Origin of the sequence: Spiribacter aquaticus, assembly GCF_007625215.1 — a bacterium.
In the GTDB taxonomy this organism is placed as follows: domain Bacteria; phylum Pseudomonadota; class Gammaproteobacteria; order Nitrococcales; family Nitrococcaceae; genus Spiribacter; species Spiribacter roseus.
The window spans coordinates 35,001-258,499 of record NZ_VMKP01000001.1; the positions used below are offsets into that span (position 1 = coordinate 35,001).

The 223,499-nt window shown below is 67.5% G+C and carries 223 protein-coding genes and 1 other RNA gene (2 of these 224 cut by a window edge); 77 read left to right on the plus strand and 147 right to left on the minus strand.

The window, feature by feature from the left end:
- Window positions 1-556, minus strand: the start of a protein-coding gene (gene tyrS, locus FPL11_RS00145) for a tyrosine--tRNA ligase (RefSeq protein WP_144346751.1). 650 nt of this gene lie to the left of the window's left edge; the window shows 556 of its 1,206 coding nt (coding positions 1-556); the start codon lies at window positions 554-556; its stop codon lies off the left edge, out of view.
- A gap of 89 nt (window positions 557-645) precedes the next feature.
- Between tyrS and FPL11_RS00150 the strand changes: the two genes are divergently transcribed.
- Window positions 646-2,013, plus strand: coding sequence for an OapA family protein (locus tag FPL11_RS00150; protein ID WP_144346752.1), 1,368 nt, complete (start codon window positions 646-648; stop codon window positions 2,011-2,013).
- Between the two features lie 9 nt (window positions 2,014-2,022).
- Complete coding sequence (locus FPL11_RS00155) at window positions 2,023-3,114, plus strand: anhydro-N-acetylmuramic acid kinase (RefSeq protein WP_144346753.1); 1,092 nt, start codon at window positions 2,023-2,025, stop codon at window positions 3,112-3,114.
- Between the two features lie 6 nt (window positions 3,115-3,120).
- On the opposite strand, the gene erpA is transcribed toward FPL11_RS00155, so the two are convergent.
- Both erpA and argC read right to left on the minus strand, forming a co-directional pair.
- A complete protein-coding gene (gene erpA, locus FPL11_RS00160; protein WP_069134335.1) occupies window positions 3,121-3,471 on the minus strand; it encodes an iron-sulfur cluster insertion protein ErpA in 351 nt (116 codons plus the stop codon).
- A gap of 67 nt (window positions 3,472-3,538) precedes the next feature.
- On the minus strand, window positions 3,539-4,573 hold the full coding sequence (gene argC / locus FPL11_RS00165) for an N-acetyl-gamma-glutamyl-phosphate reductase (protein WP_144346754.1): 1,035 nt from the start codon (window positions 4,571-4,573) through the stop codon (window positions 3,539-3,541).
- 77 nt (window positions 4,574-4,650) lie between these two features.
- On the opposite strand from argC, the gene FPL11_RS00170 reads away from it, so the two are divergent.
- From FPL11_RS00170 to irrA, 4 genes are all read left to right on the plus strand, one after another.
- A complete protein-coding gene (locus FPL11_RS00170) occupies window positions 4,651-6,324 on the plus strand; it encodes a chloride channel protein (protein ID WP_159308512.1) in 1,674 nt (557 codons plus the stop codon).
- Between the two features lie 57 nt (window positions 6,325-6,381).
- On the plus strand, window positions 6,382-6,894 hold the full coding sequence (locus FPL11_RS00175) for a TlpA family protein disulfide reductase (RefSeq protein ID WP_157809129.1): 513 nt from the start codon (window positions 6,382-6,384) through the stop codon (window positions 6,892-6,894).
- Entirely contained in the window at window positions 6,891-7,319 is a 429-nt protein-coding gene (gene hemJ, locus FPL11_RS00180) for a protoporphyrinogen oxidase HemJ (RefSeq protein ID WP_144346756.1), read from the plus strand. The genes FPL11_RS00175 and hemJ overlap by 4 nt, the downstream gene beginning before the upstream one ends.
- Window positions 7,320-7,403: 84 nt before the next feature.
- Window positions 7,404-7,835: an iron response transcriptional regulator IrrA gene (gene irrA, locus FPL11_RS00185; RefSeq protein ID WP_083217713.1), complete on the plus strand. Its 432-nt coding sequence runs from the start codon at window positions 7,404-7,406 to the stop codon at window positions 7,833-7,835.
- A 3-nt stretch (window positions 7,836-7,838) separates the two neighbouring features.
- Here irrA and ptsP read toward each other — a convergent pair whose 3' ends face one another.
- Window positions 7,839-10,103 carry a phosphoenolpyruvate--protein phosphotransferase gene (gene ptsP / locus FPL11_RS00190; protein ID WP_144346757.1) on the minus strand — a complete coding sequence of 755 codons (2,265 nt, stop codon included), beginning with the start codon at window positions 10,101-10,103 and terminating at the stop codon, window positions 7,839-7,841.
- 5 nt (window positions 10,104-10,108) lie between these two features.
- Window positions 10,109-10,657 (minus strand): RNA pyrophosphohydrolase, encoded by a 549-nt coding sequence (locus FPL11_RS00195; RefSeq protein WP_069134341.1) that lies wholly within the window; start codon window positions 10,655-10,657, stop codon window positions 10,109-10,111.
- Between the two features lie 84 nt (window positions 10,658-10,741).
- Between FPL11_RS00195 and FPL11_RS00200 the strand changes: the two genes are divergently transcribed.
- Complete coding sequence (locus FPL11_RS00200) at window positions 10,742-11,422, plus strand: histidinol-phosphatase (protein WP_144346758.1); 681 nt, start codon at window positions 10,742-10,744, stop codon at window positions 11,420-11,422.
- Window positions 11,423-11,435: 13 nt separating this feature from the next.
- Entirely contained in the window at window positions 11,436-11,894 is a 459-nt protein-coding gene (locus FPL11_RS00205; RefSeq protein WP_144346759.1) for a copper chaperone PCu(A)C, read from the plus strand.
- Here FPL11_RS00205 and hemN read toward each other — a convergent pair.
- Entirely contained in the window at window positions 11,891-13,282 is a 1,392-nt protein-coding gene (gene hemN / locus FPL11_RS00210; RefSeq protein WP_144346760.1) for an oxygen-independent coproporphyrinogen III oxidase, read from the minus strand. The genes FPL11_RS00205 and hemN overlap by 4 nt on opposite strands.
- A 103-nt stretch (window positions 13,283-13,385) precedes the next feature.
- Here hemN and FPL11_RS00215 point away from each other — a divergent pair, with 103 nt between their 5' ends.
- Complete coding sequence (locus tag FPL11_RS00215; RefSeq protein ID WP_200833606.1) at window positions 13,386-13,805, plus strand: YbaN family protein; 420 nt, start codon at window positions 13,386-13,388, stop codon at window positions 13,803-13,805.
- On the opposite strand, the gene FPL11_RS00220 is transcribed toward FPL11_RS00215, so the two are convergent.
- The 9 genes from FPL11_RS00220 to FPL11_RS00260 are packed head-to-tail and all read right to left on the minus strand — an operon-like array spanning window position 13,795 to window position 21,924.
- Window positions 13,795-14,178, minus strand: a complete 384-nt coding sequence (locus tag FPL11_RS00220; protein WP_069134344.1) for an MAPEG family protein — start codon at window positions 14,176-14,178, stop codon at window positions 13,795-13,797. The two genes, FPL11_RS00215 and FPL11_RS00220, sit on opposite strands and share 11 nt — an antisense overlap.
- The gene (gene purD, locus FPL11_RS00225) at window positions 14,175-15,473 is read right to left on the minus strand and encodes a phosphoribosylamine--glycine ligase (RefSeq protein WP_144346761.1); all 1,299 of its coding nucleotides are present in this window, start codon (window positions 15,471-15,473) and stop codon (window positions 14,175-14,177) included. The genes FPL11_RS00220 and purD overlap by 4 nt, the downstream gene beginning before the upstream one ends.
- A 21-nt stretch (window positions 15,474-15,494) precedes the next feature.
- Window positions 15,495-17,069 (minus strand): bifunctional phosphoribosylaminoimidazolecarboxamide formyltransferase/IMP cyclohydrolase, encoded by a 1,575-nt coding sequence (gene purH, locus FPL11_RS00230; RefSeq protein ID WP_144346762.1) that lies wholly within the window; start codon window positions 17,067-17,069, stop codon window positions 15,495-15,497.
- 18 nt (window positions 17,070-17,087) lie between these two features.
- Window positions 17,088-17,351: a helix-turn-helix domain-containing protein gene (locus FPL11_RS00235; RefSeq protein ID WP_069134347.1), complete on the minus strand. Its 264-nt coding sequence runs from the start codon at window positions 17,349-17,351 to the stop codon at window positions 17,088-17,090.
- A gap of 52 nt (window positions 17,352-17,403) precedes the next feature.
- Complete coding sequence (prmA, locus tag FPL11_RS00240) at window positions 17,404-18,285, minus strand: 50S ribosomal protein L11 methyltransferase (RefSeq protein ID WP_069134348.1); 882 nt, start codon at window positions 18,283-18,285, stop codon at window positions 17,404-17,406.
- A 2-nt stretch (window positions 18,286-18,287) separates the two neighbouring features.
- A complete protein-coding gene (locus FPL11_RS00245) occupies window positions 18,288-18,851 on the minus strand; it encodes a cob(I)yrinic acid a,c-diamide adenosyltransferase (RefSeq protein ID WP_069134349.1) in 564 nt (187 codons plus the stop codon).
- Window positions 18,852-18,856: 5 nt separating this feature from the next.
- Window positions 18,857-19,384 carry an inorganic diphosphatase gene (ppa, locus tag FPL11_RS00250; RefSeq protein ID WP_069134350.1) on the minus strand — a complete coding sequence of 176 codons (528 nt, stop codon included), beginning with the start codon at window positions 19,382-19,384 and terminating at the stop codon, window positions 18,857-18,859.
- A 60-nt stretch (window positions 19,385-19,444) separates the two neighbouring features.
- Window positions 19,445-20,704: a 6-phosphofructokinase gene (locus FPL11_RS00255; RefSeq protein ID WP_144346763.1), complete on the minus strand. Its 1,260-nt coding sequence runs from the start codon at window positions 20,702-20,704 to the stop codon at window positions 19,445-19,447.
- 35 nt (window positions 20,705-20,739) lie between these two features.
- Window positions 20,740-21,924 (minus strand): SAM-dependent methyltransferase, encoded by a 1,185-nt coding sequence (locus FPL11_RS00260; protein ID WP_144346764.1) that lies wholly within the window; start codon window positions 21,922-21,924, stop codon window positions 20,740-20,742.
- 118 nt (window positions 21,925-22,042) lie between these two features.
- Between FPL11_RS00260 and FPL11_RS00265 the strand changes: the two genes are divergently transcribed.
- Together FPL11_RS00265 and mpl are read left to right on the plus strand one after the other, a co-directional pair.
- The gene (locus FPL11_RS00265; protein ID WP_144346765.1) at window positions 22,043-22,549 is read left to right on the plus strand and encodes a hypothetical protein; all 507 of its coding nucleotides are present in this window, start codon (window positions 22,043-22,045) and stop codon (window positions 22,547-22,549) included.
- Window positions 22,546-23,913 carry a UDP-N-acetylmuramate:L-alanyl-gamma-D-glutamyl-meso-diaminopimelate ligase gene (gene mpl, locus FPL11_RS00270; RefSeq protein WP_144346766.1) on the plus strand — a complete coding sequence of 456 codons (1,368 nt, stop codon included), beginning with the start codon at window positions 22,546-22,548 and terminating at the stop codon, window positions 23,911-23,913. The genes FPL11_RS00265 and mpl overlap by 4 nt, the downstream gene beginning before the upstream one ends.
- On the opposite strand, the gene FPL11_RS00275 is transcribed toward mpl, so the two are convergent.
- The 7 genes from FPL11_RS00275 to FPL11_RS00305 are packed head-to-tail and all read right to left on the minus strand — an operon-like array spanning window position 23,799 to window position 30,319.
- Window positions 23,799-25,718: a VTT domain-containing protein gene (locus FPL11_RS00275; protein WP_144346767.1), complete on the minus strand. Its 1,920-nt coding sequence runs from the start codon at window positions 25,716-25,718 to the stop codon at window positions 23,799-23,801. The two genes, mpl and FPL11_RS00275, sit on opposite strands and share 115 nt — an antisense overlap.
- Window positions 25,715-26,998: a glutamate-1-semialdehyde 2,1-aminomutase gene (hemL, locus tag FPL11_RS00280; protein WP_069134358.1), complete on the minus strand. Its 1,284-nt coding sequence runs from the start codon at window positions 26,996-26,998 to the stop codon at window positions 25,715-25,717. The genes FPL11_RS00275 and hemL overlap by 4 nt, the downstream gene beginning before the upstream one ends.
- A 28-nt stretch (window positions 26,999-27,026) precedes the next feature.
- A complete protein-coding gene (thiE, locus tag FPL11_RS00285; protein WP_144346768.1) occupies window positions 27,027-27,662 on the minus strand; it encodes a thiamine phosphate synthase in 636 nt (211 codons plus the stop codon).
- Between the two features lie 2 nt (window positions 27,663-27,664).
- Window positions 27,665-27,835 (minus strand): rubredoxin, encoded by a 171-nt coding sequence (locus FPL11_RS00290; RefSeq protein ID WP_041381874.1) that lies wholly within the window; start codon window positions 27,833-27,835, stop codon window positions 27,665-27,667.
- Between the two features lie 42 nt (window positions 27,836-27,877).
- Window positions 27,878-28,651, minus strand: coding sequence for a metallophosphoesterase (locus FPL11_RS00295; protein WP_159308513.1), 774 nt, complete (start codon window positions 28,649-28,651; stop codon window positions 27,878-27,880).
- Entirely contained in the window at window positions 28,648-29,775 is a 1,128-nt protein-coding gene (locus FPL11_RS00300) for a polysaccharide deacetylase family protein (protein WP_159308514.1), read from the minus strand. The genes FPL11_RS00295 and FPL11_RS00300 overlap by 4 nt, the downstream gene beginning before the upstream one ends.
- A complete protein-coding gene (locus FPL11_RS00305) occupies window positions 29,750-30,319 on the minus strand; it encodes a YfaZ family outer membrane protein (protein WP_159308515.1) in 570 nt (189 codons plus the stop codon). Before FPL11_RS00305 ends, FPL11_RS00300 begins: the two co-directional genes overlap by 26 nt.
- Window positions 30,320-30,428: 109 nt before the next feature.
- Here FPL11_RS00305 and FPL11_RS00310 point away from each other — a divergent pair, with 109 nt between their 5' ends.
- Window positions 30,429-31,838, plus strand: coding sequence for an FAD-binding oxidoreductase (locus FPL11_RS00310; RefSeq protein ID WP_144346772.1), 1,410 nt, complete (start codon window positions 30,429-30,431; stop codon window positions 31,836-31,838).
- 1 nt (window position 31,839) lies between these two features.
- On the opposite strand, the gene FPL11_RS00315 is transcribed toward FPL11_RS00310, so the two are convergent.
- From FPL11_RS00315 to FPL11_RS00325, 3 genes are read right to left on the minus strand one after another with little or no spacing between them, the layout of a single operon-like run.
- Entirely contained in the window at window positions 31,840-32,076 is a 237-nt protein-coding gene (locus FPL11_RS00315; protein WP_069134362.1) for a hypothetical protein, read from the minus strand.
- Window positions 32,073-32,567 (minus strand): MOSC domain-containing protein, encoded by a 495-nt coding sequence (locus FPL11_RS00320; protein WP_144346773.1) that lies wholly within the window; start codon window positions 32,565-32,567, stop codon window positions 32,073-32,075. Before FPL11_RS00320 ends, FPL11_RS00315 begins: the two co-directional genes overlap by 4 nt.
- 7 nt (window positions 32,568-32,574) lie before the next feature.
- Window positions 32,575-33,477: a mycobacterial-type methylenetetrahydrofolate reductase gene (locus FPL11_RS00325; RefSeq protein ID WP_144346774.1), complete on the minus strand. Its 903-nt coding sequence runs from the start codon at window positions 33,475-33,477 to the stop codon at window positions 32,575-32,577.
- A 135-nt stretch (window positions 33,478-33,612) separates the two neighbouring features.
- Here FPL11_RS00325 and FPL11_RS00330 point away from each other — a divergent pair, with 135 nt between their 5' ends.
- From FPL11_RS00330 to dinB, 5 genes are read left to right on the plus strand one after another with little or no spacing between them, the layout of a single operon-like run.
- Window positions 33,613-34,194 carry a YajG family lipoprotein gene (locus tag FPL11_RS00330; protein WP_144346775.1) on the plus strand — a complete coding sequence of 194 codons (582 nt, stop codon included), beginning with the start codon at window positions 33,613-33,615 and terminating at the stop codon, window positions 34,192-34,194.
- Window positions 34,157-34,975 carry a trehalose-phosphatase gene (otsB, locus tag FPL11_RS00335; protein ID WP_144346776.1) on the plus strand — a complete coding sequence of 273 codons (819 nt, stop codon included), beginning with the start codon at window positions 34,157-34,159 and terminating at the stop codon, window positions 34,973-34,975. The genes FPL11_RS00330 and otsB overlap by 38 nt, the downstream gene beginning before the upstream one ends.
- Window positions 34,976-34,989: 14 nt before the next feature.
- On the plus strand, window positions 34,990-36,744 hold the full coding sequence (locus FPL11_RS00340) for a glycoside hydrolase family 15 protein (RefSeq protein WP_235013484.1): 1,755 nt from the start codon (window positions 34,990-34,992) through the stop codon (window positions 36,742-36,744).
- The gene (locus FPL11_RS00345) at window positions 36,741-38,117 is read left to right on the plus strand and encodes an alpha,alpha-trehalose-phosphate synthase (UDP-forming) (RefSeq protein WP_144346778.1); all 1,377 of its coding nucleotides are present in this window, start codon (window positions 36,741-36,743) and stop codon (window positions 38,115-38,117) included. The genes FPL11_RS00340 and FPL11_RS00345 overlap by 4 nt, the downstream gene beginning before the upstream one ends.
- Window positions 38,092-39,165 carry a DNA polymerase IV gene (gene dinB, locus FPL11_RS00350; RefSeq protein ID WP_235013485.1) on the plus strand — a complete coding sequence of 358 codons (1,074 nt, stop codon included), beginning with the start codon at window positions 38,092-38,094 and terminating at the stop codon, window positions 39,163-39,165. Before FPL11_RS00345 ends, dinB begins: the two co-directional genes overlap by 26 nt.
- Here dinB and choX read toward each other — a convergent pair.
- Window positions 39,162-40,097: a choline ABC transporter substrate-binding protein gene (gene choX / locus FPL11_RS00355; RefSeq protein WP_235013486.1), complete on the minus strand. Its 936-nt coding sequence runs from the start codon at window positions 40,095-40,097 to the stop codon at window positions 39,162-39,164. The genes dinB and choX overlap by 4 nt on opposite strands.
- Window positions 40,098-40,222: 125 nt before the next feature.
- Between choX and betI the strand changes: the two genes are divergently transcribed.
- The 4 genes from betI to FPL11_RS00375 all read left to right on the plus strand — a co-directional run bounded on the left by betI (window position 40,223) and on the right by FPL11_RS00375 (window position 46,719).
- On the plus strand, window positions 40,223-40,831 hold the full coding sequence (gene betI, locus FPL11_RS00360; protein ID WP_159308517.1) for a transcriptional regulator BetI: 609 nt from the start codon (window positions 40,223-40,225) through the stop codon (window positions 40,829-40,831).
- Entirely contained in the window at window positions 40,815-42,278 is a 1,464-nt protein-coding gene (gene betB / locus FPL11_RS00365; protein WP_144346781.1) for a betaine-aldehyde dehydrogenase, read from the plus strand. Before betI ends, betB begins: the two co-directional genes overlap by 17 nt.
- Window positions 42,279-42,288: 10 nt before the next feature.
- Window positions 42,289-43,950: a choline dehydrogenase gene (gene betA / locus FPL11_RS00370; RefSeq protein WP_144346782.1), complete on the plus strand. Its 1,662-nt coding sequence runs from the start codon at window positions 42,289-42,291 to the stop codon at window positions 43,948-43,950.
- 63 nt (window positions 43,951-44,013) lie between these two features.
- Entirely contained in the window at window positions 44,014-46,719 is a 2,706-nt protein-coding gene (locus tag FPL11_RS00375) for a bifunctional acetate--CoA ligase family protein/GNAT family N-acetyltransferase (protein WP_144346783.1), read from the plus strand.
- Here the strand turns inward: FPL11_RS00375 and FPL11_RS00380 are convergent.
- From FPL11_RS00380 to FPL11_RS00425, 11 genes are all read right to left on the minus strand, one after another.
- On the minus strand, window positions 46,714-47,013 hold the full coding sequence (locus tag FPL11_RS00380) for a metal-sensitive transcriptional regulator (protein ID WP_144346784.1): 300 nt from the start codon (window positions 47,011-47,013) through the stop codon (window positions 46,714-46,716). The genes FPL11_RS00375 and FPL11_RS00380 overlap by 6 nt on opposite strands.
- Complete coding sequence (locus tag FPL11_RS00385; protein ID WP_144346785.1) at window positions 47,010-49,490, minus strand: heavy metal translocating P-type ATPase; 2,481 nt, start codon at window positions 49,488-49,490, stop codon at window positions 47,010-47,012. The genes FPL11_RS00380 and FPL11_RS00385 overlap by 4 nt, the downstream gene beginning before the upstream one ends.
- A 146-nt stretch (window positions 49,491-49,636) precedes the next feature.
- Entirely contained in the window at window positions 49,637-50,236 is a 600-nt protein-coding gene (locus FPL11_RS10160) for a type 2 periplasmic-binding domain-containing protein (RefSeq protein WP_246085255.1), read from the minus strand.
- Window positions 50,194-51,384, minus strand: coding sequence for an ABC transporter substrate-binding protein (locus FPL11_RS00390; protein ID WP_246085256.1), 1,191 nt, complete (start codon window positions 51,382-51,384; stop codon window positions 50,194-50,196). Before FPL11_RS00390 ends, FPL11_RS10160 begins: the two co-directional genes overlap by 43 nt.
- 78 nt (window positions 51,385-51,462) lie before the next feature.
- Window positions 51,463-51,759: a DUF2160 domain-containing protein gene (locus FPL11_RS00395; protein WP_110883394.1), complete on the minus strand. Its 297-nt coding sequence runs from the start codon at window positions 51,757-51,759 to the stop codon at window positions 51,463-51,465.
- A 15-nt stretch (window positions 51,760-51,774) separates the two neighbouring features.
- Window positions 51,775-52,578 carry a carbohydrate ABC transporter permease gene (locus FPL11_RS00400; protein ID WP_144346786.1) on the minus strand — a complete coding sequence of 268 codons (804 nt, stop codon included), beginning with the start codon at window positions 52,576-52,578 and terminating at the stop codon, window positions 51,775-51,777.
- Window positions 52,579-52,581: 3 nt separating this feature from the next.
- Window positions 52,582-53,448: a carbohydrate ABC transporter permease gene (locus tag FPL11_RS00405; protein ID WP_200833607.1), complete on the minus strand. Its 867-nt coding sequence runs from the start codon at window positions 53,446-53,448 to the stop codon at window positions 52,582-52,584.
- A gap of 11 nt (window positions 53,449-53,459) precedes the next feature.
- Window positions 53,460-54,530 carry an ABC transporter ATP-binding protein gene (locus tag FPL11_RS00410; protein ID WP_110883397.1) on the minus strand — a complete coding sequence of 357 codons (1,071 nt, stop codon included), beginning with the start codon at window positions 54,528-54,530 and terminating at the stop codon, window positions 53,460-53,462.
- A 13-nt stretch (window positions 54,531-54,543) separates the two neighbouring features.
- The gene (locus FPL11_RS00415; protein ID WP_144346787.1) at window positions 54,544-55,617 is read right to left on the minus strand and encodes an ABC transporter ATP-binding protein; all 1,074 of its coding nucleotides are present in this window, start codon (window positions 55,615-55,617) and stop codon (window positions 54,544-54,546) included.
- On the minus strand, window positions 55,617-57,146 hold the full coding sequence (glpD, locus tag FPL11_RS00420; RefSeq protein WP_144346788.1) for a glycerol-3-phosphate dehydrogenase: 1,530 nt from the start codon (window positions 57,144-57,146) through the stop codon (window positions 55,617-55,619). The genes FPL11_RS00415 and glpD overlap by 1 nt, the downstream gene beginning before the upstream one ends.
- Before the next feature lie 47 nt (window positions 57,147-57,193).
- Window positions 57,194-58,045 (minus strand): DeoR family transcriptional regulator, encoded by an 852-nt coding sequence (locus FPL11_RS00425; protein ID WP_425473424.1) that lies wholly within the window; start codon window positions 58,043-58,045, stop codon window positions 57,194-57,196.
- Between the two features lie 105 nt (window positions 58,046-58,150).
- Here FPL11_RS00425 and glpK point away from each other — a divergent pair, with 105 nt between their 5' ends.
- The 3 genes from glpK (at window position 58,151) to FPL11_RS00440 (ending at window position 60,643) form a co-directional block, all read left to right on the plus strand.
- Window positions 58,151-59,644: a glycerol kinase GlpK gene (gene glpK / locus FPL11_RS00430; RefSeq protein ID WP_144346790.1), complete on the plus strand. Its 1,494-nt coding sequence runs from the start codon at window positions 58,151-58,153 to the stop codon at window positions 59,642-59,644.
- A 61-nt stretch (window positions 59,645-59,705) separates the two neighbouring features.
- Window positions 59,706-60,131 carry a VOC family protein gene (locus FPL11_RS00435; protein WP_235011844.1) on the plus strand — a complete coding sequence of 142 codons (426 nt, stop codon included), beginning with the start codon at window positions 59,706-59,708 and terminating at the stop codon, window positions 60,129-60,131.
- Window positions 60,131-60,643 carry a TspO/MBR family protein gene (locus FPL11_RS00440; RefSeq protein WP_235013487.1) on the plus strand — a complete coding sequence of 171 codons (513 nt, stop codon included), beginning with the start codon at window positions 60,131-60,133 and terminating at the stop codon, window positions 60,641-60,643. Before FPL11_RS00435 ends, FPL11_RS00440 begins: the two co-directional genes overlap by 1 nt.
- On the opposite strand, the gene FPL11_RS00445 is transcribed toward FPL11_RS00440, so the two are convergent.
- The gene (locus FPL11_RS00445; protein WP_110883403.1) at window positions 60,644-61,603 is read right to left on the minus strand and encodes a LysR family transcriptional regulator; all 960 of its coding nucleotides are present in this window, start codon (window positions 61,601-61,603) and stop codon (window positions 60,644-60,646) included. It lies immediately after the preceding gene.
- Window positions 61,604-61,713: 110 nt separating this feature from the next.
- On the opposite strand from FPL11_RS00445, the gene FPL11_RS10045 reads away from it, so the two are divergent.
- Complete coding sequence (locus tag FPL11_RS10045) at window positions 61,714-61,881, plus strand: hypothetical protein (RefSeq protein WP_157809134.1); 168 nt, start codon at window positions 61,714-61,716, stop codon at window positions 61,879-61,881.
- Here the strand turns inward: FPL11_RS10045 and FPL11_RS00450 are convergent.
- From FPL11_RS00450 to FPL11_RS00495, 10 genes are read right to left on the minus strand one after another with little or no spacing between them, the layout of a single operon-like run.
- Window positions 61,878-62,198 (minus strand): AzlD domain-containing protein, encoded by a 321-nt coding sequence (locus FPL11_RS00450; RefSeq protein ID WP_144346792.1) that lies wholly within the window; start codon window positions 62,196-62,198, stop codon window positions 61,878-61,880. The genes FPL11_RS10045 and FPL11_RS00450 overlap by 4 nt on opposite strands.
- Window positions 62,191-62,883, minus strand: coding sequence for an AzlC family ABC transporter permease (locus tag FPL11_RS00455; RefSeq protein WP_110883405.1), 693 nt, complete (start codon window positions 62,881-62,883; stop codon window positions 62,191-62,193). Before FPL11_RS00455 ends, FPL11_RS00450 begins: the two co-directional genes overlap by 8 nt.
- Window positions 62,884-62,893: 10 nt before the next feature.
- Entirely contained in the window at window positions 62,894-63,496 is a 603-nt protein-coding gene (locus FPL11_RS00460) for a glutathione S-transferase family protein (RefSeq protein ID WP_144346793.1), read from the minus strand.
- On the minus strand, window positions 63,493-66,627 hold the full coding sequence (locus FPL11_RS00465; RefSeq protein ID WP_144346794.1) for an efflux RND transporter permease subunit: 3,135 nt from the start codon (window positions 66,625-66,627) through the stop codon (window positions 63,493-63,495). Before FPL11_RS00465 ends, FPL11_RS00460 begins: the two co-directional genes overlap by 4 nt.
- A 4-nt stretch (window positions 66,628-66,631) precedes the next feature.
- Window positions 66,632-67,711, minus strand: coding sequence for an efflux RND transporter periplasmic adaptor subunit (locus FPL11_RS00470; protein ID WP_144346795.1), 1,080 nt, complete (start codon window positions 67,709-67,711; stop codon window positions 66,632-66,634).
- Window positions 67,708-68,310: a GTP cyclohydrolase II gene (gene ribA, locus FPL11_RS00475; protein WP_144346796.1), complete on the minus strand. Its 603-nt coding sequence runs from the start codon at window positions 68,308-68,310 to the stop codon at window positions 67,708-67,710. The genes FPL11_RS00470 and ribA overlap by 4 nt, the downstream gene beginning before the upstream one ends.
- Window positions 68,300-69,253: a glutathione S-transferase family protein gene (locus FPL11_RS00480; RefSeq protein WP_144346797.1), complete on the minus strand. Its 954-nt coding sequence runs from the start codon at window positions 69,251-69,253 to the stop codon at window positions 68,300-68,302. Before FPL11_RS00480 ends, ribA begins: the two co-directional genes overlap by 11 nt.
- Window positions 69,254-69,264: 11 nt before the next feature.
- Window positions 69,265-69,867 carry an NAD(P)H:quinone oxidoreductase gene (gene wrbA / locus FPL11_RS00485; protein WP_069134379.1) on the minus strand — a complete coding sequence of 201 codons (603 nt, stop codon included), beginning with the start codon at window positions 69,865-69,867 and terminating at the stop codon, window positions 69,265-69,267.
- A gap of 21 nt (window positions 69,868-69,888) precedes the next feature.
- Complete coding sequence (locus FPL11_RS00490) at window positions 69,889-71,187, minus strand: glycosyltransferase (RefSeq protein ID WP_144346798.1); 1,299 nt, start codon at window positions 71,185-71,187, stop codon at window positions 69,889-69,891.
- Entirely contained in the window at window positions 71,184-73,499 is a 2,316-nt protein-coding gene (locus tag FPL11_RS00495; RefSeq protein ID WP_235013488.1) for a glycoside hydrolase family 15 protein, read from the minus strand. Before FPL11_RS00495 ends, FPL11_RS00490 begins: the two co-directional genes overlap by 4 nt.
- Before the next feature lie 110 nt (window positions 73,500-73,609).
- On the opposite strand from FPL11_RS00495, the gene folE reads away from it, so the two are divergent.
- From folE to FPL11_RS00510, 3 genes are read left to right on the plus strand one after another with little or no spacing between them, the layout of a single operon-like run.
- Window positions 73,610-74,173 (plus strand): GTP cyclohydrolase I FolE, encoded by a 564-nt coding sequence (gene folE / locus FPL11_RS00500; protein WP_144346800.1) that lies wholly within the window; start codon window positions 73,610-73,612, stop codon window positions 74,171-74,173.
- On the plus strand, window positions 74,170-74,547 hold the full coding sequence (gene folX / locus FPL11_RS00505; RefSeq protein WP_144346801.1) for a dihydroneopterin triphosphate 2'-epimerase: 378 nt from the start codon (window positions 74,170-74,172) through the stop codon (window positions 74,545-74,547). The genes folE and folX overlap by 4 nt, the downstream gene beginning before the upstream one ends.
- A 16-nt stretch (window positions 74,548-74,563) precedes the next feature.
- Window positions 74,564-75,199: a LysE family translocator gene (locus FPL11_RS00510; protein ID WP_144346802.1), complete on the plus strand. Its 636-nt coding sequence runs from the start codon at window positions 74,564-74,566 to the stop codon at window positions 75,197-75,199.
- 19 nt (window positions 75,200-75,218) lie between these two features.
- Here the strand turns inward: FPL11_RS00510 and FPL11_RS00515 are convergent, their stop codons facing one another.
- Entirely contained in the window at window positions 75,219-76,064 is an 846-nt protein-coding gene (locus tag FPL11_RS00515) for a universal stress protein (RefSeq protein ID WP_144346803.1), read from the minus strand.
- A 100-nt stretch (window positions 76,065-76,164) separates the two neighbouring features.
- Between FPL11_RS00515 and FPL11_RS00520 the strand changes: the two genes are divergently transcribed.
- From FPL11_RS00520 to FPL11_RS00535, 4 genes are read left to right on the plus strand one after another with little or no spacing between them, the layout of a single operon-like run.
- Window positions 76,165-77,262 (plus strand): efflux RND transporter periplasmic adaptor subunit, encoded by a 1,098-nt coding sequence (locus FPL11_RS00520; protein WP_144346804.1) that lies wholly within the window; start codon window positions 76,165-76,167, stop codon window positions 77,260-77,262.
- Complete coding sequence (locus tag FPL11_RS00525; protein ID WP_144346805.1) at window positions 77,259-80,312, plus strand: efflux RND transporter permease subunit; 3,054 nt, start codon at window positions 77,259-77,261, stop codon at window positions 80,310-80,312. Before FPL11_RS00520 ends, FPL11_RS00525 begins: the two co-directional genes overlap by 4 nt.
- Entirely contained in the window at window positions 80,312-81,289 is a 978-nt protein-coding gene (locus FPL11_RS00530; RefSeq protein WP_144346806.1) for an ATP-binding cassette domain-containing protein, read from the plus strand. Before FPL11_RS00525 ends, FPL11_RS00530 begins: the two co-directional genes overlap by 1 nt.
- Complete coding sequence (locus FPL11_RS00535; protein ID WP_144346807.1) at window positions 81,289-82,086, plus strand: ABC transporter permease; 798 nt, start codon at window positions 81,289-81,291, stop codon at window positions 82,084-82,086. The genes FPL11_RS00530 and FPL11_RS00535 overlap by 1 nt, the downstream gene beginning before the upstream one ends.
- A 59-nt stretch (window positions 82,087-82,145) precedes the next feature.
- On the opposite strand, the gene FPL11_RS00540 is transcribed toward FPL11_RS00535, so the two are convergent.
- From FPL11_RS00540 to FPL11_RS00565, 6 genes are read right to left on the minus strand one after another with little or no spacing between them, the layout of a single operon-like run.
- Complete coding sequence (locus FPL11_RS00540) at window positions 82,146-82,475, minus strand: helix-turn-helix transcriptional regulator (protein WP_144346808.1); 330 nt, start codon at window positions 82,473-82,475, stop codon at window positions 82,146-82,148.
- 60 nt (window positions 82,476-82,535) lie between these two features.
- A complete protein-coding gene (locus FPL11_RS00545; protein ID WP_144347233.1) occupies window positions 82,536-83,075 on the minus strand; it encodes an adenine phosphoribosyltransferase in 540 nt (179 codons plus the stop codon).
- Between the two features lie 5 nt (window positions 83,076-83,080).
- Complete coding sequence (locus FPL11_RS00550; protein WP_159308519.1) at window positions 83,081-83,323, minus strand: cysteine-rich CWC family protein; 243 nt, start codon at window positions 83,321-83,323, stop codon at window positions 83,081-83,083.
- A complete protein-coding gene (locus FPL11_RS00555; protein ID WP_144346810.1) occupies window positions 83,316-83,564 on the minus strand; it encodes a DUF1289 domain-containing protein in 249 nt (82 codons plus the stop codon). The genes FPL11_RS00550 and FPL11_RS00555 overlap by 8 nt, the downstream gene beginning before the upstream one ends.
- Window positions 83,565-83,622: 58 nt before the next feature.
- Entirely contained in the window at window positions 83,623-83,937 is a 315-nt protein-coding gene (locus FPL11_RS00560; RefSeq protein ID WP_200833609.1) for a HigA family addiction module antitoxin, read from the minus strand.
- The gene (locus FPL11_RS00565) at window positions 83,934-84,296 is read right to left on the minus strand and encodes a hypothetical protein (RefSeq protein WP_144346811.1); all 363 of its coding nucleotides are present in this window, start codon (window positions 84,294-84,296) and stop codon (window positions 83,934-83,936) included. The genes FPL11_RS00560 and FPL11_RS00565 overlap by 4 nt, the downstream gene beginning before the upstream one ends.
- Window positions 84,297-84,728: 432 nt before the next feature.
- Here FPL11_RS00565 and FPL11_RS00570 point away from each other — a divergent pair, with 432 nt between their 5' ends.
- A complete protein-coding gene (locus tag FPL11_RS00570) occupies window positions 84,729-85,067 on the plus strand; it encodes a TraR/DksA family transcriptional regulator (protein ID WP_069134396.1) in 339 nt (112 codons plus the stop codon).
- A 30-nt stretch (window positions 85,068-85,097) separates the two neighbouring features.
- Here the strand turns inward: FPL11_RS00570 and ilvA are convergent, their stop codons facing one another.
- Window positions 85,098-86,609, minus strand: coding sequence for a threonine ammonia-lyase, biosynthetic (gene ilvA, locus FPL11_RS00575; RefSeq protein ID WP_144346812.1), 1,512 nt, complete (start codon window positions 86,607-86,609; stop codon window positions 85,098-85,100).
- A gap of 52 nt (window positions 86,610-86,661) precedes the next feature.
- Here ilvA and rpiA point away from each other — a divergent pair, with 52 nt between their 5' ends.
- Together rpiA and FPL11_RS00585 are read left to right on the plus strand one after the other, a co-directional pair.
- Window positions 86,662-87,324, plus strand: a complete 663-nt coding sequence (rpiA, locus tag FPL11_RS00580) for a ribose-5-phosphate isomerase RpiA (RefSeq protein ID WP_069134398.1) — start codon at window positions 86,662-86,664, stop codon at window positions 87,322-87,324.
- A 5-nt stretch (window positions 87,325-87,329) separates the two neighbouring features.
- Complete coding sequence (locus FPL11_RS00585) at window positions 87,330-87,530, plus strand: DUF2905 domain-containing protein (protein ID WP_069134399.1); 201 nt, start codon at window positions 87,330-87,332, stop codon at window positions 87,528-87,530.
- Between the two features lie 52 nt (window positions 87,531-87,582).
- Here the strand turns inward: FPL11_RS00585 and FPL11_RS00590 are convergent, their stop codons facing one another.
- From FPL11_RS00590 to FPL11_RS00620, 7 genes are all read right to left on the minus strand, one after another.
- Window positions 87,583-87,867 carry a type II toxin-antitoxin system RelE/ParE family toxin gene (locus FPL11_RS00590; protein WP_144346813.1) on the minus strand — a complete coding sequence of 95 codons (285 nt, stop codon included), beginning with the start codon at window positions 87,865-87,867 and terminating at the stop codon, window positions 87,583-87,585.
- A complete protein-coding gene (locus FPL11_RS00595) occupies window positions 87,864-88,121 on the minus strand; it encodes a prevent-host-death protein (protein ID WP_069134400.1) in 258 nt (85 codons plus the stop codon). The genes FPL11_RS00590 and FPL11_RS00595 overlap by 4 nt, the downstream gene beginning before the upstream one ends.
- A 75-nt stretch (window positions 88,122-88,196) precedes the next feature.
- The gene (locus FPL11_RS00600) at window positions 88,197-89,006 is read right to left on the minus strand and encodes an ElyC/SanA/YdcF family protein (protein WP_144346814.1); all 810 of its coding nucleotides are present in this window, start codon (window positions 89,004-89,006) and stop codon (window positions 88,197-88,199) included.
- Between the two features lie 114 nt (window positions 89,007-89,120).
- Window positions 89,121-89,672, minus strand: a complete 552-nt coding sequence (locus FPL11_RS00605; protein ID WP_144346815.1) for a glutathione peroxidase — start codon at window positions 89,670-89,672, stop codon at window positions 89,121-89,123.
- A gap of 31 nt (window positions 89,673-89,703) precedes the next feature.
- Window positions 89,704-89,946, minus strand: a complete 243-nt coding sequence (locus FPL11_RS00610) for a type II toxin-antitoxin system Phd/YefM family antitoxin (protein ID WP_144346816.1) — start codon at window positions 89,944-89,946, stop codon at window positions 89,704-89,706.
- A gap of 32 nt (window positions 89,947-89,978) precedes the next feature.
- Window positions 89,979-91,064 carry a dTDP-glucose 4,6-dehydratase gene (rfbB, locus tag FPL11_RS00615; protein ID WP_144346817.1) on the minus strand — a complete coding sequence of 362 codons (1,086 nt, stop codon included), beginning with the start codon at window positions 91,062-91,064 and terminating at the stop codon, window positions 89,979-89,981.
- A gap of 53 nt (window positions 91,065-91,117) precedes the next feature.
- Window positions 91,118-91,372, minus strand: a complete 255-nt coding sequence (locus FPL11_RS00620) for a type II toxin-antitoxin system Phd/YefM family antitoxin (protein ID WP_200833610.1) — start codon at window positions 91,370-91,372, stop codon at window positions 91,118-91,120.
- A 131-nt stretch (window positions 91,373-91,503) separates the two neighbouring features.
- Between FPL11_RS00620 and FPL11_RS00625 the strand changes: the two genes are divergently transcribed.
- Window positions 91,504-92,388: a fructosamine kinase family protein gene (locus FPL11_RS00625; RefSeq protein WP_144346818.1), complete on the plus strand. Its 885-nt coding sequence runs from the start codon at window positions 91,504-91,506 to the stop codon at window positions 92,386-92,388.
- A gap of 13 nt (window positions 92,389-92,401) precedes the next feature.
- Here FPL11_RS00625 and FPL11_RS00630 read toward each other — a convergent pair whose 3' ends face one another.
- The 3 genes from FPL11_RS00630 to abiEi all read right to left on the minus strand — a co-directional run bounded on the left by FPL11_RS00630 (window position 92,402) and on the right by abiEi (window position 93,765).
- Window positions 92,402-92,791, minus strand: a complete 390-nt coding sequence (locus FPL11_RS00630) for a type II toxin-antitoxin system VapC family toxin (protein WP_235013489.1) — start codon at window positions 92,789-92,791, stop codon at window positions 92,402-92,404.
- Window positions 92,788-93,063, minus strand: a complete 276-nt coding sequence (locus tag FPL11_RS00635) for an AbrB/MazE/SpoVT family DNA-binding domain-containing protein (protein WP_144346819.1) — start codon at window positions 93,061-93,063, stop codon at window positions 92,788-92,790. Before FPL11_RS00635 ends, FPL11_RS00630 begins: the two co-directional genes overlap by 4 nt.
- A gap of 141 nt (window positions 93,064-93,204) precedes the next feature.
- Entirely contained in the window at window positions 93,205-93,765 is a 561-nt protein-coding gene (gene abiEi / locus FPL11_RS00640) for a type IV toxin-antitoxin system AbiEi family antitoxin (RefSeq protein ID WP_144346820.1), read from the minus strand.
- A gap of 112 nt (window positions 93,766-93,877) precedes the next feature.
- Here abiEi and FPL11_RS00645 point away from each other — a divergent pair, with 112 nt between their 5' ends.
- The 5 genes from FPL11_RS00645 (at window position 93,878) to FPL11_RS00665 (ending at window position 102,246) form a co-directional block, all read left to right on the plus strand.
- On the plus strand, window positions 93,878-95,311 hold the full coding sequence (locus FPL11_RS00645; RefSeq protein WP_144347241.1) for a DUF3375 domain-containing protein: 1,434 nt from the start codon (window positions 93,878-93,880) through the stop codon (window positions 95,309-95,311).
- A 5-nt stretch (window positions 95,312-95,316) separates the two neighbouring features.
- Window positions 95,317-95,919 carry a DUF4194 domain-containing protein gene (locus FPL11_RS00650; RefSeq protein WP_144346821.1) on the plus strand — a complete coding sequence of 201 codons (603 nt, stop codon included), beginning with the start codon at window positions 95,317-95,319 and terminating at the stop codon, window positions 95,917-95,919.
- Between the two features lie 73 nt (window positions 95,920-95,992).
- Entirely contained in the window at window positions 95,993-99,367 is a 3,375-nt protein-coding gene (locus FPL11_RS00655) for an ATP-binding protein (protein ID WP_144346822.1), read from the plus strand.
- Window positions 99,364-100,581 (plus strand): DUF3322 domain-containing protein, encoded by a 1,218-nt coding sequence (locus FPL11_RS00660; protein WP_144346823.1) that lies wholly within the window; start codon window positions 99,364-99,366, stop codon window positions 100,579-100,581. The genes FPL11_RS00655 and FPL11_RS00660 overlap by 4 nt, the downstream gene beginning before the upstream one ends.
- A gap of 261 nt (window positions 100,582-100,842) precedes the next feature.
- Window positions 100,843-102,246 carry an O-antigen ligase family protein gene (locus FPL11_RS00665; RefSeq protein WP_159308520.1) on the plus strand — a complete coding sequence of 468 codons (1,404 nt, stop codon included), beginning with the start codon at window positions 100,843-100,845 and terminating at the stop codon, window positions 102,244-102,246.
- On the opposite strand, the gene FPL11_RS00670 is transcribed toward FPL11_RS00665, so the two are convergent.
- The 7 genes from FPL11_RS00670 to rfaH form a co-directional block, all read right to left on the minus strand.
- Window positions 102,180-104,078 (minus strand): polysaccharide biosynthesis protein, encoded by a 1,899-nt coding sequence (locus FPL11_RS00670; protein ID WP_144346825.1) that lies wholly within the window; start codon window positions 104,076-104,078, stop codon window positions 102,180-102,182. The genes FPL11_RS00665 and FPL11_RS00670 overlap by 67 nt on opposite strands.
- A gap of 17 nt (window positions 104,079-104,095) precedes the next feature.
- Window positions 104,096-104,668: a sugar transferase gene (locus FPL11_RS00675; RefSeq protein ID WP_144346826.1), complete on the minus strand. Its 573-nt coding sequence runs from the start codon at window positions 104,666-104,668 to the stop codon at window positions 104,096-104,098.
- Window positions 104,665-105,585 (minus strand): NAD-dependent epimerase/dehydratase family protein, encoded by a 921-nt coding sequence (locus FPL11_RS00680; RefSeq protein WP_144346827.1) that lies wholly within the window; start codon window positions 105,583-105,585, stop codon window positions 104,665-104,667. The genes FPL11_RS00675 and FPL11_RS00680 overlap by 4 nt, the downstream gene beginning before the upstream one ends.
- Window positions 105,586-105,658: 73 nt before the next feature.
- Window positions 105,659-105,808: a hypothetical protein gene (locus FPL11_RS10050; protein ID WP_159308521.1), complete on the minus strand. Its 150-nt coding sequence runs from the start codon at window positions 105,806-105,808 to the stop codon at window positions 105,659-105,661.
- 140 nt (window positions 105,809-105,948) lie between these two features.
- The gene (locus FPL11_RS00685; protein WP_144346828.1) at window positions 105,949-107,241 is read right to left on the minus strand and encodes a nucleotide sugar dehydrogenase; all 1,293 of its coding nucleotides are present in this window, start codon (window positions 107,239-107,241) and stop codon (window positions 105,949-105,951) included.
- Window positions 107,242-107,245: 4 nt separating this feature from the next.
- Window positions 107,246-107,599 (minus strand): MarR family EPS-associated transcriptional regulator, encoded by a 354-nt coding sequence (locus FPL11_RS00690; protein ID WP_235013491.1) that lies wholly within the window; start codon window positions 107,597-107,599, stop codon window positions 107,246-107,248.
- Between the two features lie 246 nt (window positions 107,600-107,845).
- Window positions 107,846-108,343 (minus strand): transcription/translation regulatory transformer protein RfaH, encoded by a 498-nt coding sequence (gene rfaH / locus FPL11_RS00695; RefSeq protein ID WP_144346829.1) that lies wholly within the window; start codon window positions 108,341-108,343, stop codon window positions 107,846-107,848.
- A gap of 138 nt (window positions 108,344-108,481) precedes the next feature.
- Here rfaH and FPL11_RS00700 point away from each other — a divergent pair, with 138 nt between their 5' ends.
- Window positions 108,482-109,504, plus strand: a complete 1,023-nt coding sequence (locus tag FPL11_RS00700; protein WP_144346830.1) for an NAD-dependent epimerase — start codon at window positions 108,482-108,484, stop codon at window positions 109,502-109,504.
- Here the strand turns inward: FPL11_RS00700 and FPL11_RS00705 are convergent.
- Genes FPL11_RS00705 through FPL11_RS00725 form a run of 5 tightly spaced genes read right to left on the minus strand, consistent with a single transcriptional unit; the run spans window position 109,495 to window position 114,793 of the window.
- Entirely contained in the window at window positions 109,495-111,246 is a 1,752-nt protein-coding gene (locus FPL11_RS00705) for a phospho-sugar mutase (protein ID WP_144346831.1), read from the minus strand. The two genes, FPL11_RS00700 and FPL11_RS00705, sit on opposite strands and share 10 nt — an antisense overlap.
- Before the next feature lie 10 nt (window positions 111,247-111,256).
- Entirely contained in the window at window positions 111,257-111,649 is a 393-nt protein-coding gene (gene gcvH / locus FPL11_RS00710) for a glycine cleavage system protein GcvH (protein ID WP_144346832.1), read from the minus strand.
- Between the two features lie 12 nt (window positions 111,650-111,661).
- Entirely contained in the window at window positions 111,662-112,897 is a 1,236-nt protein-coding gene (ubiH, locus tag FPL11_RS00715; protein ID WP_144346833.1) for a 2-octaprenyl-6-methoxyphenyl hydroxylase, read from the minus strand.
- Complete coding sequence (locus FPL11_RS00720) at window positions 112,884-114,188, minus strand: aminopeptidase P N-terminal domain-containing protein (protein ID WP_144346834.1); 1,305 nt, start codon at window positions 114,186-114,188, stop codon at window positions 112,884-112,886. Before FPL11_RS00720 ends, ubiH begins: the two co-directional genes overlap by 14 nt.
- 17 nt (window positions 114,189-114,205) lie before the next feature.
- Complete coding sequence (locus FPL11_RS00725; protein WP_235013492.1) at window positions 114,206-114,793, minus strand: UPF0149 family protein; 588 nt, start codon at window positions 114,791-114,793, stop codon at window positions 114,206-114,208.
- Window positions 114,794-114,849: 56 nt separating this feature from the next.
- Here FPL11_RS00725 and FPL11_RS00730 point away from each other — a divergent pair, with 56 nt between their 5' ends.
- From FPL11_RS00730 to FPL11_RS00755, 6 genes are all read left to right on the plus strand, one after another.
- Entirely contained in the window at window positions 114,850-115,068 is a 219-nt protein-coding gene (locus FPL11_RS00730) for a TIGR02449 family protein (protein ID WP_235013493.1), read from the plus strand.
- Complete coding sequence (locus tag FPL11_RS00735) at window positions 115,065-115,379, plus strand: cell division protein ZapA (protein ID WP_069133735.1); 315 nt, start codon at window positions 115,065-115,067, stop codon at window positions 115,377-115,379. The genes FPL11_RS00730 and FPL11_RS00735 overlap by 4 nt, the downstream gene beginning before the upstream one ends.
- Before the next feature lie 33 nt (window positions 115,380-115,412).
- Window positions 115,413-115,600, plus strand: a non-coding RNA gene (ssrS, locus tag FPL11_RS00740) — 6S RNA.
- Window positions 115,587-116,177, plus strand: coding sequence for a 5-formyltetrahydrofolate cyclo-ligase (locus FPL11_RS00745; protein WP_144346837.1), 591 nt, complete (start codon window positions 115,587-115,589; stop codon window positions 116,175-116,177). The genes ssrS and FPL11_RS00745 overlap by 14 nt, the downstream gene beginning before the upstream one ends.
- Before the next feature lie 41 nt (window positions 116,178-116,218).
- A complete protein-coding gene (locus tag FPL11_RS00750; RefSeq protein WP_069133740.1) occupies window positions 116,219-116,701 on the plus strand; it encodes an EVE domain-containing protein in 483 nt (160 codons plus the stop codon).
- The gene (locus tag FPL11_RS00755) at window positions 116,682-117,623 is read left to right on the plus strand and encodes a glucosaminidase domain-containing protein (RefSeq protein WP_144346838.1); all 942 of its coding nucleotides are present in this window, start codon (window positions 116,682-116,684) and stop codon (window positions 117,621-117,623) included. Before FPL11_RS00750 ends, FPL11_RS00755 begins: the two co-directional genes overlap by 20 nt.
- Here the strand turns inward: FPL11_RS00755 and argA are convergent.
- On the minus strand, window positions 117,620-118,939 hold the full coding sequence (argA, locus tag FPL11_RS00760) for an amino-acid N-acetyltransferase (protein WP_144346839.1): 1,320 nt from the start codon (window positions 118,937-118,939) through the stop codon (window positions 117,620-117,622). The two genes, FPL11_RS00755 and argA, sit on opposite strands and share 4 nt — an antisense overlap.
- A gap of 12 nt (window positions 118,940-118,951) precedes the next feature.
- Window positions 118,952-119,632 (minus strand): TIGR04211 family SH3 domain-containing protein, encoded by a 681-nt coding sequence (locus tag FPL11_RS00765; RefSeq protein WP_144346840.1) that lies wholly within the window; start codon window positions 119,630-119,632, stop codon window positions 118,952-118,954.
- Between the two features lie 109 nt (window positions 119,633-119,741).
- Between FPL11_RS00765 and lgt the strand changes: the two genes are divergently transcribed.
- The 3 genes from lgt to FPL11_RS00780 are packed head-to-tail and all read left to right on the plus strand — an operon-like array spanning window position 119,742 to window position 121,868.
- Window positions 119,742-120,539 carry a prolipoprotein diacylglyceryl transferase gene (gene lgt / locus FPL11_RS00770; protein WP_144346841.1) on the plus strand — a complete coding sequence of 266 codons (798 nt, stop codon included), beginning with the start codon at window positions 119,742-119,744 and terminating at the stop codon, window positions 120,537-120,539.
- 24 nt (window positions 120,540-120,563) lie between these two features.
- Window positions 120,564-121,358, plus strand: a complete 795-nt coding sequence (locus FPL11_RS00775; RefSeq protein WP_144346842.1) for a thymidylate synthase — start codon at window positions 120,564-120,566, stop codon at window positions 121,356-121,358.
- 12 nt (window positions 121,359-121,370) lie between these two features.
- Window positions 121,371-121,868, plus strand: coding sequence for a dihydrofolate reductase (locus FPL11_RS00780; protein ID WP_069133752.1), 498 nt, complete (start codon window positions 121,371-121,373; stop codon window positions 121,866-121,868).
- Window positions 121,869-121,874: 6 nt separating this feature from the next.
- Here the strand turns inward: FPL11_RS00780 and rho are convergent, their stop codons facing one another.
- Window positions 121,875-123,131, minus strand: coding sequence for a transcription termination factor Rho (gene rho, locus FPL11_RS00785; RefSeq protein WP_069133754.1), 1,257 nt, complete (start codon window positions 123,129-123,131; stop codon window positions 121,875-121,877).
- Window positions 123,132-123,205: 74 nt separating this feature from the next.
- The gene (trxA, locus tag FPL11_RS00790; protein WP_069133756.1) at window positions 123,206-123,532 is read right to left on the minus strand and encodes a thioredoxin TrxA; all 327 of its coding nucleotides are present in this window, start codon (window positions 123,530-123,532) and stop codon (window positions 123,206-123,208) included.
- A 169-nt stretch (window positions 123,533-123,701) separates the two neighbouring features.
- Here trxA and cysQ point away from each other — a divergent pair, with 169 nt between their 5' ends.
- On the plus strand, window positions 123,702-124,550 hold the full coding sequence (cysQ, locus tag FPL11_RS00795; RefSeq protein WP_144346843.1) for a 3'(2'),5'-bisphosphate nucleotidase CysQ: 849 nt from the start codon (window positions 123,702-123,704) through the stop codon (window positions 124,548-124,550).
- A 260-nt stretch (window positions 124,551-124,810) separates the two neighbouring features.
- Here the strand turns inward: cysQ and FPL11_RS00800 are convergent, their stop codons facing one another.
- The 3 genes from FPL11_RS00800 to FPL11_RS00810 form a co-directional block, all read right to left on the minus strand.
- Complete coding sequence (locus tag FPL11_RS00800) at window positions 124,811-126,562, minus strand: PHA/PHB synthase family protein (RefSeq protein ID WP_144346844.1); 1,752 nt, start codon at window positions 126,560-126,562, stop codon at window positions 124,811-124,813.
- A gap of 374 nt (window positions 126,563-126,936) precedes the next feature.
- Entirely contained in the window at window positions 126,937-129,414 is a 2,478-nt protein-coding gene (locus FPL11_RS00805; RefSeq protein ID WP_144346845.1) for an ABC transporter permease, read from the minus strand.
- On the minus strand, window positions 129,414-130,109 hold the full coding sequence (locus FPL11_RS00810) for an ABC transporter ATP-binding protein (protein ID WP_235011911.1): 696 nt from the start codon (window positions 130,107-130,109) through the stop codon (window positions 129,414-129,416). The genes FPL11_RS00805 and FPL11_RS00810 overlap by 1 nt, the downstream gene beginning before the upstream one ends.
- On the opposite strand from FPL11_RS00810, the gene FPL11_RS00815 reads away from it, so the two are divergent.
- A complete protein-coding gene (locus tag FPL11_RS00815; RefSeq protein WP_200833611.1) occupies window positions 130,108-130,770 on the plus strand; it encodes an arylesterase in 663 nt (220 codons plus the stop codon). The two genes, FPL11_RS00810 and FPL11_RS00815, sit on opposite strands and share 2 nt — an antisense overlap.
- On the opposite strand, the gene FPL11_RS00820 is transcribed toward FPL11_RS00815, so the two are convergent.
- The 5 genes from FPL11_RS00820 to FPL11_RS00840 all read right to left on the minus strand — a co-directional run bounded on the left by FPL11_RS00820 (window position 130,697) and on the right by FPL11_RS00840 (window position 136,187).
- Window positions 130,697-131,506, minus strand: a complete 810-nt coding sequence (locus FPL11_RS00820) for an endonuclease/exonuclease/phosphatase family protein (RefSeq protein WP_235013301.1) — start codon at window positions 131,504-131,506, stop codon at window positions 130,697-130,699. The genes FPL11_RS00815 and FPL11_RS00820 overlap by 74 nt on opposite strands.
- 20 nt (window positions 131,507-131,526) lie before the next feature.
- Entirely contained in the window at window positions 131,527-132,177 is a 651-nt protein-coding gene (locus FPL11_RS00825; RefSeq protein WP_235013494.1) for a thiol:disulfide interchange protein DsbA/DsbL, read from the minus strand.
- Between the two features lie 36 nt (window positions 132,178-132,213).
- Window positions 132,214-133,356: a c-type cytochrome biogenesis protein CcsB gene (gene ccsB / locus FPL11_RS00830; RefSeq protein WP_235011925.1), complete on the minus strand. Its 1,143-nt coding sequence runs from the start codon at window positions 133,354-133,356 to the stop codon at window positions 132,214-132,216.
- Window positions 133,357-133,384: 28 nt separating this feature from the next.
- Window positions 133,385-135,355 carry a cytochrome c biogenesis protein ResB gene (locus FPL11_RS00835; RefSeq protein ID WP_159308522.1) on the minus strand — a complete coding sequence of 657 codons (1,971 nt, stop codon included), beginning with the start codon at window positions 135,353-135,355 and terminating at the stop codon, window positions 133,385-133,387.
- A gap of 193 nt (window positions 135,356-135,548) precedes the next feature.
- Window positions 135,549-136,187: a c-type cytochrome gene (locus FPL11_RS00840; RefSeq protein WP_069133775.1), complete on the minus strand. Its 639-nt coding sequence runs from the start codon at window positions 136,185-136,187 to the stop codon at window positions 135,549-135,551.
- 80 nt (window positions 136,188-136,267) lie between these two features.
- Between FPL11_RS00840 and yihA the strand changes: the two genes are divergently transcribed.
- Window positions 136,268-136,873 carry a ribosome biogenesis GTP-binding protein YihA/YsxC gene (gene yihA / locus FPL11_RS00845; protein ID WP_144346847.1) on the plus strand — a complete coding sequence of 202 codons (606 nt, stop codon included), beginning with the start codon at window positions 136,268-136,270 and terminating at the stop codon, window positions 136,871-136,873.
- 158 nt (window positions 136,874-137,031) lie between these two features.
- On the opposite strand, the gene polA is transcribed toward yihA, so the two are convergent.
- From polA to FPL11_RS00865, 4 genes are all read right to left on the minus strand, one after another.
- Entirely contained in the window at window positions 137,032-139,755 is a 2,724-nt protein-coding gene (gene polA / locus FPL11_RS00850) for a DNA polymerase I (RefSeq protein WP_144346848.1), read from the minus strand.
- A gap of 6 nt (window positions 139,756-139,761) precedes the next feature.
- Window positions 139,762-141,930: a DNA helicase II gene (gene uvrD, locus FPL11_RS00855; RefSeq protein ID WP_069133781.1), complete on the minus strand. Its 2,169-nt coding sequence runs from the start codon at window positions 141,928-141,930 to the stop codon at window positions 139,762-139,764.
- Between the two features lie 30 nt (window positions 141,931-141,960).
- Window positions 141,961-142,878, minus strand: a complete 918-nt coding sequence (locus tag FPL11_RS00860; protein WP_069133783.1) for a LysR substrate-binding domain-containing protein — start codon at window positions 142,876-142,878, stop codon at window positions 141,961-141,963.
- Window positions 142,879-142,943: 65 nt separating this feature from the next.
- Entirely contained in the window at window positions 142,944-143,975 is a 1,032-nt protein-coding gene (locus FPL11_RS00865) for a zinc ABC transporter substrate-binding protein (protein WP_144346849.1), read from the minus strand.
- 67 nt (window positions 143,976-144,042) lie between these two features.
- Here FPL11_RS00865 and FPL11_RS00870 point away from each other — a divergent pair, with 67 nt between their 5' ends.
- From FPL11_RS00870 to FPL11_RS00880, 3 genes are all read left to right on the plus strand, one after another.
- A complete protein-coding gene (locus FPL11_RS00870) occupies window positions 144,043-144,798 on the plus strand; it encodes a metal ABC transporter ATP-binding protein (protein ID WP_144346850.1) in 756 nt (251 codons plus the stop codon).
- Window positions 144,767-145,594 (plus strand): metal ABC transporter permease, encoded by an 828-nt coding sequence (locus FPL11_RS00875; protein ID WP_235013495.1) that lies wholly within the window; start codon window positions 144,767-144,769, stop codon window positions 145,592-145,594. Before FPL11_RS00870 ends, FPL11_RS00875 begins: the two co-directional genes overlap by 32 nt.
- A 62-nt stretch (window positions 145,595-145,656) precedes the next feature.
- Window positions 145,657-146,055 carry a PAS domain-containing protein gene (locus FPL11_RS00880; RefSeq protein WP_069133791.1) on the plus strand — a complete coding sequence of 133 codons (399 nt, stop codon included), beginning with the start codon at window positions 145,657-145,659 and terminating at the stop codon, window positions 146,053-146,055.
- Here the strand turns inward: FPL11_RS00880 and metC are convergent.
- Entirely contained in the window at window positions 146,052-147,275 is a 1,224-nt protein-coding gene (metC, locus tag FPL11_RS00885) for a cystathionine beta-lyase (protein WP_144346851.1), read from the minus strand. The two genes, FPL11_RS00880 and metC, sit on opposite strands and share 4 nt — an antisense overlap.
- A 116-nt stretch (window positions 147,276-147,391) precedes the next feature.
- Here metC and FPL11_RS00890 point away from each other — a divergent pair, with 116 nt between their 5' ends.
- Complete coding sequence (locus tag FPL11_RS00890) at window positions 147,392-147,814, plus strand: organic hydroperoxide resistance protein (RefSeq protein WP_083217654.1); 423 nt, start codon at window positions 147,392-147,394, stop codon at window positions 147,812-147,814.
- Window positions 147,815-147,820: 6 nt separating this feature from the next.
- Here the strand turns inward: FPL11_RS00890 and FPL11_RS00895 are convergent, their stop codons facing one another.
- Both FPL11_RS00895 and FPL11_RS00900 read right to left on the minus strand, forming a co-directional pair.
- Window positions 147,821-148,510, minus strand: a complete 690-nt coding sequence (locus FPL11_RS00895; protein ID WP_186295077.1) for a fumarylacetoacetate hydrolase family protein — start codon at window positions 148,508-148,510, stop codon at window positions 147,821-147,823.
- Window positions 148,507-148,992, minus strand: coding sequence for a DUF4864 domain-containing protein (locus FPL11_RS00900; RefSeq protein WP_144346852.1), 486 nt, complete (start codon window positions 148,990-148,992; stop codon window positions 148,507-148,509). Before FPL11_RS00900 ends, FPL11_RS00895 begins: the two co-directional genes overlap by 4 nt.
- 112 nt (window positions 148,993-149,104) lie before the next feature.
- Between FPL11_RS00900 and FPL11_RS00905 the strand changes: the two genes are divergently transcribed.
- Both FPL11_RS00905 and FPL11_RS00910 read left to right on the plus strand, forming a co-directional pair.
- The gene (locus FPL11_RS00905; protein WP_144346853.1) at window positions 149,105-149,581 is read left to right on the plus strand and encodes an SRPBCC family protein; all 477 of its coding nucleotides are present in this window, start codon (window positions 149,105-149,107) and stop codon (window positions 149,579-149,581) included.
- Window positions 149,581-150,036, plus strand: coding sequence for a PAS domain-containing protein (locus FPL11_RS00910; protein WP_144346854.1), 456 nt, complete (start codon window positions 149,581-149,583; stop codon window positions 150,034-150,036). Before FPL11_RS00905 ends, FPL11_RS00910 begins: the two co-directional genes overlap by 1 nt.
- On the opposite strand, the gene FPL11_RS00915 is transcribed toward FPL11_RS00910, so the two are convergent.
- From FPL11_RS00915 to rpmH, 22 genes are all read right to left on the minus strand, one after another.
- Window positions 150,014-151,300 carry a hypothetical protein gene (locus FPL11_RS00915; RefSeq protein WP_144346855.1) on the minus strand — a complete coding sequence of 429 codons (1,287 nt, stop codon included), beginning with the start codon at window positions 151,298-151,300 and terminating at the stop codon, window positions 150,014-150,016. The two genes, FPL11_RS00910 and FPL11_RS00915, sit on opposite strands and share 23 nt — an antisense overlap.
- Window positions 151,290-151,736, minus strand: a complete 447-nt coding sequence (locus tag FPL11_RS00920) for an EF-hand domain-containing protein (RefSeq protein ID WP_144347256.1) — start codon at window positions 151,734-151,736, stop codon at window positions 151,290-151,292. Before FPL11_RS00920 ends, FPL11_RS00915 begins: the two co-directional genes overlap by 11 nt.
- A gap of 23 nt (window positions 151,737-151,759) precedes the next feature.
- The gene (gene glmS / locus FPL11_RS00925; RefSeq protein ID WP_144346856.1) at window positions 151,760-153,592 is read right to left on the minus strand and encodes a glutamine--fructose-6-phosphate transaminase (isomerizing); all 1,833 of its coding nucleotides are present in this window, start codon (window positions 153,590-153,592) and stop codon (window positions 151,760-151,762) included.
- Between the two features lie 15 nt (window positions 153,593-153,607).
- On the minus strand, window positions 153,608-154,981 hold the full coding sequence (gene glmU / locus FPL11_RS00930; protein ID WP_144346857.1) for a bifunctional UDP-N-acetylglucosamine diphosphorylase/glucosamine-1-phosphate N-acetyltransferase GlmU: 1,374 nt from the start codon (window positions 154,979-154,981) through the stop codon (window positions 153,608-153,610).
- A gap of 39 nt (window positions 154,982-155,020) precedes the next feature.
- A complete protein-coding gene (locus tag FPL11_RS00935) occupies window positions 155,021-155,449 on the minus strand; it encodes a F0F1 ATP synthase subunit epsilon (protein WP_069133807.1) in 429 nt (142 codons plus the stop codon).
- Window positions 155,450-155,461: 12 nt separating this feature from the next.
- Window positions 155,462-156,838, minus strand: coding sequence for a F0F1 ATP synthase subunit beta (atpD, locus tag FPL11_RS00940; RefSeq protein WP_069133809.1), 1,377 nt, complete (start codon window positions 156,836-156,838; stop codon window positions 155,462-155,464).
- 54 nt (window positions 156,839-156,892) lie between these two features.
- A complete protein-coding gene (gene atpG / locus FPL11_RS00945) occupies window positions 156,893-157,765 on the minus strand; it encodes a F0F1 ATP synthase subunit gamma (RefSeq protein ID WP_069133811.1) in 873 nt (290 codons plus the stop codon).
- Between the two features lie 22 nt (window positions 157,766-157,787).
- Window positions 157,788-159,329 carry a F0F1 ATP synthase subunit alpha gene (gene atpA, locus FPL11_RS00950; protein ID WP_144346858.1) on the minus strand — a complete coding sequence of 514 codons (1,542 nt, stop codon included), beginning with the start codon at window positions 159,327-159,329 and terminating at the stop codon, window positions 157,788-157,790.
- Between the two features lie 13 nt (window positions 159,330-159,342).
- Complete coding sequence (locus FPL11_RS00955; RefSeq protein ID WP_144346859.1) at window positions 159,343-159,879, minus strand: F0F1 ATP synthase subunit delta; 537 nt, start codon at window positions 159,877-159,879, stop codon at window positions 159,343-159,345.
- Window positions 159,880-159,890: 11 nt separating this feature from the next.
- Window positions 159,891-160,361, minus strand: coding sequence for a F0F1 ATP synthase subunit B (locus FPL11_RS00960; RefSeq protein WP_069133816.1), 471 nt, complete (start codon window positions 160,359-160,361; stop codon window positions 159,891-159,893).
- Between the two features lie 56 nt (window positions 160,362-160,417).
- A complete protein-coding gene (gene atpE, locus FPL11_RS00965) occupies window positions 160,418-160,681 on the minus strand; it encodes a F0F1 ATP synthase subunit C (RefSeq protein WP_144346860.1) in 264 nt (87 codons plus the stop codon).
- A gap of 67 nt (window positions 160,682-160,748) precedes the next feature.
- Window positions 160,749-161,513: a F0F1 ATP synthase subunit A gene (gene atpB, locus FPL11_RS00970; protein ID WP_144346861.1), complete on the minus strand. Its 765-nt coding sequence runs from the start codon at window positions 161,511-161,513 to the stop codon at window positions 160,749-160,751.
- Window positions 161,514-161,541: 28 nt separating this feature from the next.
- The gene (locus FPL11_RS00975) at window positions 161,542-161,907 is read right to left on the minus strand and encodes an ATP synthase subunit I (RefSeq protein WP_144346862.1); all 366 of its coding nucleotides are present in this window, start codon (window positions 161,905-161,907) and stop codon (window positions 161,542-161,544) included.
- 58 nt (window positions 161,908-161,965) lie between these two features.
- Window positions 161,966-162,826 (minus strand): ParB/RepB/Spo0J family partition protein, encoded by an 861-nt coding sequence (locus tag FPL11_RS00980; protein WP_069133820.1) that lies wholly within the window; start codon window positions 162,824-162,826, stop codon window positions 161,966-161,968.
- Window positions 162,823-163,620 carry a ParA family protein gene (locus FPL11_RS00985; protein WP_069133821.1) on the minus strand — a complete coding sequence of 266 codons (798 nt, stop codon included), beginning with the start codon at window positions 163,618-163,620 and terminating at the stop codon, window positions 162,823-162,825. Before FPL11_RS00985 ends, FPL11_RS00980 begins: the two co-directional genes overlap by 4 nt.
- Complete coding sequence (gene rsmG / locus FPL11_RS00990; RefSeq protein WP_144346863.1) at window positions 163,617-164,273, minus strand: 16S rRNA (guanine(527)-N(7))-methyltransferase RsmG; 657 nt, start codon at window positions 164,271-164,273, stop codon at window positions 163,617-163,619. Before rsmG ends, FPL11_RS00985 begins: the two co-directional genes overlap by 4 nt.
- A complete protein-coding gene (mnmG, locus tag FPL11_RS00995; protein WP_144346864.1) occupies window positions 164,274-166,160 on the minus strand; it encodes a tRNA uridine-5-carboxymethylaminomethyl(34) synthesis enzyme MnmG in 1,887 nt (628 codons plus the stop codon).
- Window positions 166,161-166,176: 16 nt separating this feature from the next.
- A complete protein-coding gene (gene mnmE / locus FPL11_RS01000; RefSeq protein WP_144346865.1) occupies window positions 166,177-167,502 on the minus strand; it encodes a tRNA uridine-5-carboxymethylaminomethyl(34) synthesis GTPase MnmE in 1,326 nt (441 codons plus the stop codon).
- Window positions 167,495-169,165 (minus strand): membrane protein insertase YidC, encoded by a 1,671-nt coding sequence (gene yidC, locus FPL11_RS01005; protein ID WP_327437328.1) that lies wholly within the window; start codon window positions 169,163-169,165, stop codon window positions 167,495-167,497. The genes mnmE and yidC overlap by 8 nt, the downstream gene beginning before the upstream one ends.
- On the minus strand, window positions 169,162-169,398 hold the full coding sequence (gene yidD, locus FPL11_RS01010; RefSeq protein ID WP_069133826.1) for a membrane protein insertion efficiency factor YidD: 237 nt from the start codon (window positions 169,396-169,398) through the stop codon (window positions 169,162-169,164). The genes yidC and yidD overlap by 4 nt, the downstream gene beginning before the upstream one ends.
- Window positions 169,383-169,757: a ribonuclease P protein component gene (gene rnpA, locus FPL11_RS01015; protein ID WP_144346866.1), complete on the minus strand. Its 375-nt coding sequence runs from the start codon at window positions 169,755-169,757 to the stop codon at window positions 169,383-169,385. The genes yidD and rnpA overlap by 16 nt, the downstream gene beginning before the upstream one ends.
- Window positions 169,758-169,759: 2 nt before the next feature.
- The gene (gene rpmH, locus FPL11_RS01020) at window positions 169,760-169,894 is read right to left on the minus strand and encodes a 50S ribosomal protein L34 (RefSeq protein ID WP_023368428.1); all 135 of its coding nucleotides are present in this window, start codon (window positions 169,892-169,894) and stop codon (window positions 169,760-169,762) included.
- Between the two features lie 173 nt (window positions 169,895-170,067).
- Here rpmH and dnaA point away from each other — a divergent pair, with 173 nt between their 5' ends.
- The 4 genes from dnaA (at window position 170,068) to gyrB (ending at window position 176,301) form a co-directional block, all read left to right on the plus strand.
- Window positions 170,068-171,408, plus strand: a complete 1,341-nt coding sequence (gene dnaA, locus FPL11_RS01025) for a chromosomal replication initiator protein DnaA (RefSeq protein ID WP_144346867.1) — start codon at window positions 170,068-170,070, stop codon at window positions 171,406-171,408.
- 215 nt (window positions 171,409-171,623) lie between these two features.
- Window positions 171,624-172,724, plus strand: coding sequence for a DNA polymerase III subunit beta (gene dnaN / locus FPL11_RS01030; RefSeq protein ID WP_144346868.1), 1,101 nt, complete (start codon window positions 171,624-171,626; stop codon window positions 172,722-172,724).
- A gap of 2 nt (window positions 172,725-172,726) precedes the next feature.
- Window positions 172,727-173,818 carry a DNA replication/repair protein RecF gene (gene recF / locus FPL11_RS01035; protein ID WP_144346869.1) on the plus strand — a complete coding sequence of 364 codons (1,092 nt, stop codon included), beginning with the start codon at window positions 172,727-172,729 and terminating at the stop codon, window positions 173,816-173,818.
- 65 nt (window positions 173,819-173,883) lie between these two features.
- Complete coding sequence (gene gyrB, locus FPL11_RS01040) at window positions 173,884-176,301, plus strand: DNA topoisomerase (ATP-hydrolyzing) subunit B (RefSeq protein ID WP_144346870.1); 2,418 nt, start codon at window positions 173,884-173,886, stop codon at window positions 176,299-176,301.
- Here the strand turns inward: gyrB and FPL11_RS01045 are convergent.
- Genes FPL11_RS01045 through glyQ form a run of 4 tightly spaced genes read right to left on the minus strand, consistent with a single transcriptional unit; the run spans window position 176,282 to window position 180,566 of the window.
- Window positions 176,282-177,040: a lysophospholipid acyltransferase family protein gene (locus FPL11_RS01045; protein ID WP_144346871.1), complete on the minus strand. Its 759-nt coding sequence runs from the start codon at window positions 177,038-177,040 to the stop codon at window positions 176,282-176,284. The genes gyrB and FPL11_RS01045 overlap by 20 nt on opposite strands.
- The gene (gmhB, locus tag FPL11_RS01050) at window positions 177,037-177,570 is read right to left on the minus strand and encodes a D-glycero-beta-D-manno-heptose 1,7-bisphosphate 7-phosphatase (RefSeq protein ID WP_144346872.1); all 534 of its coding nucleotides are present in this window, start codon (window positions 177,568-177,570) and stop codon (window positions 177,037-177,039) included. The genes FPL11_RS01045 and gmhB overlap by 4 nt, the downstream gene beginning before the upstream one ends.
- A gap of 3 nt (window positions 177,571-177,573) precedes the next feature.
- Window positions 177,574-179,664, minus strand: coding sequence for a glycine--tRNA ligase subunit beta (gene glyS, locus FPL11_RS01055; RefSeq protein ID WP_144346873.1), 2,091 nt, complete (start codon window positions 179,662-179,664; stop codon window positions 177,574-177,576).
- Entirely contained in the window at window positions 179,661-180,566 is a 906-nt protein-coding gene (gene glyQ / locus FPL11_RS01060) for a glycine--tRNA ligase subunit alpha (RefSeq protein ID WP_144346874.1), read from the minus strand. The genes glyS and glyQ overlap by 4 nt, the downstream gene beginning before the upstream one ends.
- Window positions 180,567-180,817: 251 nt before the next feature.
- Here glyQ and glnA point away from each other — a divergent pair, with 251 nt between their 5' ends.
- The 4 genes from glnA to FPL11_RS01080 all read left to right on the plus strand — a co-directional run bounded on the left by glnA (window position 180,818) and on the right by FPL11_RS01080 (window position 185,251).
- Window positions 180,818-182,233, plus strand: a complete 1,416-nt coding sequence (glnA, locus tag FPL11_RS01065) for a glutamate--ammonia ligase (protein ID WP_144346875.1) — start codon at window positions 180,818-180,820, stop codon at window positions 182,231-182,233.
- Window positions 182,234-182,304: 71 nt separating this feature from the next.
- Complete coding sequence (glnL, locus tag FPL11_RS01070; RefSeq protein WP_281283373.1) at window positions 182,305-183,363, plus strand: nitrogen regulation protein NR(II); 1,059 nt, start codon at window positions 182,305-182,307, stop codon at window positions 183,361-183,363.
- Window positions 183,363-184,766, plus strand: coding sequence for a nitrogen regulation protein NR(I) (gene ntrC, locus FPL11_RS01075; protein WP_144346876.1), 1,404 nt, complete (start codon window positions 183,363-183,365; stop codon window positions 184,764-184,766). The genes glnL and ntrC overlap by 1 nt, the downstream gene beginning before the upstream one ends.
- 11 nt (window positions 184,767-184,777) lie before the next feature.
- Complete coding sequence (locus tag FPL11_RS01080; protein ID WP_198515290.1) at window positions 184,778-185,251, plus strand: tRNA (cytidine(34)-2'-O)-methyltransferase; 474 nt, start codon at window positions 184,778-184,780, stop codon at window positions 185,249-185,251.
- Between the two features lies 1 nt (window position 185,252).
- On the opposite strand, the gene FPL11_RS01085 is transcribed toward FPL11_RS01080, so the two are convergent.
- From FPL11_RS01085 to FPL11_RS01095, 3 genes are read right to left on the minus strand one after another with little or no spacing between them, the layout of a single operon-like run.
- On the minus strand, window positions 185,253-186,260 hold the full coding sequence (locus tag FPL11_RS01085; RefSeq protein WP_144346878.1) for an NAD(P)H-dependent glycerol-3-phosphate dehydrogenase: 1,008 nt from the start codon (window positions 186,258-186,260) through the stop codon (window positions 185,253-185,255).
- Between the two features lie 4 nt (window positions 186,261-186,264).
- On the minus strand, window positions 186,265-186,786 hold the full coding sequence (gene secB, locus FPL11_RS01090; protein WP_083217660.1) for a protein-export chaperone SecB: 522 nt from the start codon (window positions 186,784-186,786) through the stop codon (window positions 186,265-186,267).
- Between the two features lie 38 nt (window positions 186,787-186,824).
- A complete protein-coding gene (locus FPL11_RS01095) occupies window positions 186,825-187,253 on the minus strand; it encodes a rhodanese-like domain-containing protein (RefSeq protein ID WP_069133839.1) in 429 nt (142 codons plus the stop codon).
- Between the two features lie 61 nt (window positions 187,254-187,314).
- On the opposite strand from FPL11_RS01095, the gene FPL11_RS01100 reads away from it, so the two are divergent.
- Together FPL11_RS01100 and FPL11_RS01105 are read left to right on the plus strand one after the other, a co-directional pair.
- Window positions 187,315-188,463 carry a murein hydrolase activator EnvC family protein gene (locus FPL11_RS01100; RefSeq protein WP_144346879.1) on the plus strand — a complete coding sequence of 383 codons (1,149 nt, stop codon included), beginning with the start codon at window positions 187,315-187,317 and terminating at the stop codon, window positions 188,461-188,463.
- A 10-nt stretch (window positions 188,464-188,473) separates the two neighbouring features.
- Window positions 188,474-189,766 carry a S41 family peptidase gene (locus tag FPL11_RS01105; protein WP_110882549.1) on the plus strand — a complete coding sequence of 431 codons (1,293 nt, stop codon included), beginning with the start codon at window positions 188,474-188,476 and terminating at the stop codon, window positions 189,764-189,766.
- On the opposite strand, the gene ubiB is transcribed toward FPL11_RS01105, so the two are convergent.
- The 11 genes from ubiB to lptM form a co-directional block, all read right to left on the minus strand.
- The gene (ubiB, locus tag FPL11_RS01110; protein ID WP_144346880.1) at window positions 189,763-191,430 is read right to left on the minus strand and encodes a ubiquinone biosynthesis regulatory protein kinase UbiB; all 1,668 of its coding nucleotides are present in this window, start codon (window positions 191,428-191,430) and stop codon (window positions 189,763-189,765) included. The genes FPL11_RS01105 and ubiB overlap by 4 nt on opposite strands.
- Window positions 191,427-192,038 (minus strand): ubiquinone biosynthesis accessory factor UbiJ, encoded by a 612-nt coding sequence (locus FPL11_RS01115; RefSeq protein ID WP_144346881.1) that lies wholly within the window; start codon window positions 192,036-192,038, stop codon window positions 191,427-191,429. The genes ubiB and FPL11_RS01115 overlap by 4 nt, the downstream gene beginning before the upstream one ends.
- Window positions 192,028-192,792 (minus strand): class I SAM-dependent methyltransferase, encoded by a 765-nt coding sequence (locus tag FPL11_RS01120; RefSeq protein ID WP_069133844.1) that lies wholly within the window; start codon window positions 192,790-192,792, stop codon window positions 192,028-192,030. Before FPL11_RS01120 ends, FPL11_RS01115 begins: the two co-directional genes overlap by 11 nt.
- Complete coding sequence (locus FPL11_RS01125; RefSeq protein WP_144346882.1) at window positions 192,789-193,181, minus strand: gamma-butyrobetaine hydroxylase family protein; 393 nt, start codon at window positions 193,179-193,181, stop codon at window positions 192,789-192,791. The genes FPL11_RS01120 and FPL11_RS01125 overlap by 4 nt, the downstream gene beginning before the upstream one ends.
- Window positions 193,182-193,188: 7 nt before the next feature.
- The gene (gene hslU, locus FPL11_RS01130) at window positions 193,189-194,523 is read right to left on the minus strand and encodes an ATP-dependent protease ATPase subunit HslU (RefSeq protein ID WP_069133846.1); all 1,335 of its coding nucleotides are present in this window, start codon (window positions 194,521-194,523) and stop codon (window positions 193,189-193,191) included.
- Entirely contained in the window at window positions 194,523-195,071 is a 549-nt protein-coding gene (gene hslV, locus FPL11_RS01135) for an ATP-dependent protease subunit HslV (protein ID WP_069133847.1), read from the minus strand. The genes hslU and hslV overlap by 1 nt, the downstream gene beginning before the upstream one ends.
- Window positions 195,072-195,142: 71 nt before the next feature.
- The gene (gene xerC, locus FPL11_RS01140; protein WP_144346883.1) at window positions 195,143-196,075 is read right to left on the minus strand and encodes a tyrosine recombinase XerC; all 933 of its coding nucleotides are present in this window, start codon (window positions 196,073-196,075) and stop codon (window positions 195,143-195,145) included.
- A 2-nt stretch (window positions 196,076-196,077) separates the two neighbouring features.
- Window positions 196,078-196,779, minus strand: a complete 702-nt coding sequence (locus FPL11_RS01145; RefSeq protein WP_144346884.1) for a DUF484 family protein — start codon at window positions 196,777-196,779, stop codon at window positions 196,078-196,080.
- Window positions 196,776-197,615 carry a diaminopimelate epimerase gene (gene dapF, locus FPL11_RS01150; RefSeq protein WP_144346885.1) on the minus strand — a complete coding sequence of 280 codons (840 nt, stop codon included), beginning with the start codon at window positions 197,613-197,615 and terminating at the stop codon, window positions 196,776-196,778. Before dapF ends, FPL11_RS01145 begins: the two co-directional genes overlap by 4 nt.
- Window positions 197,612-198,853 carry a diaminopimelate decarboxylase gene (gene lysA / locus FPL11_RS01155; RefSeq protein ID WP_235013496.1) on the minus strand — a complete coding sequence of 414 codons (1,242 nt, stop codon included), beginning with the start codon at window positions 198,851-198,853 and terminating at the stop codon, window positions 197,612-197,614. The genes dapF and lysA overlap by 4 nt, the downstream gene beginning before the upstream one ends.
- Window positions 198,850-198,975: an LPS translocon maturation chaperone LptM gene (lptM, locus tag FPL11_RS01160; RefSeq protein WP_144346886.1), complete on the minus strand. Its 126-nt coding sequence runs from the start codon at window positions 198,973-198,975 to the stop codon at window positions 198,850-198,852. Before lptM ends, lysA begins: the two co-directional genes overlap by 4 nt.
- Before the next feature lie 48 nt (window positions 198,976-199,023).
- Here lptM and FPL11_RS01165 point away from each other — a divergent pair, with 48 nt between their 5' ends.
- Complete coding sequence (locus FPL11_RS01165; RefSeq protein ID WP_144346887.1) at window positions 199,024-199,695, plus strand: alpha/beta hydrolase; 672 nt, start codon at window positions 199,024-199,026, stop codon at window positions 199,693-199,695.
- Here FPL11_RS01165 and argH read toward each other — a convergent pair.
- A complete protein-coding gene (argH, locus tag FPL11_RS01170) occupies window positions 199,692-201,095 on the minus strand; it encodes an argininosuccinate lyase (RefSeq protein WP_144346888.1) in 1,404 nt (467 codons plus the stop codon). The genes FPL11_RS01165 and argH overlap by 4 nt on opposite strands.
- Before the next feature lie 151 nt (window positions 201,096-201,246).
- Here argH and FPL11_RS01175 point away from each other — a divergent pair, with 151 nt between their 5' ends.
- From FPL11_RS01175 to FPL11_RS01195, 5 genes are all read left to right on the plus strand, one after another.
- Complete coding sequence (locus FPL11_RS01175; protein ID WP_159308523.1) at window positions 201,247-201,987, plus strand: LytR/AlgR family response regulator transcription factor; 741 nt, start codon at window positions 201,247-201,249, stop codon at window positions 201,985-201,987.
- 81 nt (window positions 201,988-202,068) lie between these two features.
- Window positions 202,069-202,992, plus strand: a complete 924-nt coding sequence (gene hemC, locus FPL11_RS01180; protein ID WP_144346890.1) for a hydroxymethylbilane synthase — start codon at window positions 202,069-202,071, stop codon at window positions 202,990-202,992.
- Window positions 202,989-203,798, plus strand: a complete 810-nt coding sequence (locus tag FPL11_RS01185) for a uroporphyrinogen-III synthase (protein ID WP_144346891.1) — start codon at window positions 202,989-202,991, stop codon at window positions 203,796-203,798. The genes hemC and FPL11_RS01185 overlap by 4 nt, the downstream gene beginning before the upstream one ends.
- Window positions 203,743-204,888, plus strand: a complete 1,146-nt coding sequence (locus FPL11_RS01190; protein ID WP_159308524.1) for a uroporphyrinogen-III C-methyltransferase — start codon at window positions 203,743-203,745, stop codon at window positions 204,886-204,888. Before FPL11_RS01185 ends, FPL11_RS01190 begins: the two co-directional genes overlap by 56 nt.
- Complete coding sequence (locus FPL11_RS01195) at window positions 204,885-206,102, plus strand: heme biosynthesis HemY N-terminal domain-containing protein (protein WP_144346893.1); 1,218 nt, start codon at window positions 204,885-204,887, stop codon at window positions 206,100-206,102. The genes FPL11_RS01190 and FPL11_RS01195 overlap by 4 nt, the downstream gene beginning before the upstream one ends.
- Here FPL11_RS01195 and FPL11_RS01200 read toward each other — a convergent pair.
- The 9 genes from FPL11_RS01200 to hemF form a co-directional block, all read right to left on the minus strand.
- Window positions 206,099-207,076, minus strand: a complete 978-nt coding sequence (locus FPL11_RS01200; protein ID WP_144346894.1) for a quinone oxidoreductase family protein — start codon at window positions 207,074-207,076, stop codon at window positions 206,099-206,101. The genes FPL11_RS01195 and FPL11_RS01200 overlap by 4 nt on opposite strands.
- Window positions 207,073-209,364, minus strand: coding sequence for an NADP-dependent malic enzyme (locus tag FPL11_RS01205; RefSeq protein ID WP_144346895.1), 2,292 nt, complete (start codon window positions 209,362-209,364; stop codon window positions 207,073-207,075). Before FPL11_RS01205 ends, FPL11_RS01200 begins: the two co-directional genes overlap by 4 nt.
- Before the next feature lie 18 nt (window positions 209,365-209,382).
- On the minus strand, window positions 209,383-210,174 hold the full coding sequence (locus FPL11_RS01210) for an alpha/beta fold hydrolase (protein ID WP_144346896.1): 792 nt from the start codon (window positions 210,172-210,174) through the stop codon (window positions 209,383-209,385).
- The gene (locus FPL11_RS01215; protein WP_144346897.1) at window positions 210,171-215,006 is read right to left on the minus strand and encodes an NAD-glutamate dehydrogenase; all 4,836 of its coding nucleotides are present in this window, start codon (window positions 215,004-215,006) and stop codon (window positions 210,171-210,173) included. The genes FPL11_RS01210 and FPL11_RS01215 overlap by 4 nt, the downstream gene beginning before the upstream one ends.
- Window positions 215,003-216,016 (minus strand): 3-oxoacyl-ACP synthase III family protein, encoded by a 1,014-nt coding sequence (locus tag FPL11_RS01220; protein WP_144346898.1) that lies wholly within the window; start codon window positions 216,014-216,016, stop codon window positions 215,003-215,005. Before FPL11_RS01220 ends, FPL11_RS01215 begins: the two co-directional genes overlap by 4 nt.
- Before the next feature lie 6 nt (window positions 216,017-216,022).
- Window positions 216,023-217,834, minus strand: a complete 1,812-nt coding sequence (gene lpdA, locus FPL11_RS01225; protein ID WP_144346899.1) for a dihydrolipoyl dehydrogenase — start codon at window positions 217,832-217,834, stop codon at window positions 216,023-216,025.
- 20 nt (window positions 217,835-217,854) lie between these two features.
- A complete protein-coding gene (gene aceF, locus FPL11_RS01230; RefSeq protein WP_144346900.1) occupies window positions 217,855-219,225 on the minus strand; it encodes a dihydrolipoyllysine-residue acetyltransferase in 1,371 nt (456 codons plus the stop codon).
- A gap of 29 nt (window positions 219,226-219,254) precedes the next feature.
- Complete coding sequence (gene aceE, locus FPL11_RS01235) at window positions 219,255-221,915, minus strand: pyruvate dehydrogenase (acetyl-transferring), homodimeric type (RefSeq protein WP_370456321.1); 2,661 nt, start codon at window positions 221,913-221,915, stop codon at window positions 219,255-219,257.
- Between the two features lie 225 nt (window positions 221,916-222,140).
- Window positions 222,141-223,046 carry an oxygen-dependent coproporphyrinogen oxidase gene (hemF, locus tag FPL11_RS01240; RefSeq protein WP_144346901.1) on the minus strand — a complete coding sequence of 302 codons (906 nt, stop codon included), beginning with the start codon at window positions 223,044-223,046 and terminating at the stop codon, window positions 222,141-222,143.
- Between the two features lie 41 nt (window positions 223,047-223,087).
- On the opposite strand from hemF, the gene FPL11_RS01245 reads away from it, so the two are divergent.
- On the plus strand, window positions 223,088-223,499 hold the 5' portion of the coding sequence (locus tag FPL11_RS01245) for a molybdenum cofactor biosynthesis protein MoaE (RefSeq protein WP_144346902.1). Its footprint extends 23 nt past the window's final position; 412 of the gene's 435 nt are visible here — the first part of the coding sequence; its start codon is at window positions 223,088-223,090; its stop codon lies off the right edge, out of view.

Below are 223,499 nucleotides of genomic sequence, written 5' to 3' on the forward strand. Positions count from 1 at the left end.
GCTCGACATCCGCGCGTAGCGCCACCGAGTCGTAACCCTGGATCAGCGGATACATGAATTCATGGATGGCGATGGACTGGTTGGCCTGATAGCGCTTGTGAAAGTCATCGCGCTCGAGCATGCGCGCGACGGTGTACCGAGCTGACAGCTCGATCATATCGGTGGCGCTCATCTCGCCCATCCAGGTGGAGTTGAACACGACCTCGGTCCGGTCGGGGTCGAGAATGCGGAAGATCTGCTCGCGGTAAGTCTCGGCATTACGCACGACATCATCGCCGGTAAGCGGCTGGCGGGTAGCGCTGCGGCCGCTGGGATCGCCGATGCGTCCGGTGAAATCGCCGATCAGGAACACCACCTGATGCCCCAGATCCTGAAACTGGCGCAGCTTATTGATGAGCACCGTATGCCCCAGATGCAGATCCGGCGCCGTGGGGTCGAAGCCGGCCTTGATGCGCAGCGGCCGACCGCTCGCCAGTCGCTCGCGCAGCTCGTCCTCACGAATGATCTCATCGGCCCCTCGCCAGAGCGCCTCCAGTGCGGCGTCCACCTCGCCCATGCTGTTCTCCCGTTGTCATTCCCAATGGCCGTGGCGCGCGATTCTATCCTAATTGACCCGGATTCGGGCCGGGGCTATTGTTCCGGCTCATGAACAGACGGCTGAAAACGGGATTGCTGGTAACGGGCTCGGCGCTGATCGCCGCGGCCCTCATCGCCCCGTCCTCCAATCCCCCGGAACAGGCGCAGGCCTCGCGGGCGGTGGCGCTGCCCGACGCGCCCGGCGTGCCGACGACGGCGGCGCCAACCCGCAGCACCGCCTCCCTGCCCGACGCCGATACGCTGATGGACCGGGTGTCCAATACCCGACCGGTGGCGAGTGCCGCGGATGAGTCGGCGGAGACACCCGTCGCCGAGTGGAGTGTCGAGACAGTGCGTAACGGCGATAACCTCGCCGCGCTGTTCAAGCGAGCCGGGCTCAGCGCCCGCGACGTCCATGACGTGGTCAACGCCGGCGATCCCGCCAGTCAACTGACCCGGCTGTTTCCCGGCGACGAGCTGTATCTGCAGGTCAGCGACAACGAGCGCCTTGTGGGCCTTCGTTATGCAATGAGCCCGACGCGGACCCTGCACATGACCCGGGATGCCGCGGGTGACTGGCAACCCCGCGTCGAGACCGTCGAGCTCGAACGACGCACCGCGGAGGCGGAAGGCCGCATCGCCAGTTCGCTGTACAACGCCGGCATCGAAGCCGGGCTGAGCGATCGCCTGATCATGCAGCTCGCCGGCATCTTCGGCTGGGACATCGACTTTGCCCTGGACCTTCGCCGCAATGACTCGTTCGCCGTGGTCTATGAAACCCTGTACCGCGATGGTCAGAAGGTGCGTAACGGCCGGATCCTGGCAGCTGAATTCGTCAATCGCGGCGAGCGCTTCCGCGCCCTGCGCTACGAGACGCCGGAAGGCGAGAGCAACTACTACGCCCCGGACGGGCGCAGCATGCGCAAGGCCTTCCTGCGCACACCCACCGACTTCACGCGCGTGAGTTCGGAGTTCAACCCCGACCGCGTGCACCCGGTCTATGGCACCAAGCGCCCGCATCGGGGCACCGATTACGCCGCTCCGCCCGGGACACCGATCAAGGCGGCCGGCGATGGCAAAGTCATCGAGCGCGGCCGCAAAGGGGGTTACGGCAATACCGTGGTGCTCAAGCACGGAATGCGCTACACCACGCTGTATGCGCACATGCGCCGCTTCGCCAATGGCCACTCGGTGGGCGATCGGGTCAAGCAGGGCGACATCATCGGTTATGTCGGCAGCACCGGCCTGTCCACTGGCCCGCACCTGCACTACGAATTCCGCGTCGACGGGACGCACCGCAATCCCCGCACGGTGGATCTGCCCGAGGCCGAGCCCATCGCTGAGCGCTATCGCGACGACTTCGAGCGCCAGGCCGCCCCGCTGATCGCCAAACTCGACGGGCTGAGCCCCACCCGCGTCGCCCAAGCCGGCGACTGAGCGCAACCCATGCGCATGATCGGCCTGATGTCCGGCACCAGTCTGGACGGTGTCGATGCGGTGATGGCCGACTTTGATGCCCGCGGCCACCCCCGGCCGTGCGGGCATGTCCACTCCCCCTACAGCGCTGAGCTGGCGACGGCCCTGCGCAACATCAATGCCGATAGCCCGCTGGACCATCTGCTGGCGCTCGACGCCCGGCTGGCCGGCGTCTATGCCGCCGCGGTGGAGTCCCTGCTCCATGCCACTGGCAGCACCCGCCGCGAGGTCAGCGCCATCGCCCTGCACGGTCAGACCCTATGGCATGCCCCCCTGTCCGATCCGCCCGTCACCTGTCAGGCCGGCGACCCCAGCCGGCTCGCCGAGGCGACCGGTCTGCCCGTGGTGGCGGACTTTCGCCAGCGCGATCTGGCGGCCGGCGGCGTCGGCGCCCCGTTGGCGCCGGTTTTTCATGCGGCCCTGTTGGGCGGGGAGCAGCGCCGCTGCGTGGTCAATGTCGGGGGCGTGGCGAACCTGTCGGTACTCGCAGCCGGCGGACGCGCCGAGGCGGGATTCGACACCGGTCCCGGCAATGCACTGATGGACGCCGGCGCGCGGCGATACCTGGATTCGGCCTTCGATCGTGACGGCGCGTGGGCCGCATCGGGCCAGGTGGATTCAGCGTTTCTGGCCCGACTGCTGGCCGACCCCTACTTCCAGCGCCCGCCGCCAAAGAGCCTTGACGTCAGCACCTTTGACCCGCGCTGGCTGGACGCCCATGCCGGGCAGCCGGCCCAACCCGTCGACCGGCAGGCGACCCTGCTTGCACTGACCGCCGAGACCATCGCTGCCGCCGTCGAGCGCTGGGGCGGCGGGCCACGGGATGTCGTCATCACCGGGGGCGGGGCGGCCAACACCGCCCTGTGCCGGGCGCTCGACCATCGGCTGGGCGGCGAGCGCCCCCTGAGGACCAGCGATGAGCTGGGTATCCCCGCGCTTCAGGTCGAAGCGCTGGGCTTTGCCTGGCTGGGCCGCGCCACGCTGCTTGGCGAGCCGGTGGACCTGACGGCGATCACCGGCGCGCGGCGACCCACCGTTCTGGGCGGGATCTATCCGGCCTGAGCGTCCTCAGACCCCGAAGGACGACCCGCAGCCGCAGGTGGTGCTGGCATTCGGATTGCGGATCACGAACTGGGCGCCCTCGATGCCCTCGACATAATCGATCTCGGCGCCTTCCAGGTAGGCGCTGCTCATGGGATCGACCAGCAGCTTCACGCCGCCGTTCTCGATCATCGCGTCACCGGCCTCTTCGGATTCATCGAACATGAACCCGTACTGAAAACCCGAGCAACCGCCACCCGTGATGTACACCCGGAGCTTGAGGTCGTCGTTCTGTTCCTCGTCGAGGAGCTGTCGCACCTTCGTCGCGGCGTTATCGGTAAACACCAGCAGTTCTTCCTGCTCCGCCACTTCACTCATGACCCTGACTCCTGTTGATCATCACGTCGATGATTCTCCTGCCTGTCCAATACCCCGTCAATCGTCACTACGGCAGAACACTGATGCCCTGCAGTCCCAGTGTCTCACGCAGCCCCAGCATCAGGTTCATGTTCTGGACGGCCTGCCCCGCGGCGCCCTTGACCAGGTTGTCCTCCACCGCCAGCACCAGCGCCATGTCGCCGCCCTCGGGCCGATGCACGGCGATGCGCACCATGTTGCTGCCCCGCACGCTGCGGGTCTCGGGATGGCTGCCGGGCGGCAGCACGTCCACGAAAGGTTCGTCGGCAAAGCGCCGTTCATAGACGGCCTGCAGATCCACCGCCGGATCGCGCAGGCGGCCATAGAGGGTGGCGTGAATACCGCGGATCATCGGCACCAGATGCGGGACGAAGGTCAGCCCCACCGGCTGCGCGGCGGCCCGCTCCAGCCCCTGGCGGATTTCCGGCAGATGGCGATGCCCCGAGGCGCCGTAGGCATGAAAGTTTTCGCCGGCCTCGCATAGCAGGGTATGCGGCTTGGGCACACGCCCGGCGCCGCTGGCGCCGGACTTGGCATCGGCGATGAGCGTGTCGGTGGCCACCAGCCCCCCCTCGAGCAGAGGCAGGAACCCCAGCTGCACGGCGGTGGGATAGCAGCCGGGGTTGGCCACAAGGCGCGCCTGGCGGATCGCCTCGCGACCATACTCGGGCAGCCCGTAGACCGCCTCTGCGGCCAGCGCCGGGCAGGCGTGGTCCATGCCGTACCAGTGCGACCAGACGCCGAGATCGCGGATCCGGAAATCGGCCCCCAGATCAATCACCCGAACCCCCTGCTCCACCAGCGCCGGGGCCATTTCCATGGCGGTGCCGTTGGGCGTGGCGAAGAACACCACGTCGCAACCCGCCAGCACCGCCGGATCGGGCGGGGAGAATGCCAGGTCCACATGCCCGCGCAGGTTCGGGTAGACGGCGCTGACCGGTTGACCGGCCTGGGCCCGCGAGGTGATCACCTCGAGCGATACCTGCGGATGCCCGGCCAGAAGGCGCAGCAGCTCGAGCCCGGTATAGCCTGTTCCACCCACGATCGCGGCGCTAATGGTCATCATCATCCCCTGAGCTGTTCCCATACAGTCTGTATGATGCCAGACACGCCCGCCGGGCGCCGATGGTGAGCCATTCAGTGCAGACAATCCCGACACAGCGCCAGAAATACCGCCTGTCCATCGGCCGTGCGCCGGTTGTCATGGCCGTTCTGGGGGTCATCACCGGGGCACTGACGGCGGCCGTGGTCATCGCCTTTCGACTGCTCTACGAATCCGCCCAGCACGGGCTGCTGCCCGGCGGCCAGCTTGGCGATTACGAGGGGCTGCCCGCCTGGCAGCGCCTGCTGCTGCCGATTGCCGGCGCGGCCGTGATCGGCCTTTACATGCGCCACATCGCGCATCGCGACCCGCGCACCGGCATCGGCTTTGTCATCGAGCGCACCGCCTACCACGAGGCCCTGCTGCCGCTGCGCAACGCCATTCACCAGTTCGTGACCGCCGCCCTTGCCATCGCCAGCGGCCATTCGGTGGGCCGCGAGGGGCCGAGCGTGCACCTGGGTGCCACCACCGGCAGCCAGATCGGACAACGCCTGGGCCTGCCGCATAACAGTCTGCGCACCCTGGTGGCCTGCGGCACGGCCGCCGCCATCGGCGCCTCGTTCAACACCCCGCTCGCCGGCGTCGCCTTCGCCATGGAGGTGGTGGTCATGGAGTACACCATCGCCGGGTTTCTGCCGGTGATCATTGCCGGGGTCACCGCCACTGCGCTGGCCCACCTGGTGTTCGGCGCCGGGATCGTCTTCACTATCCCTGCACTGAGCATCCAGGGACTCCACGAGCTGCCGCTGGTCATGGGCCTCGGCCTGCTGCTCGGGGGACTGGCGGCCGCGTTCATCCGCACCCTGCGCCACAGCAGCCGCTGGCTCGGTCACTGGCCGGTCGTGCCACGGGCGCTGGTGGGCGGACTGGTCGTCGGTCTCATCGGCCTCGCCTATCCGCAGGTGATGGGCATTGGCTATGACACCATCGCCGCGACATTCGCCGGCGAACTGGGCGTTGCCCTGCTGGTGGGGCTGGCCGGCGCCAAGTTGCTGGCCACCGCCGCCATCATCGGTCTTGGCGTGCCCGGCGGCCTGATCGGCCCCACCCTGGTGATGGGCGCCGCCGCCGGTGGCGCGGTGGGTCTGCTGGCCGAGTCACTGATCCCGCTGCCGCTGGGCGGTCCCGCCCTGTACGCGCTGCTCGGTATGGGCGCGATGATGGGGGCGACACTGCGCGCCCCGCTGGCGGCGCTCACCGCCATGCTCGAGCTGACCGCCAATCCCGGCATCATCATGCCCGGCATGCTCGCCATCGCGGCGGCCACCCTCAGCGCCCGCGAGGTGTTCTGGACCGACTCGGTCTACCACCTCGAACTCGGCGAACGCGGCCTCGACCCCCGTCAGAATCCGCTGCTGCAGGCGGCCAGCCGGCTCGGCATCCTCCAGCTGGTCAACCCGCGCTGTGAGCAACTGCCCGTGCTGGCCGACACCACCGAGTGGGTGTTGGCCGCCCCCGACGAAGGGGCCCTGCCCGACAGGGCCTGTCGCATTGATACACTGCGCGCCCACCAGCAGGCCGGCCAGCCGCCGTTCGCCGACGCCGTCGCGCTGCTGCCCATCGATGAAAAGGCCAGCCTGCGGGATGCCTTCGAGCGGCTGCGCGGGGCGGGTGATGCGGCACTGCTGGTTACCCGGCCGGCGAGCGGGGGTGCCCGCGAGTGGACCGGCATCGTCACCCGCCAGGCCATTCATGACGCCTATCTGGACTGATGTTCCGGGTCGGACAGTTGCTATACTGACGGTCATCAACCTGCAATGAGGTCTGCCGTGCGAAAAGAATGGTTAGTGGGTGTACTGGCCCTGGTCATCGTCGGCCTGGTGGGCTATGTCTGGTTTGCCCCGCCGACGCGCGAGCCGGCCCCCAATGTTCAACTCGAGCGCCTCGACGGCGCGCAGACCGCGCTGGCGGAGCACCGCGGCGAGGCGGTCATGCTGGTGTTCTGGGCCACCACCTGCCCGACCTGCATCCAGGAAATGCCCGAAGTGGTGGAGCTGCACCACGACCTGGGGGATGAGGGCCTGACCATCCTGGGCGTGGCGATGGACTACGATCCGCGCGATCAGGTGCGGGCGCTGGTCGAGCGCCGCGGCCTGCCCTATGACATCGTTCTGGATAACGGCGGCCGCATCGCCAATGCCTTCAACCAGGTCCGCGTGACGCCCACCACGGTACTCATCGACCCCGACGGGGGCGTGGTCTGGCAGCGCATTGGCCCGATCGACTTCGAGGGACTGCGCGAACAACTCGAGCCAATGCTCGCGGAGCGACAGTCGGCATGACCGCGCTGTGGATCAAGTCCTTTCACATCATTGCCGTGGTGACCTGGTTCGCGGCGCTGTTCTATCTGCCGCGGCTGTTCGTCTATCACGCCATGACCGAGGATGAACCCGGCCGCGAGCGCTTTCGGGTCATGGAGCGCAAGCTCTACCGTGGCATCATGAACCCCAGCGCGGTGGTGGCCGTGGGACTCGGCGTGGCACTGATCGTGGTCCAGCCGTTCTGGCTGGAACAGGGCTGGCTGCATGTCAAGATACTGCTGGTGGTGGGGCTGATCGGCTATCATCTGTACTGCGGTCGACTGCTGCGGGCCTTTGCCGAGGATCGCAACACCCGCAGTCACCGCTGGTATCGTGTATTCAACGAATTGCCCGTGCTGGTTCTGATCGCCGTGGTCCTGCTGGTCGAGCTCAAGCCCTGGGCCTGAGCGCCAGCGCCTGATGGCTGTGGCGCGGCCGGCATTCCATGCTACCCTTATAGAGTACTGATCAAGTCCACAATGGTGTCTGTAATGACGTCTGCGCTGTTCTCCCGCCAACATGATGATTACGTGCGCGACCTGCTGCAGGGCGCCGGCCTGCGGGCGACCCGTCAGCGCATGGGGCTGGCCGGGCTCATTTTCGGTCAGGGCGAGCGCCACATCACCGCCGAAGAGCTGTATGCCGAGGCCATTGAGGCCGGCATGCGGCTCTCCCAGACGACGGTGTACAACACCCTGCACCAGTTCACCGAAGCCGGGCTGCTGCGCGAGATCCTCGCCGACCCGCGCCGCATCTACTTTGACACCAAGGTCGACCCGCACCACCACTTCCTCGACGAGGAAACCGGTGAGATGGAAGACATCCCCCACAACCGCGTGGCGGTGGACGGCCTGCCGACGCCGCCCCCTGGCAAGACCATCGAGGGCGTCGACGTCATCGTGCGGGTGCGTCGCCCGGGCTGACGGTTACCAGCCGGCCCGGATCAGTCCCCCCAGACCGTAGCGGTCCATCTCGGCGTTCACCAACCGCCGCACCTCGCCGGGGGTCTCGCAGGCCAGTACCGCTTCAAGCAGGGCCTGCGCGGCCGAATAGGGAATGGTCCGGATCACGCGCTTGACCCGCAGGATGCGGCCACTGCTCATCGACAGGCTCTCCAGCCCCATCGCCATCAGAAGCGGCGCGATCGCGGGCTCGCCGGCCATGCTTCCGCACAGCGACACCGGTTTGCCGAGGCGCTGCCCGACCTCGCCCACCGATGCCACCGCCCGCAACACCGCCGGGTGCAACTCGTCGTAGATCGATGCCACCCGGCTGTTGTTGCGATCGACCGCCAGCAGGTACTGCGCCAGGTCGTTGCTGCCAATGGACAGAAAATCGAGCCGCCGCGCCAGGCTCTCGGCCTGATAGACCGCCGCCGGCACCTCGATCATGGCGCCGATGGCCGGGATCGCGGTCACCACCCCCTCTTCGGCCAGCTCGGCATGGGCGCGGCGCAGCAGTGCCGCGGCCCGCTCGGCCTCCTCGACGCGGCTCACCATCGGGAACATCACCCGCAGGTTGTCGAGGCCCACCGAGGCCCGCAGCATGGCCCGTAACTGGGTCAGGAAGATCTCCGGATGATCCAGGGTCATGCGCACGCCGCGCCAGCCCAGAAACGGGTTTTCATCGTGACTGGGGAAGTAGGGCAACGGCTTGTCCCCGCCGACGTCCAGCGTGCGCAGGGTGACCGGCAACGGGGCGAACGCCTCGAGCACCTCGCGATAGCGCTCGATCTGCTCATCCTCGCCGGGAAACCGCGGGCTGACCATGAACGGAAACTCGGTACGATGCAGGCCGACGCCCGCACAACCCACCTCCAGCGCCCGCTCGATCTCGGCGGCGAGCCCGGTATTCACGGTCAGGCTGATGGAATGGCCATCCGGCGTCACCGCCGGCTCACCGGCAATGTCCGCCAGCCCGGCGGTCATCGCCTCCTCCTCCTCGGCCAGGCGCTGGTACTCATCATGCAGCGCCGGCGCGGGATCCACCTCGACCCGGCCGCGGTAGCCATCGACGATCAGCGCACGGCCGTGCAGGCCGTGCACCGGCAGCTCGCGCACGCCCATCACCGCCGGCACCCCCAGGGCCCGGGCCAGGATCGCGATGTGCGAGTTGGCCGATCCGCCGGCGCTGACCACGCCCGCCAGCCTGTCCCGGGGGATCTCCACCAGCTGCGAGGCGCTCACCTCCTCACCAACCAGGATGACCCGGTCGGGCAGTGGCTGATCCTCTTCGCCAACGCTCAGCAGCCGGCTCAGCAGCCGCTGCCCGACATCGCGCAGATCACTGGCGCGCTCGCGCAGATAGGCATCATCCATGGCCTCAAAGCGGCGTGCATGCTCGGCAATGGTCAGGCGCACGGCGAACGGCGCCCAATGGCCGGCATGGATGTGCGCGACGATGCGCTCACGCAGGCTGTCGCCGTCGAGCATCTGCAGATACACGTCAAAAAGCTGCTGCTCGGCCGCCGGCACCTGTCCCTGCATACGGGCCGCCAGCCCGCGAAGGTCGGCCCGGGCCGCCTCCAGCGCCCGGCCAAAGGCGTTCTCCTCGGCCTCGACATGGCGGATGCGTCGATCCGGAATGCTGTCGAGGCTGGCGGGGACGGTCATGACATGCCCCTCGCCGATCCCCAGGCCGCTCGCCCCGGCAATGCCGTCGAGCCCCAGCGGATGACCGTCATCGGCGTCCCCCGGGTCGGTCAGTTCGCCGCGCACCCGGGCGTGGGCCATGACACCGGCGAGCTGCGCCGCCATGGTGACCAGAAACGCGACTTCGGCATCGCTGAACCGGTCACGGGCCTGGCGCTGGACCACCAGCACGCCCAGCCGTGACTGATAGTGGATGATCGGGACGCCCAGGAAGGAGTGGAAGCGCTCCTCGCCGGTCTCGGGAAAATACCGGAACCGCGGATGCCGATCGGCATCGTTGAGGTTGATGGACTCCTCGCGCTCGGCCACCAGTCCCACCAGCCCCTCGCTCACCGGCAGGCGCACCTGGCCCACGGCATCCACATTCAGGCCGCGGGTGGCCATCAGGCGAAGATGCCCGCCATCGCCCTCGAGCAGATAGACCGAGCAGACGTCGCCACCGGTGGCCTCGGCCACACGCTCGACAATGATCTCCAGCGCCTGACGGAAATCGCCCGCGGCATTGACCGCCTGGACAATGCGGTGGAGCGTTTCCAGCACGCCGGCTAGCGCCCCTGGCCGGGTCGGGGAATGGCCGGCGGCTGCCCGCAACCGGCGTCAGCGGGCCGCGCCGGCGGGCCCTCGGGGAATAACAGGGGGGCGAGCTCGTCGAGCGCCCGGGCATAGACATCGCGCTTGAACGACACGATGGCCTCCAGCGGATACCAGTAGGACACCCAGTCCCAGCGATCAAACTCCGGGTCGGGGCTGGCGTCGAGCCGCACCCGGGTGTCCGCCGAGCGCAGCTGCAGCAGGAACCAGACCTGTTTCTGGCCAATGCAGGTCGGCCGCTGACGGCGACGGATGAGGTGCCGGGGCAAGCGATAGTGCAACCAGCCCCGCGTCGACCCCAGCACGGCGACATCCGCCGGCGTCAGCCCCACCTCTTCGTTGAGTTCGCGGTACAGGGCCGCCTCGGGGCTTTCATTACGCTGGATCCCGCCCTGGGGGAACTGCCAGGCGTTCTGGCCCACGCGGCGCGCCCACAGCAGCTCGCCGGCGCCGTTGGCCAGAATCATCCCGACATTTGGACGAAACCCTTTTGAATCAATCACTTACTTCACCAAATCAAGAATCCTGTTGCGGCTTATTCTTCCACACCGCAGAATCAAGCGGCAATGCGACAACGGGATTAAAGCGTGCAGCTGGCGATTTTCGACCTGGACAACACCCTCCTTGAAGGCGACAGCGATTACCTCTGGGGCCAGCATCTGATTGAACAGGGTGCGGTTCAGCGCGACGAGTTCGACGCCCGCAACCGGCAGTTCATGCGCGACTACGAGGCCGGCGAGCTCGACATCGAGGCCTTTCTGCAGTTCGCCCTGCGGCCGCTCGCTGATCACCCCGAATCCCGCCTGATGGACTGGCGGGACGCGTTCATCGAGCGCCACATCCGCCCCCGGATCCTGCCCGCCGCCTGTGAGCTGGTCGACGACCATCGCCGGCGCGGCCATGCGCTGATGATCATCACCGCCACCAACCGCTTCGTCACCGCCCCGATCGCGGCGCTGTTCGATATTCCGGTGCTGCTGGCCACTGAGCCCGAGCGCGGCCCGGCGGGTTACACCGGCCGGCCTGCCGGCATCCCGACCTTCCAGGCCGGCAAGATCGAGGCGCTTCGGACGTGGCTGGACGCGCAGGAGCAGCGCTTCGACACCCTTCACTTCTACAGCGACTCGCGCAACGACCTGCCGCTGCTCGAAGTGGTGGACCAGCCGGTGGCCATCGATCCCGACCCGGTGCTGGCAGCCGCGGCCCGCGCCAACGGCTGGCCCATGCTGACGCTGCGCGCCGGCGATACCCCGCAACCCCTTGCCTGACAGGAGGCCGAGCATGCACCGCACCGCCCTTCACCGATTCGCCTGGTTGACCACCGCCCTGATCGGCACCGCCCTGGCGGGCGCCGCGCAGGCCGAGCTGATCATTGAAGACGCCTGGGCGCGGGCGACGCCACCGGGTTTTTCCAAGGGCGCCGTCTACCTTGAAATCCGCAATGACAGCCGGCGCAGTGACACCCTGGTCGGCGTGCACACCGGGCGCGCCGGCCGCGCCGAACTGCATCGCACCATCGAGGAAGGCGGCAATAGCCGCATGGTCCACACGCCCCGGGTGCGCGTGCCCGCTGAGGGCAGCGTGACCTTTGAGCCCGGCGGCCGGCACGTGATGATGATGGGCATTGACGAGGCCCTCACCGAGGGCGAGCGCTTCAGCCTTGAACTCGAGGCCGAGACCGCCGGCACCCTCCGGGTCAACGTCGAGGTGCTGGCCCCCACGGCCATGGGCGTCGACTAGATCACGCGGGAGAAGCGCCGTTCGCCGCCGGCCGCTGCCAGGTAGGCGTCGAACGGCATCGCCACGTTGCGCAGGAAAAACCGCCCCCGCGGCGTGACCTCAAGCGCGCCGGGCGCCAGCGTGAGCAGGCCGTCATCCACCAGCGGCGAGAGGCCCACGAGGGCATCGCCGAAGTAGTCGGCAAAATCGATCCCATGACGCGCCTCAATCGCCGCGTAGTCGACCCGCCCCCGGCACATCACCGCCTGGATCACATCGCGGCGCAGGCGGTCGTCGTCGTCCATGGCCACGCCCCGCCAGATCGGCAGCTCGCCGGCGCGGACCGCGGCCGCATGGCCCTCGGGGTCACGATGATTCTGCATGAAGGCATCCCCGATCTGGCCAATGGATGAGGCCCCCAGGCCAATCAGATCCAGATCGGGGCGGGTGGCATAACCCTGGAAGTTGCGGTGCAGGGTGCCGTTATCGGCCGCCTCAGCCAGTTCATCGCCGGGCAGCGCGAAATGATCCATGCCGATGTACTGATAGCCCTCGCCGGCGAGGCGCTGCATGGCCTCGATCAGCAGGGTGAGCTTCATTTCCGCCGCGGGCAGGGTGGCGTCGGGGATCTGGCGCTGGATGCGGAACATCTGCGGCATGTGCGCATAGTTGTACAGGGCGATGCGGTCGGGGCGCATGGTCATCACCGCGTCCAGGGTCCGCGACAGGCGCTCGGGCGTCTGCAGCGGCAGGCCGTACATCAGATCCAGATTGATGGAGCGAAAGCCCTGGGCGCGTGCCTCCTCAACGATGTCGGCCGTGGCCTGAACGCCCTGGATGCGATTGATCGCCTTCTGCACATCGTCATCGAAGTCCTGCACTCCCAGGCTCAGGCGATTGAAACCCAGCGCGGCAAGGTGGTGGATGCGCTGGCGGTCCACCGTGCGCGGGTCCACCTCGATGGAAAACTCGCGCCGCTCCGGCGCCGCCAGGGGAAAGCGCTCGGCGATGGCATCGATCAGTGTCGCCAGATCGTCGTCACTCAGATAGGTCGGGGTACCACCGCCCAGATGCAGCTGCTCCACGGGACGGTCGTCGGCGAACAGCGCCGCCTGCAGGTCCAGCTCCTCGATCAGCCGGGCCAGATAGTCCTGGGCCCGCCGGTAGTTGGCGGTGATCACCTTGTTGCAGGCGCAGTAGAAGCACACCGTGCGGCAGAACGGCACATGCACGTAGAGCGACAGCGGCCGGGGGATGGGATCACCATTGCTCCAGCTGACATGGTCGCGGTAACGCGCGGCGTCAAAGTCCTCGGTGAACTGGGCGGCGGTCGGATAGGAAGTGTACCGGGGCCCGGTCACGTCATAGCGACGCAGCAGGGCCCGGTCGAGAAGAAGATTGTCGGCCATGGACGCGCCGCTCCCGATGCAGTGTTTCATGTCATCATAGGCGTTGTGCGACACGGCCGGGTTGATCTGTGTCAGTCAGGTGCAGGGTCGGCGGAGGATTGATTTGAAGCAGGACGGGAACAACGGCTCGACAGGGCCCGAGACCCTGCGCAGACGGCTGGTACGCCGCGGATGGCTGATGCTGGCGCTGTTTTTCATCGGCCTCGGCAGCGTCGGCGCGGTGCTGCCGCTGCTGCCGACCACGCCGTTTCTGCTCCTCGCGGCCATGTGCGCTTCGCGCAGCTCGCCGGCGCTGCATGCCTGGCTCTACAGCCACCCGCGTTTTGGCCCGCTGCTGCGGGACTGGCGGGATCACCGCGCGATCCGGCCCCGGGCCAAGATCACCGCACTGGTGCTGGTGGCGCTCAGCTGGGGGTGGATGTGGATCAGCGTCGAGCCGCTCTATGCCCGCCTGTCAGCCAGCGCGGTCATGACCGGCGTGGTCATCTTTCTGGCCACGCGCCCCCACGGACCTAGCCGGTAGTCAGCGCCGCCACCGCGAACAGCCCCGGCACGCAGGCGAACGCCCCGGTCCAGAGGAGGCTGCGCAGGGTGGGCCGATCGGCGATATAGGCCGCCCCATAACCCAGCCGCAGCACCACGAATAGTACCGCCAGGGCATCAATCCAGCCCTGCGCACCCCCCAGCTGATGGGCGATGATGACGGCCGCGGCAAACGGCGGGAATGCCTCGAAGGTGTTCAACTGCGCCCAGTGTGCCCGCTGGCGCCAGCCACTCAGGCCCGCCAGCCACTCCCGCGGGCGGGCGTTGTCGAACCGGCCCCGGGACTTTGCCAGACCGGCGAACACGAACGGCATGAAGATCGCGACCAGCACCATCCAGTAGGCCAGCGTCATGACGACTCCGCCTGCAGCTGTGCGTTGACGGCGCGGAAACCGATGTCCGCGCGCATGAAACGGCCCGGCCAGTGCACGGTCTCCGCCAGGTCATAGGCGGCCTGCTGCGCGGCCAGGATGTCGTCCCCCAGCGCACAGGCGCACACCACCCGGCCACCGGCGGTGACCACCTCGTCGCGGGCGTTGGTCGCGGTCCCGGCATGAAACACCTTGCGGCCGTCGCCGTCGGCATCGCCAAGCCCTTCGATGACATCGCCCTTGGCATAGGCGCCGGGATAGCCCGCCGCCGCCAGCACCACCCCCAGACAGGGCCGCGGATCCCACTGCACGGCCCCGGCGTCGAGCCGACCGTTCAGCGCGGCCTCGAACAGCGTCACCGGATCGCTCGCCAGGCGCATGAGAATCGGCTGAGTCTCGGGGTCGCCCAACCTGACGTTGAATTCAAGGACCCGCGGCTCGCCCCGGGCGTCGATCATCAGACCCGCGTAGAGGAATCCCCGGTAGCCACGCCCTTCGGCCACCAGGCCACGCACCGTTGGCCGGATCACCGACTCAAGAATCCGCGCATGGACCGCGTCCGTGACCACCGGCGCCGGTGAGTAAGCGCCCATGCCACCGGTGTTGGGCCCCTGGTCGCCGGCGTCGCGGGCCTTGTGATCCTGGGAGCTCGCCAGCGGCAGAACCGTTTCACCGTCCACCAGGGCGATGAAGCTGGCTTCCTCGCCGGTAAGGAAATCCTCGACCACGATGCGCTCGCTGGCCGCGCCGAATGCCCCGCCCAGCATGGATGTGGCCGCCTCGACCGCGGTGTCGATGTCGTGGGCAATGGTCACGCCCTTGCCGGCTGCCAGGCCATCGGCCTTGATCACCAGCGGCGCGCCGCGCTCGCGGATATAGGCGAGGGCCGGCTCGAGCTGCTCGAAGGTCGCGTACGCCGCGCTGGGAATGCCATGACGGGCAAAGAACGCCTTGGCGAACGCCTTCGAGGCCTCCAGCTCGGCCGCCGCCTGCCCGGGGCCCAGACAGGCCAGCCCCGCCTGCTCGAAGGCATCCACGATGCCGGCGGCAAGCGGTGCCTCGGGCCCGATCACGGTCATCTCCACGGCCCGTTCCCGGGCCTGCTCGACAAGCGCCGGGATATCGTCGGCGCCCACCGCTAGGTTGCTCACCCCCGGCTCACGGGCGGTGCCGGGGTTGCCGGGCGCCACGTAGACGTGGCCGCAGCGCGGTGACTGTGCCAGGCGCCAGGCCAGCGCATGCTCGCGCCCCCCATTGCCCACGACCAGGATGTTCATCGGACTGCTCCCCATGGCCGGTCAGTGGCGGAAATGGCGCATGCCCGTCAGCAGCATGGCGATGCCGTGTTCGTCGGCGGCGGCGATGACCTCGTCATCGCGGCGCGAGCCCCCCGGCTGGATGATCGCGCGGACGCCTGCCGCGGCGGCCTGGTCAATGCCGTCGCGGAATGGAAAGAACGCATCCGAGGCCAGCACCGAGCCGGTCAGGTCCAGGCCCGCCTCGGCGGCTTTGCTGACGCCGATCCGGGCACTGTCGACCCGGCTCATCTGACCGGCCCCGATCCCCAGGGTGCGGCCCTCGCGGCCATAGACGATGGCATTCGACTTGACGAACTTCGCCACCCGCCAGACAAAGTCCAGTTCCTCGGCCAGCGCCTCGCTCACCGGCTCGCGGGTCACGCAGCGCAGGCCCGAATCGGCCGTGAGGGCGCGGTCCTGGGCCTGCACGAGCAACCCGCCGCCCACCGGCTGCAGGCGCCATTCCGATGCCTCCACCGGCCCTCCCGGCACTTCCAGCACGCGCACATTGGTCTTGGCGGCGGTCACCATCAGCGCCTCGTCACTGACCGCCGGCGCCAGGATGACCTCGACGAACTGACGCTCGACGATGGCCCGGGCGGTGGCCGCATCGAGCGGTCGATTGAAGGCGATGATGCCGCCGAAGGCCGAGGTGGGATCGGTGGCGAACGCCGCCTCATAGGCCGCCGTCGGCTCGGCCGCCACCGCCACACCGCAGGGGTTGGCGTGCTTGACGATCACGCAGGCGGGCGCGTCGAACGCCGCCACGCAGGCCCAGGCGGCATCGCCGTCGGCCAGGTTGTTGTACGACAGCGCCTTGCCCTGGCGCTGCTGGTAGTCGGCGAAGCTGCCCGGTCGGGCCAGGGGATCGCGATAGAACGCGGCCGGCTGATGCGGGTTCTCGCCATAGCGCAGCTCCGCGGCCTTCTCCCAATGGCGGTTGAGCTGGCCGGGAAAGGCCGACACCTGACCGTCGGCGTCGCGGGCGGACAGGTAATCGCTGATGGCCGCGTCGTAGCGCGCCACATGATTGAACGCCGCCACCGCCAGCTCGTAACGCTGCGCGGCGTCGAGGCCGCCCTGCGCCGCCACTGCCTCGATGACCGCCGGGTACTGCGCCGGCGCCGTCACCACGCCGACGCCGGCATGATTCTTGGCCGCCGCCCGGAGCATCGCCGGGCCGCCGATATCGATATGCTCGATGGCCGCCTCCAGCGAGCAGTCGGGCCGCGCCACGGCCTGCTCGAAGGCGTAGAGGTTGACCACCAGCAGGTCGATGGGCGGGATGGACTGCTCGGCCATCACGGCCTCGTCTTCGCCCCGTCGGCCCAACAGCCCGCCATGAATGCGCGGGTGCAGGGTCTTCACCCGACCCGCCATGATTTCCGGGAAGCCGGTGTACTCGCCGACCTCCACCACATCGATCCCGGCGTCCTGCAGCAGCGTGGCGGTACCGCCGGTGGACAGGATCTCGACCCCGCTGTCGGCCAGGCAACGCGCCAGCGGCTCAATCCCCGTCTTGTCGGAGACGCTGATCAGGGCACGGCGGATGGGCAGCGGGGTGGCGGCGGACATGGCGGGACTCCGTGGTGGTCAGTCTTCGAGGCCGTAATGGCGGAGCTTTTTGCGCAGCGTTCCGCGGTTGATGCCGAGGGCGTCGGCGGCGCGGGTCTGGTTGCCGCCGCACTCGCGCATGACCACCTCCAGCAGGGGCGCCTCGGCCTGCTCGATCACCATGCGGTGGAGATCGTGACTGGCCTGGCCATCGAGGTCGCGGAAATACGCCGTCACCGTCTCATGCACACAGGCACGGATCGGGCCGACGCTGGCGCCCCCGGGGGCGGATTCGTCTTCCATGGCATGAATCCTTCGCGGAAAACCCGAAATCATAACGGCAACACCCCCACCATTAAACCGCCCGCCGCCGACCATCCAGCCGCGCCCACTCATCGACCCGGATCACCGGCTCGAAGCGACAGGCCGGCTCATACGCGGCGCGCACCGCATCGGCCTGGGTTTCAAGCAGTCCGGCCAGCGTCAGCCGGCCCCCCACCGCCAGCGCATCGATCAGCCGTGGCGCCAGCGACTGCAGAATACCCGCCAGGATATTGGCCAACACGCGGTCCGCCACCGGCAGCGCCGCCGCCGGCCCGAGCACCTCAAGCCGATCCTCCACCCCGTTGCGCCGGGCGTTGTCCCGGGTGGCCGTCAGCGCCTGCGGATCATTATCCACCGCCACCACCCGCCGGGCGCCCAGACGCAGCGCGGCGATGGCCAGCAGTCCCGATCCACAGCCATAGTCGATCACCGTCTCGTCCAACGGCGGATCGGCGGCCAGTGCCTCCAGGCACAGGGCGGTGCTCGGGTGCGTGCCTGTCCCGAACGCCAGCCCCGGATCGAGCCGGATATTGACCGCTTCGGGCACCGGCGGCTCAAGCCCGCCGGGCACCACCCACAGTCTCCCGCCAAAGCACTGCGGCTGGAAGTGCTCAAGCCAGGCGCGCTCCCAGGCCTGATCGGCAATCTCGGCGGTGCGCCAGCCCGACGGATCCCCGCCGAGGGCCTCGGCCAGCGCCGCGCGCACCGCATCGACATCGCTGTCCGCGGGGAACAGTGCCTCCACCCGCAGCCAGTCCCAGAGCCGGGTCTCGCCCGGCGGCGGTTCAAGCACCGCCGCGCTGCCCGGTGCCTCGGCCCAGGTGATCGCCTCGGCCCCGGCCGCCTCGAGCACCGCCTCGAGCGACTCCGCCTGATCGGCGGTCACCTCGAACGCCACCTGGCGGGCGGACATGGTCAGCGGTGTTCGCCGGGCTGCCAGAGCACGTCGCCACCGGCTTCGCGATTGGCGTCGCGGGCCAGCACGAACAGATAGTCCGACAGCCGGTTGAGATAGCGCAGGACGTTCTCGTTGATCGGTGTGGTCACCGCCAGGGCCGCCGTCTCGCGCTCGGCCCGCCGCGCCACGGTGCGGGCATGATGCAGATGCGCGGCGGCGGGACTGCCCGCGGGCAGCACGAACGAGCGCAGGGTCTCAAGATGGGCATTGACCCGGTCGATTTCCCCTTCCAGCCACTCGGTCTGGCCGGTGGCGACCCGCAGCGGCTCGAAGGGCGGATCCTCCTGCTCGGGCGTGCACAGGTCGGCCCCCACGTCGAACAGGTCGTTCTGGATGCGGGTCAGGGCCGCCTCAAGATCGCCGCCGGCGTGCAGCCGGCAGATCCCCAGCAGGGCATTGAGCTCGTCGACCGTGCCATAGGCGGTGACCCGCGGATCGGTCTTGGCGACGCGGCTGCCGTCACCGAGACCGGTCTGGCCGGTATCACCGGTGCGGGTGTAGATGCGCGTGAGCTTGACCATGCGGATCAGCCGCCGAACCGCTGGATGGAATCGTTGATCTCGGCAACCGCGGCGTCCCGGTCCTTCCAGCCGTTCACCCGCACCCACTTGCCGGGCTCCAGGTCCTTGTAGCGCTCAAAGAAGTGGCTGATCTGCTCGAGCAGCAACGGCGGCAGGTCTTCCGGCGCATTCACGGCATCGTAGATCGGCGTGAGCTTGCTGATCGGCACGCACAGCAGCTTGGCATCCTCGCCACCCTCGTCGGTCATCTCGAGTACGCCGACGGGCCGGCAGCGGATCACCGAACCGACGGCCAGCGGAAAGGGAGTGACCACCAGGGCGTCCAGCGGGTCACCGTCGCCACAGAGGGTATCGGGGATATAGCCGTAATTGGCCGGGTAGTGCATCGAGGTGCCCATGAACCGATCCACCATGATGGCCCCGGAGTCCTTGTCCACCTCGTACTTGATGGGATCGGCATTGGCCGGGATCTCGATGATGATGTTGATGTCGTCCGGCAGGTTCTTGCCGGCGCCGATGCCCTCGTAGGCCATGGAAACCTCCTCGTGTGGATGATGCGGATGGCGGCAGTATACGCGGCGGCCGGGCCCGGGTCAGTCCCTGAACGGCGGGCAGCGGGGCGCCACACGCTCCGCGCGCAGGTGGACGTGCTCGGGCAGTCCGTCGCGGTAGGGCGGATAGTCCTCGCCGGCGATCAGCGGGCGCAGGTACCGCAGCGCCGCCTCGGTCACGAACAGGTTATCGGCGTCGATATACTCCGCCGGCATCCGCGCCTCGCGGTTGGCCACATCCGCCAGCGGCACCTGACCGATATGCCAGCGATAGGGTGCGTCGGCGTCGCGGACGATGGTCGGCATGACCGCATTGTGCCCGGCCACGGCGAACTCCACCGCGGCCCGCCCCAGGGCATGGGCCTGCTCGACATCGGTGGCTGAGGCGATGTGCCGGGCGGCGCGCTGCAGATAATCGGCAATGGCGTAGTGATATTTATAGCCGAGGCGCTCGCGCACCATCGCCGCAATGGCCGGGGCCACGCCCCCCAGCTGGGCATGGCCGAAGGCATCCCGGGTGCCCTGGTCGGCGACGAACCGGCCGTCGGCAGTGCGCAGCCCCTCGGAGACCACCACCACGCAATAGCCGATCCGCTCGACACACGCGCGGACCCGCTCCAGGAAGCGCGCCTCATCCAGCGCCACTTCGGGCAGCAGAATGACGTGCGGCGGGGCCTCCTCGTGGTCGCGGGCCAGTGCCGACGCCGCCGCGATCCAGCCGGCATGCCGCCCCATGGTCTCGAGGATGAACACCCGCGTCGATGTCTCGGCCATGGACGCCACATCCAGCCCGGCCTCGCGGGTGGCCACGGCGATGTACTTGGCCACCGAGCCAAAACCCGGGCAGGTATCGGTGCCGGGCAGGTCATTGTCGACGGTCTTGGGCACGCCGATGCAGGTGATCGGATAACCCATGGCCTCTCCGAGCTGCGAGACCTTGTGGGCGGTGTCCTGCGAGTCCCCACCGCCGTTGTAGAAGAAATAGCCGATGTCGTGGGCGCGGAAGACCTCGATGAGCCGCTCGTACTCGGCGCGGTTCTCGTCCAGGCCCTTCAGCTTGTAGCGCGCCGAGCCAAAGGCCCCGCCGGGGGTATAGCGCAGGGCCGCGATGCTCTCGGCCGATTCCCGGCCAGTGTCGATGAGCTGCTCATCCAGCGCCCCCAGGATGCCGTTGACGCCGGCATAAACGGTGTTGATGGCCTCGGGATGGTCCCGGGCGGCCTCGATCACGCCGGCGGCGCTGGTATTGATCACCGCAGTGACGCCGCCCGACTGGGCATAGAAGGCATTTCTGGCAGGCATGTGGACTCCCCTTCCCCGTGTTCTGCGGGAGTCTATCAAGCGCCGGGCGCTGCAGCCTCATGCAGATAGTCACGGCACAGCGGGACCGCGGTCTGATCCATCGCCAGCTGGATCTGGAAGACCACCAGACCGCGATGATGGAAGGCCGCCTCGCTGGCGGCCAGATAGAACTCCCACATGCGACAGAAGCGCTCGCCCTTCTCGGCCGCCACCCGCTCGCGCACCGCCTGGAAGCGCTCGTACCAGGCCGCCAGGGTGTAGGCATAGTGCAGGCGCAGGACCTCGAGATCGGTCACTCCGATGTGCTGGCGCTCGATCGCGGCACTGGTCTCGGACAGCGAGGGGATGTACCCCCCGGGGAAGATATAGCGACGGATCCACGGGTTGGTCACCCCGGGCTGCCCGAGCCGGCCGATGGTGTGCAGCAGCGCCACCCCGTCGGCGGTCAGATGGTCGCGCAGCCCGGCGAAGAAGGTGTCGTAGTAGCGCGCCCCGACGTGCTCGAACATGCCCACGCTGACGATGCGCTCAAAGCGCTCGGGGACGTCGCGATAGTCTTGGATGCGGATTTCCACGCGATCTTCGCAGCCGTGCTCGCGCACCCGATCGCGGGCCACCCGGGCCTGCTCTTCGGACAGCGTCAGTCCGACCACCTCGACACCGGCCTGTTCGGCCAGCTCGATGGCAAGGCCGCCCCAGCCGCAGCCGATGTCCAGCACCCGCTGCCCCGGCCTGAGGCAGAGCTTGCGGCGGATCAGGGCACGCTTCGCCGCCTGCGCCGACTCCAGGTCGGTGACACCCGGCGGCCAGTAGGCGCAGGAGTACTGCATGTCGGTATCGAGAAAGCAGCGGAACAGCCACTCGTCGATGTCGTAGTGATGGGCCACATTGCGCCGGCTTGCCGCGCGCCGGTTCCACTGCTGGAGCGGGCGCAGCACCGAGGTCATCAACCGCCTGCCGCCTCCGGGCTCGGCGCCGTCGAAATTGCCCATCAGCACGGCCAGCAGGGTGCGCAGGTCCGGGGTGCTCCAGCCGCCTTCCATGTAGGTCTGACCCAGCATGAAGTCGGGATCCGCCGGCACCCGCCGCTCGACCTGCGGGTCGTGGATGGTCAGCCGCGCCGCGGGCTCATCGCGGCCGAACTGTCGGGTCTCACCCTTGCGGCGCTCCAGCGTCAGGCTGCCGGTGTGGATGCCTTCCCCGAATAGATGGTCAAGCATGGAGTCCCTCCCTCGCGACGCGGCCCGAATTACCCGTTAACATGCATGCAACCGCAATCGGGTCGCCATGTACAAGCCCACTGCCCTGATCCGCCCGCCACGGACGAGTCAAAACACCATGTCACAGCGCACCACCCTGCAGACCCTGACCGCCCTCGTACTGCTGCGCGCCGGCCCGCAGGACCTGCCGTTTTCAACCGGACTGATGGGCGCCGCCATTGCCGCGACGGCCGTCATCAACGTGCCGATCATCCAGCGCTTTACCCCCGATACCAGCGCCCTGCTGCAGATCAGCCTGCTGGTGGTCTATAACCTCGCGTTTCTGGGGGTCGTCCTGTGGCTCACCGGCAGAGGGCCCCGCTTCATCCAGAGTGCGACGGCCCTGTTCGGCGCCGATGCGGTGATTTCGCTGGTGGGCCTGCCGGTGCTCATGCTGATCGGCCGCCCGGACGAGGCCAGTGCCCTGGGCGCGCTGGCCTTCCTGGGCCTGCTGGTGTGGAACATCGCTGTGGTCAGCCACATCTTTCGGGCAACGCTGGAATGGGCGACGCCCCTCAGTCTGGGGCTGACCCTTGCTTATATCTTTGGCGGCAGTGCCTTCGTGCGCATGGCGGCCGGGCTATGAGCCATGTCCACATCCTGGGCATTGGCGGGACGTTCATGGCCGGCCTCGCCGTGCTCGCCCGCGAGGCCGGCTACCGCGTGACCGGTCAGGATGGTCCACTGTATCCACCCATGAGCGATGTCCTCGCGAGCGCCGGCGTCGAGGTCCATACCGGCTATGACCGGCTCGTGCATGCCGATGACGCCGATCAAGTGATAATCGGCAACGCCCTGTCACGGGGCAACGCGGCGGTGGAGGCGGTGCTCGACCGCGGTCTCGACTACGACTCGGGGCCGGCCTGGCTGGCCCGGCACATCCTCCGCGGGCGCTGGGTCATCGCCGTGGCCGGCACCCACGGCAAGACCACCACCGCCAGCCTGGTCGCCTGGCTGCTGGAAGCGGCCGGCCTCGAGCCGGGCTTCCTGATCGGTGGCGTGCCCGAGAACTTCGCCACACCGGCGCGCCTCGGCCGCTCGCCTTTCTTTGTCGTCGAGGCGGATGAATACGACACCGCCTTCTTCGATAAGCGCTCGAAGTTCGTGCATTTTCGCCCGCGAACCCTGGTCCTGAACAACCTGGAGTTTGATCACGCCGACATCTTCGCCGATCTCGCCGCGATCAAGCGCCAGTTCCATCATCTGCTACGCACGGTACCCGGCACCGGCGGCATCGTGGTGAACGCCGATGATGCCGCCCTGGCGGACGTCCTGGCGGCGGGCTGCTGGAGCGGGACGATCCGCTTTGGCCAGGGCGACGACTGTGACTTCCCCCTGCATGCCGCCGCTGATGGCTGGCAACTGGGGGACTGGCACTGGCAGGCGCCGCTGCCCGGCCGGCACAACGCCATGAACACCGCCGCCGCCCTGCTTGCAGCGCGCCATGCCGGCCTGTCCATGGCCGATGGCATCGCCGCACTGGCCGGCTTCCGGGGTGTCCGCCGGCGTCTGCAACGGCGTGGCGAGGCCGCTGGTGTCGAGGTTCTGGATGATTTCGCCCATCACCCCACGGCCATTGCGGCCACCCTCGAGGCCCTCGCCACCGACACCCGGCCCGGGCGGCTGATCGCCGTGCTCGAGCCCCGCTCCAACACCATGCGCCAGGGGGTCCACCAGCACCGCCTGGGCGATGCCCTTGAGGCGGCGGATCAGGCCTTCGTCCTGGCAGCGCCCGATCTGGACTGGGATGTCGGCGCCGCGCTCGCCCCGCTCGGCGCCCGTGGCCATTGGCGCGCCGACCTGCAGGCCCTGATTGACGCGATCCTTGCCGCCGTTCAGCCCGGCGACCGGGTGGTGGTCATGAGCAATGGCGGCTTCGGTGGCATCCACGAGCGACTGCTCGCCGGACTCGCCAGCAGCGCATCCACCTGCGCGGGATCGGGTCGGTAGCGGCGCAGTCGAGGCAACAGGACACCGGGCTTGATCACGGCCCGTTCCAGATCGATCAGCCAGAGCCGCTCACCGTCATCGGCCCGCGCCTGCCAAGCCCGCAGCACCCAGCGCTGACGGGCATTCTCACCCACGCTTATCCAGACATGGTCCGGGCGATGGCCGGCATGCCAGCGCGGCAGCACCGGCAGTCGGGCGGCATCGGGCCGGGGGCTGATCCAGCGCAGCGCGCTCTGCCAGCGCCACGCCGGCGGCGATGTCCAGCCCGGCCCCGGCGGTTGCCAGTCGTTGGCTTCAATGACCGCGACGAACGGCGCCGCCGGGCCCGCAAGGCCCAGCCGCTGACCGGCGGGCTCAGGCCATGGTGACCCGGGCGGATAGCGGTCCAGCGGATCCGGCCAATCCAGCACGGCCGCACCGGCGGTGGCCAGGACCAGCACGCCCGCCGACACTCCCACCGCTGCCGGAAACCGCGGTGGACGGCGCTTGCCCGTGGCGGCCAGGGCCGGCAGCGCGCCCAGCACCACGCCCAGACTGATCCCCGCCACCAGATCCATCGGCCAATGCACCCCCAGCACCAGCCGCGACCCGGCCACTGCCGCCACCCCCACACCCGCCAGCGCCATCAAGCCGCGGTAGGGCCCACGCGCGGACAGCGGCAGCAGCGTCAGCCAGGCGGTGACAAGCGCCGCGATCGCGGCGGCATGCACACTGGGGTAGGCGCCACTCCAGCCGGCCGTGCCGGTCAGCGCGGCAGGCCGCGGCAACCCCAGCCCATGCTTGAGCGCCAGTCCCAGGGCAACGGCCAGCAACACGCCCAGCAGGGCATGCACCGCACGGCGAGCCTGGCCCTGCCAGGCCAGCAGCGCGGCCAGTGCCAGGGTGGCGAGGGCAATCGGCAGGCTGCCACCGGCCTGGGTCAGCCACCAGGCGAACGCCTGCAGCGATTCGCTGCGCTGGGCATCAAACAGCGCGACCGCCCCGCGCTCCCAGCCTGCCGGCGCGGGGGCGAGGACTGCCCGGGACAGCGTCGCGATCACCCCCAGCAGCGCCAGCCACCACAGCCAGCCCTCGCGGTGGCGCAGCGCCCGGACAGCGGCATGCGGTCCGTGCAACCAACGGCGCCAGTCACCCGGCGGCGGATGACGGCCAATGGCCCGCGCCACCCGGTTGCCCAGCAGGCGCAGCGGCCGATCGATACGCGGGATCAGCCAGCGCAGCAGCAGAAACCCCCCAAACCCCAGGGCCAGCCACGCCACCAACCGCCCCATGACCTCCATGGCCAGGGCCAGCGAGGCGCCAAAAACGATCCCCGGGAGCAGATAGGCGGGTGCCCAGCCGATGGCCGAGCCCACGTTGGCCAGCAGGAACCGCCCTGGCGGCATCCCCAGCATGCCCACCACGGCCGGGATCACCGGGCGCACCGGACCGATGAAGCGACCCAGCACCACGCTCTTGCCGCCGTGGCGCAGGAACAGCTCCTCGGCCCGATCCATGGCCTGGGGATAGCGTCGCACCAGCGGCAGGGTGCGCAGCTGATCACGGTAATGGCGGCCCAGCCAGTAACTGAGTGAATCACCGACGATGGCGCCGGCCATGGCCCATAGCAGCATGGGCAGGATCGCGATATTGCTGCCGCCCACCGCCGCGCCGGCGAGGAACATCAGCACGGCACCGGGGACGATCAGCCCGACCAGCGCCAGCGACTCAGTCAACGCAATCAGGCCAATGATCACCCCGGCCCAGCCGGGGTTGACCGAGAGCCACTCGAACAGTGGCTCAAGCGCTGATTCGAGACTGCTCACAGATCGGCGAACACCTGCTCAGCGGCATCCAGGGTATGCCGAAGCGCCGCCTCGTCATGGGCGGTGGAGACAAAGCCCGCCTCGAAGGCCGACGGGGCCAGATAGACACCCGCCTCGAGCATGCCGTGGAAAAAGCGCACGAAGCGATCGCCATCACAGGCGGCGACATCCTCGAAGCCCACCACCGAATCGCGGTCGGTGAAGAACAGGCCGAACATGGTGCCGGCCTGATGGGTCCTGAGCGCCACGCCGGCACGGGCGGCCCGGTCCCGCAGGCCCTCGAGCAGCCGGGCGGTCCAGGCCTCGGCCTCGGCATGCACACCCGGCCGGGCAAGCTCGGTGAGGGTGGTCAGGCCGCTGGCCATGGCCAGCGGATTGCCGGACAGCGTGCCCGCCTGATAGACCGGCCCGGTGGGCGCCAGCCAGTCCATGATCTCAGCGCGCCCGCCGAGGGCCGCCGTGGGCAGGCCGCCGCCGATGACCTTGCCCAGACAGGTCAGGTCCGGATGGATGCCGTACCAGGCCTGAGCACCCCCCAGCGAGGCGCGGAAGCCGCTCATCACCTCGTCAAAAACCAGCAGCGCGCCGGTGTCATCGCAGACATCCCGCAGCCCCTGCAGGAACTCGGGCAGCGCCGGCACACAGTTCATATTGCCGGACACCGGCTCGACCAGTATCGCGGCGAGGCTGTCGCCGTATTCGGCCACCAGCTGCCGGACGCTGTCGATGTCGTTGTAGGGGGCGGTCAGGGTGGTCTCGGTGACCGCCGCCGGAACCCCGGGCGATCCGGGAATCCCCAGCGTCAGCACCCCCGAACCGGCCTCCACCAGCAGCGCATCGACATGGCCGTGGTAGTTGCCGCGAAACTTCAGTACCCGGTCACGGCCGGTGTAGCCGCGGGCCAGGCGCACCGCGCTCATGCAGGCCTCGGTGCCGGAGTTGACCATGCGCAGGCGCTCCATGCCCGGCATGATCGCCTGGACCTTTCTGGCCAGCTCGGTTTCAAGCTCGGTGGGGGCGCCAAAACTGGTGCCATTGGCGGCGGTCTGCGCAATGGCATCCACCACCGCCGGGTGGGCATGACCAATGGCGAGGGGCCCATAGGAGAGCACGTAATCGACGTACTGCCGGCCATCGACGTCCTCGATCCATGCTCCCTGACCGCGGCGCATGAACACGGGGGTACCACCGACGGCCCGGAACGCGCGCACCGCCGAGTTCACGCCGCCGACCAGATACTGGTTCGCCTCCTCGAAAAGCGCTTCGGATCGATTCGTCATGAATTCTCCGCGTGTTGTTTGGGTGGGCTCAGGCCGCCGGGCCGAAGCCCCGGTCAATCAGGGTGGCGGTGGCGGCCTCGATGTCCGGCGCCGCCGATATCGCTTCGACCACGGCCACGGCGTCGGCCCCGGCCGCCGTCACCTCGGCGATGTTACCGGCGTTGATGCCGCCGATCCCCACCAGCGGGCGGTCCGTGAAGGCCCGCGCCTCGCGGAACACCGACAGCGGCGCCAGTGCCGACTCGGGCTTGGTCGGTGACGGGTAGAGACTGCCAAACGCCAGGTAATCGGCCCCGGCCTCAGCGGCCGCCCGGGCCCGGTCAAGATCGGCATAGCAGGACACGCCGATCAGGCGGTCCAGCCCCAGCGCCGCGCGGGCCGCCGCCACATCGCCATCGTCCCGGCCCAGATGAACGCCGTCCGCCGCCACCGCCCGGGCCAGCGCAATGTCGTCGTTGACGATGAAACAGGCACCGGCGGCCCGGCACTGGGCGACCAGTGCCGCCGCTTCGTGCCGCCGGCGCTCGGTGTCATCGGACTTGTCGCGGTACTGGACAATCCGGACACCGCCGCGCAGCGCGGCAGCCACCGCCGTCTCCACGGGCACGGGCGGCGGCCGACGGGCGTCAGTGACCATGTAGAGCCCGGTGATCGGACGGGTCATGATCAGATCTCGATCATCTCGAAATCGGACTTGCCGGCCCCGCACTCGGGACACACGAAGTCATCGGGGATGTCTTCCCAGCGGGTTCCGGGCTCGATGCCCTCATCCGGCAGACCGTCTTCCTCTTCGTAGATCCAGCCGCACACCACGCACATCCAAGAGCGGTATTCCATCGCACCCATCTCCAGTCATTTCTGAGTAGATCACCCAGCGTATCAAGCCATTGGGACACGGACCACGCCCGTGTCGATCCCGCCATCGGCGCGCAGATCCAGCCAGCGAAAGCCGGGCGCTGCGGGGACCGTCGTAAAGCGCGGCGCGCCCGCCAGGAACTGCGCCGCCGTGGCCGGCGTCGTCAGCATGCGCCGGTCGCGCCAGCGGCCATCGAATGCCGTGTGCACATGCCCGCAGATCACCCCGCGAACCCGCGGATCGGCCGCGATCCGCTCCAGCAGCGCCTCCGGCTCAGCCAGCCCGATGGCATCGAGCCACGGCGTTCCCACTGGCAGGGGCGGGTGGTGCAGCGCGATCAGGCACCACCGCGTGGCCAACCCGGCCAGTGCCGCGTCCAGCGCCGCCAGCTCATCGGCGCCCAGCCGGCCCGGGACCTCGCCCACCTGTAGCGAGTCGAGGCTGATCAGGGTCCAGTCCCCCACCGACAGGGTCCGACCGGCGTTGACGGCATCCCCGGCGAACACCGACTGCAGCGGCCCGCGGGCGTCGTGGTTGCCGGGCATCACCCGGGTGGGTCGGCCAAACGCCTCCAGGATTCCGCGCAGGCGCTCATAGGCCACGACGGCGCCGTCGTGGACCAGATCGCCGGTATGGACAACGGCTTCAGCGGACGCCAGCCACGGCTGCATGGCCGCGGTCACCGCCCGCAGCCGCGCCTCGGGGACCACGCCGGTATGCTCGGCGGCGGGGTCCGCGAACAGGTGGGTGTCGGTGATCTGCAAAAGCCGCGGGCCATTGGCCGGGGCCACCGTCATGTCCCGCCGTCCCCGTGCACCCACAGCTGACTGAACCAGAAGTAGCGCCCCTCGCCATCCGGCGCGGTGCAGTTGTAACGCGTCCGCCCCACCGGGATCGGGGCTTTTCCCTGCACCTCGAAGCGCCGATCGGCCTCGAGCCATTCCGGGGTCAGCCGCTCGCCGCGGTAGTAGCAGGCCAGCTGCCCGGCCCGCAGGTCCGGAGTCGGCGCCAGGGTCAGTGACAGCGCCGGCGCCGGGCGCGACCCGCGCACCGGATCCAGCGGCGCCTGCTCGATCACCGGCAGCGCCCGCGAGCGCACCTTGACCCGAAACCGGTCCATTGCGGCATAGCGCTCGTTGAACGAGTGCCGCGGCAGGGCCAGCGAGTTGGAATGGATACCGATGGCGCCCGACTGCTGGCCGAACGCCACAAACCCCAGTTCGGCCACTTCATCCATCAGCTCGAGACTGTACTCGCCATAGGGATAGGCCAGCAGCGGCGGCGACTGATGGACGGCATCGCCCAGCTCGTCGCGCAGGCTGGCCCGGGCGTCCAACAGATCGGTGCGCACGCGATCGCGCCAGCGTGGCCGGGTCTCGCCGTCACGCCGGTGGAACAGCGCGGCATGCGAGCGCGAGTGATTGGCGAAACGCACTCCCTGCGCCGCGAGTCCGCGCATCCGCTCCCAGCTCATGTGCCCCGCCTGACCGGCATTCACCGGCTCGGTGTTGACGAACACCGTGTACGGAAAGCCCCGGGCCTCGAGCATGGGATGGGCGGTTTCGCCAACACTGCGATAGCCATCATCAAAGGTGATGGCCACCGTGCGCGGCGGCAGCGGCCGATTGGCCTCCAGGGCCTCGACGACCCGGGCCAGCGGCACCACGTTGAACCCCTCGGTCTCGAGGTAGTCCAGATGCGCCCGGAACTGCGCCTCGGTGACGTTGGTGCTGGGGTGATCCGCGTTGCCGACGCGGTGATACATCAGCACCGAGGCCACGGTCTCGGGCGTGGGTGCCGGCGACTGTGCCGCCGCCGACCCCAGGCCACTGACCAGCATCAGCGCCAGCGCAAGGCACCGCAGCCGGCCCACCGGCCAGCGCCGGGCGGCGCGCTCAGAACTGCAGATTGAATCCGGCAAAGACGCCATCATCAAAGTCCCGGTCCGAGCCCCCGTCATCAAAGCTCAGTTCGATTTTGCGGTAGCCGAGATACACCGCCGCATCCTCGAGCACCTTGAACTCGCCCCGCACCGAGTACTCCTGATAGCCATCGATATCACTCACCGTCGTCGCCGAAGGGGCAAAGTAAACGCCGCCGGCCACTGCCGCCCGGTTGTAAATCGGCAGCGTCCAGCGGGCCTTCGCGCCCACCGCCAGCGCCGCGCCGGTGGCGTCGCGCGGGTCATCGCGGGCATAGGCAAGCTTGCCTCCCACGCCGACCAGCAGGGCGTCGCGGCCGGGCTCGGGCTGGTCGACCAGGTGCAGATTGGCCTCGGCAATGTCGCCATCGTCGTCGTGATGCAGCAGGGCGGCGCCGGCCTCGAGCCCCTCCGGCGGCAGCATCCGGGTATAGCCCAGCTGGGCGGCGTCGCTGCTGACATTGAAGTCGAGCGTATCGGCGGCCACCGGCAGGCTCAGGGCCACCCCGATCAGCACGCCCGGAATCCCTTTATGCATCATCATCGATCCTGTCCTTCCGCTTGAGAGCTCTGCCCTGAATGATACACCGAGATCCGCGCCTCGACAGGGGCCTGACATGGTCGCAGCCGCCCGGGAATGGGATAATGAATCCATGACGATGATCGAAACCCTCAGACAGCAGCTCGGCGACGCAGCCGTGATCGCGCCGGGCCCGGCGATGGCCGGCTATCTCGAAGAGCGCCGCGGGCTGTTCGCCCAGCGGCCGGCGCAGGCGGTGGTGCGCCCGGCGGACAGCCGCGGGGTCGCTACGTGCGTGCGCATCGCCGCTGAATACGGTGCCGGCATCGTGCCCCAGGGCGGCAACACCGGGCTCTGCGGCGGCGCCGCCACCACCCATCCCGACGGGCTGATCCTGTCACTCGAGCGGCTCGACCGCATCCGCGCCGTCGACGCCGACAACTTCACCCTGACCGCCGAGGCCGGCTGCACCCTGAGCGCTCTGCAGACCGCCGCCGCCGATGTCGGGCGGCTGTTTCCGCTCAGTTACGCCGCTGAAAACGACTGTCAGATCGGCGGTAATCTGGCCACCAACGCCGGCGGCATGAACGTGCTGCGCTATGGCAACGCCCGCGACCTGGCGCTGGGGCTGGAAGTGGTGCTGGCCGACGGCCGGATCTGGGATGGCCTGCGGACCCTGCGCAAGGACAACAGCGGCTATGACCTGAAGGATCTTTTCATTGGCGCCGAGGGGACGCTGGGGATCATCACCGCCGCCAGCCTCAAGCTGTTTCCCGCCGTGCGCGAGCGGGCCACGGCGATTGTCGGACTGGACAGCGCGACGGCCGCGGTCTCGCTGTTCGCCCGCCTGCGTGCGGCCAGTGGCGATACCATCACCAGCTGCGAGCTGATGGGGCGCGGACCACTGGGCCTCGCCCTCGAGCACGCCGCCGATTGCCACGAGCCACTGCCGGAACGGTTTCCCTGGTATCTGCTGGTGGAACTGACCAGCAGTGCCCCGGCGGCGGGGCTGGACACCCGCCTCGAGCAGGCCCTGCAGGCGGACGATGCCGGCGCGGGGGATTACCGCATCGCCCCGGATGCCGCCACGGCGGCGGATTTCTGGCGGCTGCGCAACAGCATCCCCGGCGCGCAGAAAGGCGCCGGGGCGAGCATCAAGAACGACGTCTCGGTGCCGGTGGCCGACATCCCCGCCTTCATCGAGGCCGCCAGCGCTGCGGTGACCGAGGCCTGCCCGGGGGTGCGCCCCTGCGCCTTCGGCCACATCGGTGACGGCAACATCCACTTCAACCTGACCCGGCCCGTGGCCACCAGCGACGAGGCGTTTCTGGCCCAGTGGGGGGCCCTGACCCGGCGCGTGCACGACATCGCCATGCAGTACCGCGGCTCGTTTGCCGCCGAGCACGGTGTGGGGCAACTCAAGCCCGGCGAGGTAGCGCGGCTGAAATCGCCGGTGGAGCAGGATCTGATGCGCCAGCTCAAGGCCGCCTTCGACCCCGCCGACCGCCTCAATCCCGGCAAGGTAGTGCCGCCGTCAGGGTGATTCAGCGCGAGGCGTCGCGCCGGCGCATCAGCCGCGCGGCATAGAAGCTGCCCACCGCGGGGGCGAAGGTGAGCGCGGTGGTCAGCCAGATCACCGCGTTGCCCGGGTCGAGCAGCAGACCGATGGTTGCCGGGCCGATCTTCATCCACAACGCCCCGATACCGATCACCACGATGTTCAGCGCGAGGGCCAGGAACACCCAGCCCAGGGTTCGCAGCAGGCGCGGCAGATCATTCATGACGGGGCATCCTCGAGTGCCGCGACCACCGGGTCGCCCAGCGTGATCCGCCCCGGCTCCACCACCCGCGCGATGATCCCGCCGTGCCCGCGCATGGCGTTATAGCCCCCGCTACCCAGTGACTGCTCCATGAACGAGCAGGGGTCACAGGTGCCGGTGCCCTCAAGGCACACGTCGCCCACCCGGAAGGACTCGCCGCGCAGGGCGTACAGATTGATGCCGCTGACCACCAGATTGCGGCGGGTGATGGCCGGATCAATGGCGGGGTGGCCGCTGAGCGCGGCGATCACCGGCAGATGCTCGGCCTGGATGAGCGTGACCGCGCGTTTGCCGCTGCGCCCTGCGTAGCGATCGCCCACCAGCCCGGTGGCGTCAACCGCCACCGATTCGGGCTTTTCCATGGGCGCATGCCGGGCCGGCCGCAGACCGATCCACTCGAGCCGTCCGGCACGGGGATACTGGCTCATGAGCGTGCGCAGTGTCGTCGTCATGCGCGGATCATACCCCGATTGGCGGCGCGCGGTGGAGAGCCGCCAGGTCGTTGGCCAGGGCGACGGTGGCCGCCGGCGGAATCGGGCCGATGGGCGCCAGATTGATGTCCAGTGCCGGCGCCGCCCGCCCATGGGCGCGTTGATGGGCGACGATCTGCGCCCAGGCGTGGCGTATCTGCTCGAGCGAGCGGGCCAGCACCTGCGCGTCATCGGCGGTCAGCCAGTCGTACAGGGCATCCGAGACCGTTACTCCCAGCCACAGCAGAAAGCGCAGATTGCGGGCGTTGCGGATGGGACAGAACGCCAGCAGGATCTCGGGCGGCAGCGCCGCGCGTGCGGCCAAGGTATCCAGCAGGGCCGTGAAGGCCTCGGGCTCATAGAGGATCTGGGTGGTGAAAAAGTCCGCGCCGGCCGCGGTCTTCGCAGCGATCCGCTCCGCCTCGTCATGCCGCGATGGAATGCAGATATTGCCGATGCGCAGCGACTCGACCCGGCTGCGCTCGCGCAGCAGGCCATTAGCCCGGGTCACGCCGGGGCCGGGGTAGCGCACCGAATGGCGCCCGCCGCCCACCAGCACGAACCGCCGGATGCCATAGGCCTCCCAAGTCTCATTGACCCAGTCCACCAGCGCCTGCTCGCTGGCATGGTGCACCACCACGTGATTGATCATCGACTCCACACCCAGACGCTCGTGCAGCACCCGCGCCAGATCCCGTGGCGCCATGCGCGGCGCGAACGGCTGCCGACGCTCGCCCTGATCGCTGCGCGACGGCTCCTCATGGATCTCGGGGATGTTCACGACATCGATGGGGCAGGCGGCCTGCACCCGGGCCACCTTCTCGACCACCGCCTCAATCGCGGCTTCACCCCGATGGAGTTCGGGCGGAACGGCCTCCAGCACGGTTTTCACGGATCACTTCCCTGGCTGATGCGATGAATGAACGGCCGAGCAGTCTCGGGCGCCCCCCGTCTGGCGTCAAGTCGCCGGCATTCGTCCGCCGCCCGGGGATGTTAATCTGCCCCCCGAACACACGAGGACACAATCATGAACCGAATCATACGCAGCCTGGTGCTGATCGGACTGGTCAGCCTCCTGGCCGCCTGCAGCCAGGGCACGCAGAACCTGCGCCTGTCGCCGCAACCGCCGGCCACCGAGCCGGTCACCGACAGTGATCGCGGGATCGCCCTGCAGGTGGTCGACAATCGCAGCCAGTCGGATCTGGGTATTCTCGAGAACCCCAACCGCAGCATCATCCGACTGGTGGCCGCCCAGGATCTCGCCTACACCGTGCAGCTGGCCGCCGCCGAGGGCCTGCGCGGCTACGGCTTCCGCCCCACGCTGTGGGATGGTGCGGGTGAGCCGCGTCTGGAGATCGGCATCGAAACGTTGAGCCATGATGTGGCCGTCGGCGTGCCCTATGAGCTGACCACCCGCATCACGCTGGACGCGGTGGCCGTCGCCGGGGGCGAGCGCTTCACCAGTCAGGCGCAGACCACCCGGACCCGGCAGCGCGTCCTGCCGCCCAACGCCAAGGCCAATGCCGAGGCCGTTGATGCCGCCATCACCGAGGCCCTCGACCGGCTGCTGAATGCCGAACTGGCCGCGTTCCTCGCAGACCGTGAATAGCCGGGCGTCAACGGAGCTGTCTGACGAGCGCGCGGCGGGGCTGCCGACACCGCGCGCCGACTGGGCGCTGTTCCTCGACTTTGACGGGACACTGGTGGAGATCGCCGAGCACCCTGAGGCGGTCCATGTCCCGGCGCAGCTCATCGGACTGCTCGATGCCCTGGTGCAGAGCCTCGACGGCGCGGTGGCCATCGTCTCGGGACGGCCCCTGGAAGGACTCGATGCGCTGCTGGGCGGGGCACTGCCGGCGGTGGCCGGGCTGCATGGCCTCGAGCGCCGCAGCCTCGGCGGCCAAATCCATCGCCCCGCCGATCGACGCGCCGAACTGGACGGCCTGCGCCAGGCGCTGGAGGCCTTCGCCGGCGAGCATCCCGGGGCCCACGTCGAGGACAAGGGCAACGCCATCGCCCTGCATTATCGCCGCGATCCCGCCCTCGAGCGCCCCGCCCGGGCGCTGGTCGAGCATCACTGCGAGTCCCTGGGAGAGTCATTCCGGCTGCAATCCGGCAAGCAGGTACTCGAGGTGGGCCCGGCCGGGCATGACAAGGGCACCGTCATCGAGGCCTTCATGGCCGAGCCGCCCTTCCACGGCCGGATACCGGTCTGCCTGGGGGATGACGTGACCGACGAGGACGCCTTTGCCGCCGTCAACCGCCTTGGCGGCCACTCGATCCGCATCGGCACCGACCGACCCACCGCGGCCAGCCATGCGCTGGCATCCGTCAACGAGGCTTATCAATGGCTCAACCGGCTGCCCCGACACCTTCGCCCGATTCAATAGATCTTGAACTGGGCATGATCGGCAACGGCCAGATCAATGGCCTGATCGATCCCCTCGGCCGCCTCGTCTGGGCGTGCCTGCCCCGCTTTGATGCCGAGCCCGCCTTCTCGCGGCTCGTCGACTCACAGGACCGCGGCCACTTCAGCATCGAGCTCTGCGACCAGTGCGCGGTCCGTCAGTCCTACCATCCCAACACCGCGGTCCTGTCCACCGAGCTGACCGACCGTTACGGCGCCATCCTGCGCATCATCGACTTCTGCCCGCGGTTCCGGCAGTACGACCGCACCTATCGGCCGGTCATGATCATCCGCCGCGTCGAAGTCGTGCGCGGTCATCCGGTGATCCGCACCCGGCTGCGCCCGGTGAGCGGCTGGGATGCCAGCGCGCCGTCCACCACGCGCGGCAGCAATCACGTCCGCTTTCTGCGCCACGACCAGGTCCTGCGCGTCACCACCGACGCGCCGCTGACCCATGTCCTCGACGAGACGCCGTTCGTGGTCGACGCCACCATGACCTTCATCCTAGGCCCCGATGAAAGCGTCAAGGAATCGGTGGAGGCCATGGGCCGCCGGTTTCTGGAGCAGACCGAGATGTACTGGCGCGACTGGACGCGCTCGCTGGCCATTCCCTTCGACTGGCAGCAGGCGGTGATCCGCGCCGCCATCACCCTCAAGCTCTCGGCCTACGAGGACACCGGCGCGGTGATCGCCGCCGCCACCACCTCGATCCCCGAGGCGGCGGACAGTGGCCGCAACTGGGACTACCGGTACTGCTGGCTGCGGGATGCCTACTTCACCGTGCATGCGCTCAACCGCCTGGGCGCGACACGCACCATGGAAGGGTTCCTGCGCTACATCATCAACCTGGTGGCCGCCAGCGGCGATCACCGTCTGCAGCCGCTCTATGGCATCGGCGGCGAGCGCCGCATCGAGGAGACCACCGCCGACGCACTGGGCGGCTATCGCGGCATGGGGCCGGTGCGCGTGGGCAACGCCGCCTACTACCAGGTCCAGCATGATGTCTACGGCACGGTCATCCTCGCCGCCACCCAGGCGTTTTTCGACGCCCGCCTCGAGCGGCCCGGCGATCAGGCGCTCTACCAGCGCCTCTGCGCCCTCGGTGAAGAGGCCATCCGCCACCACGACCAGCCCGACGCCGGCATCTGGGAATACCGCGGCCGGGCCCGCGTGCACACCTACTCGGCAATGATGTGCTGGGCGGCCTGTGACCGGCTGCGCCGCATCGCCGAGCAGCTCGGGCTGGATGCCGACGCCGGCTACTGGTCGGGCCAGGCCGCCACCATCCATGCCACCGTCTGCCGCGAGGCGTGGAGCGATACCCACAATGCCTTTGTCGAGAGCTTCGGCGGTGACAGCCTTGATGCCAGCCTGCTGCTCATGCACGAGCTGGGCTTTCTGGCCGCCGATGATCCGCGCTTCATCGGCACCGTCGAGGCCATCGAGGCCCACCTGCGCCGGGGCGACCATCTGTTCCGCTATGCCGCCGCTGATGATTTCGGTCGGCCCGAGAACGCCTTCAACATCTGCACCTTCTGGTTCATTGACGCCCTCCAGGCCATCGGCCGCCATGACGAGGCGCGACGGCTGTTCGAGAACATGCTCGGCCACCGCACCCGGCTGGGCCTGCTCTCCGAGGATCTCGACGCCAACCACGGCGAACTCTGGGGCAATTTCCCGCAGACCTACAGTATGGTGGGGCTGATCAACTCGGCCATGCACCTGAGCCGCAGCTGGGAGGAAAGCCTTTGAGTCGACTGGTCGTTGTCTCCAACCGCGTTCCCCTGCCACAGCCCGGCCAGCCCCAGGCCGGCGGACTGGCCGTGGCCCTGTCCGATGCGCTGTCGCGACGCGGCGGCCTGTGGTTCGGCTGGTCGGGCGAGGTCAGCGAACAGCCCGACTCCCGCCCGTCGATCCGCCATCACGAGGGCATCGATTACGCGACCCTGTCGCTGAGCCGCGAGGACTATGACGACTTCTACCTGGGCTATTCCAATGCGGTGATCTGGCCGGTGTTCCACTTCAACCTGGGGGCCATGGACTATCAGCGGCGCTATTCCCACGCCTACACCCGGGTCAACGCCCGCTTCGCCGACTGCCTGGCCCCGCTCATCGAGCCCGACGACACCCTCTGGATCCACGACTACCACCTCATGCCGCTGGCCCGCGAGCTGCGCGAACGCGGCCTGCGCAACCGCATCGGGTTTTTCCTCCACATCCCCTTCCCCGACTATGACGTGCTGCGGGCCATGCCGGGCCACCGGGCCCTGCTGGAGGATCTGTGCCGGTTCGACCTGCTGGGTTTTCAGACCGCCAACGACCGGCATGCCTTCGAGGAATCCGCCACCCGGGCCATCGGGGCGCTGGTGCGGGCCTCCGGGCAGCTGCGCCACCGCAACCGCGACCTGCGCACCGGCGTCTATCCGGTGGGCGTCGACGTGGCGGCCCTCGCCGACCTGTCCGCGCAGACCCTGACCACACCCGCCGTCCAGCGGCTGCTCGACGGGCTTGGCGAGCGCGACCTGATGATCGGCGTCGACCGCCTCGACTACTCCAAGGGCCTCGAGCAGCGCTTCCGCGCGTTCGAGGCGCTGTTCGATGACTACCCCCACCGCCGCGGGCATACCGTGCTCATGCAGATCGCCAGCCCCTCGCGCGGGGACATCGCCGAGTACGCCGATCTGCGCCAGCGCCTGGAGGGGCTGAGCGGACACATCAACGGCGTCTATGGCGATCTCGACTGGGCGCCGCTGCACTACCTCAACCGCACCTTCGAGCGGGGCGCCATCATGGGGCTCTACCGCGCGGCGCGAGTGGGGGTGGTCACCCCGCTGCGCGACGGCATGAACCTGGTCGCCAAGGAGTTCATCGCCAGTCAGGATCCGGACAACCCCGGGGTGCTGGTGCTCTCGGACCTGGCCGGATCGGCCGCCGAGCTGAGCGACGCGATCCGCGTCAATCCCTACGACACCGATGCCATCGCCGCCGGGCTCAACCGGGCCCTGGCGATGCCGCGACCCGAACGCCGGCGGCGCCACGAACGCATGATGGCGGTGCTCCATCACAACGACATCGGCGCCTGGGAACGGCGCTTTCTCGATGACCTCGGCGGCGGCCACGACTGACCCGGGCGCCCCCGCTGTGGCGCGCATCATCATGCATGTCGACATGGATGCGTTCTTCGCCTCGGTGGAACTCAAGCGCCGCCCCAGCCTCCGGGGCCAGCCGGTCATTGTCGGCGGGCGCGGCGACCCGGCCCGGCGCGGCGTGGTCTCCACCGCCACCTATGAGGCACGGGTGTTCGGCATCCACTCGGGCATGGCGCTGCGCACGGCGGCGCGGCTGTGCCCCGATGCGGTCTTTCTGCCGGTGGACTTTCCCGCCTACCACGAGGCCTCGGCGCGGGTCTTCGAATGCCTGGCCGCAGTCAGTGAACGCCTGCAGCCAGTGGGGCTGGACGAGGCCTACATGGACATCAGCCATCGCAGCGATGACCCGCTCGGCATCGGCCGGAGGCTGAAGGATGACATCCATACCGCCACCGACCTGGTGGCCTCCGTGGGGATCGGCCCCAACCGACTACTCGCAAAGATCGCCTCGGACCTGGAAAAGCCCGACGGACTGACCCGGCTGCGTCGCGCTGACGTGCCCGAGCGGGTCTGGCCACTGCCGGTGCGGACCCTGCATGGTGTCGGCCCGCGCACCGCCGAGCGGTTGGCCGGTCTGGGTGTGGAGACGGTCGGTGATCTGGCCCGGATGGGCCGGGATGGGCTGTCCACCGAGTTCAGTCCGCGGCATGCGCAGTCACTGAGCGACTCGGCCCATGGCATTGACGAGCGCCCCGTGCAGACTGAGCGCGTCCGCAAGTCCATCGGCCGCGAGCGCACCTTCCAGCAGGACTGCCGCAGCAGCGGGCGGCTCGATCATGAAGCGCGGCTGATGCTCGATGAGGTGCGGGGACGGCTGACCGCCCGCCAGCTGGGTGCCCGGACAGTGACGGTCAAGCTGCGTTACCGCGACTTCACCACCCATACCCGGTCCCAGAGCCTGGCCAGCGCCACCGATGATCATGAGGCACTGGCGGCGCTGGTCCGCCAGTGCCTGTTCGCGCACCGGCTGCATCGCGCGGTGCGCCTGCTGGGCGTCCAGCTCTCGGGGCTGACGCCGCTCTAGAGCCCCAGGTCGTCGCGCACGATGGTCACGGCACCGGTGCCATCGACGTTGGTCACGCCCTCAAGCCAGCGGTTGAGCAGGTCCGGATTATCCATGATCAGTTTCTGGCCCGCCTCCATGGGGGACATTTCCTCGTTGATCACATAACCGCCCGCCTGGCTCTGCTCTTCGACCGTGTAGGCGTACTGCTCAAGGAGCCGGCCGACGTTGCTGCAGCGCTCGCTGTAGCCGGCGGTGGCGATGGTGTAGACCGTGGCGCCGCCCTGGTTGGGGCCGAAGTAATCGGCACCGCCGGTCAGGTAGCGCATGTCGATGTTGATGTTCATCGGATGCGGCGCCCAGCCCAGGAACGCCACCCACTCATCGCGGGGCACCGAGCGCTGCACCTGGGTGAGCATGCCCGCCTCGGAGGACTCCATGAGCTCCCAGTCGCCCAGTCCGAAGGCATCGTCGTCGATCATCGCCTGGATGGCGGCATTACCGTCGTTGCCGGCCTCGATGCCGTAGATGCGCCCCTCGAAGCGGTCCTGATAGTCATTCAGATCGGCGAAATCGCGGACGCCGGCCTCCCAGACATAGTCCGGGACCGCCAGGGTGTACTTGGCACCCTCGAGGTTGGCGCTGATCTGCTCGATCTCACCATCGTCGAGATAGGGCCGGATCATGCTCTCCTGGGTGGGCAGCCAGAGGCCCAGAAAGGCATCACGCTGGCCGTCGGCCACCGACTGGAAGGCGATCGGCACCGAGGCCGTGGTCAGCTCCACCTCGTAGCCCAGCGTCTCGAGCAGGTATTCCATGACCTCGGACTTGATGGTCACACCGGTCCAGTTGACGTTGGCAAGGCCCACTGACTGGCAGCTCTCCGGCTCGTTGGCGCTGGCGTTCATGGCGGACAGTGACACCAGAGCGGCACCGGCGACCGTCGCGATCATTCGGGTTTTCATAGGTTCTCCAGATTTACCGACTCGTTTTGAGTGGGCTAAGCACACCACAGTATTGATTGAGTGGTCAATCAATGACGATTAGACTGGCGGGCATTCGATCGGGAGGCGTTGGCATGGCGCGGAAAGGAATGGAAACGGTGCGGCGCCGGCAATTGATCCAGGCGACCCTCCAGGTCATCCATGACCAGGGGCTGCAGGCCACGACACTGGGCCGGGTCGGCCAGCAGGCCGGCATCTCCCCGGGTCTGGTCGCCCACTACTTCGGTGACAAGCGGCATCTGCTGGCGTCGACCTACCTGTCGCTGGTGCGCTCGCTGGAGCAGGAATACCGCGCGGCACGGGCGGGAACGGCGGCCGGGCTGCCGCGGGTGCGGGCCATCATCGACGCCAACTTCGCCGCCAGCCAGTCCGATGCCGTTACCGTCAGCTGCTGGCTGTCGTTCTGGGCGCAGGTCAACCACGTGCCCTCCATCGCCCGCATCCAGCGGGTGGTGACGCGCCGCCTCGAGAGCAATCTCACCCATGCGCTGGCGGCCTTTCTGCCGCGCGTCGAGGCGGTGCGGCTCGCCGAAGGCCTGGGCGTGATGATCGACGGCCTGTGGCTGCGCGCCAGTCTGCGCACCGGCGGCCTGGATGTGGCCGCGGCCCGCGCCCTGGCCCATCGCTACCTCGACTCCGAACTCCATGCACTGACCGGAGGCCCGCATGTCCAGACCGCCTGAGCGCCTGCTGTGGATCGACAACACCTGGGTCGACGCCCGGCAGGGACGACGCTTCACCACCACCAACCCGGCCACCGGCGAGCCCCTCGCCGAGGTGGCCGAAGCCGATGCCAGTGACGTCGACGCCGCCGTGCGCAGCGCCCGGGCCGCCCAGGCCGACTGGGCGGCGAGGCCCGGTGTCGAGCGGGGTCGCATCCTGGCGGCCGCCGCGGCAGCGGTGCGCGCACACCGCGATGAGCTCGCCCGGCTTGAATGCCTGGATGGTGGCAAGCCCATCGCCGAAACCCCCGAGGCCGATGTCGATTCCGCGGCCGACTGCCTGGAATACTTCGCCGGTCAGGCCGGCAGCCTGCAGGGCGAGTACCAGGACGTGGCAGGCGGGTTCTTCTACACCCGCCCCGAGCCCCTCGGGATCTGCGGCGGCATCGGTGCCTGGAACTACCCACTCCAGATCGCCGCCTGGAAAAGCGCACCGGCGCTTGCCGCCGGTAACGCCATGGTTTTCAAGCCCGCCGAGCTGACGCCGCTGTCGGCCCTGCGGTTCGCCGAGATCCTGGCCGAGGCGGGTCTGCCGGCGGGACTTTTCAATGTGGTCCAGGGCGCCGCGGAAACCGGTCAGGCCCTGACCCGCCATCCCGGCATCGACAAGATCTCGCTCACCGGCGAAGTGGCCACCGGCAAGGCGGTGATGCGCGACGCCGCCGACACCCTCAAGGCGGTCACCATGGAGCTCGGTGGCAAGTCGCCGCTCATCGTATTCGACGATGCCTCGCTGGATGATGCCGTCTCGGGCGCGCTGCTCGGCAACTTCTACACCCAGGGCGAGATCTGCACCAACGGCACGCGGGTGTATGTCCACGAGGCGGTGATCGAGGCGTTCATCGACCGGGTCCTGACCCGCACCCGGGGGCTGACCATCGGTGATCCGGCCGATCCGGACACCGACATCGGCGCGCTGATATCACCCGCCCACCGCGATCATGTCCTCGAGTACATCCGGCGCGGCGAGGCGGAGGGCGCACAGCGCCTGATCGGGGGTGAAGCGGTGACGGTCGCCGGCTGCCCAGGGGGCGCCTTCGTCTCGCCGGCGGTGTTCCGGGTGGAGAATGACGACTGCGTCATCGCCCGCGAGGAGATCTTCGGCCCGGTCATGACCATCCTGCCGTTCCGCGACGAGGCCGAGGTCATCCGGCGTGCCAACGACACGCCCTACGGCCTGGCCGGCGGGGTGTTCACCCGCGATCTGTCCCGCGGCCACCGGGTGGCGGCGGCCCTGCAGGCGGGGGTCATCTGGATCAATCACTACAACCTGACCCCCATCGAGATGCCGTTCGGCGGCATGCGCCAGTCAGGGATCGGCCGCGAGAACAGCCGCCGCGCCCTTGACCACTACACCCAGCTGAAAAGCGTGTTCGTCGCCAGCACCGGCGTCGACGCCCCCTACTGACGGATCGCGTATGCACACGGAAACCTTCGACTACGTCATCATCGGCGCCGGATCGGCCGGCGCCGTGCTCGCCCACCGGCTGACCGAGGATCCGGACTGCCGGGTGCTGCTGCTGGAAGCCGGGCCCATGGATTACAGCCTCTGGATCCACATGCCCTCGGCCTTCGACAAGCCCATGGGCAGCCGGCGCTACAACTGGGGCTACGCCACCGAGCCCGAACCGGCCATGGACAACCGGCGCATGGACTGCCCGCGCGGCCACGTGCTGGGCGGGTCCTCCTCGATCAACGGCATGGCCTATGTGCGCGGCAATGCCCTCGATTACGAGGGCTGGGCGGATGACTTCGGCCTCGATCAGTGGCGCTACTCAAAAGTGCTGCCGTACTTCCGCCGCGCCGAGGACTTTGATCAGGGCGCCAATAACTACCACGGCAGCGGCGGCCCCCTGCATGTGACCACCGGGGCGATGCGCAATCCGCTCTATCGGGCCTTCGTCGACGCCGGTGTGGCGGCGGGCTACCCCGAGACCGACGACATGAACGGCTATCAGCAGGAGGGCTTCGGGCCCATGTTCATGACCACGCGCAACGGGGTGCGCTGGTCCACCGCCAATGCCTACCTGCGCCCGATCATGCGCCGGCCCAATCTGACCCTGCGCACCGGGGCACTCACCGAGACCCTGCAGTTCGATGCCGACCAGGTCATTGGCGTGCGCTACCGCTATCGGCGCGAGACCCGTGAGGCACGGGTCGACCGCGAGGTGCTGCTGTGCGCCGGCGCCATCAACTCGCCGCAGATCCTGATGCGCTCGGGCATCGGTCCCGCGGCGACACTGCAGGGCCACGGCATCGACGTCCAGCAGGATCTGCCCGGCGTCGGCGAAAACCTCCAGGACCACCTCGAGGTCTACGTGCAGTACGCCTGCCGCGAGCCGATCACCCTGTTCAGCGCCCTCAAGCCCTGGAACCAGGCGCGCATCGGCATCCAGTGGCTGACCACCCGCGGCGGGCTGGGCGCCACCAACCACTTCGAGTCGGGCGGGTTCATCCGCAGCGAGGCGGGCGTGCCCTATCCCAACCTGCAGTATCACTTCATGCCCATCGCGCTCAGCTACGATGGCAGCGTGTCGGCCGACTGCCACGGCTTTCAGGCCCATGTCGGGCCCATGCGCCCCGAGAGCCGCGGCCGCGTCACCCTGTCGGGGGCGGATCCCGAGGCGGCCCCGCGGATCGTATTCAACTACATGGCCAGCGAACGCGACCGGCGGGAGATGCGCGCCGCCGTGCGCCTGACCCGCGAGGTCATCGAGCAGTCCCCCATGGACCGGTTCCGCGAGCGCCCCCTGTCCCCCGGGCCCGAGGTGCAGAGTGACGCCGAGATCGACGCCTGGGTGCGGGCCAACGGCGAGAGCGCCTATCACCCCAGCGGCACCTGCCGGATGGGGACGGCCGGCGATCCGCAGGCGGTGGTCGATGGCGACGGCCGGGTGCACGGCGTCGCGGGCCTGCGGGTGATCGATGCCTCGATCATGCCGCGCATCGCCAGCGGCAACCTCAATGCCCCCACCATCATGATCGCCGAAAAACTCGCCGACCGGCTGCGTGGCCGGGCAACCCTCGACGAGCCGCAGCCCTGGTATCAGGCGGCCGACTGGCAGACGCGGCAACGCTGATACGGATCGTCTTCTGCGTTACAATGCTGCTATGCAACATAGTTCCAGCAGGAGTTCCGGCCGATGACAGTCCGCAACCTCGATTACCTTTTCAAGCCGCGCTCAATCGCCATCGTCGGCGCCAGTCGGCGGCCCGGATCGGTCGGCGCGGTACTGGCCCGCAACCTGTTCAACGGCGGCTTCGACGGCCCGATCATGCCGGTCAACCCCAAGCACCAGTCCATCGAGGGGGTACTGAGCTACAAGTCCATTGATGAGCTGCCGGTCACCCCGGATCTGGCGGTGGTCTGCACCCCGCCCAAGACCGTGCCCGAAGTGGTCCGCCAGCTGGCCGAACGCGGCACCCGCGGCGTGGTGGTCATCACCGCCGGCTTCGGCGAGGGCGACGATGACGAGGGCATGGAACTGCGGCAGCAGGCGCTGGATGCCGCGCGCCCGCATCTGACCCGCATCATCGGCCCCAACTGCCTGGGCATTCTGGTCCCCGGGTTCGGCCTCAATGCCAGCTTCGCCCATCTGGCGCCCCCCGAGGGCCGCATCGCCTTCGTCACCCAGTCCGGCGCCATCGTCACGTCGGTGCTCGATTGGGCCGAGCGTCGCGGGATCGGGTTTTCGCACATGATCTCGCTGGGCGACATGGCCGACGTCGACTTCGGCGATACCATCGACTATCTCGCCAACGATCCCAACACCAAGGCCATCCTGCTCTATGCCGAGGCGATCACCGACGCCCGCAAGTTCATGTCGGCCGCCCGGGCGGCGGCGCGCATGAAGCCGGTGATCGTGGTCAAGTCGGGGCGGCATGCGGCCAGCGCCCAGGCGGCGGCGTCGCATACCGGCGCCCTCGCCGGCTCGGACAAGGTCTATGACGCGGCCTTCCGGCGCGCCGGCATGCTGCGGGTGGACACCCTCGGCGAGCTGTTCGCCGCCGTCGAGACCCTCGCCACCACCGGCACACCCAACGGCGACCGGCTGGCGATCCTGACCAACGGCGGGGGCATCGGCGTGCTGGCCACCGATGCGCTGATCGGCCACGAAGGCAAGCTCGCCACCCTGCCGGATCACACGGTGCAGGCCCTCAACGAGGTGCTGCCACCCACCTGGTCCCACGGCAACCCGGTGGACATCATCGGTGACGCCCCGGGCAAACGCTACGCCGACTCCCTGGCGGTGCTGGCGGACAGCGACGCCGCCGACGCCATTCTGGTCCTCAACTGCCCCACGGCGGTGTCCGACAGCATGGATGCCGCCGAGGCGGTGATTGCCGAGCAGAGCCGCCAGCAGTCGCAGCCCGGGCGTCGCGACAGACAGCCCAAGCTACTGACCTGCTGGGTCGGCGAGCATACGGCGCAGAACGCGCGCCGGCGTTTTTCCGAGGCCGACATCCCCAGCTACACAACGCCGGAAGGCGCCGTGCGGGCGTTCATGCACATGGTGGCCTACCGCCGCAACCAGGAGCAGCTGCTCGAGACGCCACCGTCGGTGCCGGAGCTGTTCACGCCGGATTACGAGACGGCCAACCGGCTGGTGGAACAGGCCGCCGCCGAGAACCGCGAGATCCTCAGTGAACCCGAGGCCAAGCAGCTGCTGGCCGCGTTTGGCGTCGAGGTGGTCGCCACGGAGGTCGCCGAGTCACCGGAGGCGGCGGCGGATGCCGCTGAGCGGCTGGGTTATCCGGCCGCCATCAAGATCCTCTCGAAGGACATCACCCACAAAAGCGATGTCGGTGGTGTCGCCCTCGATCTTGAGGATCACGACGCGGTCTATCGCGCCGCCGAGGCCATGCGCCGCCGCGTGGCGGAGACCTATCCAGACGCCGACCTGCAGGGTTTCAGCGTCCAGCCCATGGTCAAGCGGGCCGGGGCGTGGGAGCTGATCGCCGGGTTTACCGAGGACGCGCAGTTCGGCCCGGTGGTGCTGTTCGGTCAGGGTGGCACGGCGGTCGAGGTCATCAAGGACCAGTCGCTGGCGCTGCCGCCGCTCAACATGAAACTCGCCAACGACATGATCGAGCGCACTCGGGTCTACGACCAGCTACAGGGCTATCGCGACCGCCGGCCGGCGGATCTCGATGCCATCGCCCTCACCCTGACGCGCATCGCCCAGATCGCCGCCGACATCTCGCGGGTCAAGGAGCTGGACATCAACCCGCTGCTGGCCTCGGCGGACGGGGTGGTGGCCCTGGACGCCCGGGTGCGCATCGGCGAGAACGGCACCGGCACGCGGCGCCTGGCGATCCGGCCCTATCCGCGCCAGCTCGAGAAGACCGTGGTGGCCGACGACGGCGCCGAGTACCTGCTGCGGCCCATCGTCCCCGAGGACGAGCCGGCCCTGCACCGAGCGTTCGCCCATCTGACGCCCGAGCAGATCCGGCTGCGCTTCTTTGCCCCCATGAAGCAGATGAGCCACATGGCCGCGGCGCGGTTCACGCAGATCGACTACAACCGCGAAATGGCGCTCATCATCACCGATGCCGACAAGGTGCCGGGCGAGGCCGAGATGTACGGCGCGGTGCACATCCATGCCGATCCGGACGATGAAAAGGCCGAGTACTCGATCATCGTGCGCCACGACCTGACCCGGCAGGGGCTGGGCCGGCTGCTCATGGAGCATGTCATCGACTACGCCCGGGACCGCGGCATCGGCGAGATCGGGGGTGATGTGCTGCGCGAGAACCAGCCCATGCTGGCGCTCTGCAGCCAGCTCGGCTTTGAGCAGCACACCGATGCCGAAGACCGCGACATCGTCCGGGTCTCGCTGCCGCTATGACCGGTACTTCATGATCTCCATGAGCTCATCCACGATCACGTCGGCATCGCCCCGTTCGCGGGCGCTGGTGACGTGGTGGTGGAGGTGGCTGCGCAGGACCGTGTCACCCACCTTCTCCAGCGCGCCGTCCACCGCCTTCAGCTGGCGCAGGACGTCCACGCAGTAGACATCCTCGCGCTCGAGCATGCGGACGATGCCCTCAATATGCCCGCGGATCGAGGCCAGCCGCTGGCGGGCGGTCTCGCGGACCGCCGGGTCAAGGGCGAGATGACAGTGCTCGACGGAATCACTCATGGGGTAGCCTCCGTGGGTGCCGACGCCGGGCGGAACCGGCGCAGGCGCAGTGAATTGGTGAGCACGAACAGGCTCGACAGGCTCATGGCCGCCGCCGCGGCCATCGGGTTCAACAGCCAGCCGGTGAACGGGAACAACAGTCCCGCCGCCACCGGGATCAACAGGACGTTGTAGCCATAGGCCCAGACAAAGTTGCCCTTCATAGTGCGATGCGTGCGACGGGCCAGCGCCACGGCATTGAGCAGGCCGTTGAGGTCGGCCCGCATCAACACCGCGTCGCCGGCCTCGATGGCCACATCGGTGCCGGTGCCGATGGCGATGCCCACGTCCGCGCGGGCAAGCGCCGGGGCGTCATTGATGCCATCGCCGACGAACGCCACCCGGCGGCCCTCGCCCTGCAGGCGCTGCACCTCGCGGGCCTTGGCGTCGGGCAGCACGCCGGCCATGACCTCATCGATCCCCAGCCGATCGGCCAGGGCATGGGCGGTGGCCGCCTGGTCACCGGTGACCATCGCCACCCGCAGGCCCTGGGCGCGCAGCGCGGCAATGACCGCCGCGCTCTCGGGACGCGGCGGATCGGCGATGGCGACCACCCCCAGCAGCTGACCGTCCACGGCGGCATAGACAGGAGTCTTCGCCGCCTGCATCAGCGCCTCGACCTCGGTCTGCACGGCCGTCGTGTCAACGCCCAGCCATTCCATGTAGTGCGCCGCGCCGATGTGCACATAGCGGTCATCCACCCGGGCATGCACCCCGTAGCCGCTCACCGCCTCGAACCCGGTGGCAGTAGGCCAGGCAAGGCCGCGTTCGCGCGCGGCGGCCACCACCGCGTCGGCCAGCGGATGCTCACTGTGGGATTCCACTGCCGCCATGAGGGTCAGCACATCATCGTCGCTGCCGGTGGCGCCGATCTGATCGGTCACCTGCGGGCGGCCGAGGGTCAGCGTGCCGGTCTTGTCGAGGACCACGGTATCGGTGCGGGCCAGCGATTCCAGCGCGGCCCCGCGCCGCAGCAGCAGACCGTTCTCGGCCCCCTTGCCGGTGGCCACCATGACCGCGGTGGGGGTGGCGAGCCCCATGGCACAGGGACAGGCAATGAGCAGGACGCTGACCGTGGCCACGAAGGCATAGGAGAGCACCGGCTCAGGGCCCACGGTCAGCCAGATGGCGGCGGTCAACAGCGCCACCACCAGCACCACGGGGACGAACACCCCGGCGATCCGGTCGGCCATCTGCTGGATCGGCGGTTTTTCGGCCTGGGCTTTCTCGACCATGCCGATGATCTGCGCCAGCACCGTATCGGCCCCCACCTCGGTGACGGTGGCGGTCAGCGATCCCTGGCCATTGACGGTACCGGCCACCAGGCGATCACCCTCGGCTTTGGCCACCGGCACCGGCTCGCCACTGATCATCGACTCGTCGACACGTGACTGACCCTCGCTGACCCGGGCGTCCACGGGAATGCGCTCGCCGGGCCGGATCATGACCGTTTCGCCACGGGCCACGGCATGGATGTCCACTTCGGTGGGACCCTCATTACGCACCACCCGGGCGGTACGTGCCTGCATGCCCAGCAGGCGCTTGATGGCCATCGAGGTCCGGCCACGGGCGATCTGCTCAAGGTAGCGCCCCACCAGGATCAGGGTGATGATCACGCCGGCCGCCTCGAAATAGCTGCCCGCGGTCCCCGGCGGGAACATCCCCGGCACCAGCAGGGCGAGCAGCGAGTAGCCATAGGCCGCGCCGGCGCCGATCATGACCAGACTGCTCATTGCCGGCGCTCGGTGGCGCATCTCGGTCAGCCCCTTGCGGAAAAAGTCCCGGCCGGCCCAGAAGACGATGGGCGTCGCCAGCAGCCATTCCACCGCAATCCAGGCGCGCTCGGGCAGCCACTGGGCAAACCACTCGGCGCCCCCGGGGATGTGCCGGCCCATGGCGATGGCCACCAGCGGCACGGCGAAGGCGGCGGCGGTCAGTACACGCCGGCGCAGCACGGCCTGCTCGCGTGCCGCCGCATCCTGGCCCGGCGCCTCATCGCCGGCGTCACCACGCCGCTCGGCCCCATAGCCGGCGGCCTCCACCGCCTTGATCAGGTCAGCGCTGTCGAGACTGCCGGCGATCACCTCGACATCCGCTGTGCCCATGCCGAGGTTAACGCTGGCGTTCAACACCCCCGGCAGGGCATTGAGGGCGTTTTCGACCGTGCGCACGCAACCGCCGCAGGTCAGGCCACTCAGTGCGAGTTGAATGGACTCGTGCCGGGCGGGATAGCCGGCGTCATCAAGCTGACTGTCCACCCGGTTCAATCCCTCGGCGGGGTCATGACCGGCGTCAAAGGCCACATGGGCCCGGGCGGTGGACAGATTGACACTGGCTGTCTCAACACCCGGGACACGGCGGATCGCCTGCTCGGCGCGATTGACGCAGCTGCCACAGTTCAGGCCGGTGACCTCAAGGTCGAAGGTGTCTGCGGGCATGAAAGCCTCGATCGTTACGAAGTAATGGCCTTACCTTACCCCTCCCCCCGGGGGGCCGGTCAAACGCAGCGATCACGATGGCACGGCACAAAAAAAAGGGGGCCCGAAGGCCCCCTTTGGTTCATCCAGGCAATGATTGCGCTGGATTACATGCTCTCACGCCAATCGGCAACGAGCTCGTCGTAGGGCACGGTCTCGCCCTGCGGCTTCTCGTTTTCCAGCGGAGGCTTCGGCGCGCCGGGCTGGTCGAACCAGTACTCGGCACTCCGCTCCTCGTTCAGGCGTGGTCCGCAGACTTCCTGCACACCGGCCCGCTCGAGGCGCTCCATGACGCGATCCTGCTCAGCCGCCAGGTTATCCATGGCGCCCTGCGGAGTCTCTTCACCGGTCACGGCAGCGGCCACGTTGGACCACCACAGCTGAGCCAGACGCGGATAGTCAGGCACGTTGGTGCCGGTATCCGTCCACAGCTCACGCGCCGGGCTGCGATAGAACTCAACCAGACCACCAAGCTCCGGTGCCCGCTCCGTCATCGACGCGGACATGATGTCCGACTCGCGGATCGGGGTGAGGCCCTCGTTGAGCTTCTTCAGCGAAACGACCTTCGAGGTCACGAACTGGGCATACAGCCAGGCGGCCTTGCGGGCCTCCGGATCGGCATGCTTGAAGAACGTCCAGGAACCGATGTCCTGATAACCGACCTTCATGCCCTCTTCCCAGTACGGGCCGTGGGGCGAGGGGGCCATGCGCCACACTTCGGCGTGCCATCCTCGTTCACCACCGGCAGGCCCTCTTCGACCATCGAGGCGGTGAAGGCCGTGTACCAGAAGATCTGCTGAGCGATCTGACCCTGGGCCGGGACCGGGCCCGCCTCCGAGAAGGTCATGCCCGAAGCGGACGGCGGTGCATAGTCACCCAGCCAGTCGATGTACTTGGTCAGTGCATAGACGGCGGCGGGGCCATTCACGGCACCACCACGGGTCACATCGGAACCGACTGGATGGCAGTCCTCGACACGGATGCCCCACTCGTCAACGGGCAGACCGTTGGGCAGGCCCTTGTCACCGGCACCGGCCATCGACAGCCAGGCGTCAGTGAAACGCCAGCCGAGGGACGGGTCCTTCTTGCCGTAGTCCATGTGGCCATAGACCTCACGACCATCCAGCTGACCGACGTTCTCGGTAAAGAACTCGGCGATGTCCTCATAGGCGGACCAGTTCACCGGCACACCCAGCTCATAGCCGTAGATGTCCTCGAACTGCGCCTGAAGGTCTTCGCGCTGGAACCAGTCATAGCGGAACCAGTAGACGTTGGCGAACTGCTGGTCCGGCAGCTGGTACATGTTGCCATCCGGCGCGGTCACTGCATCCAGACCGATGAAGTCGTCCAGATCCAGGTACGGCGACGTGACGTCGGCGCCCTCGCCATCCATGTAGTCAGTCAGCGAGACCACCTGGCCATAGCGGTAGTGGGTACCGATCAGGTCAGCATCGTTGATGTAGCCATCGTAAATGCTCTCACCCGACTGCATCTCGGTCTGCAGCGCCTCGATCACGTCACCCTCACCGATCAGGTTGTGGGTGAGGTTGATGCCGGTGATGTCGGAAAAGGCCTCGGCCAGGACACTGGCCTCGTACTCATGGGTGGCGATGGTCTCGGAGACCACGGACACGTCCATGCCGCGGAAGTCCTCAGCCGCGTCGATGAACCACTCGAGCTGCTCGAGCTGCTCTTCGCGGGTCAGTGTCGACGGCTGGAACTCGTCGAGATACTGCTCGGCGACAGCCATCTGCTCATCGGTGGCCGCCTGGGCATTGCCCAGCCCGCCGACACCGAGGGCAGCAGCCACGGCCAGTGCAGTCAAAGGACGCATGGCGTTTTTCTGCTCTGTCATGCTTTTCTCCTCCAGGAAGGGGACATTACCCCATTACTCAAGGACAGAGGCACTGGCCAATCCAGTGCTTGCCCACTTCTAGCCCCATCGAAGCATCACCGCGGCGTAAACCACAGAGATGCCCGAGGCAAACAAAAGGCTCGCGTCCGAAAACGCCAGCCAGATGAGATGGATGAAGGCCGCCCCCAGCAGGCTCATGAACAGACGATCCCCGCGGGTCGTCGGCACTGGCAGGAAGCCCCGCCGCTCGTAGGTCGGCATCACGAACTGCAGGACGCCAAAGACCACCAGCATCACGGCTATGGCGATGAAAAAGATCGCCACCGGCTGGGTCCAGGCCATCCAGGACAGATTGAAGCTGATTCCTTCGTTCATCGTTGCAAACTCCGATTACACGCGGCCGAGGGCGAAGCCCCGGGCGATGTGCTTGCGCACGAACCAGATCACCAGTGCGCCAGGCACAAGCGTGAGAATACCGGCCGTCGCGAGCAGCCCCCAGTCAAGCCCGGAGGCACTGACCGTCCGCGTCATGGTGACCGCGATCGGCTTCGCCTCGACGGAGGTGAGGGTCCGCGCCAGCAGCAGCTCGACCCACGAGAACATGAAGCAGAAGAACGCCGTCACACCCACGCCGGAACGGATCAGCGGCAGGAAGATGGTGATGAAAAAGCGCGGCCAGCTGTAACCATCCAGGTAGGCGGTTTCGTCGATCTCCTTCGGCACCCCGGACATGAACCCCTCAAGGATCCAGACCGCCAGCGGCACCGTGAACAGGGTATGGGCCAGCGCCACCGCAATGTGCGTGTCGTACATGCCGACACTCTGGTAGAGCTCGAAGAACGGCAGCAGGAACACCGCCGGCGGCGCCATGATGTTGGTCAACAGCCAGAAGAACAGGTGCTTGTCACCGAGGAAGTTATAGCGGCTGAACGCATACGCGGCGGGCAGCGCCACGGTGAGCGATATCACCACGTTCATCGCCACATACAGCGTCGAATTGATGTACCCCGGGAACCAGGTGGGATCGGTGAAGATCTTCACATAGTTGGCCACCGTCAGGTTCTCCGGCCACAACGTGAAGGTAGACAGGATTTCCTGGTTGGTCTTGAGCGACATCATCAGCAGCCAGTAGATCGGCAGCATCAGGAAGATCAGCCAGGCGGCCAGGAAGATATAGCGTCGTTTCGAACCCACGGCCTAGCCCTCCCGGTCCATGTTGAGAATGGTCAGATAGAACACATAGCTGAACAGCAGGATGATCAGGAAATAGATCAGCGAGAACGCCGCTGCCGGTCCCAGATCAAACTGGCCGACGGCCATGGTCGTCAGGCTCTGACTGAGGAAGGTGGTCGCGTTGCCCGGACCGCCGCCGGTGAGCACGAACGGTTCGGCATAGATCCGGAAGCTGAAGATGAAGCGCAGCAGGATCGCGATCAGCAGCACACCCTTCAGCTTGGGCAGCTCGATGAACCGGAACACCGCCCAGCGCGACGCGCCATCAATGCGGGCCGCCTGATAGAACGCATCGGGAATCGCCTGCAGGCCGGCATAGCACAGCAGGATGACCAGCGAGGTCCAGTGCCAGACGTCCATGACCAGAACGGTCAGCCAGGCGTCCAGCGAGTCGCCCGTGTAGTTGTAGTCAAAGCCGATGCTGTTGAGGATGACGCCGGCAAAGCCCACGTCCGGGCGGGAGAACACCTGCCAGATCGTGCCCACCACGTTCCACGGCACCAGCAGTGGCAGCGCCAGCAGCACCAGCGACACCGACACCCATGGCCCCTTTTTGGGCAGACACAGCGCAAGGCCCACGCCCAGCGGGATCTGGATGAGCAGCACCGCCGCCGAGAACAGCAGCTGCCGGATGAGTGCCCCATGCAGCGCCGGGTCGCGCAGCACCTCGGTAAACCAGGCGGTACCGACAAAGAACCGGGAATTGGGCCCGAAGATGTCCTGCAGCGAGTAGTTGACCACGGTCATCAGCGGCATGATGGCGCTGAACGCCACCACCAGCACCACTGGCAGGACCATCAGCCACGCCCATTGGTATTCGCGCTTTTCCACTTTTCCTCCCCTTAACCGACGAGCTTGTCGTCGGCATACAGCAGCGCGTTGTCGACGGGGAACACCACCCGCAGACCGTCGCTGTCGATCTTTTCGGATTCATCCAGCCGGACGTGGACCTCGTGCTCACCCAGATGCCCGGTGACGAGCATGTAGTCGCCCAGGTCCTCGACCTTGTCGACCTTGATCAGGTGCCCGGTCTCGTCGCCCTCGGCCGGACGGATCAGCTCGGGGCGGATGCCGAGCTGCAGATTGCCGCCGGCCAGACGGGCGGCCTCGGCCATTGCCGGGTCAACGGCGATCCGCTCGTCCCCGACCACGGCCTCGCTGCCCTCCACCGAGCAGGCCATGAAGTTCATGCCCGGGCTGCCGATGAAATACCCGACAAAGGTGTGCTCCGGCCGCTCGAAGAGCGCCTGCGGCGTGCCCACCTGGAGCACCTGACCGGCGAGCATCACCACGACCTTGTCAGCGAACGTCAGCGCCTCGGTCTGGTCATGGGTCACGTAGACGAGGGTGAGATTGAGCTGCTCGTGGACTTCGCGGAGCTTGCGCCGCAGCTGCCACTTCAGATGCGGGTCGATCACCGTCAGCGGCTCGTCAAAGAGCACCGCCGCCACGTCTTCGCGCACCAGCCCCCGTCCCAGCGAGATCTTCTGCTTGGCATCGGCGGTCAGGTTGTTGGCCCGGCGCTTGAGCACGTCCTCAAGGCCCAGCATGGTGGCGATGTGCGTCACCCGCTGGTTGATGTAGTGCTCGTCCATGGACCGGTTGCGCAGCGGAAACGCCAGATTGTCGAACACCGTCATCGTGTCGTAGATGACCGGGAACTGGAAAACCTGGCCGATGTTCCGACGCTCCGGCGACAGGTTGGTCACATCGCGGTCGCCGAACATGACTTTGCCCTCGGACGGCTGGACCAGCCCCGAGATGATGTTGAGCAGCGTCGTCTTGCCGCAGCCCGACGGCCCCAGCAGCGCATAGGCGCCCCCGTCTTCCCAGACATGCTGCATCGGCTGCAGGGCATAGTCACCGCCCGGCGCGTACTGGTGGGCGAGATTATTGAGTTCTATTCGTGACATTGATCTACCCGCGTTACTGCTGCGGCGCGGCCACGAGCTGGTCCGCGCTGTCGAATACGTAGGCCCGGTTCAGGTCGGCATGCACATCGAAGCGCTCACCGGGGTGGACCACATGAACGCCGCGCTCCTCAACCACCCAGTCATGGCCGTTGACCGCGAGATGGACATAAGTGACCGACCCGGCCACTTCCGCCACTTCGACCTCGCCCTGCATCGTGATGCGGTCGTCATTCGGCGTCGCGTACAGATGATGCGGACGCACGCCCATGGTGTAGCGCCCCGGCACCAGGTCCTTCATCTGCCCGGGCAGCGGCTGATCGAACAGCCCCTCCACCTTGACCCGGCCGTCGTCGACCTGGATGGGCATCAGGTTCATCGGCGGGTCGGCGAACACCTGGGTGACGGTGGTGCTCGCCGGATGGCGATAGCACTCGGCGGTCACGCCATGCTGGATCACGCGCCCTTCGTGCAGCACGGTGGTCTTGCCCCCCAGCACCAGGGCCTCTTCGGGCTCCGTGGTCGCGTAGACCACCACGGTGTCACGGTCGGCGAACAGATTGCGCAGCTCCGAACGCAGGCCCTCACGCAGCTTGTAGTCGAGGTTGACCAGCGGCTCGTCGAGCAGCACCAGCTTGGCGTCGCGCACCAATGCGCGGGCCATGGCGCAGCGCTGCTGCTGGCCACCGGAGAGTTCAGAGGGCAGGCGGTCGATGAGGTGGTCAATGCCCAGGCGCTCGGCCTCGGTGCGTACACGCCGGTCGATCTCGGCGGCGGAAAGGCCGGCCAGCTTGAGCGGCGAGGCGATGTTGTCGTAGACCGACAGTGACGGGTAATTGATGAACTGCTGGTAGACCATCCCCACCGAGCGTTTGCGCACCGGGACCTTGGTGACCTCGTGGCCGTCTTCGAGGACCCGGCCGGTATTGGGATGATCCAGCCCCGCCATGATCCGCATCATTGTCGTTTTGCCGGCCTCGGTCAGGCCCAGCAGCACATTGAACTCGCCCCGCTGGAAGGTGAGGTTCACATCCCTTAGATGCGCCTCACCGCCAACGGTGCGATTAACCCCCTCCAGGACGAGACTCATTACGCAGTTGCCCTCTTTTTCTCGTGCCCCGTAAACCAGGCGTTGACCCGCTCGCGCTGATCGGCATCCAGCATCAGGCCCAGCTTGCTGCGCCGCCAGATGGCGTCCTCGGCGGTCATCGCCCATTCGTGCTCGGCCAGGTAGCGCAGCTCGGCCTCGTAGCAGTCGGACCCGAAATGCTCGCCCAGGTCATCCAGCGACCGGGCCTCCCCCAGCATGGTCTCGACCTGCGTGCCGTAGTTGCGCACCAGCCGCCAGGCCATCGCCTCGGGCAGCCACGGGCGCTCGCGCCGCAGCCGCTCGAGGTAGCGCTCGAAATCGCCGTTCGGAATGTCGCCACCGGGAAGCGCCTCGTCGCCGGTCCAGTCCTTGATCGGCGCGCCCAGCAGCGGCGCCACCTGATCCACCGCCTGGCGCGCCAGCGTGCGGTAGGTGGTGATCTTACCGCCAAAGACCGACAGCAGCGGCGCGCGCCTGTCATCCAGATCCAGGCTGTAGTCGCGACTGACCGCCGAGACGTCTTCCTCGTCCGACTCGTCATATAGCGCCCGCACGCCGGAGTAGGTCCAGACCACATCCTTGGGCGCGATCTGATCCTTGAAATAGCGGTTGACCGCGTCGCAGAGATACTGGATCTCATCGTCGCTGGCGGTGGCCTCGGCCGGGTTGCCCTCGTAGGCGACGTCGGTGGTGCCGATCAGGGTGAAATCCTGCTCGTAGGGAATGGCGAAGATGACCCGGCCATCGGTGTTCTGGAACAGATAGGAGTCATCATGCTCGAAGATCTTGGGCACGACGATGTGGCTGCCCTTGACCAGATGCACGTCCTTGCCGTCGTTCATGTCCATGGCATTGCCAAGGAACTTGGCCACCCAGGGCCCCGCGGCGTTCACAACCGAACGTGAACGAACATTCCGAACATCACCGTTCACGGTGTCGGTGAGCTGCACACTCCACTCATCATCGCCACGTTCGGCGCCGGTGCAACGGGTGCGCGGCAGCACGGTCCCGCCGCGCTGCTCGACATCCATGCAATTGAGCACTACCAGGCGCGAATCCTGCACCCAGCAGTCGGAGTACATGAAGCCCTTGGTGACGCCATCCTTGAGCGGCTCGCCGGCGTAGTGGGTGCGCAGATTGAGCCCTTTCGAACCGGGCAGCTTCTTGCGGCCACCGAGGTGGTCGTAGAGGAACAGGCCCATGCGGATCATCCAGGCCGGGCGCAGCTCCTTGACGTGCGGCATCACGAAGCGCAGCGGCCAGATGATGTGCGGGGCGATGCCCATCAGCACTTCGCGCTCTTTCAGCGCCTTCTGCACCAGCCGGAATTCGTAATACTCAAGATAGCGGAGCCCGCCGTGCACAAGCTTCGTACTGGCGGACGAGGTGTAGTTGGCGAGATCGCCCTGCTCGACAAGCAGTACCCGCAGCCCGCGGCCTGCCGCGTCGCGCGCTATGCCTGCCCCGTTGATGCCGCCGCCGACGACGACGACGTCGTAGCGGTCGGTCTGCTGACCTTCAGAAGCCACAGGTGCCTCTCCTCCGTTTCCCATGTGGACGACTATACTGCCGCCTTTTAATGTTCGGTTTCAAACATACCACTGCGCCGGTCGGAGTCAAGCGAGCCATCAGCGCCCGCGGATGCGTCAGTCACCACCAGACGACCGCCATTCTCTTCCATGACCCGGCGCACGTACGCCGGCGGCTCGGCATCGGTGTACAGCTCATCGATCTCGCCCAGGCTCGCCACCCGCACCATCGCGTTGCGGCCGAACTTGCTGTGATCCGCGCCCAGCAGGGTCGAGCGCGCGTTGCGCAGGATCGCCTGGATGACGCGCACCTCGTGGTAGTCGAAATCCAGCAGCGTGCCGTCGGCCTCGATGCCGGAGATGCCCAGCACCGCATAGTCGACCTTGAACTGATTGACGAAATCGATGGTTGCCTCGCCGGTGATGCCGCGGTCGCGCTGGCGGACCACGCCGCCAGCCACGATCACCTCACAGTCGGGGCTGTCGGCCATGGCGGTGGCCACATTGAGGTTGTTGGTGATGACCCGCAGGCCGTGATGCTGGCGGAGCGCCAGGGCCACCGCCTCGGTGGTGGTGCCCAGGGTGATGAACACCGACGCCTTGTCCGGGATGCGCGCGGCAATGGCGGCGCCGATACGGGCCTTGGCCTCGGGCAGCAGGATGCGGCGCGCCTGGTAGTGGACATTCTCGACGCTCGAGGGCAGCCCGGCCCCGCCGTGGTAGCGGCGCAGCAGGCCGGCCCCGCACAGGGCATTGATGTCGCGCCGGATGGTCTGCGCCGTCACCGCAAAATGCTGCGCCAGCGCCTCCACCGAGACGAACCCCTGCTCCTGGACGAGATCGAGCATGGCCTGTTGCCGGCCATTGAGCCCGATGGGTAGATCCTCCGCCGCGATCAACGCGCGCCTCCTCCGTTCGGTTTCGAGCACCAAACTTGACATTTTTCTTCTGCAATCGATCATACCGCCTAATCAGAAAGGCGCAATCATATCGAGGAGAGCGGCATGGCCGATAATAACGGCATACTGGCCATTGATCAGGGGACAACCAGCTCACGGGCCATCGTTTTCGATCTCGAAGGCCACATCGTGGCGACCGCCCAGGAGGAATTCTCCCAGCACTACCCGCGCAGCGGCTGGGTGGAACACGAGCCCCAGGATCTGATCGACACCACCCTCGATACCAGCCGCCGGGCCCTCAAGGCGGCCAAGGCCGCCGGCGTCCATGCCTGCACCATCGGCATCACCAACCAGCGCGAGACCACCATCGTCTGGGACCGGCGCACCGGCGAGCCGGTGCACAACGCCATTGTCTGGCAGGACCGCCGCACCGCCGAGCGCTGCGCCGCACTGAAGGCCGCCGGCCACGAGGCGATGGTCGCCGAGCGCACCGGGCTGCTGCTCGATCCGTACTTCGCCGCCACCAAGATCGCCTGGATCCTCGATAATGTGCGCGGTGCGCGGGAGCGGGCGCGAAAGGGCGAGCTGGCCTTCGGCACCGTCGACACCTGGCTACTCTGGCGGCTGACCGGCGGCCGCAGCCATGCCACCGATGCCACCAACGCCAGTCGCACACTGCTGTTCAACATCCACCGTCAGGCCTGGGACGACGAGCTGCTCAGCCTGTTCGACATTCCCGCCGCGATCCTCCCCGAGGTGCTCGACAGCGCCGATGACTTCGGCACCACCGACCCTGAGCTGTTCGGCAGTGCCCTGCCCGTCGAGGGCATCGCCGGTGACCAGCACGCCGCGGTGGTCGGCCAGTGCTGTTTCCGGCCGGGGATGATCAAGAGCACCTACGGCACCGGCTGCTTTGCACTGATGAACACCGGCGATACCGCCGTGCCGTCGCAGAACCGCATGCTGACCACCACGGCCTATCGCATCAACGGCCAACCCACCTACGCCCTCGAAGGCGCGATCTTCATCGCCGGGGCCGCCATCCAGTGGCTGCGCGACGAGCTGGGCATCATCGCTCACGCCTCGCAGAGCGAGGGCCTGGCCAATGATGCCGAGGCCGAGGGCCTGTACATGGTGCCGGCCTTCACCGGTCTGGGCGCGCCCTGGTGGGATCCCAACGCCCGGGGCGCGATCTTTGGCCTGACCCGCAACACCGGCGTCGCCGAGTTCGTCCACGCGGCACTGGACTCGGTCTGCCTGCAGACCGGCGACCTGCTCGAGGCCATGGCGAATGACTCGCAGACCAAGCAGGCCACCCTGCGCGTCGATGGTGGCATGGTGGCCAACAACTGGCTGCTGCAGCGGCTCGCGGACCTGACCGGGCTGGATGTCGAGCGCCCGAAGGTGATCGAGACCACCGCGCTGGGTGCCGCCTATCTGGCCGGGCTGCAGCACGGCCTGTACCAGTCGCTGGAGAGCCTCGAGTCGCAGTGGTCGCTGGATGATCGGTTCAAGCCGGCCATTTCCCACCAGGCCCGGGAACACATCGTTGAGGGCTGGCACGACGCGGTCCGTCGGACCCTGACGACCGGGCGCTGAAAACGCTACTATGGCGGTGTTCAATACCGTTGCCGGAGGATGGATGCAGTATCTGCACACAATGGTCCGAATCAGTGACATCGATGCGTCGCTGCGGTTTTACTGCGACCTGCTCGGCCTCGAGGAGATCAGCCGTCAGGACAGCGAAAAGGGGCGTTTCACCCTGATCTTCCTGGCCGCGCCGGCCGACCGTGACCGGGCCCGCTCCAGCGATCGGGCGCCGATGCTCGAGCTGACCTACAACTGGGACCCGGAGACCTACACCGGCGGCCGCAATTTCGGTCATCTGGCCTATCGCGTCGACGACATCTACGCCACCTGCCAACACCTCATGGACAATGGCGTGACCATCAACCGGCCGCCGCGCGACGGGCACATGGCGTTCGTCAAATCCCCCGACGGCATCTCGGTGGAGCTGCTGCAGAGTGGCGACGCGCTGCCCGCGCAGGAACCCTGGGCCTCCATGGCCAACACGGGGAGCTGGTAATGCCGGCGGCCGGCGCACGGCCCATGGATGACCGGCGCCGCGACCGGTGGGGCCTGGCCGGCTGGACACTGCTGGTGCTGGTGACCGCGATGGGCGGCATCCTCAGCCCGCCCGGGGCCTGGTACGCGGCGCTCGACAAGCCGCCGATGACCCCGCCGGACCTGCTCTTCCCGATCGCCTGGACGCTGCTCTATGGGCTGATGATCGCCGCGGCCTGGCAGGTCTGGCGACGGATCGGGCTGCTGGCGGGCCTTGCCGTGCTCATCCCGTTCATCGCCCAACTGGGCGCCAACGGCCTGTGGAGCATCCTGTTCTTTCAGTGGTATCGCCCGGATCTGGCACTCGTGGACCTGGTGGTGCTCTGGGCGCTCATCGCGCTGACCATGCTGCGCTTTCGCCGGGTGCACCCGCCGGCGGCGTGGCTGCTGGCGCCCTATCTGGTGTGGGTGACCTACGCCGGGTATCTCAACATCGGCGTCATCCTGCTGAACGGGCCCGCGCCGCCGGCCTGATCAGCCGCGCTCGATGCGCTCGCGCCATTCCGCCTCGGTAAACTCAATGCCCTCGCGCTCCCACGGCGGGACCGGCGTGAACACCTCGACGAGGAAGTCGACGAACGCCCGGACCTTGCGCGACAGATGCCGGCGGTGGGGGTAGAGCAGAAAATACGCCGAGCGCTCGTGGGGATACTGCGGCAGCACCGGCACCAGGTCGCCGCGCCGGATGGCGGGCATCACCAGCCAGGTGGACAGCCGGGCCAGACCCACCCCGGCCAGCGCCGCCTCGTACAGGGCGTCGGCGGTGTTGGCGCGGAAGTTCCCGCCGACATGCAGGGTCCGGTACCCCTGCACCGGATCCTCAAAGGCCCAGTCGTTGAACTGCGAGACCTCGTAGAGCGTCAGGCAGTTGTGGGAGAGCAACTCCTCCGGCGTCGCCGGCGCCCCGTGCTGCTCGATGTAGTGCGGCGATGCGCAGATGATCCGACGATTGACGCACAGCCGGCGGGCGATCAGTGACGGGTCATCCATCTGCTCACGCCACTGGATGGCCACATCGATGCCTTCCTCGATCAGGTCCACCTGGCGGTCGGTCAGCTCGAACTCGATATTGAGCTCGGGATAGCGCTCGAGAAAGTCCTGGATGCGGGGCAGCACCTCGACCCGGCCGAAGGCCACCGTGGCCGCCACCCTCAACGTCCCCCGGGGGTTCTCGTTCAGCGCCGTGACCGCCTCTTCGGCCTCCTCGATCTCCTGGATGATCCGCGCGCAGCGCTCGTAATAGGCATGCCCCACCTCGGTCAGGCTGACCCGCCGGGTGGTGCGGTTGAAAAGCCGCACGCCCAGCCGGTCCTCGAGACGCCGGATCTGCTTGCTGACCGCCGACGGCGTGAGGTCGAGATCGCGGGCCGCCGACGAAAAGCTGCCCCGATCCACCGCCCGCACGAACATGTGCATTTCCGCCGCCCGATCCATCGCTTACCTATTCCTATCCGTCACTAATGAAATGCTGTTTCGGATTATTACCTCTTACGGGGAACAGCATACAATCCAATACAACGTCACCATAGCCCAGGAGATCAACCATGCCCATTCGCAGCAATCGAGAGATCGACCCCGCAGCGGCCCTTCGCCAGGCCGAGATCATTCACAGCGCCTATCGCAGTGGCGCCTGCCAGTCGATGGTCGCAGGCCTGCGCGAGCAGCTCGCCGAGCGCCAGGCCCGCCGCTACGGACTGCCCCGGGCCCGCTAGGCGGGGAGCAGCGCGCGCAGGCTCCACAGGGCGATCATGCCCAGGATCAGGGTCGGCAGGGTGGCCCGGGTTTTCCAGGCCACTCCCCCGGCCACCAACCCGGCCAGCAGCCGTGGTGCGTCGACACTGCCGTCGCCCTGCCACTGCACCAGCCCCGGCAGGACCAGCGCGGCGAACACCGCCGGCGGCACATAGCTGAGGCCGCGACGCACCAGATCGGGCATCTGCAGCCCGTGACCGAACACCAGAAAGGCGCCGCGCCAGATGAACGTGCCGACGCCGATCGCCGCCACCATCCACCACAGCGGATCAACCACGACGCCACCCCTCGGCCACGACGCCAGCGACGATCCCGGCGAGCGATGCCAGCGTCAGCCCCAGCCCCGCGGGCAGATCACGCCCCAGCACCGACAGGGAGCCGGCCACCAGCGCAGCGATGACGCCGGGGCGGCTGCTGATCGACATCACCAGCAGCGCCAGAAAGATCAGCGGCACGATGAAGCCCAGCTCCCAGGCCGGCGGCATCGCCGTCCCCGCCCAGTAGCCAAAGGCCGTGGCAAGCTGCCAGACCCCCCACAGCGGCAGCGCCACCCCAAAATAGAACCAGTGATTGAAGCGCTCGCCGCCCCGGGTCATGACCCGGGAGATGGTCAGCGCATAGGCCTGATCGGTGAGGATATAGGCCATCAGCGATCGACTGCCCGCCCCCACATGCCGGAAATGCGGCGCCAGATGGGCGCTGTACATCAGCATGCGCAGATTGATGATGAGCGCGGTCAGCACCACCAGCGGCGCCGCGGCACCGGCGTCGATCAACTGAATGCTCGCGAGCTGCGAGGCGCCGGCGAACACGATCAGCGACATCCCCAGGGTCAGCGCCGCGCCCAGCCCGGCGTCCAGACCCGCCACCCCCGCGGTCACCCCGAACGGAACGATCGCGGCGACCATGGGCGCGACGGCCTTCAGGCCATCACTGAACGCCTGCTGACGGGCGGATGCCATCCCGGCGCCTTCAGACCACCGGCGGCGGCGTTGCCGTGAACGAGGGCCGCTCCAGCATGCGCGCCAGCCACTCGCCGGCCGCCGGCTGCGCCGCCCGCCAGGGGATCTCCCCGCCAAAGCGAAAATCCACCCAGGCCAGGGCCACCGCCGTCGCCAGATCCCCAAGATCGGGATCCTCCGCCGGCGCCTGCCCCTCGACGCCCACCGCCAATGCGTTGGCGGCGCGCTCCAGGGCGTCAAAGCGCCGCCGCGCCAGCGGAGTGTGGGGATCGCCATGGCGGCGCTCCGTGATCACCCCGGCCCCATTGTCGATGCAGCCAATCGCCTGACCCAGCCGCGCATGCACCGACTCCACGGCATCGCGCGGCATCAGGCGCGGCTCGGGATAGCGGCGCTCGAGAAACAGCGCGATCACCGCCGCCTCGCACAGCACCTGGCCACTGGGCATGACCAGCGTGGGGACACGCGAGTGGGTGTTGACCGCGACCAGCTCCGCCGGCGACGCCCAGGGATCGACGAAGCGATAGTCCACCCGGTCCTGGAGCTGCTTTTCCAGCAGCGTCACCCGCACCAGGCGGGCGTACGGCGACGTCGGTGATGTGAACAGTTTCATCGGCTGCCTACCCCCCGGTTGGATACGGCCTGATGCACATTATGCCCGAGCATCAGCAGACACGGCGTCAGCACCAGGGTAAGCACCGTGGCAAACGTGAGGCCACCGGCAATGGTGGCCGAGAGCTCCGCCCACCACTGGGTGGACGGCGCGTTGAACTCGATGCGGCGGCCCAGCAGATCGACGTTGAGCTTGAGCACCATGGGCATCAGCGCCAGCACCGTGGTCACCGAGGTGAGCAGCACCGGGCGCAGACGCTGCACGGCGGTCCGCTGAATGGCCTCGCGCACCGGCAGGCCTTCGGCCCGCAGGCCATTGTAAGTGTCGATGAGCACGATGTTGTTGTTCACCACAATGCCGGCCAGGGCGATTGCGCCGACCCCGCCCATGACAATGCCGAACGGCCGCTGGGTGACCATCAGCCCCAGCAGCACCCCGGCGCTGGAGAGCACGATGGCCGAGAGCACCAGCAGCGTCTGGTAGGCGCTATTGAACTGCGTGAGCAGGATGATGCACATCAGCGCAATCGCCACCACAAAGGCCGTCGACAGGAACGACTGCGCCTCGCGCTGGTCCTCGTCCTCGCCCTTGAACGCCACGCTGACGCCGGCCGGCAGCGGATCCTCGGCAATCGATGCGCGCAGCGCCGCGACCCGGTCATCCACCAGCCGGCCCGCCTCGACATCGGCATTGACGGTCAGCACGCGCTGGCGGTCGATCCGCTCCAGCGTGCCGGTCCGGGGGGTGGGCTCAAAGTCGACGAAATGGCTCACCGGGACCTGGCCGTGGCGCGTCGGCACCCGCAGCTCGCCCAGACTGCCGAGGCTGCGATCCTCAAGCGGGTAGCGCACGCGGATGTCCACCTCGTCATCGGCGTCGTCCGGGCGATAGTCGGCGATCAGTATCCCGTTGGTCACCAACTGCACGGCATTGCCCACGCGCTGGACATCGGCGTCGTATCGGGCCGCCCGTTCGCGGTCCACGCGCAGGGCCCACTCGATACCCGGCAGCGGGCGGTTGTCTTCGACATCGGCAAAGCCCCCCAACCGGTGCATGCGCTCGCGCAGCGCCTCGACCCCGGCCGCGAGCCGATCCTTATCGCCCGAGACCTGCAGCTCCACCGGTTTCGCCTGACCCGGTCCCTGGGTCTGCTCGGCGATCTGGATGCGGATGCCGGGGATATCGGCAAGCGCGGCGCGGATGTCCTCAATGATCGCCGTCGCCGGTCGGCGCCGGGTCCAGTCGATGAATTCCAGTTGCACCACGCCGATGGCATCGCGGGCCAGCGACTGCCCGCCGGTGCGGGTGGGATCGGCGAAGGTGCGGGCATAGGCGAAGTCGACTTCGTCGAACCCGGCCAGACGCGCCTCCACCGTCTGCACCAGCGCGTCCTTTTCATGGATCGACAGATCCCCCCGGGCCTGGACCTGCACGCGGGCATAGTCGGGCTCGGTGGCGGGGAAGAACTCCACGCCGACGCCGAAGCGGCCATAGGCGATCCACGTCGAGACCACCACCGCCAGAATCACCAGCAGCACCGTGCCCGGCATGCGCAGTGCCCCGCGCAGCAGCCGATGATAGCCGCCGGCCACCCCGCCCAGGGTGTCAAGATCCCCCGTCTCGGCGATCTCAATGCGGCGATGATGCCCGCCGGGATGCGCCTTACGCCGGCCCAGCCAGCCGCCCAGCACGGGGATGAACACCAGCGCCATCGCCAGCGAGGCGGTCAGCGTCACGATCACCGTAATGGGCAGGTACTTCATGAACTGACCGACCAGCCCGCCCCAGAACAGCAGCGGCACGAACACCGACAGCGTCGTCACCGTCGCGGCGATGATCGGCCAGCTCATGCGCCAGGCGCCGTAGCGATAGGCCTCACGCGGCGACGCCCCCTCGGCCAGGCGGCGCTCGGCAAGCTCCACCACCACGATGGCCGCATCCACCAGCATGCCCACCACCAGGATCAGGCTGAACAGCACGACGATGTTCAGCGTGTAGCCCATGGCATTGATCACGAGAATGCCGGCCAGGAACGAGCCCGGGATGGCCAGGCCCACCAGCAGCGCCGGCCGCCAGCCCATGACCGCTACCACCACGATCATCACCAGCACCACCGCGGTCAGCACGTTGTTCTGCAGATCCCGCAGCATGGTGCGGATATCCTCGGAGCGATCCTGCAGATAGGTCACCTGCATGGCCGCCGGCCAGTTATCGCGCTCGGCCGCGACGATCCCGCGGATGCGGTTGTTGACCTCGATGATGTTGGCGCCGACCCGCTTGGAGACCTCCAGCGTGACCGCCGGCTCGCCGTTGACCCGGGCGAACTCGTCGACGTCCTTGAAGGTGCGCCGCACGCTCGCCACATCACCGAAGGTGACCACCCGATCATCGGTCACCTTGACCGGCAGGCCGAGGACGTCGTCCATGTCCTGGATGACGCCGGGGACCTTCACGGATAACCGCCCGGCGCCAGTGTCCAGTGCGCCCGCGGCGATCAGCCGGTTGTTGCGCTCCACCCGGGCGAACAGATCGGCATAGGAGACGTCATAGGTCTGCATGACCCGGTCGTCCACCGATACCTCGAGCAGCTCTTCGCGATTGCCACCAATGTCGGCCTCGAGCACCCCGGGCAGCGATTCGATGCGGTCCTGCAGGGCCTCGGCGGTATCGATCAGCGCGCGCTCGGGGACCGCGCCGGACAGCGCCACGGTCAGCACCGGAAACAGTGCCACGTTGACCTCGTCGACACGCGGTTCCTCGGCGCCCTGGGGCAGTTCGGAGCGGGCGATATCCACCCCCTCGCGCACGTCATCCAGGGCCCGGTCGGCGTCAAAGCCGGCATCGAATTCCAGCAGCACCGAGGCAAACCCCTCGGTGGCGGTCCCCTTGATCTGATCGAGCCCCTCGATGCCCGCGAGCTCGCGCTCCATGGGGCGCACCAGCAGCCGCTCGGCGTCCTCGGGCGAGATCCCCTCGTAGGCCATCGAGACGTAGACCACCGGGATGTTGACGTCGGGCTCCGCCTCCTTGGGGATGGTCTGGTAGGCCACGGCCCCCATGACCACGATCAGCAGCAGGACCAGCGTGACCGAGCGGCTGCGGCTCAACGCGGCATCAATCAGCGCGCGCATCGGTTCAGCCGCCGTTGGCGGAGGCGTCGGCCGGGACCGGATTCACGGTGTCGCCGGGGCGGACAAAGCCCTGGCCCACGGTGATCAGGCGCACCCGATCCGGCAGCCCGGTCACCCAGACGCCGTCGCGCTCGGTGCGCACGATATCCACCGGGGCAAAGGCCACCTGATCGGCATCGTCGACGGTTTTCACACCGACCTCGCCCGACGCCGCCAGCGCCAGCCAGGCCGGACTCAGGAAATGCGCGCGCACCGTCTCCAGCGGGATGCGCAGCGTGGCGCTGACGCCCGCCGGCAGACCGTCGGGGTTGGCCGCCTCGACTTCGACCCGAAAGGTGCGCGAGCCCGCCTCGGCGGCGTTACCGATGCGCCGCACCGTGCCGGTCAGGGTGTCGCCGGTGGCCAGCTCGATGCGCACCTCGCGCCCGGTTTCGACCTGGCGGATGGACTGCTGGGCGACATGGCCGATGGCGATCAACGGGTCGACATCGATGATCCGCACCACCTGCTCGCCGGCGGCCAGGTAGTCGCCGGTGTCCACACCACGCGATTCCACCTGGCCGGCGATGGGTGCCGTGATGCGGGTGTTGTCGATTTCCTCTTCGATGGCGGCGCGCCGGGCGCGGGCCGATTCCAGCGCCGCGCGCGCCTCGGTGACGGCGATCTGCGACTGAAAGCCATCGCCCGAGAGCTGCCGGGCAGCCTCGAAATCCGCCTCGGCCTGGTCAACCCGGGCCTGTGCCTCGGTACGGCGGGCTTCGCGATCACCCATCGCCAGCTCGACGATGGGATCCCCCGGGGCGACGGTGTCACCGGCTTCGACCTGCACCGCCTCCACCTGGCCACCGGTTTCAGCACGCAACTGGACATCGCGGTCAGCCACGGTATCGCCCTGGCTCTCGAGAAAGCGCTCGACGCGCTCGGCCTCAAGCTCGGTGACCGCCACGTCCATGACCGGCGCCGCCGCCCCGGCATCACGGTCAGCGGACGGCGCATCGGCACGCTCGCCGATCTGGCCGCTCAGCATCCAGGTGCCGACGACCAGCGCCGCCGCCAGGGCAAGGAGATACGACCGGAGGTTCATGGCTCGAAGTGATGCCCGAACTTGGCCGCCTTGGTCTCGAGATAGGCGTGATTGTGGGGATTGCGCCCGGCCAGCAGCGGCAGCCGCTCGATCACCCGCACGCCGGCGGCCTCAAGGCCCTCGACCTTGGCCGGGTTATTGGTCATCAGCCGCACCGCTGTCACGCCCAGCGCGCCGAGCATGGAGGCGGCCACGCCATAATCGCGGGCATCGGCGGCAAAGCCCAGCACCTCGTTGGCCTCGACGGTATCCGCGCCGGCCTCATCCTGAACGCCATAGGCGCGGATCTTGTTGAGCAGGCCAATGCCCCGCCCCTCCTGGCGCAGGTACACCAGCACGCCCTCGCCGGCCTCGCCGATCCGCTGCATGGCCGCCTCAAGCTGGGGGCCACAGTCACAGCGCTGGCTGAACAGGGCATCGCCGGTCAGGCACTCCGAGTGCACGCGCACCAGCGGCGCCTCGGCCGCGGCCGGATCCCCCATCACCAGCGCCACATGCTCGCCGCCGTTGTCGGCCTGAAAGCCGTGGATGCGGAACGTCCCCCAGCGCGTCGGCAGGCGGGCCTGACCGGTCTCGCGGGCGCTGGACTCAACGGCCATGCGGCGCGTCCAGGTCGATCACCGGGCCGGCCGGGATGATGCCGGTGGGATTGATCATCGGGTGGCTGGTGTAATAGTGGCGCTTGATGTGATCGATGCTCACCGTCCCGGCGATGCCCGGCTGCTGGTAGAGATCGCGCAGATAGCCACTGAGGTGCGGATAGTCGTCGATGCGGCGCAGGTTGCACTTGAAGTGACCGACATACACCGGGTCAAAGCGCACCAGCGTGGTGAACAGCCGCCAGTCGGCCTCGGTGATGGCGTTGCCGGCCAGGTAGCGCTGATCGCCCAGCCGGGCCTCGAGCTCGTCGAGGGCGGCAAAAAGCTCGCTCACGGCCTGTTCATAGGCCGTCTGGGCGGTGGCGAAGCCCGCCTTGTACACGCCATTGTTGACGGCGTGATAGATCTGCGCGTTGAGGGCGTCGATGGTCTCGGCCCGATCGGCGGGGTAGAGATCCAGATCGTCGGCCACCCCCGGCAGGTCGTTGAAGGCGTGGTTGAAAATGCGCACCAGATCCGCCGACTCGTTGTTGACCAGCGTTTCACGCTGCCGGTCCCAGAGCGCCGGCACCGTGACCCGGCCGGTGTAGTGCGGATCGGCCTTCTGATAGATCTGATGCAGATACTCGAGGCCGAACAGCGCATCGGCGGTGGCCCCGGGGTAGCTGTCATCGAAATGCCAGCCGCCGCTGCCCATGTAGGGATGCACCACCGAGACCCCGATGTGCGGCTCGAGGCCCTTCAGCCGGCGGACGATCAGCGCGCGGTGCGCCCACGGGCAGGCCAGCGACACATACAGGTGATAGCGGCCCGATTCCGGCGGGTGATCGCCCTGCGGATCGATCGGGTTGCGGAACACCGTCTCGGGCCGCTCGAAGCGCCCGCCGGTGGATTCGGTGTCATACCACTGGTCGTGCCAGACGCCGTCTACGAGCAATCCCATTGTACTGGCTCCTAAGTCGCGAGACGCCCGGCGATTTCCGCCACATGGCGCCCCTGAAAACGGGCGATCTCGAGTTCGTTGTCACTCGGCTGGCGGCTGCCATCGCCATCGGAAAGCGTGGTCGCGCCGTAGGGCGTGCCGCCGGTGATCTCGTCCATGGTGGTCAGCGCCGGGCAGGAGTAGGGCACACCCACCACCACCATGCCCTGGTGGAACAGCGTCGTGTGGAACGAGGTCAGTGTGGTCTCCTGACCGCCATGCTGGCTGCCGGTGCTGGCGAAAACGCTGCCCACCTTGCCGATCAGCTTGCCGCCGGCCCACAGCGACCCGGTCTGATCGAGGAAGTTGCGCATCTGCGCGGCCATGTTGCCAAACCGCGTCGGGGTCCCGAACAGGATGGCATCGTAGTCGGCCAGCTCATCCGGGCTTGCCAGCGGCGCGGCCTGATCGAGCTTGGCGCCGGCCGCCCGGGCCACGTCCTCGGGCATGAGCTCGGGCACCCGCTTGACGACCACCTCGGCGCCCTCCACCGATCGCGCGCCCTCGGCAATGGCACCGGCCATCGTCTCGACATGCCCCCAGGTGCTGTAATAAACCACCAGAATACGGCTCATACCCTTGATCCTCTTGTTATCTCAGAAAAGTTCGTCGGGGTCGTTATCCGGCCCCAGCGCCTTGCCGGCCGCCCGCGCCATGCCGCGGATCACGGTCCATTCCGCGTGCACACGGCGAAGGCTCCGCTGCCAGGCCGCGCGCGCCTCGTCACGGAACGCCACGGGCCGGTCGGGCCGCTCGGCCCGGCAACCCGCGTAGAGCGCCAGCGCCCGGTCGACACAGCTTGACAGCGAATACGCATCCGCCGTTTCCGCCAGCGCCTGACGCATCCGCGCCCGGGCCGCTCCACTCAGTGACAGCATGCCCAGCAGCGCCTCGGCAAACGCCGCCGGCGGGGCATCATCATCCAGTAATCGGCCATTATCCCCCTTCACCACCTCACGTGCACCCGATGCATCCAACGCCACCACCGGCACCCCGGCGGTCATGGCCTCGGCCAGCACCAGGCCCTGGGTTTCGGTGAACGAGGCAAAGCCGAACACATCCATCGCGGCATAGGCATCGGCCAGCGCCGGCAGGGCCAGCGCGCCGGGGCGCACCAGCCGATCGGCCAGGCCGGCGGCGGCAAAGCGGGCATCAATGTCGGCGCCGGCGGGCCCGTCGCCCACCACCAGGCAGATCACCGCCGGGTCCTGCCGGGCGGCCTCGACCAGCGCCCGGGCCAGATAATCCAGGTTCTTCTCCTCGGCCAGCCGGCCGACATGGCCGATGACCCGCGCCTGCGGATCAATGCCCAGACGCTGGCGGCCGGCGTGGGCGTCACCGCCGCTGAACGCCGCCCGGTCGATGCCGGTGGGCACCACCGCCAGCGGTGACTCCACCCCGCGCTCGCGCAGCAGATCCGCCACGCTCTCGCTGGGGGCGAACACCTGATCGGCGCTGTTGGCATAGCTCGTGGACAGCTCGACGACAAACCGCTTGAGCGCCGTGGAATCGCCGGGGACGTAGTGGGTGTAGGCCTCGTAGAGCGTGTGATGGGTGAACACCAGCGGGCAGGCCCGCCGTGCCGCCACGCGCAGGGCGGTGGAGCCGATCAGGAACGGGTGGTGGGCATGAATGATGTCGGGCTCGAAGGCATCCAGGGCCTCATCAAGCTTGCCCGGCACCGGCAGCACCACCGAAAAGTCACTGCCATTGAAGTTCTGGATGGCGGGGATGCGCACCACATCGGGCTCGTCCGCCGGGGTATCGGGGAACACCGGCGCCACCACCAGCACCCGGTGCCCGCGGTCGCGGCAGCCCTCGGTGAGGGCCGAGACGGACCGGGCCACGCCGCCGACATGCGGGGTGTAGGTGTTGGTCATCATGACGATGTTCATGCCGGTGCCTCCGGCATTTCCAGCGACCGGCAGTCGCCGGCGCGGTCGATGGGCGGCTGTCCCGGCACCGCCAGGCGGATCCAGGCCGGCCCGGGGCCATCGATCCGCCAGTCGACACGATGCCCCTCGGGCGTTGGTTCAAAGCGCACCCGGACGCTGCCGAACGCCGTGGGCGTGGGGCCGAAACCGAACCCGGTCCGCGCCGCCAGCCAGCGCGGCTGGACACCGGCGCCAAGTACCAAGCCATCGCCTTCCTCGCGGACGAACGCGTTGCGCATCATCGACACCCATTCGGCCGCCGCCCAGACGTGCTGGCCATCCCCCATGCAGCCGCCATCGGTGCGCGGGTGGATGGCTTCGGGCCACTGCCCGGTGGGGCTCGCCAGTCGGGCCACCGCGTCCATCAATGCGAGGCCATCGGCGTCACCGGCCCGCAGCAGCACCTGCGCCAGGTGCAGGGTCAGATAGGCATTGACGCCGGAGTGGATCATTTCCTGGAAAAAGCCGCCGTTGACGCGATGCGCGTCCAGCAGATACCCGACCGTGCCCAGCAGACGGGCATCGTCCGCGGCCAGGGTCTGCAGCGGAAACCCCGCGGCAATCGAGCCGATCGCCCCGGCATCCATGCGCCGCCGGGGCGAGGCCGGCATCACCGGCCGGCCCAGTCGCCCGCCATCGGCGGCGTAGGCCCGCTCGAGGCTCGCCGCCAGATCAGCCGCCTCGTCGTCCACCCAATCGGCCAGCGCCGGTTCGCCGTCGGCGCGCAGCCGCTCGGCCACCGCCCGCAGACCGCCATGGGCCCACTGATCGTCCCAGTAGTAATAGTCGTTGGGGCCGAGATGCTCGGCGCTGAAGCCCGCCGGCAGCAACCCGGCCTCGGGCCGGTCACTGTCCGCTGGCAGCCGCTTGCGCGCCACCCACTGGACACCGCGCCGGATCACCCGCAGCCACTCATCGCGGTCCGCGCCCGGAGGCCACTCGCCGGTCAGGGCGTGGTGGCGGGCGATGATCCAGAGCGCCTGGCCATTGGAATCCCACTCGCCCTCCTGGCTGTGGAAATAGCCGGTGGCGCGGGTCTGGCGCCCCGGAAAGCGGGCCAGCGAGCGGCGTCCGCGCTCGAGCAGCCCGGCATTGAACAGCCCATGGATGATGAACGCCGCATCCCTGAACCAGAAGCGCTTATAGGTGTAGGGCCCCGGATAGATGTCCTCGACGGAGTGCAGCAGCAGCGTACGCAGCGCCGTGTCGTAAAGCGCCTGATAGTCCGCATCCGGCACATCCAGTTGCGCCGCCGGGGCCAGTGCCTCGGCCCACGAGGCCGGGGCCACTGGATCGGCGGGCTCGGGCAGCGGCACCGACAGGGTCACGCTGCGCGACTCCCCGGGCGCCAGGTCGAACTGCGCCGCGGCGGTCAGCAGCCCGGTGTCGCAGTCGAGACGCCCGGGGGTGACGCCCGCATCACCGCCATCGGCCGACTCGCCGGCAAGTTGCTGGGCGACATCCCCTGATTCGTAATCGGAGGTATCGATGCGCTCGGGATGGGTGTCAAAGTCGAACCGCGCCGGCTGCATTACATGCTGCTCGTCAAACACCCGCCACTGCCACGCGGCCGCCGGCGACTCGCCCAGTGCCTGGTCAAGCCGCTGGATAAAGCTGATGCCCTCGGGGTTATAGGGGCGCAGCGCCAGCGCCAGGCGCCCACCCGCCGCGGCGGTGGCGGTGTAGCGACACTCCAGGCGATGGCCATCGCCAGCGGCCACCACCCGGGCGCGGCTCACCAGTTGCAGGCCGCCGGTCTCGGCGGTGGTGGTCACGCTCAGGTCATCGTCGCCGCGGTCCAGCCGCTGATCGACGGCGGGCAGACGCGAGGGGATCAGCCACTCGCCATCGGCCCCCCGCACCCAGGCATCCACCGAGCCGCCGTCGATGAGCGGTGTCACCAGCCCGCGCGGGTCAATGATGGGCAGCGCGGCGCAGTCCGGCCGGCCCACCGCGGTCCAGTTGCGGTGGGTGAGATTGACGTGGGTGATGCTGAACGCCCGGGGCAGAAACGCCGGGCTGTGCGGGTCGAACTGCTGCTCGATCCAGTACGGCCAGATCCAGTCCAGGTTGTGCTGGATGACCCGCGTGTTGATCAGTCCCCGGGCATGAAAGATCATCCCGGCGCGCAGCAGCTCGATGGGCTCGGCCACCTCCGAGGGCTGGCCGAAGCGCCGCAGCCGCGCCATCACCGCCAGCGGGTCCATGAACCCCTGCGATCGGGCCGCCCGGCGCACCACCCAGCGCCAGGGCAGCCACCTCATTAACGCCATCAATCGCATCTATCGGTGCCCTATCGCTCGAATTTCTGAAACATCTGTGTAAAAGTTCTGTCCGACCTGCCGATACAACCTCAAGACTTTCATTCCAACGGAGATCGTTGATGAATCCGGATCTCGACCACCATTTCGAGCAGATCATCACGGGCCTGGGTGAGGACCCGAGCCGTGGCGGCCTGGAGAAGACGCCCTATCGCGCGGCCCGGGCCATGGAATACCTCACCCAGGGCTATCACCAGTCGCTCGACGAGCTGGTCAACGATGCAATGTTCGAATCCGACAATGACGAAATGGTCATTGTTCGTGACATCGAATTCTACTCGCTCTGCGAGCATCACGTCCTGCCCTTCTTCGGCCACGCCCAGGTCGGTTACATCCCCGACGGCCGGGTCATCGGCCTGTCGAAGATCGCCCGCGTCGTCGACATGTACGCCCGCCGCCTGCAGATCCAGGAAAACCTCGCCCGCGAGGTGGCCGAGGCCATTCAGCAGGTCACCCAGGCGCGCGGCGTGGCCGTGCAGATGGACGCCCAACACATGTGCATGATGATGCGCGGGGTGAGCAAGCAGAACGCGGAGATGAGCTCTTCGGTGATGCTCGGCACATTCCGCGAGTCGGTCTCGGCGCGCAACGAATTCCTCCAGCTCATCCGTCGCCGGCCGGCATGAGCGGCGGTATCCAGCGGCCCCTGTCGCGCATCCGGGTCAAGGACCTGCGGCTGCGCACGTTCATCGGCTTCAACGACGAGGAGCAGCGCAAGCGCCAGGATGTGGTCGTCAACCTGCGCATCGACTACGACGCCCTCGCCGCCGCGCGCGGTGATGTGGTGGACGAGGCACTGGACTATAAGACCATCACCAAGCAGATCATCGCCCATATCGAGGACAACCGGTTTCTGCTGCTCGAAAAGCTGGTCAACGATCTGGTCGAGCTGATCATGGCGCACACGGCGGTGCAGTATGCCGAGGTCGAGGTCGACAAGCCCCACGCCCTGCGCTTCGCCGATTCGGTCTCGCTGACCATGACCGCCCAGCGGGACTGACACCGCCGGCGGCCCCATGACCGTCAGCGCCTGGCTGTCACTGCTTGCCATCTGCGTGCTCGGCGCCCTGTCTCCGGGCCCCAGCCTGGCGCTGGTCATCCGCAACACGGTCAACCGCGGACGCGGCGCGGGGCTGATCACCGCCGTCAGTCACGGCCTGGGCGTCGGCGTCTATGCCCTGGCGACGGCGCTGGGGCTGGCGGCGGTCATCGCCACCCATGAGACCCTGCACAGCGCGATCACCCTGGCGGGCGCCGGCTACCTGCTGTGGCTGGGGGCCAGTGCCATGCGCGCGGGCCACCCGGGCGCCGAAGCGGGTGCCGGGCCCGCCCCCGCCGATGTCATGCCCGGGCGCGGCGCGGCGGCGGCCCGCGATGGCCTGACCATGGCGCTGCTCAACCCCAAGATCGCGGTGTTCTTTCTGGCCCTGTTCAGCCAGTTCGTCACACCCGGCGCCGGTGCGCCGACCATCGCCCTGCTGGCCGGCACCGCCACCGTGGTGGATGCCGGCTGGTATGCGCTGGTGGCGGCGGGCCTGTCCGCCAGCGGCGGTGCCGCCTGGCTGCGGCGCCGGCAGGTCTGGATCGAGCGGCTGACCGGGGCGGTGCTGGTGTTCCTGGCCCTCAGCACCGCCGCCACCGTGCTTGGCTGACGCTGACGTCGCCGCCGCGTCAGTGTGAGAGCAGCACCGGCAGGGTCATTTCGCCCAGGATCCGGCGGGTGGTCCCGCCCATGACCATCTCCCGGAACCGCGAGCGCCCGTACGCCCCCATCACCAGCAGATCGGCATCGGCGTCGGCGGCCGCCGACAGCAGGGCGTCGGCCACGGGGATGTCGACACTGCCCTGGTGGGTCGCGGTCACCCGCACACCGTGCCGGGCCAGGTAGGCGGCGACATCGGCCCCGGGCAGATCGGTCCCCGCTCCGCGCAGGCCCGGCGCCTCGGTGCCGATCACCGCCACCTGCACCTCGTCGGCCCGGCACAGCAGGGGCAGCGCATCACTGACCGCCCGGGCCGATTCGCGACCGCCATCCCAGCCGACGATCACCCGATGCCCCACCGGACGCCGCTGCCAGGCATAGGGCAGCGCCAGCACCGGACGCCCGGCCATGACCGCCGCCTGGCCGGGCAGATCGGCCGGCACCAGGTCGGCGGGCCGATCCGGGTCGACCTGGCCCAGCACCAGCAGATCGGAATAGCGCGCCTGCTGGGCGACGACATCCACAGTGCTGCGGTCAACGCGCAGATCCTCCACCGAGCGCCATTCCGTGCTGAGCGCCTGATGCGCCACCTGGGACTCAAAGATCGCCGCCAGCCCGGCGTTACGGGTCTGCCAGGCCTCGCGGTAGCGATCCAGCGCCTCGGGCGGCAGGTATTCGGCATGGGCGGCCAGCGGCTCGGCCACCGCCAGGCCAGTCAGGTGGGCCTCATGGGCGCCTGCCAGGGCCGCTGCGGCGGCGACGTGATTGGCCTCGTGGCCGTCCTTGTGCAGATAAAGCAGGATCGAGCGAATCATGATCCCCTCTCCCTTGGCCTGTTGTTGTCAGGAACAGGCTAAGTCCGCGGAGAGTCCTGATACAATCACAACTTTTACGCCAACAGCTTGTCGGTCAGTCATGAAAGTTTTTATCCGTCTGCTTATCGCCCTTCTCCTGCTGGGCGGAATCTTTGGTGGCATCTTCGGCTACAAATACTTTGTCCAGATGCAGGGCGGCGGCCCGGGCGGCCCGCGTCCGGCCAACATCACCGCGACCACGGTCGCCAGCGAGCAGTGGCAGGGCGAGCGCAGCAGCGTCGGCAGTCTGACCGCCGTGGATCGCGTCGCCGTGAGCACCGAGGTGGCGGGCACCATCGAGTCGCTCAACTTCGACTCGGGTGAGCGCGTCGACACCAATGATGTGCTGGTCGCCCTGGACACCGATGTTGACGAGGCCGAACTGCAGGGCCTTCAGGCCGAGGCCGAGCTGGCCCGCATCGCGTTCAACCGCGCCGAGGATCTGCTCCCCCAGCAGGCCATCTCCCAGTCCGAGTTCGACGAAGCGCGGGCCCGGCTCGACAGCGCCACCGCGGCCGTGGACACCCAGCAGGCGCGACTGGCGCAGAAGACCATCCGCGCGCCCTTCCCGGGCATTCTCGGTCTGCGCACGGTCAGCGTCGGCCAGTATCTGGCCCCCGGCAGTGACATTGTCGAGATCCAGCGGCTCGACCCGATCTATGCCGACTTCACCCTGCCCGAGCGGTTTCTCACCGACCTCGAGCAGGGCCAGTCCATCGAGGTAAACACCAGCGCCTTCGAGGACACCTTCAACGGCACCATCACCGCCATCGACAGCGCCATCCGCGAGAACACCCGCGCCGTGTCGGTGCGCGCCACGCTGGACAATCCCGACGGTCGACTGCGACCCGGCATGTTCGCCGAGGTGACGGTGCTCGAGCCCATGGAGCGCACGCTGCTCACCATCCCGCGCACGGCGGTGAGCTTTAACACCTATGGCGATTTCGTGCTGCGCATCAATCAGAACGACAATGGTCTGGTAGCCGAGCGCGTGCAGATTGAGACCGGCGAGGTGCGCGACGGCCGGGTCGAGGTCACCAACGGCCTCGACAAGGGCGATCGCGTGGTGGCCGCCGGGCTGGTCAAGGTCCGCCCCGGCCAGCCGGTCACCATTGATGACACCATCGCGCTGAATCCGGACGAGGTGACCGGTCGATGAAATTCACCGACATCTTCATCCATCGCCCGGTGCTGGCGACGGTGATCAGCCTGCTGATCCTGCTGGCCGGTGTGCGCTCGCTGGACCTGCTCGAGGTGCGCCAGTACCCGTCCACCGAGAACACGGTGGTCACCGTCACCACCACCTTCCCCGGCGCCGACAGCGAGCTGGTGCAGGGCTTCATCACCCAGCCGCTGCAGCAGGCCATCGCCGAGGCCGGTGGCATCGACTACATCACCTCGGAAAGCCGTCAGGGCCAGTCCACCATCGAGGTGAACATGGCCCTCAACTACGACGCCAACGCGGCGGTCTCGGAGATACAGGCCAAGGTGGCCAGCCAGCGCAATGTGCTGCCCGCCGACGCCCAGGACCCGGTGATCGAGTCGAGCACCGGCGATCAGACGGCGCTCATGTATCTGGCGATCTACAGCGAGTCGGTGAAGATCCCCGAGATCACCGATTTCGTGAACCGCGTCATCCAGCCCCAGGTCCAGGCGCTGGACGGGGTGGCCAAGGCCCGGGTGTTCGGGCGCTCGCCGGCCATGCGCATCTGGCTCGACCCGCAGCGCATGGCGGCGCTCAACGTCACGGCCAGCGAAGTCCGCGACGTGCTGCGCGCCAACAACTATCAGGCCGGCATCGGTAATACCAAGGGGCCGTATACCCGCATCAACCTGTCGGTGACCACTGATGTGAGCGATCCCGACGCCTTCCAGCGTCTGGTGATCCGCGAAGAGAACGGCACCGTGGTGCGCCTTGATGATGTGGCCGCGACGGACTTCGGCTCCGAGACCTATGCCTCGGCGGCCTGGTACAAGGGCCAGCCCTCGGTGTTCATCGCCGTCGAGCAGGCCCCCGGCGCCAATCCGCTGGATGTGGCCGGCGAAGTCCAGCAGACGATGCCCAACCTGCGCAGCCAGCTACCGCAGGACATGCAGCTCGCACTGCCGTATGACGCGAGCAAGTTCATCGAGGACTCCATCAACGAGGTGTTCAAGACCATCGCCGAGGCGGTGCTGATCGTGCTCGTGGTGATCTTCCTGACCATCGGCTCGATCCGCGCGGCCATCGTGCCGTCGCTGGCGGTGCCGCTGTCGCTGGTGGGCGCGGCCACCATCATGATCGCGCTGGGCTATTCGCTGAACCTGCTCACGCTGCTGTCCATGGTGCTCGCCATCGGGCTGGTGGTGGACGACGCGATCATCGTTGTCGAGAACATCCACCGCCATATCGAGGAAGGCTACTCCAACGTCGATGCGGCTATCATGGGCGCGCGCGAACTGGCCGTGCCCATCATCGCCATGACCACGACCCTGCTCGCGGTCTACGCGCCCATCGGCTTCATGGGCGGGCTGATCGGGACGCTGTTCACCGAGTTCGCCTTCACCCTGGCCGGATCGGTGCTCATCTCGGGCATCATCGCGTTGACCTTCTCGCCCATGGTCTCGGCCGCCGTGCTCAAGCCCGGCGGCAAGGCCGGGCGGTTCGAGCAGTTCGTCGAGCGCATGTTCAACGGCCTGGCCGCCGCCTATCAGCGCAGCCTGCACAGCCTGCTCGACACCAAGAGCGTGCTCATCGTGTTCGGCGTGATCGTGCTGGCCTCGAACTACTTCATGTTCACCACGAGCCAGAGCGAGCTGGCGCCCACCGAGGATCAGAGCATCCTGTTCTTCCAGGGCACCGCACCGCGCACCGCCACCTTCGATTATCTGGCGACGTTCGCCGAGCGCTACCAGACCGAAGCGGAGAGCATCCCCGAGTACAGCGAGACGTTCATGATCCTCGGCGGCCTGTCGCCGGATACGGTGTTCGGCGGCGTCAAGATGGTGCCCACCAGCGAGCGCGAGCGCAGCCAGACCGAGGTGCAGCAGGATGTGACCGCCAAGTTCACGCCCAACCCGGGGCTCGACACCGCGGTGTTCCCGCGGCCCAGTCTGCCGGGCTCGGGCGGCGGGCTGCCCGTGCAGTTCGTGCTGACCACCTCGGCCGGCTACGAGGCGCTGGATAACGTCGCCACCGATTTCATCGGCCAGGCCATGGGCAGCGGCAACTTCCTGTTCCTGCGCAAGTCCGTGGAGTTCGACCGACCGCTGACTACGGTCGAGGTCAACCGCGACAAGGCGGCCGACATGGGCATCAGCATGGAGCAGCTCGGCAGCAGCCTGTCCGGGATGCTCGGTGGCGGCTACGTCAACCGATTCAATCTGGACGGCCGCAGCTACAAGGTCATCCCCCAGGTTGATCGCCCGTTCCGGGCCAATGCGGCGATGCTCGAGGAATACTACATCGAGACCCCTCAGGGCGAATCGGTGCCGCTCTCAAGCCTGGTGACCCTCAAGGAATCGGTGGTGCCGAGCTCACGCAACCAGTTCCAGCAGCTCAACTCGGTGACGCTTGAGGGGATCCCGGCGCCGGGCGTGCCGCTGGGGGATGCACTCAACTACCTCGCGACCACCGCCGATCAGGTCCTGCCGGCAAGCTATAACGTCGACTACACCGGCCAGTCGCGGCAGTTCGCCGATCAGGGCGGCGCGCTGGTGCTGACGTTCTTCCTGTCGATGCTGGTGATCTATCTGGTGCTCGCCGCACAGTTCGAAAGCTGGCGCGATCCGGCGATCATCCTGGTCTCGGTGCCGCTCAGTATTGCCGGGGCGCTGGCGTTCATCACCCTTGGCTTCGCCACGGTGAACATCTACACCCAGGTGGGGCTGATCACGCTGATCGGTGTCGTCGCCAAGAACGGCATCCTGATCGTGGAGTTCGCCAACAACCTGCAGATCAAGCAGGGCCTCGGCAAGCGCGCGGCGGTTGAACAGGCGGCCACCATCCGCCTGCGGCCGATCATCATGACCTCGCTGGCGCTGATCATGGCCATGGTGCCGCTGCTCATCGCCACCGGCGCGGGCGCGGTCAGCCGCTTCCAGATCGGTCTGACCATCGCCACGGGGCTTGGCATCGGCACGCTGTTCACGCTGTTCGTGCTGCCCGCCTTCTACCTGGTGCTGGGGCAGGACCACAACGCCCACAAGTCGGAGGCGACAGCGGCCTGATGGCGGCGGTGACGGCCCGGGGGCTGACCCGGACCTACGGCACGACGACGGTGGTGGATGGCATTGACCTGACCATCGAGGCGGGTGAGTGCTTTGCGCTGCTGGGGCCGAACGGTGCCGGCAAGACCACCACACTGCGCATGCTGCTGGGGCTCACACCCCCCAGCAGCGGCGAGGTGACCGTGCTCGGCGAGCCCATCCCGAAGCGGGCCCGGGCCATGCGCGAGCGCGCCGGCATCGTGCCCCAGTTCGACAACCTCGACCCCGACTTCAGTGTGCGCGAGAACCTCATCACCTACGGCGCCTATTATGGCGCGCGGCGTAAGGCGGTGGAGGCGCGGATGGACTCGCTGCTCGCCTTCGCTGAGCTGACCGAGCGGGCCGATGACCCCATCCAGGGGCTGTCCGGCGGCATGAAGCGCCGCCTGACGCTTGCCCGGGCCCTGGTCAACGACCCGGAGCTGCTCGCCCTGGACGAGCCCAGTACCGGTCTTGACCCCCAGGCCCGCCAGCACATCTGGGAGCGCATGCACACGCTGCGCCGCCAGGGCCGCACCCTGCTGCTGACCACCCATTACATGGAAGAGGCCGAGCGGCTCTGCGACCGCGCCGCGATCATCGATCACGGCCGCATCGTCGCCTGCGACAGCCCGGCGGCGCTGATCGCCGCGCATATCGAGCCGCACGTGGTGGAACTGCGCGGCGATCAGGCCATGCAGTGGATGGGACGGATGAACGCCGCCGGCGACATCGACGCCGAGGTGCGCGGTCATGCCGGCGTCGGCAGCGGCCTCGAGCCGCTGACCGCGGCCGGATTCCGGGTGGAGCCGGTGGGCGAGACGGTGCTGATCTACGGCGCCGACCGTGACGCCCTGATCCAGCGCATTGAGGCCCTGATCGGTCCGGGGTATCTGTATCGACCGGCAAGCCTTGAGGATGTCTTTCTGCGCCTGACCGGACGGGAGCTGCGCGACTGATGAGTGCGAGTGTTGCGGATCATCTGAAGACCGGCCCACAGCTCAGTGGCCGGTTCATTGCCGTGTGGCTGCGCAACCTGCGGGTCTGGCGCAAGCTCATGCTGCCCTCGCTGCTGGGTAACTTCGGCGAGCCGGTGCTGTATCTGCTGGCACTCGGTTATGGGCTGGGGCAGTTCGTCGGCGAGGTCGAATCCATGCCCTATATGGTGTTCCTGGCGAGCGGCATCGTCTGCTCGGCGGCGATGACCGGCGCCACCTTCGAGGCGCTCTACTCCGCCTACACCCGGCTCACCCAGCAGCAGACCTGGGCGGCGATGCTCGCCGCCCCCATGAATGTCGATGATGTGGTGCTGGGCGAGATCGCCTGGGCGGCCACCAAGGCGCTGATCAACGCCAGCGCCATCGTGCTGGTGGCCGCCGTGCTGGGTCTGGTCGCCGGGCCCGAGGCGCTGCTGGTGCTGCCGGTGATCCTGCTCGCGGGGTTTTCGTTTGCCGGCATCGCGATGATCGTCACCGCGATTTCGCCGAGCTACGATTTCTTCCTGTACTACTTCACGCTGGTCATGACGCCGATGCTGCTGCTCTCGGGCGTGTTCTTTCCGCTATCGGGGCTGCCCGATGCGGTGGGCATCGGCGCGCAGTTCCTGCCGCTGGCGCATGTGGTCATGCTGGTCCGCCCGCTGATGACCGGCACGGTCGTCGACGCACCGGTGCTGCATCTGGCGGTGATCCTGGGCTATGCGGTGGGCAGCTACTGGATCAGCGCGGCCCTGGCGCGGCGACGGCTGATCCGCTGACCGGCTCTGTGCGCTCCGGCAGCCAGATCCAGACGTAGGCGCCCAGCGGCTGCTCGGCGCTAGAAATCATCATCCACTCTGGGGGAGTGGGCATGACGTGGCAGGAGCGTCAGTCGATCCACGGCTTCACGATTGGCGCGTCGCAGCTCTGCCGGGCTCGCACTGAAAAGCGGCACACCCACAATGGTAGCGGCCTCGAAATAAAGCCCGATGTCAGTGCCCGGGTCACCGTTTTCAATGCGCCGCAGTGTCACACGCGTAATGCCTGCGCGCTCGGACACATCGGATGCGGTAATGCGCCGCTCGATCCGGCCGGTGCGCACAAGCCGGCCCAGTAGCGCGACCGCCTCACGGGTGTGCGGTGAATAGACTCTTTGCCTGGCGGCCATAGAGTGGATCTCTGAATATCCAAAAGTCTTTTATAAGGATATTCAACTATCCATCTCGCTTCAATACTGGATCAGCGAGTGCACCGGCGCGTCGGTCATGTGTTCGCGGGCGTTGAGAAAACCCAGCTCGATGATGAAGCTGTAGCCGAGCATCTCCGCCCCCAGGCGACGCAGCAGGTCACCGGTGGCCCGGGCCGTTCCCCCGGTGGCCAGCAGATCGTCCACGATCAGCGTGCGGGCGCCCTGACCCAGTGCATCGCGATGCACCTCAAGCGCGTCGGTGCCGTATTCAAGCTGATACTCGCAGGCGTAAACGTCGGACGGCAGCTTGCCGGGCTTGCGCACGGGGATGAAGCCGGCGCCAATACGGTAAGCGAGCGCGGCACCAAAGATGAACCCGCGTGACTCAGTGCCGACGATGTACTCCGGCATCGGACCCTGCAGGTCCTGCGCCAGCAGATCCACGGCCGTTTTAAAGCCCTCGGCATCGCCGAGCAGCGGCGTGATGTCCTTGAAAATGATTCCCGGCTTGGGGAAGTCGGGAATGTCCCGGATCAGCCCCTGCACCTGAGCGACGGCGGCGTCCCGGTCCTCGATCATGGCAGTCACGAATAGCGTCTCCTCAATCCCTGGGAAACTGCATGGTAGCGGGAAACCGCCGGAGTGTCGTCACGCGAGAGCGCCAGCAGGCAGGTGCGACACAGGCAGTCGTCATAGGTGGCAGCCACCGCCTCGCGCATATCATCGCTCAGGGTAATGTCGACACACTGGCAGCGGTGGATCGTGCCCAGCCGGCACTCGAAGTCGTTGCCGCAGCGGGGACAGCGCTTGGGCTCATGATCAGGCATTCGGGGTTGAGCTTCGCGGGGTTGAGCTTCGCGCCGCGCCGGGGCGGGTTGCGGTGCTGAAGGCATCATCGGCGAGCCAGCCGCCATTGGCGGCCTCGCGCTCGAGCCGATCCATGATGGCCAGGCGCTTGTCTTCGGGATAGTCGCGCCATTCAACGATCTCGGTCTCGGTGCGTCCGCAGCCGATGCAGCGGCCATTATCGACTTCGCAGATGCTGATGCAGGGTGACGATGCGCTCATGATTTCTCCACAAGATGTTGGGGTCATGTTCTACCAGAAACCCAACTTGAAGGACAAATCACGGCGCCCGGCTGCTGTTCATCATGGTCTTGAACGCCGAGTGCTGCCGGCGGTTACGCCGGGCCAGACGCAGGTCATAGTCCATCTGGAGCCGCAGCCAGAATTCCGGCGAGGTCTCGAAGTAGTCCGCGAGCAGCAGGGCGGTCGGGGCCGTGATGCGACGTTTGCCGGCGAGGATATCAGTGATGCGGTTAACCGGCACCCGCAGCGCCCGGGCCAGGGACGCGGGCTTCAGGCCGCGCGCGATCATGAATTCATGGCCGAGCACGTCGCCGGGCGGCATCGGGGCTTCCCAGTCATCCTGCGGGTTCATGGGCCCGGCGCCTCGTCGAGGGCGACGCCATGGGCCTCGCCGGCGGTAAAGCGAAAGAGCAGCCACCAGCCATAGCCCACACGCAGGGTATAGCGGTCTTGATGGTCGTTGGGGTCGGGATCGGAGTCGAGGTCGGAGGGTAGATCGGAATCGGTGGCGGGGGCGTCGAACGGGATCGACTCATCAATCATGGGCTGCAGGCGCCTGCCGCAGGCCTGTTGCAGATCCTCCGCGTCAGTGGCGGCGTGGAGGAGCGCCAGATCACGACGCAGCACGGTGGCGAGGTTTGCTGGCGTGGAATGGGGTGGCCGCCCCCACCAGATCATCCGCAGGCGGGGCGAGGCGAAGGTCTTGATCATTGGGCGATTCCTTGCCGGGATGAGGCTTGACGCTCAGTCCACCATACCGCGCGGCGGCGCGGGGCACCGGCCGTCGGGCCGGGTGGCGCTGGCCGATTCGTGGCCTGTGCCGCGCGATGAGCGGGCGACGGATGCGGGCGGCGGATGCCGGTAAGGGAGGAGGGGCGTTGTGGGGTCTTCGGGACACGAAGTGACGCGCGACGGAGATCGTTATTACACTCGACGTCACACGTCACGCCACGGGCAGCGGGAGTGTCTGGAATAACCGCCGCGCATCCGCGTTTGGGGCCGCTGGAGCGCATGGGTCGTTGCGATCGTCTTGACGCGCTCCGTCGTCACTGAGAACGGAGGACGGAGTGCGTCAATTCGTCTCCGGAAGACCCTACAAAACCCAGGCGCCCAGCCCAGGCCCCCGCGTGCTAACGTCCCCCCATGGACGAAGACATCGACATCCCCCACTTCCGGCAGCGGCTGCACGAGATGCGTGCTGAAATCGAAGGACAGGCGCAGGCTCGCGACGACTCGCGGGCGACCGTGGAGCTGGATCAGACCCGCGTGGGACGGCTATCGCGCATGGACGCCCTTCAACAGCAGGCCATGGCCCAGGCCACCAACGAGCGCGCGCAACTCACGCTCACGCGCATCACCTCAGCCCTGCAACGCTGCGATGACGGCACCTACGGCGAGTGCCTGCGCTGCGGCGAGCTCATCAACCCGCGGCGGCTTGAGGTGGATCCCGCCGCGACGCTGTGCATCGACTGCGCCGACTGACAGCGCCCCAGCGGTGACCGGCGCGTCACGCTAGCTCAGGAATAACCCATACGCCGGATTATCCGACTCATTGCGATACGGATAGCCCAGCTTATCGAGGCTTTCCTCAAACTTCTCCCGCTGCTCCGGCGGCACCTGGATTCCCACCAGCACCCGGCCATAGTCCGCGCCATGGTTGCGGTAATGGAACAGCGAGATATTCCAGCGCCGTCCCAGGCGCTTGAGAAAGTTCAGCAGCGCGCCAGGGCGCTCCGGGAAGCGCACCTGATAGAGCACCTCGTGATCGACGTTATGTCCGCGGCCACCGACCATGTGCCGCACATGCACCTTCGACATCTCGTCATCGGTCAGATCCAGCACCGGATAACCCTTCGCCCGCAGCGCCTCGACTACCTCATCGCGCTCAGCGAGGCCATCATTCAGGCCGATCCCGGCGAATACATGCGCCTCATCGGCATGCGCGAAGCGATAGTTGAACTCGGTGATGGCGCGGTTGCCGATGGTCTCGCAGAACTCACGAAAACTCCCCGGCCGCTCCGGGATGGTCACCGCCAGCACCGCCTCGCGATGCTCGCCCAGCTCGGCGCGCTCCGCCACGTGCCCCAGGCGTGAGAAGTTCATGTTGGCGCCACAGTTGATGCCCACCAGCGTCTGGCCGGTCACACCGCGCTGCTCGATGTACTTCTTGATCCCCGCCACCGCCAGCGCACCGGCCGGCTCCATCACCGTGCGGGTATCCTCGAAGATGTCCTTGATGCCGGCGCAGATCTCATCGGTGCTCACCAGCATGCACTCATCCACCAGCTCGCGGGCGATCCGGAACGTCTCCTCACCGATCTGGCGCACGGCCACGCCATCGGCGAAGATGCCCACCTGATCCAGCGTGACCCGCTCGCCCGCGGCCATCGCCCGCTCGAGTGTCGGCGCGTCCTCGGGCTCCACCGCGATGATGCGGATGTCCGGGCGCAACTGCTTGATGTACGCCGCAATCCCCGCGATCAGACCGCCACCGCCCACCGGCACGAACACCGCATCAATGGGTTGGGGATGCTGACTGAGGATCTCCATGCCCACCGTGCCCTGCCCGGCGATCACGTCCGGGTCATCATAGGGCGGGATGAACGTCAGCCCACGCTCCTCGATCAGCTTGGCGGCATGGGCCTTGGCGGCATCGTAGTTATCGCCATGCAGCACCACCCGACCGCCGAAGTTGCGCACCGCGTCCACCTTGATGCTCGGCGTGGTCCGAGGCATGACGATGGTCGCCTTGATGCCAAGCTTCTGCGCCGAGATCGCCACCCCCTGCGCATGGTTGCCGGCGGACGAGCAGATCACACCTTTGTCCCGTTCGGCCTGGCTCAGGCTCGCGATCTTGTTGTACGCCCCGCGGATCTTGAACGAGAACACCGGCTGCATGTCCTCGCGCTTGAGCAGGATATTGTTATCCAGGCGCCGCGACAGGTTGGTGGCAGTGACAAGCGGCGTCTGCTCAGCGACATCGTAGACGCTCGCTGTCAGAATACGTTGAAGATAGGATTGCATGCCCGACCGGGAATTTGCCCCAAAGGGCAACAGTGTACAGGAGAGACAAGCCATGAGCGTCGACACCCAGAAACGCGCCGCCGCCGAAGCCGCCGTCGAGCGCATCGAGCCCGGCAGTGTGATTGGCGTGGGCAGCGGCTCCACCGTCGATCAGTTCATCGACGCCCTCGCCGCCAGCGACACGCGGATCGAGGCCGCCGTCGCCGCTTCCGAGGCCAGCGCCGAGCGCCTGCGCAACCACGGCATCGAAGTCCGCGACGCCAACAGCGTCAGCGAACTGAGCATTTACGTGGACGGCGCCGACGAGATCTCCCGCCACCTGCAGATGATCAAGGGCGGCGGCGGCGCGCTGACCCGCGAGAAAGTCATCGCCGCCATCGCCCGGCGGTTCGTCTGCATTGTCGATGAAAGCAAGTGGGTGCGGGCGCTCGGCGACTTCCCACTGCCCGTGGAAGTGGTCCCCATGGCCCGCTCCTACGTCGGCCGGCAACTGCTCAAGCACGGCGGGCGGCCCACGCTGCGTGAGGGGTTCACCACCGATAACGGCAACGTCATCCTCGATGTGCAGGGTCTGGACTGCGCGGAGCCCATTGCGCTGGAGCGCGCGCTCAATAACATCGCCGGCGTGGTCACCAATGGCCTGTTCGCCGCCCGCCCGGCGGATGAACTGCTGGTCGGCACCGACACCGGCGTCCAGCGTTTCACCGCCGCCTGAGCGGCATGCAAAAGGCCCTGATCACCCTCGGTATCGCGATTCTGATCATCGGTCTGCTCTGGCCGGTGATCAGCAAACTCGGCCTCGGTCGGCTGCCGGGGGATATCGTGATCCGCCGCGAGGGGTTCACCGGCTACTTCCCGATCACCACCTCGATCATCGTCAGCATCGTGGTGTCAGTGGTTATCTGGTGGCTGCGGCGTTAGACGCGTGGCAGACGCTGGTGGCGGCGGTTGGGATCGCCGCTGCGCCCAGCCCTCACCCCGACCGATAAACCGCATCATGGCTACCGATATTGACCAGAACTACTTCCTCATCTGCGATGAACAGCTCCAGCGTTATGCGATAGGAGAGATTAATCGAGACCGCATAGAGTCCATCAAGACGCCCGCGAAGCGCATGAAGACGTAAGGAAGGGTGAAACGGATCAGCCTCCAGTAAACTCAAAGTCCTAGCGTACTGGCGTTTAAGATCCGGATGCCGTTTAAGCCATTTCGCAGCCCGCCGCTCGTAACTCTGCGTGAAGACAAGCTGATAGCTCACCCTTTACTGCTCAACCGCTCCACGTGGGCCTCTGCTGATTCCCGGACAAAGCGCCCAGCCCCAAGATCCGCGCGTGACTCCGCGAGTGCCGCCTCGAGTTCACATTCGCGCAGGTGTGTGTACTGAGTCATGTCCATAACCACATACCGGCGCTCCCCGCGCACTGAGACCATTGCCTCATCGTCACTTTTCAGCGCATCCTCAATAGCGGACACGCCACGAGTTTTCAACTCGTTAGCCGTGAGTTCACTCATCACTCAACTCCAGTTCTATCGTTAGTGCTCACAATAGCACGCTTTACCGATCGGTTTACCTTCCGCTTGAAGGCTCTATTCCCGACCCCGCAGCCACGCCCACACCCGGCCCAGATACTCATGCCAGGCGGCCTCGGTGGTGCGCAGGTCATCGGCGCTCGGCGCGAAGTCACCCGGGCGGGCGAACTGCTGTGGGATGGCCCGATGGGCGGTCGGGGCCGGTCGCGGTTCAATGCCTTCGTGATCAAACGCGGCGATGGCCCGCGGCAGATGACTCGCCGAGCTGACCAGCAGGGGCTGGCGCAAGCCCGCCGTGTTGTCATCGCGGGTGTTCACCCATTCGGCATAAGCCGCCGCCTCCTCCTCGGTATTCCGGGCCGCCGGCAGCATCCGGATCTGCCCCCGCGGCACGCCCAGCGCCACGGCCATATCCGCGGCGATAGCGGCCTGGGACCGGCCGCGTGGCAGGGCGCCGCTGGTCACCAGCAAGGCGTCGGGCCGCATCCGCCACAGCCGAATGCCCTCGATGAGTCGCTGCAGGGATGTCGCCGAGAGCTGCGCGCTCAACGGCAGCGAGGGATCATCCACGGCGCCGCCGCCCAGCACCACGATGGCTGCGACGTCGCTGGGCGGTACCTGGCCCACGGCTCCGTCGGGTGCGCTCACCTCAATGGGCGTATACACGCCTTCCAGCGGCGCCATCAGGCTGTTCGACACCGGCCACCAACTGATCAAGGCGAGCGCCAGCGTTGTCACCCCCATCAGCGCCAGACCGGTACGCCGGAAGCGCGTGAACGCGGCCAGGAGCAGCCCTGCCAGCAGGGCGATCACGACCAGGCTGAGTGGCTTTAGTAGCGCGCCGGCGAGTTTTGTGAAAAAGAACACACGCTATCCCTGCGCCACTCTGCGCGCATCCGCCGTTGATACGCGACGCCGTCGTCGGTTTCAGTCATAAGGTTAAGGGTATCGCGGCCACGGGCGACCGAGCGAACCTCCCATCTACAACAACCGCTCGATCGCGCGCTTGACCTTATCCGAGCCAGGTCGGGTCATCGCCCCGAACACCTCGACCACCTCGCCGTCGGGATTGATCAGGTACTTGTTGAAATTCCAGCGCGGGGCGCGGGACTGACGCGCCAGTTCGGCGAACACCGGATGGGCATCACCACCGCGGACGGGCACGGTCGCCATCATGTCGAAGCTCACCCCAAAGTTCACAAAGCAGGTCTCCGCGGCGGCCGCCTCGTCATCCGCCTCCTGATTGAAGGAATCCGACGAGAACCCGATCACCTTGAGCCCACGATCGGCATAGGTCTGATGCAGCGCCTCCAATCCCTCGAACTGACCGGTGAAGCCGCAGTGACTGGCGGTATTGACCAGCAATACCGCCGGCGCATCCGCGGCAAGATCCTGCACGTTGACGACTTCACTCGAGTGCAGCCGGCGCATGTCGTGATCAAGCCAGTCCGTGCCGGCGGTGGCCGTGGACGCCATGGCGATTCCTCCCAGTAGCAGCGTGAGCAGTACAGCAATCGTTGGAGCGATTCTCATGGGGTGCTCCTTGATCAGAAGGTTCTGATTCTTATGGTTGATGCGTTTCAGTATCCGCTTCCAGCTCAGCGACCGATTCAAGTAGTCGCCGGGCATTGGCCGGCGAGCGAAGGAGCCAGGCCGTTTCCTGCAACGACTCATAGTCCTCAAGCGACATCATGACCACCGATGACGCACGGCTTCGTGTGATTGTGACCGGTGAGTGGTCCTCACACACCTGATCCATTGTGCCGGCTAGATTGGCCCTCACTTTTGTGTAACTGATCGCGTCCATCGCCACCTCCTTATCCCAGGTGCCACATCGATCTAACGGTCCGCATAGTTGGCCTCGATCCACTCGCGATAGGCCCCCGACTGAACGCGGGCGACCCACTCCGGGTGATCCCGATACCACTGGACGGTCTCGCGCAGGCCCTGCTCGAAGCTGTGCGCCGGCCGCCAGCCGAGCTCATGCTGAATGCGCCGGCTGTCGATCGCATAACGCCGGTCATGACCGGGCCGGTCGGTGACCGAGGTGATGAGGGCGCGATAGCCGCTGCCAATGTCCGTGGGCTGGATCATCTCAAGCGTCTCGCATAGGGCCTCCACCACCTGCAGGTTGGTGCGCTCGGCGTCCCCACCAATGTTGTAAGTCCGGCCAATCTCCCCGTGCTGCAGCACCTGCCACAGCGCCTCCGCGTGATCGTCCACATGCAGCCAGTCACGGATCTGGCCGCCGTCGCCGTAGACCGGCAGAGGCTTGCCGGCAAGCGCGTTCAGGATCATCAGCGGGATGAGCTTTTCCGGAAACTGATAGGGCCCGTAGTTGTTCGAGCAGTTGGTGATCACCACCGGCAGGCCATAAGTGCGGTGCCAGGCGCGGACCAGATGATCGCTCGCGGCCTTGCTAGCAGCGTAGGGCGAACTCGGTGCGTAGGGCGTCGCCTCGGTGAACGCCGGCGCGTCGGGCGGCAGGTCACCGAAGACCTCGTCCGTCGATATGTGATGCAGACGGAAGCGCTCGCGCGGGCTCGAGCCACTGGCGTCGGGGCGGTCGTCGAGGCCCTCCCAGTAAGCGCGGGCGACGTCGAGCAGGTTCTGGGTGCCGACCACATTGGTGTCGACAAACACGCCGGGCCCAAGGATCGAGCGGTCGACGTGGCTCTCGGCGGCAAGGTGCATCACGGCATCCGGGCGATGTTCGCGGAAGACCCGTTCGAGGGCCTCGCGATCGCGGATATCCACCCGCTCGAACCGATACCCGGGATCATGCTCGAGCCCGGGGAGTGACTCGGGGTTGCCGGCGTAGGTCAGGGCATCGACGTTGACGATTTCGGCCCGCCGGTAACTGCGAAGTTGGCGGATGAGCGCCGAGCCGATGAACCCGGTGCCACCGGTGATGAGGATTTTCATGCGATAGAGTCTAGCAAAAGGGTGATCGCGCGCTCACGCTGAGCTTATCGACGCTAAAAACGTTCACTCTCCCGCGCCCGACGCATGAACGAACCGAGTTCCTCTACAGCCATCGGCATCTGATCAGTCAGCGTGCGCAGCCTGTCGGCATTAATGGGCTGGCGTTCGACCTCGACGGGGACAAGTCGGACAACTGGCAGTCCGTGCCGAGTGATCGTCACCGACTCACCCCGTTCGGCACGATCCGCCAGCTCATGTAGATGTGCCTTGGCCTTGGAGAGCGTTATGCAACCGGCATCCATCGTCATGTACCGCTTGGTGACCATTGTTCCGTTCAAGGTAGTCGCCGTTGCCGCGCTCAGCAACGCATTGATGCGAATCGCAGTGACAGCGAGGATGGTGCGCGATTTAACACCAGCGACACGTCACGGGGCATGAAATGAACGACGACTGCTGGGCTCGCATTGAGCAGGCCATCGCCGAGGCATCCGGTCATGCACCCGCGCCCATGCGGCGTACACCGGTTGGTGGTGGCGACATCAATGCCGCCTATCGGCTGGAGGGGCCGACGGCACGCTGGTTCGTCAAGCTCAACCGCGCCGATCGGCTGTGGATGTTCGAGGCCGAGGCGGCAGGGCTCGCCGCCATCGCCGAGGCAGCCGAAGGTCCGCGCGTGCCGCGACCACTGACGACCGGCGTCGCAGGCAATCGCAGTTATGCGGTGATGGAATGGATCGATCTGCGTCCGCGCGGGGATGCAGCGGCGCTGGGCCACGCGTTGGCGAACATGCACGCAGTGACGGCGAACCAGTACGGCTGGGATCGCGACAACACCATCGGCGACACCCATCAGGTCAATCCCTGGGAACGCGACTGGGTGGCGTTCTACCGCGAGCATCGACTGCGGTTTCAGCTCGACCTCGCACGTCGCAATGGCTTTGGCGGGCGGTTGCAGGATCGCGGCGAGGCGCTGGCGGAACGGTTAGGGGCGTTTTTCAGCGACTACACCCCGCTTCCCTCACTGCTTCATGGTGATCTCTGGTCGGGGAATGTCGCGTTTGATGGGTCGGGCGCGCCGGTGCTCTATGACCCGGCGGTGTACTTTGGCGATCGCGAGAGTGATCTGGCGATGTCCGAGCTCTTCGGCCGACTGCCGGCGGCTGCGTACTCGGCCTACGAGACGGTGTGGCCGCTGGATGCGGGATATCCCGTCCGCCGCGAGCTCTATCAGCTCTACCACACCCTCAATCACGCGAATCTGTTCGGTGGGCCGTATGCCCGAGAAGCGGAGGGGATGATTGATCGATTGCTGGTGGCAATGTGATCAATCTGTCATTCTATCTTATCGTTTCAATCACCACCGATAAATCAAGTGCTTGCCATGCCCGGTCTGCGGTTAGCACTGGCGCCACTGACTCTATGGCGAGGGCGAGACACGCGCGGTCAGCCAACGATAGTCCACCCGCTCTGGTACTTTCCCATAAGTTGGCTGCAATCCAAGCTTGCTGCGCTGTGAACGGCTCGATACGGATACCCAATTCGGCGAGATCCTCCTCAAGCCCTTTGATATCGACTCCGAACTGCTTCGCCTTCTGAAGAATCTCGCAAAGGTTGACGCTGCACAGCAGCGCCCCGTCCAGACAATCACCGACTCGCGGGCCGCCCGGCTCACCATGTAGATAAGCCAATAACGCGGACGCATCGATCACATACGCCGAATTCTTCAAGCTTTGTCGTCTCCCGGGACCTCTTCCCGAGCGACTTCGGCGCGGCGATCCGCTATCAAGCTGTCCGCCAGGCTGATATGCGGATCGACCGTGCAAAATCGATCCCGCAGCCGACGTTCAACAACCCCGCGCGGCTCCAGGATTAACGCGCCGTCCTTAACGCGAATCAGCAGCCGTTCACCCGTATTGAGGCCAAGTTGGCGGCGTAACGCGGCCGGCACAACCAGGCGCCCTTGAGGCCCGAGCTGGATCTCGTTGTTTGATAGGGCCATCAGACCTCCTTAAACCACGGGGTGCATGATATGCCATTTTCTAAAGATTTGGCACATTTAACACAAAGAGGCACCTGTACGGTGCATTGTGCATTGAGCCTTCAGGGCATATACCTCAGCCGACCACCAGAGCATCGAGCTTCATACCGCGCACCCCTCGTCGATGATCTCCTCAAGCGCTTGCCGGTCGACCATGTCGCAATTGCGTCCCACGCGCTTCAGGTCACGCCACGCCGCCTCCGGTGTAGCCAGTCGAAGCGGCCGGTCCGGCGAACTCACCGTCGCGGCCAGGACTGCCTCGAGCGGTCTTGCCGTGTGCGTGAACTCAATCGTGCCCCATAGCGTTCGAAAGACCCCTTTGCGCCCGGTTGTCATGAGCGTGAGATAACCCATCGGGACCTGCGAGATCGCTCCCCACTCCGAGAGCGCCGATTCAAGACTTACATAGCTATAGTCACCGCGGCGAATGGCCCGGGCGATCCGCTCGAGATCATAGCCATCGTTGCGCTGGCCTGCGGGATAGACATACACGCCGCGGGCGGCGGGTCGCAGCCAGTCGGATTGGACTAAGCGCTTTAGCGTCGCCGCCCTGTTGGACGGGCGGTCGACGCGCATCATCCGCTCAAGGTCACGGCGGGTGAAGACAAACCGCCCATCAGCAGCCTGTTCGCCAAGAAGCTTTAGCGCATTGGTCAGTTTCATGACCTTTATTCCGCTAACGCATTACCCAAACGGGTAACAGGCACTGACGATCCCGCGATCCTGCAACCGGCGTGTACAATCCACGATGCACCGAACACACACAGAGGCTGCCGTGGACTACGCCTATCTCGAGACGTTGCGGCGTCAGCATCCGGCCTGGCGCCTGCTCCTCGCCGATCATGCCCCGCTGGTCATCAGCTTCCTCCACGAGCGCTTCATCGCACCCAACATCCGCAGCCTGCCCGAACAGGATATCGCCACGCAGCTCGATGACACGCTCTATCGCCTGCGCGAGACGGTCGGCGAGTCGGCCTTCCCGAGATCCGCGCTGGACTATCTCTCGGACTGGGCCGGCGATGAGCGCGGCTGGCTGCGCAAGTACTATCCGGCGAACAGCGATGAACCGCACTACGACCTAACACCCGCGACCGAACGGGCCATCCAATGGCTCTCGGGTCTCGAGGAACAGGCATTCGTCGGGGCGGAATCCCGGCTCAAGCTTGTATTCGATCTGCTCGATCAGCTCGTCCGGGGGGCCGAATCCGATCCGGCGGCCCGCATCCGCGACCTCGAGCGGCGGCGCGCGGCAATCGATCAGGAAATCGACGAAATCCGCGCCGGCCGTATGGCCACAATGGACGACACCCAGATCCGCGAGCGATTCCTGCAGATGGCCGCCACCGCACGCGGTCTGCTCAGCGATTTCCGACAGGTCGAGCAGAACTTCCGCGCCCTCGACCGCGAGGTGCGTGAACGCATCACAACCTGGGAGGGCAGTAAGGCCGACGTGCTTGAAGACGTCCTCGGCGAGCGCGACGCCATCACCGATTCCGATCAGGGACGCAGTTTCCGCGCCTTCTGGGACTTTCTCATGTCGCCGTCTCAGCAGGAGGCATTCGTCGATAAGCTCGACCAGGCCCTCGCACTGGAACCGATCAGTGCGCTCGAGCCGGATGAGCGACTGCGGCGCATCCACTACGACTGGCTCGCCGCGGGTGAGGCAACACAACGCACCGTCGCCCGGCTCTCCGAGCAATTGCGGCGCTATCTCGACGACAAGGCCTGGCTGGAGGACAAACGGATCATGACCGTGATCCGCGGGGTCGAGCAGCACGCGCTGGCCGTGCGGCATCAACCGCCTGCGTTATCGCTCAGCATCGACGAGCCGGCACCGCGGGTGGAGCTCGCGATGGAACGACGCCTGTTCACACCGCCCGCCAGGCCGGTCGTGGAATCCGATACGCTCGCGGTCGGCGAGGAGACTGTCGCCACCGATGCCCTGTTCGAACAGGCGTACGTCGACCGGCAGCGGCTCCAGGCCAACATCCGCCACGCGCTGCAGACCCGGGACCAGATCAGTCTCGCCGCACTCCTCGACACCTACCCCCTCGAACAGGGACTCGCGGAGCTCATCACCTACGTCAGTCTCGCAACGGACGACGCCGATGCCGCGATCGACAGCGACCGTGAACAGGCCGTCACCTGGACCGATGCGAGCGGCGTGCCGCGACGCGCGCGCCTCCCCCTCATTCTATTTACCCGGTGAGCGCCATGACTGACTCCCCGACCGGCAACGACTCCGATAACCGCTTCTCAAGCATGCTGATCACGCTCTTCAAGGGCGTGCTCTACCAGGATCAGCACCCGCAGTACTGGCAGACACTGCTCGACCACGTCGCACGGGTACGCGATTACGTCCGGGTGCTTGGTCTGGAGCTGACACTCGACGAGGCGGAGGGCTACGCCTTCCTGCGCCACCGTGAGCCGGATGATCCGGCCGAGGAACGGCCGCGGCTGGTCCCGCGCCGGCAGCTCGCCTATCCGGTCAGCCTGCTACTCGCGCTGCTGCGCAAAAAGCTCGCCGAGCACGACACCGCCGGCGGCGATCCGCGACTGATCGTCTCGCGGGACGACATCGTCGACATGGTTCGCGTGTTCCTGCCGGCATCCGCGAATGAGGCCAAACAGGTCAACCGCATCGATTCGGACCTCAACCGCGTGGTGGAACTGGGATTTCTCCGCCGGCTGCGCGGCCAGCCGAATCAGTTCGAAGTCCGCCGTATCCTCAAATCATTCGTCGACGCCCAGTGGTTGGCCGATCTGGATACCCAGTTGGCCGCCTACCGTGAGCACGTGGCGGATGACGAGGCATAACGGCAGGCCGCAGGCCGGTACGACATCGGCGGTTATTCCCCGCCATGACTGCCAACGGCTAGACTGACACCCCATGGAATCACAGCCCCTCGATTTTGCATCCCACGCCGGGCGCGCCGGCTTCCGGCTACACCGGATGGCCGTCTACAACTGGGGCACCTTCCACGACCGGGTCTGGTGTATTGACCCGAACGGCGATAACAGCCTGCTCACCGGCGACATCGGCTCGGGCAAGTCCACCCTCGTGGACGCGCTCACCACACTGCTCGTACCCGCCCAGCGGATCACCTACAACAAGGCCGCCGGCGCCGAGGCACGGGAGCGCAGCCTGCGCTCGTATGTACTGGGCTACTACAAATCCGAACGCGGCGAGACGGATGGCGGCAACCGACCGGTGTCACTGCGCGATCACAACAGTTATTCGGTGATTCTCGCCCGGTTCCACCACGAGGGCTTCGACCTCAGCGTCACGCTCGCGCAGGTGTTCTATTTCCGCGAACGACAGGGGCAACCGGAGCGCTTCTATGTCGTGGCCGACCGGCCGCTGGCGATCACCGAAGACTTCGCCGGCTTTGGCAGCGACCTGAACGCCCTGCGCAAACGCCTGCGCGAGACGCCCGGCGTTGAGGTTTTCGACACCTTTCCGCCGTACAGCGGCGCATTCCGGCGGCGCTTCGGGATCAGCTCGGAACAGGCCCTGATGCTGTTCAGCCAGACGGTGTCGATGAAGTCCGTCGGCAATCTCACCGACTTTGTGCGTCAGCACATGCTCGAGGCCTTCCCGATTGATGAGCGCATCCGCGCGCTGATCGAGCACTTCGATGATCTCAACCGCGCCTACGAGGCCGTGCGCACGGCGCGTCAACAGATCGAGCAGCTCGCGCCGCTCATGGCGGACGCCGATGATCATGCCAACGTCACTGATGAGGTGGAGGCGCTCAAGGCCTGTCGCGAGGCCCTGCATCCGTGGTTCGCGAGCCTTAAGGGCGGGCTGCTCGATAGCCGCCTGGGACATCTCGCGCAGGCGATCGCCCGCGCTGAACACAGCCTCGAAACACTGGGTACGCAACGGAGCGAGCAGCGCGCCCGGCGTGACGAGCTCCGCCAGGCCATCTCGGATAATGGGGGTGACCGGCTGGAGCGGCTGAAAACCGAAATCGCGGGCAAACGGGCCGAGCGCGACGAGCGCCAGACCTACGCCCGCGAGTATCGCGCCCTCGCCTATCGCCTGGACCTGCCGGATGCCGAGGATAGCGGGACATTCACCGCCAACCGACAGGCCCTGGACTCAGTGCTGAGCGCCGTCGAGTCCGACGCGGCGCAAGTGCAGGAGGCGATCACCGAGGCGAGCGTCAAGCGTCGCCAGCTCGCCGACGAGCATGCGGCCATTGCCAGCGAGCTTGAGTCACTGCGGGCGCGCCGCTCCAACCTACCGGCGGCCATCCTCTCGATCCGCGACCGGCTGTGCGAGGGGCTCGGCCTGGACGCCGATGAGGTGCCGTTCGTCGGTGAGCTCATTCAGGTCCGCGACGCCGAACGCGACTGGGAAGGGGCCATTGAGCGGGTCCTGCATCCCTTCGGCCTCTCGCTGCTGGTACCGGATCAGCGGTATCCAGCGGTTGCCGATTGGGTCGAGCGCACCCATCTGCGCGGGCGGCTGGTCTACTATCGCGTCCGCGATGCGGCGTCGAGCGGCCACGCGGATCTGCGGCCCGACTCGTTGGTCCACAAACTCGCCATTCAGCCTGAGTCGCGATTCTACGCATGGCTTGAGCAGGCACTCGCACGGCGTTTTGACTATGCCTGCTGTACGGAGCTCCAGGCCTTCAGGCGTGAGACCCATGCACTGACGCGCGCCGGTCAGATCAAGGCCGGTGGCGAGCGCCACGAGAAAGACGACCGCCACCGGATCGATGACCGCACCCGCTTCATCCTCGGCTGGAGTAATCAGAACAAGATCGAGGCCCTCGAGCACACCGCGGGCGCGCTCTCGCAGCGCATGCAGTCGCTCGATGAGCAGATCGAAGCGCACCGGCGGGAGGCGCAGGCGCTGCAGGCGCGCCGCGACAGCATTCAGGCACTCGCGCGATTCACCGATTTCGGCCAGATCGACTGGCAGCCACTGGCCACAGCCATCGAGCGGCTCGAGGCCGAATACGAGACCCTGCAGGCGCAATCAGATCGGTTGCGCATCCTGCGCGAACAGTTCGACGCGCTCGAGCAGACGATCACCGAGACCGATGCCGCCATCGATGCGGCCAATCGCGAGCACAGTGCCATCGAGCAGAAGCGCGAGCAGGCCGAAACCCTCAAGGCGGACTGCGAGACGCTGCTGGCCGCGACACCTGAGACGGCGCAGACCACCTACTTCCCTGAACTCGCCGCGATGCGCGATGAGGCGTTGGGCGAGCACACCCTCACGGTCGAGTCCTGCGACAACCGCGAGCGGGACATGCGTGACTGGCTGCAGCAACGGATCGATGCGCGCGAAGCACGCGTGAGGACCCTGCGCGATCGTATCGTCGGCGGGATGCGGGATTTCAACAATGCCTGGCCGCTGGAGACCCGGGAGGTGGATGCGAGCATCGAAGCGGTGGCGGAATACCGGACCATGCTCACCCAGCGTCAGGCCGATGATCTGCCCCGCTTTGAGGCGCGTTTCAAGGCGCTGCTCAATGAGAATACAATCAACGAAATCGCCGCGCTCCAGAGCGAGCTCAACCGCCAGAGCGAAATGATCCGCGAGCGCATCGAGACGATCAACCGATCGCTGCACACGATTGAGTACAACCCCGGCCGCTACATCAAACTCCTCGCCGAACCGGCCATCGACGCCGATATCCGTGAGTTCCGCCAGTCTCTGCGGGCCTGTACCGAAGGGGCGATGACCGGCTCAGAGGATGAACAGTACTCGGAGGCGAAATTCCTTCAGGTCAAGGCCATCATCGAGCGCTTCCGCGGCCGCGAGGGGACGAGCGAGGCCGATCAGCGCTGGACACGCAAGGTCACGGACGTACGCAATGCATTTGTATTCGCGGCATCCGAACGCTGGCGTGAAGACGATTCCGAGGCCGAACACTATGCCGACTCCGGAGGCAAGTCCGGCGGGCAGAAGGAAAAGCTCGCCTACACGGTGCTCGCGGCGAGCCTCGCCTATCAGTTCGGCCTGGAGTGGCATGCCGAGCGCTCGCGCTCATTCCGGTTCGTGGTCATCGACGAGGCCTTCGGCCGCGGCTCGGACGAATCGGCGCGCTATGGGCTGGCATTGTTCCAGCGGCTCAACCTGCAGCTCCTCATCGTCACACCGATGCAAAAGCTCCACATCATCGAACCCTTCGTGGCAAGCGTGAGCTTCGTTCATGCCAACGAGCGTCACGAGTCCGTCCTTCGCAACCTCACCATCGAGGCCTTTCGGGCCGAGCGGGATGCTCGACGATCCAGGTCATGACAGCCAAGTGGACCCAACCCGCCGATCTCCGCGATCAGCTCCAGCGCTTCTGGGACAAGGGGACCTGGCTCGCCGCTCACGTGACCGGCGAGCCACTGTTCCCCCTTGAGCTGCGACTCAGGCGCCCGGCCGCCCGGGACATCGCTGAGCAGTTCGGCGCGGTCAGCGACTGGGTCCGCGCCCTGCGGGCGGGCAGCCGGGAACATCGCGGCTGCGGTTATGCCATCACCTGGCAACGGGTGACCAACCGTGTCCAGGGCGCGAACGATCTGCCGACGGGCATCAGCGTGCCGACGGAGGCCGATGGGCTCGCGCTCATCGGCCGGCGCCGCGACGTCGAGCGCTTCTGTGCGTTGCGGGATGAGATGCTCAATCGCCACCCGCGGCTCTCGGACTGGCTCATGCGCCGCCCGCTCACGGCCCTGGCGCATGCCGACGAGTGGCCCCGACTGCTCGCGATCCTCGATTATTTCGTCGCGAACCCGCGGCCCGGCGTCTATCAACGCCAGCTTGATATCCCTGGTGTCGACACCAAGTTCATCGGCGAGCGGCGCCGGTTGCTCGGCGAGCTACTCGACGCGGTGCTACCGCCGGCCGCCATTGACGCCAGCGCCACCGGTGCGAACGGGTTTACGCAGCGCTATGGCCTGCGCCAGCGCCCGACGCTCATCCGCTTTCGCGTGCTTGACCCATCACTCGCCATCGCTGGTCTGACCGACCTGAGCGTTCCGGTGGATGACTTCGCCGCGCTATCCATCCCGCCGGGGCCTGTGTTCATCACTGAAAATGAGATCAACGGGCTGGCATTCCCGGCCTGCCGTGGCGGTCTGGTCATCTTTGGGCTGGGCTACGGGGTGGAGGCATTGAGCGCCGTTCCCTGGCTGCAGGAGCGGCGCATCGACTACTGGGGGGATATCGATACCCACGGCTTTGCCATTCTCAACCGGCTGCGCCATCATCTCCCGCAGACGCGGTCGCTGCTCATGGACCGGGAGACGCTGGACACCCACTGGGCACTCTGCGGCCAGGAACCGGCCTCGCGGCGCTTCACCGGCTGGCTCGAGCATCTCACCGCGGAGGAGCAGACCCTCTATCAGGCGATTCGGGACAATACGCTGGGCGACTGCCTGCGCCTTGAACAGGAGCGGATCGCGTTTGGCGCGGTGCAACGGGCGGTGGCAGCGATCACTGGCGCGTCAATGGGGACGAACTGAAGGATATGACCTATAAAGCATATCTGCACTTTATGCGCTCCATCACATATTGGCGATATCCATCATCGAGAATGGGGCAAAGGCCTCAAAGCTCTCTTCGATCCTCGCTGTTCTCGCTGCACTCGATCTCGAGCTCAGGGTCGCTGAGCGCTCAAAATGGCAGCCGCAGGATATTGAGGCGCTTTTCTAATCGCCGCTGCGGGCAACAGGCTGGCCAATCCGATGACCGGCCATGTTCCCGAAAGATGTGTCACAGCACTAATGTCGGTACATTACGCGCTGATCACCGACGACCGGACCCATGAATTGACCACCACCAACACATCCAACCCACCCACACCAACGCCGCCGACGGTACCCCTCACCCGCAGCGAGCAGTTCATCACCGCCGCGGTGTTCCTGTTCCCGGCGCTGGCACTCACCGTGCCGGATGGCTACTCCATCGGCGCGGTGGCACTGCTCATCGCGGCGATCACCCACCTCGTCGCCAACCGTCGAACCTGGGCACAACACCCGCCCCTGCCGGGTGCCGTCAGGGCGGTGATCGCGTTCATGATCCTCTACGCGCTCTTCTGGATGGGTGACGCGGCCCTGCGCGGCGAGGGTGTACGCGAGTTTGACCGGCCCAGCCGCTTTCTGCTCGCGGCGTTCTGCCTGAGCGTCTTCGCCCGGGCGCGTATCCAGCAGGGCGCGCTGTGGCTGGGTCTGGCGGTGGGAGGCATCGGTGCCGGAGGGGTTGCGTTATGGCAGCGAATGATCGAGGGCATCCCGCGCCCATCGGGCTTTTCGCAGATCATTCAGTTCAGCAACGCTAGCGTTCTCATCGGTCTGATGTGCATGGCCGGCCTTCTCTGGGCGATGCGCCTGCCCACCGACCACAACCGTCCAAACGTCCAGAGAACGCTGCTCATCGTCACCCTTATAGTCGGGGCTGGCGGCGGTCTGATCGGGGCATTGCTGCCGAGCACCCGCGGCGCCTGGCTCGCTTTCGCCCCTGCACTGCTCATCGGGCTCTGGGTCACCGGGTCACTGGGGCGCGGGCGACGCCTCATGCTGATAACCGCGACGATGATCCTGCTCACCACCGCCGCCACCTATCTCCTGTCCACCGCCAGCACCGACACCCCGCCTCCCGGCAACACGGCGGACACCACAGCCGCCGCGGCACCCGAGCATCCCCTCGCTCCCGCGGTCCGCGCCCGCAGTGTCGAGCTTCGACTGGAGATGTGGAAAGGCGCCTGGCAGCTGATCCAGGCCCGGCCGATGCTGGGCTGGGGCGAGCTTGGCTACGTAAGCAAGACCGGCTCCCTGGGAGCGGCGGGCGTGATCGACCCGGTCGCCGCCGACTTCACCCATGCCCATAACGAATGGCTGAACGTGATGGCGAAAAAGGGCATTGTGGGCGCCACGATCCTGCTTGGGCTCTACCTGTCGCCCCTCATTGTCTTCAGCGGTGTGTATCGGCGAGGTGAACGCGACCGCCGTGAGGGACTCGCCGGCCGAATCGCCCTGCCCACCGCCGGGCTCATCTTCACGCTCGGTCTGATGGCGACCGGCATGACGCAGGTGAACTTCAACCACAATATCGGCGTGATGGTCTATGCGTTTATGACGGCCGTGCTGGTCGGCGCTGTCAGCGATGCGAATGAATCCCGCGCGTCCTGACGCTCAAAACCCACCACGCACTCACCGAGCATCCGCTCAGCCGCCTCCACATCCTGCTCCCGACAAGCCGTCTCCAAGCACTCCAGACACTCGACGATGCGTCCGACGGGCAGACACTCCTCCCGCGCGCGCTGGATCATCGGGTGATCGGTGTGCTCACAGTTTTCACCGAGCAGGAGCTCCTCGAAGAGCTTCTCGCCCGGGCGCAGGCCGATATACTCGATCGGGATATCACCGTGCGGGTTCTCCCGGTCCCGAACCGTGAAGCCGCTCAACTGGATCATCCGTCGCGCCAGCTCATGGATACGGACCGGTTCGCCCATATCCAGCACGAACACCTCGCCACCCTTCGCCAGCGAGCCGGCCTGAATGACCAGGCTCGCCGCCTCGGGGATGGTCATGAAATAGCGTGTGACATCGGGATGGGTAATGGTGACCGGCCCACCCTCGCGGATCTGCTCACGAAACAGCGGGATGACCGAGCCCGAGGAGTCAAGGACATTGCCGAACCGCACCATGCTATAGACCGTTGTCGAGGCCTCTGCGGCCAGCGCCTGAACACCGAGCTCAGCGATGCGTTTGGTCGCGCCCATGATGCTCGTCGGCCGGACGGCCTTGTCCGTGGAGATCAGGACAAACGACCGCACGCCAGCCGCCTCGGCCGCAGCCGCCGTATGCCAGGTCCCGAAGGCGTTGTTGCGGATCCCCTCGAGCGGGTTGGCCTCCACCAGCGGGACATGCTTGTAGGCGGCGGCATGATAGACGGTTTCGATGCCGTGGTTGCGCATGCACTCGGTCATGCGCCGGCGATGCACCACCGATCCAAGCAGCGGGATGATCTCGCAGTCATGGCCATGGGTCTTGGCGAGGGCGCGGAGCTCGCGGTCAATGCGATAGAGCGCCAGCTCCGAGCGCTCGAAGATCGCCAGGCGCCGGGGGCGAAGCTGGATGATCTGGCGGCAGAGCTCACCCCCAATGGAGCCTCCCGCGCCGGTCACCATGACCGAGCGTCCGGTGATCGATCCCTCGAGCAACTGCTGATCCGGGTCGACCGGATCGCGACCGAGCAGGTCCTCGATATCCACCTCGCGCACATCCCGGAGCCGCGCGGAGCCGGTCACTAGATCGGTCATGCTGGGAATCGTGCGGACATGCACCGGATAGCGCTCGAGTGCCTTGATGATGGAGCGGCGGCGTTGGCGAGAAACCGACGGTAACGCCACCAGCACCGAGTGGATGCTCAGGCGCCGGATCAGCCGATCCAGCTCGCTCGACGGGTACACGGGCACGCCGCGCACAAGCGTGCCATGGAGCTGGCGGTTGTCATCGATGAAGGCGACCGGGATATGTTCACCCGTGGCCATCAGCGAGCTCACCAACTGCAGCCCGGCCGCGCCGGCGCCATAGATGGCCACGGGCTCCTGATTGCCGCGCGAGCGCGCATAGTGCTGATGCCACGCCCGCACCAGAAAACGGCTGCCGCCGATGAACAGCAGGCCAATCAGCCAGTAGATCGTGAGGGTGGTCCGCGGAACGGCGACGAGGTCACCGAGCACCACGATCAGGATGAACGCCAGGGTCGAGAGGGTCACCCCGCGCACCACTGACCAGACATCGGAGGGGCCCATGTGCCGAAGGACCGAGTTGTACATCCCAGAGATGTAGAAAAGCGGCAGGCTGATCGCCGGCAGGAGGAGGTGCAGGTACCAGAACTGGTAGAACTTGACCGAGAACCCCTCGCCCATGCGCAGTGCAAACGCCGCCCAGACCACGAATGCCATCATCAGGGCATCCCCGACCAGCATGGTGGCGCGTTTTTTCGGTCGGCCCATTGTTCAATCCCTGCGTATCAATCCCTTGAGTGGATCCGGTCCCCGCGTCCCGCGCCGGTCACCGTCCGCACAATGTAGCGGAAATACGCCGGCAATGAGAACGAGCGGAGCATGCGCGCGTCCCACTCGGCCAGTCGTTCAGGTTCGGTCATATCGATGCCATGGATCTGGGCAAGCCCGGTGATCCCGGGGCGATGGATGAATACGCCCTGCGCCGCGCGCGCCTCGATCAGGGCGCGCTGCTCGGGCAGACAGGGGCGGGGTCCGACCAGGCTCATGTCGCCCTTGATCACGTTCCAGAGCTGCGGCAGTTCATCGAGTTTGGTGCGGCGCAGGAAACCACCCAGTCGGGTCACGGCCGAGGTATCGGCCAGATGGGTAGCGACCGAGGGTGTATCCAGGCGCATGGTGCGGAACTTCACCAGTGTGAAGGGCCGTTGATGTCGACCGACCCGCACCTGACGGAACAGCGGCGACCCGGTTTCTGCGAAGCCAACCAGGAGCACAGCGAGGAAAATCGGTGACAGGACCAGACCGCCGATCATTGACAACGTCAGATCCAACGCGCGGATGGTCCCACGCTGGATCATTTCGACTCGCCTTGGGCGCTGGACCGCAGGACCGCCTCGCGCAGCCCCGCCTCGACGGGGCGCGGCGGCACCCAGCCGAGCCGCTCACGTGCTCGTGCCGTGTCGACAGTCAGTGATCCGAGCAACCGCTCGGCGAGGTCGCGACGTCGAATCAGCCGGGCGCTCGCCCACAGCAGCCTCGGCGGGACATTGAAGAGCCTCGGCGAACGACCCGCGCCTGCGGCGAGCACCGTCAGTAGCTCGCGGGTCGAGACAGCTCGATCATCAGCAACGTGGAAGACCCCCTCGGCGGCTTGGCGATGCATGAGGGCATGCTCGATGAAATCAACGAGGTTGTCACGGCCAAGCAGGTGACGACGGTTGGTCGTCGCCGCGGCCAGCGGCAATGGCCGCCCAGAACAGGCCCAATGCAGGAGCCGGCCGATATTGCCCGGCGCACCGGGTCCGTAAACGAGGGGCGACCTAATGATCGTAACGCGCATGTCACTGCCCGTGGCGACCTGGTACAACGCGGTCTCCGCCTCATGCTTGCTCTGCGCGTAAGGGCTCGCCGGCGCGGGTGGATCGGCCTCGGTGAGCGGTATTCTGCTCGCCGAGCCAAGCACGCCGATGGAGCTCAAAAAGATAAAATGCCGGATCCCGGCGGCCTGGGACTGACGGGCCAGATTGACGGTAGCCGCGACATTCGCTGGACGAAGCCCATCAAGCCCCGTCCCAGCCGCCTGCTCATGGGCCTTCGCGGCGAGGTGGACCACCGCGCCGCCGGGCACCAGCCAATCGGTCCAGTCCGTGTCGGCTGCCGGTCGGGGCAGGCGCGTGGTGAGCGGATAACCCGCCGTGGCAAGGGCGGGCATAAGCGCGCGGCCGATGAACCCGCTGGCCCCGGTGACGAGGATCGGTGTTGACGCATCCGTCATAGCCTGTCGCGGTCATCGCGCCCGGTCGCGGGGGTCTGCAGATTGTAAACGGCAATGCTGAGGGACATGACTCTTAGGATACTCCGGCTCGTGTGGTTGGGTCGGCCTCATCATCGCCATCCAGATAAACATGCATCTCGGCGTTGAGCATGCGCTCGGCCAGCGCCTTTTTGAGTTCGCCAGCTGGTGACTCGAAGTCCGTCCGCCGCGCCGCCAGCGTCACACTCGCGGATCAGCTCGTCGAGAATATCCCGCTTAATGCCGTGGGTGTGCTTCTTATGTGGCGTGGGTTTATCTCCCTGGCGGGTCTATCGTACGGCTAACATACAGAACTCGCTCCACTCCCACGGTGCCTGCGTCACCCTACAACCGCCCGTCCACATCACCCGCCGCCAACGCGTACTTAACATCAAAAAGGTACCCACCAGGCTTCAGCCACTCCCGGATCCCCGCGGCACCCCGCTCAACCAACGCACGGTGCGCCACCGTCAGGATCGCCGCGTCATAACCGTCGTCGCGCGCCAGTGCCTCTTCATCCACCAGCGTCACCCCGAACTCGGCCTTCGCATCCGCTGCATCCACCACCGGGTCATGCACGACCACGCTCGCCCCGTAGTCCTCCAGCTCCCGAATAATGTCGATCACGCGGGTGTTGCGCAGGTCCGGAGTGTCTTCTTTGAACGCCAGGCCCAGCACGAGGATGCGCGCCTCGGGGATGCAGACACCGCGCTGGATCAGGCCCTTGACCACCTCGTGGGCGACATGGGCGCCCATCCCATCGTTCAGCCGCCGGCCGGCCAGGATCATCTCCGGATGATGACCCACGGCCTGGGCCTTGTGCGTAAGGTAGTAAGGGTCCACGCCAATGCAGTGGCCACCCACCAGGCCCGGACGGAAGGGCAGGAAGTTCCACTTGGTGCCGGCAGCCTCCAGCACGGCCTGGGTATCCAGCCCCAGGCGGTTGAACAGGATCGCCAGCTCATTCACAAGCGCGATGTTTACGTCCCGCTGGGTGTTTTCGATGACCTTGGCGGCCTCGGCCACGGCAATGCTCGGGGCCTTGTGGGTGCCGGCGGTGATGACCCGGGCATACAGCCCGTCGACGAAGTCAGCGACGGCCGGCGAGGAGCCACTGGTCACCTTGACGATATCCGCCACTCGATGGGCCTTGTCGCCGGGGTTGATGCGCTCGGGGCTGTAGCCGGCATGGAAGTCCTCGCCATAGGTCAGCTCGGATACCCGCTCAATCACGGGGATGCAGTCTTCCTCGGTGGCACCGGGGTAGACGGTGGACTCATAAATGACCACGGCGCCGGGCTGGATGACCTGACCCACCGTTTCACTGGCCTTCAGCAGCGGAGTGAGGTCCGGTCGGCGACTGGCGTCGATGGGCGTGGGCACAGTGACCACGAACACATTGCAGCCGCGCAGCGCCTCAAGGTCGCTGGTGTAGCGCAGGCCATTCCCAGCGGCGGTCGCCAGCTCGTCGGCATCCAGCTCTTCGGTCCGGTCCCGGCCCGCTTCCAGCTCGGCGATGCGGCGTGCATCGACATCAAAACCCACCACGGGATAGGCCTGCGAGAACGCCGCCGCCAGCGGCAGGCCGACGTAGCCAAGGCCGATCACGGCGATGCGAGGATGCGTTGGTAGATTCACGGGATTAACTCCACTCGGGATCTGCAGCCACGCGCCGGCGCAACTCCGCGATCTCAGCCTGCAGCGCCTCGTACTCCGCCTCCTTGCGGCGCAGGAACCGCCAGGTCATGCGGGTTTTCTCCTCGATGCCTTCGGGCGTGAGCAGATAGGCGTAGCGCATCTTGCGCGGGTTGTGCTGGAAGTTCTGGAGCTTGACCAGACCCTTGTCCATCAGCGCGTGCAGGCAATAGTTCGTCCTGCCCAGGCTTACACCCAGCTCGCGGGCCAGGGCGCGCTGGCTCAGGTTGGGATCGGACTCAAGCGCCTGAAGCGCCCGCAGGGGCAACGCATCGTCGAGCGAAGTGGTCTTGTTAGTCACTGTTTTTTAATTGCTTTTCTGAGAAAGAGGAGGTAGTCAGGCACGCTACCGCCAAGTCGCGCTCATCGATTTTTTGAGGCGACAAATCAGAGTGTGAACGCATTCATAGGCTCGGATCAAAGGGCTACCCCGCCAATGCTAGAAGGCAACGCGCGTAGGCGGAGTCCACCTCGGCGCTGCACTTCTACGCCGGGAGCGTCTGATCCAGGAAACGCCTGGCCCTGGAGCTCCCCTACCGATGGGATGCTAACCCCGCGCCAGCGACGCCTCGGGGAAGACCATGGTCTGCGGCTGTTTCATGACCTCAAGCAGCAGCATGACCCGATCCTCACCACGCCGGCCATAGAACAGCCCCTGGTGACCCGCGAACGCCCCTTCCTGGATCACCAGCCGATCACCTTTCTGATAGTCGGCCTGGGGCGTCGGGATACAGCCCACTTCATCGACATTGCGGCGCAGACAGTCGATGACGGGTTCCGGGACCGGCGGGACGTGATCGCCCCAGCGGACCATGCCAGCGACGCCCCGGGTCGAGCGGATGGGCGCCCAGTTCTGGCTGACGTCATCAAGGTGGATGAACAGATAGCGCGGGAACAGCGACTCAATGAGGGTCGTCATCGCCCCCCGGCGCTTGCGCCGAACACGGTGCTTGGGCCGGAATACCTCGAACGCCTGATGGTCGAGGTGCAGTTCGGCGCGCTCATCCTCGCGCGGTTTACAGTAGATGGCATACCAGCGTTTCACGCGTGATCCCCCTCCGCGTTCAATCCGTGAACAGGTTGAGACACGAATATGCCCACCGACGGGCGGTATAACAACCCCCACCCTCGGCCCGCCAGCCCTCACTGGCGACTGCGACCGTCACCGGGTATCGTTTCGGCCATGAAGATTCTTGTCACCGGCGCCGCGGGATTCATCGGCTATCACACCTGCGAACAGCTACTCGCCCGCGGCGACACCGTGGTGGGGCTCGACAACCTCAACGATTACTACGATGTCAGCCTTAAAAAGGCACGCCTGGCGCGTCTGATGGCCCATGAGGACGACGGGCCCGGCGGTTTCCGGTTTGAGCGGCTGGATCTGGCCGATGCGCCGGCCATGCGGGCGCTGTTCGAGCGCGAGGGCTTCGATCGGGTCATCAACCTGGCCGCCCAGGCGGGGGTGCGCTACTCGCTGGACAACCCCCAGGCCTATGTCGACAGCAACGTCACCGGGTTCGTCAACGTGCTCGAGGGCTGTCGGCACACCGGCGTCGGGCACCTGGTCTATGCCTCCACCAGTTCAGTCTATGGCGCCAACACCCACATGCCGTTCACCGAGCATGAGCCGGCCGACCATCCGCTGGCCATTTACGGCGCGACCAAGCGCGCCAACGAGCTGATGAGCCACAGCTACGCGCACCTCTTTGGCCTGCCCTGCACCGGGCTGCGGTTCTTTACCGTCTATGGCCCCTGGGGCCGACCGGACATGGCGCTGTTCCTGTTCACCCGCAAGATCCTCGCCGGCGAGCCCATCGAGGTGTTCAACCACGGCCACCACCAGCGCGACTTCACCTTTGTCGAGGATATTGCCGAGGGCGTGATCCGCGCCTGCGACCAGCCGGCCACCGGCAATCCGGACTGGGACAGCAACGCCCCCGACCCGGCCACCAGCGCCGCGCCCTGGCGGCTGTTCAATATCGGCAATAACCAGCCGGTGCAGCTGCTCGACTACATCCGCGTCCTCGAGGAGTGCCTCGGCCGACGCGCCGAGATGCAGATGCGCCCCCTCCAGCCCGGCGACGTGCCCGACACCTGGGCGAGTGCCGACGACCTCAAGGACGCCGTCGGCTATCAGCCCTCAACCCCGGTGGAGACCGGGGTACGCCGCTTTGTGGACTGGTACCGGGGCTACTATCAGGTCTGATCAGTCAGCATACTTTCCAGATCGGTGGCAATTTCTTCCAACCGCTCCACCGCCTGCGCCTGCTCGGCGGCCAGATCGTCGCTGCCCGGCGCGCCCAGATACTCCAGATAGATCTTGAGCTTGGGCTCGGTGCCGCTCGGCCGGATGCTGACGTGGCACCCGCCGGCCAGATCCAGCTGAATCAGATCCGATGCCGGCAGCGGAATGGGCTCGGCATCGCGGCCGTCCGGGGCATGACGCTGGGCGGCCACATAGTCGTGCACGCGCTCCACCGCCAGGCCGGCCACCGCGGCCGGTGGCTCGCGGCGCAGGGCCTGCAGGTGGCCGTTCATGCGCTCGCGGGCATCATCGCCGCTCAGCTTCAGGCTGACCTGGCGGTTCACTGACAGCCCATGGCGGCGGTAGAGCGCCTGCAGCTGGGCATACAGCGTGGTCCCCGCGGCCTTCGCGGCGCGGGCCATCTCGGTGACCACCGCCGCCGTGGCGATGCCGTCCTTGTCGCGCACCCGCCGGGTGGGGCAGAAGCCGATGGCATCCTCGTAGGCAAACAGCAGGTGATCGCCGTCCTGCTCACGTTCCAGCGCCCGCTTCCACAGCCACTTGAACCCGGTCAGCGTCTGCTCGTAACCCACGCCATGGTGGGCGGCCAGACGCCCCAGCAGGCGCGAACTGACCACGGTGTTCATGACAAAGCCGCGGGCCACGTCGGCCTGGCGCATCAGGTAATCCCCCATCAACGCGCCGGTCTGATCCCCCATCAGCACCTGCCAGTCGCCGTGCCCGTCGGGCAGGGCTACGGCCAGCCGGTCGCCATCGGGGTCGGTGGCAAGCGCCACCTCCGCATCGACCGCCGCAGCGCGGGCGGTCAGCTGATCCAGCGCCCCGGGCTCTTCCGGGTTGGGAAAGCGCACAGTGGGGAAGTCGCCATCCGGCGCGGCCTGGGCCTCGACCTCCACCAGCTCAATCCCGCCCTGGTCGGCGAGCACGCCGCGGACCAGATCACCAGCCACCCCATGCATGGCGCTGTAGGCCACCCGCAGCGGCGGAGTCGGGTCGGCCACGGGCCGGGCGATGGCCTGCCGGTAGGCCGCGCGCAAGGCATCGCCGTGCACCCGCCAGTAGGGGCAGACCTCGCTGGCCTCGGCTTCGGCGGCGGCGATCTGCGGGATCTCCACCCCCGCGGGCAGGGCGCCCAAAGCCTGGGCGATGCGCTCGTCGGTGGGCGGGACAATCTGCACCCCCCGCGCGCCATAGACCTTGTAGCCCAGATACTCCGGCGGGTTATGGCTGGCGGTCAGCACCAGCCCGGCGGCGGTCTGCAGCTCAAGCGCGGCGAACGCCACCAGCGGTGTCGGCGCATAAGTGTCAAACACATGCACCCCAAGCCCCGCCCCGGCAATGGTCTGCGCCGCGGTTTCCGCCAGCGCGGCCGAGCCGTGGCGGGCGTCATAACCAATCACCACGCCGCGCTCGGCGGCGTCGGGCACTTCGGCGCGCAGCAGGTCCGCCAGCACCGCGGTCACCCGCTGGATCAGGCGGTGGTTCATATGCGCCGGGCCGGGGCCGGCCAGGCCGCGCAGCCCCGCGGTGCCAAAGCCAAGCGGCGGGTCAAAGCAATCGCGCACGTCACCGCGCTGGATGCGGGCGTCCAGCTCGGCCCGGGTCTGCGGGTCGGGGTCGGCATCGCGCCAGGCCCGGGCCCGGTCGAGCAGGGAAGGGGGGTTGGGGCCGTCCGTGGTCATGGTGTTTCGGTTATCCCGCCTCGTCGATCAGCTCAGCATAGCCGTCGGCGTCCAGCAGTTCATCCAGCGCGGCCTGGTCCACCACGCGCAGGCGGAACAGCCACCCCTCGCCATAGGGGTCGGTGTTGACCTGCTCGGGGTCGTCGGCCAATTCGTCGTGGGTGGCGACGATCTCGCCATCCAGCGGAGCGTAGATGTCCGAGGCGGCCTTCACCGACTCCACCACGGCGCAGGCCGCACCGGCCTCGACGGCGCCTTCCTCGCCGGGCAGCTGGATGAACACCAGGTCCCCGAGTTCGGCCTGGGCGTGATCGGTGATGCCGACGGTGACCATGCCGTCGCCATCATCGCGCACCCATTCGTGGCTGCTGGCATACCGCAGGTCGGCAGGAATCTCGCTCATGATGATCGCCTCTTAGTCCTGACACAGCGGCGGGACATCGCCGGCCGCTCCGGTCCCCTGTTTGAGTAGCAGCCGCCGGGCCGGGGGGAACAGGTCCAGCGCGGTCAGGCCGATATTGCGGATCGCCGCCAGTGGCGGCCAGTCATTGCTGAAAAGCCGCACCAGCCCGTCGGTGAAGGCATAGGTGCGCCGGTAATCGCCCTCGCGGGAGCGGGCATAGGCGCTCAGCACATCGGCATCGCCGGGGTCGGGGGCCTCGCGCAGGGCCTCGACCAGGGCCGCGACATCGCGCAGCGCCAGGTTCAGGCCCTGGCCACCCACCGGGTGCAGGGCGTGCGCGGCATTGCCGAGCACCACCGCGCGGTCGGCGGCGAAGTCGGTGGCGGTGACCGCGGTCAGCGGGTAGAGCGCCCGGCTGCCCACCGCCTCCAGCCGGCCCAGACGCCAGCCGAAGGCCGCCTGCAGGCGCGCAAGGAAGGTCGCGTCACTGGCCTCGTGAGCCATCCACTCGGCGGTCTCGGTGGGCAGCGGCCAGACAATCGAAACCGCCCCGTCGGCGGCCGGCAGCACCGCCAGCGGCCCTTCGGGCGTGAATCGCTCATAGGCCATGCCGTTGTGGGCCCGTTCGGCCCGCACATTGGCGATGATCGCACTCTGGCCATAATCGCGCTCGCGGGTGTCGATCCCCAGCGCCGCGCGGGTCGTCGAGCGCATGCCATCCGCCACCACCAGCAGCCGTGTCGTCAGGGTGTGTTCACCCCGGTCATCGGCAATGCGCACCCGACGGCCCACCAGGCGGGCGGGCTGGTCACTGCCGCCGCCGGCGTACTGGGGGTACGTGTCGATGATACGGGCGGGGCAGTGAACCGTGGCGGCGGCGGCCATCGCCGGGCGCAGCGCCTGTCCCAGCACCCGGTTAGGGGCGACATGCCCCAGCGCCGGCAGCCCCTCGGCCTCGGCGGTCAGGCGGGTGAAGCCGCCATGGCCACGGTCGGAGACGTGGATGCGGCGGATGGGCTCGGCACCGGCCTCGATGGCGGGCCACAACCCCAGGTGGGTGAAGAACCGCCGTGACGTGGGCGCCAGCGCGGTGTGGCGCTCGTCAAAGCTCGGCTGTCCGTCGGCTTTGGCCGGTACCGGCTCGATCACCGCCACCGACCGGCCGCTGTCACGCAGGGCCACTGCCAGGCTGGCGCCCACCAGGCCGCCACCGGCGATCAGCACATCAAAGGTGTCATCCGTTGTCATGGGCCATGGCCGCCTCAATCGCCTCGACGGTCTTCGGCACCGCCGCGGTCAGGTTGTCGTGGCCACTGTCGGTGACCACACAGTCGTCCTCGATTCTCACACCAATGCCCTGCCAGCGGGTGTCCACCGGACTGCCCGGCGGGATGTAGAGCCCCGGCTCAACCGTGACCACCATGCCCGGCTGCAGGGTGCGCCAGTCGCCGTCCACTTTATAGGGCCCGACATCATGCACGTCCATGCCCAGCCAGTGGCCAGTGCGGTGCATGAAATAGCGCCGGTAGTCTCCCGAGTCGATCAGCGCGTCAACATCGCCGGTCAGAAGACCCAGGTCCACCATGCCCTCGACCAGGACCCGGGTGGCGGCCTGGTGGGCGGCATTGAATGACTCGCCCGGGCCCACCCGCTCGAGGGCCGCCTGCTGGGCGGCAAGCACCACCTCGTAGACGGCGCGCTGCTCGGCGCTGAAGCGGCCGTTGACCGGTAGCGTGCGGGTGATGTCGGCGGCATAGCCCGCGAGCTCCACCCCGGCATCCACCAGCAGCAGGTCGCCGTCACGCAGCGCGTCCTGGTTGGCGATGTAGTGCAGCACGCAGGCGTTGGCGCCACCACCGGCGATGATCGGGTACGCCGGCTCGCCGTTGTGACGGCGAAAGTCGTAGAGCAGTTCCGCCTCGACCTGATACTCCATCATCCCGGGCTCTACCGTGGCCATGAGCCGGGTGTGGGCGTCCGCCGAAATCCGGGCGGCGGCGCGCAGCTGCTCAACCTCGGCCGGGGACTTGATCAGGCGCTCGGCATGCAGCAGCGGGGCCAGCGTCTCCACCGCCTGCGGGGCGCGCTCACCCACCTGCGCGCGGGCCTGACCCAGCCAGGCGATCAGCCGCTGATCGAACGTCTCATCGGCCCCCAGGTCACCGACCAGCGAGCGCCGGTCGGCCAGCAGCCCGGGCATCATCGCGTCGAGTTCATCGATGGGGTAAGCGGCATCGGCGCCGTAGTCCGACTGCGCGGCGGCCTGGCCGATGGTGCGCCCCTCCCAGGTCTCGCGCAGCGGGTCGCGTTCGCGCGAGAACAGGATGAACGCCCCCTCGGCCCGCCCCGGGGCCAGCACCGCCACGGCATCGGGCTCGATGAAGCCGGTCAGATAGCGGAAGTCGCTCGACTGGCGGAATGGATAGTCCACGTCGCGGTTGCGGGGGCACTCGCCGGCCCCGGCGATCACGGCGATGGCGTCATCGCCCATGCGGCTCATCAGGGCGGCGCGGCGGCGGGCGTATTCAGTGGCATCCATGGCGTGGGCGGCTCCGCTCAATGCAGCACATCGGGGTCGGCGCGATCCCCGCCGACCGCCGGCTGGGCCGAGGAGGGCAATGCGGTGTGCTCGCGCACCAGCAGGGTGGCCGCGCGCAGGTACTCCACCAGCTCGGTGTAGGCGATCTCGTTGTCCTCGTCCAGCTCGGCCTCGGGGTCGATGCGGGCGATCTCGGTGAGGTCGTTGATCACCTCGTTGGCCTCGCGCGGCAGCTTGACCGGGTCGTGACTGCCCGCCACGCCGATGCCAAACAGAAACCCCTCGCACCAGTGGCCGAGGGCCGTGGCGCGGTCGCTGAGGGGCGCGTCGTCATCGGGCAGCAGCGGCTCAAACTCGAGGCTGTCGTTCTCCAGCCGGTCGCGGGTGTCCTGATAGAGGGCGCTCAGCGCCTCGAGCACCTCGCGGGCCGGCTCGCCCTTGGGCGACAGGCCATCAAGCACCTGAGCGATCCACTGCGCCGGCTCGGGCGTTTCGGTGCTGCAGAAAAGACCGCAGAGCATGCCCTGCGCCTCGGCGGCGGAAACCTCGGCCTCGACGCCCGCCAGCGCCGCGACCACATCGGTATAGCGTTCGGATTCATTCATGGGCATCAGTCTAGCATTGCTGCTAGACTCAGCGGCAGTCTAAAAGGATGGGACAAGTGGTTGATTCCGTTAGCGAACAGGCAGCACAACTCGAGCACCGCGTGGAGCGCCTGATTCAGCTCTGCGAGCAGCTGCGCGACGAGAACCGCGTGCTGCTGCGCGCCCAGGAGTCCCTCAATGCCGAGCGCGCCGCCCTGCTCGAGAAAAACGAGACCGCCCGCGCCCGCATCGAGGCCATGATCAGCCGCCTCAAGACCCTGGAGCAGGACGGATGAGCGAGCCGGTCAAGGTCAGCATTCTCGATCGCGACTTCATGGTCGCCGCCCCGCCCGAGCAGCAGGCCGACCTGCATGAATCGGCCCGGCAGCTGGATGCCCGCATGCGCGATATCCGCGACAGCGGCCGGGTGGTGGGCACCGACCGCATCGCTATCATGGCCGCGCTCAACCTCATGCATGAGCTGCTCGAGGCGCAGAGCCAGGTCCACCACGACACCGCAACGGCCGAGCGGCTGCAGGCGCTGGATGCCCGCATCAGTGACTATCTGGCCGATGTCGACATCCCCGCCGAACTGCGCCGGCGCTAGACGCGGCTCGACCCGGTAGGCAGACTGGGTGTTGGGTTCCTGTGATGTTCGACACCGGGCTTTTGCATTCTTGACCCTACAATCATGCGCCTCAGGGGAGGTGGCGTAATGCCGTTGGTGTGCAGGTCCGCTACGGGCGGAAAGCCTAAGACGTCATTCGACCTCCCCGACCTGAACCGAAGGGTTCAAGGGCGTTGCCCGAACGGCATGATGGGGACCCACCCTGACACCAAGTCGGACCTGCGCCGCCGGTTGCGGGCCCGACGCCGTCGCCTGCGCGGCCGGGCCGCCCGCCGGGCCGCCGCACTGGCCACCCGGCGGCTGACCGCCCTCGACGGGTGGCAGCGCGCCCGGCACATCGGGATCTACTGGCCCGCGGACGGCGAAATCGACACCCGCCCCCTGATCGCGGCCGCCACCCGGGCCGGCAAGCACGTCTATCTGCCGGTGATCCGCTCATCCCCCGGGGATCTGGCCTTCCGCCGCCATCGGCCCGGCGACCCCCTGCAACGCGGCCGCTTCGGCCTGCCGATCCCGCCCCGCGCCCGGGCCCCGCAACGCCGGCTGGCCGGACTCGACCTGCTGGTGATGCCGCTGGTGGGCTTTGATGCCGCCGGCCATCGGCTGGGTATGGGCGGGGGCTTTTACGACCGCACACTGGCGGGGCGCGGCCGGTGCCGGCGCCCGCTGCGGGTGGGCCTGGCCTATGCCTGCCAGCAGCATCCGGCCATCCCCCATGATCGGTGGGACCAGCGCCTCGATCGGGTCGTCACGGATCGCACGGTGCATGTCTGGTAGCATGGGGAAATAAACGTTGAACATTGCGGATGGACGCAGCAATGGCTTACTGGCTCATGAAATCGGAACCGGATGTCTATGGCATCGATCACCTCGCCGCCGAACCGGACGGGGTCGAACACTGGGACGGCATCCGCAACTATCAGGTCCGCAACCTGTTCCGCGATCAGTTCCAGCCCGGCGATCTCGCGTTTTTCTATCACTCCAACACCAAGGTGCCGGGCATCGTCGGCGTGATGGAGGTGGTCAGCGAGGCGTATCCCGACCACACCGCCTTTGACCCCGACGAAAAGTACTACGACCCCAAGAGTGACCCCGACAACCCGCGCTGGCTGATGGTGGATGTGCGCTATGTGCGCCACCTCGACCGGCTGATTTCGCTGGCCGAGCTCAAGGCCGACCCGGCACTCGCCGACATGCGGCTCGTCCAGCGCGGCAACCGCCTGTCCGTGATGCCGGTCACCGAGGCGCAGTGGCAGCATATCCTTGAAATGGAAAAGCAGGATGACCCCAGCAACCGATAACGCCCCCACCTTCGTCAGTCGGGGGCGCGCCCTGATCGATGCCCTGCCGCTGACCGCCGCACTGTTCGGCGTCGCGCTGGCATGGCTGAGCTGGCCGGATGTGGCCAACAGCGATGGCGAGGTGCCGCCGCTGCAGCCCATCGAGACCCGCACCGCGGTGGCGCTTGAGCGCGCCTTCGCCGGCTATGGCTATGGCTGGCCGGCCCAGCAGGTGCCACCGGTCAGCGTCCAGGCCTTCCCCCCGGATCTGGCCGAGACCGTCACCGACACCAAAAAGTCGCTGTTCTTCCGCACCCTGCTGCCGCTGGTGCTGGCGGAAAACGCCCGCATCGAGGCGCAGCGCGAGGATCTGGCCCGGGCCGCGCCGTCAGGCCTGCCGGACGAGCGCCGGCGCGAGATCCTGAGCCGGCTCGCCGACGAGTACGGGGTCAAGGGGGATCCGCTGGCCCCCGCCACCCAGGCCGCGCTGAAGGCCCGGGTCAACACCGTGCCGCCGGCCCTGGCCCTGGCGCAGGCGGCCAAGGAAAGCGGCTGGGGCACGTCGCGCTTCGCCCGCCAGGGCAACAACCTGTTCGGCGAGTGGACATGGGATGCCAGCCAGGGCATGACACCGCGCGACGCCGCCGCTGACACGGATCACTTCGTACGGCGGTTCACCAACCTGCGCGCCTCGGTGCGCAGCTACCTGAATAACCTCAACACCCACGCCGCCTACGCCCGGTTCCGCTCGCTGCGCGCCCGGGCGCAGGCGGCGGGCCGCGCGATGACGCCGACGGAGATGACCGGCGGGCTCGAGAAGTACTCGCAGCGTGGCTGGGATTACGTCAGGGAAGTGCGCGCCATGATCACCACCAACCAGCTCAGCCAACGGGTGGCCAATGTGCGCCTCACGCCCCTGGCCGAGCGGGTGGCGCAGCGCTAGACGAGGGCCTTGACCAGCACCTTGGAGCCCCGGCCCAGGTTGTAGAACGCGCGCCGCTCGGCCGGCAGCGACTCGGTCGCCGTCGGCGCAAAGCCCTGTTCCCGAAACCAGTGCGCGGTGCGGGTGGTCAGCACGAACAGCCGGTCGCAGCCCGCCGCCAGGGCATCCCGCTCAAGGCGGGCGAGCAGCTGACGGCCGCGGTGGCCATCGCGATAGTCCGGATGCACCACCAGGCAGGCGATCTCGGCGGCGCTCGTCCCGTCAATGCGGTGCAGTGCCGCGCAGGCCACCACCGTGCCCTCGCGATCCATCACGGTGAAATCGTCGATCTCGGTCTCCAGCCGCTCGCGGGTGCGCCGCACCAGGGTGCCATCCGCCTCCAGCGGCGCGATCAGCGCCAGGATCCCGCTGATGTCGTCGATGCCGGCGGCGCGCAGGCGCTCAAAGGCCTGGGGCATGATCAGTGTGCCCACGCCATCGCGTGAGAACAGCTCCCCCAGCAGGGCGCCGTCACGCTGGCGGGGCAGCAGATGCACCCGCGGCACCCCACCCCGACACGCGGCGATGGCCCGGTTGACCTGGGCGTGAAGCGGCCCGGCATCGGCCGGGGCGGCCTCGAAGCGCTCGCGGGCCTCGTCCAGGGTCAGTTCCCCCAGTGGCGTGCCGTCGGCATTCATCAGCCCCTCGCCCTCGTGCAGGAACAGCAGCTTGTCGGCCTGCAGCCCCCGGGCCGCCGCCACCGCCACGTCCTCGGCATACAGGTTGAACTGCTCGCCGGTGGGGGAGACGCCCAGCGGGCTCATCAGCACCACCGCGCCGTCATCCAGGCGCTGGCGCACCGCGGCGGTATCAATGCGCCGCACCTCGCCGGTGTGCAGATGATCGACCCCCGCACGCACACCCAGCGGCCGGGCGGTGACGAAGTTGCCACTCGCCACCTGCAGTCGCAGTCCCGCCATGGGCGAGTTGGCGAGGCCCATTGAGAACAGCGCCTCGATGGCCAGACGCACGCTGCCCACGGCGTCCACCACCGCATCCAGCGCTTCGGCGTCGGTCACCCGCAGGCCGTTGGCGTAGCGGATGGCCGCGCCGCGGGCGTTGAGCCGTTCCTCGACCTGCGGGCGGGCGCCGGGCACCAGCACCAGGCGGATCCCCAGGCCGTTGAGCAGCGCCAGATCATGGACCAGCGCCGCCGCGGTGCCCTCGCTGAGGGCTTCGCCGCCGACGCTGATGACGAACGTGCGGCCCCGGTGGGCGTGGATGAACGGTGAGCTCTGGCGGAACCAGTCCACCCAGGCGTCAAGGCGGTCGGTCATGATCGGCGCCCCCTAGAGCTCGCTCCAGTTGCTGCGCCGCCGCCAGGGGATGCGGGTGACGAGGATGCCCAGCAGCATGCCAAAGACGATCACGCCCGCCCCGGCGATGAACCAGTCGCGGCTTTCCTGATCGGCGGCCCGGTTGGCCTCGCGGCTCAGGTCGTTGACCTGGCGCTCAAGATCGAGGACTTCCTTGCGCAGCGCCTGGTTCTCGTCGGCCAGCTGCAGGCCCTCGTCGGCCTCCTGCAGGCGCTCGGTCATGCGCTGGTTGTCCTCGCGCAGCCGCTCGTTCTCGCTGCTCAGATTCTCGACCTGCGACTCGAGGGCGGCGACCTGCTCGCTCAGGTCACGGTTTTCGTCGCGCAGCGAGTCGCGCTGGCTCACCGCCTGCTCAAGCCGCGCGGCGGCGCCGGGCTCGGCATCCAGGTAGACGCTGCGCACCCAGCCCTCGTCGTTGCCGGCGCGCACCCGGGTCCAGGTCTCGCCGCGCTGCAGCACCTCCAGCTGTTCGCCGGACTCGAGCAAGCGCAGGATGCGGTAGTCATTGCCCTGGCCGCTGCGCAGGGTGATCTCGAGGGCGTCGGTGACATACGCCGTGGTCTGCGCCATGGCTATGCCGCTGCCGGCGATGGCCGCGGCGATCAGCCCAACCAGCGCCAGCGCCCTGCCCATTGCCCGTTTCGAATGCCGCACCCAAGCCTCCCTGGTTCAATCAATCATCAAACCGGCAGTCTAGCTGACGCCTTGGCCGCGGGACACCCGGCGCCTTTGCCATTGCCGCCGGCTGGGTCACAATGCGCCCATGATCCGTTATCCCGCCATCGATCCGATCGCCATCTCGCTGGGGCCGCTGGACATCCACTGGTATGGGGTGATGTATGCCATCGGCTTTGGTCTGGCCTGGTGGCTGGGCCGGCGTCGCGCGACCCGCCCCGACAGCCCCGTCGCCCCGGCGCAGATGGATGATCTGCTGCTGTTCGGCGCCATTGGCGTGGTCGTTGGCGGGCGCATGGGCTATGCGCTTTTCTACAGCGGCGGCGATCTGCTGACCGATCCGCTGTCGCTGCTGCGCCTGTGGGAAGGCGGCATGGCCTTTCACGGCGGGCTGATCGGGGTCATCGTGATGATGGCGGTCTATGCCTGGCGCCACCGCATCGCGCCGCTGGCGCTGGGGGATTTCGTCGCGCCCCTGATCCCGCCGGGACTCGCCGCCGGGCGGCTCGGCAATTTCATTAACGGCGAACTCTGGGGCGCGCCGACCACTCTGCCCTGGGGCATGGTCTACCCACCGCTCGGTCCCGAGCCCCGCCATCCCTCGCAACTCTATGAGCTGGCCCTGGAGGGACTGGTGCTGTTTGCGGTGGTCTGGATTTACTCGCGCCGGCCGCGGCCCATGGGGGCGGTCACCGGGCTGTTCCTGGCCGGCTACGGTCTTGCCCGGCTGGCGGTGGAGTTCATCCGCCTGCCCGATGCGCACATCGGTTATCTATGGGGCGGGTGGCTGACCATGGGCCAGCTCCTGTCCGTGCCCATGATCATCGCCGGCCTCGCACTGCTGGCCTGGGCCTGGCGCCGCCCGGCCGTCTCCCCTTCGTCCTAGCCCAACCCGGAGCCCGTCACCGCCATGCAGCAGTATCTCGACCTCCTCCGCCACGTCCGCGACCACGGTGTCGAAAAATCCGACCGCACCGGCGTGGGCACGCGCTCGGTGTTTGGCGGGCAGATGCGCTTTGACCTGGCCGACGGCTTTCCCATGGTGACCACCAAAAAACTGCACCTGCGCGCCATCATCCACGAGCTGCTGTGGTTTCTGGCGGGCGAGAGCAACATCCGCTATCTCAAGGACAACGACGTCCACATCTGGGATGAGTGGGCCGACACCAACGGCGATCTGGGCCCGATCTATGGCGTGCAGTGGCGCTCGTGGCCGACCCCCGATGGCGGGCAGATCGACCAGATCGCCCGGGTCGTCGAGCAGATCCGGCACAACCCCGACTCGCGCCGGCATATCGTCACCGCCTGGAACCCGGCCGAGGTGGATCGCATGGGACTGCCGCCCTGCCATGTGCTGTTCCAGTTCTATGTGGCCGAGGGGCGGCTCTCCTGCCAGCTCTATCAGCGCAGCGCGGATCTGTTCCTGGGCGTGCCGTTCAACATCGCCTCCTACGCGCTGCTCACCCACATGGTGGCGCAGGTCACCGGGCTCCGGCCCGGGTCGTTCATCCATACCCTGGGGGACGCGCATCTCTACCTGAATCATCTCGAGCAGGCCGACACGCAGCTCGCCCGCGAGCCGCTGCCGCTGCCCACCCTCGAGCTCAACCCGGCGGTGGATGATCTCTTCGACTTCCGCTTCGAGGACATCTACGTCACCGGCTATCAGTCGCACCCGCGCATCGCCGCGCCCATCGCCGTCTAGGAGCGTTCAGCCATGCAGATAACCCTGGTGGTCGCCATGACCGAAAACCGTGTCATCGGCCGGAACAACGACCTGCCCTGGCGGCTTCCCGACGACATGCGCCATTTCGTGGCGCTGACGCGGGGCAAGCCGATCGTCATGGGCCGCCGCAACTACGCCTCCATCGGCCGGCCGCTGCCGCGCCGTCAGAACATCGTCATGACCCGCCAGCCGGACTGGTCGGCGGACGGGGTCGAGGCGGTGCATTCGGTGGAAGCCGCCATCGCGGCGGCCGGGGATGTGCCCGAGCTGATGGTGATCGGCGGGGCCGACATCTATGCGGCGTTCCTGCCGCGGGCCGATCGCATCGAGCTGACTCGGGTGCGCACCGAGCTGGAGGGTGATACCTGGCTGCCGGTGTTCGAGGGCCCGGAATGGACCCGGACCGCACTCACCCATCACCCGGCGGATGCCGAGCATGCCTGGGCGATGGACTTTGAAGTCTGGGAGCGCCAGCCCGCGGCTGACTAGCGCTTTCTAGCGCTTCATGGCCTGGAAGAACTCGTTGTTGGTCTTGGTGTCCTTGAGCTTGTCGAGCAGGAACTCGATGGCCGCCAGCTCATCCATCGGATGCAGCAGCTTGCGCAGGATCCAGACCTTCTGGAGCTCGTCCGGGGTCATCAGCAGCTCTTCGCGGCGGGTGCCGGAGCGGTTGATGTTGATCGCCGGGTAGATGCGCTTCTCGGCGATGCGCCGATCCAGGTGCACCTCCATGTTGCCGGTGCCCTTGAACTCCTCATAGATCACATCGTCCATGCGCGAGCCGGTCTCGATCAGCGAGGTGGCGATGATGCTCAGGCTGCCGCCTTCCTCGATGTTGCGCGCGGCACCAAAAAAGCGCTTCGGGCGATGCAGGGCATTGGCGTCGACACCACCGGTCAGCACCTTGCCGGAGCTGGGCACCACGGTGTTGTAGGCCCGCGCCAGCCGGGTGATGGAGTCGAGCATGATCACCACGTCGCGCTTATGCTCAACGAGGCGCTTGGCCTTTTCGATGACCATCTCGGCCACCTGCACATGGCGACTCGCCGGTTCGTCAAAGGTCGACGACACCACCTCGCCCCGCACCGTGCGCTCCATCTCGGTCACCTCTTCGGGGCGCTCATCGATGAGCAGGACGATGACGTAGGCTTCGGGGTTGTTGGAGGTGATGGACTGGGCGATGTTCTGCAGCAGCATGGTCTTGCCGGCCTTGGGCGGCGAGACGATCAGCGCCCGCTGGCCCTTGCCGATGGGCGCGCTCAGATCGATCACCCGGGCGGTCAGATCCTCGGTGGACCCGTTGCCGCGCTCCAGCGTCATGCGCTCCTTGGGGAACAGCGGCGTGAGATTCTCGAACAGGACCTTGTGCTTGGCCGATTCGGGTTTCTCGAAGTTGATCTGATCGACCTTGAGCAGCGCGAAGTAGCGCTCGCCATCCTTGGGCGGGCGGATCTTGCCCGAGATGGTGTCGCCGGTGCGCAGGCTGAAGCGCCGGATCTGACTGGGCGAGACGTAGATGTCGTCGGGCCCGGCCATGTAGGAGCTGGTGGCGGTCCGCAGGAAGCCGAAGCCGTCCTGGAGGATCTCGAGGACGCCGTCGCCCCAGATGTCCTCGCCCTTTTTGGCGTGCGCCTTGAGCAGGGAGAAGATGACGTCCTGCTTGCGCGAACGGGCCATGTTTTCGATGCCGAGGGACTGCGCCAGCTCGACAAGCTCGGCGGCGCGCTTATGCTTGAGTTCGGTGAGATTCATTTTTGCTTGAGGGGCCGCCCGACGGACGGCCGCTGCCTTGGTGGGAGGGGCGCACCCCGAGGGGGTCCCGCAGGTTAAAGGTTGCTGTCGATGAACGCGGAGAGCTGCGCCTTCGACAGGGCGCCCACCTTGGTGGCCTCGACCCCGCCGTTTTTGAACAGCATCAGCGTCGGAATACCGCGGATCCCGTACTTGGGCGGGGTCTCGGGATTCTCGTCGATGTTGAGCTTGGCGATTCGAAGCTTGCCCTCGTAGCTACCGGCAATCTCCTCGAGGATCGGGCCGATCATCTTGCAGGGGCCGCACCACTCCGCCCAGTAGTCCACAAGGACCGGCTGGTCGGCATTGACGACTTCGGATTCAAAATTGGCGTCGGACACGTGGACGATATTGTCGCTCACGGAGCATTCCTCCAAAGGGATATCGGTCGCTGATCGAGATCGGGCCGGTCGAACGGATCGCCCGTCAAATCAATGAAAATGGCTAAGGGGACATCACCCGAAAGGGCTTGTACGTCGAAGGCTAGTCCCCTGATTCGCCGGTGTCAAATGACGTGTATATTGAGGCGTTATGGACACTCAGACACTGCCCCGCCTGGCCGAACAGGCCGTCGCCATCGCCGAGTCCGCGGGCCGCACGATCCTTGGCATTTACGCCAACGGCTTCCACGTGCAGGCCAAGGCCGACGACTCGCCGCTGACCACCGCCGACAACGCCGCCCACGAGCTGATCGCGGAACGCCTGAAGGCGCTGACCCCCGACATTCCGGTGGTCTCCGAAGAAGGCGGCCTGCCCGACTATGCCGAGCGTCAGGGCTGGACCACCTACTGGCTGGTGGACCCGCTGGACGGTACCCGCGAGTTCGTCAAGCGCAACGGCGAGTTCACCGTCAACATCGCCCTCATCGAAGCCGGCCGCCCCATCTTCGGTGTGGTCCACGCGCCAGTGCTTGAATGCACGTGGGAGGCCGTCCACCGCCCGGCCCGCGACGGCGAAACCGCCCTAGGCTGGGCGCGGCGCCACGACGCTGACGGTCAGCACGCCATCCAGACCCGGCGCACCCCACCCACCGACCTGACCCTGGTGGTCAGTCGTTCGCACCGCCACCCGCAGGTCGAGGCCCTGCTCCAGCGCCTGCCCGCCTACCGGACCCGCTCCATGGGCAGCTCCATCAAGTTCTGCCTGGTCGCCGAGGGCGAGGCGGACTGCTATCCGCGCTTCGGCCCCACCTCGGAGTGGGACAGCGCGGCCGCCCAGTGCATCGTCGAGGCCGCCGGCGGCGCGGTCATCCGCCCCGATGGCACGCCGTTGCGGTATAACACCAAGGCGTCGACGCTTAATCCCAACTTCGTGGTCATCGGCGACCCGCAGTGGCCCTGGGCGGATGCGCTTGACGGGTTGCCGGTGGAGGAGCGCTAAACGGCGTCCCGATGCGGTGCCGCTTCCGTCCCCTTTCCCCGCGCTCACACGATGCGGGGCGCCTCGAGATCGCACGGTGAAAGGGGACGGAATCGGCAATCCCCGGATCCGGTGGCGCGCCCCGCATTGGCGATCCCGTTGCCCTGGATCGGGCGACCTCGGGACGCCGTGGTGTGTGGGATCCACTGCGTAAATCGCCCCGCGTCCCGCGCGAGCCCGATTCAGGGCAAGGGGAGCGCCACCGCACCGCCCCAGCGGTGTTACGGCATCAACACATACTCACCCGGGGCCTCGACATCCGGGGCGTAGCCCTGACTCGGCGCGCCGAGGGTCGGCGGTGCCACGGCCTGCCCCGAGCGCTGCGCCAGCCAGTCCTGCCAGGCCGGCCACCACGAGCCTTCCTGCTGCGGCATCTCGCGCTCGAAGCGCTCCGCCGGATAGGTGGGCTCCAGCGGCTTGAAGTGCCTGATCTGATAGTGCCGGCGCGGATGGCCCGGCTCGCTGACAATGCCGGCGTTGTGCCCGCCCCGGGTCAGCAGAAAAGTCACGTCGGTGCGCGTCAGGCGGGTGATCTTGTACACCGAATGCCACGGGGCGATGTGGTCCTTCTGGGTGGCCACCGAGAAGATCGGGATATCGATGTCGGCGACGGAGACCGGCTGCCCGTCGATGTCGTAACGGCCCTCCACCAGATCGTTATGAAGGAACAGACTGCGCAGGTATTCACTGTGCATGCGATAGGGCAGGCGCGTGGCGTCGGCGTTCCAGGCCATCAGATCAAACGTCGAATCGCGCTCGCCCATCAGGTAGTGGCGTATCATCCGCGACCACACCAGGTCCTGGGAGCGCAGCAGGTGGAAGGCGCCGGCCATGCGGTCCCGGCCCAGGTAGCCGCGGGCCCACATCACATCCTCGAGGAACGAGACCTGGGATTCGTCGATGAACAGATCCAGCTCACCCGGCTCGGTAAAGTCGGTCTGCGTCGCCAGCAGTGACAGTGTGGCCAGCCGGTCGTCGCCGTCACGCGCCATGGCCGCCGCCGCCAGAGTCAGCAGCGTGCCGCCCAGGCAGTAACCCACGCCGTGCACCTTCTGATCGGGAACAATGTGGTTGACCGCGTCCAGCGGGTCGTTCACGCCCAGACGCCGGTAGTCGGCCATCCCCATGCCGCGGTCCTCGGGCCCCGGGTTTTTCCACGACACCACGAACACCGTGTGACCCTGACCGACCAGGTATTCGATCAGTGACCGGCCCGGCTGTAGATCGAGGATGTAGTACTTCATGATCCAGGCCGGCACGATCAGTACCGGCTCGGGGTGGACCGTGTCGGTGGTGGGCTGGTACTGGATCAGCTCCATCAACGCGTTGCGATGGACCACCTTGCCCGGCGTCACGGCCAGATCGCGGCCGACCTGATAATCCTCGTCGCTTGCCTGCGGCCGCCCGGCGAGCTCGCGCTGCACGTCCTCAAGCCAGTTCGAGCCGCCGCGGAGCAGGTTCGCACCGCGCTCGTTGACGGTCCGCTCGAGGACTTCCGGGTTGGTGGGCAGAAAATTCGACGGCGAGACCATATCCAGCATCTGCCGGACGGTGAAGTTGACCACCTCCTCGTGATGCGGATTCACGCCCGGCACCCCGGTGGTCGCCACATGCCACCACTGCTGCTGGAGCAGGAATGCCTGGTGGATGAACGAAAACGGCCAGTTCCCCCAGGCCGGGGCCTCGAATCGCTGGTCGTCGGGCAGTGGCTCGATACAGCGGGTCTGCTCATCATCGGCAAGGCAGTGACCGGAATAGGCGGCAAGCCGCAGCGCCTTGCGCAGGGCCTTTTCCTGAAGCGCGCCCTGGCGGCCGGGATTGAGCGCGAGATGCCCGGCCCAGTCAAAAAACGCCAGCTGCAGGGCGGTCGGCGAAATCCCGCCGGTCATGCGCCCGATCATGGCGTGCAGCAGTCGATCCCAGGCCACGGGGTCGGTGACCTGCTCGGAGAACGCGTGGTCCAGTCGTGTCATATCGCTTCCCTTCGTGCGGCTCTACACCATTGGGCTCGGGGGGGCGGCAGTACGTTCCATTCGTCGGTGTGGTGGTGTGCGGTGGCGCTCCCATTACCCTGAATCGGGCTCGCGCGGGACAGCGCGGTGCCGCTTCCGTCCCCTTTCCCCGCGCTCACACGATGCGGAGCGCCTCGAGATCGCACGGTGAAAGGGGACGGAATCGGCAATCCCCGGATCCGGTGGCGGACCCTGCATTGGCGATCCCGTTACCCTGGATCGGGCGACCTCGGGGCGCCGTGGTGTGTGGGATCCACTGCGTGAATCGCCCCGCGTCCCGCGCGAGCCCGATTCAGGGTGACGGGAGCGCCACCACCACCGCCCCGCGCGGTGTTTCATCCCCCTTCCCGCAGTAACCGCATCGGCGACGCCCGATAGTAGCGCCGCGCCCCCAGGGCGCCGGCGGCCCAGACGGTGACCAGTCCCACCAGCGCGCCCACTACCAGGGTCAGCGGCCGAAACGGGTAGTCCAGGCTGAACAGCACCTCGGCGACCACCATGCCGGCGGCCGTGGCGGCCAGGCCGGCCAGACTGCCCGCCACCAGGCCCACCAGCCAGAACTCCAGCCGTGCCATGCGCCGGATGCGTCGGCCGCTGGCGCCGAGGGCCCGCAGCAGGGCGCTCTCAAAGCGGCGCTGCTCGCCGGTGATCTGCAGGGCCGCCAGCAGCACCAGCACGCCCGCCGCCAGGGTCAGCAGGGCCATGAGCTCCACCACGCTCGATCCCTGGTCGATGATGGTGCGCACGATGCGCAGTACGCTGCTGACATCAATCGGCGTCACGCTGGGATAGGCGCGGACAAGGTCGTTGAGGACCTGCCCCTGGTCCGACGGCAGATGAAAACTGGTCAGCCAGGTCGCCGGCAGGTCGTCGAAGGTCCCGGGCGACGCCAGCACGAAGAAGTTGACGTTGAAGCTCTCCCAGCGCACCTCGCGCAGGCTGGTGACCCGGGCGGTGACGCGCTGACCGCCGGAGCTGAAGGTCATGCGATCGCCCAGCTCGACGCCGATTTCCTCGGCAAAGTCGGTTTCCACGGACAGCTGCGGCGACGGGTCGTCGACATCGCCCCACCACTCGCCGGCGACGATGCGGTTGTCCGACTGCAGCTCGGTGGTCCACGACAGGTTGAACTCGCGCCGCGCCAGGCGGCGGGCCTGGGCGCTCTCGTAGTCGCCGGCCTGCACCGCCGCGTCGTTCAGTCCGGTCAGCCGCGCCCGCACCATGGGGTAGAAGCGCGTGTCGATCTGCGCCTCGGCCAGCCGCGAGCGGACGCCGTCCAGCTCATCGGGCTGGATGTTGATCAGGAACTGGTTGGGGGCATCGGCGGGGATTTCGCTCTCCCAGGCGCTCAGCAGGTCGTTGCGCACCACCGCCAGCAAAAACAGGCTCATCAGGCCCACGCCCACTGCCACGATCTGGATGACCGCGGTCACTGGCCGGCGGGTGAAGCCGGTCAGCCACAGCAGGCGTCGATTGCCGCCGCGCCGCGACCAGGCCCGGGCGCCGTAGACCACCGCCGCGGCCACCGCGGTCAGCAGGGCCAGGGTGGCGGTCACCGCGCCCAGCACACTCAGCGTCACCCGCGGATCGCCGGCCTGCCAGGCCATCAGCGCGATGATGACGCCGGCCGCCGCCAGCAGCGGTACGCCGGCGCCCAGCAGCCCGCTGCCCAGGTCCTGGCGCAGCACCCGCATGGGCGGGGCATTGCGCAGGCGCGCCAGGGTGGGCAGGGCGAACCCCACCAGCGCCGCGGCAGCGGTCAGCCAGCCGGTGGCCAGCGGCTGCCAGCCCGCCGGCGGCAGTCGGGTGTCGAGCAGCTCGGCCACCAGTGCCAGCATGCCCAGGTGCAGCAGATAGCCCAGCCCGGCGCCAATGGCGCCGGCGAACAGTCCCAGCCACAACAGCTTGCCGATCATCAGCGCCAGCACCTGTCGCCGGGTGGCGCCAATGGCGCGCATCACGGCCACGCCGGTGATCTGGCGCTCGGCATAGTGGCGCACGGTCAGCAGCACCGCCACGCCGGCCACGATCACCGTCAGCAGTGCCGCCAGGCCCAGAAAGCGCTTGGCCTGCTCGATGACCTCCGAGGCGCCGCGGCCCTGCTCGCTGGGTCGCTCGATCTCCACGGCATTGCCCTCACGGGCCACCAGCTGATCGGTGAACCCGTCGAGCGCCGGGCGGGGACCCGCAAGCAGCAGTTTATGCCGGACCCGGCTGCCCTCGCCGATCAGCTCGGTGGCGGCCAGATCGGCGTGGTTGAACATCAGCCGCGGCGCCAGCCCGCCAAAGCCCTGACCGCGGTCGGGCTCAAAACTGAGGATCCCGGCCACCTCCAGGGTCTGGGCGCCGATCTCAAGGGTATCGCCCACCGAGACATCCAGCAGCCCCAGCAGGCGCGACTCGATCCAGGCCGTACCCGGGGCGGGAATGCCGTCGGGGACGACCTCTTCAGCCCCCGCCCGGGGCTGGATACGCAGGCTGCCGCGCAGGGGATAGCGGTCACTGACGGCCTTGGCCGAGACCAGCCGGCTGGCGGCGTCATTGAGGACCACGGTGGGGAAGACCGCCGTGCGCGCCGTGGTCAGGCCCCGGGATTCGGCGTCGGCCTGCCAGTCATTGGGGATGCGGCGCGGGTATTCCACTGCCCGGTCCGCGGCCAGCAGGTCGGCGGCGCGCGCCTCGGTGGCACCGGCCACCCGGTCAGCCAGCCACGACACGCCGGTGACGGCGGCCACGGCAATGATCAGCGCCAGCGCCAGCAGGCGCAGTTCGCCGCCGCGCCAGTCCCGGTAGAGCAGCCGCAGCGCCAGCATCAGCCGGCCTCCGTGGCCAGTGCGCCATCGCGCAGGTAGCGCACCCGGGCGCAGCGCGCGGCAACGGCATGATCGTGGGTGACCAGGATCAGGGTGGTGCCGTAGTCGCGATTGAGGGCGAACAGCAGATCAATGACCTGCTCGCCGGTGTGATGATCAAGGTTGCCGGTGGGCTCATCGGCAAACAGGATCTGCGGGCGGCTGACGAACGCCCGGGCCAAGGCCACGCGCTGCTGCTCGCCGCCCGACAGCTGGGCGGGGTAGTGGGCGGTGCGATCGGCCAGGCCTACCCGTTCCAGGGCGGCGGCGGCCTGCGGGCGGGCCTGGCGCTCGCCAGCCAGCTCCGCGGGCAGCATGACGTTTTCAAGGGCGGTCAGGCCGGGCAGCAGGTGGAAGGCCTGAAACACGAATCCGACCCGGCCGCTGCGCAGGGCGGCGCGCTGATCCTCGTCCAGCTCGGTGAGATCCTCTCCGGCCAGGCTGACCCGGCCGCCGCTCGGCAGGTCGAGTCCCGCGAGCAGGCCCAGCAGGGTCGACTTGCCCGAGCCCGATGTCCCCAGAATCGCCAGGGAGTCGCCGGCATCAATGCTAAGATCAAGGTTTTCGAACAGGCTGATCCGGCCTTCCGGGGCCTCGAAGCGCATCGCCAGGGCGCTCGCTTCAAGCATCGGCGGGTCTTGACGGGAGGATTCCATGGGTTGGGGCATACGCGGTCGACTCCTGCATGCGTCGTGTTTACTGTGGCTGACCCTGCTGGTGATGGGGCCGGCCATGGGCGCCGGCGCCGCTGACGAGCGGGTCCTGGTCCTGGGCGACAGCCTTTCGGCCGCCTATAACATGCCCACCGAGTCGGGCTGGGTGGCGCGGCTGTCCGAGCGCCTCGGCCCCGACGGCCGGGTCATCAACGCGGCGATCAGCGGCGAGACCACCGCCGGCGCCCGGGCCCGTCTGCCCGCGGCCCTCGAGCGCCACAAGCCGTCCATCGTCATCATCGCGCTCGGCGGCAACGACGGCCTGCGCGGCATCTCACCCGCCGCCATGCGCGACAACCTGCTCGCGATGATCGAGCGCTCGCGGGCGGCCGGCGCCCGGGTGCTGCTGGCCGGCGTGCGCCTGCCTGCCAATTATGGCACCGCATTCATTGAGCGGTTCCGCCAAGTCTACCGCGATGTCGCCGAGCGCACCGGCGTGCGCCTGATTCCGATGCTGCTCGACGGCGTGGCCGAGGATCCGTCACTGATGCAGTCGGACGGCATTCACCCCAATGCAAAGGCCCAGCCGATCATCCTTCAGACGGTATGGTCGGGGCTCGCCCCGCTGCTTGAATCGGACCCTGAAGGCTCGCCGGCAGGCTGACCGTCATGGTCATCGGCAGATGATCGGACAGCGGGGCGTCCAGCACTTCGACCGCCTCCACGGCCAGACTGGGGGTGACCAGGATATGGTCGATATTGCGGGCCGGCCGCCAGCTGGGATAGGTGGGCTCGGTGCTGGCCGGTTCGCGCAGGCCCGTCTCGGCGCATAAATAGCGCAGCTCGGGACTGCTCGAGTGGCAGTTCAGATCCCCCATGACGATGGCATGCGACTCATCGGCGATGCACTCGGCGATGTAGGCCAGCTGATTGAGTCGCGCGCGCTGGCTCAGCGCCAGGTGCAGCAGCACCACCAGCAGATCATCCCGCGCGGTGGAAAAGCGCACCATCAACGCCCCGCGGCCGGGGATCCGCCCCGGCAGGCGGTGCTCGCTCACCGTTGTCGCCGGGCAGCGGGCGAGCAGGCCATTGCTGTGCTGGGCGAGCCGCCCCAGCGGCCGGTTGGTCTGGATATAGCGATGCGGGAAGGCCGCGGTCTCGGCCAGGAATGCGGTCTGATCGACGAAGCCGCTGCGCAGGCTGCCGGCGTCCAGTTCCTGGAGGCCCACCAGGTCAAAGCCGCGGATGGTCTCGGCGATGCGCCGCAGGTTGGGCATGCGCGCGGTATCCGGCAGCACATGACGCCAGCCGCGGGTGAAATACTGGTGGTAGTAACGCGTCTCGATGCCGGCCTGGATGTTGAAGCTCATCAGCCGCAGCCGGGCCGGCAATCGATCCATGGTCTCGGGCCCCGGGCGGTTCAGCCCTCACCCGCTTCGTCGGCCACCAGCGAATCGGCCACGTCCAGCATGCCCCGCTGGCCACCAGCCTGGCGCACATCCACGAAGTACTGCCCGGCCACGCCCAGCGACGGCGTCCCGCGTACCCCGTAGGCACCGGCCAGACGCTCGGCGCGGTTGAGGCTGGAGCTGACCGCGAACGAGTTCAGCGCATCCATCACCTCGGACTCGGTCACGTCGGCCAAGCTGGCATAGAAGGCCGCCACATCAGCATGGTTCTGAAACTGGCGACCCTGCTCGTGGATCGCATCAAACATGGCCCGATGGGTCTGATCGAGGATGCCCAGCGCATCGGCGGCGTAGTAGGCCCGAGCCAGCACGGCCCAGCTGTCGCGGCCGAAGGTGATGGGTGTGTGCACCAGATCGACTCGCCCTTGGTTCTCCGCCACCCAGTCGCTGAGGACCGGCTCGAAGTCGGCGCAGTGCGGACAGCCATACGAGAAGAACTCGCGCACCTGCACGGCGTCGCCCGTGCTGTCGGTGGGCTGGGGGTTGTCGAGCACCGAATAGCCCTGCTGGGCGGCGGCCGGCCCGGTGATCAGTGCGGCCGCCAGGCCAAACAGCAGCAGCGCCGCCGGGGCCCAACGGCCCATCGAGAAAGTCAGTCGCATGAATCGGCTCCGTTGAAAGTCATGACGTCCATCATCCTACAGTTCGCCGTAGGAGTGCAGTCCCGAGAGGAACATGTTGACCCCCAGAAAGGCGAAGGTGGTGACGAACAGGCCGATCACCGCCCACCAGGCCATGGGCGTGCCGCGCAGGCCCTTGGTATAGCGCAGATGCAGCCAGGCCGCGTAGTTGAGCCAGACGATCAGCGCCCAGGTCTCCTTGGGGTCCCACGACCAGTAGGCGCCCCAGGCCTCGGCCGCCCACAGGGCGCCAAGGATGGTGGCCACCGTGAAAAACGCGAAGCCCAGGGCGATGCTGCGATAGCTGACATCGTCGATCTGCTTGAGGGTGGGCAGCCGGTCGGCCCATTTACTGTCATCGGGCACCCGTGCGCGGATCAGATACGCCACACCCAGCATCGCGGCGATGGCAAAGCAGCCATAGCCGATGAAGTTGGTGGGCACGTGGATCTTCATCCAGTAGCTTTTCAGCGCCGGGACCAGCGGTTCGATCTGCGAGGCGCCCCGGTCAAAGTGGTACCAGAGCAGGAAACCCACCGAGGCGGTGATCACCAGCAGCACGAAAAACCCCATGGAATAGGTCTGCTGGGCCTTTTCGTAGTAGAGGTAGATCAGCGCGGTGATGACCGCGAACAGCACGAACACCTCGTAGAGGTTGCTGACCGGGATATAGCCGATGCCCCCGGCGAACAGATGGGTCTCGTGCCAGCGCACCAGCAGGCCCACCAGCCCGGCGCCGGCGCCGAACCAGGTCAGCGTCGAGGCCACCTGGCCGGTGAAGCGGTGGCCGGTGAATAGCGAGACGCCATAGACCAGCGTCGCGGCCGGGAACAGCGCGCTCATCCACATGATCGCGGACTGGCTGGAGAGCAGGTACTGCAGGAAGAAATCCGTCTGTGCGGCCCCCAGCGCCGGGTAGCGCATGACCGCGAACAGGCTCAGCAGGCAGACCGCGGCCATGTAGATCTTTGACTCGCCCCAGTGCCAGCCGATGCCGATCATCACCCCGGCGGTGAACAGGGTGATCACCACCTCGTAGCCGTTCATGACATCGCCCAGCACCTGGAAGGTGCCGGCGGTGGCCACCGCGACCAGGGCCGCCCAAGCCCAGTCACTCACCGTCAGCCGCTGCCACAGGGACGGGCGGCGCATCTGACGCATCATTTCTTCGCGGGACGCTACCATTTCCTTAACCTCGATCCGTGTTGTCGCGCTCGAGCTGTTGGTCGACCGCATCCGCCAGTTCTCCAAACTCCTTCGCAAAGGCCTCGGGCTGGCGCTGATTGGCACCGGCCATCAACAGGTCGGCACCACCGTTGTCCCGCGGGGTGATCAGCGCCCAGACGCGCCGATGCGAGACATAAAAAAGCAGAAACACCCCGATCGTGAGCATTGCCGAGCCGGCATAGACCACATTCTTGCCCGGGGCACGGGTGATTTGAAGGCCCGTGGCCTGACGGTGATCAAAGTGATCGATACTAAAGATCACCGGCGCGCCATAATCCGAGACGGTGGAGACCGCGTTCATGGCGTCCTCGAAGAATGCCCGCTGATCGGCATCGGTCTGCACCATCGACAGCTGCACACCCTCGCGCGCGGCGAGCACCTCGCGGTAAATCTCGAACAGGGTGCGCTGAAGCACCGAGCGGGAGAACTCCAGCAGCATCTCGGGGCGGTTGGAGCCGGCCACACGGTCTTCGAGCTGTCGGTTGACGGCACCGAAGCCCCCGTCCAGCAGGGTCGCGATCATGTCATCGGCGGTGCCCGCCACCCGCGCACCCAGCTCGGGGTTGGCCACGCCCATCTGCGCCAGCAGCCCATCGGCGGCCCGCCGCGAGGCCTGTTTCACGCGGTTGGGATCGTCCAGTGCGGCGTAGAAGTCGAGAAAGGTCTTCATCGAGGCGTCGTCATCGGCCGGCACATGCAGGTACTGGAACGGCTGGCCGGGGCTGCTGCGCACGCCGTGCAGGTAGTACCAGCGCCCGTCGATTTCCACCGGCGCCATGTAGGTATGAAACTCGCGCGCCTGGCCGGCGTCGTCGCGCATGGTGTAGTTGAACGACGGCCCGACGTTACGGAACTCGTCCCGGGCGCCGGTCCGCTCGACGGCCCGCGGGTCCGGATTGACGTTGAAAAGCGAGAAGTCGTCAATCTCGAGGGTGCGCTCGATACCGCCCAGCTGCAGGCGCAGGTTCTCGAACACCCGGCCGTCCACGGGCATGGAGGCGCCGGAGCCATCGAGGATGTGTCCGGTCAGGTCCAGCGCCGTGCCGCCATCGGTGAACGAGGCCTGGTACAGCGTATGGCCGCGGTGGGTGAGCGGCTCATTGACCGAGATGGTCTTGCGGATGGGGTCTTCGAGGGTGGGGTCATGGATGACCAGGTCACTCTCGTAGCTGCTCGGCATGCCATTGGGGTAATGGTCGATGCGAAAGTCCTCGAGATAGATCTCGAATGGCAGCTCCTGGACGAGATAGCCGTCGCGGACCTGGAGGAAGGTCACGCTGCTGTTGCTGTCCTCGGGGATGGTGATGTTGCCGCGGAACGACCCACTCTCGGGCGGCAGCCAGCTCTCACCGGGCACCTGGGAGACCGGCAGATCGCGGGTCTCGATGGCCAGATCGCCGGTCATCTCGCGGATCTTGAGGTTGATGTTGCCGTCGATCAGCGCGCCCACGGCGATCACCACCACGGCGACATGGGTGAGCACATAGCCCGCCCGGGTGGCGCCGCCCTTCATGCCGGCCAGGATTACCGTGTCACCGCGCACCTCGCGCCGGGTGCGGTAGCCATAGCCGCGGAACGCCGAATCGGCGAGCATCTCCGCGGATTCCGCATCGGCCCCGACCTGCCAGCGCCGGTGGTTGGAGAGCGCCAGCAGCGAGCGCTCGCGCACATGGGTGCGATAGCGGGTGACTTCGCGCCAGACGCCGGGAATATGCCGGCTGACACAGACCCCGGTGGACAGGATGAGAAAGCCGAGAATGCCCAGAAACCACCACGCCGAGTAGACGTCGTAGAGGTTGAGCATGCGGAAGACCTCGAACCAGAAGGGTCCGAACTGGATGAGGTATTCGTTATAGGGGTTGTTCTGGGGCAGGACGGTGCCGATGATCGAAGCGATGCTGACCACCACCAGCAGGGTGATCGCGAGGTTCATCGACCCCAGGAATTCAAGCCAAATACTGCCGGAGCGCCGCCTGTCGCGTCGCTTTCCGCCCGTAGGGCTGTCTGTCACTGTCGCAGCATTCTGGACCATTGAATGCCCACCTGTTCGCTATCGACATTATATTACCGCGCGTCGGCGGTGGGTTTAACCATCCGCCAACGGGGGATTTGCCATCGGTCGCGAACTATTCGGCTGCAATATCCGTCGGGTAGAGGCCGCGCACGTAGTTGGCGACAGCCTGGATCTCTTCGTCATCGAGCTTCGAGGCGATGTCGTTCATCAGCCCGGCCTGACCATAGCCCGAACGTTTGCCGGACTGGTACAGCCCGAGCTGCTCGATGGTGTATTCGACCTTCTGGCCGCTCAGCCGCGGATAGCCGCTGCTGGGCACGCCCATGCCCCCGGGGCCGTGACAGCTGACACAGGCCGGCACGCCCTTCTCGGCGATGCCACCCATGTAGATGCTGCGCCCGGTGCTGAGCAGCTCTTCGGGGGTCTCACCCAGCTCGGCGTCGAGCTCCGAGAAGTAGACCGCCAGATCGGCCATGGTCTGCTTGTCGAGCCCGGCCGCCTGGCCCAGCATGATCGCGTTCTCGCGCTCGCCGGATTTGTAGAACTGCAGGTGTTCGTAGATATAGTCCGCGTGCTGCCCGGCCAGGTTGGGGTAGTTGGGCACGACACTGTTGCCATCCGCCCCGTGGCAGGCGACACAGGTGGCGGAAGCGGCCTCACCGCGTTTCGGGTCGGCGTTTTCGAGCTGGGCCTGGGCCGCCCCGCTCATCAGGCACAGCGCGGCGAGCGCGGATAACAACTTAACGATCATGATGTCCGACAGTTCTTGGATAGAATGGCTTTATACCAACGCCCCCCGAAGGGGTCAATTCAGCGGTCTTGGTTGAGACAATGACACTAGATTACCGCCGTGCGCAATTCCTTCTGTCCGCCGCACAGCTCGAGCAACTGCCCCCCGACCGGGGCGCCGAGGTAGCCTTCGCCGGGCGCTCGAACGCCGGCAAGTCCAGCGCACTCAACGCCATCACCGACCAGAAGCAACTCGCCCGGGTCAGCAAGACGCCCGGGCGGACCCAGCAGATCAACGTCTTCCCGCTGACCGACGATGTCACGGCGACGCGCCTCATGGATCTGCCCGGCTATGGCTACGCCAAAGCGCCGCCCTCGGTCCGTAACCACTGGCAGCAGGTGCTGCCGCAGTATCTCGAAGGTCGCGAGAGCCTCCGCGGTCTGGTGCTGATCATGGATATCCGCCACCCGCTGGGCCCGCTGGATCAGCAGATGCTGGCCTGGTGCGATGCCGCCGGGCTGCCCGCGCATATCCTGCTCAGTAAGGCCGACAAGCTGCGCCGCGGCGCGGCGGGCAACACCCTGCAGGCGGTCCGACGTGACGCCGGCGGGCACTGCGCCATGGCGACGGTGCAACTGTTCTCGGCACAGACGCGCCAGGGTGTGGACGCCGCCCGTGAGCAGCTCGACCGCTGGTTGCAGACATAAAAAACCCCGGCATCCAGGGGGGGTGGATGCCGGGGACGTTTGGCCCGGTCATAGGGGGGTGAATGACCGGGCCAGACTGACCCGCGCTCAAGGGAGGGAGTCGCGGGCCGCGCCGGGCACTGACGCATTTATAATGACAGCGCCGGCCACGGCGAAGTTCAGTGCGCGGTGTCCCAGTCGTCGCCGACTCCGACCTCCACCTCCAGCGCCACGTCGAGATCCGCCGCATCGGCCATGAAACCGCGGATCCGCTCGCCGATCGCGGCTTCCTCGCCCGCCGGCACTTCCAGCACCAGCTCGTCGTGGACCTGCATGACCAGCGTCGCGTCGGGCTGCTCGCGGGTGATCCAGTCGTCCACCGCAATCATGGCGCGCTTGATGATGTCGGCGGCCGTCCCCTGCATGGGGGCGTTGATGGCGGTGCGCTCGGCATACTGACGGCGTTGGGTGTTGCGGCTGTTGATCTCGGGCAGGTAGAGCCGCCGGCCGTAGACCGTCTCGACATAGCCCTGCTCGTGGGCCCGGGCGCGGGTCGCATCCATGAACGCGCGGACACCCGGATAGCGCTCGAAATAGCGATCGACATAGCTCTGCGCCTCACCGCGCTCGATGCCCAGCTGGCGGGCGAGCCCCCAGGCCGACATGCCGTAGATGAGGCCAAAGTTGATGGCCTTGGCGGCGCGGCGCTGGTCGTCGCTGACCGCTGCGGCCTCACCCCCGAACACCTCGGCGGCGGTGGCGGCATGGATATCCAGGCCCTCGGCAAACGCCCGGCGCAGCCCGTCGTCGCCGGACAGATGCGCCATGATGCGCAGCTCGACCTGCGAGTAGTCCGCCGCCATCAGCCGATAGCCCGGCGCGGGCACGAAGGCGCGGCGGATGCGCCGGCCCTCGGGCGTGCGGATGGGGATGTTCTGCAGGTTGGGATCCGACGATGACAGCCGTCCGGTGGCCGCCACGGCCTGATGGTAGGAGGTATGCACCCGCCCGGTTCCGGGGTTGATCAGCCCGGGCAGCTTTTCGGTGTAGGTCGAGCGCAGCTTCGAGACGCCGCGATAGTCGAGGATCAGGCGCGGCAGGTCATGACCCTGAGCGGCGAGCTCCTCGAGGACCGACTCGGCGGTGGAGGGGGCGCCCTTGGGGGTCTTGGCCAGCACCGGCAGGCCCTGGCGCTCGTAGAGGATCTCCTGGATCTGCTTGGGCGAGCCGAGGTTGAAGGGCCCGCCGGCGGCTTCATGGGCCTGCGACTCGAGCCGCTGCATGGTCTCCGCGAGCTCGCGGCTCTGGGTGGCCAGCAGTCCGGCATCCACCCGCACGCCGGTGCGCTCGATGCGCGAGAGCACCGGCAGCAGCGGCAGCTCGATGGTCTCGTAGACCGATCGCGGCCCGCTGCGCTCGGCCAGCGACGGCCACAGCGACTCGTGCAGGCGCAGGCTGATGTCGGCGTCCTCGGCGGCATAATCCACCGCCTGATCCAGGCCGACCTGATCGAAGGTGATCTGCCGGGCGCCCTTGCCGGCCACCGCCTCATAGCCGATGGGCCGATAGTTGAGGTATTTCTGCGCCAACGAGTCCATGTCGTGGCGTGCCGCCGTGGCATCCAGGCAGTACGACTCGAGCATGGTGTCGTGGACCACGCCGCGCAGGGTGATGCCGTGATTGGCGAGCACGCTCATGTCGTATTTGAGGTTCTGCCCCAGCTTGCCGGCCTCGGGGTCCTCAAGCAGCGGTCTGAGCCGCGCGAGCGTGGCCTCGCGATCCAGTTGGCGGGGCTGATCCGGGCCGGTATGCGCCAGTGGCAGATAGGCCGCCTCGCCCGCGGTGACGGCAAACGACACACCGACGATGCGGGCGCGCATGTAATCAAGGCTGTCGGTCTCCAGATCCAAGGCAAAGCAGGGTGCCGCCGCCAGCCGCTTCAGCCACTGATCAAGGCGGTCCTCATCCTGGATGCACTCGTAGTCCGCCTGGGGGTCGGCCGGATCATGCCGGGTGACCGCCGGCGGCGGGTCGTCGCCATCGCCATCGGCTTCGACCTCGCGCAGCCAGGTGTTGAACCCGAGATGCCGGTAGCGGCGGGCCAGTTCGTCGCGATCGGGGTCCGCCAGTCGGATGGCGAGTGGCTCAAGCGGCAGATCGACGTCGCAGTCAATGGTCGCCAGCTGCCGCGAGAGGTCCAGCTCGTCGAGGTGCTCGCGCAGGCTCTCGCCCACCTTGCCGCCGATCTCCCCGGCATGGGCACGGATGCCATCGATGGACTGGTACTGGGTCAGCCACTTGGCGGCGGTCTTGGGTCCCACCTTGGGGACGCCCGGGATGTTGTCCGAGGTATCGCCCACCAGGGCCAGATAATCGATGATCTGCTCAGGCGGCACGCCGAACTTGTCGATGACCGCATCGCGGTCGAGGGTGGTGTTGGACATGGTGTTGAGCAGGGTGACCTCGCCGTTGACGAGCTGCGCCATGTCCTTGTCACCGGTGGAGATCAGCAGCGTCAGCCCCTCATCCCGGCCGCGCACGGCAAGGGTGCCGATGACGTCGTCCGCCTCGACGCCGCCGACTTCGATCAGTGGCAGGCCCATGGCCCGCACCACCGCCTTGAGGGGTTCGAGCTGAGCGGCCAGATCATCCGGCATGGGCGGGCGGTTGGCCTTGTACTCGGCGAACAGTTCGTCACGGAATGTCCGGCCCGGGGCGTCAAAGACGACCCCCATGTGCACCGGGCGATAGTCCTCGATCAGTCGGCGCAGCATGCTGATCACCCCATAGACGGCGCCGGTGGGCTCGCCCGCGCTATTGGTCAGCGGCGGCAGGGCGTGATAGGCGCGGTACAGATAGGACGAGCCGTCCACCAGCAGCAGGCGCTTGTCGGGGTCACTCATGGCAGTCTAGATCCGTTCGAGGTTGGCATAGGCGGCGACGAGCCACTTGGTGCCCGCATCGTTGAAGTTGACCTGGATGCGGGCGTTGGGGCCGTTGCCCTCGCAGTCGAGGACCACGCCTTCACCGAAGCGGCTGTGCTGGACCCGCTCGCCCAGGCCGAACTCGGCCTGGGTGGCGGGGCTCTCGCCCAGGCCGCTGCCCGCGGCATCCGGGCCGGTCACCGAGAAGCGCGCCCGCACCTCGTCCACCAGCGCCGGGGGCAGCTCGCGGATGAACCGCGAGGCAATGGCGAAGTCGTCACGACCATGCAGGCGGCGGCGCTCGGCATAGGTGATCAGCAGGCGCTGACGCGCCCGCGTGATGCCGACGTAGGCCAGGCGGCGCTCCTCTTCGAGCCGGCCGGGTTCCTCCACCGACATGCGATGCGGGAACAGCCCCTCCTCGAGCCCGGCCAGGAACACCACCGGAAACTCCAGGCCCTTGGCCGAGTGCAGGGTCATCAGCTGCACACAGTCCTCCCAGGCACCGGCCTGGCCTTCTCCGGCCTCCAGCGCGGCGTGGGCGAGGAACGCGGTCAGCGGATCCATCTCGGCCTCGGCGGTGTTGTCCTGCTCGAAGTTGCCGGCCGCAGTGATCAGTTCGTCGAGGTTTTCAAGCTTGTCCTGGGCCCGGTCAGAGCCGTCCTTGCCCAGGTGCCCGCGCAGCCCGGTCCGGGTGATGACGGTCTCGATGCGGTCGGCCAGGGCGGCGTCGGCGGTCTCGCGGTCGAGTCCGTCGATCAGCTCGACGAACGCGCGCAGGGCGTTGCCGGCCCGGGCCGGCAGCCCGCCCGGCCGGCTTACCAGTTCGCGGGCGGCGGCCCACAGGCTGACCCCCTGATCGCGGGCGGTCAGGCGCAGGGTCTCGACCGTGCGGTTGCCGATGCCACGGGTGGGGGTGTTGATGATGCGCTCCAGCGCGGCACTGTCATCGCGATTGGCGAGCAGGCGCAGATAGGCCAGGGCGTCCTTGATCTCGGCGCGCTCGAAAAACCGCAGCCCACCGTAGACCCGGTAGGGGATGCGGCGCGCCATCAGGGCTTCCTCAAACGTGCGCGACTGGGCGTTGGAGCGGTAGAGGATGGCGACGTCGCTGCGCGCCAGGCCCTGTTCCTCGACCATCGCCATGAGCCGCTCGACCACGAACCGGGCCTCGTCCTGCTCGTTGAACGCAGCATATAGGGCGATGGGCTCGCCGGCCTCGCCTTCGGTCCAGAGCTTTTTGCCCAGCCGGTCGCTGTTGCGCGCGATCAGGGTGTTGGCGGCGTCGAGGATGGTGCGGGTCGAGCGGTAGTTCTGCTCAAGCCGCAGCACCCGGGTGTGCGAGTAGTCGTTGCGGAAGCGCTCGAGGTTTTCCACCCGCGCGCCACGCCAGCCATAGATCGACTGATCGTCGTCACCGACGATGAACACGTCCGACTCGGGCCCGGCGAGCAGCTTGAGCCACTCGTACTGAATGCCGTTGGTGTCCTGGAACTCGTCCACCAGCACATGGCGGAAACGCCGCCGGTAGTGGCCCAGCAGCTCGAGGTGGTTCTGGAGCATTTCCACCGTGCGCAGCATCAGCTCGGCGAAGTCCACCACCCCGGCGCTGCGGCAGGCCTGCTCATAGGCGGCGTAGACCCGCGCCATCTCGCCACTGTAGGGATCGGCACTGTCGAGGTCCTCGGCCCGCTCGCCGGCGTCCTTGCGGGCATTGATGAAGCCCTGCAGCTGACGCACCGGCCAGCGGTTTTCATCGACTTCAAGATCGCGCATGACGCGCTTGACCAGACGCCGCTGGTCCTCGCTGTCGAGGATCTGGAAGCCCTGGGGCAGGCCCGCTTCCTGCCAGTGCAGGCGCAGCAGCCGGTGACTGAGGCCGTGGAAGGTGCCCACCCACAGGCCCGAGCCATTGATGCCGAGCAGCGACTCGATGCGCGCGCGCATCTCGGCGGCGGCCTTGTTGGTGAAGGTCACGGCCAGCAGGTTCCAGGGGGTGGCACCCTCGACCCGCACCAGCCAGGCGGCGCGGTGGGTCAGGACCCGGGTCTTGCCGCTGCCGGCGCCGGCCAGCACCAGGGCATGCCCCTGCGGGGCGGTGACGGCCTCGCGCTGGGCGGGGTTGAGCGGATCGATGAGATCAGAGACATCCATGCCGCCGGAGTATATCAGCGCGCCCGGTGACTAGGGGGTCGGCAGCGCCCTGACCGGCGGCAGATCACGGATGAGCTCGGCGAGCGCACTGACCACCGGTTCGCGGGCACAGCCGCGGCGGCGATAGATGGCCAGCTCGCGCACCGGCGGGCTGCCGGCGAAGGGCCGCACCGCCAGCCCGTCGGTGGCATTGCCCGCCGCCTGCACCGCCAGGGTGGGCAGCAGCGTCACGCCGGCACCGGTGGCGACCATCTGGCGCAGGGTCTCGAGACTGGTGGCGCGGAAGTCCTGATGCTGCTGCGCGCCCACCCGCGAGCAGAAGTCAAGGGCCTGATCGCGCATGCAGTGGCCTTCCTCGAGCAGCAGCATGGGCGTGGCGTCCAGGTCGTCCCGGCTGATTTCGGCCCGGGCGGCCAGCGGGTGCGACTCCGGTAGCGCCACCTCGAACGGCTCCCTGAAAAGCGGCTGCGCGATCAGCCCCTCGTCGGGCACGGGCGCGCCCATGATGGCGGCGTCGAGGGTGCCTTCGCGCAGCCGGTCGATGAGCCCGCGGGTGCGTTCCTCATGGAGTAGCAGCCGCAGCTTGGGATAGCGCGCCTGCAGGATCGGGAAAAGATGCGGGATCAGATAAGGCCCCAGGGTGGGGATGATGCCGATGCGCAGATCCCCGCTCATCGGGTCCCCCGCGGCGCGGGCGACGCTGACCAGATCGTCCACCTCGTCGAGGATCTGCCGGGCCCGCTCGGTGATCATGCGGCCGATGGGCGTGACCAGCACCCGCTTGCTGGTGCGCTCCACCAGCTGCACCTCGAGATAGGCCTCGAGCTTCTTGATCTGGGTGCTCAGGGTGGGCTGGCTGACGAAACACGCCGCCGACGCCCGGCCAAAATGCTGATGGTCGGCGACGGCGACGAGATAGCGCAGATCGCGAAAGTTGACGTGGTTCATGGGCGCATCCCGAGGGATATCCGGAAAACCCCTATTCTAGCGCGGGATTACCCCGGATGCGCGAATCAGCCCGCCGACAGGCAGGTCACCAGACGTTCGCTGAGCTGATTGATCAGCGTCGTGTAGTAATCCCCGTCGGCGGGGATCTCGCTGCCCAGCGGATCCAGCACGCCGGTGCGGGCACCGGTGCCACTCAGCACGGTGTCCACCATGGCCGGGTTGAACTGCGGCTCCGCGAACACGCACTGCACGTCCCGCTCGGCGACGATGTCGCGGATCTCGGCGATGTGCGCCGGGCCCGGATCGCGGGCGTCACTGAGCGAGATGGCGCCGACGGTGTTCAGGTCAAAGCGGCGCTCGTAGTACTGATAGGCGTCGTGGAAGACGATAAACGCCTCGTCATGGACCCCCTCGAGCTCGCCGCGCACCTGGCGGATGAGCCCGTCGATCCGATCCCGGGCGGCGTCGGCGTTGGCCTGGTAGCGCTCGGCATTGGCGGGATCATGGCGGGCCAGGGTGTCGGCGATCACGCCCAGCCAGTGCTGTGCGTTGACCGGGTCCAGCCAGGCATGCGGATCAACCCCCTCGTGGGCATGGCCCTCGTGGTCGTCATGCCCTTCGTGATCGTCATGGCCTTCATGGCCTTCATGGCCTTCGTGACCTTCGTGACCTTCGTGACCTTCGTGGCCTTCGTGCCCGTCATGGCCGGCCTCGGCCAGCACACGGTCACGAAAGCCATGGCGCAGCGTCCCGTCGGTGTGCAGCAGCGCCACTGAATCAGCGTTACCCGCCAGGTTGTCCAGCGCACCGGTCAGCCACGGGGTCAGTTCATCGCCCACCCAGAACACGATGTCGGCGTTTTCAAGCGTGGCGGCCTCGCTGGGGCGCAGCGAATAGCTGTGGGGCGAGGCGCCGCGCTGGATGACCATGGACGGCTCGGCCACCCCGGCCATCACCTGGGTGACCAGCGACTGCACCGGCGCGACGTCGGTGGCGACGCGCGGTGCCGCTAGCGCCGGCGCGGCGATGACGCCGAAAATCAGGCCCAGCAGGGCGGCACGGGGTCGCGGTAGGGCGGAAGTGGACCGGCGTTTCATGAGAAACTCTCCTTCGCAGGCTGTTTATGTAACGATATACTATAACATCACTTCACCGGGTTGAAAGATGCCGAATCCACAGACTCCCTTAATACAGGCGGACAGCCTCAATCTGCGGATCAACGACAACCCGATCCTGCAGGACATCACGCTGAGCCTGTCCGCCGGCGAAATCGTCACCGTGGTCGGGCCCAACGGGTCGGGCAAGTCGACGCTGCTGCGCGCGTTGATCGGGGCCATGAGGCCCACCAGCGGGCGCATCACCCGGGCGTCCGGCCTGCGTCTGGGGTATGTGCCGCAGCGCCTGCACATCGACCCGACGCTGCCGCTCAGCGTCCGGCGGTTCCTGAACCTGCCCCGCCGCCACTCGCGGCAGGCCATTGATCAGGCGCTGGAGCAGGCGGGAATCCCCGGCCGCGCCGACAGTGCCCTGACGTCGCTGTCCGGCGGGCAGTTCCAGCGGGCGCTGATGGCCCGGGCACTCATCGACGCGCCCAATCTGCTGATGCTCGACGAGGCCTCGCAGGGGCTGGATCAGGCCGGCACCGCCGAGTTCTACCGCCAGCTCGAGCACATCCGCGACCGCCTGGGCTGCGGGATCCTGCTGGTCAGCCATGACCTGCATGTGGTGATGCGTGCCGCCGATCGGGTGATCTGCCTCAACCACCACATCTGCTGCCAGGGCCGGCCCGAGGCCGTGACCGCCGCGCCGGAATACCGCGCCCTGTTCGGCACCGATGACGACACGGCGCTGGCGCTGTTCCGGCATAACCCCCATCACCATCCCCATGATGCCCACACGGAGCCCGACCATGCTGGATGACTTTCTGGTCCGCGCCACCCTCGCGGGGCTGGGTGTGGTGCTGGCCGCGGCACCGCTCGGCTGCTTTGTGGTGTGGCGGCGGATGGCCTTTTTCGGCGCCGCCACCGCCCACGCCGCGGTGCTGGGCGTGGCGCTGTCACTGGCGCTGTCGATGTCGATCTTCGTCGGTGTGCTGGCGGTCTCGCTGCTGATGGCGGTGACGGTCAGTCTGCTGAGCGACCGCGGCTATGCCATGGATACCCTGCTGGGGGTGATGGCGCACTCGTCGCTGGCGTTCGGTCTGGTGGCCGTGTCGTTTCTCAGCGACGTGCGCATCGACCTGATGGCGTACCTGTTCGGCGATATCCTGGCGGTGGGGCGCGGCGACCTGGCGATCATCTGGGGCGGCTCGCTGCTGGTGCTGGGCCTGACCCTGTGGCGCTGGCAGGCGCTGCTGCTGACCACGGTCAATGCCGACCTGGCCTACGCCGAGGGCCTCGATCCGTCGCGCGAGCGGCTGATCCTGACCCTCGCGCTGGCCATTGTGGTGGCGGTGGCCATCAAGGTGGTGGGGGTGCTGCTGATCGCGGCGCTGCTGATCATTCCCGCCGCCACCGCGCGGCCGTTCAGCCGCACGCCCGAGCGCATGGCAATGGCGGCGGCCGGTCTGGGGGCGCTGGCGGTGCTGGGTGGCATGTGGGGGTCGTGGCAGTGGGACACGCCCACCGGCCCGACCATCGTCTGTGTATCGGCCACGCTCTTCGCGCTGCTGGCCGGTCTGGCGCGCAGCCTACCGGGCCGCCATCGGGCGGTTTGACACGGCACGGTGGGGCTGGGAGCGTGAAGGCCATCGTCACACCCACAACGGAGCACGCTGGAATGGATATTCCCCATATTGATGAATCCCTCGGCCATGCGCTTTTCAAGGCCACGGCCGATCATTCCCTGAACGCCATCACTATCACCGAGGCGGCCGATGATGGCAGTGCCGGGCCGATCATCTACGTCAACCCGGCATTCACCGAGATGACCGGCTACACCGCCGAGGAGGTCGTCGGCCAGACGCCCGGCATGCTCCAGGGCCCCAAGACCGAGGCCGCCGTGCTGCAGCGTCTGGGTGAGCAGATCCGCCGCGGCGAGGTGTTTCATGGCGAGACGGTCAACTACCGCAAGGACGGCCGCGAGTTCATCCTTGAGTGGAAAGTGATCCCGGTCCGGCAGGACGGGCGGGTCACCCACCACGTCGCCGTGCAGTACGACGTCACCGGCGAGATCTAACTCCCCGGGGCCGGCGGCGTGACGGCCCGGGTCGCGTCCAGCGCCCGGGACAGGTCATCGATCAGGTCGTCCGGGTCTTCCAGCCCCACGCTCAGGCGCACCAGCGGCCCGCGATCCGCGCCGGTCTCAAGGCTGCGGGTATCCTGCAGGCTGCAGGGCAGCGCCAGGCTCTCGAATCCGCCCCACGAGGCACCGCGGCCGAACAGTTCCAGTTGATCGACGAAGGCGGCGGCGCGGTGGGCGACGCCGGGCGCCAGCTCGATACTGAAAAGCCCCGCGGCGCCGTCGAACTCGGCCCGCCACCGGGCATGGTCGGGGCTATCGGGCAGGGGCGGATAGTGCACCGCCGCCACCTGGTCGCAGGCGTTCAGCCAGTCCGCCAGACGCAGCGCCCGCTCGGCATGGGCGGGATAGCGGATATGCAGGGTCCGCGCGCCGCGCAGCACCAGCGCACAGTCATCGGCGGACACCGCCAGCCCCAGCAGCACACTGGCCTCGTGGAGGGCCTCGAAGGTCGCGGCGGTGGCGGTGACCGAGCCCATGAGCACATCCGAGTGCCCGCCCAGATACTTGGTGCCGGCAACGATGGACAGATCGGCGCCGTGCTCCAGCGGCCGATAGCAGTATCCCGACGCCCAGGTGTTGTCGCAGACCACCAGGACGTCACCGTGCGCGTGGGCGATGGCGGCGATGCCGGCGATGTCCTGCAGCTCCATGGTCACCGAGCCGGGGGTTTCGGTGTAGATCATCCGCGTGGTGGGCTGCAGCAGCCGCGCCAGGTCGGTCTCGCGGGGGCTGTAGAAGTCGTAGCGGATGCCGCGCTCGTGCAGGAAGCGGTCCAGCAGCTGGCGGACCGGTGCATAGACCGTGTCCACCACCAGCAGATGGTCACCGGGGTGCAGAAACCCCAGCAGCACCGCGGCGATGGCCTCGAGCCCGGAGCTGTAGAGTTTGGTGCCGTGGCCGTTCTCAAGGTCGGTGATCAGATCCTCGAGGGCGAAACCGGTGGGCGTGCCCCGCACCCCGTAGGTGAATGACTGCGCGCCGGCGCTGCCGGGCTGCTGGGCGGCGGCCATGTCGGCCATCGATGCGAAATCCACGGTGGCCGCCCGCACCACCGGCGGGTTTACCGGTCGCCGGCCGTCCACATAGGGCGGTCGTGCGCCATGCACCAGTCGCGTCCCGCGTCCCACGGTTGTCTCCTTCTCGTCCCGGGTCATGGCCGTCAGCATGGCAGGATTCGCCGGACTGACAAGTCAAGGCTGATCCGCAGGCCGCCGGGCGTGTATGGTCAGGGGTGATCCCAATGGATTCATCAGACAACAGGAGCCAAACCATGGACGTTCTCTACACCACGACGGGCACCGCCACCGGCGGTCGCGATGGCCACGCAGCGACCCGCGACGGCTCGCTCGACGTCAAGCTGACCGCGCCGAAAGAGCTCGGCGGCCCGGGCGGCGAGGGCACCAACCCCGAACAGCTGTTTGCCTGCGGCTATTCGGCCTGCTTTCTGGGCGCCATGCAGTTCGCCGGCGGTCAGGCGGGCATTCAGGTGCCGGCCGACACCAAGGTGACCGCCGACGTGGCACTGGGCAAGCGCGATGATGGCCAGGGCTTTGCGATTGGCGTGGACCTGTCGGTGGAGATGCCGGGCGTGGACCGCGCCGACGCCGAGAAGCTGGTCGAGGCCGCCCACGTGGTCTGCCCCTACTCCTACGCGACGCAGGGCAATATCGACGTCACCACGACCATCGCCTGAGGGCCTTCAGCCGCGGGTGACGGTCACATCCACCGAGCCCATGGCTTCGATGTGACCGACCAGCCGATCCCCCGGGATGACCGGTGCCACGCCGGCCGGCGTCCCGGTGAGGATGATGTCCCCGGCCGCCAGCGTGAACCGCGCCGACAGGGCGGCGATCACCTCGGGCAGTGACCAGATCTGCTGATTGAGGTTGCCCCGCTGACGCAACTCGCCGTTGACCGCCAGCTCGATGGCCCCTTCGGCATGGTCCCCGCATTGATCCACAGGCGTCAGCGCCGAGCAGGGTGCGGCGTCATCAAAGGCCTTGGCATCAATCCACGGCCGACCCCGGGCCTTGGCCTGGGCCTGCAGGTCGCGGGCGGTCATGTCCAGCGCCACGCCATAGCCCCAGACACAGCCCAGTGCCCGGGCGGTGGGGATGTCGCGACCGCCCTCTCCCAGCCCCACCATCAACTCGATCTCGTGCTGCACGTCCCGACTGCCCGCCGGATAGGGGAAGAGCCCGTCGGTGCGCAGGTTCTCCGGGTTTTTCTGAAAAAAGAACGGCGGCTCGCGGTTCGGGTCATGACCCATCTCGGCGGCATGATCGGCGTAGTTGCGCCCCACGCAGTACACCCGCCGCACGGGAAAGCCACCCCCACCGGTCACCGGCAGCATCCAGCGCGGCGGCAGTGGGATCACTGGGTCGCTCACAGCATCTTCTCCCCGGTATCGCGGCCCGGGGTCACACCAGTGGTCATCCACGCCGGGCCCGCCTCCAGCGAGGCCTTCTTCAGCTGCCAGCGAAAGCGGTAGAACCCGCCGTCCCGGGCCACCACCCGCACCCGATAGACGGCACGCTCATCGCCCTCGCCCACGGGGGTGATCTCGGCACGGCTGTGGTTAATGAGCACCCCGTAACCCGGGCCCTTGAGCATGCGCTTGAAACGCGGCAGCGGGCCCGTGACGGCGCGGTTGTCAGGATGCGCAAACGCCCAGACCTGCTCGATGCCGGCGTTGGGGGTGGGGCTGTCGTTGTCACTGAGGGCGTCGAGCTGGATGCGGACCACCTCGCGGGCGGCCAGATCCGGACCGGGTACCGCCGGCTCGCTGGCGCCGGCCAGCCCGGCCAGCCCGGCCAGCCCGGCCATTAGCAGACCGGCGCTCAGGCCCTGACGGAATCGCGAAACCAACATGGCGAATCATCCTCTAAATCGGGTACACACCCTGTGACAACACGCTTCCGATATTCTTCGACATCGGGTTAGAGTGCAATCAACGCAGCGGCTGACGCCCACCGGGAGAGACATGGTCAAAACCAGCGCCACCGCGATGATCCGCCGACCCAGCCCCGTGGTGTTCGCGTTCGTGGTCGATGGCTTCATCGACAACTATCCCCGCTGGTCGCCGGAGGTGAAAAGCCTCAAGGCGCTGACGGAGGGCCCCCTCGATCTGGGCTGGAAAGGCCGGCAGATGCGCGTCGACCAGGGCCGGAAGACCACCACCGATTTCGAGGTGACCGCCCTCGAGCGGCCGCAGCGGATCAGCTTCAGGGGTGTGAAGGATCCGTATTTCATCGACTTCCACTTCAGCGACGAGGGCGGGCAGGCCACGCGGCTGACCTTCCGTTTTGAGCTCGGCCAGCTGGGCATGGCGTTCCGGCCGTTCGAAAAGCTCATCACCCACGCCGTGCAGACCGGCGTCGACCGGGTCGCCCGCAATCTCAAGCACCTCGTGGAATCGGAAACGCCCGACCCCGCCCGTGCCCCCTCAGGAGAGCAGTGATGGCATTCATCCCCGAAAAAGACACCGGCCTCATCCCCAACATGCTCACCCAGATCCTGGATACCTGTGTGAACGGCATCACCCTGTCGGACCCGGATCAGCCGGACAACCCGATCGTGTTCGCCAACAAGGTCTTCGAGGACATGACCGGCTACCCACAGGAGGAGATCATCGGCCGCAACTGCCGCTTTCTGCATGGCGACGACCGGGACCAGCCCGGACTCGAATCGATCCGCGAAGCGATGCGCACCGAGTCGCGGGTCGAGGTGGTGCTGCGTAACTACCGGCGCAGCGGCGAGATGTTCCACAACCAGCTCACCGTACAGCCGCTGCATGACGAAAACGGCCAGCTGATCTACTACCTGGGCGTTCAGTACGACATCACGCCCATCGTCACTGCCCGCGAAGAGGCCGATCGCATGGCGGCGCTGTTCAACCGCCCGGATGAAGCATGAAAAGCCCCGCCGCCACCGCGATCATGATCGCGGCGTAGGGCAGGTTCCAGCGCAGGATCTGTAGCGGCTGCAGGGCATACGCCCCCTGCAGGGCCAGATTGAGGGCCGACAGGGGGCTGACCGCCACGCCGATGCCCCAGGCGGCGAGGAAACAGCTGGCCAGCAGACTGGGGTCGGGGTCCAGCGGCGCCACCACCGCCGCTGCGGCGGCCACGCCGATCACCGGATGCACCCCGACAATGGCCAACCCCACCAGCAGCGCCAGCAACAGCCCCGCCTGGGGGCCGCCGAACCGCTCGAAGGGCAGCGCCAGCCCGGTCACCGCCACCAGACTCATCAACCCGGCCGCCATCACCCCCGCGGACAGGAACAGCACCAGCTCGCCGCGCATCGCCGGCAGACCACTGCGGACATGATCAGCCAGTGTCCGCGCCGGATGCCGCTGATTGATCAGTAACGCCGCGGCGGTGACGGTGGGTGCCAGCAGGGCGATCAGGCCCAGCACCGACAGCGAGGGCCGCCAGCTGTGGGCCAGCAGGATGGCCAGGGCCAGCAACCCCGGCAGCCAGAGACTGCTGAAGTTGATCGGATAGCCGACAAAGCCCTCGGCATCCAGCGCGCTGACATCGCGGAAGGTGATCAGCAGGGCGACCAGCGCGAGGGGCACACCAAACGCCAGCAATGTCGGCAGGCGGGCGCCCGGGGCGTAGGTAAGCGCGGCGGCCATGGCGGCAAAAAACGGTGACCAGAACGCCGCGCTGCCAAAACCACGCACCAGGGTGATGGCCTGCTGGCGGCTGAGGGTGCGGCCGTCGCTCATGCGCCTTGCCATGATGAACACGGTGGGCAGATTGACCACGGATCCGAACAGGTGCACCCCAGCCAGGGTGGTGGCAAGGCTGCGCCGGCCGAGCGGCACCTGCGCCGAGGCGGCGGCGGGTGGCACGGCGATCAGGCGCAGAAAACTCACCGCGCCCAGCATCGCGATCAACAGGGCATTACCGGCCACCGCCGTGCGCCAGTCCACTGTCCCCTCGGCGAAAAAACCAACGCCAAGGCCCAGCGCCCCGACGGCCAGTAGAACACTGCTTTGAATGCGGACCCGGCGCGGCACATCGCGCCAGAGGATCACACCGGCCAGCCAGGCCGGCAGCCCGGCGGCCAGCAGCGGCACCACACCGGTGAGACTGGCGACGGCGCTGAGCGCGATGCAGGCCGTCAGCGCCAGCCCCGCGACCGTGGCCGGGACCGGCTTAAAGGGCAAGATCGTCGGCGGTGATCACTCCGTCGTCGTTGCGATCCAGGTCATCCAGCCAGGCTTCGGTGCCATTGATGAATTCGGCGCGCTGGACCCGGCCGTCGCCGTTGGCATCCGAGGCCGGCAGACTCATGCCGTCGGTAATCCGCTCCATCAGCTCGCGGGCCTCGCCCTCGTAGCCGGCCACGTCGCCTTCCCGCGCGGCATCGAAGGCCTCGTATTCGCTGGCGTCGAGGACGCCGTCGCCGTTGCGGTCAAAGCTGTTGAACACCCGTCCACGCATGGTCTCGAGCTCCTCGAGCGTGGCGGTGCCATCGCCGTTCAGGTCCCAGACGCCGAGGAAGCGCTCGGCCGGCGGCATCTGAGCCGACTCCTCCGAAGCGAGGGCCGGGGCGACGCTGAGTATCCCGGCGACGAACAGCGCGGTGATTGATTGACGCATGATTGATCTCCTTTGCTCGGGGGTCACTCCACCGTGACCGATTTCGCCAGATTGCGCGGCTTGTCGACATCGGTGCCCTTGAGCACCGCCACGTGATAGGCCAGCAGCTGCAGCGGCACGCTGTAAAGCAGCGGAGCCACCGCCTCGTCCACCGATGGCAGGGCGATCACCTGACAGTCGTCGGAGGCCGCCGGGGCCGCGGCCGGGTCGGCGAACACATAGAGCCGGCCACCGCGCGCGCGGACCTCCTGGAGGTTGGATTTGAGCTTTTCCACCAGGTCGTTGTTGGGCGCGGCGGTGACCACCGGCATATCCGCGTCCACCAGCGCCAGCGGGCCGTGCTTGAGCTCACCGGCCGGATACGCCTCGGCATGGATGTAGGAGATCTCCTTGAGTTTGAGCGCCCCCTCCATGGCCACTGGATACTGAGTGCCGCGCCCCAGGAACAGGGTGTGGTGCTTGTCGATGAATGCCTCGGCCAGTGTCTCGATGCGGGGCTCCAGCCCCAGCACGGTCTCGATCTGGCGCGGGATCTGACGCAGGGCCCGCACCAGGCGGGCTTCCTCGTCGCGACCCAGCTGATGGGCCCGGCCGGCGGCGATGACGGTCAGCAGCAGCGCGGCGAGCTGCGTGGTGAAGGCCTTGGTCGAGGCAACCCCGATCTCGGGCCCCGCCCGGGTCATCATCACCCGGTCCGACTCCCGCACCAGCGAGCTCTCGGGCACATTGCAGATCGCCAGCGTCGCCCGATAGCCCAGGGTCTTCGCCTCGCGCAGCGCCGCCAGGGTGTCGGCGGTCTCGCCTGACTGCGACAGCGTCACGAACAGCGTGTCCGGGGCGACGACATGCGCCCGGTAGCGGAATTCGCTGGCCACCTCGACATCGCAGGGCAGACCCGCGATCGACTCGAACCAGTAACGCGCCACCAGCCCGGCATGGTAGCTCGTCCCGCAGGCGACGATCTGCACGCGCCGGACATCGGCCAGCAGGCGGCTGGCGTCGGGGCCCAGCGCCTCGGGCAGGATCCGGTCGTCACTGACGCGGCCCTCGAGGGTCTCGGCGATGGCGGCGGGCTGCTCATGGATCTCCTTGGCCATGAAATGCCGGAAGGCGCCGCGCTCGACCGCGTCGGCGGTGAGCGTCGAGGTCCGTACCCCGCGCTCCACGGCCCGGCCGTCGGCATCATAGACCTGCACCGCCGAGCGGGTGAGCTCGGCCACATCGCCCTCCTCGAGGTCGATGAACTGCCGGGTCACCGGCAGCAGCGCCGCCACGTCCGAGGCAATGAAATGCTCACCAATGCCCACCCCGATCACCAGTGGGCTGCCGCTCCGCGCCACGATCAGGCGCTGGGGGTCGCGTCGCGAGATCACGCCCAGCGCAAACGCGCCGGTCAGCTCGGCGATGACGGCGCGGGTGGCCGCAAGCAGGTCATCGCCCAGATCAAGGCGTTCGTGGATGGCGTTGACGATGGCCTCGGTATCGGTCTGTGACTCAAAGTGGTAACCCGCCGCGGTCAGTCGCTCGCGCAGGGCTTCGTGATTCTCGATGATGCCGTTGTGCACGATCGCCACGTCGTCACGCGCGACATGGGGATGGGCGTTGGCTTCGGTGGGCGCGCCGTGGGTGGCCCAGCGCGTGTGCGCCACACCCACCGGGCCATGATGGGGCGCGGCCGCCTGGGCGGCGGCCAGGGCCTCGACCTTGCCCACCGCGCGATGGCGCTGCAGCGATCCGTCGGCGGTCAGCAGCGCCAGGCCGGCGGAGTCATAGCCGCGGTATTCCAGTCGCCGCAGCCCCTCCAGCAGGATCGGGGCGACGTCCCGTTCCGCGATCGCACCAACGATTCCACACATCCAGCGTCTCCCTTGTCAGTGGTCGTTGTGCCCGGAGCGCCAGCCGCTGATCTCGCGGCGCTGGCCGCGATCCACCGCCAGGCTGTCTTCGGCCACGTCCTCGCGCACGGTGGTGCCGGCCCCCACGGTGGCACCGGCGCCGACATGCACGGGGGCCACCAGCGCGGTGTTGGAGCCGATGAACACCCGGTCACCGATCTGCGTGAGGTGTTTTTGCCGGCCGTCATAGTTGCAGGTGATGGTCCCGGCGCCCACATTCACATGCCGGCCGAGGCGGGCATCACCGATGTAGGAAAGGTGATTGATCTTGCTGCCGGCGCCGACCCGGGCCTGCTTGACCTCGACAAAATTGCCGACCCGGGCCGCCGTCTCCAGTTCGGTCCCCGGTCGCAGCCGCGCGTAGGGGCCGACCCGACAGTCTTCGGCGAGGGTCGCCGAGACCAGCTCACAGTGGCTCAGCACCTCGCTGCCGGCACCGATGCTGCAGTCCCTGAGACGGCTGAAGGGGCCCACCCGGACGCCGTCGCCCAGCGTGACATGCCCCTCGATGATGACGTCGACGTCGATGAAGCAGTCCATGCCCACACGCAGGCTGCCACGCAGGTCAAAGCGCGCCGGATCGGCAAGCCCCAGGCCCTGGTCGCGCATCAGGGCGTCGGCCTGGCGCCGCTGGCAGGCGCGCTCGACGGCGGCCAGCTGCCCCCGGTCATTGACGCCCTGGACCTCGTCGGGGTCGTCACAGACCACCGGCACGACGGCGAGCCCGGCGTCGTGGGCGAGGGCGATGCAGTCGGTCAGGTAGTACTCCCCCTGGGCATTGCCCGTGTCGAGGGCCTCGAGCCAGCCACGCAGGGCGCGCGCCGGCAGACAGAGCAGGCCGGTGTTGACCTCGCGGATGGCGCGCTGGGCCGGCGTGGCGTCCTTTTCCTCGACGATGCCCTGGATGCGCCCGTCGGCGGCGCGCAGGATCCGGCCATAACCGGTGGCATCGCCAAGGCTCACGGTCAGCACCGAGACCCCGTCCGCGGCAGCGTCCACCAGCCTGCGCAGCGTGCGGGCGCGGATCAGGGGCACATCGGCACACAGCACCAGCACCTGATGGTCATCGGGGATATGCGGCAGGGCCTGACGCACAGCGTGGCCAGTGCCAAGGCGCTCGGCCTGATGGACCCAGTGCAGGTCGGCATCGGGCAATCCGGCGCGGACGGCCTCGCCGCCATGACCATGGATGACATGGATCGCAGCCGGCTCGAGGGTGCGCGCGGCCTCGAGGACATGGGCCAGCATCGGCTGGCCGGCCACCGGGTGCAGCACCTTGGGGGTGTGGGAGCGCATGCGTTTGCCCTCGCCGGCGGCGAGGACAACGACACTTAAGGGGGGACTGGACATGGGACTCCTTCCCGCCCGCCAGGGGCCGTCCAGCCGGGATCAGGTCCGGTTGGCGGCCTTGCGGATCTTCTGGACCGTTCGCAGCTGGGCCGCGGCCTCGACCAGTTCGGCCTGGGCGCGGGCGTAATCCACCTCGCTGGTGCGGTTGGCGAGGGCCTCTTCGGCCCGCTTGCGCGCCTGTTCCGCGGCGGCTTCATCAATGTCATGGGCGCGGGTCGCGGCATCCGCGAGCACCGTGACCACATCGGGCTGCACCTCCATGGTACCGCCGGAGACATAGTAGAACTGCTCTTCGCCAAACTCGTCGCGCACCGTCACTTCGCCCGGCTTCAGCTGCACCAGCATGGGGACGTGGCGCGGGTAGATGCCCACTTCGCCCCCCACCGAACGCGCCACGATGAAGGTCGCGGCGCCGGAGTGGATCGACTCCTCGGCGCTGACGATGTCGATATGCATGGTAATGCCCATAGCGGCCCTCCCTTAGAGGTTGCGGGCCTTCTCGACGGCCTCGTCAATGGTGCCGACCATGTAGAAGGCCTGCTCCGGCAGGTCATCATGCTCGCCGTCGACGATGGCCCGGAAGCCGCGGATGGTCTCCTTCAGCGACACGTACTTGCCGGGGGAGCCGGTGAACACCTCGGCGACGAAGAAAGGCTGCGAGAGGAAACGCTGGATCTTACGCGCCCGGGTCACGCTCTGCTTGTCTTCTTCAGAGAGCTCGTCCATGCCCAGGATGGCGATGATGTCCTGCAGCTCCTTGTAGCGCTGCAGCACCTGCTGGACGTCCTGCGCGGTGTCGTAGTGCTCCTTGCCGACCACCTGCGGGTCGAGCTGACGCGAGGTGGAGTCGAGCGGGTCGACCGCCGGATAGATGCCCAGCTCCGCGATGGAGCGCGCCAGCACGATGGTGGCGTCCAGATGCGCGAAGGTGGTCGCGGGGGACGGGTCGGTCAGGTCGTCCGCCGGCACATAGACCGCCTGGATCGAGGTGATCGACCCCTTGCGGGTGGAGGTGATGCGCTCCTGGAGCACGCCCATCTCCTCGGCCAGCGTCGGCTGGTAGCCCACCGCCGACGGCATCCGGCCGAGCAGCGCCGAGACCTCGACGCCCGCCAGCGTGTAGCGGTAGATGTTGTCGATGAACATCAGCACGTCACGGCCTTCGTCACGGAAGTACTCGGCCATGGTCAGGCCGGTCAGCGCGACGCGCAGGCGGTTACCCGGCGGCTCGTTCATCTGCCCGTAGACCAGGGCGACCTTGTCGAGGACGTCGGAGTCCTTCATCTCGTGGTAGAAGTCGTTGCCCTCGCGGGTCCGCTCACCGACGCCGGCGAACACGGAATAGCCCGAGTGCTCGATGGCGATGTTGCGGATCAGCTCCATCATGTTGACGGTCTTACCGACACCGGCACCGCCGAACAGGCCGACCTTGCCGCCCTTGGCGAACGGGCAGAGCAGGTCGATGACCTTGATGCCGGTCTCGAGCAGCTCGGTGGAACCCGCCTGCTCCTCATAGGAGGGCGCCTCGCGATGGATCGGCCAGAGCGTCTCGGCACCGATCTCGCCGACGTCGTCCACCGGTTCGCCGAGGACGTTCATGATGCGGCCGAGGGTCTTTTCCCCCACCGGCACCGAGATCGCTGCCCCCGAGTTGGTCACTTCAACACCGCGCTGCAGGCCGTCGGTGCTGCCCATGGCGATGGCCCGAACGACCCCGTCGCCGATCTGCTGCTGCACCTCGAGGACCAGCCCGTTGGATTTGATATCGAGTGCGTCATAGATCTTCGGGACAGCGTCGCGGGGGAACTCAATGTCCACCACGGCACCGATGATCTGGACGACCTTTCCTGAACTCATAGCGCGGTTCCTCTTCGCGAAAGCGTTTTATTCGGTTGGGGTTTGCCGTTCACGCTAGACGGCCTCGGCGCCGGCCACGATCTCGGAGAGCTCGGTGGTGATCGCGGCCTGGCGCGCCTTGTTGTAGGCAAGGTTCAGGTCGTCGATCAGTTTTCCAGCGTTATCGGAGGCGGCCTTCATGGCCACCATGCGTGCGGCCTGCTCGCAGGCGATGTTCTCGACCACGGACTGGAACACCAATGACTCGATGTAGCGCTCGAGCAGCTGATCCAGCGCCTCGCCCGCGGACGGCTCGTAGAGATAATCCCAGCTGTGCGCCGAGCGGGTGCCGTCATCCTGTTCCGGCGCCGGCAGCGGCAGCAGCTGCTCCACCGTCGGCTTCTGGGTCATGGTATTGACGAAGCGGTTGTAGCACAGCACCACGCGGTCGATCTCGCCGCTGGCGTACTGGTCCATCATCACCTTCACGGTCCCGATGATGTCCTGCAGCGCCGGCCGGTCACCCAGCTGAGAGACCTCGGCGACGATCGCCGGGGGCAGGCGGCTGAAGAACTGAATGGCCTTGGAGCCCACCGTGCACAGCCGCACCTCGCGGCCGGCGGCCTCCTGGTCACGCAGATCGGTGAGCACCGAGCGGAACAGGTTGTTGTTCAGCCCGCCACAGAGCCCGCGGTCACTGGAGACCACGATGTAGCCGACGCGCTCGTCGGTCTCGGGCGTGGTCAGGAACGGGTGCCGATATTCCGGATTAGCCAGCGCCAGGTGACTGATCACCTGACGCATCTTCTCGGCATAGGGCAGGGCCGCCTGCATGCGCTGCTGAGCGCCGCGCATCTTCGACGCCGCGACCATCTCCATGGCCGTGGTGATCTTCTGCGTGTTGCCGACACTCTTGATCTGAGTGCGTATTTCCTTTGCGCCGGACATACCGTACTACCCTTGTGACCCGTTACCAGGTCCCCGTTGCCTTGAAGTCATCAAGCGCCGCCTTGAGCTGGCTCTTGATCTCGTCGGTGTAGTCCCCGGACTCGTTGATCGCGTTCATCAGCTCGGGCGCATTGTTGGCGACATGCTGATGCAGGGCCGCCTCGAAGTCGCTGACCTTCTTGTTGTCGAGGTCGTCGAGGTAGCCCTCGTTGAGGGCGAACAGCGAAACCGCCATGAAGGCGACCGACAGCGGCGCGTACTGGCCCTGCTTGAGCACTTCCATGGCGCGCTGGCCGCGCTCGAGCTGCTTGCGGGTGGACTCGTCCAGGTCCGAGGCGAACTGTGCGAACGCCGCCAGCTCCCGGTACTGCGCCAGCGCCAGGCGGATGCCGCCACCGAGCTTCTTGATGATCTTGGTCTGGGCCGAGCCACCGACACGCGAGACCGACAGACCGGCGTTGATCGCCGGGCGGATGCCCGCGTTGAACAGGTCGGTCTCGAGATAGATCTGACCGTCAGTGATCGAGATGACATTGGTCGGCACGAACGCCGAGACGTCGCCGGCCTGGGTCTCGATGATCGGCAGCGCAGTCAGCGAACCGGTCCTGCCCTTGACCTCACCGTTGGTGCGGCGCTCGACATCGGCCTCGTTGATCCGGGCGGCCCGCTCGAGCAGCCGCGAATGCAGGTAGAACACATCGCCCGGGAAGGCTTCGCGGCCGGGCGGGCGGCGCAGCAGCAGCGAGACCTGGCGATAGGCCACCGCCTGCTTGGACAGATCATCGAATACGATCAGCGCATCCTCGCCGCGATCGCGGAAGAACTCGCCCATGGTGCAGCCGGCGTACGGGGCGATGAACTGCAGCGCCGCCGACTCGGCCGCCGAGGCCGCCACCACGATGGTGTGATCGAGGGCGCCATGCTCCTCAAGCTTGCGGACCACGTTGGCGATCGACGAGGCCTTCTGGCCCACCGCCACGTAGATGCACTTAATGCCGGTGTTCTTCTGGTTGATGATGGCGTCCACCGCCACCGCGGTCTTGCCGGTCTGGCGGTCGCCGATGATCAGCTCACGCTGACCCCGACCCACCGGCACCATGGAGTCGATGGCCTTGAGACCGGTCTGCACCGGCTGATCCACCGACTGGCGGTCGATGACGCCCGGCGCCACCTTCTCGACCGGCGCGGTCTGCTCGGTGGCCACCGCGCCCTTGCCGTCGATGGGCTCGCCCAGCGAGTTGACCACGCGGCCCAGCAGGGCCTCGCCCACCGGCACCTCGAGGATCCGTCCGGTGGTGCGCACCGTGTCGCCCTCGTTGAGGTGCGAGTAGTTGCCGAGCACCACCGCACCCACCGAGTCGCGCTCGAGGTTGAGCGCCATGCCATAGGTGTCGCCGGGGAATTCCAGCATCTCGCCCTGCATGACATCGCTGATGCCGTGGATGCGCACGATGCCGTCGCTGACGCTGACCACCGTGCCTTCGTTGCGCGCTTCCGCGACGGCTTCGAAGCCCTCGATGCGCTGTTTGATCAGGTCACTGATTTCCGTGGGATTGAGTTGCATCTAATCTGTCCTCTTAGCGACTGAGGGCGCTGGTCAGTCGGTTGAGCCGACCGCGCACCGAGCCATCGATAACCAGGTCGCCGGCGCGGATCACCGCACCGCCGATGAGCGATTCGTCGAGCTGGGTGTCCAGGCTCACCACGCGCTCGAGCCGCTTCGAAAGCGATGCCTCGAGCCGGCTGCGCACCGCGTCGTCGACGGGCTGGGCGGTGATGAGCTGGGCACTGAGCGTCTTCTCGTGCTCGGCCCGAAGCCGATCGTACTGATGACTGATCTCCGGCAGCACACCGATCCGGTCGCGCTGCACCAGCAGACGCACGAAGTTGCGCTGCTGATCGTCCAGGGCCTCCCCGCAGACGTCGATGATCAGCCCCGCCTTGCGCTCGTCATCGACCCGCGGGTGACCCAGCAGCGCGGCAACCCGGTCATCGGCGACGACCGCCGCCGCCATGGCCAGACCGTCACTCCAGCCGGCAAGGGCCCCGGACGCCTGGGCAAGCTGGAAGGCCGCTTCGGCATAGGGACGGGCAACGGTGGTTTCCTGCGCCATATCCTTCTGCCTCAGACCTGCTCGGCCAGCTCATCGAGCATCTGCTGATGAGCCTTCGGGTCGACCTCGCGCTCGAGGATGCGACTGGCGCCGGTGATGGCCAGCTGCGAGACCTCGCGCCGGAGCTCGGCCCGCGCCTGACTGACTTCCTGCTCGATGCGCGCCTCGGCCGCCGCCTTCTCGCGCTCGGCGACCGTGCGAGCCTCCTCGCGGGCCTCATCGACAATCGATGCACCCTGGCGGTTGGCCCGCTCGATGATCTCACCCGCCTGCGCCTTGGCCTCGCGGATGTGCTCGGCGGCCCGCTCCTTGGCGAGCTCCAGCTCGTGCTGGCTGCGCTCGGCCGAAGCCAGACCGTCCGCGATCCGCTTCTGCCGCTCGCTCATGGCCTGTTTGATCGGCGGCCAGACGAACTTCATGGTGAACAGAATGAACACCAGGAAGGTGATCATCTGTCCGAACAGCGTTGCGTTAATGCCCACGGTCTACTCTCCGATGGCTGCCGGTGAATGGCAGGTTGTCGTGACGTCCGAGGGAATCAGCTCAGCGCGCCGAGCAGCGGGTTCGCAAACATCAGCAGCGCCGCGAAGGCCACACCGATGATCGACAGGGCGTCGAGCAGACCGGCGACGATGAACATGCGCACCTGCAGGACACCGGCAACCTCGGGCTGACGGGCGATGCCCTCGAGAAACTTCCCGCCGAGCAGGCCAAAGCCGATGCTCGTGCCGACGGCGGCGAAGGCGAAGATGAGTCCAATGGTGATGGCGGTAAATGCCTGGACCTGGGCGATTGCTTCCATGGTTCCTCCAATACAGGGGTCGTTTAAGGGTTAAAAGCGGTTCGTTGGGTGGCGCCGGGCCGACCCCTCAGTGACTCTCATAAGCAAGACTCAGATACACGATGGTGAGCACCATGAAGATGAAAGCCTGCAACGGGATCACCAGAATATGGAAGATCGCCCAGGCAACACCCGGCACCCACTGCGCCCAGACCGGCAGCAGCGCGATCAGGATGAAGATGATCTCAGCGGCGTAGAGATTGCCGAACAGTCGCATGCCGAGCGACACCGGCTTGGCGATCATCTCGACGATGTTGAGCAGCAGGTTGGCCGGCCACAGCGCCGGATGCGAGCCGAACGGATGGCAGAACATCTCCTTGCCGAAGCCCTTCGCGCCCTTGCCCTTGATGCTGTAGATGATGATCAGCAGCAGCACCGTCAGCGACAGGCCGAAGGTGGCGTTCATGTCGGCGGACGGCAGGATGCGCACGTACTCGACGCCAAACAGCTTCATGATCTCGGGGAACAGGTCCACCGGGATCAGATCCATCAGGTTCCAGAACAGCACCCAGACAAAGATCGTCAGCGCCAGCGGCGCGACAAAGTCCTTGGGCCCGTTGAAGCTGTCGCTGACCTGTTGGTCGATGAACTCGACACAGCTCTCGATGATGTTTTGCAGCCCACCGGGCGACTCGACGCTGGCCTTGCGGGCGACCGCGTAGAAGAGCCCGAGAAAGATCAGGCCCAGCACCCACGACACGATGAGCGTGTCGATGTGCAGCGTCCAGAACCCGTCTCCCACCGTGAGGTGCTCAAGGTGATGGGTGACATATTCCGTGGCCGAACTTGCCATAGTCGTTTCTGTCCCGTTCTGTCAGCGTTCAGTCAATGTCGCCCAGCAACACCAGGCCGTAGGCGGCCAGTGTCAGGGCCAGGGTTGTCACCAGTGCCGCCGCTTCGTCCTGAAAGGCGTAGACGGCCATCACGATCAGCACCGTCCCGAGCAGCAGCTTCATCATCTCGGCGCGGTAGAAGGCCCCGAGGATCGCCCTCGGGTCGTCTTCGGTCGCGCTTCTCAGGCCCCAGCGCATCGCGACGTAGAACGTCATGAAGGCGCTGATCCCGGTGCCGGCGATCGCGGCCAGCCCGGCATCACTGCCACTGGCCAGCGTCCAGATGCCGGCGGCGATCAGCCCGATGGCGATCTGCCAGCGGATGACCTGCACCGCCACGCGCTTCAGCGGCATACGGCCACGGCGCGGGACTGCAAAAGTGCTCGGAGTATAATGAACTCACCCATGGCCTTCAACGGATGTGCTCGAGAATGCCATCGAGCTCATCCAGGCTGTTGTAGCGGATGACCAGCCGGCCCCTGCCACGCTGGCCCTGCTCGATACGCACATTGGCACCCAGCCGGTCGGCCAGGTCATCCTGCAGGCGCCGGATGTTGGGGTCGGTTTTCTCGGGCTCGGCGGCCCCGGCGCTGTCACCGGCCAGCAGCTGGCGCACCAGCGCCTCGGTCTGGCGAACCGTCAGGCCGCGCTGGACCACGCGCGCCGCGGCCTGGGCCTGGGTGGCCGCATCCAGCGCCAGCAGGGCCCGGCCATGCCCCATCTCCAGCGCCCCCTCGCCGATGTGGGCCTTCACTTCGGGGGCCAGCTCGAGCAGGCGCAGCAGGTTCGAGACCCCCACCCGCGAGCGCCCCACCGCCTCCGCGATGGTCTGATGCGTCATGCCGAACTCTTCGGTCAGCCGGTGCAGGGCATTGGCCTCTTCCAGCGGATTGAGGTCCTCGCGCTGGATATTCTCGATGAGCGCGACCGCCACCGCACGGTCGTCGGAGATCTCGCGGATGATGGCGGGAATGGTTTCGAGCTCGGCGAGCTGTGCCGCCCGCCAGCGCCGCTCGCCGGCGACGATCTCGTAGCGCTCGCCATCGGGCAGGGTGCGCACGACGATGGGCTGGACAACGCCCTGGGTGCGGATCGACTGGGCAAGGGTCTGGAGCGCGGCGGGATCGAACTCGCGGCGGGGCTGGTAGCGACCGCCCTCGAGCTGATCCAGCGGCAGATCGCGGAGATCATCCGTTCCGGCCCCGTCGGCACCCCCGGATTCGCCCAGCAGGGCGTCCAGGCCCCGGCCCAGGCCCTTGCGTCGGTTACTCATGACAATCCTCCCGCCTCGGCGGTTGTGCGTGGCTGGCGCCGCAGGAGCTCCGAGGCGAGCGCGAGGTAGGCCACCGCGCCGCGCGAGCTGCGGTCGTACTGCAGCACCGGCAGACCGTGGCTGGGCGCCTCGGCCAGACGGACGTTACGCGGTATCTGGGTGCGATAGACCTGACCGGGGAAGTGCGCGAGCAGCTGCGCCCCGACCTGGTTGGAAAGGTTGTTGCGGCCGTCGAACATGGTGCGCACCAGTCCCTCGATCTCAAGATCGGGATTGACGGTCTGCCGGACCCGTTCAATGGTATTGAGCAGCGCCGTCAGCCCCTCAAGCGCGTAGTACTCGCACTGGATGGGGATGAGGACGTGATCGGCGGCGACGAAGGCATTGATGGTCAGCAGGTTGAGCGACGGTGGACAGTCGATGAGGATGTGATCGTATTCCTCGCGACACGGCGCGAGCGCACTCTGCAGGCGCTTTTCGCGGCCCTCGCCGACGCTCATCAGGCCCACTTCGGCGGCGGTCAGATCGCCATTGGCCGGCAGCAGGTCGAAGCCGCCGTGCACCTCCCGGCAGCGCACCCCGCGGGCGGTGGCCTCGCCCATGAGCAGCTCGTAGTTGCTGGCCCGCACGGCATCCTTGTCGATGCCGGCTCCCACGGTGGCGTTGGCCTGCGGGTCCATGTCCACCAGCAGAACACGACGCCCGCTGCTGACCAGCGAGGCGGCCAGGTTGACGCAGGTCGTGGTCTTGCCGACGCCGCCTTTCTGGTTGGCGATGGCGAGTGTCTGATTCATCGGATCATCCCTGTGGCAGCGATCGATCGCTCCATGATGAGCAAATGGCGTGACGCATCAAGCCCGGGTATTTCCAGCGGCTGTCGCCGGCATGATACGCCGGCGGCTTCCAGGCCCGCCAATGATTCCGCCTCGGGGCGCCCTTTCATGGCGATCACCGGGGCGTTGTCGGCGACCCGCGGCGCCGCCACCGCCCAGAAACCGGCGGCGTCGGTAAACGCCCGGCAGATCGCCGCGGCGTATGGCTGCGGCGGGTCGAAGTCCTCGATGCGCTCGGCCACCAGGGTGACGTTGTCCAGCTTGAGTGCCAGGCAGGCCTGACGCAGAAACCGGACCTTCTTGTTATTGGGTTCAAGCAGGGTGACCGGGCGCTGCGGCTGGGCGATGGCGATCGGCAGCCCGGGCAGCCCGGCACCGGTCCCAATATCCAGCAGCGCCCCCTCGGGCAGCCAGGGCACCACGGCAAGGCTGTCGAGCAGATGACGCGGGATCATCGCCTGCGGATCCCGCACCGCGGACAGGTTATACACCCGGTTCCAGCGCGCCAGCAGATCACGATAGGCGATCAGTGCCGGCACCACCGCGGGGTCGAGCCCCCACCGCGCAAGGCCATCGCGCAGCCGCGCCGCGTCGCGATCGCCGTCGGCCGCCATTCAGGCGCTCTGGCGGGTCCGCCCGCGACGCAGATGGACCAGCAGCAGCGACACCGCCGCCGGCGTCACCCCGGGGATGCGGCCCGCCTGACCCAGGGTGGCGGGGCGGTGGTGATGGAGCTTTTCGCAGACCTCGGCGGACAGCCCCGCGACGCTGTGGTAGTCGAGATCCGCGGGCAGCGGCTCGTCCTCGTGGCGGGCCTGCCGGGCGACCTGGTCGGACTGGCGCTTGAGATAGCCCTCGTAGCGCGCGCCGATCAGCACCTGCCGGCATACGGCGGGATCGACCGGGCCGGGGCCCGCCCCCGGCAGCGACAGCAGCGTCGCGTAATCCATCTCGGGGCGCTTCAAAAGGTTCATCAGCGACTGCTCGCGGCGCAGGGGCTGGCCGAGCTGGCGCGTGCCATGGTCGTCACCCAGATCCACCGGGCGGATCCAGGTCTTCTCCAGCCGCCGGCGCTCGGCCTCGATGGCGTCACGGTAGGTGGCGAAGTCGCGCCAGGCGGCATCGCTGATCAGGCCGTAGGCGCGGGCCACCGGCATCAGACGCAGGTCGGCATTGTCCTCGCGCAGATGCAGGCGATATTCCGCCCGCGAAGTGAACATCCGATAGGGCTCGCGGGTGCCGCGGGTGGTCAGGTCGTCCACCAGCACACCGATGTAGGCCTCGTGGCGCTGGGGCACCCATGGAGTCAGGCCGCCGGCGCGCGCCGCGGCGTTGATCCCGGCCAGCAGTCCCTGCGCTCCGGCCTCTTCATAGCCGGTGGTGCCGTTGATCTGCCCGGCCAGCAGCAGCCCCGGCAGCTGCAGGCTCTCGAGACTGGGGTGCAGGTCGCGCGGGTCGAGATAATCGTACTCGATGGCATAGCCCGGGCGGGTGACATGGGCCTGCTCCAGGCCCTGGATGCTCCGCACCATGGCGATCTGCACATCAAACGGCAGGCTCGTGGAGATGCCGTTGGGATAGACCTCGCGGGTGTCGAGACCTTCGGGCTCAAGAAAGATCTGGTGGCCGTCGCGATCGGCAAAGCGCACCACCTTGTCCTCAATGGAAGGGCAGTAGCGGGGTCCGACCCCGTCGATTTCGCCGCTGTACATCGGCGAGCGGTGCAGCGCCGCGCGGATGATCGCGTGGCTGTCGGCATTGGTGTGGGTGATGTGGCAGGGCACCTGGCGCGGGTGCTCGTCCCCCCGGCTCCAGCGCGAGAAGCATACCGGCTGATCATCGCCGGGCTGGGCATTGAGGGATCGGTAGTCAATGCTCGCCGCATCAATGCGCGGCGGGGTCCCGGTCTTGAGCCGGCCGACCCGCAGCGGCATGGCGCGCAGCCGCTCCGCCAGGGCGATCGACGGACCATCGCCGGCGCGGCCACCGCGGCGGTTGTGATCGCCGATATGGATCGTGCCCCCCAGGAACGTCCCCACCGTGAGGACCACGGCGGCGGCCCGCAGCTCGAGCCCCATGCCGGTCACCACGCCGCAGACCTGATCATGCTCGACGATCAGGTCATGGACCGTGTCCTGGAACAGCGACAGGGCGGGCACCTCGTCGAGGAGACTGCGCACGGCCTGGCGATAGAGACTGCGGTCGGCCTGGGCGCGGGTTGCCTGCACGGCCGGGCCCTTGCGCTGGTTGAGGGTGCGGAACTGGATGCCGGCGCGATCCGCGGCGCGGCCCATGACACCGCCCATGGCGTCGATCTCGCGCACCAGATGGCCCTTGCCGATCCCGCCAATGGCCGGGTTGCAGCTCATCTGGCCGATGCTCTCGAGGCTCTGGGTGAGCAGCAGGGTGCGCGCGCCCATGCGCGCCGCCGCATGGGCCGCCTCGGTGCCGGCATGGCCGCCGCCCACGACGATGACGTCATACCCTTGATCGAATTGCATAGCCGCATCCACCCCGTTATTTACCGATACAGAAGGTCGAGAAGATCCGGCCCAGCAGGTCCTCGGTGGTCACTGCCCCGGTGATCTCGCCCAGCGACGCCTGCGCCGCGGCCAGCGACTCGGCGATCAGTTCTTCCCCCGCGCCGGCCCGGGCCGCCGTGAGGGCTTCGTCGATGTGCCCGGCGGCGGCGTCCAGCGACTGCAGATGCCGCCGCCGGGCGATGAAAACCGCCTCAGTGTCATCCGCGCCCAGACAGGCACGCAGGTGATCGCGCAGCGCTTCCATGCCCTCGCCGGTCAGCGCCGAGACGGCGAGGCCCGCCGCCGACCCGCCGGCGGCCCGACCGCTGCGATCGATCTTGTTGTAAACGGTGGTCACCGCGACATGATCGGGCCATTCCGCGGGCAGCGCGGGGTCATCGCCCGCATCGCTGTCGTCCACCACCATCAGGATGCGGTCGGCCGCCGCCATCGCCCGGCGGGCGCGCCGCACGCCCTCCTGCTCCACCACATCGCCGCCTTCGCGCAGGCCGGCGGTATCCAGCACCCGCAGCGGCAGGCCATCGATATGCAGGTACGATTCGAGCACATCCCGGGTGGTCCCGGCGAGGTCGGTCACGATGGCCGCGTCGCGGCCGGCGAGGGCATTGAGCAGACTCGACTTGCCGGCGTTCGGCCGGCCCGCGATCACCACGCTCAGGCCTTCCTGGAGCTGCTGCCCGCGGTTGGCCGCGCGACGGGTCGAGGCCACTTCGGCGGCGACCGCTTCCACCTGGCGGGTGACGTCCTGCAGCGCCAGCCCCTCGAGGGGCTCGTCGGCAAAGTCGATGCCGGCCTCCAGATGCACCCGCAGGTCGGTCAGACGCTGCACCAGGGCGTCGATGGTCGCGGCGAACTCGCCCTGCAGCGAGCGCATGGCGGCCCGGGCCGCGGACTCGCTGCCCGCCTCGATCAGATCGGCGATGGCCTCGGCCCGGGTCAGGTCGATGCGGCCGTTCAGGTAGGCGCGGTGGCTGAACTCCCCCGGCGTCGCCAGCCGGGCGCCTAGGCCCAGCAGGCGTTGCAGGAGCCGGTCCATGACCACCGGGCCACCGTGGCCATGGAGCTCGGCCACGTCCTCGCCGGTGAACGACTGCGGGCCGGGAAACCAGAGCACCAGCCCCTCGTCGATGGCGGCCCCGTCCTCCCCGGCAAACCGCCGCATGCTCGCCCGCCGGGGCGCCGGCAGCGGGCCGGCCACCGCCTCGGTCAGCGCCGCGCTATCGGGCCCCGAGAGCCGCACCACACCAATGCCACCGCGACCCGGCGGCGTCGCCACCGCACAGATGGTCCCGTCAGGCATTCGCCTTCTTGTCGCCCGCCTCGATCTGGCGGGTGATGAACCACTGCTGCAGGATCGACAGGCTGTTGTTGGTCACCCAGTAGAGCACCAGCCCGGCCGGGAAGAACATGAAGAAGATCGTGAACACGAAGGGCAGTCCCATCATGATCTTCTGCTGGATCGGATCCATGGGCGCCGGGTTGAGCTTCTGCTGCAGGAACATCGACGCGCCCATCAGCAGCGGCAGCACGTAGAACGGATCACGCACCGACAGATCCTGGATCCAGAGGATCCATGGCGCCTGGCGCAGCTCGACACTCTCCAGCAAAACCCAGTACAAGGCGATGAACACAGGGATCTGGATGAGGATGGGCAGACAGCCGCCCAGCGGGTTCACCTTCTCCTTTTTATAGAGCTGCATGAGCTCCTGGTTCATCTGCTGACGGTCTTCGGAGTAGCGCTCGCGCAGCTTCTGCATCTCGGGCTGGAGCTTGCGCATGCGCGCCATCGAGCGATAGCTGGTTTCGGAGAGCTTGTAGAACACCAGCTTGATGCCGAGGGTCAGCAGGATGATCGACCAGCCCCAGTTGCCCACCACGCCGTGGATCCAGCTGAGCGCGATGAACAGCGGTTTGGAGATGATCGTCAGCCAGCCATAGTCGACGGTCAGCTCCAGGCCCTCCGCGACGGCGTCCAGGCGGCTCTGCTCCTTGGGACCGGCGAACAGGCGGTTTTCGAAGGACACGGTTTCGCCGGGTTCGGCGGTCTGCCAGGACGAGCTCTGACCCAGCACATACTCGCCATTTTCGAAGCGGCTGTAATAACGCAGTTCACGATCGCGCGGTGGCACCCAGGACGCCAGAAAGTAGTGCTGGATCATGGCCAGCCAGCCGTTGTCAATGTCGCGCGACAGGTTGCTGTCTTCCATGTCGCCGAAGCTGATCTTCTCGTACTTCTCCGACGGGCTGTAGATCACCCCGCCGGTGTAGCTCGCCGCGCCCAGAAACCCCGGGCCCTCGGTTTCCGAGGAGCGGCGCAGCTGGTTGTACTGATAGGCCCGCCACGGCGTATCGCTGGTGTTCTCCACGCTCTGGACCATGCGCACGACATAGCTGTCCCGCTCGAAGATGTACGTCCGCATCACCTCAACGCCGTCGCCGTTACTCCAGGTCAGCGGCACTTCGAGGCGGTCCTGACCGTCCTCGAGGACATAGCGCTCGGCGCCCGCGCTCCACCGGGCCCGGTGGTCAGGCGCGCTGCCCTCATCACTGACCAGACCGCTCTGGGCCATGAACAGCGGATCATTGGGGCTCAGCAGGGTATACGGCGCGGGGTTGTCCTCGGATACGGAATGCCGGGGCAGGCGGGCCTGAACGATGTTGCCGCCCTGCAGCGGAATCTGTACCAGCAGGGTATCGGTCTCGACCCGGATCACGTCGCCGTCAGTGCGCGTCGGGTCATCCCCCTCCGCGCCGGGCTCGCGGGCGGGAGCATCCGCCGGTTGCGGATCCGCAGCGGCCTCGGGTGCCTCGGCGGCCGGGGCGGGTGCGCTGGAATCGGAAGCCGCCTCGGTGGACTCGGCCTGCGGCGGCGGGGTGCTGTAATCGCGCTGCCAGGTGGTCCAGATCAGCAACAGGACGAGGGCGAGCGCCCCGACCAGAAAAAGGCGTTGGTTGTCCATCATGAGTGACGACTCGTGGTTTCACTGCCCGGAACCGGATCGACGCCGCCGGGGTGGAAGGGATTGCAGCGCAGGACCCGCCGGATCGCGTAGTAGCTGCCGCGCAGTGCGCCGTGGCGCTCGACCGCTTCGATGGCATAGCACGAGCAGGTCGGATGGAACCGGCAACAAGGGCCGAACAGCGGACTGATGACGGTGCGATAGGCGCGAAGCAGGCCGATCAGGATGATTCGCATGGACCGGATATCCGTTGCCAGAGTTTATCGAGTGACCGGATCAGGACCGGATTGTCGCATTGCCGCGCCACCGGTCGAACCATCACCACCACATCCACCGCGGGCAGCCGGGCGAGATGGTGGCGGAACCGCTCTCGAATCAGTCGCTTCAGTCGGCTCCGGTCCACCGACCGTGGCGCCGCGCGCTTTGAAACCGCCAGCCCGAGGCGCGCAGTGTCTGCGCCGCCGTGTCCCACGAGCACGGTGAAATGGCGGTCGCCGTGGCGACGGGCATCGGCGAACACGGCCCGGAAGTCACGGGACCGCGTCAGCCGCGCAGCGCGGGGAAACCGCTCGCTGCCCGCCGTCGCCGGATCCAACGTCAGGGCGTCAGCCGTGCGCGTCCCTTGGCCCGACGCCGTGCAAGCACCTTGCGCCCGTTCCGGGTCGCCATCCGGGCGCGAAAACCATGATTGCGCTTGCGCTTGATCACACTGGGTTGAAACGTCCGCTTCATGACGGGACCGCCTTATCAAAGTGGTTAGCAGATAAACAGCCGTGAAATGTACTGTCGCGGCCAGCGGCCTGTCAATTGCCGCGGCGGGCCGTCGACGCAGCGCTGCTGGTACAGGATCAGGCCAGACGATAGACTCGATCGCGACCCGCGACGATCTTGAAGGAAGCGCATTCTTGTCCGAATCACTCTGGAAGGGCTGCCTGCAGCGGCTGGAGAAAGAACTCCCCGACCAACAGCTGAACACCTGGATCCGGCCCCTGCAGGCCGAGGAGCAGGGCAATCAGCTGCGTCTGTACGCGCCCAACCGATTTGTCCTCGACTGGGTGCGCGAGCATTTCTCGACCCGCATCGAGGAACTGCTCGCCGGTCAGTACCCCGACTCACCGCCCCAGCTGATCATGAGCATCGGCGCCCAGCCCACGGCCCCCCGGGTGGCGGCGAGCGATGAGCGCGAGTCCCGGGCCCGCACCAGCGCGCCCGCCTCGACGCCGCACAATGCCAACCTGAACCGCGACTTCACCTTCGACACCTTTGTCGAGGGCAAATCCAACCAGCTGGCCCGGGCGGCGAGCCTGCAGGTGGTGGACAACCCGGGTCAGGCCTACAACCCGCTGTTCATCTACGGCGGTGTCGGCCTGGGCAAGACCCATCTGATGCACGCCATCGGCAATGCACTGATGAACGGCCGGCCCGATGCACGGGTGCTGTATCTGCACTCCGAGCGCTTCGTCGCCGACATGATCAAGGCCCTGCAGCACAACGCCATCAACGAGTTCAAGCGCCACTACCGCGGGGTCGACGCGCTGCTCATCGACGATATCCAGTTCTTTGCCGGCAAGGAGCGCTCGCAGGAGGAGTTCTTCCATACCTTCAATGCGCTGCTCGAAGGCCATCAGCAGGTGGTGATGAGCTGCGATCGCTATCCCAAGGAGATCAACGGTCTCGAGGAACGCCTGAAGTCGCGCTTTGGCTGGGGGCTGACCATTGCCATCGACCCGCCCGAGCTTGAGACCCGGGTCGCGATCCTGCTGAGCAAAGCCGATCAGGCCGGCATCGACATGCCCCCTGAGGTGGCGTTTTTCATCGCCAAGCGGATCCGCTCCAACATCCGTGAGCTCGAGGGCGCCCTGCGCCGGGTCATGGCCAATGCGCATTTCACCGGCGAGCCGATCACCGTGGACTTTGCCAAGTCGGCCCTGCGCGACTTGCTGGCGTTGCAGGACAAGCTCGTGACCACCGAGAACATCCAGAAGACCGTGGCGGAGTACTACAAGGTGCGTGTCTCGGATCTGCTCTCCAAACGGCGCAGCCGCTCCATCGCCCGACCCCGGCAGATGGCCATGGCGCTCGCCAAGGAGCTGACCAGCCACAGCCTGCCGGAAATCGGTGATGCCTTTGGCGGCCGTGATCACACCACGGTGCTGCATGCCTGCCGCAAGGTGCAGTCACTCCGCGAATCGGACGCCCGGTTTGATGAGGACTATCACAACCTGTCGAGAACCCTGTCATCATGATGTGGATAACCGGTTAACAAAAAAGAGGCCCCATTCTGTCCACAGGTTATGCAGCTTCCATCCCCGTCTCAGCGGCTTTAATGAACAGGATGTGATTCGATAAAAAGTGTTATCAATCAGTAACCTGAGACGGTTATCCAAGGCACTGGGCCGGCCTTGTCACTACAACAGTCTTTAATACACACTCTTGTAATAAGAGAACAACGAGACCAGCCATGGAATTCCAGATTGAACGGGCAACCCTTCTTCGGCCGCTGCAGGCGATCATCGGCGTTGTCGAAAGGCGCCAGACGCTGCCAATCCTTGCCAACGTGCTCATTGAGAAGACTGACGATCGGCTCTGCCTGACAGCGACTGATCTCGAAGTCGAGCTGAAGACCGACACACCGCTTGAAGGCGGTCAGCCCGGGCAGGTTACGGTGCCGGCACGTAAGCTGATGGACATTGTCCGCAATCTGCCGGATGATGCCGTGGTCAATCTGCGCCAGGAGCAGGAGCGGATCGTGGTCAAGGCGGGGCCGAGCCGGTTTTCTCTGGCGACACTGCCGGCAGAAGACTTCCCCACCGCCGATGATGTGGAGCCGGCGCAGCGATTCTCGCTGCCGCAGTCGCAGCTCAAGTGGCTGATTGAGAAAAGCCACTTCGCCATGGCGCTGCAGGATGTGCGTTACTACCTGAACGGACTGCTGCTTGAGCTTGAGCCCCGGCAGCTGCGGGCGGTGGCCACCGATGGCCATCGCCTGGCGCTTGCGGCGGTGCCGTCCACGGAGGATGCCGTCGAGACCACCCAGGTGATCGTGCCGCGCAAGGGCATCCAGGAGATGCTGCGGCTGCTGGACGATGACGAGGAACCGGTGGAACTGGATCTGGGCCCCGGCCATATCCAGGTGACGCTCTCCGGCATCCGGTTTACCTCAAAGCTGATCGATGGGCGCTTCCCGGACTATCAGCGGGTCATCCCTGCCGAGGAAGGCAGCTTTGCAGTGGTTGATCGCGAGACACTGCGCAAGGCACTGGTCCGCGCATCGATCCTGTCCAACGAGAAGTATCGGGGCGTGCGGTTTGGGTTTGAGGCCGATCAGCTGCGCATACAGTCCAATAACCCCGAGCAGGAAGAAGCCGAGGAGCAGGTCCCCGCCTCGTTCAACGGTGAGGCCATGGAAATCGGCTTCAACGCCAGTTACATGCTCGACGCGCTGGCGGCGATCGATGAAAACACGGTTCAGCTGTACGTGCGGGACGCCAACAGCAGCGCCCTCATTCTCGGCGAGACCCTGCGCGATGCCCGCTACGTCGTCATGCCGATGCGCCTGTAGGGATGGACGGGTCAGGGGGTGTGGACGGTCTCACCCACTGTCGCTGGCAGGCCGTCCGCCATCTGGTCGCGGGATCCATTGACCCGGATCCGCGACTGAATATCTTTCAGGGGGCGAATGCCGCCGGTAAGACCAGCCTGCTGGAAGCGATCCATTTTCTGGCGCGCTCACGCAGCTTCATCACCCACCGAACTGCCCGGCTGATCCGCAGCGGCGAGTCCGAGGCGCTGGTCAGTGGACGGGTGCAGGCTGGCGGGCAGCTTCACCGGCTGGGTGTTCAGCACCGTTCGGGTGAAACCCGGGTCCGGCTGAATGGGCGGGACGTGACGGCACTCTCTGAATCGGCCTGGCTGCTGCCCCTTCAGGTGCTCAACACCGAGGCGCAGCGGCTCCTGACCGATGGCCCGGCGACGCGTCGTGCCTTCCTGAACTGGGGAGTGTTCCACGTGGAACCTGCTTATCGGGAAGAGTGGCGGCGTTATCAGCGCGCCCTGCGCCAGCGCAATGTGGCGCTCAGGGCGGGGGATCGTCGTCTGGCACAGGCCTGGGAGCCGGAGATGGCGGCCGCCGCCACCGCCGTTGATGCCCGGCGACAGCGGTTTCTGCAAGCCGTGCTTCCCAATGCGCTCGAAATCGCGCGGCAGTGGTTGCCTGACGCGACCCTGGACTGGCGTTACCGGACGGGCTGGCGGGCAGGTGAGGCGCTCGACGCCATCCTGGCGGCGTCCCGGGATCAGGAGCTGGCCCAAGGGTTCAGTCTGCACGGTCCGCATCGGGCGGAGTTTCGGGTGACGGCGGATGGCGTCGAGGCGACCAGTTATCTCAGTCGAGGACAGCAGAAGCTGTTGGTGGCGGCGATCAAGGTCGCGCTGGCCGACCATTGGACGGCGCAGGCCACTCAGCGGCCGCTGTTGCTGGTGGACGATCTGCCGGCGGAGCTCGATCGGTCGCACCGGGCCGATCTGGTCCGCCGCCTTGAAGCGGGTGGGGCTCAGGTTTTCCTCACGGCCATCGAGGGGGATCTGCTGCCGGTGGGGGGGCATGCCCGATGGTTCCACGTGGAACAGGGCCGGGTGGAGGCGACGGGCGGTTAGTCCCTATTCGCCTGTTGCCGGCCGATATCGGTTATACTTGGTCCCTTGTTCGAAAAGGTCATCCGATGAGCGCAAACAGCGAATACGATTCTTCCCAGATCAAGGTGCTTCGTGGGCTGGATGCCGTGCGCAAGCGGCCCGGGATGTATATCGGCGATACCGATGACGGGACCGGCCTCCATCACATGGTTTTCGAGGTGGTGGACAACGCCGTCGACGAGGCGCTGGCCGGGCATTGCTCCGAGATCGAGGTCATTCTGCATGGCGATGATTCGGTGTCCGTCAAGGACAACGGACGCGGTGTGCCGGTGGATATCCACCCGGAGGAGGGCCGGTCGGCCGCCGAGGTCATCATGACCGTGCTGCATGCCGGCGGTAAGTTCGACAATAATTCGTACAAGGTCTCCGGTGGGCTGCATGGCGTTGGTGTCTCGGTGGTCAATGCGCTGTCGGATCACCTGCGACTGGTGGTGAACAAGAACGGCAAGCTGTACATGCAGGAATACAGCGCCGGCGAACCCGTGGCCCCGCTCAAGGTGGCGGGCGAAACGGAAGAGACCGGCACCCGGATCACCTTTCATCCGAGTCCGGAAGTCTTCACCAATATCGACTTCAATTACGACATCCTGGCGAAGCGGTTCCGCGAGCTCTCGTTCCTCAACCCCGGCGTGCGCATCGTCCTCAAGGACGAGCAGAGCGAGCGCGAGGACGCGTTTGAATACGCCGGTGGGATCCGTGCCTTTGTTGAGCACCTGAACAAGAACAAGACGCCACTGCACCCGTCGGTGTTCTTTCTGAGCACCTACCGCGACGACATCCTGGTGGAAGTGGCCATGCAGTGGAGCGACTCCTATCAGGAGGCGATCTTCTGCTTCACCAACAACATCCCGCAGAAGGATGGCGGCAGCCACATGGCCGGGTTCAGGGCGGCTCTGACCCGCACGCTCAACCAGTACATGGAGACCGAGGGCTTCAGTAAAAAGCTCAAGGTCACGCCCAGTGGTGATGATATCCGCGAGGGGCTGACCGCGGTGATCTCGGTGAAGGTGCCGGATCCCAAGTTCTCGTCCCAGACCAAGGAAAAATTGGTGTCCTCCGAGGTCAAGGGCGTCGTCGAGTCCAGCCTGTCCGAGGCGCTCCATGCCTTCCTCTACGAGAACCCCAATGACGCCCGCGCCATTGTCGAGAAGGTGATTGATGCCTCCCGGGCGCGCGATGCGGCGCGCAAGGCCCGCGAGATGACCCGCCGCAAGGGGGCGCTGGATGTAGCGGGCCTGCCGGGCAAGCTCGCCGACTGTCAGGAAAAGGATCCCGCGCAGTCCGAGCTCTATCTGGTGGAGGGTGACTCCGCCGGCGGCTCCGCCAAGCAGGGGCGCGACCGGCGGACCCAGGCGATCCTGCCCCTTAAGGGCAAGATCCTGAACGTCGAGAAGGCGCGGTTCGACAAGATGCTGTCCTCCGCCGAAGTGGGCACCCTCATCACGGCCCTGGGTTGCGGTATCGGTCGCGAGGAATTCGATCCCGAAAAGCTCCGCTACCACCGCATCATCATCATGACCGACGCCGACGTCGACGGCTCGCACATCCGCACGCTGCTGCTGACGTTTTTCTACCGGCAGATGTCGGCGCTGGTGGAGCGGGGCCACGTCTATATCGCCCAGCCGCCGCTCTACAAGGTCCGCCGCGGCAAGCAGGAGCACTACGTCAAGGACGAGCGTGAGCTCACCAACTATCTGCTGCAGCTGTCACTCTCCGGTGCCAGTCTGCTGCCGTCATCGGATGCACCGGTCATCGGTCCCGAAGCGCTGGAGCGGTTGATCCGCCAGTATCTGGATACCATGGAAATGATCGACCACCTGGGGCGGCGCTCGGATCCGGTGATCCTGCGCGCCATGGTCGACCGGCCGCCGCTCAACGAAGACAGCCTGCGCGATGGCGAGGCATTGCAGGGCTGGTTCGACGCACTGGGCGAGCAGATCAACCAGGGTCTCCCCACCGGCACCGAGTATCGGGTCAAGGTACAGACCGGTCCGGATGGCGGTTTTCAGGATGCGGTCATCACCAAGCGCATGCACGGCATCCTCTATCCATACTCATTCCCGGCGGCATTCTTCCTGTCGCGGGAATACGAAAGCATCCGCCGTCTGGCTGAAGCACTGGAAACCCTGATCGGCGAAGGGGCGGAAATCCGTCGGGGCGAGCGCAGTGAGTCCGTCAGCGACTTCCGGCAGGCCGTGGAGTGGCTGATGGAGGAGGGCCGCCGCGGCCTGTCCGTGCAGCGCTACAAGGGGCTGGGTGAGATGAATCCCGATCAGCTCTGGGAAACCACCATGGACCCGGAGACCCGTCGCCTGTTGCAGGTGAGGATTGAGGATGTGGTGGGCGCCGATGACATCTTCACTACCCTGATGGGCGACCATGTTGAGCCCCGGCGGGCATTCATCGAGAAAAACGCCCTCCAGGTCAGTAACCTGGACGTCTAGACGCGCTCAGCCGCTGCATTGCCGACTCGATCCAGGCCTCGGCATCACGATTGACGGCCGCCGGCGTCCGCCCGGCGGTCGGGATGCGGGGGCCGATCTCCACCTGAATGATGCCGGGGTTCATCCGCCATCCCTTTCTCGGCCAGTGCTCGCCGGCATTGTGGGCGATGGGTGTCACATCGACGCCGGCCTGACACGCCAGCAGCGCGCCGCCCTGCTGATATCGGCCCCGCTCACCCGGCGCCACCCGTGTCCCTTCCGGAAAAATCACCACCCAGCGCCCCTGGCGGAGCTTTTCAGTGCCCTGACGCACGACCTGACGCAGTGACTCGCGGGTGGCACGCCGGTCGATGGCGATGGGATCAAGCCGTGCCAGCCCCCAGCCAAACACCGGGATCCTGAGCAGTTCGCGCTTGAGCACCCAGCTCTGCGGGTAGAACCAGGGCAGCAGATTGAGGGTTTCCCAGGCGCTCTGGTGCTTGGCCATGATGACCCCCGGGGAAGCCGATCGGTTCTCCAGGCCATTGATTTCTATACGGATTCCGCCGATATAGCGAACCATAACCGCGACGATGGCGCACCAGCGGGTGATCCACCAGTAGCGCCAGCGCAGTGGCAGGGGAAAGCTTGGCAGGCTGATCAGCGCCCAGAGGATGACGGTGATCGTGAGGCCGATCCGGAACAGGACGCCCCGGATGAGACTGCCCCGACCCACCGCGCCGCCAGCCGGCGCCGTCATTGGAGCAGCGCCTCCACCGCCGCCGCCAGATCGTCGTATACCGGCACCGCTGTCCCGCCATCGGCCTCGGTCCGGCGGCCATTGCCCGTGCGCACCAGCCAGGCCGTCACCCCGGCCCCGCGTGCGGCGTCCAGATCGCGGCGGCTGTCCCCGATGAACAGCGCTTTCTCGGGCGCGCAGCCGAGGGCCTCAAGGGCCTGATGGAGCAGCCCCGGCGCGGGCTTACGGCAGTCGCAGTCGTCCGTCGGTCCGTGGGGGCAGACAAAGACCCCGGCGAGCTGGCCGCCGGCGGTCTCGATGGCTGCGGTCATGCGCCGGTGGATGGCGGCCAGGCCGGCGGCCGAGATCAGCCCCCGGGCGCGGGCCGATTGATTGGTGCAGACCGCCACCGGAATGCCCGCCCGGGTCAGCCGGGCGATGGCCGCCAGGCTGCCGGGAAGGGGCTCCCACTCATCGACGCCAAGGATGTAGGCGTCGGAATCGTGGTTGATGACGCCGTCGCGATCCAGCAGGACGCAGTGCGGGCGCACGGCTCAAGCCGACTCCGGCAGGGCCGAGACATCGGCGATCGCCAGGAACTGGTCCTGGAGCCGCTGCAGCAGGGCCAGACGGTTGGCCTGAATGGCCGGGTCGTCGCTCATCACCATGACCTGGTCAAAAAACCGGTCAACGGGCTCGCGCAGCTCCGCCAGCTGCGCCAGTGCCTCGCTGTAGGCGCCGCGCTGGATGAGGGCCTCCACTGCCGGGGTCCGCGACTCCAGGGCGCTCTCCAATGCCTGCTCCGCCGGTTCATACAGTCGTGTCTTGTCCACCGTCGCCGGGATTTCAGACCCGGCCTTGCGCAGGATATTGCGGATCCGCTTGTTGGCCGCTGCCAGGCTGCCGGCCGCGGGCAGTCGGGCAAAGTCATGGCAGGCCCGCAGGCGGCGGTCGAAATCCACCGGCGTCAGTGTTCCGGGGGCGCGTACCGAGCGCACCGCCTCGAACAGCTCGGCGCCGTAACCCGCTTCCTGGTAGACCCCGCGCAGCCGCTCGAGGCAGAACTCCACCAGCGGCTCGACCTGCTCGGCCGCGGCCAGCGCCGCTGGCTGCTGCGCCGCCGCGGCCTGAAAAAGCGCCGCCAGGTCGATGGCATGTTCGCCCTCAATGAGGCTGCGCAGCAGACCCACGGCGGCGCGCCGCAGCGCGAAGGGGTCCTTGGCGCCGGTGGGCACCTTGCCGATGGCGAAGATGCCCACCAGCGTGTCGGCGCGTTCCGCCACCGCCAGCAGCCGCCCCAGCGGCGAGGCGGCCACGGCGTCGGCGGCAAAGCGCGGTTGATAGATCTCATCCAGCGCCGCCGCCACGGCTGCCGGCTCGCCGTCTTCGCGGGCGTAATAGCGTCCCATCACGCCCTGCAGCTCGGGGAATTCGTCGACCATTTCGGTCAGCAGATCGGCCTTGGCCAGCCGGGCGGCACGCTGGGCCTGATGGGCGTCGGTCTCGAAGCGCTCGGCGTACCGAGCCGCCAGCGCCGCCACCCGGGCGGACTTCTCCGCGATGCTGCCGAGCTGCTTCTGGAACACCACCTGTTCCAGGGCGGGGAGGCGCGATTCCAGCGTCCGGGCCCGATCCTGATCCCAGAAAAACGCCGCATCCGCGAGCCGTGGCCGGATCACCCGCTCATTGCCGGCGATGACCCGTGCCGGATCACGGCTGTCGATGTTGGCGACGGTGATGAACCGCGGCAGCAGATGCCCCTCCGCGTCACGCACCGGGAAGTAGCGCTGGTGGCCCTGCATGCTCGAGATCAGCGCCTCGGGCGGGACCCGCAGGAAGGCCTCGTCGAAACTGCCCGACAGCACCACCGGCCATTCCACCAGGGCATTCACCTCATCCAGCAGCTCGGTGTCGATGACCGCATGGCCGCCGATTGCCTCGCCCTCGGCCCGGACACCCTCAAGGATGTGATCGCGCCGGTCGGTGCGATCGACCAGTACATGGGCCGCGCGCATGGCGGCGGTGTAGTCGCCGGCATCGGCCAGCCTGACCGGGCCGGGGTGATGGAAACGATGGCCGCGGCTGTCGCGGCCGCTGGCGACACCGAAGACTTCCGTCGGTACCACGGCCTGATCGAGCATCAGCACCACCCAGTGCACCGGGCGCACGAATTCGCTGCTCTGATCCCCCCAGCGCATGCGCTTGGGAATGGGCAGCTGGGTGAGGGCATGGTCGATCAGCGCCGGCAGCAGCGCGTCGGTATCCCGCCCCGTTTCGGTGCCACGGTGGACCAGCCAGGCGCCTTCGTCGGTCTCAAGGGTCTCGAGCTGATCGACGTCCACCCCGCAGGATCGGGCGAACCCCTCCGCCGCGCGGGTGGGGGCCCCCGTTTCATCAAAGGCCACCGCCCGCGCCGGGCCGCGCCGCTCGAAGTCGCGATCGGGCTGGCGCCGGGCCACCGCCTCGATCTGCACCGCCAGCCGTCGCGGTGCGCCCAAGGCGCGGACCTCGCCGTGGCTGACCCCGGCCCGGTCCAGGCCATCGGCCAACGCCTCGGCCAGGCGGTCACTCAAGGTATCGAGGGCGCCGGGCGGGAGCTCTTCCATGCCCAGCTCAAAAAGCAGCGTCGCCGTTGCCCCGCTCATGCCACGCTCCGATCCGACCCGGTGTCGCGGCATAGCGGAAAGCCGAGTGCCTCCCGCGAATCGTAATAGGCCTGGGCCGAGGCCCGGGCGAGGGTGCGCACGCGCAGGATGTAGCCCTGACGCTCGGTCACCGAAATGGCGTGGCGGGCGTCGAGCAGGTTGAAGGCATGCGAGGCCTTCATGGTCATTTCATAGGCCGGCAGCGCGAGACCCTGCTCCACCAGGCGCAGCGCCTCGCGCTCGTGGGTGTCGAAGGCCTGGAAAAGGCTTTCGACATCGGCCTCCTCGAAGTTGTACCGCGACTGCTCGCGCTCGTTCTGCAGGTAGACATCGCCATAGGTCACCGGTCCGTCCACGCCCTCGCTCCAGACCAGATCGAAGACGCTCTCCACCTCCTGGAGGTACATGGCGATGCGCTCCAGCCCGTAGGTGATCTCGCCCATCACCGGCCGGCAGTCGAGGCCGCCGGCCTGCTGGAAGTAGGTGAACTGGGTGATCTCCATGCCGTTGAGCCACACCTCCCAGCCCAGGCCCCAGGCGCCCAGCGTGGGGGACTCCCAGTTGTCCTCGACAAAGCGGATGTCGTGGACCAGGGGGTCGAGGCCCAGTGCCTCGAGCGAGCCCAGATACTGCTCCTGGATATCCTTGGGCGAGGGCTTGAGCACCACCTGGAACTGGTAGTAGTGCTGCAGGCGGTTGGGGTTTTCGCCATAGCGGCCGTCGGTGGGCCGGCGGGAGGGCTGGACGTAGGCGGCGCGCCACGGCTCGGGGCCGATGGCCCGCAGGAAGGTCGCGGGGTGGAAGGTGCCCGCGCCCACCTCCATGTCGAGCGGCTGCATGAGGACGCAGCCCCGGTCGGCCCAGTACTTCTGCAGCGCGAGAATCAGCGCCTGAAACGTCATCGATGCTCTCCAGCAAAGCGGCGAAAGCGGAAAGTATAGCCCGCCCGCGCCATCCCTGTCAGGCAGCCCGCCGGCGCCTGATGCACGGTATTGGTGCGTTTGCACCACCAAACGCGTTAAGGTGGTGCATGCACCCGGATGATGCCCGGAATCGGTCACGGCAGGGCCCGTTTTGGTGCACTTCGGCGGGTTGGCACGGAAAATGCTTATCCCCGTGGGACTTTTCAATGAACATGACTGGAGGCCGAACGATGGCTCACACCGCCGACGACGTTCTTGCAATGATCAAGGACAACGAGGTCCGCTTCGTGGATCTGCGTTTCACCGACCCCAAGGGCAAGCAGCAGCACGTGACGCTGCCGGCCCACGCCGTGGATGCCGATCTCTTCACCGAGGGGAAGATGTTCGACGGCTCGTCAATCGATGGCTGGAAGGGCATCAACGAGTCGGACATGATCCTCATGCCCGATGCCGATACCGCCATGCTCGACCCGTTCTTCGACGACATGACCCTGACGCTGGTCTGCCAGATCATCGAGCCCAACACCATGCAGGGCTATGGTCGGGATCCGCGCTCCATCGCCCAGCGCGCCGAGGCGTATCTGCAGTCCACCGGCATCGGTGATGTGGCCTACTTCGGGCCCGAGAACGAGTTCTTCGTGTTTGATGACGTGCGCTACGGCACCAACATGAGCGGCTCTTTCTACAGGATCGACTCCGAGGAAGCCGACTGGAACACTGAGAAGGTCTATCCCGACGGCAACATGGGCCATCGCCCGGGCGTGAAGGGCGGCTACTTCCCGGTCCCGCCGGTGGACAGCCTCCACGACATGCGCTCGGCCATGCTCGAGTGCCTGACCGAAGTGGGCATGACCACCGAGGTGCACCATCATGAGGTGGCCACCGCCGGGCAGTGCGAGATCGGTGTCGGCTTCAATACCCTGGTGAAAAAGGCCGACGAGGTGCAGACCCTCAAGTATGTGGTGCACAACGTGGCCGCGGCCTACGGCAAGACCGCGACGTTCATGCCCAAGCCGGTCGTGGGTGACAACGGCAGCGGCATGCACGTCCATCAGTCCATCGGCAAGACCGGCGAGATGCTGTTTGCCGGCGATCAGTACGGCGGCCTGTCCGAGACGGCGCTCTACTACATCGGTGGCCTGATCAAGCACGCCAAGGCCATCAACGCCTTCGCCAACGCCTCGACCAACAGCTACAAGCGTCTGGTCCCCGGCTTTGAGGCGCCGGTGCTGCTGGCCTACTCGGCCCGTAACCGCTCGGCGTCGGTGCGCATCCCCTGGGTGGCCAATCCCAAGGCCCGGCGGATCGAGCTGCGCTTCCCGGACAGCACCGCCAACCCGTATCTGTGCTTTGCCGCGATGCTGATGGCCGGCCTTGACGGCATTCAGAACAAGATCCATCCCGGCGATGCCATGGACAAGGACCTCTACGATCTGCCGCCCGAGGAAGAGGCCGAGATCGACAAGGTCGCGTTCTCGCTGGAAGAGGCCCTGGACGCGCTCGACAAGGACCGTGAGTTCCTCAAGGTCGGCGGCGTGTTCACCGACGATTCCATCGACGGCTACATCGACCTCAAGCGCGAGGACGTGCAGCAGCTGCGGATGACGACGCACCCGATCGAGTTCGATCTCTACTACAGCGTCTGATCGGCGTCGATCGCGGAGACGGTCGCATGAAGACCCCCGCCTCCGCGGGGGTTTTTTCTTTAATGAGGTCGATGATGACGGATGCGATGCCAATCGATGCCCGTGAGATTCTCGATAATCTGACCCGGGCGGTGGTGGCGATCGATGATGAGCGCCGGATCGTGCGCATGAACGCCGCGGCCGAATCGCTTCTGCACGTCAGCAGCCGTCAGGCGCTGGGCGAACCGCTGATGCAGTTCCTGCCGGCGCTGCAGGTCCTGGACGAGGCCATCGAACAGGCCTTCTCCCAGGCGGCCAGCTACACCGAGCGCGAGATGCGGCTGACCCTGGGCCCGGATCGCACCATTACCGTCGACTGCGCGATCACTCCGCTGGAAACGGTCAATGTCCTGTTGCTGGAATTTGAACAGCTCGACCGGCACCTGCGGATTTCCCGCGAGAACCGGCTGATCGCCCAGAACCAGGCCATCCGCGAGCTGATCCGCGGCCTGGCCCACGAGATCAAGAACCCGCTGGGGGGCCTGCGCGGCGCCGCCCAGTTGCTTGAATCCGAGCTCTCGGACGAGGATCAGCGGGAGTACACGCGCATTATCATCAGCGAGGCGGATCGCCTGCGCACCCTGGTGAATGGCCTGCTGGGTCCGGATTCGCGCATCGAGCATGCCCCCACCAATCTCCACGAGGTGCTCGAGCATGTGCGCAGCCTGGCCGTGGTGGAGGCGCCGGCCGGCGTCGAGATCCGGCGCGATTACGACCCCAGCATTCCGGTGACGCGGGCGGCCAGCGATCAGCTGATCCAGGCGCTGCTCAACCTTGTCCGCAACGCCCTGCAGGCGCTGGGCGAGACCGGCACGATCACGCTGCAGACCCGCACGCAGCGGCGCTTCACCATCGGCGACCGGCAGCATCGGCTGGTGGCGCGCATTGATGTCGTGGATGACGGACCGGGTATCACCCCGGCCATGCAGGATCAGATTTTCTACCCGATGGTGACCGGACGCGCCGAGGGCAGCGGCATCGGGCTGCCGATCGCCCAGAACCTGGTGAATCAGCACGGCGGGCTGATCGAGTGCACCAGCGAGCCGGGGCACACCGTTTTCACTGTCTGGTTACCCCTGGAGGACGCCTGATGGCTGACGCGATCAATGTATGGATCATCGATGACGACCGCTCCATCCGCTGGGTCCTGAAAAAGGCCCTTGAGCGGGACGGTATGCAGGCCGTGGATTTTGAGACCGGCGAGGCGGCGCTTGCCGCCCTCGAGTCGGATCCGCCGGATGTGTTGATCACCGACATCCGCATGCCTCGCCTGGATGGGCTGGCGCTGATGAAACGGGTGCATGGCGTGGATCCTGAGCTGCCGGTGATCGTGATGACCGCGCACTCCGATCTGGATGCCGCGGTGTCGGCTTACGAGGGCGGGGCTTTCGAATACCTGCCGAAGCCCTTCGATGTCGAGGAGGCCATCGACCTGGTGCGGCGTGCCGCCGCCGCGGTGCGCAGCAGTGCACCGGCGGACGAACCGGGCGGGCGGATGCCCGAGATCATCGGCGAGGCCCCGGCCATGCAGGAGGTGTTCCGGGCCATCGGGCGTCTGTCACGCTCCAACATCACGGTGCTGATCAACGGCGAGTCGGGGACCGGCAAGGAGCTGGTGGCCGGCTCGCTGCACCGCCACAGCCCGCGGGCCGACAAGCCGTTCATTGCCCTGAACATGGCCGCCATCCCCCGCGATCTGATGGAGTCGGAACTGTTCGGCCACGAAAAGGGCGCGTTCACCGGCGCCCATCAGGTCCGCCGCGGGCGTTTCGAGCAGGCCAACGGCGGGACGCTGTTTCTCGACGAGATCGGCGACATGCCCGCCGAACTCCAGACCCGGCTGCTCCGCGTGCTGGCCGACGGCGAGTTCTACCGCGTCGGTGCGCATACGCCCATGCAGGTGGACGTGCGCATCATCGCCGCCACCCACCAGAACCTGGACGACCTGGTCGCGGATGGCCGTTTTCGCGAGGACCTGTTCCATCGGCTCAACGTCATCCGCATCCACTGCCCGGCACTGCGCGAGCGTCAGGCGGATATCCCCGGCCTGGCGGATCACTTTCTGCGCCGCGCGGCGCGCGAGCTCAACGTCGAGCCCAAACAGCTGACCCCCGAGGTGGAGCGCCGGCTGCAGGCCCTGCCCTGGCCCGGCAACGTCCGCGAGCTGGAGAACACCTGCCGCTGGCTCACGGTCATGGCCAGCGGCCGCCGGGTGGAGATGGAGGACCTGCCTCCGGAGCTTGCCGGGGTGGATGATCCGGCGCCGGCCAATGGCCCCGCCGACTGGGAAAGCGCGCTGGCGCGCTGGGCCGATCAGCAGGCGGCCGGGCAGGATGATGGCGCGCTGGCCGCCGCCCATGGCCGCCTCGAGCGGGTGCTGATCGAGGCCGCCCTGCGTCGCACCGGCGGACGTCGCCAGGATGCCGCCCGGCTGCTGGGCTGGGGGCGCAATACCCTGACGCGCAAGATCCGGGATCTTCAGATGCGGGTATAATCCCGCGCATGCTGCCCCATGTCGTATTGCATAGCCCCGAAATCCCGCCCAACGCTGGCAATGTCATCCGGCTCTGCGCCAACAGTGGCGCCCGTCTGCATCTGATCCGGCCGCTGGGGTTCGTGCTCGACGACCGGCGCATGCGCCGGGCGGGACTCGATTACCATGAATTCGCCCGCCTGCAGGTGCACGCCGACTATGCGGCGTTTCTCGCCGCCGTGGCGCCGGCGCGGGTCTGGGCGCTGACCACGGGTGGGCGGGTGCGTTTTGATCGACCGGATTACCGTCCCGATGATGCGCTGCTGTTTGGCAGTGAGACCGCGGGCCTGCCGGAGGCGGTGATGGCGCGCATTCCGCCTGAGCAGCGGCTGCGCCTGCCAATGCAGCCCGGCAACCGTAGCCTCAATCTGTCCAACAGCGTGGCGGTCACGGTCTATGAGGCGTGGCGACAGCAGGACTTTGCCGGCAGCGTCGCGATCGACTGATTCAGGTCCCGAGGTCGTCGAACTCCGGGCCGGGGCGCCGGGCCATCAGCGCCGTCGCCGCATCGATGGGGGTGCAGGTGCCCCCGACCACCGACTCGACCGCACTGCAGATGGGCAGCTCCACGCCCAGCCGTCGCGCCATCCCGCCCACTTCGACGGCGGTGCGCACGCCCTCGACCACTTCGCCGATGCGCGCGGTGGCGGCGTCAATGGACTCGCCCCGCCCCAGCGCCAGGCCCATCCGGCGGTTACGCGACTGATCATCGGTACAGGTCAGCATCAGGTCGCCCAGGCCGGCGAGCCCGGTGAGGGTGCGGTCATCCGCGCCCAGCGCCGCCCCCAGCCGGCGCACTTCAGCGAGTCCCCGGGTCACCAGCCCGCTGCGGGCATTGGCGCCAAAACCCAGGCCGTCGGCAATGCCGGTGGCAATGGCGAGGATATTCTTGACCGCGCCACCCAACCCCACACCGATGCGGTCATCGCTGCGGTAGACGCGGAAACGCGGGTCATGGAAGTCGTCGCAGAGGCGCTCGGTGACGGCCCGGTCGCGGCCGGCCAGGACCACGGCGGTGGGCAGGCCGGCGGCCACCTCGCCGGCAAAGCTCGGCCCGGACAGTGCGGCCAGCGGCCGGTCCGGCAGGGCGGCGGCCGCCACGTCGTGGAGCAGTCCGCCATTGGCGTTGTCGAGACCCTTGGTGGCCCACATCACCGGGGTCCCGGTGGTGATGACCGGCGCGAGCGTCTGGACCGTGGCGGCAAAGGCATGACTAGGCACAGCGATCAGCACCGTGTCGGCGCCGTCCACCGCAGCGCTCAGACTGACGGTCGGCCGGATGGCCGCCGGCAGCGGATGGTCGCCCAGATGGCGCGGGTTGCGCCGGGTGTCCGCCATGGCCCGCACGGTGTCCGGATCATGCGCCCAGAGGCGGACCGCATGGCCGTTACGCGCCAGCACGAGGGCCAGCGCCGTGCCCCACGAGCCGGCGCCCAGCACCGCGTAATCCGCCACCGCGCTACTCCGGGGTGCCGGCTTCCTCGCCGCCGGTCTGCGCCTGGGCGTTGGCGTTCTGCTGGCGCTGGCGGGCGTAGAGCGCGTCGAAGTTGACCGGTGACAGGGTCATGGGCGGAAATCCGGCCTTACCGGTCAGGTCGCTCACCGCTTCGCGGGCGTAGGCGAACAGCACCCCCGGGCAGTATGCCCCGAGCAGCTGGTCGGTGGCGTTGTCCTCGAAGCCGGTGACGGTAAACAGCCCCGCCTGGTGCACCTCGCAGAGATAGGCGGTCTTATCCTCGACCGTGGCGGTCACGGTGACCGTCAGGACCACCTCGTGCAGGCCCTCGCCGACGGAATTGCGACGCGTATTGAGCTCGACCCGCGCCTCGGGCTTCCAGGACTGGGTAAAGACCTCGGGGGCGCCGGGGGTCTCCAGCGAGCCGTCCTTGAGATAGATCTTCTGGATGGTGAACTGCTGCGGGTTGGCATTTTCGCTGGCGGCCTGGCCGTTGCCCGCGCCGGCGTTGTCTGTCTCGGCCATGGTATCTCCTGGGTCCTGATCGATGGTGAGTGGGTGGCTCAGCCGCGCCCCTCGGTGGGCAGGCTCGCCTCGCGCCAGGCATTGATCCCGCCGCGCAGCTGCCGGACGTCCGACCAGCCCTGGCCCTCGAGGGCCTGGATGGCCTTGAGGGTGCGCTGCCCATTGTCGCAGTACACCACCAGCGTACGCTGCTTGAAGCGCTTGAGCCGGTCCTGGCGCTGGTCGATGTAGGCCATGGGTATATTCACGGCCCCGGGCAGATGGCTGGCCTGAAAGGCGTTCTCGTTGCGGACGTCGATGAACACCGCCGCGTCCTGGTTGTAGAGCCGCGTCGCGTCGGTGGCATCGATGGCCTGACGGCTGCGCCGGTAGTTCAGATACTCGTTGGCCACCAGGGCGGCCAGCACCGCGAGCAGCGATGCAATGAGCAGCGGATGATTGGTGCTGAATTCTATGACTCTATCCATGACCCGGCGCTGTTAGGATGCGTATTGAGCCGAATAGTATACCAGCCGAGACGCCACGCCGATGAACCGATGCCTTTTGATCGCCTGTCTGGTGCTGCCAATCGCCGCGGCGAGCGGGCAGACCGATGAACTGGCGTCGCGCGAGGCGCGGCTGGAGACGCTGCGCGAGCAGATCGGTGCCCTGCAGGACCGGCTGGCGGAGGACCGCCAGCGCGCCGGCGGTCTGGAGGCCGAACTGGGTCGCCTGGAGCGGCGCATCGGCGAAACCCGCACGACCCTGCGCGATCTCGAGGCGGGTATCCAGCGCCGCCGTGAGCGGATTCGCCAACTGCAAGCCGATATTGCGCGTCGCGCCGAGCGGACCACGGCGCATCGCCAGCAGCTCGCCGAGAGCCTGCGCGCCACCTATCGCCAGGGCCGCACGCCCGCCCTGCGGCTGTTGTTGAACGCCGGCGAACCGGCCCGCCTGCAGCGGCTGCTGGTGTATCAGTCGCGCCTTGCCGGTGCCCGGACCGAGGCGGTGCAGGCCGCGGAATCGGCGATCCGTGAACTGCGTGATCAGCGCGCCGAGCGCGCGGATGCCCTGGCGGCCCAACAGGCCGACCGCGCCCGCCGCCAGGAGCGGCTCGAGGCGCTGCAGGCCAAGCTCGACGAGCGCGATGCCCTGCTGGCATCGACCCGCGAACGGATCCGCGAGCAGGACGAGCAGCTGGCCCGCCGCCGCGACGAGGCCGAATCGCTCAACCAGCTGATCGAGGATCTGCGCGAGCGACTCGCCGCCGCCGGGCCGGGCGCGGATGCCACGGTGGACATCGCCGAGGGGGGGCTGGTCTGGCCTCATCAGGGGCCGCTGCTGGCGCGCTACGGCAGTCAGCGGGCGGCGGATCTGGACTGGACCGGCCTGCTGATCGGCGGCGCGGCGGGTGATCCGGTGAATCCGGTGGCGGCCGGGCAGGTGGTGTTCGCTGATTGGTTGCGCGGGCTCGGATTGCTGCTCATCATTGACCATGGCAACGGGTATCTGAGTCTCTACGGACGTAACCAGGCGCTCTATGCCAACGTGGGTGACCGGGTGACAACACGCGACGTGATCGCCACCGTCGGCCGCAGTGGTGGACGGGCCGAGACGGCGCTTTATTTCGAATTGCGCGCGGCGGGCAAGCCGGTGGATCCGATGAGCTGGCTCCAGTCGCGCGACGACGACGATTGAGGATCAAATGATGCGCCTATCCGGACTGCTGCAGGGCCTGACGGCCGGGGTGCTGGTCGCCCTGCTGATCGCCAACGTCCAGACCGTCACCGCGCAGTCGTCGGCCGCGTCCGATGATGACCTGCCGCTTGCCGAAATCCAGCGCTTCACCGAGGTCTACGAGCGCATCCAGCGCGACTATGTCGAGTCGGTGGATGACGAGCGGCTGATCCGCAATGCCATCCGCGGCATGCTCTCGGGGCTGGATCCGCATTCAGCGTACCTGGACCGCGACGCCTATCAGCGCCTCCAGGAAGGCACCCGCGGCGAGTTCGGTGGCCTGGGCATCGAGGTGGGCAGCGAGGATGGCCTGATCAAGGTGATCGCCCCCATCGACGGGACGCCGGCGGACGCCGCGGACATCCGCCCGGGTGACCTGATCATGCGGGTCAATGGCGAATCGGTGAAAGGCCTGGGGCTGCAGGCGGCGGTGGAGCGCATGCGCGGCGAGCCCGGCAGCGAGGTGACGCTGGGGATTCTGCGCGACGATGCCGAGACCACCATCGAGGTCACCCTCGAGCGCGCCGTCATCCAGGTCGACAGTGTCCGCGCCCGGGTGCTCGAGTCGAGTTTCGGCTATCTGCGGGTCAGCCAGTTCCAGTCACGCACCGGCGAGGATGTGCTCGAGGCCATCGACGGGCTGCGTGACCAGGCCGGCCCCCTCGATGGACTGGTGCTCGATCTGCGCAATAACCCCGGCGGTGTGCTCGATGCCGCGGTGGCGGTGAGCGACGCGTTCCTCAGCCGCGGCGAGATCGTCTCGACCAGTGGCCGGGTGGCGCGGTCCCGGGATGCCTTCACGGCGACGCCCAATGACGCCCTCAATGGCGCGCCGATGGTCGTGCTGGTGAATGCCGGCTCGGCCTCCGCCGCCGAGATCGTCGCCGGCGCGCTGCAGGACCATCAGCGCGCGGTCATCATGGGCGAGGCCACCTTTGGCAAGGGCTCGGTCCAGACCATCCTGCCGCTGCGCGATGGCGCGGCGGTCAAACTGACCACGGCCCGCTACTACACGCCGGGTGGCCGTTCGATCCAGGCCGAGGGTATCCAGCCCGACGTCGAGGTGGCCAACCTCCAGGTGCGCGACGCCGAAGCCCCCGGCGGTACGCTGCGTGAGTCGGACCTGCCACGTCACCTGCTCGGCGATGGCGGCGGGGACGCCGGCGACGCGGAGGAGCCGCCGGAGTCGGCGCTGGCCACCCGCGACTATGCCCTGGCCGAGGCGCTCAATCTGCTCAAGGGACTGACCATCCTCGGCGACTAGTCCCGCGGCCAGGCCGCGACCCAGATCACCACGCCAAGGCTGCCGATCACCCAGCTGATCAGTGGCGCCTCCCCCAGCATGGTGGGGCTGCGCCCATCCAGACCGGCAACGATGAATGCCGAAACCACCAGCGCGCCACCCACCCCGGTGGCGAAGCCACGGCGGCCGCTGTGGCGGATTTCCTGGCGCAGGGCCGTCAGCTGATGCTGCTGCTCGACGATCTGCTCGCGGGTGCGGGTGACCTCGCCCAGGGCCTCGTCCACCCGCCGCGGCAGCGTCGGCAGGGTCTCGGCCAGGTGGGGGAGCTCCTGGCGGGCCTTTTTCAGGAACGCCGCCGGGCCGACCTGCTCGCGCATCCAGCGCTCGAGATAGGGCTTGCCGGTGTCCCACAGGTCCAGCTCGGGGTAGAGCTGGCGGCCCAGTCCTTCGATGGCCAGCAGCGTTTTCTGCAGTAGCACCAGCTGGGGCTGGATTTCCATATCGAACCGGCGCCCGGTCTGGAACAGCCGCATGAGCAGTGCGCCCAGCGAGATCTCGCCCAGCGGCCGCTCGAAGATCGGTTCGCAGACCGTGCGCATGGCACTCTCGAAGGCATCGATGCGGGTATCCGCCGGGACCCAGCCGGATTCGACATGCAGCTCGGCCACGCGCCGGTAATCGCGATTGAAAAAGGCCATGAAGTTGTCGGCCAGATAGCGGTGATCCACCGGGTTGAGCGAGCCCATGATGCCGAAGTCCACGGCCACATAACGCGGATTGGCGGGGTCGCGCACGTCGACGAAGACATTGCCCGGGTGCATGTCGGCGTGGAAGAAGCTGTCCCGGAACACCTGGGTGAAGAAGATTTCGGTACCGCGCTCGGCCAGCGCCTTCATGTCGACGCCGGCGCGGTGCAGACCCTCGATATCGCTGATCTGCACGCCGTGGATGCGCTCCATGACCATCACCCGGCGATGGGTGCCCGACCAGTGCACCTCGGGTACGTAGAGCAGGTCCGAGTCGCGGAAGTTGCGCTTGAGCTGGGTGGCGTTGGCCGCCTCGCGCATCAGGTCGAGCTCGTCGTGCAGGGTGGTGTCGAACTCGCGGATCACCTCCACCGGGCGCAGGCGGAAGCCCTCGGCCCAGTAGCGCTGAGCGAGTCGGGCAAACAGATAGAGCACGCCCAGATCGCGGCCGATGGCCTGTTCGATGCCCGGGCGCACGACCTTGACCACCACATCCTCGCCGCCATGCAGACGGGCGGCATGGACCTGGGCGATGGAGGCCGAGGCCATGGGTTCGGTGTCGAAATGCGCGAACCAGGCATCCACCGGTTGCTGGTATTCGTCCTCGATGATCGCCCGCGCGGTCTCGCCGGGAAACGGCGGGACGCGGTCCTGCAGGCGGGCCAGCTCGGCGGCGATGTCCGGCGGCAGGAGGTCGCGCCGGGTGGAGATGATCTGGCCGAACTTGACGAAGATCGGGCCCAGTTCCTCCAGCGCCAGGCGGATGCGCTCACCCCGCGGCCGCTGGCGGCGGGTGAACCAGGTCCAGGGCATGAAGACCCGCAGGAAGCGGAACGGCCGGAACCAGCGGGTGGCGAACAGGACCTCATCGAGGCCGTGGCGCAGCAGGACGATGTTGATCTGCGCGAGGCGCAGCAGCAGGCGGATACGACGCGTCATTGCCGGCCTCCGCGGCGTTCGAGCCGCCGCAGCCGGGCCTCGAGCCGGTCCACGCCTTCGCGGATCCGGTCGACATCGTCGAGAAAGTGCCGGGTCTCGGCGGCGGTGGGCAGCCAGCGACGCTCTTCGGTGGCAAGCTCGACGGCGTTGCGCAGCAGGGTGTCGGCAGTGTCGCGACCCCAGCGGCTGCCCTCGCGCAGGCCGGTGGCCATGCGTGCGGCGCCGGCCTCGCCCACCAGGCGTGCCAGCTGCGCTTCGAGGTCCACATCGAGCTCGCTGAACAGGGTGCGGACCTCCTGGATGGTGCCGATATCGCCACGGAAGGAGACCTCGCGACTGCGCTGTCCACGCGACAGGACCAGCCCGGTGAGTCCGGCCAGCGAGGCCTCCAGCACCACGTCGCAGTCGTTCATGTCGGTGGCGTCGCTGATCAGCGTCACACCGGTGTCACTGAAGGTGACCCGCAGCGCCACCGCCGGGTCGGTGAGGCGCAGCCCCATTTCGCGGCCGTCCAGTGGCGCCAGCCGCGCCGGCGTGCCGGGGTCGAGGGCGAGGATGCGGTTGATGCCCGTCTCCAGGGGGGCCAGCGGCAGCCACTCAGTAGACATGGCCGTGGTGGAGCGCGACCACCCCTCCGCTCAGGTTGATGTAATCGACATCCTCGAAGCCGGCGGCCTCCATCATCATCTTCAGCGTCTCCTGGTCGGGATGCTGGCGGATCGACTCGGCCAGGTAGCGATAGCTGTCGGCATCCTGGGCCACCAGACGGCCCATGAGCGGCAGCATGCGGAACGAGTAGAGGTCGTAGACCGGCTGCAGCGGGGTCAGATAGAGCGACGAGAACTCGAGGATGACCACCTGCCCGCCGGGTCGCAGGGCCTCGCGCATGGCCTGCAGGGCCTCGGGGATGCGGGTGACGTTGCGCAGGCCGAAACCGATGCTGATGCGATCGAACTGGCGCGGCCGGAACGGCAGCTGCTCGGCGTTGGCGAGCACGTACTCGAGGTTGCCGGTGACGCCCTCGTCGAGCAGCCGGTCGCGGCCGGTTTCGAGCATGGCGGCATTGATGTCCGAGACGATCACCTCACCCTCGGGCCCCACCTGATCGGCAAGCCCCCGGGCAAGATCGCCGGTGCCGGCGGCCAGGTCCAGCACCCGCTGGCCGGGCCGGGCGTTGATCAGCCGCAGGGCCTGGCGCTTCCAGAGCCGATGCAGGCCCGCCGACATCAGATCGTTCATGACGTCGTAGCGGCTGGCCACCGAGCTGAACACCTCGCCCACGCGCCGGGCCTTTTCCGCCACCGGCACACGCTGGTAGCCGAAGTGGGTTTCATCGTGTCGATCCGGATCGGAGCCTGTCATGCGCTGTCTCCCGCGTCCCGCTGATAACCGGCGGCCGCCAGTGAATCGAGATAGTCCTGCCAGTAGTCGTCGGCGTTTTCGCCCAGATCATAGAGCAGGTCCCAGGAATAGAGCCCGGTGTTGTGGCCGTCATCGAAGTGGAGACGCAGGGCATACTGGCCGACGGGCTCGATGCGCTCGATGCCCACCGCTTCCTTGCCCACCTGCAGGATCGCCTGCCCGGGGCCATGACCGCGCACCTCCGCGGATGGCGAGTGGACCCGCAGATACTCCGCGCTCAGATCGAAGTGGCGGCCATCGTCAAAGCTCACCGCCAGGGTGCGGGACTGACGGTGCAGATGGATCTGCGTGGGCACACGGCCGGTGTTGCGGCGCTCGGGGCGTTTCATGGCGACCTCAGAGGATGTAGCGGCTCAGGTCTTCGTTGCCGGCGAGATCCGCGAGCTGGGCATCCACATAGTCGGCATCGATGCTGACCGTCTGGCCGCTGTGATCGGCGGCGCTGTAGGAGATGGTCTCGAGCAGGCGCTCCATGATGGTGTGCAGCCGCCGGGCGCCGATGTTTTCGGTGTGGGCGTTCACCTGCCAGGCCATTCGGGCGATGCGATCAACCCCGTCCGCCGTGAACGCCAGCTCGACCCCTTCGGTGCGCAGCAGCGCCTGGTACTGGCGGACCAGCGAGGCATCGGGATCGGTGAGGATGGCCACGAAGTCTTCCACCGCCAGCGATGACAGCTCGACACGGATCGGCAGCCGGCCCTGCAGCTCGGGAATCAGGTCCGAGGGCTTGGAGACGTGGAAGGCCCCCGAGGCGATGAACAGGATATGGTCGGTGTTCACCATGCCCGAGCGGGTCGACACGGTACTGCCCTCGATGAGGGGCAGCAGGTCGCGCTGGACCCCCTCGCGGGAGATGTCGCCGCCGCCACTGCCGCCGCTCTGCTCGGTCTGCCGGGCCACCTTGTCGATCTCGTCGATGAACACGATGCCGCTCTGCTCGACGGACTCGATGGCCTTCTGCTTGATTTCTTCCTCGTTGACCAGCCGCGCGGCTTCTTCCTCGCGCAGCACCCGCCAGGCCTCGGCGATGGTCAGCCGCTGACGCTCGCTGCGCTGATTGCCCAGATTCTGGAACATGCCCTGGAGCTGGCTGGTGAGCTGCTCCATGCCCGGCGGCGCCATGATGTCCATGCCCGACTGCTGGCCGCGGACATCGATCTCGATCTCGCGCTCGTCGAGTTCGCCCTCGCGCAGCTTCTTGCGCATCTTCTGGCGGGTGCTGTCCTGGCTGCGGTCCTCATTGTCGCTGCCCCGGGCCTGCGGCAGCAGGGCGTCGAGGATGCGTTCCTCGGCGGCGTCATCGGCACGACTCGACTGACGCTGCATCTCCTGCTCGCGGATCATCCGCAGCGCGTTGTCGGTCAGGTCGCGGATCACCGATTCGACGTCGCGGCCGACATACCCCACCTCGGTGAACTTCGACGCCTCGATCTTGATGAACGGCGCGTTCGCCAGCCGTGCCAGACGCCGGGCGATTTCGGTCTTACCCACCCCGGTGGGGCCGATCATGAGGATGTTCTTGGGCGTGATCTCGGGGCGCAGCGCCGGGTCCACCTGCAGCCGCCGCCAGCGGTTGCGCAGCGCATTGGCGACCGCGCGCTTGGCGTCGCCCTGTCCGACGATGTGCTTGTCCAGCTCTTGGACGATTTCGCGGGGGGTCATCTCGCTCATCAGGCCTTCCCGTCACCGAGGGTCTCGATGGTCAGCGTATGATTGGTGTAAATGCAGATATCCGCGGCGATGCCGAGTGCGCGTTGGACAACCGTGGCGGCGTCCAGATCCGTTTCGGCCACCAGCGCCTGGGCGGCGGCCTGGGCATAGCCCGAGCCCGAGCCGATGGCCATCAGCTCGCGCTCGGGCTCGACCACGTCGCCATTGCCGGAGATCATCAGCAGGCTTTCGGCGTCGGCCACCATAAGCAGCGCCTCGAGACGCCGCAGCGCCCGGTCCGAGCGCCAGTCCTTGGCCATTTCCACCGCCGCACGGGTAAGTCGCCCGCCGTGGCGCTCGAGCTGACCCTCGAAGCGCTCGAACAGCGTGAAGGCGTCGGCCGTGCCGCCGGCGAATCCCGCCAGCACCTGATCGTGGTAGAGGCGTCGGACCTTGCGGGCATTGCCCTTCATGACCGTGTTGCCAAGGGTGACCTGGCCGTCACCGCCGACGGCGATCTGCCCGCCGCGACGGACCGCCAGGATGGTGGTGCCATCAAACTGCTGCAAGACTGCTCTCCGGAGGTTGCTGGATACCGATCGTTCGCCCCGCAATGTTAACGCAGCCGGGCGCCCGAGGGTTATTTTCGTCGCGCCCGTGGATGGGCCCGGTCATAGACCTCGGCCAGGTGCTGGAAGTCGAGGTGGGTGTAGATCTGCGTGGTGCCGATGTCGGCGTGCCCGAGCAGCTCCTGGACGGCGCGCAGGTCGCCGCTGGACTCGAGCAGATGGGTGGCGAAGGCATGCCGCAGCATGTGCGGATGCACCGGCCGATCCAGACCCTGCCGGCGCGCCCGGTCGTTGAGTCGGGTCTGAATGGCGCGGTGCGACAGCCGCCGGCCGCGGCGACTGACGAACAGCCCGGTCTCTTCGGCATCGGCCAGAGTATGACGCACCGCCACCCAGTCGGCGATCGCCTCGCGGGCCTTGCGGCCCACCGGCACGATCCGGGTGCGCGCGCCCTTGCCCACCACCCGCAGTTCGCGGGGCCGGGGGCCGGTATCATCGAGGTTGAGGGCCGCCACCTCGGCCAGCCGCAGGCCGGCCCCGTAGATCAGTTCGAACAGCGCCCGGTCGCGGCGTTGCAGCGGATCCGCGGCCTGCCCGGCGGCCTGATCGGCGGCGGCCGGTGGGTCGAGCAGCTGGGCGGTGGTGTCGACATCGAGGGTTGCCGGCAGGCTGCGTGCCGCCCGCGGTGCCTGGATGTCGGCCGCGGGATCGGTGTCCACGCGCCCTTCGCGCTGGAGATAACGGAACAGCCCGCGCACTGCGGAGAGCTGGCGCTGCAGGGATCGTGGCGACAGGCCGCGGCGGTGGTCGCGGCTGATCCATGCCCGGACGTGATGGCTGCGCACGGCCTCCCAGGTCTCGACGTCGGCCTGCTCGAGGTAGGTCGCCAGCCCGCTCAGGTCACGGCCATAGTGCTGACGGGTCAGGGCGGCCAGGCGGCGTTCGTCGCGCAGATGGGCCTGGAAACCTTCAATGTCCGCCCACAGCCGTGCGCCGTCGGCCACCGTCAGTCCCCGGCGCTGGCCCGGCGCAGGACCCGGGCGGCCAGCGCGCCGAGCTGACCGAGAAACACCGTGCCCTGCTCGGCGTGATAGCGATGCGGGTCGCGACTGCCAATGGCGATGAAGCCGCGGATGGGCGGCTCGTCCATGGGGATGACCGCCACCGAGCCGAGCCCGTCGGTCTGAGGGTCAAAGATCAGTGCCAGGTGTTCAGCATCGAGGCCGCCCAGCACCGGCTGATTGCCGGGGAAGGCCGCCTCCAGCTGCAGCGCCCGGGCATCATCCGTGCCGATGATGGGGGCGCTGGCGGTGGCCAGGCTGTCATCGATCAGCAGGACTTGGACCACATCCGCCCTGAAGTCGTGGCGCAGTCCGTCGCGGATCGCCAGCAGCACGCCATCGAGGTCATCCGCGGCGAGCAGCTCAAGGGTGAAGCGGTGGATCTGCTCGACCAGCCGGTCGTTGTCGCGGGCCACCTGCAGCAGCTGGTCGAGGCGCTCGGCGAGGGCGTGGTTTTCTTCGCGCAGGATCGAGACCTGATATTCGATCAACGAGCGGGCGGCGCCGCTTTCGTGGGGGACGTCGAGGGCTTTGAGCACCTCGGGGTGGCGTCGCAGCAGACCCGGGTCGGCGCGCAGGTAATCGAGCACCTGCGCCTCGTCGATGGGCTGCGCCGGCATCGCTGATTCACCCGTCTGACCGCTCATATCGCTCCTGTCGTCAGTCTGCCCTCGAACACATGCTGCGCCGGCCCGGTCATCCAGACCGGGTGGCCCTCGCCGCGCCAGTGTATCACCAGCTCGCCGCCGGTCAGTGCAAGTCGGACCGTGGGGTCGAACCAGTCGTTGAGAATACCGGCCACCACCGCGGCACAGGCGCCGGTGCCGCAGGCCGGCGTCTCGCCCACGCCCCGTTCGACCACCCGCAGCTGTCCGCTGCCGCGATCGTCCACCGCCAGAAAACCCGCGTTGACGTGGTTGGGGAAGCGCGGATGCGAAACCAGCTGCGGGCCCAGGGTGGCCACCGGGGCCGTCTGGACGTCGTCAACCCGCAGCACCACGTGGGGGTTGCCCATGGACACCGCCGCCACCGAAAGGGTCTCACCCGCGACGGCCAGCGGGTAGCGAGCCTGGCGGCCGGGGGCGTCGAACGGGATGGCGGCCGGCTCGAGGATCGGCGCCCCCATATCGACCCGAACCCGATCGGCGTCGACCGCTTCCACCCGGGTCAGGCCGGCGTCGGTCTCCAGGCACAGGGCGTCGGCGTCGTGCAGCCCCTGGTCGCGCAGAAAGCGCGCCATGCAGCGCACGCCGTTGCCGCAGTGCTCCACCTCGGTGCCGTCGGCGTTCCAGATCCGGTAGCGGAAGTCGGCATCCGGACGGCGGGCGGGCGCGGCCATCAGTACCTGGTCGCAGCCAACGCCGTAGCGCCGGTCGGCAATGCGGCGGATCCATTCCGGTGTGGGCTGGATGGACTGGCGGATGGCGTCGAACACGACAAAGTCATTGCCGAGCCCCTGCAGCTTGGAAAAGGCCAGGCTCACGGCGACTCCAGCAGGTGCTCGCCCTGCCACAGCGCTTCGAGGGGTTCGCGTTCGCGGATCAGGTGCGCCTGGTCGCCGTCCACCAGCACCTCGGCCGGACGCGGCCGGGCGTTGTACTGCGAGGCCATGACGAAGCCGTAGGCGCCGGTGGCATGAATGGCCAGCAGCGTGCCCGGGCGCAGCGCCAGGGAGCGCTCGCTGCCGAGGGTGTCGGCGCTTTCGCAGACCGGCCCGACGATGTCGTAGAGGCGCGGATCGGCATCCACCGGCTCGGCGGTCTCGATGCGCTGCCAGGCGTTGTAGAGCGCCGGGCGCAGCAGGTCGGTCATCGCCGCATCGACAATCGCGAAGTCGCGGTGGCCGGGCTTGAGGTATTCCACCCGGGTCAGGAGCAGACCCGCTTCGCCCACCAGCGCCCGGCCCGGTTCCATGAGCAGTTTCTGGCGCCGGCCGGCGAGTAGCGGGCCGAGGCGCTCGGCCAGCGCGGCGGGGGTCGGCGGCGTTTCGTCCTCGTAGCGGATGCCCAGACCGCCGCCGATATCCAGATGCGCCAGCGGGATGCCGTCGGCTTCCAGCCGGTCCACCAGGGCCAGGCTGCGCGACAGGGCATCCACCAGCGGTTCGAGCTCGGTGAGCTGCGAGCCGATGTGGAAATCCATACCGGTCACCGCGATGCCCGGCAGCGATGCGGCATGGTGATAGAGCCCTTCGGCGGCCTGGATGTCGATGCCGAACTTGTTTTCTTTGAGCCCCGTGGAGATGTAGGGATGGGTGCGGGCGTCGACATCGGGGTTGACCCGCAGCGACACCGGCGCGCGCTGCCCGCTGCGCACGGCGACCGCGTTGATCCGCTCGAGCTCGGCGGCGGATTCGATGTTGAACGCCAGAATGCCCGCCGCCAGCGCCTGCTCAATCTCGGCCTCGGTCTTGCCCACGCCCGAGAACACCACCCGCGCGGGATCGCCGCCGGCGCGCAGGACCCGCGCCAGCTCGCCGCCCGAGACAATGTCAAAACCGCTGCCAAGCCGCGCCAGCAGCTGCAGGATCGCCAGGCTGCCGTTGGCCTTCACGGCGTAGCAGATCTGATGATCAAAACCAGCAAAGGCCTGGTCATAGGCCCGCCAGGCCGACTCGATGGCGGCGCGTGAATAGACGTAGAGCGGCGTCCCGAAGCGCTCGGCGAGCGCCGGGGTGGGGCAGTCCTCGACGGCCAGGGTGGCGTCCGGGCGATGGATCACGATGCGGTCTCCGCGTCGGAGGCGGTCTCGGCCTCGGGCATATAGAGATCGCCCTTGACCCCGCAGCCGGTGAGCAGGATTAGCGTGATCAGGGCCAGACAAGGCAGGATACGTAGCGACATGCAGACTCAGGGTTTCATGTGGAACACCAGTATAGGGGGACACAGGCAATGGCGGAACAGCCGCTGGAGACCGTGGAAACAGCCGGCCCGGCGCCGGAATGCAGTGTCATCTGGCTGCACGGGCTGGGTGCCAGCGGCCATGACTTCGAGCCCATCGTCCCACAGCTGGGACTGCCGTCACCGGCGCTCGTGCGGTTCGTGTTTCCGCACGCGCCATCCCAGCCCGTGACGCTGAACGGCGGGCTGTCGATGCCGGCCTGGTACGACATCTACGGCCTGTCCGCGGGCACGCCGCAGGACGAGCCCGGTCTGGACGCCGCCGCCGGCTGGATCGAGGCCCTGATCCAGCGCGAAATCGCCCGCGGGATCCCACCCCAGCGTCTGGTGCTGGCCGGGTTCTCGCAGGGCGGTGCGCTGGCGCTGCACACCGGCCTGCGCTATGCCGAGGGCCTCGCGGGCATCATGGGGCTGTCCACCTATCTGCCGCTGGCCGATCACCTGGGTCAGGCCCGCGCCGCTGCCAACCGCGATACCCCGATCTTTCTGGCCCACGGCCATCACGACCCGGTGCTGGCGTATCGGCTGGGCACGGATTCGCGGGACGCCCTCGAGGCGCTGGGGTATCCCGTGGAGTGGCGCGACTACCCCATGGAGCACCAGGTCTGCATGGAAGAGATTGCCGACATCGGCGCCTGGCTGCGCCGGGTGCTGGCCCTCTAGCGGTCGCTGTCCTGGCCGAGCCGCCGGCGCGCGGCGGCCACCTGCCGGCGGACCTGCGCCGGGGCGGTGCCGCCGGTGTGATCGCGGGCCGCCAGCGAGCCCTCCAGGGTCAGCACGCCAAAGACATCCTCGCCGATGGCCGTTGAAAAGCCCTGCAGTTCGGCCAGCGACAGATCCGCCAGATCGCGGCCCTCGGCCACGCCATAGGCCACTGCCCTGCCGACGATTTCGTGGGCGTCGCGAAAGGCCACGCCCTGGCGCACCAGGTAGTCGGCCAGGTCGGTGGCCGTCGCAAAGCCTTCGCGGGCCGCAGCCCGGGTGCGCCCGCGGTTGACGGTCAGCGCCGGCACCATGTCGGCAAACGCCCGCAGGCTGTCGCGCAGGGCGTCGGCGGCATCAAACAGCGGTTCCTTGTCTTCCTGGTTGTCGCGGTTGTAGGCAAGCGGCTGGCCCTTCATCAGGGTCAGCAGGGTGTGCAGGGCGCCCTGCACCCGGGCGCTCTTGCCGCGCACCAGTTCGGCGACATCGGGGTTCTTTTTCTGCGGCATGATCGAGCTGCCGGTGCAGAAGCGGTCGGGCAGATCGATGAAGCCGGTCAGCGGTGACGCCCAGATCACCAGCTCCTCGGCCATGCGCGACAGGTGGGTCATGGTCAGCGCCGCCGCCGAGACGAATTCAATGGCGAAGTCGCGATCCGAGACGGCATCCAGGGAATTGCGGGTGGGCGCATCAAAGCCCAGCGCCGCACAGGTCTGGTCGCGATCGATGGGAAAGGTCGTCCCCGCGAGCGCCGCCGAGCCCAGCGGCATTTCGTTGGCGCGCCGCCGCACGTCGTGGAGCCGTGACTCGTCGCGCACCAGCATTTCGTACCAGGCCAGCATGTGATGGCCAAAGCTCACCGGCTGGGCCACCTGCAGATGGGTGAAGCCGGGCATGACGGTGTCCGCCTCGCGCTCGGCCAGATCCACCAGTCCCGCCTGAAAGCGCCGCAGCAGCGCAAGGTTGCCGTCGATGACCGTGCGCAGCCAGAGGCGGATGTCGGTGGCGATCTGGTCGTTGCGCGAGCGCCCGGTATGCAGCCGCTTGCCCGCCTCACCGATGCGGTCGGTGAGGCGCGCCTCGATGTTCATGTGGACATCCTCGAGGGCCGGATCCCAGGGGAACCCGCCGGCCTCGATCTCGGCCTCGATGGCCTGTAACCCGGCGTCGATGGCCGCGCCGTCGTCCGCACTGATGATCCCGCAGTCCGCGAGCATTCTGGCGTGGGCGCGGGAGCCGCGGATGTCCTCGCGGTAGAGGCGTCGATCGTAGTGTTCGGAGGCGCTGAAGGCCGCCACGAAGGCGTCGGTCGCTTCGCTGAAACGACCACTCCAGAGACCCTTGGCGTCTGACTCGCTCATTGCCATCCATTCCTCTCGGCTGAGCGCGGCAGTATAGCAGCCGACCGGCAGCCTGCGCCGGATGCCCGGTCTGTGAACCGGTTGGCGAACGCCGCGGGCGCGGTTTTCCATGCTCGAGCCTCCACTTGATGAGCGCCCGGGAGGAACCGACATGATGAAGATTGTGATTGCCTGCGAGCAGCCCGCCCTGCGCGAGCGTCTGGCGCGACTCGCCGCCAACCGTTCGGGCTGGCGGATTGGTGGGGTTTTCGAGACCCCGGCGGACGCCCCGCCCAGTCACCGCCGTGACCCGGTGGATGCGGTGGTGCTGGGGGTGCGCGATGCCCGGCATCTGGCCACGGCGGTGGCGCTGGCCAATGCCACGCCGGCCCCGGCGATCCTGCTGGCCTGCGAGATGACCGACCCCATCCTCCCGCAGCTTGAGGCGAGCGGAATCGACTACGTCCTGGACAGCGTCCAGCCGGCGCGTTTCGGGGCCGCCCTCGAGGCCGCCCGTCCCCTGAGCGCCGGCCAGATCGTCCGCCTCCAGGCCCCGGGCGCCGGTGACGAGCGCCGGCATATCCTCTGCCGCCGGCGCAACGGCCTGAGCCTGATTCCGGTGGATGACGTGCGCTGCTTTGTGGCCGATCACAAGTACGTCAGCGTGCAGCATGACGCCGGCGAGGATCTGATCGAAGAGTCGCTGTGCGGTCTCGAGGCGGAGTTCGGGCAACGCTTTCTGCGGGTACACCGCAGTGCCCTGGTGGCCCGGGACGCCCTGCGGGGGCTGGAGAAGGACGTCGAGGGTCGCACCCTCGCCCGGGTGGAGGGCAGCGACGAGACCCTGCCGGTCAGCCGGCGTCGCCTGCCCACGGTCCGGCGCTGGATGCGGGGCGCGGCGGCGCCGGGCTGACGCTTTGCGTGGGGGCGATCAGGCGGTATCGTTGCGCATTATCGCAACTGACCGCCCGGCTCGCCCCGGGTCCACGCATTCATGTCCATCACCCATCTGCGCATCGCCACCCGTCGTAGTCCACTGGCCATCTGGCAGGCCGAGCACGTGGCTGAGCGCCTGCGGGCCCGTCATCCGGGGCTCGAGGTCGAGCTGGTCCGCCTGTCCACCCGCGGCGACGAAATCACCGATCGGCCGCTGATGGCGGTGGGCGGCAAGGCCCTGTTCGTCAAGGCGCTCGAGGAGGGCATGCTGGCGGGCAAGGCCGACATCGCCGTGCATTCCATGAAAGACATCCCCGCGGAGGTCCCGGATGAATTCCGGGTGCCGGTGATCCTCGCCCGTGATGACCCCTTCGACGCCTTTGTCTCGCGCCACTACGGTGCCCTTGATGAGCTGCCCACCGGCGGCTGCGTGGGCACGGCAAGCCTGCGCCGCGAGTGTCAGATCCGCGCCCGACGCCCGGACCTGACGGTGACGTCGCTGCGCGGCAACGTCCAGACCCGGCTCGGCAAGCTCGATGCCGGCGAATTCGATGCCATCGTGCTAGCCGCCTCGGGCCTGCGGCGACTGGGCATGGCCGATCAGATCACCCGGGCGATGCCCGCCGAGGAAAGCCTGCCGGCGGTGGGTCAGGGGGCGCTGGCCATTGAGTGCCGCGCTGACGATCCCGAGGTGGATGCGTTGATCCGCGATCTCGACGACCCGGACAGCCACGACCGGGTGGCGGCGGAGCGCGCGGTCAATGCCCGGCTGGAGGGCAGCTGCCATGTCCCGCTGGCCGCCTATGCGGTGCTGGAGGGCGACGACCTGTGGCTGCGTGCCCTGGTGGCCAGCCGCGATGGCCGCCAGGTGCTGCGTGCCGAGGGCCGCGCGCCCCGCCACGGGGCCGGGGCCCTGGGCAATACGGTTGCCGGGGACCTGCTCGCGCAGGGGGCCGGCGAGATCCTCGCCGATATTCAGTGACCACCGCAGACGCCCTGGCCGGCCGCCGGATCCTGGTGACCCGGCCCGAGGGCCAGGCCGACGGGCTGATCCACTGCCTTGAGGCCGCGGGCGCCGCGGTCCTGCACCGCCCCACCCTGCAGATCGTTGCCCTCGCGCCGGCGCTGCCGGCCATCCCCCGTGTGGACTGGCTCGTGTTCACCAGTCCCAACGCCGTCCGGCATGGCGTCGGCCGGCTGCCGACGGAGCGGCGCGGGGACGCCCGCGTGGCCGCGGTCGGGCCGGGTACCGCCACGGCGGCGCGGCGCCAGGGGCTGGCGGTCAGTGCCGCGCCCCAGTCGGGTGGTGGCGCGGATGACCTGTTGGCTGAAGCGGCGTTCGATGCCGGCGCCGGTGCCCGGGTGCTGATCATTCGTGGCGAAGGCGGACGCCGCCGACTGCCGGAGGCGCTCCGCGAGCGCGGCGCCACGGTGGACGAGTGGGTGGTCTACCGGCGCGAGGTGCCGAGCGGTGGACTGGCGATTCCCCGGGAGTGGCAGGCCCGGCCGCTTGACTGCACAATTGTGACAAGCACCAGTGGCCTGTCGGGCCTGCTCGGCATGGCGGGGTCAGGCGCGCTAGAGTGGTTGCAGAAAAGCCGACTGGTCACCGTGAGCGAGCGCATCGCGATGGCCGCCGTCCGCGCGGGATGGGATGCCCCCGGCATTGCCGCTGGCGCGGACGATCAGGCAATTACACGGGCGGTGTGTGCCGCGCTGCAGAGAGAGAGCGATGAGCAAGACAGACAAGGACGCACAGAAGGCCCTCGAGACGACCCCGGGCGATGACGGCCCGGCGCCGGATGATGCCTCGACGGCGGCCCCGGCCGAACCCGCGGCACCGGCGACGGGGCGCGGGCCCGGTCGGCTTGCGTTGGTCGTGGCCCTGCTGGTCGCGCTGCTCGTGGCGGCGGGCGGGGGGTATCTCATCTGGCAGATGCAGCAGCTTGCCGACGCTCAGGCCGACCTCGCCGCCCGCAGCGAACTCGAGACCCTGCGCGACGATCAGCAGACCGCCCTGGGCGAGCTCAACGGCCGCGTCACCAACCTCAACGAACAGCTCGAATCGCGCCTGCAGTCGCTGGCCCAGCTCGAAAACCGCATGGCCGATCAGGTCAGCGCCCGCCGCGAACTGGCCGACCGGGTGGATCAGCTCTACCGCCGCATGAACTCCGAGACCGATGACTGGCGCATTGCCGAGGCCGGCTATCTGGCCCGTATGGCCGTGCATCGTGTGCGCTTCAACGGCGATATCGCCGGTGCCCTCGAGGCGCTGGAGGCCGCCGACGTCCTGCTCTCCGGCCTGGGCGGCGTGGGCATCGACCGGCGTGAGGCGATTGGCCGTGCCGTCGATCAGCTGCTGGACGTCGAGCGGATCGATCAGGTGGCCATCAACCGCGGGCTCGACCGGGTGGCGGATCAGCTCGGCTCGCTGCCATTGGCCGCCGGTATCCAGCGCTTCGAGACCGCCGACACCACCGCCGGGGCGCGGAGCGATGCGCCGGCGGGGGGCTGGCAGGCACGCCTGGATCGTGCCGGGGACCGGCTGATGACGGGGCTCAGCGAGCTGGTCACCGTCAGCCGCGACCGCCAGGTCGAGCCGCTGCCCGAGCCGGAGTCCCGGTTCCTGCTGCAGCAGAACCTGCGCCTGCAGATCGAGTCGGCGCGACTGGCGGCCCTGCGGGGCGAGACCGCCACCTATGACAACGCCCTCAAGCGCATCGACGACTGGGTGAGCGCCTACTTTGATTCCAGCGCCGAGTCGGTGAGCGCGGTCCGCGAGCGCCTCGCGGATCTGATGGACGAGCCCGTGAAGGTTGAGCGGCCCGCCATCGGCGAGACCCTCGCCCCCGTGCTCAACGACGGTGGCCAGTCATGATCCGGCGGCTCATCCTTCTGGTCCTGCTGCTGCTGGCCAGCGTGTCGGCGGCGCAGTGGTTCGCCAACGAAGGCGGCTTTCTGATGCTCCGGGTGGGCGAATGGACCATCCAGACCAGCCTGTTCGTGGCGGTGCTCGGCTTCATTGCCCTGTGGGCGGCAGTGACTCTGGCGGTGGGGCTGCTGCGGCGGACGCTCCGGGCCCCCGGTCAGGTGCGCGAGCGGCTCGCCAGCCGGCGCACGCACCGGGCCCAGCGCGAGCTGATCGATGGGCTGATCGAGCTGGCCGAAGGGCGCTATGCCCAGGCCGAGCGCCATCTCGAGGGCACCAGTGGTTTTTCGCAGCAGCCGCTCATGCACCATCTGCTCGCGGCCATCGCCGCCCAGCGCCGTGGCGAGTGGCAGCGCCGGGACGACCTGCTGGTGGCGGCCGATTCGGCCAACCCACGGGCACGGCTGGCGGTGGGCCTGCTGCAGGCCCAGCTACAGGTCGATGCCGAGCAGTGGGAACAGGCCCTGGCAACGCTGGGCTGGCTGCGCGAGAAAGCGCCCCGCAACCACCGCGTGCTCATGCTGCAGGCACGCGCCATGCGCGCGGTGGAGGACTTTGCCGGATTGATGGATCTGCTGCCGGACCTGCGCCGTGAGCAGTCCCTGCCCAGTGCCGAGCTCACCGCCATCGAACAGCGGGCCCTGGACGAGCGGATCAATGCCCTGGGCGCCTCGGCCAATGCCGACAGCCTGGGGCGCATCTGGAAGTCGCTGCCCAAGAGCCGGCGCCGCGATCCGGTCCTGCAGGCCCGCTACGCGCGGGCGCTGATCGACGCCGACTGCCCGGTCACCGCCGAGCGCCAGCTGCGCCGCTGGCTGCGCCAGCGCTGGGAGCCGATGCTGGTGGAAGTCTACGGCGAGCTGCCCCTGCCCGCCGAGCGGGTCTACAACCGCCTCACCGGCTGGCTCAACGAGCGCCCCGACGATCCGGCGCTGCTCTATGCGGCGGCCCGTCAGGCGGCCCGCGCGAAAGACTGGGGACCGGCCCGGCGGCACCTTGAGGCGGCCGTCGCCCGCGATGACAATCCGACCACGGCGCGGCTGCTTGCCGAGCTCTACGAGCGCCTCGGCGAGCATGACCGCGCCCGCCAGGCCTATCGCCAGGCCCTGGGCCTCGACCCGATCGGCAACAGCCTGCCGCGGATGGACGCCCCGAGCGATTAGGCCCGCAGGATGATCGAGCCGCTGCTCTGGCGCGATTCCAGGCGCTGATGGGCCGCACCCGCCTCGGCCAGCGGCCATTCGCTGTCGATGTGGATCTGCAGGTCGCCGGCGACGACGCGGGCGAACAGGGCGTCGGCCGCCGCCTGCAGTTCGGCCGGGGTGCCGATGTAGTCGAACAGCGACGGCCGGGTCAGAAACAGCGATCCCCCCGCCGCCAGCTGGCCCACCTCGATGGCCGGCGGTGCGCCGGATGACTGGCCAAAGCTGACCAGCAATCCCCGCTTGGCGAGACAGGCCAGGGATGCCGTGAGGGTATCCGCACCCACCGAGTCATAGACCACCTGCACGCCCTTGCCGTCGGTGAGGGCGTGGACCCGTTCGCTGACCGACTCGTCGCGGTAGAGCACCGGATGGTGGCAGCCATGGGCGCGGGCCTGCTCGGCCTTCTCCGCGCTGCCCACGGTGCCGATCACGGTGGCCCCGAGGTGATGGGCCCACTGACAGAGCAGCAGCCCGACACCGCCCGCCGCGGCGTGGATCAGGACCCGATCCCCCGGTCCCACGGCGTGGACCCGTTCGAGCAGCATGTGCGCGGTCATGCCCTTGAGCATCATGGCCGCGGCCCGCTCGCTGGTGATGGCCGCCGGCAGTGCCACCACCCGATCGGCGCTGATCACCCGTTCGCGGGCATAGGCCCCTGGCGGACCACCGACATAGGCCACGCGCTGGCCGGGTGTCAGCGTGTCGACGCCGTCGCCCACGGCCAGCACCTCGCCGGCGGCTTCGAGCCCCGGCGTAAAGGGCATCTGCGCGGGCCGGTAGAGCCCGGTGCGGAAGTAGACATCGATGTAGTTGACGCCGATATGGGTCTGGCGGATGTGGACCTCGCCGGGACCGGGCGTGACAGCGGCGGTGTCGGCAAGCCGTAGCTCGTCGGGGCCGCCGAAGGATTCAATGCGGATGGCCTGATTCATGCCGGACTCCCGTCCTTGCCGCCCTCGATACCGGCTTCGACGCCGGCCAGGGCCGTGAGGTTGACGACGCCCCGCACCGTCACCGACGGCGTGAGGATGTGGGCTGGCTTGGCCATGCCCAGCACGATGGGACCGATCGACACGGCGTCGGTGACGGTCTTGAGCAGATTGAAGGCGATATTGGCCGCATCCAGCGTGGGCATGATCAGCAGGTTGGCCTCGCCCTCGAGCTGCGAGTTGGGAAAGATGCGCCGGCGGATTTCCTCATTGAGGGCGGCATCGCCATGCATCTCGCCCTCGACCTCCAGTGAGGGGTCGCGGAGCTGGACCTGATGGAGGGCCTCGCGCATCTTGGCGGCCTCGGCATCGTCCGAGGTGCCGAAGTTGCTGTGCGAGAGCATCGCCACCTTGGGCACCATGCCGAAGCGGCGGATCTCATCGGCGGCGAGGGTGGTCATCTCCGCGAGCTGGTCGGCGCTGGGGTGGTGATTGACGTAGGTGTCACACAGAAACAGCGTGCCCTTGGGGGTGATGATGGCGTTCATCGCCGCCAGATTGGCCACCCCTTCGCGCCGGCCGATGACCTCGGTGACATAGTCGAGCTGGCGGTGGTACTTGCCCACCGCGCCCGAGAGCATGGCGTCGGCCTCGCCCCGGTGCACCATCAGCGAGGCGATCACGGTGTTGCGCGTGCGCACGATCTGGCGGGCCCGGTCGGGGGTGACGCCGCGCCGCTCCATGAGCGAGTGATAGAGCTGCCAGTAGGCCTTGAAGCGCGGATCGTCCTCGGGGTCCACCAGCTCGAAGTCGTCATCGACGGCGAGTCGCAGGCCCAGGCGCTGGATGCGCATTTTGACCACCCGGCGGCGGCCGATGACGATGGGCTTCGCCAGACCGTCGTCCACCACCAGCTGCACCGCCTGGAGGATGCGCTCGTCCTCGCCGTCGCCGTACGCCACCCGACGCGGGTTCTGACTGGCGCGCTCGAAGATCGGCTTCATGAGCAGGCCCGACTGGAAGACATAGTTCGACAGCCGGCGGCGATAGGCGGCGAAATCCTCGATGGGTCGGGTGGCCACCCCGCTTTCCATGGCGGCGCGGGCCACCTCGGGGGCGATGCGCGTGATCAGGCGCGGATCGAAGGGCTTGGGGATCAGGTATTCGGGGCCGAACGACAGCGGTCTGCCGCCATACGCCGCCCGCACCACATCCGAGGATTCCATGGTGGCCAGATCCGCGATGGCGCGCACGCAGGCCTTTTTCATTTCGTCGTTGATGGTGGTCGCGCCCACGTCCAGCGCGCCGCGGAAGATGAACGGAAAGCACAGGACGTTGTTGACCTGATTGGGGTAATCCGAGCGGCCGGTGGAGATGATGGCGTCGGGCCGGGCGTCGAGGGCGTCCTCGGGCAGAATCTCGGGGGTGGGGTTGGCCAGCGCCATGATCATGGGCTTGTCCGCCATGCGCTTGACCATCGCCGGCGTCAGCACGCCCGGGGCGGACAGCCCCAGAAAGATATCCGCGCCATCGATGGCCTCGCCCAGGGTGCGGGCGTCGGTGTCGCTGGCGTAGACCCCCTTGCGCGCATCCATGTACTCGGTCCGGCCCTTGTAGATCACGCCCTGCCGGTCGGTGGCGATGACGTTGGCCGGGTTGAGGCCCATCGATACCAGCAGATCCAGGCAGGCCACCGCCGAGGCCCCGGCGCCGGAGGTCACCAGCTTGATGTCCTCGAAGCGCTTGCCCACCAGGCGCAGGCCGTTATAGATGGCGGCGGCGGCGGTAATGGCCGTGCCGTGCTGGTCGTCGTGGAAGACCGGGATGTTCATGCGCTCGCGCAGCTGGGCCTCGACCTCGAAGCACTCCGGCGCCTTGATGTCTTCGAGGTTGATGGCGCCGAAGGTCGGCTCGAGCCGGGCGATGGTCTCCACCAGCTGACCGGCGTCGGTTTCGTCGATTTCGATGTCGAAAACGTCGATGCCAGCGAACTTCTTGAACAGGACGCCCTTGCCCTCCATGACCGGCTTGGAGGCGAGGGGGCCGATCGCCCCCAGCCCCAGCACCGCCGTGCCGTTGGTGATGACGCCCACCAGATTGCCGCGGGCGGTGACATTGGCGGCTTCGCGCTCGTTCTCGACAATCGCCTCGCAGGCGGCGGCCACGCCCGGGCTGTAGGCCAGGGCCAGATCGCGCTGGTTGGCCAGCGGCTTGGTGGGGGAGACCGTGATTTTCCCCGGCGTCGGGTTGCGATGGTAGTCGAGCGCGTTCTGTTTAAAGTCCTCAGCCATGGCGGTCTCTCTGCGTGGTCAGGGGTGGGGTTGGGTCACGAAATCGTTCAGCTCATCGGTGAAGCGCTGCGGCGCCTCGGCATGTAGCCAGTGGCCGACGCCGGGATAGCTCACCACGTCGGCGGCCGGAAAATGGCGGGCGATCGCGGCGCGCCCGGCGCCACCGACATAGTCGGACGCCCCGCCGTGGACGAAGCGCACCGGCCGCTCCGTCAGGGTGCCCAGGCCTTCCGGCCAGCCCTGGATGACCGGCAGCTGCTCGGCCAGCGTGGCGAGCGGAATGCGCCACACCCACTGCGCGCCCCGACGCTGCAGGTTGGTGAGCAGAAACTGCCGGATCATGGGGTGACTGACCTCGGTGGCCAGCTGCGCATCCACCGCGCCGCGATCCGGCGCCGCCGCCAGATCGATGGCCTGCATGGCACGGATCAGCCCGCCGTGCTCGGCTTCATGGTCGTAGGCCATGGGGGCGATATCCACCACCATCAGGCGGCGCAGCCGGTCCGGCCGGGTCAGGGCCAGCGCCATCGCCACCTTGCCGCCCATGCTGTGGCCCATGATGTCGGCCTGCTCAATGCCTCTTGCCTCCAGCAGGGCGACGACGTCAGCGGCCATGGCGCGATAATCCATGCCCGGGCAATGCGGGGACTGGCCGTGGTTGCGCAGATCGGGGCGCAGCACCCGATGGCCCGCCTCGAAGGATCGGGCGATGCCGCGCCAGTTGTTACCCGAGCCGTACAGGCCGTGGAGCATGACCAGTGCCGGGCCGTCACCCCCTTCGGCACAGTGCAGTTCCACCGCATCCGTCATTGCAGGCGCTCCTGGGCATTCGAGGCGACATGCCGCAGTGCCTGCAGCGCGACGCCGAACATGGCGCTGTCGGGCTGGGCGCTGGCCCGGATCTGATCGGTGATCTGGCGCAGATAGTCGACCCGGTTGCCCTCGCCGGCGAGTCCGTCCTCCACCCGGCTGGCCGCCGTGCCGTCACCGGTATGCCGGAGGATGGCTTCGGTGACCCGGCGGTGTTCCTCGTGCAGCGACTCCATGAGCCCGATCCGGTAGCGCGCCTGCCAGTCGTCCTCGGGCTGGAACCGGTCAATGGCCGCCTGCAGGTCACTGAGCGCCAGATGGTCGCTGGCCTGGAAATGCACGCGGGCCGCCTCGGTCAGTTCGGTGTCGGCGACGCAGGCCGCGGCATGGATATCGAGCGCGGGATAGAGCCGCGGCAGACGGCTCAGGCGCTCGGCCAGGGGTGCCGGGACGCCGGCCTCGACATGCCGGTCGCGTGCCGCGGCCAGCTGCCCGGCGGCGGTTTCGGTCAGCAGTGTCGGCAGGGCCTCGTCGAGGCGGGCGACCGCCTGCTGCATCGGCGCCATACCAGCCCCGGCGTCACTGCCGCCGCCGCCCGGATGACGGAGCAGCCAGCGCGTGGCCTGCTCCTGCAGGGCGCGGATGCTGTGCAGCGCGGACTGCTGATGCTGGATGGCCACCGCGTCACCCAGCCCGTTCACTTCGTGCCACAGCCCGCGCAGACCGTAGATGTCACGGGCCGCCAGATAGGCCCGCACCGCCTCGGCGGTATCGGCGCCGGTCGCTTCGGTCATGCGCATCAAAAACGTCGCCCCCATGCGGTTGAGCACATGATTGGCGAGGTGGGTGGCGATGATCTCGCGGCGCAGCGGGTGCTGGTCGATGCGTGTCGCAAAGCGCTCGCGCAGGGGCGCGGGGAAATACCCCACCAGTTCGTGGAGGTTTTCCTCGCCCTGCACCAGCGGCGAGTCGAGCAGCTCCTCGAAGCTGCGGATCTTGGTGTACGACAGCAGTATCGCCAGCTCGGGACGGGTCAGTCCGCGCCCCTGGCGAGCCCGCTCGGCGAGGCCCTCATCATCGGGCAGCTGCTCCACCGCCCGGTCCAGCCGGCCCTCGCGCTCGAGCCGGCGCATGCAGCGATCCTGCTCCGCCAGCCGGGCCGCCGCCCGATCCTGCATCAGGCTGATGGCCTGGGTCTGGCGGTCGTTATTGGCCAGCACGTGCGCGGCGACGGCATCGGTCATTTCGACCAGCAGCTGGTTGCGCTGCTTGACGGTGAGGTCGCCATCATCGACGCCGCCGTTCATGAGGATCTTGATGTTGACCTCGTGATCGGAGCAGTCCACGCCACCGGAGTTGTCGATGGCGTCGTTGTTGATCCGCCCGCCGGCCAGGGCGAACGCGACCCGGCCCAGGGGCGTCACTCCCAGGTTGCCGCCTTCGCCGATCACCTGGCAGCGCAGATCTTCGGCATCCGCCCGCAGGGCATCATTGGCCTTGTCGCCCACCTCGGCATGACTTTCGGCACGGGCCTTGACGTAGGTGCCGATCCCGCCGTTCCAGAGCAGATCCACCGGTGCGCGCAGGATGGCGGCGATCAGGTCGGTGGGCGTCAGGTGCTGCTGCTCGACGCCGAGGGCCCGGCGGGCCGGTTCCGGCAGGGTGATGGACTTGGCGCTGCGCGGCCAGACGCCGCCACCTTCGGAGATCAGCGCGGTGTCATAATCCGCCCAGCTGGAGGGGCCAAGGCCGAACAGCCGCTCCCGCTCGGCGTAACTGCGCTCGGGGTCCGGGTCGGGGTCAATGAATACATGGCGGTGATCGAAGGCGGCGATCAGCCGGGTGGTCCGTGACTGCAGCATGCCGTTGCCGAACACATCCCCCGACATGTCGCCGACGCCGACAACGCTGAACGGCTCGATCTGGATGTTGCGGCCGGCTTCGCGGAAATGCCGCTGGACCGCCACCCAGGCGCCGCGGGCGGTGATGCCCATGGCCTTGTGGTCGTAACCGGTGGAGCCACCCGAGGCGAAGGCGTCATGCAGCCAGAAGCCGTACTCGTCGGCGATGGCGTTGGCGTCATCCGAGAAAGTCGCGGTGCCCTTGTCGGCGGCCACCACCAGATAGGGGTCGTCATCGTCGTGGCGGACCACCTGTGCCGGCGGCTGGACGACGTCATCGACGATATTGTCGGTCACATCCAGCAGCGCGCGGATGAACAGCCGGTAGCAGGCGAGCACCTCGTCGCGCTGGGCCTGACGCTCACGGGGCAGGCGCTTGCAGACAAAACCGCCCTTGGCGCCCACCGGGACGATGAGGGCGTTCTTGACCATCTGGGCTTTCATCAGGCCGAGGATTTCGGTGCGGTAGTCCTCGCGCCGCTCCGACCAGCGCAGTCCGCCCCGGGCCACCTTGCCGCCGCGCAGGTGCACGCCCTCGACTCGGGGTGAGCTGACGAAGATCTCGAACGCCGGGACCGGCTTGGGAACACCGGGGATCCGCTCGGGCCGCAGCTTGAGGGCCAGGCTGGGATGCGGCCGGCCCCGGGCGTCGCGCCGGAAGAAGCTGGTCCGCAGCGTCGCCAGCATGGCATCGCGCAGGCGCCGCAGGATGCGGTCATCATCCAGGCTCTGCACCGCCTCGAGCTGCGCATCCAGCTCGTCGGCCAGGCGGCCGGCGCGCCCGGCGTCGGCGTGATCCGGGTCGAACCGCGCCGTGAACAGCTTGATCAGGCCGCTGGCGATGGCCGGATGATCGGCAAGGGTGGACTCCATATAGGGCTGGCTGTAGGCCATCCCTGCCTGGCGCAGGTACTGGGCGTAGGCCCGCAGGATACAAATCTCCCGCCAGGTCAGGCCGGCCAGCAGGATCAGCCGGTTGAAGCCGTCGTCATCGGTTTCGCGTCGCCAGATGGCGGCGAACCCGGACTGGAAGGCGTCGCGCAGCTGGCCCGTATCAAGGTCAAGTTCGGGATCGTGACTCAGGCCGAAGTCATGGATCCAGCACGGCCCGGCTCCCTCCGGACGGATGCCGTAGGGGCGCTCGTCGATCACCCGCACGCCCATGTTCTCGAGCACCGGCAGCACGTCGGACAGGCTCATGGGCTCGCTGGCGTGATAGAGCTTCAGCCGCAGGCTGCCCACCGGTGCCTCGAGCGGGCGGTACAGGCTGATCACCAGGCCGTCGCCGGCCTCCAGGGTCTCGAGGCGTTCGATGTCCTGGGTGGCGGTGCCGGGCGGGGTATCCTCGCGATAGGCGGCGCTGAACGCGTCGCGATAGCGGTGATGGAGCTGCGTGCCGCGGGCCTCGCCGCAGTGCTCGAGCAGTGTCTGTGCCAGGTCGTCCGACCAGGACCGGGTGGTGGCCGCCAGACGTGCCTCGAGGGCGTCGGTGTCCAGGGTCTGGGCTTCGGTGCCGCGGAAGTGGATGATGAAATGGATGCGGGCAAGCACCGCCTCGGAGAGCTGCACGGTGAACTCGGAGTGTGCGCCGTCGAACGCCTCCATGAGGATCTGCTGCATGCGCTGCCGCGTCGCCGTGTCATAGCGGTCCCGTGGGGCATAGACCAGGCACGAGACGAACCGCCCGAAGCGGTCGTGACGCGTGAACAGGCGCACTCGCTGGCGCTCCTGCAGCTGCAGGATGCCCAGGGCCGTCTCATAGAGCGTCTGCGAATCGATCTCGAAGAGCTCGTCGCGGGGATAGGTCTCGAGGATGTGCACCAGGGCCTTGCCGGCATGGCTGTTGGCGCGCAGCCCGGCGCGCTCGAGCACCGCCGCCACCTTGCGCCGCAGCAGCGGGATGTTGCGCGGATTGCGGTTGTAGGCGCCCGAGGTGTAGAGCCCTAGAAAGCGGTGTTCGCCGATCACCTCGCCCCGGGTGTTGAAGCGCTTGATGCCGATGGTATCCATGTAGCCATGGCGATGGACGGTGGCGCGGTGGCTGGATTTGGTCAGGATCAGCGGGTCGGGGTCGCTGGCCTGCTCGCGCATCGCCGGCGGTAGCGCCTCGAAGCTGCTCGACAGCCGTTCGGCGTTGCGGGCGGGCCGCAGCAGCCCCAGGCCGGTGTCCTGCACCGCCTCCAGCCGCAGGCTGTCGTTGCCGCGCCTGAGGTCGTAGCGGCGGTAGCCGAGAAACGTGAAATGGTCATCGAGCATCCATTCCAGAAAGGCATCGATCTCGGCGGGGTAGTCGTCGTCGGCGGCCGGTGCGCGGCGCTTGAGTGACCGGCGCGCCTGCTCGGCCTGGTGCCGCATGGCCTGCCAGTCGGCCACCGCCACCTCGACATCACGCAGGGTGTCCCGCACCGCCGCCTCAAGGGCGTCCAACGCCGCATCACCGGCCTGGCGATCCACCTCGATATGGATCCAGGCCTCGGGCTCGCCGTCACTGCTGGAGCGGTCGCTCACCGCGGCGACGTGGCCACCGGCGTCGCGCGCGATCTCGAGCACCGGATGGCTGATCAGGTGAATCATCAGACCCTGCTCGTTCATCGCCATGGACAGTGAGTCCACGAGGAAGGGCTGATCGTCGGCGACGATCTGGACCACGCTGTGGGTGGACTCCCAGCCATCCTGTTCCGGGTCGGGGTTGTAGACGCGCAGCGCCACCTCGCCGCGGGGCCGCTGATAGCCCAGTCGCCAGTGCGACAGCGCCAGACCGTAGAGGCTGCCCGGCGCCCGCGCGGTCAGGTCTTCGGTGGCCATGCTGGCGTAGTAGCAGTCGATGAAGCGGTGGATGATCGCCTGATCCGCCTCGGACCAGCGCTGATCCGCCAGCTGCTCCAGCGCGTCCAGCTGGCGCTGGCGTGTCTTGTCGGCCGCGTGGTTCATCGGCTTGCGCACTCCTCCAGTCGCAGGGCAACTCCCGCCATGTTGTAACCTACGCCCGAACCCACCAGTGTGACCAGATCTCCCGCCCCGGTTAGGCCGTTTTCGATGAGATGATCGAGGGCGATGGGCAGGCAGGCCGAGCCGGTATAGCCGTAGCGGTCCATCAGCGCGGGCGCCCGCTGGGGCGGGATGCCCAGGGTCTGGCAGGCTTCGCGGATGCTGGCCGCGTTGATCTGGGTGAAGATCGCCTGATCGATGGCGGATGCCGTGAACCCACCCTGCCGGGCGAGCCGGCGCATCACCAGCGGCCAGCCCTCGGCGTTGATGGCTGGGGGATAGCGGCGATGGACCTGCACCCGGGTGCGCCCGGCGGCCACCGCGTCATGGCTGGCCGGCTCGGCGGTGCCCCCGGCGGCGATGTCCCAGTGATCGGCATAGCGGCCGTCCGCGTGGAAGGCGCTGGTGATGATGCCGTCGCCGTCGGTGGGCGCGAGCAGTGCCGCGCCGGCGCCGTCGCCATAGAAGAACACCATCGGATCGGCGGGATCGGCGAGGCGCTGCATCATGTAGGCGCCAATCACCAGGATCCGCCGCAGTGCCGGGTTGGTGGCCATCAGGCCGGTGGCGGTGGCCAGTGCCGTGGGGAACGAGGCGCAGGCGCAGCCGATATCGAGGGTGCCGGCCGGGTGGGCGCCCAGCTTGGCCTGAACGATCACGCTGGTGGCCGGAGTGATGCGATCGGGGGTGTCGGTGCCGAGGATGATCAGGTCCAGTTCGTCAGCCCGCCACCCGGCCCGCGCCAGGGCCTGCTGTGCCGCGGCCACGGCAAGGTCCGAAGTAACCTGCCCGGGCGCCGCCCGGTAGCGCTGGCGGATGCCCGAGCTGGCCTCGAAGCGCTCGACGCTGTCGGCCTGGCCGGTTGCGGCCAGTTCGGTCCGCAGCTCGTCGTTGCTCACAAGGCGCTCGGGAAGGTAGCGCCCGGTGGCAACGACGGCGGCGGACCGGTTCATCGCGGGTCAGCGTTTCTTTTTGGGTATGTACAGATCCGTCAGCGTGCCGGCGGCCGCCTCGGCGGCCATGCCCACCGTCTCGGAGATGGTCGGGTGCGGGTGGATGGTCAGGCCGATGTCGTGCATGTCGGCGCCCATCTCAATGGCAAGGCCCACCTCGGCGATCAGATCACCGGCGTTGGGCCCGACGATGCCGGCGCCCACCACGCGCTCGGTGTCGCGCTCGAAGATGAGCTTGGTGATGCCTTCGTCCCGGCCCAGCGACAGTGACCGGCCATTGGCTGCCCAGGGGAAGCTGCCCACCTCGACATCCATGCCCTCGGCCTTGGCCTGCTCCTGGGTGACGCCCACCCAGGCGACCTCGGGGTCGGTATAGGCCACCGACGGGATGACCCGGGCGTCAAAGGCGCTTTTCTCGCCGGCGGCGACCTCGGCGGCCACCTTGCCCTCGTGAACCGCCTTGTGGGCGAGCATCGGCTGACCGATCAGATCGCCGATGGCGAAGATGTGATCGACCCGGGTGCGCATCTGGTCGTCCGCCGGGATGCAGCCGTTGTCCATCAGCTCGAGGCTGGTGGCCTCGAGGTTGAGCCGGTCGGTGTTGGGCCGCCGCCCCACCGAGACCAGCACCCGGTCGAAACGGTCCTCGGCCGGTGCCTTGCCGCCCTCGAACTCGACGCTGACGCCGTCATCGTCGGGCCTGAGCGCCGTCACCTTGGTATTGAGGAAGATATTGGCGTAGCGCTTGTCGATGATCTTGCGGAACGGCTTGACGATGTCCGGATCGGCCCCCGCCATCAGGCGGTCGGCCAGCTCGACCACGGTGATTTCGCTGCCGAGGGCATGATAGACCGAGGCCATTTCCAGGCCGATGATGCCGCCACCGACGACGAGCATGCGCTTGGGCACCTCCTCGAGCTTGAGAGCATCGGTGGAGTCCATGACCCGCGGGTGGTCCAGGTCAAAGCCCGGTGGCGCGATGGGCCGCGACCCCGCGGCGATGATCACGTTGCGGTAGCTGATCGAGCGCTCACCATCGGCGGTGTCGACTTTGACGTGATAATCATCGACGAACTGCGCCGGTCCGTGGACGGTTTCGACGTTCCGCTGCTTGGCGAGCCCGACCAGACCGCCGGTGAGCTTGCCGACGACGCTCGATTTCCAGGATTCGAGCTTTTTCAGATCGATTTTCGGCTCGCCGAACTCGATGCCGTTGTCGGCAAAGAAGGCCGCATCGTCAATTACCTTGGCGGCATGCAGCAGCGCTTTTGACGGGATGCAGCCCACGTTCAGGCAGACCCCGCCCAGGCTTGGATAACGCTCGACCATAATGGTGTTCAGCCCCAGGTCCGCGGCCCGGAAGGCGGCGCTGTAGCCGCCCGGCCCGGCGCCCACCACCAGCACGTCACAGTCCGGCGAATCGGGCGCGGCCTGATTGGCGGCGGTTGCGGCAGGGGCGGCGGCCGGTGCCGGCTCGGAGGCGGCGGCGGGTGTTTCGCTGGCGGTCTCGGCCGGAGCGGCTGCGCCGCTGTCGGCGCCGCCACCGGCATCATCCGCCTCAGCGCCGGCAGCACCGTCGGCGGGCACCGCCATGGCGATCACATCGCCCTCGGCGACCTTATCGCCGACACTGACCGTCACCGACTCGATCTGCCCGTCGAAGGGCGCCGGCACTTCCATGGTGGCCTTGTCGCTCTCGAGGGTGATGAGCGAGCTCTCGGCCTCCACGGTATCGCCGGGGCCGACCAGCACCTCGATGATCTCGACCGCGTCGAAGTCGCCGATATCCGGGACGCGGACTTCCTTGGCTTGTGACATGAATCGCGATCCTTTCAGGTTTACAGGATGAGGCGGCGTAGATCGCCGAGCACACCCGTCAGATAAGTGGTGAAGCGGGCGGCCGCAGCGCCGTCGATGACCCGATGGTCATAGGAAAGGCTCAGCGGCAGCATCAGCCGGGGGACGAACTGGCTGCCGTCCCAGACCGGCTTGGTGGCGGTCTTGGACACGCCGAGGATCGCCACCTCGGGGGCATTGACGATGGGCGTGAACGCCGTGCCGCCCAGGCCGCCCAGGCTCGAGACGCTGAACGTACCGCCCTGCATGTCGCCGGCGCCAAGCTTGCCGTCACGCGCCTTGGCCGAGAGCTCGGCGAGATCCGCGGCGATCGCGTAGATGCCCTTCTGGTCGGCGTCCTTGATCACTGGCACCACCAGGCCCTGGGGGGTGTCCACCGCCACGCCGATGTTGATGTAGTGCTTGCGGATCAGCGCGGCGCCATCGCTGCGCAGCGAGCTGTTGAAGTCGGGAAACGCCTGCAGGGCCCGGGCCGAGGCCTTGACCATGAAGGCCAGCGGGGTGAGCTTGACGCCGGCCTGCTCGGCGGCCGCCTTTTCCGCCTTGCGGAAGGCGTCGAGCTCGGTGATGTCGGCCTCGTCGAACTGGGTGACATGCGGGATGTTGAGCCAGCTGCGATGCAGGTGTGGGCCCGAGAGCCGCTTGATGCGGGGCAGGTCGACTTCCTCGACCTCGCCGAACTTGCTGAAGTCGACCGCCGGGATGGGCGGGATGCCGGCACCCTCGGCGGCCGGTGCCGCAGCTGCCGGGGCGGCCGCTGCGCCGCCTTCCAGCGCCGATTTCACGTAGGCCTGCACGTCTTCGCGGCTGATCCGGCCCTTGCGGCCGCTGCCGGTGACCTGATCCAGCGGCACGCCAAGCTCGCGGGCGAAGCGTCGCACCGACGGTCCGGCGTGGGCCAGACGCTGGGTCTCGGCGCTGAGCGCGGGCCCGTCGGCCTGCTTCGTCGGCGCCTCGGCGGGTGCGGGCTGCTCCGCCGGGGCGGATGGCTCAGCAGGGGCCGCGGCGGCGGGTGCCGGGGCCGGTTCCGGTGCGGCGGCGGCGGGCTCGGCCGCCGGGGCCTCAGCGGCGGCGGCCGCATCGTCCCCGGCAGCGTCGCCGCCACCGTCACCACTGACCTCAACCTTTGCAACCGGCGTGCCCTCGGCCACCTTGTCGCCGGGCTGGATCAGCATCTCGGTGACGGTGCCGTCCACCGGACAGGGGACCTCCATGGTCGCCTTGTCGCTTTCCAGGGTGATGATCGAGTCCTCGGCAGCGACGCTGTCGCCCGGGCCGACCAGCACCTCGATGACGTCCACCGCATCGAAGTCGCCGATGTCGGGGACGGTGATTTCCTTGACCTCTGCCACGCAAATTCCTCCTGCGCCGTGATTCGCCGCTAGACCGTGACCGGGTTAGGGGCGTCGGTGTCGATGTTGTAGTGGGCGATCGCCTTGCTGACGGTTTCGGCACTGATCGTGCCTTCGTCGGCCAGCGCCTTGAGGGCCGCCACCGTGACGTAATAGCGATCCACCTCGAAGAAGCGGCGCAGGTTCTCGCGCGTGTCCGAGCGGCCGTAACCGTCGGTGCCCAGCACCACATAATGGCGGTCGATGTAGGGCCGGATCTGATCGGCGAACGCGCGCATGTAGTCGGTGGAGGCGATCGCCGGGCCCGCATGATCGGCCAGGCACTGCTGTACATAGGGCACGCGCGGCGTGTCCTCGGGGTGCAGCATGTTGTGGCGCTCGCAGTCGATGCCGTCGCGACGCAGCTCGGTGAACGACGGGCAACTCCAGATGTCGCTGTCGACGCCCCAGTCCTGCTTGAGCAGCTCGGCGGCGGCGATGACCTCCATGAGGATGCTGCCCGAGCCCAGCAGCTGGACCTGCTGCTTGCCCCCGGCGCCCTTCTGGAACAGGTACATGCCCCGGGTGATGCCGTCCTCGGCGCCCTCCGGCATGGCCGGCTGGTGATAGTTCTCGTTCATCATGGTGATGTAGTAGAAGACCGACTCCTGCTCCTGATACATCCGCTTCATGCCGTCCTGGATGATCACGGCCATTTCGTAGGCGAAGGTCGGATCGAATGAGCGGCAGTTGGGCAGGGCCGCGGTCATCAGATGGCTGTGGCCGTCCTCGTGCTGCAGGCCTTCGCCGTTGAGCGTGGTGCGCCCGGCGGTGCCGCCCATGAGAAAGCCCTTGGCCTGCATGTCGCCGGCCGCCCACCACAGATCGCCGACCCGCTGGTAGCCGAACATGGAGTAGTAGGCAAAGAACGGGATCATCTCGACGCCGTGATTGGCGTAGGCGGTGGCCGCGGCGATCCAGCTCGACATGGCGCCGGCCTCGTTGATGCCCTCCTGGAGGATCTGACCTTTCTGATCCTCGCGGTAGTACATCAGCTGATCGGCATCCTGCGGCTCGTAGAGCTGACCCTGCGGGGCGTAGATGCCCAGCTGACGGAACAGGCCCTCCATGCCGAAGGTGCGGGCCTCGTCGGGGACGATCGGCACCAGACGCGAGGCCAGGCCCTTGTCGCGGGCGATGATCGACAGCGCCCGGACGAACGCCATGGTGGTCGACATCTCACGCTCGCCGCTGTCCTTGAGCAGCACCTGGAACGCCGAGAGGTCGGGCACCTCCACCGGCTCGGCGGTAATGCGCCGCTCCGGCAGGTAGCCGCCCAGCGCCTCGCGCCGCTCGTGCAGGTACTTGATCTCGGGTGAGTCCTCGGCGGGCTTGTAAAACGGCGCGTCGGCGACTTTCTCGTCGGGCACCGGGATGTGGAAGCGGTCGCGGAACTCCTTGAGGGCGTTCTCGGCCATTTTCTTCTGCTGATGGGTGATGTTCTGGCCTTCGCCGGCCTCGCCCATGCCATAGCCCTTGACCGTCTTCGCCAGGATGACCGTGGGCTGGCCCTCGTGCTCGGTGGCGGCGCGGTAGGCGTTGTAGACCTTGGCCGAGTCATGGCCGCCGCGCTTGAGCTGCCAGATGTCCTCGTCGGACATGTTCGCGACCATGGCCTTGAGGTCGGGATATTTGCCAAAGAAATGCTCGCGGGTATAGGCGCCGCCCTTGGCCTTGAAGTTCTGGTACTCGCCGTCCACGGCTTCGTCCATGCGCCGGCGTAGCAGCCCCTGGGAGTCCTTCGCGAGGAGCGGATCCCAGGCCGAACCCCAGAGCACCTTGAGGACGTTCCAGCCGGCACCGCGGAACTCACCCTCGAGCTCCTGGATGATCTTGCCATTGCCGCGCACCGGCCCGTCCAGGCGCTGGAGGTTGCAGTTGACCACGAAAATCAGGTTGTCGAGCCCCTCGCGGGCGGCCACACCGATGGCGCCCAGGCTCTCGGGCTCGTCCATTTCGCCGTCACCGCAGAACACCCAGACCTTGCGGTCGGCCGTATCGGCGATGCCGCGGTTGTGGAGATACTTGAGGAAGCGGGCCTGATAGACGCCCATGATCGGGCCGAGCCCCATGGACACGGTAGGCAGCTGCCAGAAATCGGGCATCAACCAGGGATGCGGATACGAGGACAGCGGCTTGCCGGTCTTGGCGAGGTCTGCGCGGAAGTTGTGCAGATCGTCGTCGTTGAGCCGGCCTTCGAGGTAGGCGCGGGCGTAGATGCCCGGCGCGGAGTGGCCCTGGATGAACACCAGGTCACCGCCGTGATCCTCACTCGGCGCGCGCCAGAAATGGTTGAAGCCCACCTCGTAGAGCGTTGCCGACGAGGCGAACGAGGCGATGTGCCCGCCAATGCCGTCCCGGTCGCGGTTGGCCTGGACCACCATCGCCATGGCGTTCCAGCGGATGATCGAGCGGATCCGCGATTCCAGCGCGCGATCCCCGGGAAAGGGCTGCTCATGCTGGGTGGGAATGGTGTTCTGGTAGGCCGTGGTCGCCTTGAAGGGCAACTGGCCGCCGCTGCGGCGGGCCTTGTCCACGAGCTGCTCGAGCAGAAACTGTGCCCGCTCCGGGCCTTCGTATTCGAGGACCGACTCAATGGCCTCGAGCCACTCCTGAGTCTCCTGCGGATCCAGGTCGTCCGGCGTCGGCATGGGCGTCATTTTTGCTGCCATCTCTGACCTCGTCATTATTCTGTCAAGGCACAGCCTAGCGGGCGGACCGTTCGGTGGCCACACCCCTGATCGCTGTAGGTTATTGTTGCGCTGCGGAAAAATTGAGTCCGTCGCGATCCGCCAACCTAACCCAACGGGCAGCGGTTGTCGCCCCATGATTTGTGAGCATCAGGCACAGACCGTATGACCCGGGCGGCGTGCCCGCTAGAGCCACTCACGGGGCTGCAGATAGCGCCGGGTCAGTGCCGCCTCGGGCGTGGCTTCGCCCACCTGGTAGTCGTACTCCCAGCGCGCCAGCGGTGGCATCGACATGAGGATCGACTCGGTCCGGCCGCCCGACTGGATGCCGAACTTGGTGCCGCGGTCGTAGAGCAGGTTGAATTCGACGTAGCGGCCGCGCCGATAGAGCTGGAAGTCGCGTTCGCGCTCGGTATAGGGAATGTCCTGACGGGCCTCGACGATGGGGGCGTAGGCGCGCATGTAGCCGTCGCCCACCGAGCGCATCATGGCGAACGCCGACCTGAAACCGCCGCGCTCGTAATCGTCAAAGAACAGTCCGCCGATGCCCCGGGTCTCGCCGCGATGGGGCAGGTAGAAATACTCATCGCACCAGGTCTTGAAGCGTGGGTACAGATCCTCTCCCCACGGGGCGACGGCGTCGTGGGCCACCTGATGCCAGTGACGGCAGTCCTCGTCGAAGGGATAGAACGGGGTCAGGTCAAAGCCGCCGCCAAACCACCAGACCGGTTCGGCGTCCTCGGCCTCGGCCATGAAAAAGCGGACATTGGCATGCGAGGTGGGCACATACGGGTTGCGCGGATGCACCACCAGCGACACGCCCAGGGCCTGGAAGCCGCGGCCGGCCAGCTCCGGTCGGCGCTCGCTGGCGGTGGCGGGCAGGTTGGCGCCGAACACGTGCGAGAAGTTGACGCCCGCCTGCTCGAACACGGGCCCACCACTGAGCACCCGCGTCCGGCCGCCGCCTCCCGCCTCGCGATCCCAGGCGTCTTCATGAAAGTCGTTGCCATCCAGCGCCGACAGCCCATCGCAGATACGATCCTGCAGATCCAGCAGATAGGATCGGACGGCAGTTGCATCAATCTCGGTCATCCGTGCAAGGATACGCGTCAGGGAATGCCGGAGCGAACGCAATGACGGACCATATTGATGGCGACGCCATCGACCTCGACGCGCTGTTCGGGGAGACCGCCTCGCCGGATGCCGGCGCCGTGGTGGTGTTCGGCGGCACGGTGCGCCGTCACCACGCGGGCCAGACCGTCACCGATATCGAGTACTCGGCCTACGTTCCGCTGGCCGAGCGCGCCCTCGCCGCGGTCGAGGCCGAGGCGCTGTCCGGCTATGACATCCTCTCGTGTCGGATCCGCCATCGCACCGGCCGTCTGCGGGTCGGTGAGCTGAGCGTGGTGGTGGTGGTGCGCGCGGCGCACCGGGCGGAGGCGTTCGAGGCCGCGCGGTTTGCCATCGACCGGCTCAAGGCCACCGCACCGGTCTGGAAGCGCGAGACCTATGCCGATGGCTCGCAGGTCTATCAGCAGGGCGAGG

Excerpts from the sequence above, each read along its gene's own strand:
- FPL11_RS00570 (WP_069134396.1), top strand. The coding sequence starts at position 84,729 with ATGGACGAAGACATCGACATCCCCCACTTCCGGCAGCGGCTGCACGAG.
- aceE (WP_370456321.1), bottom strand. The coding sequence starts at position 221,915 with ATGCCGACGCCGGACGACCTGGATCCGCAGGAGACTCAGGAGTGGCTC.
- FPL11_RS00655 (WP_144346822.1), top strand. The coding sequence starts at position 95,993 with ATGGAATCACAGCCCCTCGATTTTGCATCCCACGCCGGGCGCGCCGGC.
- FPL11_RS00910 (WP_144346854.1), top strand. The coding sequence starts at position 149,581 with ATGGCATTCATCCCCGAAAAAGACACCGGCCTCATCCCCAACATGCTC.
- rpiA (WP_069134398.1), top strand. The coding sequence starts at position 86,662 with ATGAGCGTCGACACCCAGAAACGCGCCGCCGCCGAAGCCGCCGTCGAG.
- gcvH (WP_144346832.1), bottom strand. The coding sequence starts at position 111,649 with ATGAGCGAGATTCCTGCCGACCTGCGGTATGCCAGCAGCCACGAATGG.
- betI (WP_159308517.1), top strand. The coding sequence starts at position 40,223 with ATGGCGCGGAAAGGAATGGAAACGGTGCGGCGCCGGCAATTGATCCAG.
- FPL11_RS00955 (WP_144346859.1), bottom strand. The coding sequence starts at position 159,879 with ATGGCGCAGGAAACCACCGTTGCCCGTCCCTATGCCGAAGCGGCCTTC.
- rfbB (WP_144346817.1), bottom strand. The coding sequence starts at position 91,064 with ATGAAAATCCTCATCACCGGTGGCACCGGGTTCATCGGCTCGGCGCTC.
- FPL11_RS10160 (WP_246085255.1), bottom strand. The coding sequence starts at position 50,236 with ATGGCCCCCTCGCCCCACGGCCCGTACTGGGAAGAGGGCATGAAGGTC.
- FPL11_RS00620 (WP_200833610.1), bottom strand. The coding sequence starts at position 91,372 with ATGACGATGGATGCCGGTTGCATAACGCTCTCCAAGGCCAAGGCACAT.
- FPL11_RS00625 (WP_144346818.1), top strand. The coding sequence starts at position 91,504 with ATGAACGACGACTGCTGGGCTCGCATTGAGCAGGCCATCGCCGAGGCA.
- argA (WP_144346839.1), bottom strand. The coding sequence starts at position 118,939 with ATGACCGACCGCCTTGACGCCTGGGTGGACTGGTTCCGCCAGAGCTCA.
- FPL11_RS00460 (WP_144346793.1), bottom strand. The coding sequence starts at position 63,496 with ATGAAACTGTTCACATCACCGACGTCGCCGTACGCCCGCCTGGTGCGG.
- FPL11_RS00700 (WP_144346830.1), top strand. The coding sequence starts at position 108,482 with ATGAAGATTCTTGTCACCGGCGCCGCGGGATTCATCGGCTATCACACC.
- argH (WP_144346888.1), bottom strand. The coding sequence starts at position 201,095 with ATGAGCGAGTCAGACGCCAAGGGTCTCTGGAGTGGTCGTTTCAGCGAA.
- FPL11_RS00985 (WP_069133821.1), bottom strand. The coding sequence starts at position 163,620 with ATGAATCAGACACTCGCCATCGCCAACCAGAAAGGCGGCGTCGGCAAG.
- FPL11_RS00535 (WP_144346807.1), top strand. The coding sequence starts at position 81,289 with ATGAGTGCGAGTGTTGCGGATCATCTGAAGACCGGCCCACAGCTCAGT.
- recF (WP_144346869.1), top strand. The coding sequence starts at position 172,727 with ATGGACGGGTCAGGGGGTGTGGACGGTCTCACCCACTGTCGCTGGCAG.
- FPL11_RS00585 (WP_069134399.1), top strand. The coding sequence starts at position 87,330 with ATGCAAAAGGCCCTGATCACCCTCGGTATCGCGATTCTGATCATCGGT.
- ccsB (WP_235011925.1), bottom strand. The coding sequence starts at position 133,356 with ATGCGTCAGATGCGCCGCCCGTCCCTGTGGCAGCGGCTGACGGTGAGT.
- FPL11_RS00465 (WP_144346794.1), bottom strand. The coding sequence starts at position 66,627 with ATGCGCGCGCTGATTGATGCCGCGTTGAGCCGCAGCCGCTCGGTCACG.
- ribA (WP_144346796.1), bottom strand. The coding sequence starts at position 68,310 with ATGGCCGTTGAGTCCAGCGCCCGCGAGACCGGTCAGGCCCGCCTGCCG.
- FPL11_RS00610 (WP_144346816.1), bottom strand. The coding sequence starts at position 89,946 with ATGGACGCGATCAGTTACACAAAAGTGAGGGCCAATCTAGCCGGCACA.
- lptM (WP_144346886.1), bottom strand. The coding sequence starts at position 198,975 with ATGTCGCTACGTATCCTGCCTTGTCTGGCCCTGATCACGCTAATCCTG.
- ppa (WP_069134350.1), bottom strand. The coding sequence starts at position 19,384 with ATGGCCTACGAGGGCATCGGCGCCGGCAAGAACCTGCCGGACGACATC.
- FPL11_RS00870 (WP_144346850.1), top strand. The coding sequence starts at position 144,043 with ATGCCGAATCCACAGACTCCCTTAATACAGGCGGACAGCCTCAATCTG.
- FPL11_RS00260 (WP_144346764.1), bottom strand. The coding sequence starts at position 21,924 with ATGCTTGACCATCTATTCGGGGAAGGCATCCACACCGGCAGCCTGACG.
- gyrB (WP_144346870.1), top strand. The coding sequence starts at position 173,884 with ATGAGCGCAAACAGCGAATACGATTCTTCCCAGATCAAGGTGCTTCGT.
- FPL11_RS00395 (WP_110883394.1), bottom strand. The coding sequence starts at position 51,759 with ATGAACGAAGGAATCAGCTTCAATCTGTCCTGGATGGCCTGGACCCAG.
- dnaN (WP_144346868.1), top strand. The coding sequence starts at position 171,624 with ATGGAATTCCAGATTGAACGGGCAACCCTTCTTCGGCCGCTGCAGGCG.
- atpD (WP_069133809.1), bottom strand. The coding sequence starts at position 156,838 with ATGAGTTCAGGAAAGGTCGTCCAGATCATCGGTGCCGTGGTGGACATT.
- folX (WP_144346801.1), top strand. The coding sequence starts at position 74,170 with ATGAGCGGCGGTATCCAGCGGCCCCTGTCGCGCATCCGGGTCAAGGAC.
- FPL11_RS00905 (WP_144346853.1), top strand. The coding sequence starts at position 149,105 with ATGGTCAAAACCAGCGCCACCGCGATGATCCGCCGACCCAGCCCCGTG.
- FPL11_RS01220 (WP_144346898.1), bottom strand. The coding sequence starts at position 216,016 with ATGAACCGGTCCGCCGCCGTCGTTGCCACCGGGCGCTACCTTCCCGAG.
- FPL11_RS00975 (WP_144346862.1), bottom strand. The coding sequence starts at position 161,907 with ATGCCGCTGAAGCGCGTGGCGGTGCAGGTCATCCGCTGGCAGATCGCC.
- FPL11_RS00745 (WP_144346837.1), top strand. The coding sequence starts at position 115,587 with ATGATGGGGACCCACCCTGACACCAAGTCGGACCTGCGCCGCCGGTTG.
- polA (WP_144346848.1), bottom strand. The coding sequence starts at position 139,755 with ATGAGTGACCCCGACAAGCGCCTGCTGCTGGTGGACGGCTCGTCCTAT.
- FPL11_RS00545 (WP_144347233.1), bottom strand. The coding sequence starts at position 83,075 with ATGATCGAGGACCGGGACGCCGCCGTCGCTCAGGTGCAGGGGCTGATC.
- FPL11_RS00865 (WP_144346849.1), bottom strand. The coding sequence starts at position 143,975 with ATGAAACGCCGGTCCACTTCCGCCCTACCGCGACCCCGTGCCGCCCTG.
- FPL11_RS00680 (WP_144346827.1), bottom strand. The coding sequence starts at position 105,585 with ATGACGGATGCGTCAACACCGATCCTCGTCACCGGGGCCAGCGGGTTC.
- FPL11_RS00315 (WP_069134362.1), bottom strand. The coding sequence starts at position 32,076 with ATGAATGATCTGCCGCGCCTGCTGCGAACCCTGGGCTGGGTGTTCCTG.
- FPL11_RS00320 (WP_144346773.1), bottom strand. The coding sequence starts at position 32,567 with ATGACGACGACACTGCGCACGCTCATGAGCCAGTATCCCCGTGCCGGA.
- FPL11_RS00310 (WP_144346772.1), top strand. The coding sequence starts at position 30,429 with ATGACGATGATCGAAACCCTCAGACAGCAGCTCGGCGACGCAGCCGTG.
- FPL11_RS00470 (WP_144346795.1), bottom strand. The coding sequence starts at position 67,711 with ATGAACCTCCGGTCGTATCTCCTTGCCCTGGCGGCGGCGCTGGTCGTC.
- FPL11_RS00825 (WP_235013494.1), bottom strand. The coding sequence starts at position 132,177 with ATGCGACTGACTTTCTCGATGGGCCGTTGGGCCCCGGCGGCGCTGCTG.
- yidD (WP_069133826.1), bottom strand. The coding sequence starts at position 169,398 with ATGCGAATCATCCTGATCGGCCTGCTTCGCGCCTATCGCACCGTCATC.
- rpmH (WP_023368428.1), bottom strand. The coding sequence starts at position 169,894 with ATGAAGCGGACGTTTCAACCCAGTGTGATCAAGCGCAAGCGCAATCAT.
- FPL11_RS00605 (WP_144346815.1), bottom strand. The coding sequence starts at position 89,672 with ATGAGAATCGCTCCAACGATTGCTGTACTGCTCACGCTGCTACTGGGA.
- glyS (WP_144346873.1), bottom strand. The coding sequence starts at position 179,664 with ATGAGCGGGGCAACGGCGACGCTGCTTTTTGAGCTGGGCATGGAAGAG.
- rho (WP_069133754.1), bottom strand. The coding sequence starts at position 123,131 with ATGAATCTCACCGAACTCAAGCATAAGCGCGCCGCCGAGCTTGTCGAG.
- rsmG (WP_144346863.1), bottom strand. The coding sequence starts at position 164,273 with ATGGCGGCCGACGGCGATCGCGACGCGGCGCGGCTGCGCGATGGCCTT.
- FPL11_RS01095 (WP_069133839.1), bottom strand. The coding sequence starts at position 187,253 with ATGGATAGAGTCATAGAATTCAGCACCAATCATCCGCTGCTCATTGCA.
- FPL11_RS01045 (WP_144346871.1), bottom strand. The coding sequence starts at position 177,040 with ATGACGGCGCCGGCTGGCGGCGCGGTGGGTCGGGGCAGTCTCATCCGG.
- FPL11_RS00815 (WP_200833611.1), top strand. The coding sequence starts at position 130,108 with ATGGGTTGGGGCATACGCGGTCGACTCCTGCATGCGTCGTGTTTACTG.
- FPL11_RS00800 (WP_144346844.1), bottom strand. The coding sequence starts at position 126,562 with ATGACACGACTGGACCACGCGTTCTCCGAGCAGGTCACCGACCCCGTG.
- mnmE (WP_144346865.1), bottom strand. The coding sequence starts at position 167,502 with ATGCCTGACGGGACCATCTGTGCGGTGGCGACGCCGCCGGGTCGCGGT.
- FPL11_RS01120 (WP_069133844.1), bottom strand. The coding sequence starts at position 192,792 with ATGACAGGCTCCGATCCGGATCGACACGATGAAACCCACTTCGGCTAC.
- FPL11_RS00780 (WP_069133752.1), top strand. The coding sequence starts at position 121,371 with ATGCAGATAACCCTGGTGGTCGCCATGACCGAAAACCGTGTCATCGGC.
- FPL11_RS01175 (WP_159308523.1), top strand. The coding sequence starts at position 201,247 with ATGATGAAGATTGTGATTGCCTGCGAGCAGCCCGCCCTGCGCGAGCGT.
- FPL11_RS01205 (WP_144346895.1), bottom strand. The coding sequence starts at position 209,364 with ATGGCTGAGGACTTTAAACAGAACGCGCTCGACTACCATCGCAACCCG.
- hemL (WP_069134358.1), bottom strand. The coding sequence starts at position 26,998 with ATGACGAATCGATCCGAAGCGCTTTTCGAGGAGGCGAACCAGTATCTG.
- FPL11_RS00390 (WP_246085256.1), bottom strand. The coding sequence starts at position 51,384 with ATGACAGAGCAGAAAAACGCCATGCGTCCTTTGACTGCACTGGCCGTG.
- FPL11_RS00540 (WP_144346808.1), bottom strand. The coding sequence starts at position 82,475 with ATGGCCGCCAGGCAAAGAGTCTATTCACCGCACACCCGTGAGGCGGTC.
- FPL11_RS00775 (WP_144346842.1), top strand. The coding sequence starts at position 120,564 with ATGCAGCAGTATCTCGACCTCCTCCGCCACGTCCGCGACCACGGTGTC.
- FPL11_RS00670 (WP_144346825.1), bottom strand. The coding sequence starts at position 104,078 with ATGGGCCGACCGAAAAAACGCGCCACCATGCTGGTCGGGGATGCCCTG.
- FPL11_RS00375 (WP_144346783.1), top strand. The coding sequence starts at position 44,014 with ATGACAGTCCGCAACCTCGATTACCTTTTCAAGCCGCGCTCAATCGCC.
- FPL11_RS00340 (WP_235013484.1), top strand. The coding sequence starts at position 34,990 with ATGATCGGCAACGGCCAGATCAATGGCCTGATCGATCCCCTCGGCCGC.
- FPL11_RS01165 (WP_144346887.1), top strand. The coding sequence starts at position 199,024 with ATGGCGGAACAGCCGCTGGAGACCGTGGAAACAGCCGGCCCGGCGCCG.
- irrA (WP_083217713.1), top strand. The coding sequence starts at position 7,404 with ATGACGTCTGCGCTGTTCTCCCGCCAACATGATGATTACGTGCGCGAC.
- FPL11_RS00860 (WP_069133783.1), bottom strand. The coding sequence starts at position 142,878 with ATGAACCACGTCAACTTTCGCGATCTGCGCTATCTCGTCGCCGTCGCC.
- FPL11_RS00750 (WP_069133740.1), top strand. The coding sequence starts at position 116,219 with ATGGCTTACTGGCTCATGAAATCGGAACCGGATGTCTATGGCATCGAT.
- abiEi (WP_144346820.1), bottom strand. The coding sequence starts at position 93,765 with ATGAAACTGACCAATGCGCTAAAGCTTCTTGGCGAACAGGCTGCTGAT.
- otsB (WP_144346776.1), top strand. The coding sequence starts at position 34,157 with ATGCCGAACTGGCCGCGTTCCTCGCAGACCGTGAATAGCCGGGCGTCA.
- FPL11_RS00595 (WP_069134400.1), bottom strand. The coding sequence starts at position 88,121 with ATGAGTGAACTCACGGCTAACGAGTTGAAAACTCGTGGCGTGTCCGCT.
- ilvA (WP_144346812.1), bottom strand. The coding sequence starts at position 86,609 with ATGCAATCCTATCTTCAACGTATTCTGACAGCGAGCGTCTACGATGTC.
- FPL11_RS00415 (WP_144346787.1), bottom strand. The coding sequence starts at position 55,617 with ATGAGTCTCGTCCTGGAGGGGGTTAATCGCACCGTTGGCGGTGAGGCG.
- atpA (WP_144346858.1), bottom strand. The coding sequence starts at position 159,329 with ATGCAACTCAATCCCACGGAAATCAGTGACCTGATCAAACAGCGCATC.
- FPL11_RS00330 (WP_144346775.1), top strand. The coding sequence starts at position 33,613 with ATGAACCGAATCATACGCAGCCTGGTGCTGATCGGACTGGTCAGCCTC.
- FPL11_RS00900 (WP_144346852.1), bottom strand. The coding sequence starts at position 148,992 with ATGTTGGTTTCGCGATTCCGTCAGGGCCTGAGCGCCGGTCTGCTAATG.
- purD (WP_144346761.1), bottom strand. The coding sequence starts at position 15,473 with ATGAACATCCTGGTCGTGGGCAATGGGGGGCGCGAGCATGCGCTGGCC.
- purH (WP_144346762.1), bottom strand. The coding sequence starts at position 17,069 with ATGTCCGCCGCCACCCCGCTGCCCATCCGCCGTGCCCTGATCAGCGTC.
- FPL11_RS00220 (WP_069134344.1), bottom strand. The coding sequence starts at position 14,178 with ATGACGCTGGCCTACTGGATGGTGCTGGTCGCGATCTTCATGCCGTTC.
- FPL11_RS00455 (WP_110883405.1), bottom strand. The coding sequence starts at position 62,883 with ATGGCATCCGCCCGTCAGCAGGCGTTCAGTGATGGCCTGAAGGCCGTC.
- glnA (WP_144346875.1), top strand. The coding sequence starts at position 180,818 with ATGGCTCACACCGCCGACGACGTTCTTGCAATGATCAAGGACAACGAG.
- erpA (WP_069134335.1), bottom strand. The coding sequence starts at position 3,471 with ATGAGTGAAGTGGCGGAGCAGGAAGAACTGCTGGTGTTTACCGATAAC.
- FPL11_RS00935 (WP_069133807.1), bottom strand. The coding sequence starts at position 155,449 with ATGGGCATTACCATGCATATCGACATCGTCAGCGCCGAGGAGTCGATC.
- prmA (WP_069134348.1), bottom strand. The coding sequence starts at position 18,285 with ATGTCCGCCCGCCAGGTGGCGTTCGAGGTGACCGCCGATCAGGCGGAG.
- betB (WP_144346781.1), top strand. The coding sequence starts at position 40,815 with ATGTCCAGACCGCCTGAGCGCCTGCTGTGGATCGACAACACCTGGGTC.
- FPL11_RS01125 (WP_144346882.1), bottom strand. The coding sequence starts at position 193,181 with ATGAAACGCCCCGAGCGCCGCAACACCGGCCGTGTGCCCACGCAGATC.
- hslU (WP_069133846.1), bottom strand. The coding sequence starts at position 194,523 with ATGAGCGAGATGACCCCCCGCGAAATCGTCCAAGAGCTGGACAAGCAC.
- wrbA (WP_069134379.1), bottom strand. The coding sequence starts at position 69,867 with ATGAGCCGTATTCTGGTGGTTTATTACAGCACCTGGGGGCATGTCGAG.
- FPL11_RS00550 (WP_159308519.1), bottom strand. The coding sequence starts at position 83,323 with ATGCCTGATCATGAGCCCAAGCGCTGTCCCCGCTGCGGCAACGACTTC.
- FPL11_RS00245 (WP_069134349.1), bottom strand. The coding sequence starts at position 18,851 with ATGGTCAAGCTCACGCGCATCTACACCCGCACCGGTGATACCGGCCAG.
- mpl (WP_144346766.1), top strand. The coding sequence starts at position 22,546 with ATGAGCCATGTCCACATCCTGGGCATTGGCGGGACGTTCATGGCCGGC.
- glmS (WP_144346856.1), bottom strand. The coding sequence starts at position 153,592 with ATGTGTGGAATCGTTGGTGCGATCGCGGAACGGGACGTCGCCCCGATC.
- hemJ (WP_144346756.1), top strand. The coding sequence starts at position 6,891 with ATGACCGCGCTGTGGATCAAGTCCTTTCACATCATTGCCGTGGTGACC.
- FPL11_RS00705 (WP_144346831.1), bottom strand. The coding sequence starts at position 111,246 with ATGACCACGGACGGCCCCAACCCCCCTTCCCTGCTCGACCGGGCCCGG.
- thiE (WP_144346768.1), bottom strand. The coding sequence starts at position 27,662 with ATGACCCGTCCGATCACCGGGCTCTACATGGTCACTGACGCCCGTCGG.
- FPL11_RS01190 (WP_159308524.1), top strand. The coding sequence starts at position 203,743 with ATGAGCAAGACAGACAAGGACGCACAGAAGGCCCTCGAGACGACCCCG.
- FPL11_RS00555 (WP_144346810.1), bottom strand. The coding sequence starts at position 83,564 with ATGAGCGCATCGTCACCCTGCATCAGCATCTGCGAAGTCGATAATGGC.
- FPL11_RS00495 (WP_235013488.1), bottom strand. The coding sequence starts at position 73,499 with ATGGCGTTAATGAGGTGGCTGCCCTGGCGCTGGGTGGTGCGCCGGGCG.
- FPL11_RS00290 (WP_041381874.1), bottom strand. The coding sequence starts at position 27,835 with ATGGAATACCGCTCTTGGATGTGCGTGGTGTGCGGCTGGATCTACGAA.
- FPL11_RS00445 (WP_110883403.1), bottom strand. The coding sequence starts at position 61,603 with ATGGATCGGGCGGCGGAAATGCACATGTTCGTGCGGGCGGTGGATCGG.
- FPL11_RS00235 (WP_069134347.1), bottom strand. The coding sequence starts at position 17,351 with ATGGAAGACGAATCCGCCCCCGGGGGCGCCAGCGTCGGCCCGATCCGT.
- argC (WP_144346754.1), bottom strand. The coding sequence starts at position 4,573 with ATGACCATTAGCGCCGCGATCGTGGGTGGAACAGGCTATACCGGGCTC.
- FPL11_RS00755 (WP_144346838.1), top strand. The coding sequence starts at position 116,682 with ATGACCCCAGCAACCGATAACGCCCCCACCTTCGTCAGTCGGGGGCGC.
- FPL11_RS00810 (WP_235011911.1), bottom strand. The coding sequence starts at position 130,109 with ATGGAATCCTCCCGTCAAGACCCGCCGATGCTTGAAGCGAGCGCCCTG.
- betA (WP_144346782.1), top strand. The coding sequence starts at position 42,289 with ATGCACACGGAAACCTTCGACTACGTCATCATCGGCGCCGGATCGGCC.
- FPL11_RS10045 (WP_157809134.1), top strand. The coding sequence starts at position 61,714 with ATGCCCATTCGCAGCAATCGAGAGATCGACCCCGCAGCGGCCCTTCGC.
- hemN (WP_144346760.1), bottom strand. The coding sequence starts at position 13,282 with ATGGCCGACAATCTTCTTCTCGACCGGGCCCTGCTGCGTCGCTATGAC.
- FPL11_RS00820 (WP_235013301.1), bottom strand. The coding sequence starts at position 131,506 with ATGGATCGATTGCCGGCCCGGCTGCGGCTGATGAGCTTCAACATCCAG.
- FPL11_RS00675 (WP_144346826.1), bottom strand. The coding sequence starts at position 104,668 with ATGATCCAGCGTGGGACCATCCGCGCGTTGGATCTGACGTTGTCAATG.
- mnmG (WP_144346864.1), bottom strand. The coding sequence starts at position 166,160 with ATGCAATTCGATCAAGGGTATGACGTCATCGTCGTGGGCGGCGGCCAT.
- FPL11_RS00520 (WP_144346804.1), top strand. The coding sequence starts at position 76,165 with ATGAAAGTTTTTATCCGTCTGCTTATCGCCCTTCTCCTGCTGGGCGGA.
- FPL11_RS00725 (WP_235013492.1), bottom strand. The coding sequence starts at position 114,793 with ATGAATGAATCCGAACGCTATACCGATGTGGTCGCGGCGCTGGCGGGC.
- FPL11_RS00150 (WP_144346752.1), top strand. The coding sequence starts at position 646 with ATGAACAGACGGCTGAAAACGGGATTGCTGGTAACGGGCTCGGCGCTG.
- glyQ (WP_144346874.1), bottom strand. The coding sequence starts at position 180,566 with ATGACGTTTCAGGCGCTGATTCTCGCGCTGCAGAAGTACTGGGCCGAC.
- glnL (WP_281283373.1), top strand. The coding sequence starts at position 182,305 with ATGATGACGGATGCGATGCCAATCGATGCCCGTGAGATTCTCGATAAT.
- cysQ (WP_144346843.1), top strand. The coding sequence starts at position 123,702 with ATGGACACTCAGACACTGCCCCGCCTGGCCGAACAGGCCGTCGCCATC.
- uvrD (WP_069133781.1), bottom strand. The coding sequence starts at position 141,930 with ATGGATGTCTCTGATCTCATCGATCCGCTCAACCCCGCCCAGCGCGAG.
- FPL11_RS01105 (WP_110882549.1), top strand. The coding sequence starts at position 188,474 with ATGCGCCTATCCGGACTGCTGCAGGGCCTGACGGCCGGGGTGCTGGTC.
- FPL11_RS00635 (WP_144346819.1), bottom strand. The coding sequence starts at position 93,063 with ATGGCCCTATCAAACAACGAGATCCAGCTCGGGCCTCAAGGGCGCCTG.
- secB (WP_083217660.1), bottom strand. The coding sequence starts at position 186,786 with ATGGCCGAGACAGACAACGCCGGCGCGGGCAACGGCCAGGCCGCCAGC.
- FPL11_RS00515 (WP_144346803.1), bottom strand. The coding sequence starts at position 76,064 with ATGATTCGCTCGATCCTGCTTTATCTGCACAAGGACGGCCACGAGGCC.
- FPL11_RS01115 (WP_144346881.1), bottom strand. The coding sequence starts at position 192,038 with ATGTCTACTGAGTGGCTGCCGCTGGCCCCCCTGGAGACGGGCATCAAC.
- FPL11_RS00560 (WP_200833609.1), bottom strand. The coding sequence starts at position 83,937 with ATGAACCCGCAGGATGACTGGGAAGCCCCGATGCCGCCCGGCGACGTG.
- FPL11_RS01145 (WP_144346884.1), bottom strand. The coding sequence starts at position 196,779 with ATGAGCGGTCAGACGGGTGAATCAGCGATGCCGGCGCAGCCCATCGAC.
- metC (WP_144346851.1), bottom strand. The coding sequence starts at position 147,275 with ATGACCCGGGACGAGAAGGAGACAACCGTGGGACGCGGGACGCGACTG.
- glmU (WP_144346857.1), bottom strand. The coding sequence starts at position 154,981 with ATGTCCAGTCCCCCCTTAAGTGTCGTTGTCCTCGCCGCCGGCGAGGGC.
- FPL11_RS00295 (WP_159308513.1), bottom strand. The coding sequence starts at position 28,651 with ATGACGGTGGCCCCGGCCAATGGCCCGCGGCTTTTGCAGATCACCGAC.
- ntrC (WP_144346876.1), top strand. The coding sequence starts at position 183,363 with ATGGCTGACGCGATCAATGTATGGATCATCGATGACGACCGCTCCATC.
- FPL11_RS01200 (WP_144346894.1), bottom strand. The coding sequence starts at position 207,076 with ATGAATCAGGCCATCCGCATTGAATCCTTCGGCGGCCCCGACGAGCTA.
- FPL11_RS00735 (WP_069133735.1), top strand. The coding sequence starts at position 115,065 with ATGAGCGAGCCGGTCAAGGTCAGCATTCTCGATCGCGACTTCATGGTC.
- atpG (WP_069133811.1), bottom strand. The coding sequence starts at position 157,765 with ATGTCCGGCGCAAAGGAAATACGCACTCAGATCAAGAGTGTCGGCAAC.
- hemC (WP_144346890.1), top strand. The coding sequence starts at position 202,069 with ATGTCCATCACCCATCTGCGCATCGCCACCCGTCGTAGTCCACTGGCC.
- FPL11_RS00480 (WP_144346797.1), bottom strand. The coding sequence starts at position 69,253 with ATGGGATTGCTCGTAGACGGCGTCTGGCACGACCAGTGGTATGACACC.
- FPL11_RS01100 (WP_144346879.1), top strand. The coding sequence starts at position 187,315 with ATGAACCGATGCCTTTTGATCGCCTGTCTGGTGCTGCCAATCGCCGCG.
- FPL11_RS00305 (WP_159308515.1), bottom strand. The coding sequence starts at position 30,319 with ATGATGATGCATAAAGGGATTCCGGGCGTGCTGATCGGGGTGGCCCTG.
- ubiH (WP_144346833.1), bottom strand. The coding sequence starts at position 112,897 with ATGACAACGGATGACACCTTTGATGTGCTGATCGCCGGTGGCGGCCTG.
- FPL11_RS00875 (WP_235013495.1), top strand. The coding sequence starts at position 144,767 with ATGCCCACACGGAGCCCGACCATGCTGGATGACTTTCTGGTCCGCGCC.
- FPL11_RS00440 (WP_235013487.1), top strand. The coding sequence starts at position 60,131 with ATGCCGGCGGCCGGCGCACGGCCCATGGATGACCGGCGCCGCGACCGG.
- dinB (WP_235013485.1), top strand. The coding sequence starts at position 38,092 with ATGACCTCGGCGGCGGCCACGACTGACCCGGGCGCCCCCGCTGTGGCG.
- FPL11_RS00665 (WP_159308520.1), top strand. The coding sequence starts at position 100,843 with ATGTCGGTACATTACGCGCTGATCACCGACGACCGGACCCATGAATTG.
- FPL11_RS00805 (WP_144346845.1), bottom strand. The coding sequence starts at position 129,414 with ATGCTGGCGCTGCGGCTGCTCTACCGGGACTGGCGCGGCGGCGAACTG.
- FPL11_RS01195 (WP_144346893.1), top strand. The coding sequence starts at position 204,885 with ATGATCCGGCGGCTCATCCTTCTGGTCCTGCTGCTGCTGGCCAGCGTG.
- FPL11_RS00155 (WP_144346753.1), top strand. The coding sequence starts at position 2,023 with ATGCGCATGATCGGCCTGATGTCCGGCACCAGTCTGGACGGTGTCGAT.
- FPL11_RS00835 (WP_159308522.1), bottom strand. The coding sequence starts at position 135,355 with ATGAACCTCGCGATCACCCTGCTGGTGGTGGTCAGCATCGCTTCGATC.
- FPL11_RS00380 (WP_144346784.1), bottom strand. The coding sequence starts at position 47,013 with ATGAGTGATTCCGTCGAGCACTGTCATCTCGCCCTTGACCCGGCGGTC.
- FPL11_RS00435 (WP_235011844.1), top strand. The coding sequence starts at position 59,706 with ATGGTCCGAATCAGTGACATCGATGCGTCGCTGCGGTTTTACTGCGAC.
- FPL11_RS00255 (WP_144346763.1), bottom strand. The coding sequence starts at position 20,704 with ATGCCTGCCAGAAATGCCTTCTATGCCCAGTCGGGCGGCGTCACTGCG.
- FPL11_RS00660 (WP_144346823.1), top strand. The coding sequence starts at position 99,364 with ATGACAGCCAAGTGGACCCAACCCGCCGATCTCCGCGATCAGCTCCAG.
- hemF (WP_144346901.1), bottom strand. The coding sequence starts at position 223,046 with ATGACCGAGATTGATGCAACTGCCGTCCGATCCTATCTGCTGGATCTG.
- atpB (WP_144346861.1), bottom strand. The coding sequence starts at position 161,513 with ATGGCAAGTTCGGCCACGGAATATGTCACCCATCACCTTGAGCACCTC.
- FPL11_RS00410 (WP_110883397.1), bottom strand. The coding sequence starts at position 54,530 with ATGTCACGAATAGAACTCAATAATCTCGCCCACCAGTACGCGCCGGGC.
- FPL11_RS00510 (WP_144346802.1), top strand. The coding sequence starts at position 74,564 with ATGACCGTCAGCGCCTGGCTGTCACTGCTTGCCATCTGCGTGCTCGGC.
- lpdA (WP_144346899.1), bottom strand. The coding sequence starts at position 217,834 with ATGTCACAAGCCAAGGAAGTCCGCGTCCCGGATATCGGCGACTTCGAC.
- FPL11_RS00890 (WP_083217654.1), top strand. The coding sequence starts at position 147,392 with ATGGACGTTCTCTACACCACGACGGGCACCGCCACCGGCGGTCGCGAT.
- atpE (WP_144346860.1), bottom strand. The coding sequence starts at position 160,681 with ATGGAAGCAATCGCCCAGGTCCAGGCATTTACCGCCATCACCATTGGA.
- glpK (WP_144346790.1), top strand. The coding sequence starts at position 58,151 with ATGGCCGATAATAACGGCATACTGGCCATTGATCAGGGGACAACCAGC.
- folE (WP_144346800.1), top strand. The coding sequence starts at position 73,610 with ATGAATCCGGATCTCGACCACCATTTCGAGCAGATCATCACGGGCCTG.
- FPL11_RS00385 (WP_144346785.1), bottom strand. The coding sequence starts at position 49,490 with ATGCCCGCAGACACCTTCGACCTTGAGGTCACCGGCCTGAACTGTGGC.
- FPL11_RS00720 (WP_144346834.1), bottom strand. The coding sequence starts at position 114,188 with ATGGATGCCACTGAATACGCCCGCCGCCGCGCCGCCCTGATGAGCCGC.
- choX (WP_235013486.1), bottom strand. The coding sequence starts at position 40,097 with ATGATCGCGACGGTCGCCGGTGCCGCTCTGGTGTCACTGTCCGCCATG.
- FPL11_RS01210 (WP_144346896.1), bottom strand. The coding sequence starts at position 210,174 with ATGACGGATGCGGTGGAACTGCACTGTGCCGAAGGGGGTGACGGCCCG.
- FPL11_RS00650 (WP_144346821.1), top strand. The coding sequence starts at position 95,317 with ATGACTGACTCCCCGACCGGCAACGACTCCGATAACCGCTTCTCAAGC.
- FPL11_RS00205 (WP_144346759.1), top strand. The coding sequence starts at position 11,436 with ATGCACCGCACCGCCCTTCACCGATTCGCCTGGTTGACCACCGCCCTG.
- FPL11_RS00880 (WP_069133791.1), top strand. The coding sequence starts at position 145,657 with ATGGATATTCCCCATATTGATGAATCCCTCGGCCATGCGCTTTTCAAG.
- FPL11_RS00525 (WP_144346805.1), top strand. The coding sequence starts at position 77,259 with ATGAAATTCACCGACATCTTCATCCATCGCCCGGTGCTGGCGACGGTG.
- lgt (WP_144346841.1), top strand. The coding sequence starts at position 119,742 with ATGATCCGTTATCCCGCCATCGATCCGATCGCCATCTCGCTGGGGCCG.
- FPL11_RS00840 (WP_069133775.1), bottom strand. The coding sequence starts at position 136,187 with ATGATCGTTAAGTTGTTATCCGCGCTCGCCGCGCTGTGCCTGATGAGC.
- FPL11_RS00490 (WP_144346798.1), bottom strand. The coding sequence starts at position 71,187 with ATGAACATCGTCATGATGACCAACACCTACACCCCGCATGTCGGCGGC.
- FPL11_RS00265 (WP_144346765.1), top strand. The coding sequence starts at position 22,043 with ATGTCACAGCGCACCACCCTGCAGACCCTGACCGCCCTCGTACTGCTG.
- FPL11_RS00920 (WP_144347256.1), bottom strand. The coding sequence starts at position 151,736 with ATGCGTCAATCAATCACCGCGCTGTTCGTCGCCGGGATACTCAGCGTC.
- ubiB (WP_144346880.1), bottom strand. The coding sequence starts at position 191,430 with ATGACGCGTCGTATCCGCCTGCTGCTGCGCCTCGCGCAGATCAACATC.
- yidC (WP_327437328.1), bottom strand. The coding sequence starts at position 169,165 with ATGATGGACAACCAACGCCTTTTTCTGGTCGGGGCGCTCGCCCTCGTC.
- FPL11_RS01215 (WP_144346897.1), bottom strand. The coding sequence starts at position 215,006 with ATGAACCACGCGGCCGACAAGACACGCCAGCGCCAGCTGGACGCGCTG.
- FPL11_RS00980 (WP_069133820.1), bottom strand. The coding sequence starts at position 162,826 with ATGAGTAACCGACGCAAGGGCCTGGGCCGGGGCCTGGACGCCCTGCTG.
- FPL11_RS00565 (WP_144346811.1), bottom strand. The coding sequence starts at position 84,296 with ATGATCAAGACCTTCGCCTCGCCCCGCCTGCGGATGATCTGGTGGGGG.
- FPL11_RS00530 (WP_144346806.1), top strand. The coding sequence starts at position 80,312 with ATGGCGGCGGTGACGGCCCGGGGGCTGACCCGGACCTACGGCACGACG.
- yihA (WP_144346847.1), top strand. The coding sequence starts at position 136,268 with ATGACACTAGATTACCGCCGTGCGCAATTCCTTCTGTCCGCCGCACAG.